209 protein-coding genes, 2 tRNA genes, 3 rRNA genes, 1 other RNA gene and 1 riboswitch (2 of these 216 running past the window's edge) are annotated in these 230,686 nt (G+C 71.5%); of the genes, 158 read left to right on the top strand and 57 right to left on the bottom strand.

Features of this window, described 5'->3' with window-relative positions; all coding sequences use genetic code 11:
• The 3 genes in view from JNO54_RS10835 to argG are tightly spaced (at most 60 nt apart) and all read right to left on the bottom strand, a layout consistent with a single transcriptional unit that may run on beyond the window.
• Window positions 1-854 carry the 5' portion of an ACP S-malonyltransferase gene (locus JNO54_RS10835; RefSeq protein WP_204143912.1) on the bottom strand. Its footprint begins 328 nt before the window's first position, so 854 of the gene's 1,182 nt are visible here — the first part of the coding sequence; the start codon lies at window positions 852-854; the stop codon falls past the left edge of the window.
• 60 nt (window positions 855-914) lie between these two features.
• A complete protein-coding gene (locus tag JNO54_RS10830) occupies window positions 915-2,093 on the bottom strand; it encodes a PucR family transcriptional regulator (RefSeq protein WP_204143911.1) in 1,179 nt (392 codons plus the stop codon).
• 55 nt (window positions 2,094-2,148) lie between these two features.
• Window positions 2,149-3,573 carry an argininosuccinate synthase gene (argG, locus tag JNO54_RS10825; protein WP_204143910.1) on the bottom strand — a complete coding sequence of 475 codons (1,425 nt, stop codon included), beginning with the start codon at window positions 3,571-3,573 and terminating at the stop codon, window positions 2,149-2,151.
• Between the two features lie 151 nt (window positions 3,574-3,724).
• On the opposite strand from argG, the gene JNO54_RS10820 reads away from it, so the two are divergent.
• Window positions 3,725-4,783: a glycerophosphodiester phosphodiesterase gene (locus JNO54_RS10820; protein WP_307818174.1), complete on the top strand. Its 1,059-nt coding sequence runs from the start codon at window positions 3,725-3,727 to the stop codon at window positions 4,781-4,783.
• A 104-nt stretch (window positions 4,784-4,887) separates the two neighbouring features.
• Here the strand turns inward: JNO54_RS10820 and aceE are convergent, their stop codons facing one another.
• Complete coding sequence (gene aceE / locus JNO54_RS10815) at window positions 4,888-7,758, bottom strand: pyruvate dehydrogenase (acetyl-transferring), homodimeric type (protein ID WP_204143909.1); 2,871 nt, start codon at window positions 7,756-7,758, stop codon at window positions 4,888-4,890.
• Between the two features lie 56 nt (window positions 7,759-7,814).
• Between aceE and JNO54_RS10810 the strand changes: the two genes are divergently transcribed.
• The 14 genes from JNO54_RS10810 to rnpB all read left to right on the top strand — a co-directional run bounded on the left by JNO54_RS10810 (window position 7,815) and on the right by rnpB (window position 18,760).
• Window positions 7,815-8,318, top strand: a complete 504-nt coding sequence (locus JNO54_RS10810; protein WP_204143908.1) for a PH domain-containing protein — start codon at window positions 7,815-7,817, stop codon at window positions 8,316-8,318.
• A complete protein-coding gene (locus tag JNO54_RS10805) occupies window positions 8,315-9,802 on the top strand; it encodes a PH domain-containing protein (RefSeq protein ID WP_204143907.1) in 1,488 nt (495 codons plus the stop codon). Before JNO54_RS10810 ends, JNO54_RS10805 begins: the two co-directional genes overlap by 4 nt.
• A 38-nt stretch (window positions 9,803-9,840) precedes the next feature.
• A complete protein-coding gene (locus tag JNO54_RS10800; RefSeq protein ID WP_204143906.1) occupies window positions 9,841-10,251 on the top strand; it encodes a DUF3052 domain-containing protein in 411 nt (136 codons plus the stop codon).
• Between the two features lies 1 nt (window position 10,252).
• Window positions 10,253-10,741 (top strand): peroxiredoxin, encoded by a 489-nt coding sequence (locus JNO54_RS10795; protein WP_307818172.1) that lies wholly within the window; start codon window positions 10,253-10,255, stop codon window positions 10,739-10,741.
• Between the two features lie 29 nt (window positions 10,742-10,770).
• The gene (locus JNO54_RS10790; protein WP_204143905.1) at window positions 10,771-11,742 is read left to right on the top strand and encodes an isopenicillin N synthase family dioxygenase; all 972 of its coding nucleotides are present in this window, start codon (window positions 10,771-10,773) and stop codon (window positions 11,740-11,742) included.
• 44 nt (window positions 11,743-11,786) lie between these two features.
• Window positions 11,787-11,859 (top strand) — tRNA-Val (locus JNO54_RS10785).
• Window position 11,860: 1 nt separating this feature from the next.
• Window positions 11,861-12,718 (top strand): Nif3-like dinuclear metal center hexameric protein, encoded by an 858-nt coding sequence (locus JNO54_RS10780; protein WP_204143904.1) that lies wholly within the window; start codon window positions 11,861-11,863, stop codon window positions 12,716-12,718.
• Complete coding sequence (locus JNO54_RS10775; RefSeq protein ID WP_204143903.1) at window positions 12,715-13,461, top strand: zinc ribbon domain-containing protein; 747 nt, start codon at window positions 12,715-12,717, stop codon at window positions 13,459-13,461. The genes JNO54_RS10780 and JNO54_RS10775 overlap by 4 nt, the downstream gene beginning before the upstream one ends.
• The gene (locus JNO54_RS10770) at window positions 13,461-14,645 is read left to right on the top strand and encodes a bifunctional RNase H/acid phosphatase (protein WP_204143902.1); all 1,185 of its coding nucleotides are present in this window, start codon (window positions 13,461-13,463) and stop codon (window positions 14,643-14,645) included. The genes JNO54_RS10775 and JNO54_RS10770 overlap by 1 nt, the downstream gene beginning before the upstream one ends.
• The gene (locus JNO54_RS10765) at window positions 14,645-15,211 is read left to right on the top strand and encodes a hypothetical protein (RefSeq protein WP_204143901.1); all 567 of its coding nucleotides are present in this window, start codon (window positions 14,645-14,647) and stop codon (window positions 15,209-15,211) included. The genes JNO54_RS10770 and JNO54_RS10765 overlap by 1 nt, the downstream gene beginning before the upstream one ends.
• Before the next feature lie 44 nt (window positions 15,212-15,255).
• The gene (locus JNO54_RS10760) at window positions 15,256-15,669 is read left to right on the top strand and encodes a rhodanese-like domain-containing protein (RefSeq protein WP_204143900.1); all 414 of its coding nucleotides are present in this window, start codon (window positions 15,256-15,258) and stop codon (window positions 15,667-15,669) included.
• A complete protein-coding gene (locus JNO54_RS10755) occupies window positions 15,666-16,904 on the top strand; it encodes an O-succinylhomoserine sulfhydrylase (protein WP_372430731.1) in 1,239 nt (412 codons plus the stop codon). The genes JNO54_RS10760 and JNO54_RS10755 overlap by 4 nt, the downstream gene beginning before the upstream one ends.
• Before the next feature lie 14 nt (window positions 16,905-16,918).
• Window positions 16,919-18,364 carry an RNB domain-containing ribonuclease gene (locus JNO54_RS10750; protein WP_204143899.1) on the top strand — a complete coding sequence of 482 codons (1,446 nt, stop codon included), beginning with the start codon at window positions 16,919-16,921 and terminating at the stop codon, window positions 18,362-18,364.
• A 33-nt stretch (window positions 18,365-18,397) separates the two neighbouring features.
• Window positions 18,398-18,760: RNase P RNA component class A (gene rnpB / locus JNO54_RS10745), an RNA gene on the top strand.
• Here the strand turns inward: rnpB and JNO54_RS10740 are convergent.
• Genes JNO54_RS10740 through map form a run of 3 tightly spaced genes read right to left on the bottom strand, consistent with a single transcriptional unit; the run spans window position 18,754 to window position 21,730 of the window.
• Complete coding sequence (locus tag JNO54_RS10740) at window positions 18,754-20,028, bottom strand: APC family permease (RefSeq protein WP_204143898.1); 1,275 nt, start codon at window positions 20,026-20,028, stop codon at window positions 18,754-18,756. The two genes, rnpB and JNO54_RS10740, sit on opposite strands and share 7 nt — an antisense overlap.
• Before the next feature lie 44 nt (window positions 20,029-20,072).
• On the bottom strand, window positions 20,073-20,825 hold the full coding sequence (gene ppgK, locus JNO54_RS10735; protein WP_204143897.1) for a polyphosphate--glucose phosphotransferase: 753 nt from the start codon (window positions 20,823-20,825) through the stop codon (window positions 20,073-20,075).
• A gap of 29 nt (window positions 20,826-20,854) precedes the next feature.
• Window positions 20,855-21,730, bottom strand: coding sequence for a type I methionyl aminopeptidase (gene map / locus JNO54_RS10730; RefSeq protein ID WP_204143896.1), 876 nt, complete (start codon window positions 21,728-21,730; stop codon window positions 20,855-20,857).
• A gap of 41 nt (window positions 21,731-21,771) precedes the next feature.
• On the opposite strand from map, the gene JNO54_RS10725 reads away from it, so the two are divergent.
• Window positions 21,772-21,993 (top strand): methionine aminopeptidase, encoded by a 222-nt coding sequence (locus JNO54_RS10725; protein ID WP_307818170.1) that lies wholly within the window; start codon window positions 21,772-21,774, stop codon window positions 21,991-21,993.
• Window positions 21,994-22,012: 19 nt separating this feature from the next.
• On the opposite strand, the gene JNO54_RS10720 is transcribed toward JNO54_RS10725, so the two are convergent.
• Both JNO54_RS10720 and panB read right to left on the bottom strand, forming a co-directional pair.
• Window positions 22,013-22,639, bottom strand: a complete 627-nt coding sequence (locus JNO54_RS10720; protein WP_204143895.1) for a class I SAM-dependent methyltransferase — start codon at window positions 22,637-22,639, stop codon at window positions 22,013-22,015.
• A gap of 1 nt (window position 22,640) precedes the next feature.
• Window positions 22,641-23,528 carry a 3-methyl-2-oxobutanoate hydroxymethyltransferase gene (gene panB / locus JNO54_RS10715; RefSeq protein WP_204143894.1) on the bottom strand — a complete coding sequence of 296 codons (888 nt, stop codon included), beginning with the start codon at window positions 23,526-23,528 and terminating at the stop codon, window positions 22,641-22,643.
• Window positions 23,529-23,703: 175 nt separating this feature from the next.
• Between panB and JNO54_RS10710 the strand changes: the two genes are divergently transcribed.
• From JNO54_RS10710 to JNO54_RS10645, 14 genes are all read left to right on the top strand, one after another.
• Window positions 23,704-26,028, top strand: a complete 2,325-nt coding sequence (locus tag JNO54_RS10710; protein WP_204143893.1) for an immune inhibitor A domain-containing protein — start codon at window positions 23,704-23,706, stop codon at window positions 26,026-26,028.
• A gap of 89 nt (window positions 26,029-26,117) precedes the next feature.
• Window positions 26,118-27,452, top strand: coding sequence for a glutamine synthetase family protein (locus JNO54_RS10705; RefSeq protein WP_204143892.1), 1,335 nt, complete (start codon window positions 26,118-26,120; stop codon window positions 27,450-27,452).
• Window positions 27,452-30,433, top strand: coding sequence for a bifunctional [glutamine synthetase] adenylyltransferase/[glutamine synthetase]-adenylyl-L-tyrosine phosphorylase (locus tag JNO54_RS10700; RefSeq protein WP_204143891.1), 2,982 nt, complete (start codon window positions 27,452-27,454; stop codon window positions 30,431-30,433). Before JNO54_RS10705 ends, JNO54_RS10700 begins: the two co-directional genes overlap by 1 nt.
• A gap of 65 nt (window positions 30,434-30,498) precedes the next feature.
• Window positions 30,499-31,857 (top strand): histidinol dehydrogenase, encoded by a 1,359-nt coding sequence (gene hisD, locus JNO54_RS10695; protein ID WP_204143890.1) that lies wholly within the window; start codon window positions 30,499-30,501, stop codon window positions 31,855-31,857.
• Window positions 31,854-33,035, top strand: coding sequence for a histidinol-phosphate transaminase (locus tag JNO54_RS10690; protein WP_204143889.1), 1,182 nt, complete (start codon window positions 31,854-31,856; stop codon window positions 33,033-33,035). Before hisD ends, JNO54_RS10690 begins: the two co-directional genes overlap by 4 nt.
• Complete coding sequence (gene hisB / locus JNO54_RS10685; protein ID WP_204143888.1) at window positions 33,032-33,664, top strand: imidazoleglycerol-phosphate dehydratase HisB; 633 nt, start codon at window positions 33,032-33,034, stop codon at window positions 33,662-33,664. Before JNO54_RS10690 ends, hisB begins: the two co-directional genes overlap by 4 nt.
• Window positions 33,665-33,674: 10 nt before the next feature.
• The gene (locus JNO54_RS10680; RefSeq protein ID WP_204143887.1) at window positions 33,675-34,235 is read left to right on the top strand and encodes a hypothetical protein; all 561 of its coding nucleotides are present in this window, start codon (window positions 33,675-33,677) and stop codon (window positions 34,233-34,235) included.
• The gene (hisH, locus tag JNO54_RS10675; protein ID WP_204143886.1) at window positions 34,232-34,861 is read left to right on the top strand and encodes an imidazole glycerol phosphate synthase subunit HisH; all 630 of its coding nucleotides are present in this window, start codon (window positions 34,232-34,234) and stop codon (window positions 34,859-34,861) included. The genes JNO54_RS10680 and hisH overlap by 4 nt, the downstream gene beginning before the upstream one ends.
• Window positions 34,858-35,619, top strand: coding sequence for a bifunctional 1-(5-phosphoribosyl)-5-((5-phosphoribosylamino)methylideneamino)imidazole-4-carboxamide isomerase/phosphoribosylanthranilate isomerase PriA (gene priA / locus JNO54_RS10670; RefSeq protein ID WP_204143885.1), 762 nt, complete (start codon window positions 34,858-34,860; stop codon window positions 35,617-35,619). The genes hisH and priA overlap by 4 nt, the downstream gene beginning before the upstream one ends.
• Entirely contained in the window at window positions 35,616-36,344 is a 729-nt protein-coding gene (locus JNO54_RS10665; RefSeq protein WP_204143884.1) for an SseB family protein, read from the top strand. The genes priA and JNO54_RS10665 overlap by 4 nt, the downstream gene beginning before the upstream one ends.
• A gap of 232 nt (window positions 36,345-36,576) precedes the next feature.
• Window positions 36,577-37,296, top strand: coding sequence for a translation initiation factor IF-3 (gene infC, locus JNO54_RS10660; protein WP_204143883.1), 720 nt, complete (start codon window positions 36,577-36,579; stop codon window positions 37,294-37,296).
• A 59-nt stretch (window positions 37,297-37,355) separates the two neighbouring features.
• Window positions 37,356-37,550, top strand: coding sequence for a 50S ribosomal protein L35 (gene rpmI / locus JNO54_RS10655; protein ID WP_204143882.1), 195 nt, complete (start codon window positions 37,356-37,358; stop codon window positions 37,548-37,550).
• Between the two features lie 39 nt (window positions 37,551-37,589).
• Window positions 37,590-37,970 carry a 50S ribosomal protein L20 gene (gene rplT, locus JNO54_RS10650; protein ID WP_204143881.1) on the top strand — a complete coding sequence of 127 codons (381 nt, stop codon included), beginning with the start codon at window positions 37,590-37,592 and terminating at the stop codon, window positions 37,968-37,970.
• A 29-nt stretch (window positions 37,971-37,999) separates the two neighbouring features.
• Entirely contained in the window at window positions 38,000-38,782 is a 783-nt protein-coding gene (locus tag JNO54_RS10645; protein ID WP_204143880.1) for a TrmH family RNA methyltransferase, read from the top strand.
• Here the strand turns inward: JNO54_RS10645 and JNO54_RS10640 are convergent.
• Complete coding sequence (locus tag JNO54_RS10640; RefSeq protein ID WP_204143879.1) at window positions 38,761-39,210, bottom strand: Fur family transcriptional regulator; 450 nt, start codon at window positions 39,208-39,210, stop codon at window positions 38,761-38,763. The two genes, JNO54_RS10645 and JNO54_RS10640, sit on opposite strands and share 22 nt — an antisense overlap.
• Before the next feature lie 104 nt (window positions 39,211-39,314).
• Here JNO54_RS10640 and pheS point away from each other — a divergent pair, with 104 nt between their 5' ends.
• The 12 genes from pheS to tyrS all read left to right on the top strand — a co-directional run bounded on the left by pheS (window position 39,315) and on the right by tyrS (window position 52,681).
• On the top strand, window positions 39,315-40,409 hold the full coding sequence (gene pheS / locus JNO54_RS10635; RefSeq protein ID WP_204143878.1) for a phenylalanine--tRNA ligase subunit alpha: 1,095 nt from the start codon (window positions 39,315-39,317) through the stop codon (window positions 40,407-40,409).
• A complete protein-coding gene (pheT, locus tag JNO54_RS10630; protein ID WP_204143877.1) occupies window positions 40,409-42,940 on the top strand; it encodes a phenylalanine--tRNA ligase subunit beta in 2,532 nt (843 codons plus the stop codon). Before pheS ends, pheT begins: the two co-directional genes overlap by 1 nt.
• Window positions 42,941-42,982: 42 nt before the next feature.
• Complete coding sequence (gene argC, locus JNO54_RS10625; RefSeq protein ID WP_204143876.1) at window positions 42,983-44,026, top strand: N-acetyl-gamma-glutamyl-phosphate reductase; 1,044 nt, start codon at window positions 42,983-42,985, stop codon at window positions 44,024-44,026.
• A gap of 5 nt (window positions 44,027-44,031) precedes the next feature.
• Window positions 44,032-44,451 (top strand): ACT domain-containing protein, encoded by a 420-nt coding sequence (locus JNO54_RS10620; protein WP_204144670.1) that lies wholly within the window; start codon window positions 44,032-44,034, stop codon window positions 44,449-44,451.
• The gene (gene argJ / locus JNO54_RS10615) at window positions 44,448-45,599 is read left to right on the top strand and encodes a bifunctional glutamate N-acetyltransferase/amino-acid acetyltransferase ArgJ (protein ID WP_204143875.1); all 1,152 of its coding nucleotides are present in this window, start codon (window positions 44,448-44,450) and stop codon (window positions 45,597-45,599) included. Before JNO54_RS10620 ends, argJ begins: the two co-directional genes overlap by 4 nt.
• A 10-nt stretch (window positions 45,600-45,609) precedes the next feature.
• On the top strand, window positions 45,610-46,608 hold the full coding sequence (argB, locus tag JNO54_RS10610) for an acetylglutamate kinase (RefSeq protein ID WP_204143874.1): 999 nt from the start codon (window positions 45,610-45,612) through the stop codon (window positions 46,606-46,608).
• The gene (locus JNO54_RS10605) at window positions 46,605-47,831 is read left to right on the top strand and encodes an acetylornithine transaminase (RefSeq protein WP_204143873.1); all 1,227 of its coding nucleotides are present in this window, start codon (window positions 46,605-46,607) and stop codon (window positions 47,829-47,831) included. Before argB ends, JNO54_RS10605 begins: the two co-directional genes overlap by 4 nt.
• The gene (gene argF / locus JNO54_RS10600) at window positions 47,828-48,763 is read left to right on the top strand and encodes an ornithine carbamoyltransferase (RefSeq protein WP_204143872.1); all 936 of its coding nucleotides are present in this window, start codon (window positions 47,828-47,830) and stop codon (window positions 48,761-48,763) included. The genes JNO54_RS10605 and argF overlap by 4 nt, the downstream gene beginning before the upstream one ends.
• Window positions 48,760-49,266: an arginine repressor gene (locus JNO54_RS10595; protein WP_204143871.1), complete on the top strand. Its 507-nt coding sequence runs from the start codon at window positions 48,760-48,762 to the stop codon at window positions 49,264-49,266. Before argF ends, JNO54_RS10595 begins: the two co-directional genes overlap by 4 nt.
• The gene (gene argH, locus JNO54_RS10590) at window positions 49,263-50,714 is read left to right on the top strand and encodes an argininosuccinate lyase (protein WP_204143870.1); all 1,452 of its coding nucleotides are present in this window, start codon (window positions 49,263-49,265) and stop codon (window positions 50,712-50,714) included. The genes JNO54_RS10595 and argH overlap by 4 nt, the downstream gene beginning before the upstream one ends.
• A gap of 1 nt (window position 50,715) precedes the next feature.
• Entirely contained in the window at window positions 50,716-51,342 is a 627-nt protein-coding gene (locus JNO54_RS10585) for a DNA-3-methyladenine glycosylase (RefSeq protein ID WP_307818169.1), read from the top strand.
• Between the two features lie 61 nt (window positions 51,343-51,403).
• Window positions 51,404-52,681, top strand: coding sequence for a tyrosine--tRNA ligase (gene tyrS, locus JNO54_RS10580; protein ID WP_204143868.1), 1,278 nt, complete (start codon window positions 51,404-51,406; stop codon window positions 52,679-52,681).
• A gap of 401 nt (window positions 52,682-53,082) precedes the next feature.
• On the opposite strand, the gene JNO54_RS10575 is transcribed toward tyrS, so the two are convergent.
• Window positions 53,083-53,301 carry a hypothetical protein gene (locus tag JNO54_RS10575; RefSeq protein WP_204143867.1) on the bottom strand — a complete coding sequence of 73 codons (219 nt, stop codon included), beginning with the start codon at window positions 53,299-53,301 and terminating at the stop codon, window positions 53,083-53,085.
• 88 nt (window positions 53,302-53,389) lie between these two features.
• Here JNO54_RS10575 and JNO54_RS10570 point away from each other — a divergent pair.
• The 17 genes from JNO54_RS10570 (at window position 53,390) to JNO54_RS10490 (ending at window position 72,937) form a co-directional block, all read left to right on the top strand.
• Window positions 53,390-54,911, top strand: a 16S ribosomal RNA gene (locus tag JNO54_RS10570).
• A gap of 335 nt (window positions 54,912-55,246) precedes the next feature.
• Window positions 55,247-58,348: ribosomal RNA gene (locus JNO54_RS10565) — 23S ribosomal RNA — on the top strand.
• A gap of 80 nt (window positions 58,349-58,428) precedes the next feature.
• Window positions 58,429-58,545: ribosomal RNA gene (gene rrf / locus JNO54_RS10560) — 5S ribosomal RNA — on the top strand.
• Together the 16S, 23S and 5S rRNA genes form the textbook arrangement of a ribosomal RNA operon.
• A 356-nt stretch (window positions 58,546-58,901) precedes the next feature.
• Complete coding sequence (locus tag JNO54_RS10555) at window positions 58,902-59,675, top strand: tetratricopeptide repeat protein (protein ID WP_204143866.1); 774 nt, start codon at window positions 58,902-58,904, stop codon at window positions 59,673-59,675.
• Window positions 59,676-59,680: 5 nt separating this feature from the next.
• Window positions 59,681-60,685, top strand: a complete 1,005-nt coding sequence (locus JNO54_RS10550) for an HAD-IIA family hydrolase (RefSeq protein ID WP_204143865.1) — start codon at window positions 59,681-59,683, stop codon at window positions 60,683-60,685.
• 9 nt (window positions 60,686-60,694) lie between these two features.
• The gene (locus tag JNO54_RS10545; protein WP_204143864.1) at window positions 60,695-61,162 is read left to right on the top strand and encodes a hypothetical protein; all 468 of its coding nucleotides are present in this window, start codon (window positions 60,695-60,697) and stop codon (window positions 61,160-61,162) included.
• Entirely contained in the window at window positions 61,159-61,371 is a 213-nt protein-coding gene (locus JNO54_RS10540) for a hypothetical protein (RefSeq protein ID WP_204143863.1), read from the top strand. Before JNO54_RS10545 ends, JNO54_RS10540 begins: the two co-directional genes overlap by 4 nt.
• Window positions 61,364-62,182 carry a TlyA family RNA methyltransferase gene (locus JNO54_RS10535; protein ID WP_204143862.1) on the top strand — a complete coding sequence of 273 codons (819 nt, stop codon included), beginning with the start codon at window positions 61,364-61,366 and terminating at the stop codon, window positions 62,180-62,182. The genes JNO54_RS10540 and JNO54_RS10535 overlap by 8 nt, the downstream gene beginning before the upstream one ends.
• A complete protein-coding gene (locus tag JNO54_RS10530; protein WP_204143861.1) occupies window positions 62,179-63,111 on the top strand; it encodes an NAD kinase in 933 nt (310 codons plus the stop codon). The genes JNO54_RS10535 and JNO54_RS10530 overlap by 4 nt, the downstream gene beginning before the upstream one ends.
• Window positions 63,108-64,850 carry a DNA repair protein RecN gene (recN, locus tag JNO54_RS10525; protein WP_204143860.1) on the top strand — a complete coding sequence of 581 codons (1,743 nt, stop codon included), beginning with the start codon at window positions 63,108-63,110 and terminating at the stop codon, window positions 64,848-64,850. The genes JNO54_RS10530 and recN overlap by 4 nt, the downstream gene beginning before the upstream one ends.
• Window positions 64,851-64,901: 51 nt before the next feature.
• Entirely contained in the window at window positions 64,902-66,086 is a 1,185-nt protein-coding gene (gene steA, locus JNO54_RS10520; protein ID WP_204143859.1) for a putative cytokinetic ring protein SteA, read from the top strand.
• Window positions 66,083-67,048 (top strand): copper transporter, encoded by a 966-nt coding sequence (locus tag JNO54_RS10515; RefSeq protein WP_204143858.1) that lies wholly within the window; start codon window positions 66,083-66,085, stop codon window positions 67,046-67,048. Before steA ends, JNO54_RS10515 begins: the two co-directional genes overlap by 4 nt.
• On the top strand, window positions 67,045-67,860 hold the full coding sequence (locus JNO54_RS10510) for a hypothetical protein (RefSeq protein WP_204143857.1): 816 nt from the start codon (window positions 67,045-67,047) through the stop codon (window positions 67,858-67,860). The genes JNO54_RS10515 and JNO54_RS10510 overlap by 4 nt, the downstream gene beginning before the upstream one ends.
• Window positions 67,857-69,455 carry a murein biosynthesis integral membrane protein MurJ gene (murJ, locus tag JNO54_RS10505; protein WP_204143856.1) on the top strand — a complete coding sequence of 533 codons (1,599 nt, stop codon included), beginning with the start codon at window positions 67,857-67,859 and terminating at the stop codon, window positions 69,453-69,455. The genes JNO54_RS10510 and murJ overlap by 4 nt, the downstream gene beginning before the upstream one ends.
• The gene (locus JNO54_RS10500) at window positions 69,452-70,561 is read left to right on the top strand and encodes a glycosyltransferase family 4 protein (protein ID WP_204143855.1); all 1,110 of its coding nucleotides are present in this window, start codon (window positions 69,452-69,454) and stop codon (window positions 70,559-70,561) included. Before murJ ends, JNO54_RS10500 begins: the two co-directional genes overlap by 4 nt.
• Before the next feature lie 16 nt (window positions 70,562-70,577).
• Window positions 70,578-72,311 carry a CTP synthase gene (pyrG, locus tag JNO54_RS10495; protein WP_307818167.1) on the top strand — a complete coding sequence of 578 codons (1,734 nt, stop codon included), beginning with the start codon at window positions 70,578-70,580 and terminating at the stop codon, window positions 72,309-72,311.
• Window positions 72,311-72,937: an NUDIX domain-containing protein gene (locus tag JNO54_RS10490; RefSeq protein ID WP_204143854.1), complete on the top strand. Its 627-nt coding sequence runs from the start codon at window positions 72,311-72,313 to the stop codon at window positions 72,935-72,937. The genes pyrG and JNO54_RS10490 overlap by 1 nt, the downstream gene beginning before the upstream one ends.
• A gap of 129 nt (window positions 72,938-73,066) precedes the next feature.
• On the opposite strand, the gene JNO54_RS10485 is transcribed toward JNO54_RS10490, so the two are convergent.
• The gene (locus JNO54_RS10485) at window positions 73,067-74,572 is read right to left on the bottom strand and encodes a hypothetical protein (protein WP_204143853.1); all 1,506 of its coding nucleotides are present in this window, start codon (window positions 74,570-74,572) and stop codon (window positions 73,067-73,069) included.
• A 373-nt stretch (window positions 74,573-74,945) separates the two neighbouring features.
• On the opposite strand from JNO54_RS10485, the gene aspS reads away from it, so the two are divergent.
• Both aspS and JNO54_RS10475 read left to right on the top strand, forming a co-directional pair.
• Window positions 74,946-76,775, top strand: a complete 1,830-nt coding sequence (gene aspS, locus JNO54_RS10480; RefSeq protein ID WP_204143852.1) for an aspartate--tRNA ligase — start codon at window positions 74,946-74,948, stop codon at window positions 76,773-76,775.
• Complete coding sequence (locus tag JNO54_RS10475) at window positions 76,772-77,161, top strand: amino acid kinase family protein (RefSeq protein WP_204144668.1); 390 nt, start codon at window positions 76,772-76,774, stop codon at window positions 77,159-77,161. The genes aspS and JNO54_RS10475 overlap by 4 nt, the downstream gene beginning before the upstream one ends.
• Before the next feature lie 6 nt (window positions 77,162-77,167).
• Here JNO54_RS10475 and JNO54_RS15010 read toward each other — a convergent pair whose 3' ends face one another.
• Both JNO54_RS15010 and JNO54_RS10465 read right to left on the bottom strand, forming a co-directional pair.
• On the bottom strand, window positions 77,168-77,971 hold the full coding sequence (locus tag JNO54_RS15010; protein WP_204143851.1) for a GNAT family N-acetyltransferase: 804 nt from the start codon (window positions 77,969-77,971) through the stop codon (window positions 77,168-77,170).
• Window positions 77,972-77,982: 11 nt separating this feature from the next.
• A complete protein-coding gene (locus tag JNO54_RS10465; protein WP_307818166.1) occupies window positions 77,983-80,205 on the bottom strand; it encodes an MMPL family transporter in 2,223 nt (740 codons plus the stop codon).
• Between the two features lie 64 nt (window positions 80,206-80,269).
• Between JNO54_RS10465 and JNO54_RS10460 the strand changes: the two genes are divergently transcribed.
• The 8 genes from JNO54_RS10460 to aroB all read left to right on the top strand — a co-directional run bounded on the left by JNO54_RS10460 (window position 80,270) and on the right by aroB (window position 90,360).
• Complete coding sequence (locus tag JNO54_RS10460) at window positions 80,270-81,694, top strand: replication-associated recombination protein A (RefSeq protein WP_307818165.1); 1,425 nt, start codon at window positions 80,270-80,272, stop codon at window positions 81,692-81,694.
• 36 nt (window positions 81,695-81,730) lie between these two features.
• Window positions 81,731-84,418, top strand: coding sequence for an alanine--tRNA ligase (gene alaS, locus JNO54_RS10455; RefSeq protein ID WP_204144664.1), 2,688 nt, complete (start codon window positions 81,731-81,733; stop codon window positions 84,416-84,418).
• On the top strand, window positions 84,415-84,948 hold the full coding sequence (gene ruvX, locus JNO54_RS10450; RefSeq protein ID WP_204144665.1) for a Holliday junction resolvase RuvX: 534 nt from the start codon (window positions 84,415-84,417) through the stop codon (window positions 84,946-84,948). The genes alaS and ruvX overlap by 4 nt, the downstream gene beginning before the upstream one ends.
• The gene (gene mltG / locus JNO54_RS10445; protein WP_204143850.1) at window positions 84,945-86,096 is read left to right on the top strand and encodes an endolytic transglycosylase MltG; all 1,152 of its coding nucleotides are present in this window, start codon (window positions 84,945-84,947) and stop codon (window positions 86,094-86,096) included. Before ruvX ends, mltG begins: the two co-directional genes overlap by 4 nt.
• Complete coding sequence (locus tag JNO54_RS10440; RefSeq protein ID WP_307818164.1) at window positions 86,069-86,899, top strand: shikimate dehydrogenase; 831 nt, start codon at window positions 86,069-86,071, stop codon at window positions 86,897-86,899. The genes mltG and JNO54_RS10440 overlap by 28 nt, the downstream gene beginning before the upstream one ends.
• A gap of 622 nt (window positions 86,900-87,521) precedes the next feature.
• On the top strand, window positions 87,522-88,760 hold the full coding sequence (aroC, locus tag JNO54_RS10435; RefSeq protein WP_204143849.1) for a chorismate synthase: 1,239 nt from the start codon (window positions 87,522-87,524) through the stop codon (window positions 88,758-88,760).
• Window positions 88,757-89,287: a shikimate kinase gene (locus JNO54_RS10430; RefSeq protein ID WP_204143848.1), complete on the top strand. Its 531-nt coding sequence runs from the start codon at window positions 88,757-88,759 to the stop codon at window positions 89,285-89,287. The genes aroC and JNO54_RS10430 overlap by 4 nt, the downstream gene beginning before the upstream one ends.
• A complete protein-coding gene (aroB, locus tag JNO54_RS10425) occupies window positions 89,284-90,360 on the top strand; it encodes a 3-dehydroquinate synthase (RefSeq protein WP_307818163.1) in 1,077 nt (358 codons plus the stop codon). The genes JNO54_RS10430 and aroB overlap by 4 nt, the downstream gene beginning before the upstream one ends.
• On the opposite strand, the gene JNO54_RS10420 is transcribed toward aroB, so the two are convergent.
• A complete protein-coding gene (locus tag JNO54_RS10420) occupies window positions 90,357-91,055 on the bottom strand; it encodes a response regulator (protein ID WP_204143847.1) in 699 nt (232 codons plus the stop codon). The genes aroB and JNO54_RS10420 overlap by 4 nt on opposite strands.
• Window positions 91,052-92,263: a sensor histidine kinase gene (locus tag JNO54_RS15005; protein WP_204143846.1), complete on the bottom strand. Its 1,212-nt coding sequence runs from the start codon at window positions 92,261-92,263 to the stop codon at window positions 91,052-91,054. Before JNO54_RS15005 ends, JNO54_RS10420 begins: the two co-directional genes overlap by 4 nt.
• Before the next feature lie 140 nt (window positions 92,264-92,403).
• On the opposite strand from JNO54_RS15005, the gene JNO54_RS10410 reads away from it, so the two are divergent.
• Both JNO54_RS10410 and JNO54_RS10405 read left to right on the top strand, forming a co-directional pair.
• Entirely contained in the window at window positions 92,404-93,321 is a 918-nt protein-coding gene (locus tag JNO54_RS10410; RefSeq protein ID WP_204143845.1) for an ABC transporter ATP-binding protein, read from the top strand.
• A gap of 29 nt (window positions 93,322-93,350) precedes the next feature.
• Window positions 93,351-94,115, top strand: coding sequence for an ABC transporter permease (locus JNO54_RS10405; RefSeq protein ID WP_204143844.1), 765 nt, complete (start codon window positions 93,351-93,353; stop codon window positions 94,113-94,115).
• On the opposite strand, the gene JNO54_RS10400 is transcribed toward JNO54_RS10405, so the two are convergent.
• The gene (locus tag JNO54_RS10400) at window positions 94,096-95,712 is read right to left on the bottom strand and encodes an FMN-binding glutamate synthase family protein (RefSeq protein ID WP_204143843.1); all 1,617 of its coding nucleotides are present in this window, start codon (window positions 95,710-95,712) and stop codon (window positions 94,096-94,098) included. The genes JNO54_RS10405 and JNO54_RS10400 overlap by 20 nt on opposite strands.
• 70 nt (window positions 95,713-95,782) lie before the next feature.
• Between JNO54_RS10400 and JNO54_RS10395 the strand changes: the two genes are divergently transcribed.
• The 4 genes from JNO54_RS10395 to JNO54_RS10380 all read left to right on the top strand — a co-directional run bounded on the left by JNO54_RS10395 (window position 95,783) and on the right by JNO54_RS10380 (window position 99,209).
• On the top strand, window positions 95,783-97,066 hold the full coding sequence (locus JNO54_RS10395; protein ID WP_204143842.1) for an alpha/beta hydrolase family protein: 1,284 nt from the start codon (window positions 95,783-95,785) through the stop codon (window positions 97,064-97,066).
• 113 nt (window positions 97,067-97,179) lie between these two features.
• Window positions 97,180-97,740 (top strand): elongation factor P, encoded by a 561-nt coding sequence (efp, locus tag JNO54_RS10390; protein WP_204143841.1) that lies wholly within the window; start codon window positions 97,180-97,182, stop codon window positions 97,738-97,740.
• Window positions 97,741-98,154, top strand: a complete 414-nt coding sequence (nusB, locus tag JNO54_RS10385) for a transcription antitermination factor NusB (protein WP_204143840.1) — start codon at window positions 97,741-97,743, stop codon at window positions 98,152-98,154.
• Between the two features lie 20 nt (window positions 98,155-98,174).
• Complete coding sequence (locus tag JNO54_RS10380; protein ID WP_204143839.1) at window positions 98,175-99,209, top strand: GNAT family N-acetyltransferase; 1,035 nt, start codon at window positions 98,175-98,177, stop codon at window positions 99,207-99,209.
• Here JNO54_RS10380 and JNO54_RS10375 read toward each other — a convergent pair.
• Together JNO54_RS10375 and JNO54_RS10370 are read right to left on the bottom strand one after the other, a co-directional pair.
• Window positions 99,206-99,880: a 4a-hydroxytetrahydrobiopterin dehydratase gene (locus tag JNO54_RS10375; protein ID WP_204143838.1), complete on the bottom strand. Its 675-nt coding sequence runs from the start codon at window positions 99,878-99,880 to the stop codon at window positions 99,206-99,208. The genes JNO54_RS10380 and JNO54_RS10375 overlap by 4 nt on opposite strands.
• Entirely contained in the window at window positions 99,877-100,830 is a 954-nt protein-coding gene (locus JNO54_RS10370) for a pirin family protein (RefSeq protein WP_204143837.1), read from the bottom strand. Before JNO54_RS10370 ends, JNO54_RS10375 begins: the two co-directional genes overlap by 4 nt.
• A 44-nt stretch (window positions 100,831-100,874) precedes the next feature.
• Here JNO54_RS10370 and JNO54_RS10365 point away from each other — a divergent pair, with 44 nt between their 5' ends.
• On the top strand, window positions 100,875-102,272 hold the full coding sequence (locus JNO54_RS10365) for an AI-2E family transporter (protein ID WP_204143836.1): 1,398 nt from the start codon (window positions 100,875-100,877) through the stop codon (window positions 102,270-102,272).
• A gap of 3 nt (window positions 102,273-102,275) precedes the next feature.
• Here the strand turns inward: JNO54_RS10365 and JNO54_RS10360 are convergent, their stop codons facing one another.
• From JNO54_RS10360 to JNO54_RS10350, 3 genes are read right to left on the bottom strand one after another with little or no spacing between them, the layout of a single operon-like run.
• Window positions 102,276-103,121: a MetQ/NlpA family ABC transporter substrate-binding protein gene (locus JNO54_RS10360; RefSeq protein ID WP_204143835.1), complete on the bottom strand. Its 846-nt coding sequence runs from the start codon at window positions 103,119-103,121 to the stop codon at window positions 102,276-102,278.
• A gap of 12 nt (window positions 103,122-103,133) precedes the next feature.
• Window positions 103,134-103,814 (bottom strand): methionine ABC transporter permease, encoded by a 681-nt coding sequence (locus JNO54_RS10355; RefSeq protein WP_267911330.1) that lies wholly within the window; start codon window positions 103,812-103,814, stop codon window positions 103,134-103,136.
• Window positions 103,815-103,861: 47 nt separating this feature from the next.
• On the bottom strand, window positions 103,862-104,857 hold the full coding sequence (locus JNO54_RS10350; protein ID WP_307818162.1) for a methionine ABC transporter ATP-binding protein: 996 nt from the start codon (window positions 104,855-104,857) through the stop codon (window positions 103,862-103,864).
• 160 nt (window positions 104,858-105,017) lie between these two features.
• Here JNO54_RS10350 and pyrR point away from each other — a divergent pair, with 160 nt between their 5' ends.
• From pyrR to JNO54_RS10245, 21 genes are all read left to right on the top strand, one after another.
• Complete coding sequence (gene pyrR / locus JNO54_RS10345; protein WP_204143833.1) at window positions 105,018-105,596, top strand: bifunctional pyr operon transcriptional regulator/uracil phosphoribosyltransferase PyrR; 579 nt, start codon at window positions 105,018-105,020, stop codon at window positions 105,594-105,596.
• Window positions 105,593-106,561, top strand: a complete 969-nt coding sequence (locus JNO54_RS10340) for an aspartate carbamoyltransferase catalytic subunit (RefSeq protein WP_204143832.1) — start codon at window positions 105,593-105,595, stop codon at window positions 106,559-106,561. The genes pyrR and JNO54_RS10340 overlap by 4 nt, the downstream gene beginning before the upstream one ends.
• A complete protein-coding gene (locus tag JNO54_RS10335) occupies window positions 106,558-107,856 on the top strand; it encodes a dihydroorotase (protein ID WP_204143831.1) in 1,299 nt (432 codons plus the stop codon). Before JNO54_RS10340 ends, JNO54_RS10335 begins: the two co-directional genes overlap by 4 nt.
• Window positions 107,853-108,992, top strand: coding sequence for a glutamine-hydrolyzing carbamoyl-phosphate synthase small subunit (gene carA / locus JNO54_RS10330; protein ID WP_204143830.1), 1,140 nt, complete (start codon window positions 107,853-107,855; stop codon window positions 108,990-108,992). Before JNO54_RS10335 ends, carA begins: the two co-directional genes overlap by 4 nt.
• A complete protein-coding gene (gene carB, locus JNO54_RS10325; RefSeq protein WP_204143829.1) occupies window positions 108,992-112,294 on the top strand; it encodes a carbamoyl-phosphate synthase large subunit in 3,303 nt (1,100 codons plus the stop codon). Before carA ends, carB begins: the two co-directional genes overlap by 1 nt.
• On the top strand, window positions 112,291-113,190 hold the full coding sequence (locus tag JNO54_RS10320) for a dihydroorotate dehydrogenase electron transfer subunit (protein WP_204143828.1): 900 nt from the start codon (window positions 112,291-112,293) through the stop codon (window positions 113,188-113,190). Before carB ends, JNO54_RS10320 begins: the two co-directional genes overlap by 4 nt.
• Window positions 113,187-114,146, top strand: a complete 960-nt coding sequence (locus tag JNO54_RS10315) for a dihydroorotate dehydrogenase (protein WP_204143827.1) — start codon at window positions 113,187-113,189, stop codon at window positions 114,144-114,146. The genes JNO54_RS10320 and JNO54_RS10315 overlap by 4 nt, the downstream gene beginning before the upstream one ends.
• Window positions 114,143-115,015, top strand: a complete 873-nt coding sequence (gene pyrF, locus JNO54_RS10310) for an orotidine-5'-phosphate decarboxylase (RefSeq protein ID WP_204143826.1) — start codon at window positions 114,143-114,145, stop codon at window positions 115,013-115,015. Before JNO54_RS10315 ends, pyrF begins: the two co-directional genes overlap by 4 nt.
• 57 nt (window positions 115,016-115,072) lie before the next feature.
• Window positions 115,073-115,390, top strand: coding sequence for an integration host factor, actinobacterial type (gene mihF, locus JNO54_RS10305; RefSeq protein ID WP_204143825.1), 318 nt, complete (start codon window positions 115,073-115,075; stop codon window positions 115,388-115,390).
• Window positions 115,387-115,959: a guanylate kinase gene (gene gmk, locus JNO54_RS10300; RefSeq protein ID WP_204143824.1), complete on the top strand. Its 573-nt coding sequence runs from the start codon at window positions 115,387-115,389 to the stop codon at window positions 115,957-115,959. The genes mihF and gmk overlap by 4 nt, the downstream gene beginning before the upstream one ends.
• A 1-nt stretch (window position 115,960) precedes the next feature.
• Entirely contained in the window at window positions 115,961-116,278 is a 318-nt protein-coding gene (rpoZ, locus tag JNO54_RS10295) for a DNA-directed RNA polymerase subunit omega (protein WP_204143823.1), read from the top strand.
• A 10-nt stretch (window positions 116,279-116,288) separates the two neighbouring features.
• On the top strand, window positions 116,289-117,563 hold the full coding sequence (gene coaBC / locus JNO54_RS10290; protein WP_204143822.1) for a bifunctional phosphopantothenoylcysteine decarboxylase/phosphopantothenate--cysteine ligase CoaBC: 1,275 nt from the start codon (window positions 116,289-116,291) through the stop codon (window positions 117,561-117,563).
• Window positions 117,564-117,607: 44 nt separating this feature from the next.
• The gene (gene metK / locus JNO54_RS10285; RefSeq protein ID WP_204143821.1) at window positions 117,608-118,825 is read left to right on the top strand and encodes a methionine adenosyltransferase; all 1,218 of its coding nucleotides are present in this window, start codon (window positions 117,608-117,610) and stop codon (window positions 118,823-118,825) included.
• Window positions 118,826-118,861: 36 nt separating this feature from the next.
• Window positions 118,862-120,856, top strand: a complete 1,995-nt coding sequence (locus JNO54_RS10280) for a primosomal protein N' family DNA-binding protein (RefSeq protein ID WP_307818161.1) — start codon at window positions 118,862-118,864, stop codon at window positions 120,854-120,856.
• A gap of 51 nt (window positions 120,857-120,907) precedes the next feature.
• Window positions 120,908-121,864, top strand: a complete 957-nt coding sequence (gene fmt, locus JNO54_RS10275) for a methionyl-tRNA formyltransferase (RefSeq protein ID WP_204143819.1) — start codon at window positions 120,908-120,910, stop codon at window positions 121,862-121,864.
• Window positions 121,857-123,359 carry an RsmB/NOP family class I SAM-dependent RNA methyltransferase gene (locus JNO54_RS10270; RefSeq protein WP_204143818.1) on the top strand — a complete coding sequence of 501 codons (1,503 nt, stop codon included), beginning with the start codon at window positions 121,857-121,859 and terminating at the stop codon, window positions 123,357-123,359. Before fmt ends, JNO54_RS10270 begins: the two co-directional genes overlap by 8 nt.
• Window positions 123,360-123,366: 7 nt before the next feature.
• Complete coding sequence (gene rpe / locus JNO54_RS10265; RefSeq protein ID WP_204143817.1) at window positions 123,367-124,023, top strand: ribulose-phosphate 3-epimerase; 657 nt, start codon at window positions 123,367-123,369, stop codon at window positions 124,021-124,023.
• 24 nt (window positions 124,024-124,047) lie between these two features.
• A riboswitch (FMN riboswitch) is annotated at window positions 124,048-124,174 on the top strand.
• A gap of 13 nt (window positions 124,175-124,187) precedes the next feature.
• The gene (locus tag JNO54_RS10260; RefSeq protein ID WP_204143816.1) at window positions 124,188-124,973 is read left to right on the top strand and encodes a nicotinamide mononucleotide transporter family protein; all 786 of its coding nucleotides are present in this window, start codon (window positions 124,188-124,190) and stop codon (window positions 124,971-124,973) included.
• A gap of 22 nt (window positions 124,974-124,995) precedes the next feature.
• Entirely contained in the window at window positions 124,996-125,259 is a 264-nt protein-coding gene (locus JNO54_RS10255) for a phosphoribosyl-ATP diphosphatase (protein ID WP_204143815.1), read from the top strand.
• Between the two features lie 9 nt (window positions 125,260-125,268).
• Window positions 125,269-126,111 (top strand): ATP phosphoribosyltransferase, encoded by an 843-nt coding sequence (gene hisG, locus JNO54_RS10250; protein ID WP_204143814.1) that lies wholly within the window; start codon window positions 125,269-125,271, stop codon window positions 126,109-126,111.
• Complete coding sequence (locus JNO54_RS10245) at window positions 126,099-126,521, top strand: PH domain-containing protein (protein WP_204143813.1); 423 nt, start codon at window positions 126,099-126,101, stop codon at window positions 126,519-126,521. The genes hisG and JNO54_RS10245 overlap by 13 nt, the downstream gene beginning before the upstream one ends.
• Here JNO54_RS10245 and JNO54_RS10240 read toward each other — a convergent pair.
• Window positions 126,487-127,599, bottom strand: a complete 1,113-nt coding sequence (locus JNO54_RS10240) for an FUSC family protein (RefSeq protein WP_204143812.1) — start codon at window positions 127,597-127,599, stop codon at window positions 126,487-126,489. The genes JNO54_RS10245 and JNO54_RS10240 overlap by 35 nt on opposite strands.
• Entirely contained in the window at window positions 127,596-128,168 is a 573-nt protein-coding gene (locus JNO54_RS10235; RefSeq protein ID WP_233703231.1) for a nucleoside/nucleotide kinase family protein, read from the bottom strand. Before JNO54_RS10235 ends, JNO54_RS10240 begins: the two co-directional genes overlap by 4 nt.
• A 47-nt stretch (window positions 128,169-128,215) precedes the next feature.
• Between JNO54_RS10235 and hisF the strand changes: the two genes are divergently transcribed.
• Complete coding sequence (hisF, locus tag JNO54_RS10230) at window positions 128,216-129,004, top strand: imidazole glycerol phosphate synthase subunit HisF (RefSeq protein WP_204143811.1); 789 nt, start codon at window positions 128,216-128,218, stop codon at window positions 129,002-129,004.
• 10 nt (window positions 129,005-129,014) lie between these two features.
• On the opposite strand, the gene JNO54_RS10225 is transcribed toward hisF, so the two are convergent.
• Window positions 129,015-129,653, bottom strand: coding sequence for a TIGR03085 family metal-binding protein (locus JNO54_RS10225; RefSeq protein ID WP_204143810.1), 639 nt, complete (start codon window positions 129,651-129,653; stop codon window positions 129,015-129,017).
• Window positions 129,654-129,754: 101 nt separating this feature from the next.
• Between JNO54_RS10225 and JNO54_RS10220 the strand changes: the two genes are divergently transcribed.
• The 16 genes from JNO54_RS10220 (at window position 129,755) to JNO54_RS10145 (ending at window position 149,534) form a co-directional block, all read left to right on the top strand.
• Window positions 129,755-131,641: an ABC transporter ATP-binding protein gene (locus JNO54_RS10220; RefSeq protein WP_204143809.1), complete on the top strand. Its 1,887-nt coding sequence runs from the start codon at window positions 129,755-129,757 to the stop codon at window positions 131,639-131,641.
• Window positions 131,638-133,449: an ABC transporter ATP-binding protein gene (locus JNO54_RS10215; protein WP_204143808.1), complete on the top strand. Its 1,812-nt coding sequence runs from the start codon at window positions 131,638-131,640 to the stop codon at window positions 133,447-133,449. Before JNO54_RS10220 ends, JNO54_RS10215 begins: the two co-directional genes overlap by 4 nt.
• 21 nt (window positions 133,450-133,470) lie before the next feature.
• Window positions 133,471-133,842: a phosphoribosyl-AMP cyclohydrolase gene (hisI, locus tag JNO54_RS10210; protein ID WP_204143807.1), complete on the top strand. Its 372-nt coding sequence runs from the start codon at window positions 133,471-133,473 to the stop codon at window positions 133,840-133,842.
• On the top strand, window positions 133,839-135,398 hold the full coding sequence (locus tag JNO54_RS10205) for an anthranilate synthase component I (protein ID WP_204143806.1): 1,560 nt from the start codon (window positions 133,839-133,841) through the stop codon (window positions 135,396-135,398). The genes hisI and JNO54_RS10205 overlap by 4 nt, the downstream gene beginning before the upstream one ends.
• Window positions 135,395-136,015, top strand: coding sequence for a Trp biosynthesis-associated membrane protein (locus tag JNO54_RS10200; RefSeq protein WP_204143805.1), 621 nt, complete (start codon window positions 135,395-135,397; stop codon window positions 136,013-136,015). The genes JNO54_RS10205 and JNO54_RS10200 overlap by 4 nt, the downstream gene beginning before the upstream one ends.
• A 9-nt stretch (window positions 136,016-136,024) precedes the next feature.
• Window positions 136,025-136,807, top strand: a complete 783-nt coding sequence (gene trpC, locus JNO54_RS10195) for an indole-3-glycerol phosphate synthase TrpC (RefSeq protein WP_204143804.1) — start codon at window positions 136,025-136,027, stop codon at window positions 136,805-136,807.
• The gene (gene trpB / locus JNO54_RS10190) at window positions 136,804-138,093 is read left to right on the top strand and encodes a tryptophan synthase subunit beta (RefSeq protein ID WP_204143803.1); all 1,290 of its coding nucleotides are present in this window, start codon (window positions 136,804-136,806) and stop codon (window positions 138,091-138,093) included. The genes trpC and trpB overlap by 4 nt, the downstream gene beginning before the upstream one ends.
• Window positions 138,090-138,899: a tryptophan synthase subunit alpha gene (trpA, locus tag JNO54_RS10185; protein ID WP_204143802.1), complete on the top strand. Its 810-nt coding sequence runs from the start codon at window positions 138,090-138,092 to the stop codon at window positions 138,897-138,899. The genes trpB and trpA overlap by 4 nt, the downstream gene beginning before the upstream one ends.
• Window positions 138,896-139,363, top strand: a complete 468-nt coding sequence (locus tag JNO54_RS10180) for a DoxX family protein (RefSeq protein ID WP_204143801.1) — start codon at window positions 138,896-138,898, stop codon at window positions 139,361-139,363. Before trpA ends, JNO54_RS10180 begins: the two co-directional genes overlap by 4 nt.
• A 29-nt stretch (window positions 139,364-139,392) precedes the next feature.
• On the top strand, window positions 139,393-140,172 hold the full coding sequence (locus JNO54_RS10175; RefSeq protein WP_204143800.1) for a DsbA family protein: 780 nt from the start codon (window positions 139,393-139,395) through the stop codon (window positions 140,170-140,172).
• Entirely contained in the window at window positions 140,169-141,065 is an 897-nt protein-coding gene (gene lgt / locus JNO54_RS10170; protein WP_204143799.1) for a prolipoprotein diacylglyceryl transferase, read from the top strand. Before JNO54_RS10175 ends, lgt begins: the two co-directional genes overlap by 4 nt.
• Window positions 141,066-141,191: 126 nt before the next feature.
• A complete protein-coding gene (gltB, locus tag JNO54_RS10165) occupies window positions 141,192-145,748 on the top strand; it encodes a glutamate synthase large subunit (RefSeq protein ID WP_204143798.1) in 4,557 nt (1,518 codons plus the stop codon).
• Complete coding sequence (locus tag JNO54_RS10160) at window positions 145,741-147,198, top strand: glutamate synthase subunit beta (RefSeq protein WP_204143797.1); 1,458 nt, start codon at window positions 145,741-145,743, stop codon at window positions 147,196-147,198. The genes gltB and JNO54_RS10160 overlap by 8 nt, the downstream gene beginning before the upstream one ends.
• 92 nt (window positions 147,199-147,290) lie before the next feature.
• Entirely contained in the window at window positions 147,291-148,739 is a 1,449-nt protein-coding gene (gene pyk, locus JNO54_RS10155; protein ID WP_204143796.1) for a pyruvate kinase, read from the top strand.
• Window positions 148,740-148,773: 34 nt separating this feature from the next.
• Window positions 148,774-148,856, top strand: a tRNA-Leu gene (locus tag JNO54_RS10150).
• Window positions 148,857-148,931: 75 nt separating this feature from the next.
• Window positions 148,932-149,534, top strand: a complete 603-nt coding sequence (locus JNO54_RS10145) for an ANTAR domain-containing response regulator (protein ID WP_233703230.1) — start codon at window positions 148,932-148,934, stop codon at window positions 149,532-149,534.
• On the opposite strand, the gene JNO54_RS10140 is transcribed toward JNO54_RS10145, so the two are convergent.
• Both JNO54_RS10140 and JNO54_RS10135 read right to left on the bottom strand, forming a co-directional pair.
• Window positions 149,535-150,284, bottom strand: coding sequence for a DUF554 domain-containing protein (locus JNO54_RS10140; RefSeq protein WP_372430730.1), 750 nt, complete (start codon window positions 150,282-150,284; stop codon window positions 149,535-149,537).
• A 67-nt stretch (window positions 150,285-150,351) separates the two neighbouring features.
• Window positions 150,352-150,801: a hotdog fold thioesterase gene (locus JNO54_RS10135; RefSeq protein WP_372430717.1), complete on the bottom strand. Its 450-nt coding sequence runs from the start codon at window positions 150,799-150,801 to the stop codon at window positions 150,352-150,354.
• An 84-nt stretch (window positions 150,802-150,885) separates the two neighbouring features.
• Between JNO54_RS10135 and polA the strand changes: the two genes are divergently transcribed.
• The gene (gene polA / locus JNO54_RS10130; protein ID WP_204143793.1) at window positions 150,886-153,567 is read left to right on the top strand and encodes a DNA polymerase I; all 2,682 of its coding nucleotides are present in this window, start codon (window positions 150,886-150,888) and stop codon (window positions 153,565-153,567) included.
• A gap of 12 nt (window positions 153,568-153,579) precedes the next feature.
• Here the strand turns inward: polA and JNO54_RS10125 are convergent, their stop codons facing one another.
• Window positions 153,580-154,875, bottom strand: coding sequence for a lipopolysaccharide biosynthesis protein (locus JNO54_RS10125; protein WP_204143792.1), 1,296 nt, complete (start codon window positions 154,873-154,875; stop codon window positions 153,580-153,582).
• Between the two features lie 16 nt (window positions 154,876-154,891).
• A complete protein-coding gene (locus JNO54_RS10120; RefSeq protein WP_204143791.1) occupies window positions 154,892-155,602 on the bottom strand; it encodes a class I SAM-dependent methyltransferase in 711 nt (236 codons plus the stop codon).
• 106 nt (window positions 155,603-155,708) lie between these two features.
• Here JNO54_RS10120 and JNO54_RS10115 point away from each other — a divergent pair, with 106 nt between their 5' ends.
• Window positions 155,709-157,391: an MmpA family trehalose lipid delivery protein gene (locus tag JNO54_RS10115; protein ID WP_204143790.1), complete on the top strand. Its 1,683-nt coding sequence runs from the start codon at window positions 155,709-155,711 to the stop codon at window positions 157,389-157,391.
• Window positions 157,391-157,531 (top strand): hypothetical protein, encoded by a 141-nt coding sequence (locus tag JNO54_RS10110; protein WP_204143789.1) that lies wholly within the window; start codon window positions 157,391-157,393, stop codon window positions 157,529-157,531. Before JNO54_RS10115 ends, JNO54_RS10110 begins: the two co-directional genes overlap by 1 nt.
• Here JNO54_RS10110 and JNO54_RS10105 read toward each other — a convergent pair.
• The 3 genes from JNO54_RS10105 to JNO54_RS10095 are packed head-to-tail and all read right to left on the bottom strand — an operon-like array spanning window position 157,512 to window position 162,050.
• The gene (locus JNO54_RS10105; protein WP_204143788.1) at window positions 157,512-158,618 is read right to left on the bottom strand and encodes a glycosyltransferase family 4 protein; all 1,107 of its coding nucleotides are present in this window, start codon (window positions 158,616-158,618) and stop codon (window positions 157,512-157,514) included. The genes JNO54_RS10110 and JNO54_RS10105 overlap by 20 nt on opposite strands.
• A gap of 1 nt (window position 158,619) precedes the next feature.
• Entirely contained in the window at window positions 158,620-160,638 is a 2,019-nt protein-coding gene (locus JNO54_RS15000; protein ID WP_204143787.1) for a hypothetical protein, read from the bottom strand.
• Window positions 160,635-162,050, bottom strand: coding sequence for a bifunctional glycosyltransferase/class I SAM-dependent methyltransferase (locus tag JNO54_RS10095; RefSeq protein ID WP_307818160.1), 1,416 nt, complete (start codon window positions 162,048-162,050; stop codon window positions 160,635-160,637). The genes JNO54_RS15000 and JNO54_RS10095 overlap by 4 nt, the downstream gene beginning before the upstream one ends.
• 162 nt (window positions 162,051-162,212) lie before the next feature.
• On the opposite strand from JNO54_RS10095, the gene JNO54_RS10090 reads away from it, so the two are divergent.
• Window positions 162,213-163,064 carry a 2OG-Fe(II) oxygenase gene (locus JNO54_RS10090; protein WP_204143786.1) on the top strand — a complete coding sequence of 284 codons (852 nt, stop codon included), beginning with the start codon at window positions 162,213-162,215 and terminating at the stop codon, window positions 163,062-163,064.
• Here the strand turns inward: JNO54_RS10090 and JNO54_RS10085 are convergent.
• Window positions 163,020-164,168 carry an acyltransferase family protein gene (locus tag JNO54_RS10085; RefSeq protein WP_204143785.1) on the bottom strand — a complete coding sequence of 383 codons (1,149 nt, stop codon included), beginning with the start codon at window positions 164,166-164,168 and terminating at the stop codon, window positions 163,020-163,022. The two genes, JNO54_RS10090 and JNO54_RS10085, sit on opposite strands and share 45 nt — an antisense overlap.
• A 131-nt stretch (window positions 164,169-164,299) precedes the next feature.
• On the opposite strand from JNO54_RS10085, the gene pgfA reads away from it, so the two are divergent.
• Window positions 164,300-165,280, top strand: a complete 981-nt coding sequence (gene pgfA / locus JNO54_RS10080; RefSeq protein WP_204143784.1) for a cell envelope lipid trafficking protein PgfA — start codon at window positions 164,300-164,302, stop codon at window positions 165,278-165,280.
• 30 nt (window positions 165,281-165,310) lie between these two features.
• Here pgfA and JNO54_RS10075 read toward each other — a convergent pair whose 3' ends face one another.
• Window positions 165,311-166,117, bottom strand: coding sequence for a class I SAM-dependent methyltransferase (locus JNO54_RS10075; RefSeq protein WP_204143783.1), 807 nt, complete (start codon window positions 166,115-166,117; stop codon window positions 165,311-165,313).
• A gap of 172 nt (window positions 166,118-166,289) precedes the next feature.
• Between JNO54_RS10075 and rpsA the strand changes: the two genes are divergently transcribed.
• The 5 genes from rpsA (at window position 166,290) to JNO54_RS10050 (ending at window position 172,770) form a co-directional block, all read left to right on the top strand.
• Complete coding sequence (gene rpsA / locus JNO54_RS10070; protein ID WP_204143782.1) at window positions 166,290-167,783, top strand: 30S ribosomal protein S1; 1,494 nt, start codon at window positions 166,290-166,292, stop codon at window positions 167,781-167,783.
• 74 nt (window positions 167,784-167,857) lie between these two features.
• Window positions 167,858-169,054: a dephospho-CoA kinase gene (coaE, locus tag JNO54_RS10065; RefSeq protein WP_204143781.1), complete on the top strand. Its 1,197-nt coding sequence runs from the start codon at window positions 167,858-167,860 to the stop codon at window positions 169,052-169,054.
• Complete coding sequence (locus JNO54_RS10060; protein WP_204143780.1) at window positions 169,054-169,404, top strand: hypothetical protein; 351 nt, start codon at window positions 169,054-169,056, stop codon at window positions 169,402-169,404. The genes coaE and JNO54_RS10060 overlap by 1 nt, the downstream gene beginning before the upstream one ends.
• A gap of 46 nt (window positions 169,405-169,450) precedes the next feature.
• Complete coding sequence (gene uvrB / locus JNO54_RS10055; RefSeq protein ID WP_204143779.1) at window positions 169,451-171,538, top strand: excinuclease ABC subunit UvrB; 2,088 nt, start codon at window positions 169,451-169,453, stop codon at window positions 171,536-171,538.
• A 251-nt stretch (window positions 171,539-171,789) separates the two neighbouring features.
• Window positions 171,790-172,770, top strand: a complete 981-nt coding sequence (locus JNO54_RS10050) for a TerC family protein (RefSeq protein ID WP_204144657.1) — start codon at window positions 171,790-171,792, stop codon at window positions 172,768-172,770.
• 7 nt (window positions 172,771-172,777) lie between these two features.
• Here the strand turns inward: JNO54_RS10050 and JNO54_RS10045 are convergent, their stop codons facing one another.
• The gene (locus JNO54_RS10045; protein WP_204143778.1) at window positions 172,778-173,662 is read right to left on the bottom strand and encodes an EamA family transporter; all 885 of its coding nucleotides are present in this window, start codon (window positions 173,660-173,662) and stop codon (window positions 172,778-172,780) included.
• Entirely contained in the window at window positions 173,659-174,342 is a 684-nt protein-coding gene (locus tag JNO54_RS10040; RefSeq protein ID WP_204143777.1) for an MBL fold metallo-hydrolase, read from the bottom strand. Before JNO54_RS10040 ends, JNO54_RS10045 begins: the two co-directional genes overlap by 4 nt.
• Here JNO54_RS10040 and uvrA point away from each other — a divergent pair.
• Entirely contained in the window at window positions 174,341-177,586 is a 3,246-nt protein-coding gene (uvrA, locus tag JNO54_RS10035) for an excinuclease ABC subunit UvrA (protein ID WP_204143776.1), read from the top strand. The genes JNO54_RS10040 and uvrA overlap by 2 nt on opposite strands.
• A gap of 70 nt (window positions 177,587-177,656) precedes the next feature.
• Here the strand turns inward: uvrA and JNO54_RS10030 are convergent, their stop codons facing one another.
• The 5 genes from JNO54_RS10030 to JNO54_RS10010 all read right to left on the bottom strand — a co-directional run bounded on the left by JNO54_RS10030 (window position 177,657) and on the right by JNO54_RS10010 (window position 183,312).
• Window positions 177,657-178,370 (bottom strand): ABC transporter ATP-binding protein, encoded by a 714-nt coding sequence (locus tag JNO54_RS10030; RefSeq protein WP_204143775.1) that lies wholly within the window; start codon window positions 178,368-178,370, stop codon window positions 177,657-177,659.
• Window positions 178,367-179,278, bottom strand: coding sequence for an ABC transporter ATP-binding protein (locus JNO54_RS10025; RefSeq protein ID WP_233703226.1), 912 nt, complete (start codon window positions 179,276-179,278; stop codon window positions 178,367-178,369). Before JNO54_RS10025 ends, JNO54_RS10030 begins: the two co-directional genes overlap by 4 nt.
• A complete protein-coding gene (locus tag JNO54_RS10020) occupies window positions 179,275-180,978 on the bottom strand; it encodes a branched-chain amino acid ABC transporter permease (RefSeq protein ID WP_204143774.1) in 1,704 nt (567 codons plus the stop codon). Before JNO54_RS10020 ends, JNO54_RS10025 begins: the two co-directional genes overlap by 4 nt.
• Entirely contained in the window at window positions 180,975-181,940 is a 966-nt protein-coding gene (locus JNO54_RS10015) for a branched-chain amino acid ABC transporter permease (RefSeq protein ID WP_204143773.1), read from the bottom strand. Before JNO54_RS10015 ends, JNO54_RS10020 begins: the two co-directional genes overlap by 4 nt.
• 136 nt (window positions 181,941-182,076) lie before the next feature.
• Window positions 182,077-183,312 carry a branched-chain amino acid ABC transporter substrate-binding protein gene (locus tag JNO54_RS10010; protein WP_307818158.1) on the bottom strand — a complete coding sequence of 412 codons (1,236 nt, stop codon included), beginning with the start codon at window positions 183,310-183,312 and terminating at the stop codon, window positions 182,077-182,079.
• A gap of 181 nt (window positions 183,313-183,493) precedes the next feature.
• On the opposite strand from JNO54_RS10010, the gene JNO54_RS10005 reads away from it, so the two are divergent.
• The 11 genes from JNO54_RS10005 (at window position 183,494) to JNO54_RS09955 (ending at window position 193,896) form a co-directional block, all read left to right on the top strand.
• Window positions 183,494-183,922 carry a QcrA and Rieske domain-containing protein gene (locus tag JNO54_RS10005; protein ID WP_204143772.1) on the top strand — a complete coding sequence of 143 codons (429 nt, stop codon included), beginning with the start codon at window positions 183,494-183,496 and terminating at the stop codon, window positions 183,920-183,922.
• 169 nt (window positions 183,923-184,091) lie between these two features.
• Complete coding sequence (locus JNO54_RS10000; RefSeq protein ID WP_204143771.1) at window positions 184,092-185,054, top strand: type IV toxin-antitoxin system AbiEi family antitoxin domain-containing protein; 963 nt, start codon at window positions 184,092-184,094, stop codon at window positions 185,052-185,054.
• 129 nt (window positions 185,055-185,183) lie between these two features.
• The gene (gene uvrC / locus JNO54_RS09995; protein ID WP_204143770.1) at window positions 185,184-187,142 is read left to right on the top strand and encodes an excinuclease ABC subunit UvrC; all 1,959 of its coding nucleotides are present in this window, start codon (window positions 185,184-185,186) and stop codon (window positions 187,140-187,142) included.
• A complete protein-coding gene (gene rapZ / locus JNO54_RS09990) occupies window positions 187,139-188,023 on the top strand; it encodes an RNase adapter RapZ (RefSeq protein ID WP_204143769.1) in 885 nt (294 codons plus the stop codon). The genes uvrC and rapZ overlap by 4 nt, the downstream gene beginning before the upstream one ends.
• Before the next feature lies 1 nt (window position 188,024).
• Window positions 188,025-189,020, top strand: a complete 996-nt coding sequence (locus tag JNO54_RS09985) for a gluconeogenesis factor YvcK family protein (protein WP_204143768.1) — start codon at window positions 188,025-188,027, stop codon at window positions 189,018-189,020.
• Window positions 189,021-189,060: 40 nt separating this feature from the next.
• A complete protein-coding gene (whiA, locus tag JNO54_RS09980) occupies window positions 189,061-190,041 on the top strand; it encodes a DNA-binding protein WhiA (RefSeq protein ID WP_204143767.1) in 981 nt (326 codons plus the stop codon).
• A gap of 117 nt (window positions 190,042-190,158) precedes the next feature.
• Window positions 190,159-191,163, top strand: a complete 1,005-nt coding sequence (gap, locus tag JNO54_RS09975) for a type I glyceraldehyde-3-phosphate dehydrogenase (protein WP_204143766.1) — start codon at window positions 190,159-190,161, stop codon at window positions 191,161-191,163.
• A 34-nt stretch (window positions 191,164-191,197) separates the two neighbouring features.
• A complete protein-coding gene (locus JNO54_RS09970) occupies window positions 191,198-192,403 on the top strand; it encodes a phosphoglycerate kinase (protein WP_204143765.1) in 1,206 nt (401 codons plus the stop codon).
• Complete coding sequence (gene tpiA, locus JNO54_RS09965; RefSeq protein ID WP_204143764.1) at window positions 192,403-193,194, top strand: triose-phosphate isomerase; 792 nt, start codon at window positions 192,403-192,405, stop codon at window positions 193,192-193,194. Before JNO54_RS09970 ends, tpiA begins: the two co-directional genes overlap by 1 nt.
• A 68-nt stretch (window positions 193,195-193,262) precedes the next feature.
• The gene (gene secG, locus JNO54_RS09960) at window positions 193,263-193,508 is read left to right on the top strand and encodes a preprotein translocase subunit SecG (RefSeq protein ID WP_204143763.1); all 246 of its coding nucleotides are present in this window, start codon (window positions 193,263-193,265) and stop codon (window positions 193,506-193,508) included.
• Between the two features lie 31 nt (window positions 193,509-193,539).
• Window positions 193,540-193,896 (top strand): RNA polymerase-binding protein RbpA, encoded by a 357-nt coding sequence (locus JNO54_RS09955; RefSeq protein ID WP_204143762.1) that lies wholly within the window; start codon window positions 193,540-193,542, stop codon window positions 193,894-193,896.
• Window positions 193,897-193,905: 9 nt separating this feature from the next.
• Here the strand turns inward: JNO54_RS09955 and pgl are convergent, their stop codons facing one another.
• From pgl to tkt, 6 genes are read right to left on the bottom strand one after another with little or no spacing between them, the layout of a single operon-like run.
• Window positions 193,906-194,640 (bottom strand): 6-phosphogluconolactonase, encoded by a 735-nt coding sequence (gene pgl, locus JNO54_RS09950; protein WP_204143761.1) that lies wholly within the window; start codon window positions 194,638-194,640, stop codon window positions 193,906-193,908.
• Entirely contained in the window at window positions 194,640-195,770 is a 1,131-nt protein-coding gene (opcA, locus tag JNO54_RS09945) for a glucose-6-phosphate dehydrogenase assembly protein OpcA (protein ID WP_204143760.1), read from the bottom strand. The genes pgl and opcA overlap by 1 nt, the downstream gene beginning before the upstream one ends.
• Complete coding sequence (gene zwf, locus JNO54_RS09940) at window positions 195,767-197,308, bottom strand: glucose-6-phosphate dehydrogenase (RefSeq protein ID WP_204143759.1); 1,542 nt, start codon at window positions 197,306-197,308, stop codon at window positions 195,767-195,769. Before zwf ends, opcA begins: the two co-directional genes overlap by 4 nt.
• A complete protein-coding gene (locus JNO54_RS09935; RefSeq protein ID WP_204143758.1) occupies window positions 197,305-198,915 on the bottom strand; it encodes a glucose-6-phosphate isomerase in 1,611 nt (536 codons plus the stop codon). The genes zwf and JNO54_RS09935 overlap by 4 nt, the downstream gene beginning before the upstream one ends.
• Window positions 198,912-200,039: a transaldolase gene (gene tal / locus JNO54_RS09930; protein ID WP_204143757.1), complete on the bottom strand. Its 1,128-nt coding sequence runs from the start codon at window positions 200,037-200,039 to the stop codon at window positions 198,912-198,914. The genes JNO54_RS09935 and tal overlap by 4 nt, the downstream gene beginning before the upstream one ends.
• Window positions 200,036-202,321, bottom strand: a complete 2,286-nt coding sequence (tkt, locus tag JNO54_RS09925) for a transketolase (protein ID WP_204143756.1) — start codon at window positions 202,319-202,321, stop codon at window positions 200,036-200,038. Before tkt ends, tal begins: the two co-directional genes overlap by 4 nt.
• A 132-nt stretch (window positions 202,322-202,453) precedes the next feature.
• On the opposite strand from tkt, the gene JNO54_RS09920 reads away from it, so the two are divergent.
• A complete protein-coding gene (locus tag JNO54_RS09920; protein ID WP_307818157.1) occupies window positions 202,454-203,407 on the top strand; it encodes a heme o synthase in 954 nt (317 codons plus the stop codon).
• On the opposite strand, the gene JNO54_RS09915 is transcribed toward JNO54_RS09920, so the two are convergent.
• The 3 genes from JNO54_RS09915 to JNO54_RS09905 form a co-directional block, all read right to left on the bottom strand.
• On the bottom strand, window positions 203,400-204,332 hold the full coding sequence (locus tag JNO54_RS09915) for a COX15/CtaA family protein (protein ID WP_204143754.1): 933 nt from the start codon (window positions 204,330-204,332) through the stop codon (window positions 203,400-203,402). The genes JNO54_RS09920 and JNO54_RS09915 overlap by 8 nt on opposite strands.
• Before the next feature lie 126 nt (window positions 204,333-204,458).
• On the bottom strand, window positions 204,459-205,220 hold the full coding sequence (locus JNO54_RS09910; RefSeq protein ID WP_204143753.1) for an ABC transporter permease: 762 nt from the start codon (window positions 205,218-205,220) through the stop codon (window positions 204,459-204,461).
• Window positions 205,217-205,924, bottom strand: a complete 708-nt coding sequence (locus JNO54_RS09905) for an ABC transporter ATP-binding protein (protein ID WP_204143752.1) — start codon at window positions 205,922-205,924, stop codon at window positions 205,217-205,219. Before JNO54_RS09905 ends, JNO54_RS09910 begins: the two co-directional genes overlap by 4 nt.
• Window positions 205,925-206,013: 89 nt before the next feature.
• Here JNO54_RS09905 and JNO54_RS09900 point away from each other — a divergent pair, with 89 nt between their 5' ends.
• Genes JNO54_RS09900 through JNO54_RS09860 form a run of 9 tightly spaced genes read left to right on the top strand, consistent with a single transcriptional unit; the run spans window position 206,014 to window position 213,188 of the window.
• Window positions 206,014-206,769: a helix-turn-helix transcriptional regulator gene (locus JNO54_RS09900; protein ID WP_204143751.1), complete on the top strand. Its 756-nt coding sequence runs from the start codon at window positions 206,014-206,016 to the stop codon at window positions 206,767-206,769.
• Complete coding sequence (gene sufB, locus JNO54_RS09895; protein WP_204143750.1) at window positions 206,766-208,187, top strand: Fe-S cluster assembly protein SufB; 1,422 nt, start codon at window positions 206,766-206,768, stop codon at window positions 208,185-208,187. Before JNO54_RS09900 ends, sufB begins: the two co-directional genes overlap by 4 nt.
• Complete coding sequence (gene sufD / locus JNO54_RS09890; RefSeq protein WP_204143749.1) at window positions 208,187-209,368, top strand: Fe-S cluster assembly protein SufD; 1,182 nt, start codon at window positions 208,187-208,189, stop codon at window positions 209,366-209,368. Before sufB ends, sufD begins: the two co-directional genes overlap by 1 nt.
• Window positions 209,365-209,715, top strand: coding sequence for a non-heme iron oxygenase ferredoxin subunit (locus JNO54_RS09885; RefSeq protein WP_204143748.1), 351 nt, complete (start codon window positions 209,365-209,367; stop codon window positions 209,713-209,715). Before sufD ends, JNO54_RS09885 begins: the two co-directional genes overlap by 4 nt.
• Window positions 209,716-209,761: 46 nt before the next feature.
• A complete protein-coding gene (sufC, locus tag JNO54_RS09880; RefSeq protein WP_204143747.1) occupies window positions 209,762-210,520 on the top strand; it encodes a Fe-S cluster assembly ATPase SufC in 759 nt (252 codons plus the stop codon).
• Window positions 210,520-211,842, top strand: coding sequence for an aminotransferase class V-fold PLP-dependent enzyme (locus tag JNO54_RS09875; protein WP_204143746.1), 1,323 nt, complete (start codon window positions 210,520-210,522; stop codon window positions 211,840-211,842). The genes sufC and JNO54_RS09875 overlap by 1 nt, the downstream gene beginning before the upstream one ends.
• The gene (gene sufU / locus JNO54_RS09870; protein WP_204143745.1) at window positions 211,842-212,309 is read left to right on the top strand and encodes a Fe-S cluster assembly sulfur transfer protein SufU; all 468 of its coding nucleotides are present in this window, start codon (window positions 211,842-211,844) and stop codon (window positions 212,307-212,309) included. The genes JNO54_RS09875 and sufU overlap by 1 nt, the downstream gene beginning before the upstream one ends.
• Window positions 212,306-212,632: a metal-sulfur cluster assembly factor gene (locus tag JNO54_RS09865; protein WP_204143744.1), complete on the top strand. Its 327-nt coding sequence runs from the start codon at window positions 212,306-212,308 to the stop codon at window positions 212,630-212,632. The genes sufU and JNO54_RS09865 overlap by 4 nt, the downstream gene beginning before the upstream one ends.
• Window positions 212,633-212,651: 19 nt before the next feature.
• Window positions 212,652-213,188 (top strand): acVLRF1 family peptidyl-tRNA hydrolase, encoded by a 537-nt coding sequence (locus JNO54_RS09860; protein ID WP_204143743.1) that lies wholly within the window; start codon window positions 212,652-212,654, stop codon window positions 213,186-213,188.
• 3 nt (window positions 213,189-213,191) lie between these two features.
• Here JNO54_RS09860 and ypfJ read toward each other — a convergent pair whose 3' ends face one another.
• Complete coding sequence (ypfJ, locus tag JNO54_RS09855) at window positions 213,192-214,112, bottom strand: KPN_02809 family neutral zinc metallopeptidase (RefSeq protein ID WP_204143742.1); 921 nt, start codon at window positions 214,110-214,112, stop codon at window positions 213,192-213,194.
• A gap of 147 nt (window positions 214,113-214,259) precedes the next feature.
• Between ypfJ and JNO54_RS09850 the strand changes: the two genes are divergently transcribed.
• From JNO54_RS09850 to JNO54_RS09820, 7 genes are all read left to right on the top strand, one after another.
• The gene (locus JNO54_RS09850; RefSeq protein ID WP_204143741.1) at window positions 214,260-215,858 is read left to right on the top strand and encodes an ABC-F family ATP-binding cassette domain-containing protein; all 1,599 of its coding nucleotides are present in this window, start codon (window positions 214,260-214,262) and stop codon (window positions 215,856-215,858) included.
• A gap of 61 nt (window positions 215,859-215,919) precedes the next feature.
• Window positions 215,920-217,587, top strand: coding sequence for a nitrite/sulfite reductase (locus tag JNO54_RS09845; protein ID WP_307818156.1), 1,668 nt, complete (start codon window positions 215,920-215,922; stop codon window positions 217,585-217,587).
• Window positions 217,584-217,757 carry a hypothetical protein gene (locus tag JNO54_RS09840; RefSeq protein ID WP_204143740.1) on the top strand — a complete coding sequence of 58 codons (174 nt, stop codon included), beginning with the start codon at window positions 217,584-217,586 and terminating at the stop codon, window positions 217,755-217,757. Before JNO54_RS09845 ends, JNO54_RS09840 begins: the two co-directional genes overlap by 4 nt.
• On the top strand, window positions 217,754-218,479 hold the full coding sequence (locus tag JNO54_RS09835; protein ID WP_204143739.1) for a phosphoadenylyl-sulfate reductase: 726 nt from the start codon (window positions 217,754-217,756) through the stop codon (window positions 218,477-218,479). The genes JNO54_RS09840 and JNO54_RS09835 overlap by 4 nt, the downstream gene beginning before the upstream one ends.
• On the top strand, window positions 218,476-219,750 hold the full coding sequence (gene cobA, locus JNO54_RS09830) for a uroporphyrinogen-III C-methyltransferase (RefSeq protein WP_204143738.1): 1,275 nt from the start codon (window positions 218,476-218,478) through the stop codon (window positions 219,748-219,750). Before JNO54_RS09835 ends, cobA begins: the two co-directional genes overlap by 4 nt.
• Window positions 219,747-220,451: a sirohydrochlorin chelatase gene (locus JNO54_RS09825; protein WP_204143737.1), complete on the top strand. Its 705-nt coding sequence runs from the start codon at window positions 219,747-219,749 to the stop codon at window positions 220,449-220,451. The genes cobA and JNO54_RS09825 overlap by 4 nt, the downstream gene beginning before the upstream one ends.
• Window positions 220,452-220,474: 23 nt before the next feature.
• Window positions 220,475-222,322 carry an ABC transporter ATP-binding protein gene (locus JNO54_RS09820; protein WP_204144653.1) on the top strand — a complete coding sequence of 616 codons (1,848 nt, stop codon included), beginning with the start codon at window positions 220,475-220,477 and terminating at the stop codon, window positions 222,320-222,322.
• 8 nt (window positions 222,323-222,330) lie between these two features.
• On the opposite strand, the gene JNO54_RS09815 is transcribed toward JNO54_RS09820, so the two are convergent.
• Window positions 222,331-223,116 carry an SURF1 family cytochrome oxidase biogenesis protein gene (locus tag JNO54_RS09815; protein WP_233703225.1) on the bottom strand — a complete coding sequence of 262 codons (786 nt, stop codon included), beginning with the start codon at window positions 223,114-223,116 and terminating at the stop codon, window positions 222,331-222,333.
• 190 nt (window positions 223,117-223,306) lie between these two features.
• On the opposite strand from JNO54_RS09815, the gene heR reads away from it, so the two are divergent.
• Window positions 223,307-224,080 (top strand): heliorhodopsin HeR, encoded by a 774-nt coding sequence (gene heR / locus JNO54_RS09810; protein WP_204143736.1) that lies wholly within the window; start codon window positions 223,307-223,309, stop codon window positions 224,078-224,080.
• Between the two features lie 87 nt (window positions 224,081-224,167).
• Here heR and JNO54_RS09805 read toward each other — a convergent pair whose 3' ends face one another.
• Together JNO54_RS09805 and JNO54_RS14995 are read right to left on the bottom strand one after the other, a co-directional pair.
• Window positions 224,168-224,392, bottom strand: coding sequence for a hypothetical protein (locus tag JNO54_RS09805; protein ID WP_204143735.1), 225 nt, complete (start codon window positions 224,390-224,392; stop codon window positions 224,168-224,170).
• Window positions 224,389-224,658 carry a DUF3099 domain-containing protein gene (locus tag JNO54_RS14995; protein WP_204143734.1) on the bottom strand — a complete coding sequence of 90 codons (270 nt, stop codon included), beginning with the start codon at window positions 224,656-224,658 and terminating at the stop codon, window positions 224,389-224,391. The genes JNO54_RS09805 and JNO54_RS14995 overlap by 4 nt, the downstream gene beginning before the upstream one ends.
• Before the next feature lie 121 nt (window positions 224,659-224,779).
• On the opposite strand from JNO54_RS14995, the gene fabG reads away from it, so the two are divergent.
• Both fabG and fabI read left to right on the top strand, forming a co-directional pair.
• Window positions 224,780-225,493 (top strand): 3-oxoacyl-ACP reductase FabG, encoded by a 714-nt coding sequence (fabG, locus tag JNO54_RS09795; protein WP_204143733.1) that lies wholly within the window; start codon window positions 224,780-224,782, stop codon window positions 225,491-225,493.
• A gap of 45 nt (window positions 225,494-225,538) precedes the next feature.
• On the top strand, window positions 225,539-226,294 hold the full coding sequence (gene fabI / locus JNO54_RS09790) for an enoyl-ACP reductase FabI (RefSeq protein WP_204143732.1): 756 nt from the start codon (window positions 225,539-225,541) through the stop codon (window positions 226,292-226,294).
• A 9-nt stretch (window positions 226,295-226,303) separates the two neighbouring features.
• Here the strand turns inward: fabI and serB are convergent, their stop codons facing one another.
• Together serB and glgC are read right to left on the bottom strand one after the other, a co-directional pair.
• Window positions 226,304-226,987: a phosphoserine phosphatase SerB gene (gene serB, locus JNO54_RS09785; protein WP_307818155.1), complete on the bottom strand. Its 684-nt coding sequence runs from the start codon at window positions 226,985-226,987 to the stop codon at window positions 226,304-226,306.
• The gene (gene glgC, locus JNO54_RS09780; protein WP_204143731.1) at window positions 226,984-228,234 is read right to left on the bottom strand and encodes a glucose-1-phosphate adenylyltransferase; all 1,251 of its coding nucleotides are present in this window, start codon (window positions 228,232-228,234) and stop codon (window positions 226,984-226,986) included. The genes serB and glgC overlap by 4 nt, the downstream gene beginning before the upstream one ends.
• A 65-nt stretch (window positions 228,235-228,299) precedes the next feature.
• Between glgC and glgA the strand changes: the two genes are divergently transcribed.
• Complete coding sequence (glgA, locus tag JNO54_RS09775) at window positions 228,300-229,487, top strand: glycogen synthase (protein WP_204143730.1); 1,188 nt, start codon at window positions 228,300-228,302, stop codon at window positions 229,485-229,487.
• A gap of 15 nt (window positions 229,488-229,502) precedes the next feature.
• Here the strand turns inward: glgA and JNO54_RS09770 are convergent, their stop codons facing one another.
• The gene (locus JNO54_RS09770; protein WP_307818154.1) at window positions 229,503-230,249 is read right to left on the bottom strand and encodes an Rv1486c family protein; all 747 of its coding nucleotides are present in this window, start codon (window positions 230,247-230,249) and stop codon (window positions 229,503-229,505) included.
• 30 nt (window positions 230,250-230,279) lie between these two features.
• Between JNO54_RS09770 and JNO54_RS09765 the strand changes: the two genes are divergently transcribed.
• Window positions 230,280-230,686, top strand: the 5' portion of a protein-coding gene (locus JNO54_RS09765) for an ABC transporter ATP-binding protein (protein WP_204143729.1). It continues 379 nt past the right edge of the window; the window shows 407 of its 786 coding nt (coding positions 1-407); the start codon lies at window positions 230,280-230,282; the stop codon falls past the right edge of the window.

Below are 230,686 nucleotides of genomic sequence, written 5' to 3'. Positions count from 1 at the left end.
CCCTTGAGCGACCGCTTCGCGAGCCCGGTGAGGGTGCCGGCGGGCGGGATCTCGATGATGCCGGTGACGCCGAGGTCGCGCATCGTCTCCATGCACAGGTCCCAGCGGACCGGCGAGGCGACCTGACCGACGATGCGGCGCAGCACCTCGCGGCCCGAGCTGACGACCGCGCCGTCGGCGTTGGACAGGAGCGGCACCCGGGCGTCATGCGTCGACACGGCGCGGGCCAGCCGGGCCAGCGAGTCCACCGCGGGCGCCATGTGCTCGGTGTGGAAGGCGCCGGCCACCGGGAGCGGGATGACCCGGGCCTTCGCCGGTGCGTCGTCCCCGAGCGCGGCGAGCGCGTCGAGCGTGCCGGCGGCGACGACCTGGCCGGCGCCGTTGACGTTGGCCGGGGTGAGCCCGTGCCGCTCGATGCCGGCGAGGACCTCGTCGGCGTCCCCGCCCACGACGGCGCTCATGCCGGTGGGGGTGGCAGCGGAGGCCGACGCCATCGCCCGGCCGCGCTGGGCCACGAGGACCATCGCCTGCTCCGCCGTGATGACGCCGGCGGCGGCCGCGGCGGTCAGCTCACCGACCGAGTGGCCGGCACCGACCCCGACGACGCGGAACCCGTCGGCCGGGTGCTCGAAGAGGCCGAGCAGGCCCAGCAGGCCGGCGGCCACGATGAGCGGCTGGGCGACGGCGGTGTCCTTGATCGTCGTCTCGTCCGAGACGGTGCCGTGCTCCTCGAGGTCGAGACCGGCCACGGTCGAGAGCCAGTGGAGGCGGTCGCGCATCCCGGGGAGCTCGAGCCAGGGGGTCAGGAAGCCGGGGGTCTGTGAGCCCTGGCCGGGGCAAGTGATCGCAAGCACCCCTCCACCTTCCTGGCGGACGCCGCCCTGAGGCGACGCGGATCGCCACAGCATTAGCCGTCACGATTTGGAGGTTTCCTCCAACAGACGCCCGAGGGTGAGCGCCACCCGTACGGTGAAGGCGTCGTGCGGCTCCGCGAGGTCGTACCCGGTGAGGTCGATGATCCGGCCGAGCCGGTAGCGGACGGTGTTGACGTGGACGTAGAGGGTGCGGGCCGTCCCCTCGAGCCCACCCTTGGTGTCGAGGTGCTGCTCGGCGGTCTCCAGGAGCACGGGCTGCTCGCGCAGCGGCTCCCAGACCTGGGAGAGCAGGTCGAGCCGGGCCCACTCGTCTCCGGCGAGCGCTCGCTCCGGGAGGAGGTCGGAGGCCGGGCACGGGCGCGGGCACATCGGCCAGCCGCCGGCCGCGTCGAACCCCGCGACCGCCGCCGCGGCGGACAGGCTCGCCTCGAGCAGGCTGCCGACGAGCGGCCCGTGGACGAGCGGTCCCGGGCCGAAGCACTCGGCGAGGACGCGCGCCTCCTCCTGGGCGTCGGACACCCCGCCGAGGACCGCGACGAGACGCCGACCCTGGACCCCCGCGATGGCGGCCGCGCCGCGACGGGCAGCGGCCTTGTGGAGGCGCGACAGCACCCCTTCGATGTCCTCGGTGGCCTGCTCCGGGGCCTCCCCGACGAGGACCGTCACCCCGGAGCGGCTCGACCATCCGAGCGCGGCCACCTGGGAGCGGGTCGAGTCGTCGACCTCGCCACGGACGACGGCGTCGAGGACGAGCGCCTCGAGCCGGGCGTCCCAGGCCCCGCGCTGCTCCGCGGCCTCCGCGTAGACCATGGCGGCCCCGAAGGCGACCTCACCGCTGTAGCGCAGGACCGCCTCGCGCAGCCGGACGACCTCGTCGGGCCGGGCGAGGTCCTCGACGTGGTCCTCGACGACGCCGACGACCTCGCGGACGAGCTCGAGGGTCTGGGCCAGGGTCACCGAGCGCGTCAGCGCGCGGGGTGCGGCCGCGAAGATCCCTCCGGGGTGGTGGCGGCCGGCCGGTGGGTCCCCGAGCCACGCGACGAAGTCGGCGATGCCGGCCTGGGCGACCTGGGCGACCCAGGAGCGCTCCTGCGCGCTGAGCTCGGAGTACCACTCGTGGTGCTCCTCGATCCGTCGGGTCGCCGCCGTCGCCAGCTCGCCCGCTCGGCGGCGCACGGCCTGCCGGGTCGCGGCCGGGATGCGTGCACGGGGAGCCATCCGGCCATGCTATTTGTCGGGGCCCCACAACGGGAACCCGGCGGTGGGCTGCCCGTCAGTCGGTGCCGAACTCCATCGCCGCGCGGTCGAGCGCGTCGTCCTCGTCGTCGACGTTGGCCGCCGACGGGTTCGCGGCGATCTGCTCGGCGCCGCCGGCCTCGAGCTCGCCCATGAGCTCGGCGTAGCCGCCACCGAGCTGGTTTTGCGAGGCGTAGACCTCGAGCTTGGCGCGGCTGTCGGCGATGTCGAGGTTGCGCATCGTCAGCTGGCCGATCCGGTCGACCGGGCCGAACGCGGCGTTCTCGGTGCGCTCCATCGAGAGCTTGTCCGGGTGGTAGCTGAAGTTCTCGCCCGCGGTGTGGATGATGCTCCAGTCGTCGCCGCGGCGCAGCCGCAGCGTCACCTCGCCCGTGACGACGGAGGCGACCCAGCGCTCGAGCGACTCGCGGAGCATGAGCGCCTGCGGGTCGAACCAGCGGCCCTCGTACATGAGGCGACCCAGGCGCCGGCCCTCGGCGTGGTAGTTCGCGATCGTGTCCTCGTTGTGGACCGCCGCGACGAGGCGCTCGTAGGCGATGTGGAGCAGCGCCATCGCCGGCGCCTCGTAGATGCCGCGGGACTTCGCCTCGATGATCCGGTTCTCGATCTGGTCGGACATGCCGAGGCCGTGCCGCCCGCCGATCGTGTTGGCCTCGTGGACCAGGGCCACGGGGTCGTCGTAGCGGGTGCCGTTGATGGCCACCGGACGACCGCGCTCGAAGCGCACGGTGACGTCCTCGGTCTCGATGGCGACCGCGGGGTCCCAGAAGCGCACGCCCATGATCGGGTCGACGATCTCGATGGACTCGTCGAGGTGCTCGAGCGTCTTCGCCTCGTGCGTCGCGCCCCAGATGTTCGCGTCGGTGGAGTAGGCCTTCTCCGCGCTGTCGCGGTAGGGCAGGTCGCGGGCGGTGAGCCACTCGCTCATCTCGTGACGGCCGCCGAGCTCGGTGACGAAGTCCGCGTCGAGCCAGGGCTTGTAGATGCGCAGGGCCGGGTTGGCCATGAGGCCGTAGCGGTAGAAGCGCTCGATGTCGTTGCCCTTGAAGGTCGAGCCGTCACCCCAGATGGAGACCTCGTCCTCGGCCATCGCGCGCACGAGCAGGGTGCCGGTGACAGCGCGGCCCAGCGGCGTGGTGTTGAAGTAGGTCTTGCCGCCCGAGCGGATGTGGAAGGCACCGCAGGCGATCGCCGAGAAACCCTCCTCGACGAGCGGGGCGCGGCAGTCGACGAGCCGGCTGATCTCCGCGCCGTACTGACCGGCGCGGCCGGGGATCGAGGCGATGTCGTCCTCGTCGTACTGGCCGAGGTCGGCCGTGTACGTGCACGGGACGGCGCCCTTCTCGCGCATCCACGCGACGGCGACAGAGGTGTCGAGACCGCCGGAGAAGGCAATACCGACACGCTCGTGGACAGGCAGGGAAGTCAGGACCTTGGACACGGTCCCAGCGTAGGTCCTCCCGCGCTCTCGTCACGCACGGGTCTGCTTGACCGAACTCTGACCGGATCCTCATCCCGTCGTCACCTGCCCGACGACCCGCCGCCACGTCCTGGTCGCCGGGGGATGACGGCGCGTCCGTAGCGTCCGCGGCGTGCGCACCGCTCCCGTCATCGCCACCGTCATCTCCTCCGTCGCTCTGAAGAAGATGCTCACCCCCGTCGTCGTGGGTCACCGTGGTGCCTCCGGCTACCGCCCCGAGCACACGCTCGCGGCGTACGAGCTCGCCGCTCGTCAGGGCGCGGACCTCATCGAGCTCGACCTCGTCTCCACGCGGGACGGTGTCCTCGTCGCCCGCCACGAGAACGAGATCAGCGGCACGACCGACGTCGCCGAGCACCCTGAGTTCGCCGACCGCAGGACGACGAAGGTGATCGACGGCGCCTGGCTCACCGGCTGGTTCACCGAGGACTTCACGCTCACCGAGCTCAAGACCCTGCGCGCCACGGAGCGCATCCCGCAGGTCCGCCAGCAGAACACGATGTACGACGGGATGTTCGAGGTCCCGACCTTCGAGGAGGTCCTCGAGCTGCGCGAGCGGCTGAGCAAGGAGCTGCGCCGCCCGATCGGCGTCTCCCCCGAGACCAAGCACCCGACCTACTTCGACTCGATCGGCCTGTCGCTGGAGGAGCCGCTGCTGGAGTCGGTCCGCGCGCACGGTCTCGACGAGGAGAACGCCCCGATCTACATCCAGTCCTTCGAGCACGCCAACCTCCGCGACCTGCGCCACGAGCTCGGTGCCAAGGCACCGCTCGTCTTCCTCAGCTCGGTGCGCGGAGGTCCTGTCGACGACTCCCGCTCGTACGCCGACTACCGCACCGTCGAAGGGCTGGAGCTGCTCGCGCAGACCGTCCACGGGATCGGCCCCACCAAGGACGAGGTCATCGCCCGCGCGGCGGACGGGACCCTCGGGCAGTCGACCGGTCTCGTCGACCGCGCGCACGCGGCGGGCCTGAAGGTCATGCCCTACACCTTCCGTGCGGAGAACACCTTCCTCCCCACCGACTACCGGGTCGGGTCTGACCCGGCCGACCTCGGCCGCGCGCTCGAGGAGCAGAAGGCCTTCATGCGCGAGGGCGTCGACGGCCTCTTCTGCGACCACCCCGAGGTGTGCGTCGAGGCCCGCAAGCAGCACTGGACGGAGCAGGACTGACCGCAGCCCGAGACAGCCGAAGGGGGTGGGACCGGCCGGTCCCACCCCCTTCGCTTTCGGGGCTCACGCCGCAGACGGCGTTCGCACCTCAGGGCGCGTCTGGCTCAGGCGTCGCCGCCGGCGTTGCCGGACGCCCCGGCCCGCACGTCGAGCAGCCGGTACTTCTCGGCCGCCTGGGCCGGGACCGACGCATCGACCCAGCCGCGGGCCGCGAGCATCTGCAGCGCCCGCACGGCCATCGAGGGGCCGTCGACGTGGAAGAAGCGACGGGCCGCGGCGCGGGTGTCCGAGAAGCCGAAGCCGTCGGTGCCCAGGGCCGAGAACTCCTCGGGGACCCACGGCCGGATCTGGTCCTGGACCTGCTTCATGTAGTCCGAGACCGCGACGACCGGGCCGACCCGGTCCTGCAGCGCTGTCGTGATGTACGGGGTGCGGCGCTCGGTCTCCGGGTAGAGGAAGGCCTGCTCGTCGCAGTCCATCGCCTCGCGCCGCAGCTCGGTCCAGGAGGTCACCGACCAGACGTCGGCGACGACACCCCAGTCCTCGCGGAGCAGCTGCTGCGCCTCGAGCGCCCACGGCATGCCGACACCGCTCGCGAGCAGCTGGCAGCGCGGGGGAGTGCCCTCAAGACCCGAGTCGTCGCCGGGGGCGTAGAGGTACATGCCCTTGAGAAGGCCCTCGACGTCGAGCCCCTCGGGCTCGACCGGCTGGACGATCGGCTCGTTGTACATCGTGAGGTAGTAGATCCGGTTGCGCGACGGGTCGTCCTGCGGGGCGTCGCCGCCGTACATCGTCTCGAGACCGTGCCGCATGATGTGCGCGATCTCGAACCCGTAGGCGGGGTCCCAGGACACGACCGCGGGGTTGGTCGCCGCGAGCAGCTGGCTGTGCCCGTCGGCGTGCTGCAGGCCCTCACCCGTGAGCGTCGTGCGGCCGGCCGTGGCACCGAGGAGGAAGCCGCGGCTCATCTGGTCGGCGGCGGCCCAGATCCCGTCGCCCGTGCGCTGGAAGCCGAACATCGAGTAGAAGATGTAGAGCGGGATCATCGGCTCGCCGTGCGTGGCGTAGCTCGACCCGGCCGCGGTGAAGGCGGCCACGGAGCCTCCCTCGTTGATGCCGGTGTGGATGATCTGGCCCTGCGCCGACTCCTTGTACGCGAGCATGAGGTCGGCGTCGACCGAGGTGTAGTTCTGCCCGTGCGGGTTGTAGATCTTCTTCGTCGGGAAGAAAGAGTCCATCCCGAAGGTCCGGGCCTCGTCCGGGATGATCGGCACCAACCGGTCGCCGAAGTCCTTGTCCCGCATGAGGTCCTTGACCAGCCGGACCCACGCCATCGTCGTCGCGACCTGCTGCTTGCCCGACCCCTTCGCCATCTGCTTGTAGGCGTCGTCGCCCGGGAGGCGGAGGTTGGTGTACCTCACCCGCCGGGTGGGGACCGAGCCCCCAAGCTTGGCGCGCCGCTCGAGCATGTAGCGCACGGCCTCGTCGTCCGTGCCGGGGTGGTAGTACGGCGGGGACTTCGGGTCGGCCTCGAGTACCTCGTCGCTGATCGGGATCTTCAGCCCGTCACGCAGGCTCTTGAGGTCCTCGAGGGTGAACTTCTTCATCTGGTGCGTGGCGTTGCGGCCGGCGAAGGAGGTGCCCAGGCCGTAACCCTTGATCGTCTTGACGAGGATGACCGTCGGCTGGCCGGTGTGCTCCGTCGCGGCCTTGTACGCGGCATAGACCTTGTTGTAGTCGTGGCCGCCGCGCTTGAGCTTCCACCAGACGTCGTCGTCGCTCCAGTCGGCGACCATCTTGCGGGTCCTCGGGTCGCGGTCGAAGAAGTTCTCCCGGACGAACTTGCCGTCGTTGGCGCGGTAGGTCTGGTAGTCGCCGTCCGGCGTCTGGTTCATGAGGTTGACCAGGGCACCGTCGTGGTCGGCGGCGAGCAGCGGGTCCCAGCCGCGGCCCCAGACGACCTTGATGACGTTCCAGCCCGCGCCGCGGAAGAAGGCCTCCAGCTCCTGGATGATCTTGCCGTTACCCCGCACCGGGCCGTCGAGGCGCTGGAGGTTGCAGTTGACGACGAAGGTGAGGTTGTCGAGCTCCTCGTAGGCGGCCGTCTGGAGCAGTCCGCGGCTCTCCGGCTCGTCCATCTCGCCGTCGCCGAGGAAGGCCCACACGCGCTGCTGGCTGGTGTCCTTGATGCCGCGGTTGTGGAGGTACTTGTTGAACTGCGCCTGGTAGATCGCGTTCATCGGCCCCAGGCCCATGGACACGGTCGGGAACTCCCAGAAGCCCGGCATGAGGCGGGGGTGCGGGTAGCTCGGCAGGCCGAAGGGGGTGCCGTCCTCCAGGACGTGGGACTTCTCCTGCCGGAAGCCGTCCATCTGGTCCTCGGTGAGCCGGCCCTCGAGGAAGGCGCGGGCGTACATGCCGGGCGAGGCATGGCCCTGGAAGAAGATGTGGTCGCCGCCGCCGGGGTGGTCCTTGCCCCGCCAGAAGTGGTTGAACCCGACCTCGTAGAGGGTCGCGGCCGAGGCGTAGGTGGAGATGTGCCCGCCAACCGAGATCTCCGGTCGCTGCGCGCGGTGGACCTGGATGGCCGCGTTCCAGCGGATCCAGGCGCGGTAGCGGCGCTCGACCTCCTCGTCGCCGGGGTACCACGGCTCGTGCTCGGGACGGATGGTGTTGACGTAGTCGGTCGTCGTCAGCGAGGGGACCCCGACGTTCATCATCCGGGACCGCTCGAGGAGGCGGAGCATGACGTAGCGGGCACGGCGCCGGCCCTGCTCGTCGACGAGCGCGTCGAGCGAGTCGAGCCACTCCTGGGTCTCGGCAGGGTCGATGTCCGGCAGGTGGGTCGGGATGCCGTTGAGGATGGGGCCGTCGTTGGGCCGGTCGTCGTGGACGGTCACGTCACACGTCCTTTCGCTGCGTCGCTTGCGTCGCTGGTGTCGCGGGGGCCGCCGGCTCGCGGCGCCGGCACCCATCCTCCCACCTAGGGTGGTGGCCGTCACATCGCGGGGGTTGGTGGTTGTATGGCCGCATGACCGAGTCGTCCTCGCCTCCGCTGGACCTGTGGGCCGACGACGACGTGCCCTGGCGCCCCGTCTCCCCACGCCTGACCCCCGTGCGGCGCCTCGTCACCCACCTGAGCCTCGCCCCCTTCGTCCTCGCCGGGATCGTCGTCACCGTGCTGTGGTGGCGGTGGGCCGCGATCCCCACGATCGCCCTCCTCGTCCTGTGGGCGTGGAGCATCTGGTTCATCGGGCGTCAGGTGAGAGCGATCAGCTATGCCGAGCTGCCCGACGAGCTGGCGATCCGGCGCGGCCGGATGTGGCGCCGGCTCGTCACCGTGCCGTACGGGCGGATCCAGTACGTCGACGTCCAGTCGGGGCCGCTGCTGCGCCGCGCCGGCCTGGCCGAGATCGAGATCCACACGGCGAACCCGGCGTCGTCCGGGGGCATCCCGGGGCTGCCCGAGGACGAGGCGCACCGCCTGCGCGAGCGGCTCAGCGCCCTGGGCGAGAGCCGGCGGGCGGGGCTGTGACCGAGCAGGGGTGGGACCGGTTCCACCCGATCAGCCCGCTGCTCCGGGGCGGGCTGGTGATGATCGGCATCCTCGGCTACCTCCTGAGCACCCTCCTCGACGACATCATCGGGTCGTTCGGCTCGAGCCCCGCTCCCGACGAGATGCCGGACGGCTCCTTCGCGGTCTCCGCCACGTCGCACCCGCTCATCGCCGCGGGGATCGCGCTCGTCGTGATCCTCGGCGCCGTGGCGCTGGGTGTCGGGTCATGGTGGTTCACCCGCTACCGGCTCGGTCCACGCACGCTCGAGGTGCGCAGCGGGGTCGTCTTCCGCCAGCACCGCGAGATCCGCTACTCGCAGATCCAGGCGGTCAACACCGCGCAGCCCCTGCTCGCCCGGCTGGCCGGCCTCGCCGAGGTGCGGGTCGAGTCCGCGGGCGGGTCGAGCTCGCACGTCAGCCTGGCCTACCTCGGACGGGGCGAGGCCGAGGCCCTCCGGACCCGGATCGTCGACCTCGCCGAGGGGGCGGGCGCGGACCCGGTCGCCGGCGTCCCGGCGCCTCCCGCGGACCCGTCGTCTGCCGCGGACCCGTCGGCGGCCACGACCGTCGGAGCCGCCGGGACGACGCTGCTGCGGATGCCGCTGTCCCGGCTCGTCGTCTCCATCCTGCTGTCCGCGGGGGCGATCGCGGCGCTGGTCCTCCTCGTCGCCGCGGGAGTGCTCGCCGGCTTCTTCGGCGCGGTCGCGCTCACGGGTCTGGCGGCACCCCTCTTCTTCAGCGTCATCGGCTCGGTCCGCCAGCTGCTCACCTGGGCCAACCTCGTCGTCCGTCGCCAGGGTGACACGCTGCGCCTCCAGCACGGGCTGACCGAGCTGACCTCCTCGACCGTGCCGGTGCGCCGGGTCCAGGCCGTCGCGCTCGTCCAGCCGTGGCTGTGGCGCAGCCAGGACTGGTGGCGGGTCTCGGTGAACATCGCCGGCGTGAGCGTCGGCGGCGAGGGGGTCGTCGACGACGGGGTCCTCGTCCCCGCGGCCACCCGCCTCGAGGCGCGCGCCCTCGTCGAGGCGCTCTCACCGACGATGGACAGCGCGCCCGCCCTCGCGGTGATGGACCACGGCCTGCCGCCCGAGGCCGTGCGCTGCCCCCGGTCCGCGCGCTGGCTCGACCCCTGGTCGTGGCAGCGGCGCGGGGTGCTCCTCGCCGACGAGATGGCCGTCATCCGGCAGGGACGGCTCGGACGCGCCGTCACCCTCGTGCCCTGGGGCCGGATCCAGTCCGTCGCCGTCGACCAGGGACCGCTCGAGCGCCGGCTCGGCCTGGTGACGCTGCGGATCATCTCGACCGTGGGCGCGGTCCACCCCACCGCCTCGCACCTGGCGGTCGAGGACGCCCGGATGCTCGAGTCGGAGATCCGCCTCCGGGCGGGCCTCGCGAGGCGGCCGGCAGACGCGTCCACGGAGCGCATGCACCTTGCGGGCGGCGACGTGATTGGGTGGACTTGAGCGATCTGACATCGAGTGGACAAGAGAAGGTGACATCTGTGACGGGGGACATCGCGACCGCGGCCGTGGACCGACTGGGTCTGGTCAAGGACCAGGTGATCCAGGAGTTCGGCTGGGACGACGACATCGACGACGACTTCCGGGCGCAGGTCGTCGACGCGGTCGGCGGCGAGCTCGAGGACGAGGACTACACCGGGGTCGTCGACCACGTCCTCCTGTGGTGGCGCGACGGCGACGGCGACCTCACCGACGCGCTCGTCGACTCCCTCGGGACCCTCGAGGAGGGCGGCAGCATCGTCCTCGTCACCCCGACCGCCGGCCAGGACGGCGAGGTCGACCCGGCCGAGGTCGAGGAGGCCGCCTCGACCGCGGGACTGCACACCTCCGGCACGACGAAGTGCGGCCAGGGCTGGGTCGCCACCCGGCTCGTGTCCCCCCGCAACCGCTGACGTGGCCGCCGCGGCTCCCCCTTCGCCCCTGGGCGTCGGCGACCTCGCACCGGACCTCAGCCTGAGGGACCAGAACGGCCGCACCGTCACGCTCTCCCACTACCGGGGCGAGAAGCACGTTCTGCTCGTCTTCTACCCCTTCGCCTTCTCCGGCATCTGCACCGGTGAGCTGAGCGGGATCCGTGACGACCTCGGGTCCTTCGTGACCGACACCTCCGAGGTCCTCGCGATCTCCTGCGACCCGGTGTTCAGCCTCCGCGCGTGGGCCGACCAGCAGGGCTACTTCTTCCCGCTGCTCTCCGACTTCTGGCCGCACGGCGCGGTCGCCCGCAGCTACGGCGTGCTCGACGAGGACGCCGGCATGGCCGTCCGGGGGACCTTCCTCGTCGCGAGCGACGGGCGGATCGCCTGGTCGCTCGTCAACGCCCCGGGGCAGGGGCGCGACCTGTCCGGGTACCACCCGGCCGTCGCCGGTCTCGGCGCTCCCTGACGCCAGCCGTCCGCCGGTACCCTCCCGGCATGAGTGATCACATCCTCGAGGTCGACCTCGCCAGCTTCGAGTCCGGCGACAGCGAGCGCGCCCGCGCCGCCGTCGACGGGCTCATGACGTCACTCCGGACCGGCTTCGTGTACGTCAACCACGACGTGCCGGACGACCTCATCGACTCGGCCTACGGGATGCTCGAGGAGTTCTTCACCAAGGAGCAGGCGGAGAAGGACCAGTTCGTCGCACCGGGCACCCACGGCCAGACCGGGTACACCGGGCTGCTCGTCGAGACCGCCGCGAGCGCCGACGTCGCGGACTGGAAGGAGATGCTCAACTGGGGTCGCGACATCCCCGTCGGGCACCCCCTGCGCACCCGCTACCCGCACCGCTACCACGACGCGGTGCTCCCGGAGGCCGCGGTCCCGGGCATCACCGAGACGCTCACCACCTTCCACGACGCGGTCGCCGACCTGCAGCGCCGCATCCTGCGCATCATCGCGACAGGCATCGGCGCCCACCCCGACTACTTCGAGTCGATGCTCGTCGACGGGCCGACGCTCTCCCGGGCCATCCACTACCCGCCGATGGAGTCGGCCCCCGACGCCCCGCACGTGTGGGCCGGCGAGCACGCGGACATCAACCTCATCACTGCGCTGCCGCGCGCCACCGCCGCGGGGCTGCAGGTCAAGCTCAAGGACTCCGGCGAGTGGGTCGACGCCGTCGCTCCCGAGGGCGGCGCGATCATCAACACCGGCCTCATGCTCGAGGTCGTGACGAACGGCATCATCGAGCCCGGCATCCACCGGGTCGTCGCGGCCCCGGGACAGGGTGGCGACCGCTACTCGGTCGTGCAGTTCTGCCACCCCACGCCGTGGACCATCCTCTCGCCGGTCGGCTCGACGGTCACGCCGGAGACGCCGCAGCGCTTCAGCCCGATCGCCGCGGCCGACGCGCTCGACCTCGTCCTCTACGAGATCAACCTCATCGAGGACGCCCGGGCCTAGCCTGCGAGAATGTCCCGACCCCGGCCGGCGACGGCCGGGACCCAGGGCCTGTAGCTCAGCTGGTAGAGCGCCACGTTTACACCGTGGATGTCGTCGGTTCGATCCCGGCCGGGCCCACATGACCATCACCCTCGGCGACGCCGTCGCCGCGCTCGAGCAGCTCTTCCCCTCGGCGACGGCGCAGTCCTGGGACCAGGTCGGCCTCGTCACCGGCGACCTCACCCAGCCGGTCCGTCGCGTGCACGCCGCCGTCGACCCGACGCTCGCCGTCATCGAGGAGGCGCGCGACCTCGGCGCCGACCTGCTCCTCACCCACCACCCGCTGCTCCTGCGCGGCATCCACTCGGTCGCCACGACGACCGCGAAGGGGGAGAGCGTCACCTCGCTCGTTGTCGGTGACGTCGCCCTCTACGTCGCGCACACCAACGCCGACGTCGCCGACCCCGGCGTCAACACGGCCCTGGCCCGTGCGTGCGGCCTGGCGACGTGGGAGCCGCTCGTCGTCGAGGAGGGGCAGCCGCTGGGTCTCGTCGGCGACCTCGACGAAGGGGTGGGTCTGTCCACCTTCGTCGGCCGGCTGGCCGAGCGCCTGCCGCAGGCCGCCGGCGGCATCCGGGTCGCCGGAGACCCCGACGGCGCGGTGCGCCGGGTCGCCCTCCTCGGCGGCTCGGGAGACTCCGCCTTCGACGCGGTCCGCGCGAGCGGCGCCGACGTCTACGTCACCGCCGACCTGCGCCACCACCCGGCGCTCGAGGCCCGCGAGGAGGCCCGCGGCGGCACGCCGTACCTCGTCGACGCCGGTCACTGGGCGAGCGAGTCGCTGTGGCTCGAGCAGGCGCTCGCCGACCTGCTGCGGGTCCTCGCGGAGGCGGGCCACGACGCGACTACGGTGGAGACCCACGTCAGCACCATCCGCACCGACCCGTGGACCTTCACGGTCGGCGCCCAGCCGGCACAGACCGAAGGAGCCTCATGAAGGCCGACCCCTCCGTGCAGCTGCGGCTGCTCGACCTCCAGCAGCTCGACACGCGGCTCCAGCAGCTCGCCCACGCCCGGACACGCATCCCGCAGCAGGCCGAGCTCGAGCAGGCCCAGGCGCGGCTGCGCTCCGTCCAGGACGCGATCGTCATGGCGCAGACGCAGGTCGCCGACGTCGAGCGCGACCTCGCGCGGGCCGAGGCCGACGTGCAGCAGGTCCGTGACCGCGCGGCCCGCGACCAGTCGCGGCTCGACTCCGGGCAGGGCAGCGCCAAGGACATGCAGGCCTTCCAGCACGAGATCGAGACCCTGGCCCGCCGCCAGGCCACGCTCGAGGACGTCGAGCTCGAGATCATGGAGCGCGCCGAGGAGGTACGCGCCCGGCGCGACGCGGCGACGGCCGACGAGCCCGCAGCCGTCGCCGAGGTGGAGCGCCTCACCGCCGAGCTCGCCGCGGCGACCGCGGAGATCGACGCGCAGGAGCGCGAGATCGCCACGCCGCGCGAGGCGCTGCTCGCCGAGATCGACGACGCGCTCCTGGCCCTCTACGACCGCCTCCGAGCGCAGTCCGGCGGGCTCGGTGCCGCCGCTCTGCGCGCGCGCCGCTGCGGTGGCTGCCAGCTCGAGCTCAACCCGGTCGAGCTCAACCGCATCGCCGGCGCCCCTGAGGACGAGGTGCTGCGCTGCGAGGAGTGCTCGCGCATCCTCGTGCGCACCCCCGAGTCCGGCCTGCCCGCCTGATGCAGCGCCGGCTGCGCGTCGAGGCTGACGGCGGTTCCCGGGGCAACCCCGGCGTCGCCGGCTACGGCGCCCTCGTGCGCGACCGTGACTCCGGTGAGCTGCTGGTCGAGCTGGCCGAGCCGCTCGGCAAGGCGTCGAACAACGTCGCCGAGTACCGCGGCATGATCGCCGGGCTCGACGCGGTCCGCGAGATCGACCCGGGTGCCGACGTCGAGGTCGCGATGGACTCCAAGCTCGTCGTCGAGCAGATGAGCGGCCGGTGGAAGATCAAGCACGCCGACATGCGCGCGCTCGCCCTCGAGGCCCGCGACATCGTCGCCGACCTCTCCGCCGCCGGTGGCTCCGTGCGCTGGACCTGGATCCCGCGTGCCGAGAACTCCGACGCCGACGCGCTCTCCAACCGCGGCATGGACGGCGACTCGGTCGCCGACTGGCACACCGAGGGAGCCACCCGTCCGGACGGCGACATCTCGGTGAGCGGCACGGCGCCGGCGGCCGGCATCGGCCTCTCGCCCGAGGACCTCGAGCCCAGTCGCGACACCGACCAGCTGCCGGTCCGTCCCCCCGCCCGACAGGAGGAGCCGACCCGCGTGGTCCTCGTGCGGCACGGGGTCACCCGCTTCACCCTCGAGGCCCGTCTCGACGGGCGCGGGGGAGCGGACCCGGGACTGGCCCCCGAGGGGCACGCGCAGGCCGAGGCCGCGGCGCGGGCCGTCACTGCGCTCGTCGGCGACGCCGACGCACGCGTCGTCACCTCCTCGCTCCAGCGCGCCCGCGAGACCGGCGCGCACGTCGCCGAGGCGCTCGGGGTCAGCCCCTCCGTCGACGCCGAGTGGGACGAGCAGTCCTTCGGCGAGTGGGACGGCGCCTCCGTCAGCGAGCTCGTCGAGAGAGACCGTGCGGCCTTCCGGGCCCTGCGCGACGACCCCCGTTACGCGCCTCCGGGCGGCGAGAGCCACGAGGACCTCGTCGCGCGGGTGGTGCCGGCCTGGGAGTCGCTCGTCGCGGAGGGCGGCACCGTCGTCGTCGTCTGCCACCGCAAGCCCATCCTCGTCGTCCTCGCGCACGTCCTCGGGCTGCCGCACGAGCGCATCTGGCGTCTTGCCGGCGCTCCCGGGTCGCTCACCGCGCTCGAGGCCTGGCCCGGTGGTGAGGCGGTCGTCGCCTTCACCAACCGCACGTAGTGCTCTCCGTCGTCGCGGCGCTCGGCTCGGGAGAGGTCCCCGGCTGGCTGCAGACCTCCGGCATCATCGGCGCGGTCGCCTTCGGCCTGCTCTCGGCGTACGTCCCGCCGATCAACGCCGAGGTCTACGCCCTGGCGATCCCGCTGCTCTTCCCCGAGGGGTGGATCTGGCACATCCTCGGGATGAGCGCCGGCTTCATGATCGGCAAGATCAGCCACTACGTCGCCGCTGCGCGCGGGATGGAGATGCTCGACCGGCGGTGGCGCGGTCGCGACAGCGGGGACGACGCGGACCCCGCCGACGGGGCACCACCGGGCTGGTGGGCCCGCATCAGGGCAAGGCTCGCCCGATGGACCAAGACGGCCATCGAGACCCTCGACCGCCCGGTCGCCGGCCCCGCGGTCGTCTTCGCCTCCGGGCTGACCGGCGTCCCTCCCTTCGCCGTCATCACGGTCGCCGCCGGCGCCCGTCGCACGGGGCTGGCGATCTTCACGGTGGCCGGGACCGCCGGCTGCCTCGTGCGCTTCGTCGGCACCGCCGCGCTCGTCGCGCTGGCCGCCGGCTGAGCCGGACCGACACGCACCGGCGGCGCTCGTCTACCCTGCGCGACATGAGCTACGCGGGTGATGTCTCCCCCCAGCAGACCTGGGAGTCCCTGGCCTCCGACCCGGAGGCCGTCCTCGTCGACGTGCGGACCGACGCCGAGCTGACCTTCGTCGGTCGGCCCGATCTCTCGAGCCTCGGCAAGCAGCACCTCGCCATCCCGTGGACGGGCTACCCGGGCGGCGAGCGCAACGCGAACTTCCTCCGCGACCTCGAGGGTCACGGCGTCACCCGGGAGACACGGGTCTACTTCCTCTGCCGCACCGGCGTGCGCTCGGTCGCCGCTGCGACCGAGGCGACGGCCGCCGGCTGGCGGGCCGCCTACAACATCACCGACGGGTTCGAGGGCGGCTTCGACGACGAGGGTCGCCGCACCGTCGCGGGCTGGAAGGTCGCCGGGCTGCCCTGGCGGCAGGACTGACCGTGCCGACCGACCCCGTGAGCGCCGACCCCTTCGGCCCGGGCAACCCGCGGGCCTACCTCGACCCGGCCGGGCTCGACCCGCGCACCCTCGCCGTGCGCGGGGGGCAGGCCCGCAGCACCTTCGACGAGACCGCCGAGGGCCTCTACCTCACCTCCGGCTTCGTCTACGGCTCGGCCGAGGAGGCCGAGGCCGCCTTCTCGGGGGGCATCTCGAAGTTCGTCTACTCGCGCTACGGCAACCCCACCGTCGCGATGTTCGAGGAGCGGCTGCGCGTCCTCGAGGGTGCCGACGCCTGCTACGCGACGGCCTCGGGCATGGGCGCGGTCTTCACCGCCCTCGCGGCGCTCGTCGGCGCAGGTGACCGCCTCGTCGCCTCGCGCGGGCTCTTCGGCTCGTGCTTCGTCGTCGTCGACGAGATCCTGCCCCGGTGGGGCGTCGAGACCGTCCTCGTCGACGGGCCCGACCTCAAGCAGTGGCGCGAGGCGCTCAGCGTGCCGACGACCGCCGTCTTCTTCGAGACGCCGAGCAACCCGATGCAGGAGCTCGTCGACATCGCCGCGGTCTGCGAGCTCGCCCACGCGGCCGGCGCCCAGGTCGTCGTGGACAACGTCTTCGGCACCCCGGTCTTCTCGCGCCCGCTCGAGCACGGCGCCGACATCGTCGTCTACTCGGCGACCAAGCACATCGACGGCCAGGGTCGGGTGCTCGGCGGCGCGATCCTCGGCCCGGAGGACTACATCGCCGGCCCGGTCGAGAACCTCGTGCGGCACACCGGCCCGAGCCTGTCGCCCTTCAACGCGTGGGTGCTCCTCAAGGGTCTCGAGACCATGGACCTGCGTGTCCGGGCCATGGCGCAGTCGGCGCTCACCGTCGCCCGGGCGCTCGACGAGCACCTTCGGGTCGTCTCCACGGTCTACCCGTGGCTGCCGAGCCATCCGCAGCACGACCTCGCCCAGCGGCAGATGAGCGGCGGGGGGACCGTCGTGACCTTCCAGATCGACGGAGGCAAGGCCGAGGCCTTCGCCGTGATGAACGCGCTGCGCCTCGTCGACATCTCCAACAACCTCGGGGACAGCAAGTCCCTCATCACCCACCCGGCGACCACGACGCACCGGCGGATGGGGGAGGAGGCCCGGACGGCCATCGGCATCACCGACGGGACGCTGCGGATCTCCGTGGGGCTCGAGGCCGCAGAGGACCTCGTCGCCGACCTCGCGCACGCCATCGGCTGACTAGGGTGGCGGGCATGTCTGCCCACCGCACGACGACCTACCGCCGACCCGAGACGGGGACGGACCTCGAGGCACGGCTCGCCGCGATCCGTGACGAGCTCGAGGTGCCCCGCGAGTTCCCGCCGGAGGTGCTGGTGGAGGCCGAGCGGGTCGCCGCCGCGCCGCTGTCCCTCCCCGAGCGCGACGAGACGGGCATCCCCTTCGTCACCATCGACCCACCGACGTCGATGGACCTCGACCAGGCCATGCACATCGAGCGCGACGGCGACGGCCACCGTGTGCGCTACGCCATCGCCCACCTCGACTCCTTCGTCGCACCGGACGGTCCCATCGACGCCGAGGCCCGCCGGCGGGGTCAGACGATCTACTCGCCCGACACGCGCACCCCGCTCCACCCGCCCTCGCTGTCCGAGGGCGCGGCGAGCCTTCTGCCGGACCAGAGCACCCCGGCCTACATCTGGGACCTGAAGCTCGACGGCGCGGGCGAGGTCACCGCGACCGACCTCTACCCGGCGATGGTCCGCTCGGTCGAGCGGCTCGACTACGCCTCCGCGCAGCAGCTCGTCGACGCCGGTGAGGGACCCGAGGTCCTCGCGCTCCTCCGCGAGGTCGGCGAGCGCCGGATCGAGCTCGAGCGGGCCCGCGGCGGCGCCACGCTGCCGATGCCCGAGCAGGAGGTCGAGCTCGAGCGCGAGGAGTACGTCCTGCGGCTGCGCCCCCTCCTGCCGCTCGAGGAGTGGAACGCCCAGATCTCGCTCATGACCGGCATGTGCGCCGGGCGGATGATGCTCGACGCCCAGGTCGGGATCCTGCGCACGATGCCCCCTCCGGACGAGACGGTGCTGCGACGGTTGCGCGCCGCCGCGCGGGGCCTCGGGGTCGAGTGGCGGGAGGACGTCCCGCACGGCGAGATGCTGCGCTCCCTCGATCGCACCGACGGTCGGCATCTCGCGCTGATCCACGAGGCGACCTCGCTCTTCCGCGGGGCGGCCTACACCGCCTTCGACGGCGAGCTCCCCGAGCTGACCGAGCAGTCGGCGATCGCGGCGCCGTACGCCCACGTCACCGCGCCGCTGCGCCGGCTCGTCGACCGCTTCGGCCTCGCCCTGTGCGCGGCGATCGCCTCCGGGCAGGAGGTCCCCGGCTGGGTGCGCGAGGCACTGCCTGTGCTCCCCGAGGCGATGGCGGCCTCCGACCGGCTCGCCGGGTCGGTCGAGCGGGCGAGCACCGACGCCGTCGAGGCAGCGGTGCTCTCCGGCCTCGTCGGCGAGGAGCTGGCCGCCGTCGTCGTCGACGCCGGGGGCGAGAAGAAGCGCGACGACGTCGAGGTCCAGCTCGCCGAGCCCCCCGTCCTTGCCCGGGCGAAGGGGGAGGCCGAGCTCGGCGCGGACGTCACGGTCCGCGTCGTCGGGGCCGACGCCGCCGCCGGCTCGGTGGACCTCGAGGTGGTCCAGGCCTGACGCGGGACCACGGACCCGTATCCTGGGCGTGGATGAGTCAGCCGGACGGCCGCGACGGTGAGAGCCGTCGAGGAAAGTCCGGGCTCCGAAGGGCAAGGTGGTGGCTAACAGCCACCCGGGGCGACCCGCGGGACAGTGCCACAGAGAGAAGACCGCCGGTGCCTGCACCGGTAAGGGTGAAAGGGTGGTGTAAGAGACCACCAGCGGACCGGGCGACCGGTCCGGCTCGGTAAACCCCACCTGGAGCAAGTCCAGACAGTGCGCGTCACGAGGGCGGCCCGCCCCAGCGCACGGGTAGGACGCTCGAGGTCGTCGGCAACGGCGACCCTAGATGGATGGCCGTCGCACCGCCGCGAGGCGGTGTCACAGAACCCGGCTTACAGGCTGGCTCATCCCCCTTCGGGGCCGTCGTCGTCCTGGCGTGCCGTGTGGCGCACCCAGCCGACGACCGCGCCCACGAGCAGGACGACGACGCCGGCCGCCACGCTCCGCGACGGCAGGCTCCAGGCGATGACCAGGCAGCCGAGGAGCCCGAGCACCGGGACCACCTTGCCGAGGGCCCCGGAGGACAGGGTCAGGGCGCTGGCGTTGGCGATCGCGTAGTACGTGAGGATGCAGAAGCTCGAGAAGCCGATCACCGCCCGGACGTCGAAGAGCACGACGAGCAGCGCCACCGCGAGGGCGACCGTGATCGCCGCGGTGGCCGGCACCCCGCGCTCGTCGATGCGGGCGAGGCCCCGGGGGAGGTGGTGGTCGCGGGCCATCGCCAGCACCGTCCGCGAGACCCCGAGGACGAGGGCAAGCAGCGCGCCGGCGGCCGCGATGCCGGCGACGACGCGCACGACCGGCCCGAGCCAGGGCAGCCCGGAGATCTCCGCGGCCTCTGCGACGGGGGAGAGACGGGCGCTGAGCCACTCCGATCCCACCCCGTGCAGCAGGGCGACGGCGAGGAGGAGATACAGGGCCGTGACGATCGTCAGCGAGACGAAGATCGCGCGCGGCAGGGTGCGCTCCGGGTCGCGGACCTCCTCGCCGAGCGTCGCGATCCGGGCGTAGCCGGCCACCGCGAAGAAGAGGAACCCGGCGCCCTGGAGGACACCGAGCGGCCCGGGGGCGGCGGCCTGCCCCGGGACGTCCTCGAGCGCGGGGGGCGGGGCGAGCAGCAAGGTGATCGAGACGACGACGAGCGTCGCGACGACGAGGGCGACGATCGCCGTCGCGACGTGGGCGCTGCGCTGGATGCCGACGAGCGCGAGGGCCAGCACCAGCCAGATCGCGGCGAGGGCCACCCACGTCTGGGCGCGAGGGAAGAGGTAGACGCCGACGGTGAGCGCCATCGCCGCGCACGAGGCGGTCTTGCCGGTGATGAAGGCCCAGCCGGCGAGGTGCCCCCACGGCATGCCGAGGCGCTCACGACCGTAGACGTAGGCGCCGCCGGACTCTGGGTAGCGGGCGGCGAGCCGGGCCGAGCTGTGCGCGTTGGCCGCGGCGATGGCCACGGCCAGGAGGAGCGCGAGGACGAGGAGGTCCCCGGCGGCCCGGGCGGCCGGCGCGAAGGCGACGAAGACACCGGCGCCGAGCATCGCGGCGAGCCCGACGGACACGGCGCCGGTCAGGCCGACCCGCCTCTCGAGGACCGTCCGGCCGCCGTCGCTGCTCGACATGGGTCCACCATGCCAAACGCGGCGGGACGAAGGGGGGAGGTGGCTCAGCGGTTGGCGGCGAGGTAGGCGGCGCCGATGATGCCCGCCTTGTTCTTGAGCTTGGCCGGGACGATCGGGGTCCGGATGTCGAGGAGCGGGAGGAAGGAGTCGGCCTGCTTGCTCACCCCGCCCCCGACGACGAAGAGCTCGGGCCAGAAGAGGTCCTCGACGCGGCGGTAGTACGTCGTGAGGCGCTCGGCCCACTCGTGCCAGTCGAGACCCTCGCGCTCGCGCGCGCTCGTCGCAGCCCGGCTCTCGGCGTCGTGGCCGTCGATCTCGAGGTGCCCGAGCTCGGAGTTCGGGGCGAGGACACCGTCGAGGAGCATCGCCGAGCCGATCCCGGTACCGAGGGTGGTGACGATGACGAGGCCGTCCTGCTTCCGCGCGGCGCCGTACCGGAGCTCGGCCACCCCGGCGGCGTCCGCGTCGTTGAGGATCGTGATGTCCCGCCCGAGCCGCTTCTCGAAGAGCTCCTCGGCGTGGTACCCGATCCACGACTCGTCGATGTTGGCGGCGCTGCGCGCGACGCCGTGGGTCACGACGGCCGGCAGGGTGATGCCCACCGGCGTGCTCTTGCCGAGGTCGAACTGGCGGGCGATCTCGGCCACGACGTCGCAGACAGCCTCCGGGGTCGCGACGTCAGGGGTCGGGATCCGGAGGCGGTCGTCGGCGAATGCTCCCTTGTCGAGGTCGACCGGTGCGCCCTTGATCCCGGTGCCGCCGACGTCTATGCCCAGCGCGATCTTGCTCTTGCCCATCTGCTCTCTCGCCTCTCGAAGCTCTGCCGTCAGGGAAGGGTGAGGATCTCGTTGCCGCCCTCGGTGATGAGGATGGTGTGCTCGAACTGCGCAGATCGGCGCAGGTCGCGGGTGACGACCGTCCACTCGTCGTCCCACATCGTCCACTCGTGCGTGCCGAGGTTGAGCATCGGCTCGATGGTGAAGGTCATGCCGGGCTCGATGACGGTGTCGTACGAGGGTGCCGCGTCGTAGTGCGGGACGATGAGCCCGGAGTGGAAGGCGGTGCCGATGCCGTGCCCGGTGAAGTCGCGCACGACGCCGTAGCCGAAGCGGGCCGCGTACTTCTCGATGACCCGGCCGATGATGTTGATCTGACGACCGGGCAGCGCGGCCTTGATCCCGCGCATCATCGCCTCGTGGGTGCGCTCGACGAGCAGGCGCGACTCCTCGTCGACGTCCCCGACGAGGTACGTGGCGTCGGTGTCGCCGTGGACGCCGCCGATGTACGCGGTGATGTCGATGTTGACGATGTCGCCGTCCTCGAGCCGACGGTCGTCGGGGATGCCGTGGCAGACGACCTCGTTGACCGAGGTGCACAGGGACTTCGGGAAGCCGCGGTACCCCAGCGTCGAGGGGTAGGCGCCGTGGTCGAGGAGGAACTCGTGGCCGACCCGGTCGATCTCGTCGGTCGTCACGCCGGGGGCGATGACCTCGGCCGCCGCGGCCATGGCCTGGGCGGCGATCCGGCCCGCCACGCGCATCCGCTCGATGGTCTCGGCGTCCTTGACCTCAGGGCCGGTGTAGGGCTCGGGAGCGGGACGGCCGACATAGGGCGGGCGCTCGATCCCCGCGGGGACCGGGCGTCGTGGTGAGATCGTGCCTGGCCTCACCGGCACGTCAGGGCCTGCTGCTGGTCCGGGCATACGGTGGAGTCTAGGCACCGTGCCCGCGACGTGGCGCAGCGGTGGACATCCGGCAAGCGAGAGGAAGCATCGCGATGGTCTTCTGGTACAACATCGAGTCCGGTCAGGTCGAGCCCGACGAGTCGAAGTCTGCGGGCGAGAACCTCATGGGCCCGTACGACACCGAGGAGGAGGCGCGCAACGCCCTCAAGACCGCGGCCGACAGGACGGCGGCCTGGGACGAGGAGGACCGCGCCTACGAGGAGGAGGGCTTCGAGTCCTGAGCCCTCACCGGGAGGGACCTCAGCTGGGTCGCAGCACCGCGAGGCAGTAGGAGCCGTCACCCGGCCAGCGCTCGCCGTCCCAGCCCGCCTCGCGACGGACGAGGGAGAGCCCGGCCCCGAAGGCGGCCCGGTCGAAGGCCTCCACCGGCACCCGGGCGGCCCCCTCCGGCTCGTGCCCGGGCAAGGACCACCCGGCGACGAGCCGGCCGTCGGGGGTCAGGTGCGCCCGCAGTCGCCGGAGGGTCTCGACGAGCGTGCCGTCGGCGAGGAAGGGCACGACGTTGCCCGCGAGGAGCACGACGTCGAAGGTCTGCCCCCGCAGAGCGAGCGTCGAGAGGTCAGCGTGCACGAAGCGGGTCACGTCGTCGCGCTCCCGGGCCACCTCGATCATGTCCCCGTCGGCGTCGACCCCGACGACGTCGTGCCCGAGCCGGGTCAGCTCGGTGGCGACGCGACCGGTGCCGCACCCCGCGTCGAGGACGCGGATCGGCGCCGGCATGAGGGCGTGGACGTAGCGCGCCTCGCCGTGGATGTCGACGCCGCGCTCGAGCAGCTCGTCGAAGCGACGCTGGTAGGCGTTGGCGGCGTCGATGCCGCCGCTCACCTCTGACCAGCGGGTCCGGACCTCGGGCAGCTCGTCGGGCATGTCAGGACTCGAAGGAGTGCTCGGCAGCGGGGAACGAGCCGTCCTTGACCTCTCGGACGTACTCGCTCGCGGCCCGGGAGAGCTCGCCGCGCAGGTCCGCGTACTTCTTGACGAACCGGGGCGCCTTGCCCGCGCGCAGCCCGGCCATGTCCTGCCACACGAGGACCTGGGCGTCGCAGCCCGGACCGGCGCCGATGCCCACGGTGGGGATGCGCAGCTCCGCGCTGATCTGGTCGGCGACCGGCGCCGGGACCATCTCCATGACGACGGCGAAGGCGCCGGCGTCCTCGACGGCGTGCGCGTCAGCGAGGGTCTTGCTCGCGGCGTCCCCGCGTCCCTGCACCCGGTAGCCGCCGAGGGTGTGCTCGCTCTGCGGGGTGAAGCCGATGTGGGCGCACACCGGGACGCCTCCACGCACGAGCCGCTCGATCGTCGGCGCCATCGCGGCGCCACCCTCGAGCTTGACCGCGTGCGCCAGCCCCTCCTTCATGAAGCGGGCCGCGGTCTCGTAGGCCTGCTCGGGGGAGGCCTGGTAGCTGCCGAAGGGGAGGTCGGCGAGCACGAGCGCGCGTCGTGCGGCGGTGGCGACGGCCCGGGTGAGCGGGATCATCTGGTCGACGGTCACGGGCAGCGTCGTCTCGTAGCCGTAGACGTTGTTGCCGGCTGAGTCGCCGACGAGCAGCACCTCGACGCCGGCCTCGTCGAAGACCTCCGCGGCGTACATGTCGTAGGCCGTGAGCATCGTCCAGCGCTCACCGGCGTCGGTCATCGCCTGGAGATGGGGGATCCGAACACGCCGGGGGGAGGTGGGGGACGAAGGGGTCGCCGCGCCCGTCCCGTAGGGGGCGGTGCTCTCGCCGGTGGGGCTGGTCTCGGAGGTCTGCGCCATGCCCCGAGCCTAGGCGGTCATGGTGACCGCGCCCATGGTCAGGGAGTGCCCACGCAGAGGTAAGGGTTTGTTCAAGGTCTGGTCCGCTCTCTTCCGTCGTGCCTGATCGGGGCGTTGACTGCGGGCACCGCCACGCGGCGTGAGCCGCGACACGTCACACGAAAGAAGCACCCCTGTGAAGAGACGCCACAGCACGGCACTGGCCGGGATCGCGACATCCGCACTGATCCTCGCCTTCGTCCCGACCTCGGCGACCGCCGGCTCCACCCCCGCACCGCCCCAGGGCGAGCCCACGGGCTCCCTGGCCAAGGTCGACGACAAGTCGCACCCGCTCGGCGACGCCCAGCGTGCGCTGCGCGAGGCGGCCGTCGACAAGCTCGTCTCCGGCGACGCCGAGGTGACGACGAAGAACGGCAAGCGGGTCATCGAGCTCAAGGCCGGCAAGGGCAAGAAGGGCAAGGGCAAGCACAAGAACAAGTACGTCCAGTACGACGTCAACCGCGAGGCCAACCTCTTCACGATCCTCACCGACTTCGGCGAGGAGACCATGCCGGTCCAGGGCGGCGACCCGGGCCCGATGCACAACGAGATCGCCGAGCCCGACCGCGTGTGGGACGGCGACGCGACCGACAACAACTCGACGATGTGGCGCGCCGACTTCGACCGCGACCACTACATGGACCTGATGTTCGGGGAGAAGGAGTCGATGCGCGACTTCTACCTCAAGCAGTCCAACGGCCGCTTCTTCGTCAAGGGCGACGTCTCCGAGTGGGTCAAGGTCCCGTACAACGAGGCGCGCTACGGCCACAACCCGGTCGAGGGCGACGGCACGAGCGAGGCCGAGGGTTACTGGAGCTACATCCGGGACACGGCCCAGGCCTGGTACGACGACCAGGTCGCGCAGGGCAAGTCCCTCGACGAGATCAAGTCCTACCTCAGCCAGTTCGACGTCTGGGACCGCTACGACCACGACGGTGACGGCGACTTCGACGAGCCGGACGGCTACATCGACCACTTCCAGGCGATCCACGCCGGTGAGGGCGAGGACGCCGGCGGCGGCGCCCAGGGCGAGGACGCCATCTGGTCGCACCGGTGGTACGCCTTCGCGAACGAGATCGGCAAGACCGGCCCGAGCACCAACAAGCTCGGCGGCGTGCCGCTCGGCGACACCGGCATCTGGATCGGTGACTACACGACGGAGCCGGAGAACGGTGGCCTCGGAGTCTTCGCGCACGAGTTCGCCCACGACCTGGGCCTGCCGGACCTGTACGACACCTCCGGCGGCGACAACGGCACGGGCTTCTGGACGCTCATGTCCGCCGGCTCGTGGCTCGGCCACAGCAAGGAGGACATCGGCACGAGCCCCGGCTACATGGGCGCGTGGGAGAAGCTCCAGCTCGGCTGGTCGGACGTCAAGGTCGTCGCGAGCAACCAGAAGACGACGACGGGCCTCGGCCCGGCCGACCGTGACCAAAAGAAGCTCCCCCAGGCCCTTGCGGTGACGCTCCCGAACAAGACGATCACCACGGAGTACAACACCCCGCACTCGGGCACCAGCGAGTGGTGGACCGGCTCCGGCGACAACCTCAACAACACGCTGACCCGCGCGGTGGACCTCACCGGCAAGAGCAGCGCCTCCATCTCGGCCTGGGTCGACAAGGAGATCGAGGCGGAGTACGACAACCTCTGGATCGAGGCCAGCACCGACGGTGGTGCCAACTGGACCCAGCTCGGTGACCCGATCACCGGTGGCGAGCTCGGCTCCTGGACCCAGGAGACCCGCGACCTCACCCCCTTCGCCGGTCAGGCCATCCAGGTCCGCTTCCGGTACAGCACCGACGGTGGCCTCGCTCCCGCGGGCGGCTTCATCGACGACATCACGATCACGGCGGACGGCGCCACGCTGCTGTCCGACGACGTGGAGTCCGGTGAGAACGGCTGGACCGCCAAGGGCTTCACCATCTCCAGCGGCACGACCGAGGAAGAGGTCTCGCACTACTACCTCGCGGAGAACCGCGTCTACCAGGGCTACGACAAGAACCTCAAGACGGGCCCGTACAACTTCGGCTTCGCGAACACGCGGCCGGACTGGGTGGAGCGCTTCCCGTACCAGAACGGCATGCTCGTCTGGTACATCAACAACGAGTACTCGGACAACAACACCCGGGTCCACCCGGGCGCCGGGCAGGTCCTGCCGGTCGACGCTCGTCCGAAGCCGGTCACCTTCGCCGACGGGGCGCTGCTCGGCAACCGTCGTCAGCCCTTCGACGCCACCTTCGGCCTCGAGCGGACCGACAAGGTGACCTTCCACCGCAACGGCGTCCCGACGACGGTCCCGTCGCAGCGGGCGATGCCGACCTTCGACGACTCCGACCCGGAGCGTTACTGGTCCGCGGCCAACCCGTGGAGCTCGGTGAAGGTCGCCGGGACGGGCACGAAGATCCAGGTGCTCTCGGGCACCGGTGACACGATGAACGTGCGGGTCCAGCCCCGCCGCTGATCGCGGTCGCAGCACCACCGACGACGGCCCCGGAGCTCACGCTCCGGGGCCTTCGTCTATCCCGTCGCCGACTACGGCAGGATGAGTCCATGGATCGTCAGCAGGAGTTCGTCCTTCGCACCATCGAGGAGCGGGACATCCGCTTCGTCCGGCTCTGGTTCACCGACGTCCTCGGGACCCTGAAGTCCGTCGCGATCGCCCCCGCCGAGCTCGAGGGTGCCTTCACCGAGGGCATCGGCTTCGACGGCAGCGCGATCGAGGGCTTCACCCGCGTCTACGAGGCGGACATGCTCGCCAAGCCCGACCCGTCGACCTTCCAGGTGCTGCCCTGGCGTGGGGAGCGGCCGGGGACCGCGCGGATGTTCTGCGACATCACCCTGCCCGACGGCAACCCGGCGCTCGCCGACGCGCGGTACGTCCTGCGGCGCACGCTGAGCCGGGCCGCGGACATGGGCTTCTCCTTCTACACCCACCCGGAGATCGAGTTCTTCCTGCTCAAGCAGGGCACCCCCAAGCACGCGCCGGAGCCGGTCGACGACGGCGGCTACTTCGACCACGTCCCGAAGGGCACGGCCCACGACTTCCGCCGGGCCGCCATCACGATGCTCGAGCAGGTCGGGATCTCGGTGGAGTTCAGCCACCACGAGGGCGCGCCGGGGCAGAACGAGATCGACCTGCGCTACGCCGACGCGCTCTCGACGGCGGACAACATCATGACCTTCCGCACGGTCATCAAGGAGGTGGCGCTCGAGCAGGGCGTCTACGCGACCTTCATGCCCAAGGTCTTCGCCGACCACCCCGGGTCGGGCATGCACACCCACATGTCGCTCTTCGAGGGCGACACCAACGCCTTCTACGAGCCCGGCGCGCCGTACTCGTTGAGCAAGACCGGTCGCCAGTTCATCGCCGGCCTGCTCACCCACGGCCGGGAGTTCACCCTCATCACCAACCAGTGGGTCAACAGCTACAAGCGGCTCTGGGGCGGCGGCGAGGCGCCCGCGCACCTCACCTGGGGGCACAACAACCGCTCCGCCATGGTCCGGGTGCCGATGTACAAGCCCAACAAGGCCAACAGCAGCCGTGTCGAGCTGCGCACCATCGACCCGGCGTGCAACCCCTACCTCGCCTTCTCGGTGATGCTCGCCGCGGGCCTCAAGGGGATCGAGGAGGGCTACAAGCTGCCCGCCGAGACCGAGGACGACGTCTGGCAGCTCACCGACCGCGAGCGCCGGGCCATGGGGATCAAGCCGCTGCCGGCCTCGCTCTCCGAGGCCATCGACGCGATGGAGTCCAGCGAGCTCGTCGCCGAGACGCTCGGCGAGCACGTCTTCGACTTCGTCCTGCGCAACAAGAAGCAGGAGTGGGACGACTACCGTCACCAGGTGACCCCCTTCGAGCTCGAGCACCTGCTGCCCCGGCTCTGATGGCAGGCACCGCCGGCCGCGCCCCCTCGAACCTGGCCCGCCGCGGCCTCGTCGACGCCACCCGGGCGGAGCAGCTGCTCGCCGACCCCGCGCTCGAGCCGCTGACGCTCTGCCGTGACGCGATCCTCGACGCGCTGGGACGCACCGCTGATCCCGACGGGGCGCTCCTCGGCCTCGTCCGCCTCGCCGAGGCAGCCGGCCACGTGGGGACCGTCGTCGAGGAGCTGACGTCGGCGCTGTGCGAGGGCGAGCGAGCGCGGCAGCGGCTGCTCGGCGTGCTCGGCGCGTCGAGCGCCCTGACCGACCACCTCGTCGCCCACCCGGCGCACTGGCGGGCCGCGCTCGAGGCCGAGCACCTCGCACCGGAGGCACGCTCGGAGCGGCTCATCGCGGCCGTCCACGACCCGGGTGGCCTCGAGCCGCAGGACGCGCTGCGCGTCGAGTACCGACGCCAGCTCGTGGGCATCGCCGCCCTCGACGTCACCGCCGAGGACCCCATCGAGCTGCTGCCGACGACGGCGGCCGCGCTGGCCGACCTCGCCGGCGCCGCGCTCGAGGCCGCCCTCGTCATCGCGCAGGACGAGCTCGGACCCGACGCGTCCGCCGCCCGGCTCAGCGTCATCGGGATGGGCAAGAGCGGCGGTCGCGAGCTCAACTACATCTCCGACGTCGACGTCATCTTCGTCGCCGAGCCGGCCGAGGGCGCCGACGAGGTGGAGGCGATGGCCGTGGCCACCCGGCTCGCGACCCGCCTCATGGCCGTCTGCAGCCAGGCCACCGGCCACGGGTCGCTCTGGGAGGTCGACGCCGCGCTGCGGCCCGAGGGCAAGCAGGGACAGGTCGTCCGCACGGTCGCCAGCCACCGCACCTACTACGAGCGCTGGGCCAAGACGTGGGAGTTCCAGGCCCTCCTCAAGGCACGTCCCATGGCCGGTGACCCCGAGGTCGGGCGGGCCTACCTCGATGCGATCCGCCCCTTCGTCTGGCAGGCCGCCTCCCGCGAGGACTTCGTCGACGACGTCCAGGCGATGCGCCGACGCGTCGAGGACCACATCCCCGCAGCCGAGGCGAAGCGCCAGCTCAAGCTGGGTCCCGGCGGGCTGCGCGACGTCGAGTTCAGCGTCCAGCTGCTCCAGCTGGTCCACGGTCGCACCGACGACACGCTGCGGTCCGCGACGACGCTCGAGGCGCTCGCCGCACTGTCCGCGGGTGGCTACGTGGCCCGCGAGGACGCGGCGACGCTCGACCGCGCCTACCGCACGCTGCGGACCCTCGAGCACCGGATCCAGCTCCGACGCATGCGCCGGACCCACCTCATGCCGACGGCATCGGCCGAGCTGCGCCACCTCGGCCGTGGTCTGCGGCTCTTCTCCGAGCCGGAGAAGTCCGTGCAGCAGCTGCGGTCCGAGATGTCGCTCGAGGTCCGCCGGCTGCACGAGCGCCTCTTCTACCGCCCGCTGCTCTCCGCGGTCGCGCGCCTCTCGACCGACGAGGTGCGGCTCTCGCCCGAGGCGGCCAAGGAGCGTCTGGCCGCGCTCGGCTACCGCGACCCGGCCGGCGCCCTGCGTCACCTCGAGGCGCTCACGGGCGGGGTCTCACGCACCGCCTCGATCCAGCGCCAGCTGCTCCCCGTGATGCTCGGCTGGTTCGCCGACGAGGCCGACCCGGACGCGGGCCTGCTCGGCTTCCGCAAGGTGAGCGAGGCGCTCGGTACGACCCACTGGTACCTGCGGCTGCTCCGCGACGAGGGCAACGCCGCGCGCACCCTCGCCAAGGTCCTCGCGGCGAGCCGCTTCGCCTCCGAGCTGCTCATCGCGAGCCCGGAGGCCGTGCAGATGCTCGGCGACAGCGCGGGGCTCGTGCCCCGCTCCCGTGAGGACATCCTGCGTCGCATGCGTGCGGCCGCCGGGCGCCGGGACGACCCGGAGGCCGCGGTCGCCTCGATCCGGGCGATCCGTCGGGCCGAGTTCTTCCGGGTGGCCGTCGCCGACCTCACCGAGCAGATCACGCTCGACGACGTCGGCGAGGCGCTCACCGACCTCACCGGCGCGACCCTCGACGCCACCCTCGGCGTGATCGTCCCCGCCGTCGAGGCCGAGCTGGGGCGCGAGATCGGCACGGACCTGCTCATCGTCGGCATGGGCCGGCTCGGGGGCCGTGAGGTCGGCTACGCGAGCGACGCCGACGTCCTCTTCGTCCACGACCCGCACGACGGGGTGGAGGAGCAGGCGGCCCAGGAGGCGGCGACCGCCGTCATCACCCGGCTGCGCACCCTGCTCGGTACCCCCGGGTCGGACCCGCCGCTCGGGCTGGACGCCGACCTGCGACCCGAGGGCAAGGCGGGACCCCTCGTCCGCAGCCTGGCCTCCTACCGGGCGTACTACGACCGGTGGTCCGAGACCTGGGAGGCCCAGGCGCTGCTCCGAGCCGCACCGGCGGCGGGCGACCCGGGCCTCGGGGAGCGCTTCGTCGCCCTCATCGACCCTCTCCGGTGGCCGGAGGACGGGCTGAGCCTCGACGCCGTCCGCCAGATCCGTCGGCTCAAGGCCCGGATGGAGGGCGAGCGGCTGCCGCGCGGCGCGGACCGCCGGACGCACTTCAAGCTCGGCTACGGCGGCCTCTCCGACGTCGAGTGGACGATCCAGCTCATCCAGATGCAGCACGCTCACGCCGTGCCGGGCCTGCGGACCACCGAGACCCTCCCGGCCATCGCCGCGGCGGTCGAGGCGGGCCTGCTCGACGCCGGGGACGCCGACGAGATGCGGCGCGCCTGGTCGCTCGCGTCCCGCCTGCGCAACGCCGGCATGCTGCTGCGGGGCCGACCCGTCGACTCGGTGCCCTCCAACCTCCGAGAGGCCGACGGCGTCGGCCGGATCGTCGGCCTGCCGCCCCTGTCGGGCAACGCCCTCGCGGAGTCCTACCGGCGGGCCGCCCGCCACGCGCGGGCGGTCACCGACCGCGTCTTCTATGGGGAGAGCTGAGCGGCACCCCGTCGCGCGGTGAGACCAGGCGAAGGGGGAGCGGCTGGGAAACCTAGGATGAGGGCATGCTCTCGACGACTGACCTGCGTGGCACCGCCCTGTCGGTGACCGAGCTCCGTGCCGCCCTGCCGCGCGCCGAGTACGACGTGGAGGCCGCCCTCCACGCCGTCACGCCGATCATCGACGACGTCGCCGAGCGTGGTGCCGAGGCGCTGCTCGACCTCGCCGAGCGCTTCGACGGCGTGCGGCCCACCCGGCTCCGGGTGCCGGCCGAGGTCCTGACGCTGGCCCTCGACCAGCTCGACCCGGACGTCCGGCGCGCCCTGGAGATCTCGATCGAGCGGGCGCGGCTCGTCCACGCGGACCAGACCCGGACCGACCGGACGACCCAGGTGACCCGCGGCGGCACCGTCACCGAGCGTTGGGTGCCCGTGGACCGGGTGGGCCTCTACGTGCCCGGCGGCCTGGCCGTCTACCCGTCCTCCGTCGTCATGAACGTCGTCCCGGCCCAGATCGCCGGGGTCGGCTCGCTCGCCGTCGCCAGCCCTCCGCAGCGGGAGAACCAGGGTGAGCTCGCGGGCTACCCGCACCCGACCATCCTCGCGGCGTGCGCGCTCCTCGGTGTCGACGAGGTCTACGCGATGGGCGGGGCCCAGGCGGTCGCCGCCTTCGCCCACGGCTTCGACGACACGACCGCGGCGACCGGCGAGGGCGAGACCCCCCGCTGCGAGCCGGTCAGCCTCGTCACCGGCCCGGGCAACGTCTTCGTCGCCGCCGCCAAGCGCAAGCTCAAGGGGCTCATCGGGATCGACGCCGAGGCCGGGCCGACCGAGATCGCCGTGCTCGCCGACGCGAGCGCCGACCCCGACCTCGTCGCCGCCGACCTCATCAGCCAGGCCGAGCACGACCCGCTCGCCGCCTCCGTGCTCGTCACCGACAGCGTCGAGCTCGCCGAGGCCGTCGATGCCGCGGTCGCCCGCCGCGCGGCCGCGACCAAGCACTCGGAGCGGGTCGTCACGGCGCTCACCGGACCGCAGTCGGGCACCGTCCTCGTCGACGACGTCGACGCGGGGCTGGCGGTCGTCAACGCGTACGCGGCCGAGCACCTCGAGGTCATCACCGAGGACGCCCCCGGCGTCGCCGCGCGGGTGCGCAACGCCGGCGCGATCTTCGTCGGGCCCTACAGCCCGGTCTCGCTCGGCGACTACGCCGCCGGCAGCAACCACGTCCTGCCCACCGGTGGGTGCGCGTGCCACAGCAGCGGGCTGTCCGTGCAGTCCTTCCTGCGCGGCATCCACGTCGTGGAGTACGACGAGGCCGCGCTCGCCGAGATCGGTCCGCACGTCGTCACGCTCGCGCAGGCCGAGGACCTCCCGGCCCACGGCGAGGCGGTCACCGCGCGCACCGGCGAGGGTGCGTCATGACGGCCGACGAGCGCGCGCCGCTGGCCGACGGCGAGCAGGTGCGCGCCGCCCTTCGCCCCGACCTGCGAGGACGCACCGCCTACGGGGCCCCCCAGCTCGACGTCGCCGTCCAGCTCAACACCAACGAGAGCAGCTACCCCGTGCCCCCCGAGGTCGTCGCCGACGTCCTCGACCGGCTCGGCCGCGACCTCGTCGGGCTCAACCGCTACCCAGACCGCGAGTTCACCGGGCTGCGCCAGGCCCTCGTCGACTACCTCGCGCTCCAGTCAGGGGTGAGCCTGCGACCCGAGCAGCTGTGGGCCGGCAACGGCAGCAACGAGGTGCTCCAGCACCTCGTTCAGGCCTTCGGGGGGCAGGGGCGCACCGCGCTCGGCTTCACCCCCGCCTACTCGATGCACCCGATCATCGTCGAGACCCTCGGCACCCGCTGGGTCGACGGGCAGCGCGACGCGCAGACCTTCGACCTCGAGATCGGCTCGGCCGTCGAGCAGGCCCGGGCGGCCGACCCGGACCTCGTCTTCCTGTGCTCGCCGAACAACCCGACCGGCACGGCCCTGCCCTTCGAGTCGATCGAGGCCGTGCTCGCCGCCGCGCCCCGCGCGATCGTCGTCGTCGACGAGGCCTACGCGGAGTTCGCCCGACCGGGCACACCAAGTGCGCTCGAGCTCCTCGAGGACCACGAGCGTCTCGTCGTCACCCGGACGATGAGCAAGGCCTTCACCCTCGCCGGCGCGCGCCTCGGCTACCTCGCCGCGCACCCGGCGCTCGTCGACGCGCTCCGTCTCGTCCGGCTGCCCTACCACCTCTCCACGCCGACCCAGACGATCGCCGAGGTCTCTCTCGCGCACGCCGAGCAGCTGCTCTCCACGGTCGAAGCGATCAAGGGGCAACGCGACCGGCTCGTCACAGAGCTCGCTGCCATGGGGCTGCGCCCGGTCCCCAGCGACGCGAACTTCGTCCTCTTCGGGGGCCTCGCCGACGCGCCCACGACCTGGCAGGCTCTCCTCGAAGCGGGCATCCTCGTCCGCGACGTCGGGATCCCGCACCACCTCCGCGTCACCGCCGGCACGCCGGAGGAGGCCACCGCCTTCCTCACCGCCATGGCCGAGCTGCTCCCCGAGCACCTCCAGAGCCAGCCCCACCGCAGCACCGCACCACGACAAGGAGCCACGACGTGACCACGAGCGAGCAGACGAGCGCCGCGGCGACCGGCCGGACCGCGACCATCCGCCGGGCGACCTCGGAGAGCTCGATCGAGCTGACGATCAACCTCGACGGCACCGGGCGCAGCTCGGTCGAGACGGGCGTGCGCTTCTACGACCACATGCTCCACTCGCTGGCGAAGCACAGCCTCATCGACATCGACGTCCGGGCGACCGGCGACATCGACGTCGACGCCCACCACACGGTCGAGGACGTCGCGATCTGCCTCGGCGACGCGCTGCGCGAGGCGCTCGGTGACAAGTCCGGCATCTCTCGTTTCGGCGACGCCACCGTGCCGCTCGACGAGGCGCTCGTCCACGCGGTCGTCGACGTCGCGGGGCGCCCCTACGTGGTCCACACCGGCGAGCCCGCCGGGCAGGAGTACGTCATCATCGGCGGCAGCTACGTCGGGTCGCTGACCCGGCACGTCTTCGAGTCGCTCGCGCACCACGCGGGCATCGCCCTGCACGTACGCGTCCTCTCGGGCCGCGACCCGCACCACATCGTCGAGGCTCAGTTCAAGGCCGTCGCCCGCGCCCTGCGCGCGGCCGTGGCCCAGGACCCCCGCGTCGTCGGCATCCCGAGCGCCAAGGGCGCGCTGTAAGCCTGGCCGCGTGACCGCCCTCGTCCTCGTCCCCGTCCCGGCCGCGTCAGCGATGACGTGGGTCCGGCGCGGCGTCGTCGCGTGCCACGTCGCCGAGGAGCAGGGGTGGACGCTCGTGACGAGCGCGGACGGACGCGCCGCCGCCGCCGAGCCGTACGACGACCCGACGACCGTCCTGCTCGCCCGGCCGGTCGGCCCACGCTCCGCACCGTCCATCGGGGTCGGTGTCGTCGGTGACCGGGCGGTCGTCGTGACCCAGGCGTCGGGCTGGCGCACCATCCGGCGCTGGACGGTCCGCCCCCGCACCGGGCCCGTCGCCCGGACCAGCCTGCCGCACCTGAGACCGGGGGACCTCACCCCCTTCGCCCCCGGTGTCGGCTCCCGCGAGGTCACCGACCTCCTCGAAGAGCGCACCCTCCCGGCCCACGAGTGGCTCGCCACCCTGCTCGAGACCCTGCGGCTGCCGGGGGCCGACGTCGTCCGCGGTGAGCACCCGCCCGGCCCCGTCGTCGAGCCAGACGCCCGCTCTCTCACCGCGTTCGCCCGAGTCGTCGAGGATGGTCGCCCATGAAGCCCGATGTCGTCGTCCTCGACTACGGCAGCGGCAACGTCCGCTCCGTCGTCCGCGCCCTCGAGCACGTCGGGGCCGCGGTCGAGCTGACCTTCGACCTCGACCGTGCCGAGGCCGCGGCCGGCCTGCTCGTCCCTGGCGTCGGGAACTTCCACGCCTGCATCGCGGGGCTCCTCGCGGCCGGGGGCGAAGGGGTGATCGCTCGCCGTCGCACCCGCCAGGCCCCGGTCCTCGGGATCTGCGTCGGGATGCAGGTGCTCTTCGAGGGCAGCGACGAGCCCGCTGCCACCCCGCTCGGCGGGCTGTCGGTCTGGCCCGGCTCGGTGCACCGCATCGACGCAGAGGTCGTCCCGCACATGGGCTGGACCCCCGTCGCCGCGGGCGCCGGCAGCGCGCTGCTGGAGGGACTCGACGGCGAGCGCTTCTACTTCGTCCACTCCTACGCCGCGACCGACGTCGCGGCGCTCTGTGCCGCGCCCGGACCGCCCGTCGTCACGACGGCCGAGCACGGTCACCCCTTCGTCGCGGCCGTCGAGGACGGCCCGTTGTCCGCCACGCAGTTCCACCCCGAGAAGTCCGGGGACGCGGGACTGCACCTCCTGAAGAACTGGGTGAGCTCACTGTGACCACGACCGACACCACCGCCGAGACCGGCGCGCCCTCGCTCGAGCTGCTGCCGGCCGTCGACGTCTCCGAGGGGCGGGCCGTCCAGCTCGTCCAGGGGATCGCCGGCTCCGGGGGGCAGTTCGGCGACCCCGTCGAGGCCGCGCTGGCCTGGCAGGAGCAGGGCTCGCGGTGGCTGCACCTCGTCGACCTCGACGCCGCCTTCGGGCGGGGGAGCAACGCCGAGCTCCTCGCCGAGATCGTCGGCCGGCTCGACATCGACGTCGAGATGAGCGGCGGCATCCGCGACGAGGAGAGCCTGCAGCGCGCCCTGGCCGCCGGCTGCCGACGGGTCAACCTCGGCACCGCGGCGCTCGAGCACCCCGAGTGGACGGCCCGGGCCATCGCTGAGCACGGCGACCGGATCGCCGTCGGGCTCGACGTCCGCGGCACGACGCTGGCGGCCCGCGGGTGGACGAGCGAGGGCGGAGACCTGTGGGAGACCCTCGCGCGCCTCGACTCCGAGGGCTGCGCCCGCTACGTCGTCACCGACGTCGCCAAGGACGGCATGCTCCAGGGGCCGAACCTCCAGCTGCTGCGCGACGTGTGCGCCGCCACCGACCGGCCCGTCGTGGCCTCGGGCGGGGTCACCACGCGTGACGACGTCGTCGCCCTGCGCGAGCTCGTCCCCGAGGGCGTCGAGGGCGCGATCATCGGCTCTGCCCTCTACCAGGGCACGCTCACCCTCGCCGATGCCATCGACGCGGCCGGCCCCCAGTGACCGCCCCCGGCGGCCCGACCGACTCCGCGGGCGTCCCGTGGGGAGGGCGCACCCTGCCGCACGGCGGCTTCGAGGGTGATGACGGCAGCCGGCCCCAGGCCCTGACCCGGGCCCTGGCCGACGGCGGCGACCGCGAGCTCGTCGAGGCCCTGCGGGGCACCCGGCTGCTCGTCCCGGTGGCCGCGGTCGCGGCCGAGACCGGCGAAGGGGTGGCCGGGCTGACCGCCGAGAAGGAGACCGACATGGCGGTCGTCCTGCTCGACAACCCCGACGGGCGGACGGCGCTGCCGGCCTTCTCCTCGATGGAGGACCTCGCGGCCTTCGACGCCTCGCTGCGGCCGGTCCCGGTGACGGCAGAGCGGGCCGCCGAGGCGGCCATCAGCGAGCAGGCGCACCTCATCGTCCTCGACTGCGCGAGCGAGCACGCCGTCGAGGTCCGGCCCAGCATGCTCTGGGCGCTCGTCCAGCGTCAGCCGTGGCTGCCCCCGCACGAGGACCCCTTCGTCGCCCAGGCGCTCGACGGTGCCGTCGCCGGCATCGACGAGGTCACCGGCCACGGGGTGGCGGCGGGCACCGAGGCCGGCGAGCTCGTCGTCGAGCTCGAGATCGTGCCCGGCCTGGGCCAGGAGCAGCTCCAGTCGGTCGTGCAACGGGTGGGCGAGCGGCTGGCCGGCGACGGGGAGCTGCGGGCGCGGATCGACGCACTGACCTTCCGCGTGCGCTGACGGGTGCGACGGCGGCTGCACCGACCTCGATTGGTGGCGGCGGGCACGCCGCTGCTACTGTTGCTGCCGACCGGCTGCGTCCCGAGCGCAGCGCAAGAGGAGCCTCACCGCTTCCACCCGTGTCGGCGATGCAGTACCGACCGTCCGGGTTCTCAGGTCGTGACCGTCCTGGTCACCTCGTCCCTCGTGGGCGACGTGCTCTGGCGTTCGCGTTCTCCGGTGGGCTCTTCGCATGGCGAGGGGCCCTTCGCCATGTCGGCCCGAGAATGAACGACCGAAGGAGCTTCACATCAGCGAGCCTCGCATCAACGACCGCATCCGAGTCCCCGAGGTGCGGCTTGTCGGCCCCAACGGGGAGCAGGTCGGGATCGTCCGCGTCGAGGACGCGCTCCGGCTGGCAGCCGAGGCCGACCTCGACCTCGTCGAGGTGGCCCCGATGGCCAAGCCCCCCGTGGCCAAGCTCATGGACTTCGGCAAGTACAAGTACGAAGCGGCCATGAAGGCGCGCGAAGCGCGCAAGAACCAGGTCAACACGATCATCAAGGAGATCAAGCTCCGACCGAAGATCGACGCGCACGACTACGGCACCAAGAAGGGCCACGTCGAGCGCTTCCTCTCGGCCGGCGACAAGGTCAAGGTGACGATCATGTTCCGCGGCCGCGAGCAGTCGCGCCCGGAGCTCGGCTTCCGGCTCCTGCAGCGCCTCGCCGAGGACGTCGCCGAGCTCGGCTTCGTCGAGTCGGCGCCGAAGCAGGACGGCCGCAACATGATCATGGTCCTCGGCCCGACGAAGAAGAAGTCCGAGGCCAAGGCCGCGGAGCGTCGTCGCAAGGACCAGGACGCACAGGTCAAGGCCGAGGCGCAGCAGGAGGCCGAGGCCCCCGCCGCCGAGGCCCCCGCTGCCGAGACCACGGAGCAGCCGGCCGAGCAGGCCGTCGAGACCCAGGCCTGACCTCGACCCACCCGGGTCGACCACGAACCAGCAGAGCAGAGCAGCAAGGAGACGGCGACATGCCGAAGAACAAGACGCACAGCGGTGCCAAGAAGCGCTTCCGGGTCACCGGCTCGGGCAAGATCATGCGCCAGCGGGCCAACCACGTGCACAAGTTCCACGAGAAGACCCCGCAGCACGCCCGCCGTCTCGCGAACGACGTCGAGCTCAACCCCGCAGACACCAAGAAGGTCAAGCGCCTCCTCGGCCGCTGACCCGCTGATACGTAGAAACACGAACGAAGGAGTACTCACGTGGCACGCGTGAAGCGGGCAGTCAACGCCCACAAGAAGCGTCGGGTCGTCCTCGAGCGCGCCAGCGGTTACCGCGGCCAGCGCTCGCGGCTGTACCGGAAGGCCAAGGAGCAGGTCACCCACTCGCTCGGCTACAGCTACCGGGACCGCCGGCAGAAGAAGGGCGACTTCCGCCGCCTGTGGATCCAGCGGATCAACGCCGGCGCCCGCGCCAACGGCATGACCTACAACCGCTTCATCCAGGGGCTGCGCGCCGCTGAGATCGAGGTGGACCGCCGGATGCTCGCCGAGCTCGCGGTCAACGACGAGGCGGCCTTCGCGGCGCTCGTCGAGATCGCCAAGGCGAACGTCCCGGCGCAGTCCGAGAAGGCCGACGCCTGATCGCACCCCAGCACCGACGGGAGAGCCCCGTGCTGACCAACCCGAGCTCTGATCGGGTCAAGGCGGTACGCGGGCTCTCCCGTCGTTCTGCGCGCCGGCGCACCGGTCGGCTCCTCGTCGAGGGACCGCAGGGCGTGCGTGAGGCGGTGGCCTTCGCACCCCGCTCGGTCATCGATCTCTACGTGACGCCCGAGGCGGCGCAGCGGTACGCCGACGTCGTCGAGCAGACCCGCGACGCGGGGCGCTTCGTGCACCTCACCTCGCCCGAGGTGCTCGACGCGATGTGCGACGCGGAGCACCCGCAGGGGATGGCGGCGGTCGTCGAGTGGTCGCCGGCCGATCTCGAAGGGGTTCTGGCCGTCGGTCCGCGGACCCTCGTCTTCCTCACCAACGTCCGCGACCCGGGCAACCTCGGCACGGTGATCCGCGGCGCGGACGCCGCGGGCGCCGACGCGGTCCTCGTGTCGGCGGAGTCGGTGGACGTCACGTCGCCGAAGGTGATCCGCTCGACGGTCGGCTCGCTGTGGCACGTCCCGGTCGTCACGGGGCTGGACGTCCCGTCCACCCTCGCGCGCCTGGCGGCAGCCGGCGTGACGACCTACGCGGCCGACGGATCGGGGGAGCGCACCGTCGACGAGGTCGACCGGTCCGGGTCGCACGCCTGGGTCATGGGCAACGAGGCCTGGGGGCTGCCAGAGGATCTGCTCGGGGCCTGCGACGAGGCGGTGCGGGTGCCGATCTTCGGTCACGCGGAGTCGCTCAACCTCGCGATGGCCGCGACACTCTGCCTCTACGCGTCGACGCGGGCCTGAGCGCTCGCGCAGGCGGGGCACGTGCCCCAGTAGATGACCTCGGCCTCGTCGATGGCGAATCCGTGGTCGTCGGCGGCCTCGAGGCAGGGGGCGGCGCCGGGTGCGCACTCCACGTCGAGCATCTCGCCGCAGGTACGGCACACGAGGTGATGGTGGTTGTCGCCGAGCTCGAGCTCGTAGCGGGCCGGGTGGCCCGCCGGCTCGAAACGTCGCACCAGCCCGGCCTGGCCGAGCGCGGCGAGGACGTCGTAGACGGTCTGCGTACTCACCGAGCCGAGGCGTCCGCGGGCACCACGGGTGATGCTGTCGACGTCGGCGTGCGGGTTGGCCGAGAGCTCACCGAGCACCGCGATGCGCGGCGCGGTGACGCGCAACGCGCGCTCCCGCAGCACGGCTGCGGCAGCATCGGGGTCGAGGATCGTCGGCACCAGAACAGAATCCCACGCTTTCTGGAATCGATCAAGACAACGCGCGCGGGGCCCGGGCGAAACCGGCGTGAGGCGCGGCCCGGGGAGTACCTAGACTGACCGGTGTGTCCGGACCCAACACCAGCTACGACCCTGTCGAGGTCGCCGCGCTCGACCCGGCCGCCGTCGAGGAGGCCGTCGAGGCCGCTCTGACGGCGCTCGCCTCGGCGACAACCCTCGAGGACCTCAAGGCGCTCCGCCCCCAGCACCAGGGGGACAAGAGCCCGCTCGCCCTCGCCAACCGCGAGATCGGCGCGCTGCCCCCGAGCGCGAAGGCCGAGGCCGGCAAGCGCGTCGGCCAGGCGCGCGGCCGGGTCAGCCAGGCCTTCGCCGCGCGGCAGGCCGAGCTCGAGGCCGAGCGCGACGAGCGGATCCTCGTCGAGGAGGCGGTCGACGTCACCCGTCCCGTGGGTCGGCGTCCGCTCGGTCGCCGTCACCCCATCGAGCTGATGTCGGAGCGGATCGCCGACCTCTTCGTCGGGATGGGCTGGGAGATCGCGGAGGGGCCCGAGCTCGAGGCGGAGTGGTTCAACTTCGACGCGCTGAACTTCGACGGCGACCACCCGGCCCGCCAGATGCAGGACACCTTCTACGTCGAGCCGGCCGACGGCGGGCTCGTCATGCGCACGCATACCTCGCCGGTCCAGGCGCGCTCGATGCTCGAGCGCGGCGTGCCGATCTACGTCGCCGCGATCGGCCGGGTCTTCCGCACCGACGAGCTCGACGCGACGCACATGCCGGCGTTCCACCAGGTCGAGGGCCTCGCCGTCGACGAGGGCATCACGATGGCGCACCTCAAGGGCACCCTCGACCGGCTCGCCACCGAGCTCTTCGGCGAAGGGATCACCACGCGCCTTCGCCCGTCGTTCTTCCCCTTCACCGAGCCGAGCGCCGAGATGGACCTGCGCTGCTTCGTCTGTCGCGGCGAGGACGCCTCGTGCCGGACCTGCAAGGGCACCGGATGGATCGAGTGGGGCGGCTGCGGCATGGTGAACCGCAACGTCCTGAGCGCCGTCGGGGTTGACCCCGACCGCTACACCGGCTTCGCCTTCGGCATGGGCATCGACCGGGCGCTGATGTTCCGCACCGGGGTGTCGGACATGCGCGACATGATCGAGGGAGACGTGCGCTTCGACGCGCAGTTCGGGATGGAGATCTGATGCGGGTACCTGTCGACTGGCTGCGCGAGTACGTCGCGGTCCCCGCCGAGGCCGACGGCGCCCAGATCGCCGCCGACCTCGTGCGTGTCGGCCTCGAGGAGGAGGGGCTCTACACCGGCGACATCACCGGCCCCCTCGTCGTCGGCCGTGTCCTCGAGAAGACGCCCGAGGAGCAGAAGAACGGCAAGGTCATCAACTGGTGCCGGGTCGACGTCGGCGACTCCAACGGCACCGGTGAGCCCCAGGGGATCGTCTGCGGCGCGCACAACTTCGACGCCGGCGACCTCGTCGTCGTCATCCTCCCCGGCGGTGTCCTGCCCGGAGGCTTCGAGATCTCCGCGCGCAAGACCTACGGGCACGTGTCCGCGGGGATGATCTGCTCGGTCCTCGAGCTCGGCATCGGTGACGACCACGACGGCATCCTCGTGCTCAGCGACCGCCCGGACGCGCACTCGCTCACCCCCGGCCAGGACGCGATCCCGCTCCTCGGCCTGGACCGCGAGACCGTCGAGGTCAACGTGACTCCCGACCGCGGCTACTGCTTCAGCGTGCGTGGCGTCGCCCGCGAGTACTCGCACGCGACCGGGGCCACCCTCACGGACCCGGTGCTCGCCCTCACCGAGCGCGCCCCGGCCCCCAACGACTCCGGTCACGAGGTCGTCCTCGCCGACGACGCTCCCATCCGGGGTCGTCAGGGCTGCACGCGTTACGTCGCCCGGGTCGTCCGCGGCATCGACGTCACGGCGCCGACCCCGTCGTGGATGGCGACCCGTCTGGCCGAGGCGGGCATGCGCCCGATCTCGCTGCCGGTCGACGTGACGAACTACGTCATGCTCGGGCTCGGCCAGCCGCTGCACGCCTTCGACGCCGCGACCCTCCAGGGACCGATCGTCGTGCGCCGGGCCCGCGCGGGCGAGACGACGACCACCCTCGACGGCGCGAGGCGCACCCTGGCCGAGGATGACCTGCTCATCACCGAGGGCGGCGAGCGCGTGCTCGCCATCGCGGGCGTCATGGGTGGCGAGGACTCCGAGGTCACGGACGCGACGACCGACGTGCTCATCGAGGCGGCGCACTTCGACGCCGTGTCGATCGCCCGCTCGGCCCGTCGTCACAAGCTGCCCTCCGAGGCGTCCAAGCGCTTCGAGCGCGGGGTCGACCCGCTGCTCGCGCCGGCCGCGGCGCAGCTCGCCGTCGAGCTCCTCGTCGAGCACGGCGGAGGCACGGTCGATGACGGCGTGACCGACGTCGGCACCTGGGTGCCCCCCGAGCCGATCGCCATGCCGGTCGGCATGCCCTCGCGCATCGTCGGTGTCGACTACCCGGCCGAGACCGTCGAACGCGTCCTCACCGAGATCGGCTGCGCCGTCGAGCGCTCGAGCGAGGACCAGGACGTGCTCCTCGTCCGGCCGCCGAGCTGGCGGCCCGACCTGCGCACCGGCGAGGACCTCACCGAGGAGGTCGCCCGCATCGTCGGCTACGACGAGATCCCCTCGGTCCTCCCGACGCCACCCGGCGGCTCTGGGCTGACCCACGCCCAGCGGGTCCGCCGCCTCCTCGCCGATGTCCTCGCTGCCCGTGGGCTGAGCGAGGTGTGGTCCCCTCCCTTCGTCGGCGACGCCCAGCACGCCGCACTCGGTCTCGACCCGGCAGCCGAGGCCGCACGCACCGTGCGGATCGCCAACCCGCTCTCCGACGAGCAGCCGCTGCTGCGCACCCGGCTCCTCACGACGCTCGTCGACGACGTGCGCCGCAACGTCGCGCGCGGCGCCGGCGACGTGGCGCTCTTCGAGACCGGGCTCGTCGTCCAGCTCGAGGGCGAGCAGCGCCCCGCGCCGACGGTCGACGTCGGCGTGCACCCGGGCCAGGACGTGCTCGCGGCGATCCACGCCGCCGTCCCCGCGCAGCCGCGCCACATCGCCTTCGTCCTCGCCGGAGACCGCGACCGCGGCGGGTGGTGGGGGAGCGGCCGGCGCGCCGACCTCGGTGACGCGCTCGAGCTCGCGCTCGGGCTCGGCGAGGCGCTCGCCCTGACCCTCGTCCCGGCCCGGGACGACGTCATGCCGTACCACCCTGGCCGCTGCGCCGCGCTCTCGCTCGCGGACGGCACCCTCGTCGGCCACGTCGGCGAGCTGCACCCCAAGGTCGTCGCCGCGCTCGGCCTGCCCGAGCGCGCGGTGGCCGGCGAGCTCGACCTCGACGTGCTCGTCGCGGCGAGCGGCGCACCGGTCCAGGCGCGGGGCCTCTCGAGCTATCCGGTGGCCCGCACCGACGTCGCCCTCGTCGTCGACGCCGACGTCCCGGCGACACGGGTCGAGTCCGCCCTGCGCGCCGGGGCCGGCGAGAGCCTCGAATCGGTCTCGCTCTTCGACGTCTACGACGGGGACCAGATCGGTGAGGGCAAGGTCTCGCTGGCCTACCGGCTGACCTTCCGGGCCGAGGACCGCACCCTCAAGACCGAGGAGGTCAGCGGGTTGCGTGACGAGGCCGTCGCCGCGGCCGAGCGCGAGGTCGGCGCGATCCAGCGCTGACCTGTCTGCATAACTTCAACAGATAGCGTATATTCATACATCGTGATCACTGCAGCAGTCGCCGGGGCCAGCGGGTACGCCGGGGCCGAGATCGTCCGACTCCTCCTGGGCCACCCGAAGGTCGAGGTCGGTGCGCTGACGGCCGCCGGCAACGCCGGCACCCGGTTCGGTGACCTCGCGCCGCACCTCACCCCCCTTGCCGACCGGGTCCTCGAGCCGACGACCGCCGAGGTCCTCGCCGGCCACGACGTCGTCTTCCTCGCCCTCCCGCACGGCCACTCTGCGGCGATCGCCGCGGCGCTGCCCGAGAGCACCGTCGTCGTCGACTGCGGCGCCGACTTCCGGCTCCGCGACGAGGCCGACTGGACGACCTACTACGACACCCCCTTCGCCGGCACGTGGCCGTACGGCATGCCCGAGCTCGTCGGTCACGACGGGGCGAAGGGGCGGACCCACCTCGCCGGGGCACGTCGGGTCGCGGTCCCCGGCTGCTACCCGACGGCGGTGAGCCTCGCCCTGGCACCCGGTCTGGCCGCCGGTGTGGCGCTGCCGGACGACGTCGTCGTCGTTGCCGCGTCCGGCACGTCCGGCGCCGGCCGCTCGGTCAAGCCGCACCTCCTCGGCTCCGAGGTCATGGGCGCGATGTCTCCGTACGGTGTCGGCGGGGTCCACCGGCACACCCCGGAGATCGAGCAGAACCTCTCGCTCGCTGCGGGATCGCCCGCCTCGGTCTCCTTCACCCCGACCCTGGCGCCCATGCCCCGAGGCATCCTCGCGACGGTCACCGCGAAGGTCGCCCCCGGTGCCGACGCGGCAGCGGTCCGGCAGGCCTGGGTCGACGCCTACGCCGACGAGCCGTGCGTCCACCTGCTGCCGGAGGGCAGCTGGCCGCGCACCGGTGACGTCGTCGGCAGCAACCTCGTCCACGTCCAGGTGACTCTCGACGAGCGCGTCGGCCGGGTCGTCGCGGTCGCCGCGGTCGACAACCTCACCAAGGGGACGGCCGGCGCCGCGGTGCAGGCGATGAACCTCGCGCTCGGCCTCCCGGAGACCACCGGACTCCCGCTCGCAGGGGTCGCCCCGTGAGCCGCATGCCCCTGCACCTCATGCAGCACCCGGACGAGCTCGTCGTCGCGCGCCTCGCGCCGGGGGAGGAGCCCAGCTGGGACGTCGGGGGCGGGGTCTTCTGCTCGGTGACCCGCACGACCCACGAGACCTCGATCATCTGCGACGCGCACCTCGTCCCCGAGACCGTGCGCAGCGCGGGTCCCTACGTGCCCTTCGAGGTCGCCGGGCCCCTGGACTTCGAGCTCGTGGGTGTCATGCACGAGATCCTCAGCCCGGTCGTCGCCTCGCGGATCAGCGTGCTGTCGATGTCGACCTTCGACACCGACTGGGCGCTCGTCCCCGTCGACCGCATCGACGAGGCCGCGGGTGCCTGGCGCAGGGCCGGATTCATCGTCACGCCCACCTCGCTGTCGGCCTGGCAGCCACCCACGGAGGACTCATGAGCACCACCACGCCCGCAGGGTTCCGCGCCGCCGGCGTCGCCGCCGGTCTCAAGGCGAGCGGTCGGCCGGACGTCGCGGTCGTCGTCAACGACGGCCCCGACCACCACGCGGCGGCCGTCTTCACCTCCAACCGGGTCGAGGCCGCGCCCGTGACGTGGTCCCGGCAGGTCGTCACCGACGGGCGCGCCGACGCCGTCGTCCTCAACTCCGGCGGCGCCAACGCCTGCACCGGGCCCCAGGGCTTCGCCGACACGCACCGCACGGCCGAGCACGCCGCCGAGGTCCTCGGCGTCTCCGCGGGCGACGTCGTCGTCTGCTCAACCGGGCTCATCGGCGAGCTGCTGCCGATGGACCGCCTGCTTGCCGGGGTCGACGCCGCCACCGCCGACCTCAGCGGCGACGGTGGCCTCGCCGCGGCCGAGGCGATCATGACGACAGACACCGTGAGCAAGACCGCCGTCGCCGACCGCGACGGCTGGAGCGTCGGCGGCATGGCCAAGGGCGCGGGCATGCTCGCCCCCGCGCTGGCGACGATGCTCGTGGTCGTCACCACGGACGCGGTGACCTCCGCGGCCGACCTCGACGCGGCCCTCCGGGAGGCGACGCGGACGACCTTCGACCGGATCGACTCCGACGGCTGCCAGTCGACGAACGACACCGTCCTCGCCATGGCCTCCGGCGCGAGCGGCGTCACCGTCGACCGCGCCGATCTCACCGAGGCGATCCGCGAGGTCTGCGCCGACCTGGCCCGCGCGCTCATCGCCGACGCCGAGGGGGCGAAGCACGAGATCGCCATCACCGTCGTCGGTGCCGCGAGCGAGGACGACGGCCTCGAGGTCGCCCGCTCGATCGCGCGCAACAACCTCTTCAAGTGCGCCGTCTTCGGCGAGGACCCGAACTGGGGCCGCGTGCTCGCGGCCGTCGGGACGACGGGCGCAGCCTTCGAGCCGCACGCGCTCGACGTGGCGATGAACGGCGTGCAGGTCTGCCGTGCCGGTGGCGTCGGCGAGGACCGCTCGCTCGTCAGCCTCGCCGGACGTGAGGTGAGCGTCGTCGTCGATCTCCACGCCGGCGAGCGCGAGGTGACGGTCTGGACCAACGACCTCACCCACGACTACGTCCACGAGAACTCCGCCTACTCCACCTGAGCGAGACATGATGACCCCAGCCGCCACCCCTTCGCCCGACAGCTCGCAGACCCTGCGCGGCGCGATCGACGCCGCCGCCCTGCGGGTGGCCCGGGGCAAGGCCCAGACCCTCGTCGAGGCGCTGCCGTGGCTCGAGCGCTTCCGCGGTGCGCTCGTCGTCGTCAAGTACGGCGGCAACGCGATGACCGACGACGCGCTGAAGAAGGCCTTCGCCGAGGACGTCGTCTTCCTGCGCTACGCCGGCCTTCGCCCCGTCGTCGTCCACGGCGGCGGCCCGCAGATCGCCGCGATGCTCGACCGGCTCGGTCTCGAGAGCGAGTTCCAGGGCGGGCTGCGCGTCACGACCCCGGAGGTCATGGACGTCGTGCGCATGGTGCTCATGGGCCAGGTCGGGCGCGAGCTCGTCGGGCTGCTCAACCAGCACGGACCCGTCGCCGTCGGCCTCTCCGGCGAGGACGCCGGGCTCTTCGGCGCCCGCCGCCGCGGGGTCGAGGTCGACGGGGAGCACGTCGACATCGGGCTCGTCGGTGACGTCGAGCGGGTCGACCCCTCTGCCGTGCAGGACATCCTCGACGCAGGACGCATCCCCGTCGTCTCGACGATCGCCCCCGACCTCGACGCCGACGGTCAGGTGCTCAACGTCAACGCGGACACCGCCGCTGCGGCGCTCGCCGTCGCCCTCAAGGCGCACAAGCTCGTCGTGCTCACCGACGTCGAGGGCATCTACGCCGACTGGCCCGACCGCTCCAGCCTGCTCAGCCGGCTCTCCGTCGCCGGTGCCACGCAGCTCCTGAAGCGGGTCGACAGCGGGATGATCCCCAAGCTCGAGGCGTGCATCCGCGCCGTCGAGGGGGGAGTGCCGCAGGCCCACGTCGTCGACGGGCGGCAGCCGCACTCGATGCTGCTCGAGATCTTCACCAAGGAGGGCATCGGCACGATGCTCGTCCCGGACGGCACCGAGGCGGCGGCCGAGGCCGACGAGGCGCTCGTCGCGGGGAGCCCGTCATGACGGCGACCGGCACCCCGCAGGCCGAGTGGCTCGAGCGCTACTCCGGGAGCCTGCTCGGCGTCTTCGGCACGCCGAGCATCGTCATCGAGCGCGGCGAGGGCAGCTACGTCTGGGACGTCGAGGGGCGGCGTTACCTCGATCTCGTCTCGGGCATCGCGGTCAACGCGCTCGGTCACGGCCACCCCGAGCTCGTCGCGGCGATCAGCAAGCAGGCCGGCGAGCTCGTCCACGTCTCGAACTTCTTCACCACCGCCGCCCAGGTCCGCGCGGCCGAGCGGATCCTCGAGGTCGCGCAGGCCCCGTCGGGCTCGGCGGTCTTCTTCACCAACAGCGGGACCGAGTCGGTCGAGGCCGCGATCAAGCTCTCCCGCCGCACCGGCCGCAGCCGGATCGTCGCGCTCGAGGGCGCCTTCCACGGGCGCAGCACCGGTGCGCTCGCGCTGACCCACAAGGCGGCCTACCGGGAGCCCTTCGAGCCGCTCATCCCCGACGTCGTGCACATCCCGGCCGGCGACCTCGACGCGCTGCACGAGCACGTCGACGAGCGCACGGCGATGCTCGTCCTCGAGCCGGTCCAGGGCGAGGCGGGCGTCCTCCCGCTCGACGCCGAGTACCTCCGGGCCGCCCGGGCGCGCACGGGCGAGGTCGGTGCGCTGCTCGTCGTCGACGAGATCCAGACCGGCATCGCCCGGACCGGGTCGTGGTTCGCCCACCAGCCGAGCGGCATCGTGCCGGACGCGATGACCCTGGCGAAGGGGCTGGGTGGCGGCGTGCCGATCGGAGCCCTCGTCACCTTCGGTCCCGAGGTCACGTCCCTGCTCACCGCCGGCCAGCACGGCTCGACCTTCGGCGGCAACCCGCTGGCGTGCGCGAGCGCCCTCGCCGTCCTCGACACCATCGGGTCCGCCGGCCTCGTCGGTGCGGCGACAGCGCTCGGCGAGCACTTCGCCCGGTCGGTCGCAGCCCTCGACCACCCGGCTCTCGGCGAGGTCCGCGGTCTCGGCCTGCTGCGCGCCATCCCCCTGCGCGGGGTCACCTCGGCCGATGTCGTCACCGCCGCCCGGGCGCAGGGCTTCATCGTCAACCCGGTCGCACCCGACGCCATCCGGCTCGCGCCGCCCCTGACGATCACCGCTGCCGAGCTCGACTCCTTCGTCGACGCGCTGCCCGCCATCCTCGACGCAGCCACGCCGACCCCGACCTCGCCCGAGGAGACCCCGTGACCCGCCACTTCCTCGCCGACGACGACCTCACCCCGGCCGAGCAGGCCGCGGTCCTCGACCGGGCGGCCGCGCTCAAGGCGGCCCGTCACTCCGAGCGTCCGCTCGAGGGCCCGCAGGCGGTCGCGATCATCTTCGACAAGCCCACCCTGCGCACCCAGCTCTCCTTCACGACCGGCGTCGCCGAGCTCGGCGGCTACCCGATGGTCGTCGACGGCAAGCTCGCCCAGATCGGCACCCGCGAGTCGGTGGCCGACGTCGCCCGGGTCATCGGCCGCCAGGTCTCCGCCGTCGTCTGGCGCACCCACGGGCAGGACCGTCTCGAGGAGATGGCCGCGCACGCGGGGGTGCCGGTCGTCAACGCGCTCACCGACGACTACCACCCGTGCCAGCTGCTCGCCGACCTGCTGACGATCCGCGAGCACCGGGGCGCCCTCGCCGGGCTGACCCTCGCGTACGTCGGCGACGGAGCCAACAACATGGCCCACTCCTACCTCCTCGCCGGGGCGAGCGCCGGCATGCACGTGCGCATCGGCACCCCCGCGAGCCACCAGCCCCGACCCGACGTCCTCGAGCGCGCCGGGCGCATCGCCGGTCAGACCGGCGGCTCCGTCCTCGTCCAGGACTCCGCCCCGGCCGTCGTCGACGGCGCGGACGTCGTCGCGACCGACACCTGGGTCTCCATGGGGCAGGAGGGGGAGGCCGACGACCGCAAGGGCGAGGAGTCCCCCTTCGTCCCGTACGCGCTGACGGCCGAGCTCCTCGCCCAGGCCGCCCCGGACGCGCTCGTGCTGCACTGCCTGCCCGCCTACCGCGGCTACGAGATCGCCGCCGAGGTCATCGACGGACCGCAGTCGGTCGTGTGGGACGAGGCGGAGAACAGGCTGCACGCGCAGAAGGCGGTCCTCGCCTTCCTCCTCGAGGAGAGTGCGTGATCGTCGCCAGCCGGCAGGGCCGGCAGGCCCGCATCGCCGAGCTCCTCGGCGCGCACGCGGTGCGCTCGCAGGCCGAGCTGCTCGCCCTCCTCGCCGAGGACGGCATCTCGGTCACCCAGGCCACCCTGAGCCGTGACCTCATCGACCTGCGGGCCGAGCGGGTCCGGGTCGGCCGCACCCTGGTCTACGCCGTCCCGGGCGAAGGGGGCGACCGCACGCCTCGTCCGGCGGTGGCCGCCGACGAGCTCGACGACCGGCTGCGCCGGCTGTGCGAGGAGCTGCTCGTCACCGCCGAGAGCAGCGCCCAGCTCGTCGTGGTGCGCACCCCGCCGGGGGCGGCGGGCTACCTCGCGTCGGCCGTCGACCACGCCCGCATCCCCGAGGTCGTCGGCACCATCGCCGGCGACGACACGATCATGATCATCACCCCGGGCGAGGAGGCGGCGACCGAGCTCGTCAGCCGCCTGCTCGCCCTGAGCACGTCGACCGAGGAGGACGCGTGAGCGCCCAGGACCAGACCCCCCAGCCCACCGAGCGGATCAGCCTGTGGGGTGGCCGCTTCGCCGGCGGTCCCAGCGATGCGCTTGCCGCGCTGAGCAAGTCGACGCACTTCGACTGGCGGCTCGCCCCGTACGACATCGCCGGCTCACGGGCCCACACCCGTGTGCTGCACGCCGCGGGCCTGCTCGACGACGCGACCCGCGACACCATGCTCGACGGCCTCGACCGGCTCCTCGCGGACGTCGAGTCGGGGGTCTTCGCCCCGGCCGAGGACGACGAGGACGTGCACACGGCCCTCGAGCGTGGCCTCATCGAGCGGGCGGGCGCCGACGTCGGCGGCCGGATCCGGGCCGGCCGGTCGCGCAACGACCAGGTCGCCACCCTCTTCCGCATGTACCTGCGTGACCACGCGCGGATCGTCGGCGAGCACCTGCTTGCCGTCGTCGGGGCGCTCCTCGACCAGGCGGCGGCCCACCCGGACGCCGCGATGCCCGGCCGTACGCACCTCCAGCACGCGCAGCCCGTGCTGCTCGCGCACCACCTGCTCGCGCACGCGTGGCCGCTGCTGCGCGACGTCGAGCGGCTGCGCGACTGGGACGCCCGGACCTCGCTCTCGCCGTACGGCTCCGGTGCGCTCGCCGGCTCGAGCCTCGGCCTCGACCCCGAGGCGGTCGCCGCCGACCTCGGTTTCGCCGGCGCTGTGGAGAACTCCATCGACGGGACCGCCTCACGCGACTTCGTCGCCGAGCTCGCCTTCGTCTGCGCGATGGCCGCGGTCGACATCTCGCGCCTCTCTGAGGAGGTCATCCTCTGGGCGACCAAGGAGTTCGCCTTCGTCACGCTCGACGACAGCTACTCGACCGGGTCGAGCATCATGCCGCAGAAGAAGAACCCTGATGTCGCCGAGCTCGCGCGCGGCAAGGCGGGCCGGCTCATCGGGGACCTCGCCGGGCTGCTCGCGACGCTCAAGGCACTGCCGCTCGCGTACAACCGCGACCTCCAGGAGGACAAGGAGCCGGTCTTCGACGCCGTCGACACCCTCGAGCTCGTCCTCCCGGCGGTCGGGGGCATGGTCGCGACCCTGCGCTTCCACACCGACCGGATGGCCTCGTTGGCCCCGCAGGGCTTCAGCCTCGCGACCGACGTCGCCGAGTGGCTCGTCCGCGAAGGGGTGCCCTTCCGGGTCGCGCACGAGGTCGCTGGTGCCTGCGTCAAGGTGTGCGAGGAGCGGGGCATCGAGCTGTGGGACCTCTCCGACGAGGACCTCGTCGGCATCTCCGAGCACCTCACGCCGGGAGTGCGGGACGTCCTGTCCGTCGAGGGCTCCCTGGCCTCCCGTGACGCGAAGGGCGGGACCGCGCCGGTCCGCGTCGCCGAGCAGCTCGATGCGGCCCGGGCCCGTCACGCCGAGCTGGGGGAGTGGGCGGCGACCCGCATCGTCGCCCGCTGACGTGGACCTCGACGCGCTCGTCCCCCTCGAGCGGGAGCACTTCGACCGTGACCCGGTCGAGGTGGCCCCCGACCTCCTCGGCGCGCTGCTGCGCGTCGACGACGTCGTCGTCCGGCTCACCGAGGTCGAGGCCTACCGCGGCGAGGGGGAGGATCCCGGCTCGCACTCCTTCCGCGGACGCACCCCACGGGTGGAGTCCATGTGGGGTGAGCCGGGGCACCTGTACTGCTACTTCACCTACGGGATGCACTGGTGCTGCAACCTCGTCTGCTGGCCCCCCGGCCGCTCCGGAGCCGTCCTGCTCCGTGCGGGCGAGGTGGTCGCCGGGCACGGCACCGTCGCGGCCCGCAGGGCCGGGATCGCCGAGCGTGACTGGACCCGGGGACCTGCGCGGCTGGCCAAGAGCCTGGCGCTGGCCGGCCGCGACGACGGGGCCGACGCCGTGACGCCGGGTGGTCGTGCCCGCGTCTACGAAGGGGTGACGCCACCCCCTTCGTCCATCCGCTCGGGACCTCGGGTCGGGGTGAGCGGACCCGGTGGCGACGGCGACGCCTACCCGTGGCGGTTCTGGGTCGAGGGGGAGCCGAGCGTCTCGGTCTACCGACCGGGTCGCGTCCGGCCCCGGTGACCGTGGCACGCTTGGCATCGTCGCCCACCGGCGGCACGACAGCGAAGGGAAGCCCGACATCGTGACCGACATCCTCGACGAGCTCCAGTGGCGCGGCCTCGTGGCCCAGACCACCGACGAGCAGGCCCTGCGCCAGGCCCTCGCCGACGGGCCGATCACGCTGTACTGCGGCTTCGACCCGACGGCGCCCTCGCTGCACTTCGGCAACCTCGTCCAGCTCATCCTGCTGCGGCACCTGCAGCGCGCCGGTCACCAGGTCATCGGCCTCGTCGGCGGCTCGACCGGCCTCATCGGAGACCCCCGGCCGACGAGCGAGCGGGTGCTCAAGACCAAGGAGGAGACGGCCGCCGACGTCGAGAAGATCGCCGTCCAGGTGCGCCGCATCCTCGCGACCGACGAGGCGGACGGGACGGTGCGGGCACCGATCTTCGTCAACAACCTCGACTGGACCGCGCCGATCTCGGCGCTGGACTTCCTGCGCGACTACGGCAAGCACTTCCGGGTCAACCAGATGATCAAGAAGGACGCGGTCGCCGCCCGGCTCGAGTCCGAGCAGGGGATCAGCTTCACCGAGTTCAGCTACCAGATCCTCCAGGCGCTCGACTACCTCCACCTCTACCGCGAGCACGGCTGCACGCTGCAGACCGGCGCCCAGGACCAGTGGGGCAACATCACGGCCGGCACCGACCTCATCCACCGGGTCGACGGGGGCAGCGCCCACGCCCTGACTACCCCGCTCATCACGGACTCGCAGGGGCGCAAGTTCGGCAAGTCCGAGGGCAACGCCGTCTGGCTCGACCCGACGATGACGAGCCCGTACGCCTTCTACCAGTACTGGCTCAACGTCGAGGACGCCTCGGTCGTCGCCCTGCTCAAGATCTTCACCGACAGGGGGCGCGAGGAGATCGCCGAGCTCGAGCGGCAGGTCGCCGAGGAGCCCTTCCGGCGGAGCGCCCAACGCGCGCTCGCCGAGGACGTCACGACGCTCGTCCACGGGCGGGCGGCGACCGACCAGGTGGTGGCGGCATCTGCCGCGCTCTTCGGCAAGGGCGACCTCGGCACGCTCGAGGCCCAGACGCTCGCCGACGCCACCGCGGAGCTGCCCGGGGGAGAGGTGCCCGTCGGCGCCAGCGTCGTCGACGCCCTCGTCGCCTCCGGTCTCGTCGGCTCGCGCAACGCCGCTCGCCGGGCGATCTCGGACGGCGCCGCATCGGTCAACGGGCAGAAGGTCACCGACCCCGAGCGAGTGCTCGAGGACTCGGACTTCCTGCACGGCCAGGTGGCCGTGCTGCGCCGGGGCAGGAAGAACCTCGCCGCGGTACGCCCCACCACGAGCTGAGCCCAACGCCCTTGTGCCACCTGCCGATCGGCCCCCAGAACCCCGAGAGCTCGGGCATCTAGGGGCCGATTTGGTTTCTGCGCCGGAGGTGCTCTACTGTTCTCGATGTCAGCCCGAGAGGGAGGAACGGACACCAAGCGGCAGCCCTTGCAGGGTTGCACCAAGCAGGCCGGTCCCGCGAGCTGATCAACCACCGAGCACGACCCCAACAGCCTAGTGCTGCACCGGGAACGCGAGTTTGGAGCAAGCCGCAAGGCCTGCTACGGTTGCCCAGCAACACCAGCCCCGAGGAGCTGAGCGCGAGAGCGAGCAGCGAGTTGGAAGCCGGCCGGAAGGCCTGCTACGGTTGGCAAGCACCGCAGAGATCCAAGCGCGATCAAGCCGGCCGCTCCGAGAGCGGATCACGGATTTGACCGCCCAAGCATGGAAGCGGTAACCTGAAGAAGTTGCCCCAAAACGGAGTGCGGAAGCACGACGGGATGGTGCGCGTCCGAACCTTGAGAACTCAACAGCGTGTCAAAAATCGATGCCAATAACCTCGTCGAGGGCATCACGAAGGCCGGCACCAGCCGTCCGGAGCGATGCTCATCAACGAAAATCCTTTGGTTGACAACGATCATCTAGCAGAATTGCTAGCTGTTCTTGCTCAGTCAGTGAAACAACCCTTCAAAGGGTCTAGTTTTCTCGAGCTTGCTCGAGAGCTAAACATCAACGGAGAGTTTGATCCTGGCTCAGGACGAACGCTGGCGGCGTGCTTAACACATGCAAGTCGAACGGTGAACTTGGAGCTTGCTCCAAGGGATCAGTGGCGAACGGGTGAGTAACACGTGAGTAACCTGCCCCAGACTCTGGAATAAGCGCTGGAAACGGCGTCTAATACCGGATACGAGACAGAGAGGCATCTCTACTGTCTGGAAAGTTTTTCGGTCTGGGATGGACTCGCGGCCTATCAGCTTGTTGGTGAGGTAATGGCTCACCAAGGCGACGACGGGTAGCCGGCCTGAGAGGGCGACCGGCCACACTGGGACTGAGACACGGCCCAGACTCCTACGGGAGGCAGCAGTGGGGAATATTGCACAATGGGCGAAAGCCTGATGCAGCGACGCCGCGTGAGGGATGACTGCCTTCGGGTTGTAAACCTCTTTCAGCAGGGAAGAAGCGAAAGTGACGGTACCTGCAGAAGAAGCACCGGCTAACTACGTGCCAGCAGCCGCGGTAATACGTAGGGTGCGAGCGTTGTCCGGAATTATTGGGCGTAAAGAGCTTGTAGGCGGTTTGTCGCGTCTGCTGTGAAAATCCGGGGCTCAACCCCGGACTTGCAGTGGGTACGGGCAGACTAGAGTATGGTAGGGGAGACTGGAATTCCTGGTGTAGCGGTGAAATGCGCAGATATCAGGAGGAACACCGATGGCGAAGGCAGGTCTCTGGGCCATTACTGACGCTGAGAAGCGAAAGCATGGGGAGCGAACAGGATTAGATACCCTGGTAGTCCATGCCGTAAACGTTGGGCGCTAGGTGTGGGACTCATTCCACGAGTTCCGTGCCGCAGCTAACGCATTAAGCGCCCCGCCTGGGGAGTACGGCCGCAAGGCTAAAACTCAAAGGAATTGACGGGGGCCCGCACAAGCGGCGGAGCATGCGGATTAATTCGATGCAACGCGAAGAACCTTACCAAGGCTTGACATATACCGGAAACACCTAGAGATAGGTGCCCCTTTTGGTCGGTATACAGGTGGTGCATGGTTGTCGTCAGCTCGTGTCGTGAGATGTTGGGTTAAGTCCCGCAACGAGCGCAACCCTCGTTCTATGTTGCCAGCACGTAAAGGTGGGGACTCATAGGAGACTGCCGGGGTCAACTCGGAGGAAGGTGGGGATGACGTCAAATCATCATGCCCCTTATGTCTTGGGCTTCACGCATGCTACAATGGCCGGTACAAAGGGCTGCGATACCGTAAGGTGGAGCGAATCCCAAAAAACCGGTCTCAGTTCGGATTGGGGTCTGCAACTCGACCCCATGAAGTCGGAGTCGCTAGTAATCGCAGATCAGCAACGCTGCGGTGAATACGTTCCCGGGCCTTGTACACACCGCCCGTCAAGTCACGAAAGTCGGTAACACCCGAAGCCGGTGGCCCAACCCTTGTGGGGGGAGCCGTCGAAGGTGGGACTGGTAATTGGGACTAAGTCGTAACAAGGTAGCCGTACCGGAAGGTGCGGCTGGATCACCTCCTTTCTAAGGAGCACTGGTCGCGCAAGCGATCCAGAGCCTGGTCTGTCAGCGTATGTCTGGCAGCAGGTGCTCAAGGGTGGAACATCGATTATTTGGCACCGTGACGATCACGTCAGTAAGTACAAGCCTTCGGGCAGTGGAAAGCGACCGTGGCCGGCAGCGGTGCCTGACACGTTGTTGGGTCCTGAGGGCTCGGGCGAAAGCTTGACCTCTAGGCCGTGCTGACACGGCAGGACCTGATCAGCTGGACGAACCACCGCGACTGAGCGGCAGGCGCCACGATCGATCAGGGCCGCCCGTATTTTGAGAACTACACAGTGGACGCGAGCATCTTTGTGGCTCAAGTTTATAAGGGCACACGGTGGATGCCTTGGCACCAGGAACCGAAGAAGGACGTAGGAATCTGCGATAAGCCTCGGGGAGTCGATAACCAGACTTTGATCCGAGGATTTCCGAATGGGGAAACCCGGCTGGAGGCAAGTCCAGTCACTCCCAGCTGAACACATAGGCTGGGTAGAGGGAACGTGGGGAAGTGAAACATCTCAGTACCCACAGGAAGAGAAAGCAACCGCGATTCCGTGAGTAGTGGCGAGCGAAAGCGGAACAGGCCAAACCGATCATGCGTGATAGCTGTCAGGCGTTGCATGGTCGGGGTTGTGGGACCTCTTGGTCAGCTCTGACAAGCTGACATGGAGTAAGAAATGCGCGTTATAGTCGAAGGGCATTGAAAGGCCCGGCACAGAGGGTGGAACCCCCGTAGACGAAATGATGTGCACTCCAGAGAGTCATCCCAAGTAGCACGGGGCCCGAGAAATCCCGTGTGAATCTGGCGGGACCACCCGCTAAGCCTAAATATTCCCTGGTGACCGATAGCGGACAAGTACCGTGAGGGAAAGGTGAAAAGTACCCCGGGAGGGGAGTGAAATAGATCCTGAAACCGTGTGCCTACAATCCGTTGGAGCCTCCTTGTGGGGTGACAGCGTGCCTTTTGAAGAATGAGCCTGCGAGTTAGTGCTCAGTGGCGAGGTTAACCCGTGTGGGGAAGCCGTAGCGAAAGCGAGTCCGAATAGGGCGAATGAGTCGCTGGGTCTAGACCCGAAGCGGAGTGATCTACCCATGGCCAGGTTGAAGCGACGGTAAGACGTCGTGGAGGACCGAACCCACTTAGGTTGAAAACTGAGGGGATGAGCTGTGGGTAGGGGTGAAAGGCCAATCAAACTCCGTGATAGCTGGTTCTCCCCGAAATGCATTTAGGTGCAGCGTCACGTGTTTCTTACCGGAGGTAGAGCTACTGGATAGCCGATGGGCCTCACCAGGTTACTGACGTTAGCCAAACTCCGAATGCCGGTAAGTGAGAGCGTGGCAGTGAGACTGCGGGGGATAAGCTCCGTAGTCGAGAGGGAAACAGCCCAGATCACCAGCTAAGGTCCCTAAGCGTGTGCTAAGTGGGAAAGGATGTGGAGTTGCAATGACAACCAGGAGGTTGGCTTAGAAGCAGCCACCCTTTAAAGAGTGCGTAATAGCTCACTGGTCAAGTGATTCCGCGCCGACAATGTAGCGGGGCTCAAGCACACCACCGAAGCTGTGGCATTGACACATTGCATGGCCCTTGTGGTCCAAGCGTGTTGATGGGTAGGGGAGCGTCGTGTGGCGAGCGAAGCGGCGGTGTGAACCAGCCGTGGATGCCACACGAGTGAGAATGCAGGCATGAGTAGCGAAAGACGGGTGAGAAACCCGTCCGCCGAATATCCAAGGGTTCCAGGGTCAAGCTAATCTGCCCTGGGTAAGTCGGGACCTAAGGCGAGGCCGACAGGCGTAGTCGATGGACATCCGGTTGATATTCCGGAACCGGCGAAGAACCGCCCATGACGAATCTAGTGATGCTAAGAGCCTGAAGCACACCAAAGGGACTTCGGTCCCACAGGTGAGTGGAACGCTCGACCCAAGCTAGTAGTAGTCAAGCAATGGGGAGACGCAGGAAGGTAGCCTCCGCGTGGCGATGGTTGTCCACGTCCAAGGGTGTAGGGAGTCAGATAGGCAAATCCGTCTGACACATATCCTGAGACCTGATAGTGACCGCATCAGCGGGAAGCAGGGTGATCCTATGCTGCCGAGAAAATCCTCTAGCGAGGTTCTAGCCGCCCGTACCCCAAACCGACTCAGGTGGATAAGTAGAGAATACTAAGGCGATCGAGTGAATCATGGTTAAGGAATTCGGCAAAATGCCCCCGTAACTTCGGGAGAAGGGGGGCCCGGATTCTGAAGTCCTTTACGGACTAGGATGATGGGCCGCAGAGACCAGGGAGAAGCGACTGTTTACTAAAAACACAGGTCCGTGCGAAGTCGCAAGACGATGTATACGGACTGACGCCTGCCCGGTGCTGGAAGGTTAAGAGGACGGGTTAGCCCTTTGGGCGAAGCTCAGAATTTAAGCCCCAGTAAACGGCGGTGGTAACTATAACCATCCTAAGGTAGCGAAATTCCTTGTCGGGTAAGTTCCGACCTGCACGAATGGCGTAACGACTTCTCCACTGTCTCAACCGTGAACTCGGCGAAATTGCACTACGAGTAAAGATGCTCGTTACGCGCAGAAGGACGGAAAGACCCCGGGACCTTCACTATAGCTTGGTATTGGTGATCGGGACGGCTTGTGTAGGATAGGTGGGAGACTGTGAAGCATGCACGCCAGTGTGTGTGGAGTCATCGTTGAAATACCACTCTGGTCGTTCTGGTTGTCTAACCTCGGTCCGTGATCCGGATCAGGGACATTGCCTGGTGGGTAGTTTAACTGGGGCGGTTGCCTCCTAAAATGTAACGGAGGCGCTCAAAGGTTCCCTCAGCCTGGTTGGCAATCAGGTGTCGAGTGTAAGTACACAAGGGAGCTTGACTGCGAGACAGACATGTCGAGCAGGGACGAAAGTCGGAACTAGTGACCCGACGGTGGCTTGTGGAAGCGCCGTCGCTCAACGGATAAAAGGTACCCCGGGGATAACAGGCTGATCTTCCCCAAGAGTCCATATCGACGGGATGGTTTGGCACCTCGATGTCGGCTCGTCGCATCCTGGGGGTGGAGTTGCTCCCAAGGGTTGGGCTGTTCGCCCATTAAAGCGGCACGCGAGCTGGGTTTAGAACGTCGTGAGACAGTTCGGTCCCTATCCTCTGTGCGCGTAGGAAACTTGAGAGAAGCTGACCCTAGTACGAGAGGACCGGGTTGGACGAACCACTGGTGTGTCAGTTGTCCTGCCAAGGGCACCGCTGATTGGCTACGTTCGGAAGTGATAACCGCTGAAAGCATCTAAGCGGGAAGCACGTCTCAAGATGAGGTTTCCATGGAGCTTGCTCCGAGAGGCTCCCAGTAGACTACTGGGTTGATAGGCCAGACGTGGAAGTGCAGCAATGCATGTAGCTGACTGGTACTAATAAGCCGATAACTTGATACACACTTCTTTGAAGTTCTGATGTTCGCGTCCACTGTGCAGTTCCCGAGATACGGTCGGGAAGACTGATATCTCCATAGAGTTTCGGCTGTCATAGCGAAGGGGAAACGCCCGGCTCCATTCCGAACCCGGAAGCTAAGCCCTTCAGCGCCGATGGTACTGCACTGGTGACGGTGTGGGAGAGTAGGACGCAGCCGGACATACTTTCAAGAGACGCCCTCTCGGTTCGCCGAGCAGGGCGTTTCTTGCATTCTGGGACAAGGTTTACCCTGGTGCGCGGCCCCAGGAGAAGGAGAGAGTCGTCGTGGAAGATCAGCCTCGTAGCCACAGTTCTGCTGATGGCCGAGGTCGCCCGCCGCGCAGCGGAGAGCGACCCGGGTCGGGTGGCTTCCGGCGTGACGAGCGAGGCGGTGACGATCGCCGACGTGAGGGCCGCGGGGACGACCGGCGGCGGCAGGACGATCGCGGCCGGGAGGACCGCCGGGACCAGGGCGCGTCCGCGCGCCCGGCCCGTGGGGGAGCGGACCGTGATGGGCGGACCAGCGGGGCGCGCCTCGTGCCCAAGGAGGGACGGCGGCCCGAGCCGGCCATCGACGAGGACGTCACCGGCAAGGAGATCGACCGCTCGGTGCGGACCCAGTTGCGGACCCTGAGCAAGGAGAACGCCGACGGCGTCGCCCAGCACCTCGTGATGATCGCCCGTCGGCTCGAGGAGGAGGACTACCCGGCTGCCCTGGCGCACGCGGAGACCGTGGTCCGTCGGGCGGGCCGCGTGCCGGCTGCGCGTGAGGCCCTGGGCTTCGTGGCCTACCGCATGGGTGACTACGCCCGGGCGCTCACCGAGTTCCGCACCGTGCGCCGGCTCAGCGGGTCGTCGCACCTGCTGCCCCTGATGATCGACTGCGAGCGGGGCCTGGGCCGGCCCGAGCGCGCCCTGGAGCTCCTCCGGTCGCCCGAGGCACGCGCGCTCGGCCCGGAGGACCAGGTCGAGATGCTCATCGTCGGGTCCGGCATCCGGCGCGACATGGGCCAGCCGCAGGCTGCTGTCCTCGCGCTGCAGAGCTCGGTCGAGGGACCTCAGAAGCCCTGGTCGGCCCAGCTGTTCTACGCCTACGCCGACGCGCTGCTCGAGGTCGGCCGCGGGGAGGACGCACGCGAGTGGTTCGCCCGGGCTGCGGTCGCCGATCACGAGGGGCTCACCGACGCCGGCGAGCGGGTGGACGAGCTCGACGGTGTCGCGGTCGTCGACAACGGGTTGGGCGAGCAGGGTCGGCACGACGATGCTGTCGTCGAGGACCACAGCATCGACGCCGACGGCACCCGGGACTGATCCCGGTGCAACGCCTCATCGACAGGTATCGCGGTCTCGTCTGCGACCTCGACGGGGTGGTCTACCGGGGCGCCCTGGCTGTCTCGCACGCCGTCGAGGTGCTTGAGGCGCTCGAGCAACCGGTCGTCTACGCGACGAACAACGCGTCACGGACACCCGCCGACGTCGTGGAGCACCTGAGATCGCTGGGCCTGAGCGTCTCCGGCGAGGACGTCGCGACGAGCTCGACCGCGGCGGCGACCGTGCTGGCTCGGACCCTCCCCGCGGGGACCGCGGTCCTGGCGGTCGGTGGTGAGGGCGTGCGTGTCGCCCTGGCAGCGGTGGGGCTGGCGCCCGTCGCACCAGGCGAGTTCCGGGAGGGGCGCCCGGTCCGCGCCGTCGTCCAGGGGTACGGCCCGGAGGTCACGGCAGCCGACCTCGGTGAGGCGGCCTACGCCGTCCAGGGCGGCGCTCGCTGGGTGGCCACGAACGTCGACGCGACGCTGCCGACCGACCGTGGCCAGGCACCCGGCAACGGTTCGCTCGTGGGCGCCGTGCGCAACGCCGTCGACGTCGACCCCGAGGTCATGGGCAAGCCGCACCCGCCGATGTACGTCATCGCGGCCGAGCACCTGGGCCTCGCCCCGGCGGAGGTGCTCGCGGTGGGGGACCGCCTCGAGACCGACATCGCCGGAGCGGTCGCGGCTGGGACCGGGGGAGCGCTCGTCCTCACCGGGGTCCACGACTGGGTCGACGCAGCCGCGGCACCGCGTGCGCGGCGCCCGGACCACGTCATCGCTGACCTCCGTGGCCTCCTCGAGCCGTACCCAGACCACCGGGACGACGGGGGCTGGTCGGTGCGAGGAGCTGCGGCCGCCAGGGTCGGGGACGAGGGCGTCGAGATCCGGGGCGATGGCCAGGACGTCCTGCGGGCCGCCCTCGACGCGCTGTGGGCGGCTGCGGACGAAGGGGGCGTCGACCCTGCGTGGTGCCGGGGCGAGATCGCCCGGCTGGCCGAGCGCCTCCGGTAGCGTGAGCGCGTGGATCCCGCCCGACAGCTCGTTCATCTCTCGCTCTCCGTCGCCGACGGGGTGCTCAGCCGCACCCTCGACGTCGTCCGTCTCGTCGACGGACTGCTCGTGTCGAGCGCCCAGAGCAACGCGGTCGACGCCCGGTCGAGCGCCCGTGAGTCATGGCCGGACGAGGAGCCCGGGGACCTGAGCGCGGCGGCCAGCGCGCTCCGGTCTCGCGGAGCTGACGCTGGGTCGTCGGCCACTCCCGCGCGACGGGCTGCCGCCAGGAAGGCGTCGGCGACGCGGGCGACCGCGACGAAGACCACCGCACAGAAGGCAGCAGTCAAGAAGGCAGCAGTCAAGAAGACGCCAGCGAAGCGCGCCGCCGCGACGAAGACCGCGGCCAAGACGTCAACCGCCAAGACGACAACCGCCAAGAAGGCGCCGGCCCAGCGAGCCTCCGCGAAGAAGACGGCGAAGAAGGCAACGTCATGACGGATCCGGCCCCCACCCCTTCGCCCGGGCCCGCGGTGCTCGCGCCGTCGCCCGCCGACCTGGCGTCCCCGCAGACCGGCGACCTCGTCGTCGAGGCGGCCCTGCGCGAGCTCGACCAGGTCGACCCCGCCGACCTCGACGCCGTGCTGGCTGTCTCCGAGGGCGTCCTGCAGACGCTGCAGGAGCGACTGCGCGACATCGGTGACTGACACCGAGCGGCTGGACGTAGCGCTCGTCGGCCACGGCCTGGCCCGGTCGCGAGGACAGGCGTCCGACCTCGTCGCCCGCGGGCTCGTGAGCGTCGGTGGACGGACCGCCACCAAGGTCTCGCAGCGCGTCGGCGTGGACGACGACATCACGGTGACCGGTGACGACGCCCGGTGGGTGAGCCGGGCCGCGCACAAGCTCGTCGGTGCCTTCGCGGACTTCGGCCCGCACGGCTGGACGGTGGACGGGCTGCGCTGCCTCGACCTCGGGGCCTGCACGGGCGGCTTCACCCAGGTCCTCCTCGACCGTGGCGCAGCCGAGGTCCTCGCCCTCGACGTCGGCCACGACCAGCTGGCTCCCGAGATCGCTGCCGACCCGCGCGTCGTGGACCTCAGCGGGACGACGGTGCGCGGGCTGACCCCGGACGCCATCGGCGGCCCCGTGGACCGGGTCGTCGGCGACCTCAGCTTCATCTCGTTGCGGCTGGCCCTCCCGGCCGTCACCGCGTGCCTCACGGACGGCGGGGAGGCGGTGCTGCTCGTCAAGCCGCAGTTCGAGGTCGGGCGCTCGCGGCTGAGCAAGCACGGGGTGGTCACCGACCCCCGCGCCCGCGCCGACGCGCTGCGGGGCGTCCTCGAGGATGCCGCGACCCTCGGGCTCCAGGTCCTCGGCCTCACGAGGAGTCCCATCTCGGGTGGCGAGGGCAACACGGAGTACCTCGTGCACCTGGCCCGTCGCGAGGATGTCGGGCTGACGTGGCAGGCTCAGGAGCAGATCATCACCGACCTCACGAGCCGGAAGGGACCCCGATGACCCGCCGCATCCTCCTCGTCGCCCACCCCGGGCGGACCGAGGCCCTCGAGGTCGCCGGAGAGGTCATCGACCGACTGGCGCAGGAGGGGATCGAGACGGCGCTGCCGACGGGCGAGCTGCTCGAGGGACCTCTCGGCCGGGGCCACGACGTCGTCGCGGCCGACACCGAGCAGCCCGGTGGTGCCGCTGCCGGGTGCGAGCTCGTCGTTGTCCTCGGCGGCGACGGCACGATCCTGCGCGGTACCGAGCTGGCCCGGGGGAGCGGCGTCCCGGTGCTCGGCGTCAACCTCGGGCACGTCGGCTTCCTCGCCGAGGCCGAGCGCGAGCACCTCGTCGACACGGTGGAGCACATCGTCGACCGCTCCTACACCGTTGAGGAGCGGATGGCCCTCGAGGTCACGGGCACGCTCGACGGCGAGGTCCTGGCCCGCAGCTGGGCGCTCAACGAGGTCACCGTCGAGAAGGCGTCGCGCGAACGCATGCTCGTGCTGACCGTCGAGATCGACGGCCGCCCCCTGTCGACGTGGGGCTGCGACGGCGTCGTCATGGCCACCCCGACCGGGTCGACCGCCTACGCCTTCAGCGCCGGTGGGCCGGTCGTCTGGCCCGGGGTCGAGGCGGTCCTCGTCGTACCGATCAGCGCGCACGCGCTCTTCGCCCGTCCGCTCGTCATCTCGCCCTCGTCACCGCTGGCCGTCGACCTCGTCGCCGGGACCGAGGGGCACGGCGTGCTGTGGTGCGACGGCCGGCGCGCGGTCGACCTGCCCCCCGGTGCCCGGATCGAGGTCCGCCGCTCCGACGAGCCGGTCCGCCTGGCCCGGCTCACGAGCTCGTCCTTCACCGACCGGCTCGTCGCGAAGTTCGACCTCCGGGTCGAGGGGTGGCGTGGACGGCGCGAGGACCGAGGAGCTCCCGAGGGACGCTCGTGATCGAGGAGATCCGGATCCGCGACCTCGGCGTCATCGAGGACGCGACCGTCGAGCTCCACCCCGGCCTCACCGTGCTCACCGGCGAGACCGGCGCCGGCAAGACGATGCTCGTCTCGAGCATCGAGCTGCTCCTCGGTGCCCGGGCCGACGCCGGCCTCGTCCGCGTCGGAGCCGACCAGGCCTCCGTCGACGCCGTCCTCGACGTGGGCGAAGGGGGGAGCGAGAGCTCGACGGCGCTGCGCGCCGCCGAGGAGGCCGGCGCCACGATCGAGGACGGCGCGCTCGCCGTGAGCCGCGTCGTCCGCTCCACCGGCCGCAGCCGAGCCCACGCCGGTGGCCGCACCCTGCCGGTCGGCACGCTCGCCGAGATCACCCAGGGGCTCGTCGCGCTCCACGGCCAGGCCGACCAGTGGCGCCTGCGCCAGGCCGCCCAGCACCGCGAGGTGCTCGACAGCTACGGCGGCGAGACGCTCGGTGCCGCCGCCGCCGAGTTCGCGTCCGCACGCACGGCCTGGCTGACCATCCGCAGGGAGCACGAGCAGCTCACCGCCGACGAGCAGGCCCGGGCGCAGGAAATCGACGCCCTGACCTACCAGCTCGAGCAGATCGACGAGGTCGACCCCGAGCCGGGCGAGGACCACGCGCTGCGCGCCGAGAGCGAGCGGCTCGCGCACGCCGACGACCTGCGCACCGGCACGGCGAGCGCCCACGCCGCCCTCGCCGACGGCGACCTGCCCGAGCGGCCGGACGCGCTCTCCCTCGTCGCCGCGGCCGAGCAGTCCGTGAGCGCGCTCGTCGAGGCGGACGCCGCGCTCGGGCCGCTGCTCGACCGGCTCGTCGAGGTGCGCGCCCTCGTCGCCGACGTCGCTGCCGATCTCGGCTCCTACTCGGCCTCGGTCGACGCGGACCCCAGCCGACTCGAGAGCATCCACGCGCGCCGAGCCCGGCTCGGTGAGCTGACCCGCCGCTACGGCGCCGACGTCGACGCCGTCCTCGCCCGCCGCGACGCCTCGCGGCAGCGGGTCCTCGAGCTGCAGCAGGCCGACGACCGGCTCGCGGGCATGGACGAGCAGGTGGCCGAGGCCGCCGGCGCGGTGGGCGAGCGTGCGCTGGAGCTCACCAGAGCGCGTGCGACGGCCGGAGCGCGCCTCGCCGGCCGGGTCCAGGACGAGCTGCGTCGCCTCGGCATGTCCGAGGCGCTCGTCGAGGTCCGGGTGACCCCGACGGCCGGCGAGGGACCCGACGCGGTCGGCACCCCGGACGGTCCGCGCGTCATCGGCCCGCACGGTGCCGACATCGTCGAGATCCTGCTCGCCGCCAACCCCGGGACCCCGCCGCGGCCCGTGACGCAGGCGGCGTCGGGCGGTGAGCTCTCCCGCATCATGCTGGCCCTCGAGGTCGCCGTCGCCGAAGCCGGCGCGAGCGTGCCGACCTTCGTCTTCGACGAGGTCGATGCCGGGGTCGGGGGGAAGGCGGGCCTGGACGTCGGTGCCCGCCTCGCGGCCCTCGCCCAGACCAGTCAGGTCCTCGTCGTCACCCACCTCGCCCAGGTCGCGGCCTACGCCGACCGGCATCTCGTCGTCCGCAAGTCCACCGACGGCGAGATCACCTCGAGCGACGTCGCGACGGTCGAGGGCCGAGACCGGCTCGTCGAGCTGGCCCGGATGATGGGCGGCGCGGGCACCGAGGCCGGGCTCCAGCACGCCGAGGAGCTGCTCCGCTCCTGCCGGCCGGGCTGACGAGCGTGTGCCTGCCGGGGCCCACGCCGCCTTCGTGGGACGATGCCGGGGATGTCCCCCCGCACGCGTCGTAGGAGCACCCGTGACGTGGACCGACCCGGTCTGCACGGCACGGTCCGAGTCGACCGCCGGACCAAGGACCTCACGAAGCGGTTGCGCCCCGGCGACATCGCCGTCATCGATCACGAGGACATCGACCGGGTGAGCGGAGAGGCCCTCGTCGCCTGCCGGCCCGCCGCCGTCGTCAACGCCTCCCGGTCGATCACCGGGCGCTACCCCAACCTCGGGCCGCAGGCCATCGTCGAGTCCGGTATCCCGCTCATCGACGCCGTGGGCGTCCAGGTCATGGATGCGCTCCGTGAGGGCGCCGACGGCGTCGTCGCCGACGGCGTGCTCCACAGCGGCGACGTCGACGTCGCCGGCACCGTGCTCACCACCGAGTCGGTGGCCCAGGCGATGGTCGAGGCCCGGGCCGGCCTGACCAGCCAGCTGGAGTCCTTCGCCGAGAACACGATGGAGTACATGCTTAAGGAGCGGGACCTGCTCTTCGACGGGGTCGGGATCCCCGACGTCCGCACGGACTTCACCGACCGGCACGCGCTGATCGTCGTCCGGGGCTACCACTACAAGGAAGACCTCGTCGCGCTGCGCCACTACATCCGCGAGTACAAGCCGATCCTCATCGGCGTCGACGGCGGCGCCGACGCGCTCGTCGAGGCCGGCCACCGCCCCGACATGATCGTCGGGGACATGGACTCGGTCTCCGACGCGACCCTCACCTGCGGGGCCGAGGTCGTGGTCCACGCCTACCGCGACGGACGGGCTCCCGGGGTCGAGAGGGTGGAGGCGCTCGGCGTCACGGACCATGTCGTCTTCCCCGCGACCGGCACGAGCGAGGACATCGCGATGCTCCTCGCCGACGACTGCGGGGCGAGCCTCATCGTCGCCGTCGGCACCCACGCCACCCTCGTCGAGTTCCTCGACAAGGGGCGGGCGGGGATGTCGAGCACCTTCCTCACCCGTCTGCGGGTCGGCGGCAAGCTCATCGACGCGAAGGGGGTGAGCCGGCTCTACCGCACACGGATCTCCGCGTGGTCGCTGCTCGCGCTCGCCCTCGTCGGGCTCGTCGCGCTGCTCGTCGCGCTGTGGGCGACGCCCACCGGGCGTGCGCTGCTCCAGATCATCGGTGCCTGGTGGGACGACCTCTGGGCCGCACTCACAGGGATCGTCACATGATCGACTTCCGCTTCCACATGGTCTCGCTCGCGGCCGTGCTCATCGCCCTGTCCGTCGGCATCGTGCTCGGTGCGGGCCCGCTCAACGACGACATCGGCACCACCCTGACCAACGAGGTCAACCGGCTGCGCCAGGACAAGGACGACCTGCGCCGCCAGCTCACCGACGAGCAGCGCACCGGCACCGCCCGCGAGAGCTTCGAGGAGCAGGTGCTGCCCGCGGTCCTCGCGGGGGAGCTGACCGACTCCCGCGTCACCCTCGTCCGGCTGCCCGAGTCGGAGGACGCGGCCGCCGGGGAGCTCGAGGAGAGCCTGGAGAGCGCCGGCGCCACCGTCGGGCCTACCGTCTCGGTGAGCTCGGCGTGGACCGCGACCGGCGAGGACGCCCAGGCATCCCGGGACGAGGTCGCCCGGGAGCTGCTGCAGGACCTGGGAAGGCCCGCGGGGGCCGACGTCAGCCTCGACAGCATCCTCGGCACCCTCCTCGGCGCTCGCACCGGGGACGGCTCGCCGACCCTGGGGCAGGAGCAGCGGGCGGCCGCGTTCGAGCGGCTCGCCGACGCCGGCCTCGTCACGGGGGAAGAGCTCGGCGACCCGTCCGACCTCTTCGTCGTCGTCGGTGGTCCCGTCGCCGGGGACGTCCAGGAGAGCGGTACCGACCCGGACCCGGAGGCCCAGGAGGTCGCCACCGCGTGGGTCGAGCTCGCGCAGGCCCTCGACCAGCGCTCCAGCGGCGTCGTCCTCCTCGCCGGAGCGGCCGATGTGAGCTCGGGTGATGCCTCGCCGGTGACGCTGGCGCGCGCCGACAGCGGCCTCAGCGAAGGGCTGAGCACCGTCGACGTCCCCGGCACGGCACTCGGTCGGGCAGCCACCGTCTTCGCGCTCCGGGAGCAGAAGGGCGGCGACTCCGGCCACTACGGCGTCGGTGCCGACGCCGGGTCGGCGATCCCGGACGCCTCGTGAGCCGTCCCCCGGCCGCCTCCGCCCTCGTCGCTGCGGTCGTCGCGTCAGGGCTCCTCGCCTCGGCCCCTCGCTGGCCGCACGCGCTGCGTGCGCCGCTGACCCGGACCAACTACGCGGGACGACACGTGACCCTGGCCGAAGGACCGGCGTGGGTCGTCGGGGCGGCCGCCGGTGCGGCGGTCGCCGCCGACGGCAGCGCTGCGCTCGTGGTGCTCGTGCCGGGTGCGGTCGGCCTGCTCGACGACCTCGCCGGAGACACGACGGTCAAGGGCCTGCGCGGTCACCTCGGGGCGCTCCGCGAGGGCCGGGTCACCTCCGGGGTGCTCAAGATCGGAGCGCTCGCGGCCACCGCGCTCGCCGCCGCCGTCATCGAGCACCGGGCCACGCACCGTGAGGGGGACCTGCCTGGCGCCCGGTCCCTCGTCGACGCGGCCTTGGTCGCCGGGACCGCGAACCTGCTCAACCTTTTCGACCTCCGTCCCGGCCGCGCCCTCAAGGTCGCGACCGCCCTCGCCCTGCCGCTGCTCGTCGCCGCCCCGGGGAGCCTCCGACCGGCCCTGGCCGCCGGGCTGGGCGCGACGCTCGGGACCGTGCGCGAGGACCTCGCCGGTCGCTCCATGCTCGGGGACTGCGGCGCCAACGCCTCGGGCGCGCTCGTCGGGCAGGCCGCCGTCCGCGTCCTGAGCCCGCGAGGCCGAGGGGTCGCCCTCGTGGGAGTGACCGCGCTGACCCTGCTCTCCGAGCGGGTGAGCTTCAGCGCCGTCATCGACTCGACCCCACCCCTTCGTCGGATCGACGCGTGGGGACGATGACCAGCCCGACCGGCCTGCGGCGGGCGACCGGGCAGGTCGCGGTCGTCACCGCGCTCGCGCGGGTCGTGGGATTCCTGCGCTGGTTCGCCTTCGCCTGGGCGGTGGGCTCGACGGGTGTCGGCACGATCTACCAGAGCGTCAACGCGGTCCCCAACCTCGTCTACGAGATCGTCGCCGGGGGAGTGCTCGCCGCCGTCGTCGTCCCGCTCGTCGCCGCCGCCCGGCGCCAGGGACGGGGCGACGAGGTGGCCTCGAGCCTGCTCACCGGCGCGGTCGCCCTGCTCACCCCGGTCGCGCTGCTGCTCGTCGTCCTCGCGCCGTGGGTCAGCGCACGCCTGCTCGACGGGGTCCCGATCGACGGTGCCGGCGGTCTCGGCGCACGGCTCCTCGTCCTCTTCAGCCCTCAGGTCGTCCTCTACGGCATCGGGGTGGTCGTCGCCGGCACGCTGCAGGCCCACGAGCGCCTGCTCGCGGCGGCCGTGGCGCCGCTCCTGTCGAGCGTCGTCGTCATCGCCACCTACCTCACCTACGCGGCCGTCGTGCCCTCCCGTGGCACCGGCCCGGCGGGCATCCCGGACACCGGCTGGTGGGTCCTCGGTGCCGGCACGACGCTCGGGGTCGTCGCGCTCTCGCTGCCGCTGCTGCTCGTCGCCGCCCGGGCGGGCATCCGTCTGCGGCCCCGCTGGGCACTCACCGTCGACGACCGGCGCCGCGCCGCGCAGCTCGCCGGCGCGGGGCTCATCGGCCTGCTCGCCCAGCAGGTGGCTCTGCTCGTCATCCTCCGCGTCGCCAACCGCTCCGGCGGCGACGGCGCCTTCGTCGTCCACCAGTACGCGCAGGCCGTCTACCTCCTGCCCTACGCGGTGCTCGCGGTCCCCGTGGCGACGGCGACCTTCGCCCGGCTCGCCGGACGGGAGGCAGGCACGGACCTCGCCGTCGAGGAGACGTCGACCCAGACCCTCAACCGGTCCCTGCGCGTCATCCTGGCGCTCGCCGGGGTCGCCACCGCAGCCCTCGTCGCCGCCGCGCCCGGGGTCGGGGCCTTCTTCGCGGCGATCGACCGCGGCTCCGGCGCCGGCGGCGGCCCGCAGGTCGTCCTCGACGGGCTGCCACCCGCCCTGGCGACGACGAGCCTCGGTCTGCTCGGGTTCTCGCTCGCCGCCCTGGCGATGCGCGCCCTCTTCGTCCGCGGCAGCTCGCTGCGCGCCGGCCTTGCCGTCGCCGCGGGCTGGGTCGTCGCCGCCGGCCTGCCGGCGCTCGTCCTCGGCCGGGGCGAAGGGGCGGTCACGACGCTCCGCACGATCGGGACGGCCTCGGCGCTCGGGATGACCCTCTCCGGGGTGCTCCTCGTCGTCGCGCTCCGGCCGGCGTGGGGGAGCGCCGTGACGGACGGCCTGCCGCGGGTCATCCTCGGGCTCCTGCCCGTACTGGCCCTCGCGGGCGCCGCCGGGTGGTGGCTCGGCACCCTCGACCTCGCCCGCGGCGGGACCATCGCCCTCGCCGTCGTCCTCGGGACAGGTGCTGCCGCAGTCGCTGCCGGGGTCTGCCTGCTCGCCGATCCCGCCCTGCGCCACGAGCTGCGGAGAGCCCGATGAGCCCAGCCGTCCTCGTCCTCGTCGGCCCCAGCACCGGGGGCATCGGCACGCACGTCGCCGACCTCGTCGCGACCCTCCCCGAGGTCGGCGCCGATGTCACCGTCGTCGCGCACCCGGTGACCGCGGACCGTTTCGGCCTCGCCACGGCCGCCCGCTGGCCGGACCCGCGCCGGGCCGGCAGCCGGGCGGCGCTCGCGACGGTGGCCGAGCTGGCCCAGAGCGTCGACGTCGTGCACGCCCACGGCTTCCAGGCCGCGCTCGTCGCGGCCCTGGCCGCCCGGATGCAGCGCCGACGGACCGGCCGGGCGACCCCCTTCGTCGTCAGTCTGCACAACCAGGTCCGCGGATCTAGACTCTCCCCGCGACGCGTCATCGGCTCCGTCGTCGCCCGCCGGGTGCTCTCCGCCGCCGCGCTCGTCACGGGCGCGAGCAGCGACCTCGTCGCGGACGCGCGCGCCCTCGGCGCACCCCGCGCGGAGCTCGCCGAGGTCCCCTCGCCCCGGGTCCCCGACCTGCTCCGCGCCGACCGGGGGTCGTGGCGGTCGACGCAGCGGCGCGACTTCCTCGCACGGCACGAGATCGACCCCGACGTCCCGGTCGTGCTGACCCTCGCCAGGGTCGCCCCCCAGAAGGGTCTCGTCTCGCTCGCCCAGGCCTGCGACAGCAGCGACGCCGACGCGCAGTGGGTGCTCGTCGGCCCCGGCCAGGACGACATCGCCCCGGACGTCCCCGGGCTCGGCGTGATCCTCGCCGGAGCCACGGACGACGTCGTCCCCTGGCTCCTCGCCGCCGACGTCCTCGTCGTCCCGAGCGAGTGGGAGGCCCGTGCGCTCGTCGCGCAGGAGGCGATGGCCGCCGGCACCCCCGTCGTCGCCACGGACGTGGGCGGGCTGCCGGACCTGCTCAGGAGCGTCGGCGTGCTCGTCGAGCCGCACCCGTCGTCGACCTTCGGTCACCGGCTCGCCGGTGCCGTCGACGACCTCCTGGCCGACCCCCTTCGTGCCTCTCAGCTCGCCGAGGCCGCCCGGGAGCGGGCCGGATCGTGGGACGACTCGACCGGATCGGCGCGTCGTTGGCGGTCGCGGTACGACAGCGTCGCGCAGTGACGTAAAGTGAAAGCCCGTGGCGCCCATCACCAAGCACATCTTCGTGACCGGAGGCGTTGCCTCCTCCCTCGGCAAGGGTCTGACGGCATCGAGCCTCGGGCATCTGCTCCGCGCACGCGGTCTCAGCGTGACGATGCAGAAGCTCGACCCTTACCTCAACGTGGACCCGGGGACGATGAACCCATTCCAGCACGGTGAGGTCTTCGTCACCGAGGACGGTGCCGAGTGCGACCTCGACATCGGGCACTACGAGCGATTCCTCGGTGTGGACCTCCTCGGCTCGGCCAACGTCACGACCGGCCAGGTCTACAGCCGCGTCATCGCCCGGGAGCGCCGCGGCGAGTACCTCGGCGACACGGTCCAGGTCATCCCGCACATCACGAACGAGATCAAGGACCGGATGCGGGCCGCCGCGGCCGGCAGCCCCGGGATCGACGACGCCGAGGCGCCGGACATCATCATCACCGAGATCGGCGGCACCGTCGGCGACATCGAGTCGCTGCCCTTCCTCGAGGCCGCGCGCCAGGTCCGCCACGAGATCGGCCGGGAGAACTCCTTCTTCCTGCACGTCTCGCTCGTGCCCTACCTCGCCCCGAGCGGCGAGCTGAAGACCAAGCCGACGCAGCACTCCGTCGCGGCCCTGCGCCAGGTCGGTATCCAGCCCGACGCCCTCGTGCTCCGCGCCGACCGGGAGATCCCCGCCGACATCAAGCGCAAGATCTCGCTCATGTGCGACGTCGACGCCGACGCCGTCGCCGCGGCGGTCGACGCGCCGAGCATCTACGACATCCCGCGGGTGCTGCACACCGAGCAGCTCGACACCTACGTCATCCGCCGGCTCAACCTGCCCTTCAAGGACGTCAACTGGGACAGCTGGGACACCCTCCTGCGCCGCGTCCACAAGCCCGAGCACGAGGTCGAGGTCGCCCTCGTCGGCAAGTACATCGACCTGCCGGACGCCTACCTCTCGGTCACCGAGGCGCTGCGTGCCGGTGGCTTCCACCACGACGCCCGGGTACGGATCCGCTGGGTCGCCTCCGACGAGTGCCAGACGCCCCAGGGTGCTCAGCGTGTGCTCGGCGGGGTCGATGCGGTCCTCGTGCCCGGGGGCTTCGGCGTGCGGGGGATCGAGGGCAAGCTCGGCGCGCTGCGCTGGGCCCGCGAGCGTCAGGTCCCGACGCTCGGCATCTGCCTCGGCCTGCAGTGCATGGTCATCGAGTACGCGCGGAACGTCGCGGGGATCGAGGGCGCGAGCTCGACGGAGTTCGACCCGCAGACCCCCGCACCTGTCGTCTCGACGATGGAGGAGCAGAAGAGCTTCGTCGAGGGTGCGGGCGACCTCGGCGGCACGATGCGCCTGGGCGCCTCACCGGCGACCCTGCGCGACGGCTCCGTCGTCGCCGGCGTCTACGGCTCGACGTCCGTGAGCGAGCGGCACCGCCACCGCTACGAGGTCAACAACGAGTACCTCGCGCAGCTCGAGGGTGCGGGACTCGTCGTCAGCGGCACGCACCCGGAGCTCGGGCTCGTCGAGTTCGTCGAGCTGCCCGCCGACGTGCACCCGTACTACGTCTCGACCCAGGCGCACCCCGAGTTCAAGTCCCGCCCGGACCAGGCGCACCCGCTCTTCGCCGGGCTCATCGGTGCGGCCGTGCAGGCCCAGCGCGACGCGCGTCTCGTCGAGGTGGAGCGTCCGAAGGGCGTCGACATCCCCGAGCGGGAGGACGCCGAGGCGGGCTCGCCGAGCTGATGCGTCCACTCCGCGACGAGCACGAGGAGCCCGAGCTCCTCTCCCGTGAGGTCGTCTTCGACGGCGCCGTCTGGGACGTGCGCCGCGACACCTTCCGCTTCCACGGCGAGCAGCTGACCCGCGAGGTCGTCGACCACCCGGGCGCCGTCGCCGTCCTCGCCCTCGACGAGCAGGAGCGCGTGCTCCTCATCCGCCAGTACCGTCACCCGATCGCTGCTCACGAGTGGGAGCTGCCGGCGGGCCTGCTCGACGTCGAGGGGGAGGACCCGCTCGTCGCCGCGCAGCGTGAGCTCGGCGAGGAGGCCGACCTCGTCGCCGAGCACTGGGCGGTGCTCGTCGACTACTACTCCTCGCCCGGCGGCATGGACGAGGCCTTGCGGATCTACCTCGCCCGGGGCCTGCGCCCTGTCCCGGACGAGGAGCGGCACGAGCGCGAGGGCGAGGAGGCGCACCTGGAGGAGCGGCTGGCCACCCTCGACGAGGTCCGCGACGCGATCCTCGCCGGCCACCTGCACAACCCCAGCCTCGTCGTCGGGGTCCTCGCCGCGTGCGCGATGCGCGATCGCGGCTGGCAGGACCTACGCCCCGCCGACACCCCGTGGACCGACCACCCCGCTCACCGGTAACCCCCCTGCCCCTGCGAGGTGGGTGAGCCGGCGACCCACTGCGGCCCGCTCCTCGCGGGGGAGCCTGCCCGGACCGCCGTCGACCTCATTGCTGGCACCCGGCCGGTGGGTCTACGTCGAGGGCGTCACCTACTGATACGAGACGAACCACGGCGCCGGGTCGACGTCGCGCATCGTCTCCTCCGGCGTGAAGGTCGGGGTGTCCTCGTCGATGAAGTTCTTCCACCCGAGCCACATGCCCTCGGGGAGGTCCTCCTTGAGCGCGGCCCAGGTGCCCTGCTTGAGGCTGGGCGTCCCGTGCCCGTCCGCATGGACCAGCACCGCGAGCTCAGGGTGGTCGGTCCGGATCTGGTCGCGGTCGCGGAGCATCTGCAGCTGGAACTGGTGCAGGGTCAGCACCTTCTGCGGCAGTCCGTTGTCGCGGACGAGGGCGGCCAGCCACTCGGAGACCTCGTCGACCTCGGCCGCCTCGACCTTGCCGATCTGGCGCATGTGCAGCTGGTGCGGCTCGAGACGCCACTCCGGGTCGAGCGCGAGACCCACGTGGGGGAGGAGCAGCAGCTCCTCGTAGAGCTTGGCCTGGGTGAGGAAGTCCGTCCGGCCGGGCTGGAGGTCGAGGACGACGTAGACGCCGCCCTCGCCGGCGGCCTCGACCCAGGGCCGCAGGTGCTCGATCGAGGACTCGCTCGAGTAGTCGCCGTCGGCGCCCGGCTGGGAGTCGGCGACCGTCGCGATGATCTCGAAGGCCGGGATCACCCGCTCCTTCGAGAACTCCTGGTACTCCGTGGCCAGCTCCTGCGCCCGCTGCACGCTCGCCGCGGCGTCCTGCTCCCCGAGGAGCCCGAGGTCACCCGTGCCGGGGTGCCCGTAGAGGGCGATCATCCGACGGCCCGGGAAGGCCAGGACCCCGCCCCCCGGCAGCTCGTCGGCCTCGGCGGCCATCCGGGCCGCGGGCTCGAGAGCGTCGTCCGGCAGCGCGTCGAAGCCGCCGACCACCGCGAGCCGGCCTGCCCCGTCCTCGCGGATCGCCGCGACGACGGCATCGGCCCGCGGGTCGTCGGCCGTGAGGACCGGCGCGTCCTCGGGAGCGGCGTGAGCGGCGAGCACCGTGGCCACCGCGGCGGCGTGCAGCTCTGGGTCGGCCGTCGCCACGACGACGGGCACCGGCTCGTCGTCGGTGTCCGGGAGCCCGTCGACCTCCTCGCGGTCGGCGAGGATCCCTTCACTCCAGGTGGTGCCGGCTGCCGCAGGGAAGAGCCAGACCTTCTCGACGCCCAGGCGCTCGAGCTCGGCGCCGGTCTCGGGGGAGTCGAGCAGGCAGGGCACCCCGGAGGCCCGAGCCGCCTGGGCGGCGGCCCTCAGGTCCCCCCCAGCGGCCGCGACCACGGCCCCGGGGCTGCGGGCGAAGAGGACGGCCGACGCGGCGATCGCGGACGCCGCCGCTGCGCCGGCGGCGACAACCGGGCCCTCGCCGAGGGTGAGCTGACGTCCGTTTGACGCCTTCGTCGCGCCCTGCGCCACCGGCTGGTCCTCGCCGTCGGAGGTGCAGGCGGAGAGTGCGGCGACGGAGGTCAGCCCGCCGAGAAGGACGAGGCGTCGGGCGACAGGGCGGGGCGAGCTGGGGAGCGGGGGCACCCTCCCACCGTACGGCCTGGTCAGGGGCCTGCCGAGTATCCTCGCGTTCTCTCGCGTGGCCCTCCCACCAGCGCTGCAGCTCGCACCGTCCGGCGCAGGGGGACCGCGAGACCGGATCAGCGAGCGGGCGGTGCGTCGGCCTGCGCGGAGCTCCCTGTGCGACCCGCCCGCTCGCTCACCTCCGTCAACGTCTCCACGACGGGGTGGGCGAGGGATGCGCCGGGCACGATCACCATCACCGCCAGGGTGCTGGCCTGACGGGGCCCTCGCTGCGGAGGGGGAATCGGGTTGGCCGCGTCGCGGTACCGGTCCGTAGGATGAGCGACGGCCCGCGACCGCGGGCCTCGACCCCTTCGCAAAGGACAGATCACCCGTGCTTCGCACCCACGAAGCCGGCACCCTGCGTGCCGAGCACTCCGGCCAGACCGTCACCCTCACTGGCTGGGTGGCGCGGCGACGCGATCACGGCGGAGTGGCCTTCATCGACGTGCGCGACGCGAGCGGCGTCGTCCAGGTCGTCGCCCGGGACGAGGTCCTCACCGGCGCGGCCCACGACCTGCGCAACGAGTACTGCATCAGGGTGACCGGCGAGGTCACCCCCCGCGAGGAGAAGGACGTCAACCCCAACCTCCCGACCGGTGCCGTCGACGTCGTCGCCTCCGAGATCGAGGTGCTCTCGGCCAGCGAGCCGCTGCCCTTCCAGATCGACGAGCGCGTCACCGTCGGCGAGGAGGCGCGCCTCAAGCACCGCTACCTCGACCTGCGGCGTCCGGGCGCCCAGAGCGCCGGCGCCGGCCTGCGCCTGCGCAGCAAGGTCAACGCCGCCGCGCGCACGGTCCTCGCGGAGCGGGACTTCGTCGAGATCGAGACCCCGACGCTCACCCGCTCGACGCCCGAGGGCGCACGGGACTTCCTCGTGCCCGCGCGGCTCGCGCCCGGCGAGTGGTACGCCCTGCCGCAGAGCCCGCAGCTCTTCAAGCAGCTGCTCATGGTCGCCGGCATGGAGCGCTACTACCAGATCGCCCGCTGCTACCGCGACGAGGACTTCCGCGCCGACCGTCAGCCGGAGTTCACCCAGCTCGACATCGAGATGAGCTTCGTCGAGCAGGACGACGTCCTCGAGCTCGGCGAGGCCATCGCCAAGGCCGTCTGGGCGACCATCGGCGTCGACCTGCCGACCCCCTTCGAGCGGATGACCTACGCCGACGCGATGGCGCGCTTCGGCACCGACAAGCCCGACCTGCGCTTCGGCCTCGAGCTCACCGACTGCACCGAGTACTTCGCCTCGACCCCCTTCCGGGTCTTCCAGGCCGAGTACGTCGGCGCCGTCGTCATGCCCGGCGGCGCGAGCCAGCCGCGTCGCCAGTTCGACGCCTGGCAGGAGTGGGCCAAGCAGCGCGGGGCGAAGGGCCTGGCGTACGTGACCGTCGGCGAGGACGGGGAGCTCGCAGGCCCGGTCGCCAAGAACATCTCCGACGAGGAGAAGGCCGGACTGGCCGCCCACGTCGGCGCCAACCCGGGCGACTGCATCTTCTTCGCCGCCGGTGCGCCCAAGGCCAGCCGTGGCCTCCTCGGCGCCGCCCGCGTCGAGATCGGCAAGCGCTGCGAGCTCATCGACGAGTCGGCCTGGTCCTTCCTCTGGGTCGTCGACGCGCCGCTCTTCGAGCCCGCCGCCGAGGCGGTCGCCGCCGGTGACGTCGCCGTCGGCGGGGGTGCGTGGACCGCGGTCCACCACGCCTTCACCAGTCCCCAGGCCGAGTTCCTCGACACCTTCGACACCGACCCCGGCCCGGCGCTCGCCTACGCCTACGACATGGTCTGCAACGGCAACGAGATCGGCGGCGGGTCCATCCGTATCCACCGCCGCGACGTGCAGGAGCGGGTCTTTAAGGTCATGGGCCTGGACGCCGAGGCGGCGCAGGAGAAGTTCGGCTTCCTCCTCGAGGCCTTCAAGTACGGTGCCCCGCCGCACGGCGGCATCGCCTTCGGCTGGGACCGGATCGTCATGCTCCTCCTGGGGGCCGACTCGATCCGCGACGTCATCGCCTTCCCCAAGTCCGGCGGCGGCTACGACGCCCTCACCGACGCGCCTGCGCCGATCACCGCGGAGCAGCGCAAGGAGGCCGGCATCGACGCCACGCCGGTGGTGGCGAGGGAGCAGGACGGCTCGGAGGGTACGCCCGAGGTCGGTCCCAGGGGCTGAGGCGCCCCCGGCGCCCCTACCCGAGAGCCCGGCGGACCGCCCCCGTCGCGCGGGGCGCGGACGGCCGGCTGCACGGGGTCGAGGCCGTCATCGACAAGGACCTCGCCTCGGCGGTCCTGGCCGAGAGCATCGGCGCGGACCTGCTGCTGCTGCTCACCGACGTGCCCGGCGTGCTCCGTGATCACGGCACGGCGCGCGCACGTCTCCTCGAGCGCGTCCGACGGGTCGACGTCACCGACCTGGACCTTCCCCGCGGATCGATGCGGCCCAAGGCCGAGGCGGCGTTGCGCTTCGTCGAGCGCACCGGCAGACGGGCCGTCATCGGGGACGTCGCCGACGTGCTCGACCTGGCGGCGGGGCGGACCGGGACCGCCGCATGCCCCTGAGGCGCATCACGCCGGTCTCATCGCCCCGCTCGTCCACTCGGCACCTCGCTGGTAGCCGAGGTCGAGGTAGAGGCCGCGCGCGACCGGGTTGTCCGAGTACATCCCGAGCGTGCACCAGCCGTGCTCGGCCACGGCACCGCGGGTCAGCTCGGCGGTGACCGCGCGTCCGAGGCCCCGGCCGCGCGCGTGCGCCGCGACCGTGATGCCTGCGAGGATGGGGGTGCCGGACTGCTCGATCTCGCAGCAGCCGACGGCCACGAGCGAGCCGTCGTCGTCGCGCACGCCGACCCAGCGCTGGTCCGGGTGGGCGAAGGGGCGACCGTCGGTGCGGGCGTTGTCGGCCTGCAGCAGGGAGTCGATCTCCGTCTTGGCCCCGGTGCCGAGGTCGAGGACCGGTGCGGGTGGAGCCGGCGGGGCCGCCTCGGTCCACATCCACTCCCAGCGGCCCACCGCGTGCTCCGCGTCGGCGAGCAGGTCACCGATCGTGCCGACCGACCTGCGGGGCAGGGACGCGTGCGTCGCGCCCGCCTGGCGCGCCGCGGCCAGCCAGGAGGCGAAGGGGGCGGACCGGACGAGGTCGTCGAGGGCGGCCACGGCGCCCTGGGACATGGCCTGGCCGGTGTCGCCGGCGTGCAGCATGACGTTGAGCCCGTGGACGTGGGTGGGCCGCAGGAAGGCGACGGCCCAGACCCCTTCGCCCTCGAGGAAGAGGGCCGGAAGCCCCGTCGCGGACGGGACCTCGCCCCGGAGCACGGGCGATCCGCCGGAGGCGGCGAGGAGCTCCCCCTTCGTCCTGATCGCGGTCGGCACGAGGAGTGAGGCTACTCGGTGATCCCGAAGCGGGCGTGCAGGCCCTTCATCCACCGGGGCGCCCACCAGTTCCACTCGCCGAGCACCGACATCGTCGCCGGGACGAGGAGCATGCGGACGAGGGTCGCGTCGATGAGGATCGCCAGCACGAGGGCGACACCGGTCTGCTTGACCGCGAGCACCTGGGCCGTGATGAAGCCCGAGAAGACGATGACCATGAGCAGCGCTGCGCTCGTGATGATCCGACCGGAGCGCTGCAGGCCGAGCCGGACCGCGTCGTTGGTGGGCATGCCCCCCTCGTGCAGCTCGACGATGCGACTGAGCAGGAAGACCTCGTAGTCCATCGAGAGCCCGAAGCCGAAGGCGAGCGCCAGCACCGGGATCGTCGCCTCGACCGTCCCCGTCGAGGTGAAGCCGAGGAGCCCCTCGAGATGCCCGTCCTGGAAGATCCAGACCAACGCTCCGAGCGAGGCGCCCAACGAGACGACGTTCATCACGAGGGCCTTGATCGGCACGACGACCGACCCGGTCATGAGGAAGAGGAGCACGAAGGTCGCCAGCACCACGGTGAGGACCGCGTAGGGAGCGCCCTTCACGATGATGCTCGTGAGGTCGCGCAGGCTGGAGGCCTGCCCGCCGATGTGCCCCTCGACGGGGGGAGGCTCCGCGTGCAGCCGGTCGACGAGGGTGCGGCTCGCCTCCCCGAGCCCGCCGTCGCCGGTGCGCAGCTCCACGGAGAGGATCTCGCGGTCGCCGACCGTCCCGACGGAGGTCACCACCGGCTCGGCCACGAGACCGGGCAGGCCCGTGGCCCCCGTCTCGGCCCAGCGCTCGACCTCGTCCTTGGGCGCCTCGGTGACGTAGGTGACGTCGGGGCTGGCCATGTCCGGGTACTGCTCGGCCAGGGTCTCGAAGAAGACCCGCTCCCTCGCCCCGGCGGGGAGCAGCTCGGGCCCGGAGGAGGTGAGCTGCAGCCGCAGCGAGGGCAGGGCCGCGGTCACGAGGACGGCGAGGCAGGCGGCGATGACCACCCACGGCGCGCGCTGGACGACCCGCGAGAGCCGCGAGAAGACCCCTTCGTCGGGCGCCTGCTCGGTGCCGGGGCGCAGCAGCCGTCGAGCACCCAGCGCGCAGAGCGCCGGGATGAGGGTGACCGCGACGAGCAGCGCCAGGAGGACCACCGCGATGCCCGCGGCGCCCGAGGCGCGCATGAAGACGACGGGGAAGAACATCAGTCCGACGAGCGAGATCGCCACGGTGACGGCGGAGAAGATCACGGTGCGCCCGGCCCGGTCCAGCGTCCGCCCGGTGATCTCGGCGACACGGTCCGCGTCGAGGCTCTCGGCCGGGGGCCCCGACAGCAGCGCCCGGGCCTCCTCCCGGAAACGGCTGACGATGAGCAGCCCGTAGTCGATGCACAGGCCGAGACCGAGCACGGTGACGATGTTGACGACGGTCGCGTCGAGGTCGATGACGTACGAGAAGCCGAGCAGGATGAGCAGGGCACCGCCGATCGAGGCGATCGCCCCCGCGATGGGCAGCCCGGCGGCGAGGAAGCCGCCGAAGACGATGATCATCACCAGGAACGAGATCGGCAGCGCGATGCCCTCGCCCTTCTTCATGTCGGTGCCGACCTGGCCGATGATCGCGTCGACGAGGTCCTTGACGCTGCCGCGCTGGCTGTCGGTGGCCATCGCGCCGGCGACGACCTGGTCGAGCTGGTGGTCGACTGCGGTGCGGGCCCGGTCGAGGGCGGCGCCCTCGAGGTCCTCGGCATAGGTCACCACCGTGACGAAGCCGTACCGTCCGCCCCCTTCGTCCCTGACCAGGGGTGCGGCCTGCGGGCTGGTGACGCCGCCGTCCGGGGCGACGACCGGGTTCACCACCGACTCCACGCCCTCGATCTCGGAGATCGCCTGGAGCGCAGTGCCGACGTTCCGCAGCACGAAGGGGTTGGTGGCGGGGGATCCCTCGACAATGAGGGTGTCGTTGGCGAAGGTCCCGCCGCCCGCCTCCAGCGCGAGGTCGCGGGCCAGCTGCGCGTCGCCCGGCGAGACCGCGTCGCTGCTGTGCAACCGGTCGAAGAGCGCGGGGTTGCCGAGGGCGCCGAGCGCGACGAGGAAGCTCACGGCCACGGCGAGGACCCAGGTCAGGACCACGGTGCGAGGGTGGTGGCCGATGAGGCGACCCCAGCGGTCGAGCATCGAGCGTCGGGGCGCCGCGTGCCTGGTCACCGTCCAAGCCTGCCACCCTCGACCGGCGACCGTGGACGTCGGTCCCCCCGGATAGCCTGCGTGGGTGAGTGATGTCGATCTCTTCGCCTCGTCGAGCTCCCCGGGCTCCGGCGAGGGCGCTGCCGCGCCGGCCGGCGCGACGCTCCCGCCGCTGGCGGTGCGGATGCGGCCCCGGTCGATCGACGAGGTGCGCGGCCAGGGTGAGGTGCTGCGCCCCGGGTCCCCGCTGCGCCGGCTCATCGAGGGCGCCGGTGGGACGGCCGGGCCGCTGTCGGCGATCCTCTGGGGTCCGCCCGGCACCGGCAAGACGACGCTGGCCCACCTCGTGGCGACCGCGGCCGACCGGGAGTTCGTCGAGCTGTCCGCGGTCACGGCGGGGGTCAAGGACGTGCGCGCCGTCATGGAGCGGGCGGCGACGAGCCGCGCCCTGTACGGGCGGGCGACCGTGCTCTTCCTCGACGAGATCCACCGTTTCACCAAGGCCCAGCAGGACGCGCTGCTCCCCGGCGTCGAGAACCGCGAGGTCGTCCTCGTCGCCGCGACGACGGAGAACCCGTCCTTCTCGGTCATCGCGCCGCTGCTCTCGCGCTCGATCCTCGTCACCCTCGAGTCCCTGACGAAGGGGGAGATCGCGGAGGTCATCGAGTCGGCCGTCGCCGACGAGCGTGGGCTCGAGGGTCGCTTCGAGCTCGCCGAGGAGGCCCGCGACCACCTCGTCGCGATCGCCGGGGGCGACGCGCGGAGGGCTCTGACCGGCCTCGAGGCGGCGGCCGGGGTCGCGCAGGACGACGCCGGGGTCGTGCTCGACCCCGAGGCCGTGCTGCCGATCAGCCTCGCCCACGTCGAGCAGGCCGTCGCGCGGGCGGCCGTGCGCTACGACAAGACCGGCGACCAGCACTACGACGTGGCCTCGGCCTTCATCAAGTCGATGCGTGGCTCGGACGTCGACGCCGCCCTGCACTACCTCGCCCGCCAGCTCGAGGCGGGGGAGGACCCGCGCTTCATCGCCCGCCGGGTCGTCATCGCCGCGAGCGAGGACGTCGGGATGGGCGACCCCACGGCCCTCCAGACCGCCGTCGCCGCGATGCACGCCGTGGCTCAGATCGGCATGCCGGAGGCGCGGATCATCCTCGCTCAGGCGGTCGTCCACAACGCGCTCGCGCCGAAGTCCAACGCCGCGTACACGGGGATCAACGAGGCGATCGCCGACGTGCGCGCCGGCAAGGTCGGAGCGGTCCCGCCGCACCTGCGGGGCAGCGGCTACACCCAGGCCTCCGACCGGGCCGCCGCGGCGTCGGGCGGGCAGCAGGTCGCCGGCTACGTCTACTCCCACGACCAGGCCGACGGGGTCGCGGCGCAGCAGTACCTCCCCGACGAGCTCGATGCCGAGCTCGGCGACCGGTCGTACTACCGGCCGACGGACCGCGGCTTCGAGGCACGACTCCAGGAGCGGTGGCAGTGGCTGCGCGGCAGGCTGCGCGACCGCTGAGCCGGCCCGGATAGGGTGCCCATCGTGAATACCCCGATGGACACCGCCGAGATCCGGCGTCGCTGGCTGGCCTTCTTCGAGAGCAAGGGCCACACCGTGGTGCCCTCTGCCCCGCTGATCCACGAGGACCCCAACCTCCTCTTCGTCAACGCCGGCATGGTCCCCTTCAAGCCCTACTTCCTCGGCCAGGAGACCCCGGCCTGGAAGCGCGCGACGAGCGTGCAGAAGTGCGTGCGCACCGGCGACATCGACGAGGTCGGCAAGACCTCGCGCCACGGCACGTTCTTCCAGATGAACGGCAACTTCTCCTTCGGCGACTACTTCAAGCGCGACGCGATCCGGTTCGCGTGGGAGCTGCTGACGACCCCCCAGGACCAGGGCGGCTACGGGCTCGACCCGGACCGACTGTGGGCGACCGTCTACGAGGACGACGACGAGGCCGCCGCGATGTGGGTCGAGGAGACCTCGATCCCCGCGGAGCGGATCGTGCGCCGTGGCAAGGCGGACAACTACTGGCACATGGGCGTCCCCGGTCCCGGGGGCCCGTGCAGCGAGATCTTCTACGACCGCGGGCCCGAGTACGGCACCGAGGGCGGCCCGGAGGTCGACGAGGACCGGTACATGGAGGTCTGGAACCTCGTCTTCATGCAGTACGACCTCTCCGCCGTGCGTGCGAAGGACGACTTCGACGTCGCCGGCCCGCTGCCCGCGCAGAGCGTCGACACCGGCATGGGCCTGGAGCGGATCGCCTCGATCCTCCAGGGCGTCGACAACATGTACGAGATCGACGAGGTCTATCCCGTGCTCGCCAAGGCGGCCGAGATGACCGGCAAGACCTACGGCGCCACCGGCGCCAAGACGGCAGGCGAGTCGCACCCCGACGACGTGCGGCTGCGCGTCGTCGCCGACCACATCCGCTCCTCGCTCATGCTCATCGGTGACGGTGTCACCCCGGGCAACGAGGGCCGCGGCTACGTGCTGCGCCGCATGCTGCGCCGCGCGGTCCGCTCGATGCGCCTCCTCGGCTTCGACGAGCCGGCGCTGCCGCACCTCCTGCCCGTCTCGATGGAGAAGATGAGCGCGTCCTACCCGGAGCTGCGCTCCGGCTTCGACCGCATCGCCCAGATCGCCTACGCGGAGGAGGAGGCCTTCCGCCGCACCCTCGCGCAGGGCACCCAGATCCTCGACAACGCCGTGGCGACGACGAAGGGGGAGGGCGGCACCACCCTCGCGGGCGGGGACGCCTTCAAGCTCCACGACACCTACGGCTTCCCGATCGACCTCACCCTCGAGATGGCCGCCGAGCAGGGCCTGGCCGTCGACCGGGAGGGCTTCGTCGCGCTCATGGACGAGCAGCGCCAGCGCGCCCAGGCGGACGCCAAGGCCAAGAAGGGCGGCCACGCCAACACCGAGGTGTGGAAGGACCTTCGCTCACTCGGTGCCACCGACTGGCGCGCCTACGAGGAGCTGACCTCCGAGGCCCGCGTCGTCGGGCTCGTGCGCGACGGCCAGCGCGTCGAGGAGCTGCTGCCCGGCGAGTCCGGCCAGGTCGTCCTCGACCGGACCCCCTTCTACGCCGAGTCCGGTGGCCAGGTCGCCGACGCCGGCGTCATCGGCGGCGACGGCAGCCACCTCGTCGTCAAGGACGTCCAGCGGCCCGTCAAGGGGCTCGTCGCGCACACCGTCGAGGTCGTCACCGGCCCGCTGCGTGTCGGCTCCGAGGTCCAGGCCGAGGTCGACCCGCAGTGGCGCATCGACGCCTGCCAGGCGCACTCCGGCACCCACGTCGTGCACGCCGCGCTGCGCCAGGTGCTCGGCCCCTCGGCCCTGCAGTCCGGCTCGTACAACAAGCCCGGCTACCTGCGGCTGGACTTCGCGTGGAACCAGGCGCTCTCCGCCGACGCCCGCGCCGAGATCGAGCACGTCGCCAACCTCGCGGTCCGCGACGACCTGCCGGTGTCGGCGTCGTACATGACCTTGCCCGAGGCCCGGGAGCAGGGGGCGCTGGCCCTCTTCGGCGAGACCTACGACGAGCAGGTGCGCGTCGTCGAGATCGGCGGTCCCTGGTCACGCGAGCTCTGCGGTGGCACGCACGTGCGCCGCTCGGCCCAGATCGGGGCGCTGACCCTCACCGGCGAGTCGTCGGTCGGCTCCGGCGTGCGCCGCGTCGAGGCCTTCGTCGGCATGAACGCGCTGTCCTACCTCGCGACCGAGCGCGCCCTCGTCGCCGAGCTCTCCGAGATCGTCAAGGTGCCCGGCCCGCGGCTGCCCGAGCGGGTCAGCGAGCTCGTCGCGCGCCTGCGCGAGACCGAGCGCGAGCTGGAGAAGATGCGCCGCGAGCAGGTCGCCGCGGCCGCCGGCCCGCTCACCGAGCAGGCGAAGGACGTCGGCGGGGTCACCCTCGTCGCGGCCAACATCGCCGGGGGAGCCGCCGACGACGTGCGCCGCATGGTGCTCGACACCCGCGGCCGGCTCGGCGAGGAGCGCCCGGTCGTCGTCGCGCTCACCGGGGACGGCGGGGCCAAGCCCACCGTGGTCGTCGCGACGAACGAGGCCGCCCGCGGCCGGGGGATCAAGGCGGGCGCCCTCGTGCGCGTCGCCGCGCAGACCCTTGGTGGTGGTGGCGGTGGCAAGGACGACATCGCCCAGGGCGGTGGCGCCGACGCGAGCAAGGTCGCCGACGCGCTCGCCGCAGTGGAGCGCGAGATCGGCAGCGGCTCCTGACCGGCACGGTCGCACGGTCGGGCCGCAGGCTCGGGATCGACGTCGGAGCGGCCCGGGTCGGGGTCGCGACGTGCGACCCGCACGGCGTGCTCGCGACCCCGCTCGTCACGCTCGGGCGCGATCTCGAGGGTCGCCGCGACGTGCGGGAGGTCCTCGACCTCGTGCGCGAGCACGAGGCGATCGAGGTCGTCGTCGGACTGCCCCGGTCCCTCGACGGGTCCGAAGGCCCGGCTGCCGCCCACGTCCGGGACTGGTGCGACGCCCTTCGTGCCGCCCTGACCAGCGCCGACGGCTTCTCGGACACGCCGATCCGCCTCGTGGACGAGCGGCTCACGACGGTAGATGCTCACCGTGGTTTGCATGCCAGCGGATTGCCGGGGCGCGCGCACCGCCGGGTCGTCGACCAGGCGGCCGCCGTCCTCATCCTCCAGGCCGCGCTCGACCGTGAGCGAGCCACGGGGGAGCCCCTCGGGGAGCTCTTCGCGGGACCCCCTGCCCGCAAGCCGCGACGTAAGGAACGACGACGATGAACGCGCACCTCGAGGACGACATCTTCGACGACCCACGGCCGAGCCCGAAGAGCCGGCGCGAGGCCAGCCGTCACCGCCGTCCGGAGCGGCGCGGTCGATCAATCGTGGCGATCGTTCTCGCCACGGCGATGGTTCTCGTCGCGGCCTTCTTCGCCTTCGGCTTCGTCCGCGGCCTCATCCCTTCGTTCGGTGGCGACGAGGTCGCCGACTTCGAGGGCCCGGGGTCCGGCCAGGTCGAGATCGTCGTCGACGAGGGCCAGTCCGGCGCCGACATCGGCGCCACGCTCGAGGACGCCGGGGTCGTGAAGTCCGCGACAGCCTTCGTCCAGGCCGCCGCGGCCGAGCCGGACAAGGCGGCGAAGATCCAGCCGGGGACGTACGAGCTGAAGAAGGAGATGCGGGCCAGCGACGCCTTCGCCTGGCTCGCCGACACCTCGAACCGGGTCGCGAAGGGCATCACCATCCCCGAGGGCCTGTGGGCCAACGAGATCTACGAGCGGCTCTCGAAGGCCACCGAGATCCCCGTCGAGGAGTACAAGCAGGCCGCGGAGTCCTCCGAGCTCGAGCTGCCCGCCGAGGCGAACGGGAAGATCGAGGGCTGGCTCTTCCCCTCGACCTACGAGTTCCCCAAGGACGCGACGGCGATCCAGCAGCTCAACACGATGATCGCGATGACCATGGAGGAGCTCGAGAAGGCGAAGGTCCCGCAGGACGAGTGGGAGCGCACCCTGACCGTCGCCTCGATCGTCGAGGGCGAGGCCGGTGCCGCCGACCGCGGCAAGGTCGCCCGCGTCGTCGAGAACCGGCTCAAGGAGGTCGACGGCCCGACCGTCGGCATGCTGCAGATGGACAGCACGGTCCACTACGTCTACCAGGAGCGCGGCAAGGCCGGGACGACCGACGAGATGCGAGCCGACGAGAGCCCGTACAACACCTACCGGCACAAGGGGCTGCCGCCCGGCCCGATCAACAACCCGGGCGCCGCGGCCATCGAGGCCGCCGCGAACCCCGACGAGGGCGACTGGCTCTTCTTCGTCACGGTCAACCCCGACAGCGGCGAGACGAAGTTCGCCCGGTCGCAGACCGACCACGACAACAACGTCAAGGAGTTCGAGCAGTGGTGCGCGGCGAACCGGGAGCGGTGCTGAGGCACCGGGCAGCGGTCCTCGGCAAGCCCGTCGACCACTCCCTCTCGCCGGTCCTGCACGAGGCGGCGTACGCCGCCCTCGGCCTCGAGGGCTGGTCCTACGGCCGGTTCGAGGTGGACGAAGGGGGCCTCGCCCCCTTCGTCGAGGGCCTGGACGAGACCTGGCGCGGGCTGAGCCTGACGATGCCGCTCAAGGTCGTCGCCTTCGACGTCGCGCGCGAGGTCTCCGAGCTGGCCCGGCGGGCGGGAGCGATCAACACGCTGTCGCGGGGGAGCGCCGGTTGGGTCGGTGACAACACCGACGTCCACGGGATCGTCGCGGCGCTGCGCGACGCGGGGGTCACGAGGCCCCATGGCGCGACGATCATCGGGTCCGGGGCGACGGCTCGCTCGGCGCTGCTGGCCCTGGAGGCCCTCGGGGTGTCGGCGATCCGGGTGGCCGCGCGCAACGCGGAGGCGGTGGCCGAGCTGGCCGCGGTGGCCGAGGTTCCCGTGGTCCACGTGCCGCTGGCCGACTGGGCGAAGGGGGCCGGCCCGGTCGTCGTCTCGACGGTGCCGGGTCCAGGGGCTGCGGTCGCGACCGATGCGACGTCCGCGGACCTGACGGGCACCGTCCTGCTGGACGTCGTCTACGCCGACTGGCCGACGCCGCTCGCCCACGCGGCCTCGGCCGCGGGTGCGACGGTCGTCTCCGGGCTGGAGATGCTCGTGCACCAGGCGGCCGAGCAGCTCCGGATCTTCACCGGCGTCGAGGCTCCTGTCCCGGCGATGCAGGCGGCAGGTCGAGCTGCGCTGACGGGCTGACTCAGACCTGGCTGGTGACCTCGTGGGGGAGGGTGGTGACGAGGACCTTCCGCGGGTGTCGCCTCGCGTACGGCACTCGCTAGGTGCGGGATGGTCGGCGCTTCCGTCCCGAGAGCGGCATGTGCGTGCACCAACCGCGCTTCTGAAGTCATTGCCACGCAGATGTGGTGCCGACGACCTCTGGGCAGCGGTTTGTGCACGGGAGGGGCGTCGTGTGGCGGCGTGCCGGTCCATCCGTGCTGAGCGCTGGTTGCGCAGGATCGGCCCCTCAGCACGCGGTGGTCGTGCTCTTCCCGGAGGTCTGGGATGTCGGCGCCGCAGGCTTCGAGGACTTGGAGTCCGAGGAGGCCGCGTATGGCCACGAGCGCGAGGTCGTCGAGGTTCAGGCTGGTGCGGGCGGCGTGCAGCACGGCCTCGAACTGCCGGTGCGAAGCCCAGGTGTTGGGGACTCGGGTGGGACGTACGGTCGGCCGACGTGCTCGGAGGGTGAGGCCGGCAGCAGTCCGTCAATGACGCGGGTGCGGTGGCAGCCGACCACCACGGACAGTCGCCGGGAGAGCGTCGAGGGCGTCTCGGCGGGACACCGGAGCAGGGCATCCGAGCGGGATGGGAGGATCACCCCATGCTGCGTTGGTTGACCGCTGGTGAGTCGCACGGCCAGGCGCTCGTCGCGACCCTCGAAGGACTCCCCGCCGGCGTCGAGGTGACGACCTCGGACGTCGCCGGGGCACTCGCCCGACGACGCCTCGGCTACGGCCGGGGGGCGCGGATGAAGTTCGAGCAGGACGAGGTGACCTTCCTCGGCGGCGTGCGGCACGGCTCGACGATCGGCTCGCCCGTCGCCGTGATGATCGGCAACACCGAGTGGCCCAAGTGGCAGACCGTCATGAGCGCCGACCCGGTGAGCGAGGAGGCCTTCGCCGCCTCCGACGACGTCAACGCGGAGAAGGAGATCGCGCGCAACAAGCCGCTGACCCGCCCCCGCCCCGGGCACGCCGACCTCGTCGGCATGCAGAAGTACGGGCTCGACGACGCCCGCCCTGTCCTCGAGCGGGCCTCGGCCCGCGAGACCGCTGCCCGGGTTGCACTCGGCGAGATCGCCAGCCGCTTCCTCGAGCAGGCCTACGGCATCCGGCTCGTCGCCCACACGATCTCCATCGGCACCGGCGACGTCCCCGCGGACGCGCCGCTGCCGACCCCCGACGACGTCGAGGCCCTCGATGCCAGCCCCGTCCGCTCCCTCTCCCGGGAGGGCACCGACGCGATGGTCGCCGAGATCGAGGCCGCCAAGAAGGACGGCGACACCCTCGGCGGCGTGGTGGAGGTCCTCGCGTACGGCGTGCCTCCGGGCCTGGGCAGCCACGTCCACTGGGACCGGCGTCTCGACGCGCGGCTCGCCTCTGCCCTCATGGGCATCCAGGCGATCAAGGGCGTGCAGCTCGGGGACGGCTTCGAGACCGCACGGCGCCGCGGGTCCGCCGCGCACGACGAGATGGTCCGGGACGAGGACGGCGTCATCCGGCGCGAGTCCGGCCGGGCCGGGGGGACCGAGGGCGGCATGAGCACCGGGGGACCGCTGCGCGTCCGCGCCGCGATGAAGCCGATCAGCACCGTCCCGCGTGCCCTGCGCACCGTCGACGTCGCGAGCGGCGACCCGGCGACGGCCATCCACCAGCGCTCCGACGTCTGCGCCGTCCCGGCCGCTGGCGTGGTCGCCGAGGCGATGGTCGCGCTTGTCCTCGCCGAGGCCTGCCTGGAGAAGTTCGGGGGCGACTCGGTCGCCGAGTCCGCGCGCAACCACCGCGGCTACCTCGAGTCGATCCCCGAGCTCATGCGCACCTGGGACGAGGAGGGGCAGTGAGCGGCACGCCGCTGCTCGTGCTCATCGGCCCGCCCGGGGTCGGCAAGTCGACCGTGGCCGTGGCCGTCGCCGACGTCCTCGGCGCCCCGCTTCGCGACACCGACTCCGACGTCGAGAACACAGTGGGCCGCCCCATCTCGGAGATCTTCGTCGAGGAGGGCGAGCAGACCTTCCGCGCTGCGGAGGCGGCGGCCGTCGCCGATGCTCTCGCCGCGGACGGGGCCGTCGTCTGCCTCGGCGGGGGAGCGGTGATGACCCCGTCGGTCGACGAAGGGGTGACCCGCGCGGCCGAGCAGGGGGCGAAGGTCGTCATGCTCGACGTCGGCATCGCTGACGCCGCCCGCCGGATCGGCCTCAACCAGTCACGGCCGCTGCTCGCGGTCAACCCGCGCGCGTCGTGGATCGCGATGATGCAGGAGCGTCGTCCGACGTACGAGCGGCTCGCGACCGATGTCGTCGACACCGCGGACCGTAGCGTCGAGGACGTCGTCGCCGACGTCCTCGCCACCCTCGGGCAGGGCTCGTGAGCGCCGAGGCGACGACCGTTATCCCCGTGGGCGGGGACTACGACGTCCTCGTCGGTCACGGGGTCTCGCACGAGGTCGTCGACCTCGTGCCCGCCGGTGCCCGCCGGGCGCTCGTCGTCCACCCCGAGCCGCTGGCCCGGCTGGCACACCCCATCGTCGCCGCGCTCGAGGGCGCCGGCCTCGAGGTAATCAGCGGTCCCGTCCCGGACGCAGAGGCGGCCAAGACCATCGACGTCGCGGCGCGGCTCTGGTCGCGCATGGGGCAGGCCGAGTTCACCCGGACCGACCTCGTCGTCGGCGTCGGCGGGGGCAGCGTCACCGACCTCGCCGGCTTCGTCGCCGCCTCGTGGCTGCGCGGCGTGCCGGTCATCCACGTCCCGACGACCGTCCTTGGCATGGTCGACGCCGCCGTCGGCGGCAAGACCGGGGTCAACACCCCGGAGGGGAAGAACCTCGTCGGCGCATTCCACGTCCCGGTCGGCGTGCTCTGCGACCTCGACGCCCTTGAGACCCTGCCGCCGGCTGACCTGCGGGCAGGGCTTGCCGAGGCGATCAAGGGAGGATTCATCGCCGACCCGGGCATCCTCGACCTCGTCGAGGCGGATCCCGAGGACGCGGTGCGGCCGGGCTCGCCCAGGCTGCGCGAGATCATCGAGCGCAAGATCCGCGTCAAGGCCCACGTGGTCGCTGCCGACCTCAAGGAGTCGCACCTGCGCGAGATCCTCAACTACGGGCACACCCTCGGGCACGCGATCGAGCACCACGAGCACTACCGGATGCGGCACGGCGAGGCCGTGGCGATCGGGTGCGTCTACGCCGCCGAGCTCGCCCACCGCAGCGGGCTCATCGATCAGGCCCTGCTGGCCCGCCATCGTGACGTGCTCGGCTCGGTGGGTCTGCCGACGACGTACTCCAGGGCGACCTTCGACAAGCTGCTCACGGCCCTGCGCCGGGACAAGAAGACGAGAGGTGCGACGCTGCGCTTCGTCGTCCTCGACGGGCTCGCCTCGCCCATCCGGCTCGAGGGGCCCGACGAGGGCCTCCTCCGCGCCGCCTACGCCGCGGTCCGCTAGCGCTCGCCGGCGTCGCGGACGACGAGCGCGATCTGCACGCGGTTGTCGACGCCGAGCTTGGTGAAGAGCCGCCCGACGTGCGACTTGACCGTCGGGATCGACAGGTAGAGCTGCTCGGCGATCTCGGTGTTGCTCAACCCGGCCGCGACCGCCTCGGCCACCTCACGCTCCCGCTCCGTGAGCGTCTCCACGAGCGCGCGGGCCCGGGTCGCCACGGGGTCCTCGGTCGCGGCGGGGGACGACCCGGCGACGACCGAGATGAGCTGGGCGGTGACGCTCGGGGAGAGCGAAGGGCGGCCGCCCGCCACGGTGCGGACCGCCTCGATGAGCTCGGCGGGGGGAGTGTCCTTGAGCAGGAACCCTGCGGCACCGGCCTGGAGCGCCTGAACGACGAGCTCGTCGGCGTCGAACGTCGTTAGCACGAGCACCCGTGGGGCGCGCGGTGCGGCGACGAGCTGCCGGGTCGCCGCGATGCCGTCCATCCGGGGCATCCGGATGTCCATGAGGACGACGTCGGGCGCGAGCCGTGGCACGAGCGCCAGCGCCTCCTCGCCGCCGCCGGCCTGGCCGAGGACGGTGATCCCCTGATCGCCACCGAGGATGAGCGAGAGGCCTGTCCGGACGAGGGGGTCGTCGTCGACGATGACGACGCTGACCTCGGCGTTCGGGTCGGTGGTCGTCGGGTCCTGGGTCACGTCGACCACGGTAGCCGGGCGCGCAGGACGAACCCGCCGTCGGGTAGGTGCCGGGAATCGAGCCCGCCGCCGAGGAGCTCGGCACGCTCGCGCAGGCCGACGAGCCCGAGGCCTGCCCCAGGGACGTCTCCCGTCCCCGCAGGTGGTGGACCGTTGCGCAGGTCGAGCAGGAGATGCTGCCCGGGGTCTCCCTCGAGACGCACGGTGACCGGTGCGCCGGGAGCGTGCTTGCGCGAGTTGGTCAGCCCCTCCTGGATCATCCGGTAGGCCGCCCGAGACGTCGCCTCGGGCAGCCGGGCCAGCTCGGGCTTGAGACCGGTCGCGACATCGAGGGTGATGTCGCCGCCGAGGTCCCTGGCGTCGCCTACGAGGTGCTCCAGGCCGAGGAGGGTCGGCTGGGGTGGCTCCACCGCGGCGCCGCCGTCGGTCGAGGGCTGGCGCAAGACACCGAGGACCTGACGAAGGTCGGTGAGAGCGGCGCGTGAGTTCTCCTCGATGACGCGTGCGCCGTCCTTGCGCTCGGCGTCGGTGAGGTCGTCGCGGGCGGTGAGCGCCCCCGCGTACATTGTCACGACCGAGATGCGGTGGGCGAGCACGTCGTGCATCTCGCGGGCGATCCGGTTGCGCTCGGCGACCTGTGCCTGCTCCGCCCGCGCCAGCTGCTCGCGCTCGGCGGTCTCGGCCCGCCATCGCAACGTCGCGAAGAGGTCGCGCCGCGCCCCGATGTACATGCCGGCCCCGACCATGGCCGCGTACAGGACGACGCCGAAACCGACAAGGACGAACCAGGGCAGGGGGTCGGTCTGCCCGAGCCGCTCGAAGACGGCGATGCTCACGATGTTCGGCACGGCGAGCACGGCGATCTCGGGCCAGCGCCGTCGCGTTGCCACCGAGACGAGCGCCAGCACAGCGGGTCCCGCCGCGACGCTCGAGAAGGCCGCGACGGCAGTCGTGACCAGCGCGACGGACAACGGCCACCGTCGCCGCAGCAGGACGATCCCGAAGCACACGACGCCCGCGAGCACGTCGGCCACCGTGAGGAGGAGCATCGCGTCGCTGCCGTTGGCGGCGGTGCCGTCGTCCTGGATCTGCAGCCGCTCGACGAGCGTCACGACGAAGGTCAGGAAGGACAGGCCCCCGGCGAGGAGCAGCCGCCACAGCTGCCCCCAGGCGCTGATCCGAGGCGGGGAGAGGGTCGGGATGGTCACGTCGGCAACTGTAGGCAGGCACTCCGTCCCCCGACAGCGACCCAGGTCGATGGATGGGACTCGAGGTTCATACCTGGGTCGGACCAGGACCAGCCCGTGGACCGACGACCGGGCGGTGCCCGGCGGGCCATCGTGAAGCCATGATCCAGATCGAGAACCTCACCAAGCGCTACGGCAGCTTCACCGCGGTCGACGACATCACCTTCGAAGCCAGGCCCGGCCGCGTCGTCGGCTTCCTCGGCCCCAACGGCGCCGGCAAGTCGACCGCGATGCGGATGATGACGGGCCTGACGCCTCCGACGAGCGGGTCGGCGACGATCCTCGGTCGGCCCTACCGCGACCTGCCCAACCCCGGTCGGCACGTCGGCGTCATGCTCGACGCCGCAGCCCAGCACCCGGGACGCACCGGCCGCGAGGTGCTCCGCCTGGCCTCGCTGCAGATGGGGGTGCCCAAGTCCCGGGTCGACGAGATGCTCGACCTCGTCGGGCTCACCGACGACGAGTCCTGCCGCCGCGTGCGCAACTACTCGCTCGGCATGCGTCAGCGGCTCGGGCTGGCCGGTGCGCTCATGGGCGACCCCGAGGTCCTCATCCTCGACGAGCCGGCCAACGGCCTCGACCCCCAGGGCATCCACTGGATGCGCGGTCTGCTGCGAGGACTGGCCGACGAGGGACGCACCGTCCTGCTGTCGTCGCACCTGCTCAGCGAGGTCGAGATCGTCGCCGACGAGCTCGTCATGATCGGCCGTGGCCGGATCGTCGCCCAGGGGACGAAGGGGGAGCTGCTCGCCCCCCGCGGCACCCGGGTCGTCTCCGTCGACGACACGGCCCTCCAGCTCGCCCTGGCCGATGCCGGGCTGACCGTCCAGGCGTTCGACGGCTTCCTCGTCGTCGAGGCCGACCCGGCCGTCGTCGGACGGCTCGCCCTCGACGCCCGGGTCGCGCTCGTCGAGCTGGGTGCTCACGGCGCTGCCGGGCTGGAGCAGATGTTCCTCGAGCTGACCGCCGCAGACAGCCGCTCCGTGCGCGACGCCGCCCTCGCGTCGAGCGCCGCCTAACCCCTTCGTACCGAAACCAGGAGAAACCCATGACCACCGTCGCAGCACCCGGCACCCCGCCCGTCCCGTGGACCCGGTCGGTCCACGTCGAGCTCCGCAAGTCGCTCGACACCCGCGCCGGCCGCTGGCTGATGCTCGTCATGTCCGGGCTCTCGCTCCTCGTCGCCCTCGTGCTCGTCGTGTGGGGGACGCGCGAGGAGCTGACGCTGCAGACCTTCGTGTCGATGATGAGCCTGCCGCTCCTCATGCTGCTGCCGATCGTCGGCATCATGGCGGCGACCCAGGAATGGTCGCAGCGCACCGGGCTCGTGACCTTCACCCTGGAGCCGCGTCGCGGCCGCGTGGTCGCGGCCAAGCTCGTCGCGTCCGTCCTGCTCGGGCTCGCCGTGATCATCGTCTCGGGCCTCGTCGCGGCCGCCTTCCACGCCGGCGTGGTCGTTCTCGGCAGCGCGCCCGGGGACTGGTCGATGGACGGCGCGGCCACCCTCGGGCTCGTCGTGACGCTGCTGATGTTCGTGCTGCAGGGCGTCGGTTTCGGCCTCGCGCTGCTCAGCACGCCGGTGGCGATCGTCGCCTCGCTCGTGCTCCCGACGGTATGGACCATCGCCTCAGCGCTCGTACCGCGGGTCGAGTCCGCCGCGGTGTGGCTCGACCTCAACCGGGTCACCGCGCCCCTCATGGAGGGCGCCATGACCGGCGAGGACTGGGCGCACCTCGGCACGTCAGCCCTCGTCTGGATCGGGCTGCCGATCGCCATCGGCACCTGGCGCGTGCTCAGGAGCGAGGTGAAGTGACCCCTTCGCCGGCGGCCTCGCCGTCGCGGTCGGGGTCGCGCTCCTCGGGCTCGGCGAGGCGCCGCATGATCCCCTCGATCTCCTCGCGGATCTCGGGACCGACCTGGCCCCACCCCGGCTGGTAGCCGAAGGCCTCGCGCAGCGTGACGCCGTGGGTGGCCTCGGTGACGAGCTCGATGTCGTCGCCGTCGACGAGCCCCGGGTGCCACACGCCGACCGCCTCCGAGACCTTGAGCAGGTCACGCCGCAGGGTGGTGAGGTAGTTCGCGAGCCGGACCGCCTTGCGCTGCGGGTCCAGGCCGGAGGTGAGCCACGCGTTCTGCGTCGCCACCCCGGTGGGGCAGTGGTCGGTGTGGCACTTCTGGGCCTGGATGCAGCCGATGGCCATCATCGCCTCGCGGCCGACGTGCAGGACGTCGCAGCCCAGGGCCATGGCGACGAAGGCGTTCTCCGGGAGGCCGAGCTTGCCGGACCCGATGAAGGTCACGCGGTCGGTCAGCCCGGCCTCGGCGAAGGTCGAGTACACCCGGGAGAAACCGAGCCGGAAGGGCATGGCGACGGCGTCGCTGAAGATCAGCGGGGCCGCGCCGGTGCCCCCTTCGCCGCCGTCGACGGTGATGAAGTCGACGCCGCGCTGCCCGTCGCGCATCTGGTCCGCGAGGTCGCGCCAGACGTCCATGTCGCCGACCGCCGACTTGATGCCGACGGGCAGCCCGGTCGCGTCGGCCACCCGCTCGACGAAGTCGAGCATCGAGTCGACGTCGGAGAACTCCGTGTGCCGGGACGGGCTCGCGCAGTCCACGCCCATGGGGATACCCCGGATCTGCGAGATCTCCTCGCTGATCTTCGCGGCGGGGAGCATGCCGCCCAGGCCCGGCTTGGCGCCCTGGCTCAGCTTGATCTCGATGGCCCGCACGGGTGCCGACTCGACGACCTCGAGGAGCCGGTCCATCGAGAAGCGTCCGTCCTCGTCGCGGCACCCGAAGTACGCGGTGCCGATCTGGAACATGATGTCGCCGCCCTTGCGGTGGTGCGGCGAGAGCGCCCCCTCACCGGTGTTCTGGTAGGCGCGGGCCAGCTTCGTCCCGACGTTGAGCGCCTCGATCGCCGGACCGGACAGCGAGCCGAAGCTCATCCCCGAGACGTTGATGACCGACCCGGGCCGGAAGGCGTGCCGACGCCCGCGGGCCGCTCCCATGACCTTAGCGGCGGGGAGCTCGACGTAGTCGTCGTGCTCGCCCTTCGCGCCGTGGGCCAGCGCCGACGACGGCGCGACGTCGGAGAAGGTGCGGTGCTTGATGACGACGTAGCCTTCTTGGTTCTCGACGTCGTTGTCCGTGCCGAAGCCCGCGTAGTTGTTGGCGAGCTTGCTGCTCGCGTACACCCAGGCGCGCTGGTCACGGCTGAACGGTCGCTCCTCGTCGTTGCTCGTGACGATGTACTGCCGCAGCTCTGGGCCGATCCGTTCCAGGAGATAGCGCAGGTTCCCGACGACGGGGAAGTTGTGCTTAAGGGTGTGCTCCTTCTGCAGCAGGTCGCGCGCAGCCAGAGCCGCGAGACCGGAGACAGCACCGCCGACGACGTACTTCATGACCATGCACGGCAGTCTGCCCCGGACTTCCCGTTTGTGCGACGATGCCGCATCCGTCCGCGAGCCGAAGGGCCTCATGACCTCCACCCAGCGCTCCACCCGGCGGGGGCCGCTGCGCGCTCTCCTCGTCGTCGTCGTGCTGGCGGTCGTCGCCGGCGCCGGCTGGTGGGGGACGCGGCAGGTGGGCGAGCCCCGGGCGGACGAGCCGCCGGCGGCCGCCGCAGCCCTCGGGGGCGCGCCCCAGGTGAGGCTCGGCCCGTCGGGTGCGGACTTCTACGACGCTGGCGAAGGGGTGGCCGCAGCCGGTCTGCCGGGCTCGGTGATCTGGCGGCGGCCGGTCGACCGGGCGGGCACGCTCGAGGGCGCGGTCACCGACCTCGTCCTCTACCGCTCCACGGGCGCGGACGGCGAGCTGACGGCGGTCTCCGGTCTCGTCACGGTGCCTGACCGGCCCGCGCCCGAGGGGGGCTGGCCGGTGATCTCCTGGGCGCACGGGACGACCGGCCTGGCCGACGACTGCGCTCCCTCGCGCGCCGCCCTCGGCGGGGCTGCCCGCGTCTACAGCGGCGCGATGGACGGCTTCGTCGCGGAGTACGTCGAGCGGGGCTACGCCGTCGTCCGCACCGACTACGAGGGCCTCGGGACGCCCGGACCGCACCCGTACCTCATGGGGGAGTCGCAGGGTGCGGCGGTGGCGGACATCGTCCTCGCCGCCCACGCGCTGCACCCGGGCCTGCTGTCGCGGGACTGGGTCGCGGTCGGGCACTCGCAGGGCGGGCAGGGGGCCCTCTTCGCCACCCGCTTCGCCGGCGGTGACGCCGGCCCGGCGCGGCTGCGGGGTGCGGCCGCGCTCGCGCCACCCTCCCAGATGGCTTCCGTGCTCGACCTTCTCAGGGACGGCGAGGGGCTGCCGAGCAGCGCCTTCATCGGGCCGCTCGTCCACAGCGCGGCGGTCGTCGCCGGGGTCGAGCCGGCGGAGGTGATCTCGGAGGAGGGGCTGGCGCTGCTGCCGCGACTCGAGGAGGAGTGCATCGCCGAGCTGTCGGCGCCGGACAGCTTCGGCGGCGTGAGCACCGGTGCCTTCGTCCGGGACGGCGCCGACCTCACGAGGGTCCGGGCGACCGTCTCGACGAACGACGCTGCCGCGCTCGACCCGCAGGTCCCCGTGCTCCTCGTCCACGGGGACCAGGACGAGCTCGTCCCGTCGCTCCTCAGCGACACCCTGAGCAGCCAGTACGAGGAGCGCGGTGTCGACCTCCGCTACACCCGGGTCCCGGGCGCGGGCCACGTCTCGGTGCTGGAGGACGGCCGCGCCGAGGTCGACGCCTGGCTCGACGAGCACCTGCCCGCCGGCGGATAGGGCACGGGCTCACGTCGGTTCGGACTCGGGGCTCGTGGCCGATAGGATGCCCGACGTTCCGTGCGCGGGCGGCAGATCCCGCGCGAACCCCGAGACGAAGGCGCAGCACGCACGTGGCATCGACGAACGACCTCAAGAACGGCATGGTCCTGCGGATCGACAACCAGCTCTGGTCGGTCGTGGAGTTCCAGCACGTCAAGCCCGGCAAGGGCCCGGCCTTCGTCCGGACCAAGCTGAAGTCCGTGACGACGGGCAAGACGATCGACAAGACCTTCAACGCCGGCACCAAGGTCGAGACGGCCAACGTCGACCGCCGCACCATGCAGTACCTCTACAACGACGGTACCGACTACGTCTTCATGGACCCCGACACCTACGACCAGATCCCGGTCAGCCCGGAGATCGTCGGGGACGCGCGCAAGTACATGCTCGAGAACCAGGAGGCGGTCGTCGCCCGCAACGAGGGCAACGTGCTCTTCATCGAGCTCCCCGCCTCGGTCGTCCTCGAGATCACCTACACCGAGCCGGGCCTCCAGGGCGACCGCTCGACCGGTGGCACGAAGCCGGCGACCGTCGAGACCGGTGCCGAGATCCAGGTCCCGCTCTTCCTCGAGCAGGGCACGAAGATCAAGGTCGACACCCGCGACGGCAGCTACCTCGGCCGCGTGAGCTGAGTGTCGGCACGCAGCAAGGCTCGCAAGCGCGCCCTCGACCTCCTCTTCGAGGCCGAGTCGCGCGGGCTCAACCTCGGCGGGCTGCTCGCCGAGCGGGTCGAGAAGCCGGTGACGGAGCACCCGCTGCCGGAGTACACGCGCACCCTCGTGAGCGGCGTCGTCGACCACTGGCGTGACATCGACGAGCTGCTCACGACGTACAGCCAGGGCTGGAGCCTCGATCGGATGCCCGACGTCGACCGGGCGATCCTGCGCCTCGGGACCTTCGAGATCCTCTGGTCCGACGAGGTGCCGGACTCGGTGGCCATCGCCGAGGCGAAGGCCCTCGCGACCGAGCTGAGCACCGACGATTCGCCGAAGTTCGTCCACGGGCTGCTGGCCCGTATCGCCGAGGTCAAGCCGACGCTCGCCTGAGCGGAGCGGCAGGGAGCGTCATGATCCGACCCGCCCAGCCGGCCGACGCCGCCGCCCTCGGGGCGCTGGGCGCCGCCCCGCGCGGAGAGGGGCTCGCCCTCGTCGTCGAGGGGCACGACGGAGCCGTCGTCGGTCTCGCCCATGCCCGGCCGCACGGCCCGGTCTGGCACCTCGAGCAGCTCTGCGTGCACCCCGCCAGCCGAGGCAAGGGGATCGGTGGCGACCTCCTCGACGCCATCGAGGCGCGCGCCCGCGACGGCGGTGCGCTGGCGATCAGCCTGCGGACCTACCGGGACGTCCCGGGGGACGCGCCGTGGTTCCTCCGGCGCGGCTACGAGGTCATGGAGCCCCCACCGTCGTCGATGGACGACATCATCGCTGCCGAGGCTGCCGCCGGGCTGCTCGACGGACCGCCGCGGGTGGCGATGCTGCGCCAGCTCGTCGAGCCCGTGACGCCGCGGGTCGCGGTGAGCGTCGTCCCGCTGCGCGACGGGGCGGCGGGTCTCGAGGTCTTCGTCCAGCACCGCGCGGCGACGATGGACTTCGCCGCCGGTGCCGTGGTCTTCCCGGGCGGGCGGGTCGACCCGGGCGACCGTGAGGCGACCGGGGATGCCGCCGCCCACGCGGAGGCGGCCACCGCGTGGGCGCAGACGAGCGTCACGGACGGTGACGTCCTCGCCGCGCTGCGCGCCGCGGCGGTGCGTGAGCTGGCGGAGGAGACGGGGCTGCGCGTCGACCCGGCTCGGCTGCTGCCGTGGGACAACTGGGTGACCCCTGCGGCCAGCCCGAAGCGCTTCGACGTCTCCTTCTTCGTCCTCGCCGACGAGGACGAGGTGCTCACGAACACGACGACCGAGGCCGTCCGGGCCGGGTGGGAGCCGGTCGCCGAGGTGCTGCGGCAGTGGGAGGCCGGCGACCTCTACCTCATGACACCGACGCGGGTGATCCTCGCGGAGGTGCTGCGGCTCGGCACGGTCGCCGAGGTCGTCGCGTACGAGCCGGTCATCGAGCCCGGCCGCCGCGACGGAGCGGCCGTGCGACCGCGGCGTGCCTAACCGTCGATGAGGCGCTGCTGCTCGCGGTCGAGGCTCGTGCAGATGCACGCCTTGTTGCCCTCGGCGTCGGCCAGCACGACGAAGGACGGGGCCAGAGAGTCGTCGACGAGCGTGCCCCCGGCCGCGAGCGCCGCCTCGATCCGCGGCTGTGCCTGGTCCGGGCCGACCCACACGTCGAGGTGGAAGCGCTGGCGGGGCTCCTCGTGGGCGTCCGTCCCCTGGAGCCAGAGCAGCGGGACACGGCCGCCGGGGTCGGTGATGTCGTCGTCGTCGACGTTGCTCGCGTCGCCGGTGAGCACCGCTGCCCAGAACGGACCGACCGCCGCCTTGTCGGCGGTGTCGAGCGCGAGCTCGAGGACGGTGGGGGCGGCCGGGTCGGCGGGGACCCCGCGCTCCGCGGCAAGGGCCGAGATCTGCCGGGCGAGGTCGACGTCGAGCGCGGTGACCCGGTTGCCCTCGTCGTGGGTGACGAGGGTGAGGTCGACGAAGGGCCACGTGAGGGTGACGTCCGGGTGGTGGTTGGCCGCCTCGGCGGCCTCGCCGACGGCGGTGACGAGGTCGACGCCCGTCGTGAACCCCTTCGTGAGGAAGCGGGCCCGCAGGGTGCCCGCGACGGGGCGCCAGTCCGCGAGGTCGGCGTCGAGGATCTGCTGGACGGTGAGCGCGCTCATGCCTTGCCCTTCCGGTTGCGGGGACGCAGCCGCACCGGCGGGAGCGGCGGCGCGGGGATGCGGGTCCGGCCACCGTAGTAGCCGGGGACCTCGCCGAACTGCTCCGAGCCACCCTCGTAGGCGGTCCGGAACTGCTCGATCTCCTCGTGGCTGCGCCCGATGAAGTTCCACCACATGACGATCTCCTCCTCGAAGGGGGTGCCGCCGATGAGGATGACGCGCGCTCCGTCGGGGCCGGCGACGAGACGCAGAGAGCCGGGGCCGGGGTCGAGGCAGGCGAGGTCGCCGAAGGCGAGGGCCGTCGGGTCGTCGGTGCCGGCGGCGACGCTCACGTCCCCGACGTCGAGGAGCACCCCGTGCTCGAAGGCGCGGTCGACGGGCAGGGTGAGGTCGGCGCCGGGGCGCAGGTCGAGCTGCGCGCCGAGCAGCGGCGCCGAGGTGGCGACGGGGGAGCGGTCGACCCCGGCGATCTCGCCGATGAAGACGAGCGCCGTGCCCGCCCCGTCGGTCAGCGCCGCGGTCGCCGGCGCGTGGTGCTCGAAACGCCGCTCGGAGAGGCGGTCGGCGTCCGGGAGCACGGTCCACAGCTGGACGCCGTGCAGCCGGTCGGTCTCGTCGGTGGAGACCTCGGAGTGGGCGATGCCGCTGCCCGCCGTCATGAGGTTGACCTCGCCGGGGAGGACCCGGGCGCTCACACCCCCGCTGTCGTCGTGCTGGACGACACCCTCGAAGAGCCACGAGACGGTCTGCAGCCCTGTGTGCGGGTGGGGCGGCACGTCCATGACGTGCTCTGCGTCGCCGACCTCCTCGGGGCCGTAGTGATCGACGAAGCACCACGCCCCGACGAAGGACCGGTCGCGGTGGGGCAGCGAGCGCCGCACCGTCAGGGCACGCAGCCCGCCGAGCGGGACGTCGCGGCCGGGGAGCACCTGGACCGGATGGGCAGCCATGCAGCCACTGTAGGAGCCCAGACCCCGGATAGCCTGCGGGGACGATGACTGATGACCGCGACGCCGATCGCCTCCCCGAGACCAGCACCGCCACCGCGGCGGAGACCGCCCAGGACAACGCGGTCGTCGGCGCCGGGGAGCCACCCGTCCCCGGGCACGAGGAGCTGACCAACCGCGGCGTCGACCGGGGGGTGATCATCGGGCAGGGTCTGGCCGAGGTCTCCCGCTGGTGCCTGCGGATCCTCATCATCGCAGTCCCGGTGGCCCTGCTCTGGTGGCTCCTCGCACAGATCTGGGTCGGGGTCTTCCCCGTCCTCCTCGCCCTCATCGTCACGACGATCCTGTGGCCGCCGACGGAGTGGCTCCGCCGCCGCGGGGTCCCGGCGGCGCTCGCCGCGATCCTCGTCCTCCTGACCTCCCTCGCTCTCGTGGTCGGGGTGCTGGCAGCGATCACCCCTTCGCTCGTCGGCCAGTCCACCGAGCTCGCCGACGCCGCGGGCAACGGGCTCGTCGAGGTCCAGGAGCGGCTGGCCAAGCCGCCCTTCAACATCGACAGCGAGACGATCAACGACCTCGTCGAGACGGCCCGCACCTGGCTCTCCGAGCGCGGCAGCCAGATCGCGTCCGGTGTCTACAGCGGGGTCGCGATCGTCGGGCGGGCGCTCGTGACCCTCGCCCTCGTGCTCGTCCTGACCTTCTTCTTCCTCAAGGACGGGCCGCGCTTCCTGCCCTTCCTGCGGCGCACGGCCGGCCGGACCGCCGGCCGGCACCTCACCGAGGTCTCTGCCCGCTCGTGGAACACGCTCGGGGGCTTCATCCGCACCCAGGCGCTCGTCTCCGCGGTCGACGCGGTCTTCATCGGCCTCGGGCTCGTCCTCCTCGACGTGCCGCTGGCGTTCGCGCTGGCGGTCCTGACCTTCTTCGGCGGGTTCATCCCGATCGTCGGGGCCTTCGCCGTGGGGACGCTCGCCGTCCTCGTCGCCCTCGTCGCGCAGGGCCCGATGACCGCGCTCGCCGTGCTCGCGATCATCATCGTCGTCCAGCAGGTCGAGGGCAACGTGCTCCAGCCGCTCCTCCAGGGCCGCTCGATGCAGCTGCACGCCGGGATCATCCTGCTCGCGGTCGCCGGGGGCAGCACCCTCTTCGGGATCGTCGGGGCCTTCCTCGCCGTACCGGTCGCCGCGGTCGTCGCGGTGATCCTGCGCTACCTCAGCGAGCAGGTCGACCTGCGCTCCGGCGACCTGCGGGCCGCGGACGTCCCCGTGGTGACCAAGGACGGCGAGATCGCCGCGCGCAGCGGCGAGGCGTCATGGCTGGCGCGCTCGCTGCCCCGCCCGCCGTCGGAGGAGCCAGCGGCTCCAGCGGCCATCACGGCGTCGGTGACCGTCGCGCGGATGCGCAGCGCCGCACGGGACGTCATCCGTCGCGCGCGGCGCCGCTGAGCGTCAGAAGGCCGGCAGCACCGAGCCGTCCGGCCAGGTCTCCTCGATGTACTTCTTGACCTCGGGGGAGTGGAGGAGCTCGTCGAGCTTCTTGAGTGCCTCGTTGTCCTCCTCGCCCGCCTGCACGGTGAGGAAGTTGGCGTAGACGTTGCCGTCCGCCTTCTCGACGAGGATCGCGTCCTTCGTCGGGCTGAGGTCGGCCTCGAGCGCGTAGTTGCCGTTGATGACGGCGGCGTCGAGGTCCTCGAGCGAGCGGACGAGCTGGGCCGGGTCCGTCTCGACGAGCTTGAGGTTCTTCGGGTTGTCCTGGATGTCGAAGATCGTCGCGTTCGTCGCGTCGACGCCGTCCTTGAGGGTCAGCAGGTCGTTCTCGGCGAGCAGCTGCAGCGCACGGCCCTGGTTGGAGGGGTCGTTGTTGATGCCAATCTGCGCGCCGTCCTTGATCTCGGAGGCGTCCCCGAGCGTCGAGCTGTAGAGGGCGAAGGGCTCGTAGTGGACCCCCTCGAAGTGGGCGAACTCGTAGCCCTTGTCCTTGACCTGCGCCTCGTAGTACGGGAGGTGCTGGAAGTAGTTAGCGTCGAGCGTGCCCTCGGAGAGCTGGACGTTCGGCTGGACGTAGTCGTCGAACGGCTTGATCTCCAGGTCGAGCTTGGCGTCCGCCGCGAGCTCGCTGTCGACGAACTCGAGGATCTTCGCGTGCGGGGTCGGGGAGGCACCGACGACGAGCTTGGTGACGCCGTCAGACCCTGCGGTGGGGGCGGCCTCATCACCTCCGCCTGCGCCGCAGGCCGTCATGGCGAGCGCCGCGACGGACGAGAGGGCGAGCACGCGGGTGGTGCGGGTGAGCATGGGTGGTTCCTTTCAGCGGTGGTCGAGACGACGCGCGAGTGCGTCGCCGAGCATCTGGACGATCTGGACGAGCAGGACGAGGACCACGACGCAGGCGATCATCACGTCGAACTCGAAGCGGTTGTAGCCGTAGGTCATCGCGACCGCACCGAGGCCGCCGGCGCCGATCGCGCCGGCCATCGCGGTGTATCCGACGAGCGCGATGAGCGTCGTCGTCATGCCAGCGACGATGCCTGGGAGCGCCTCGGGAAGGAGCACCTTGCGGGTGAGCTCACCGCGAGTCGCGCCCATCATGAGCGCAGCCTCGACCTTGCCCGAGGACACCTCGCGCAGCGAGGTCTCGACGAGCCGGGCGTAGAAGGGGATCGCGCCGATCGTCAGCGGCACGACCGCGGCCTGCCACCCGACGGTGGTCCCGACGACGAAGCGGGTGAACGGGATGATCGCGATCATCAGGATGAGGAAGGGCATGGAGCGCCCGACGTTGACGATCGCGCCGAGCACCCGGTGGGCGGTGGCGTTGGGGCTGAAGCCTCCAGGCGACGTCGCCTGGAGCAGCACGCCGAGCGGCACGCCGATGAGCAGGGTGATGAGGCCGGAGACCCCCGTCATGGCGAGGGTCTCCCACGTGGCTTTGAGCAGACCCTCGCGGATCACCGGGTTGTCCAGCCAGCGGCCGTCCTCGGTGAGCAGAGCGGGGAGCGTGACAGGGAGGGCGAAGGGGGAGGGGGCGGGGGCGCTCACAGGGTCACCTCCTCGACCGAGACGCCGGAGTCACGGAGCTGCTGCTCGGCCCGCGCGCGGTCGGTGCCCTCGGGCAGGAGCAGTCGCGCCCGACCGACGGTCCGCCCGCCGACCTGCTCGATGGTCGCCGCGGCGACCTGGGCGGGGGTGCCCTCGGCCCGGAGGGCGGTGAGCGCCCGCTCGAGCTCGTCGGGCTCGTCGCCGAGGCTCACGAGCACCGTGCGGGGCAGCTCGTCGGTGGGCGCGAGGGGGAGCGGCACGAGGTCGCGGTGGATCGACGTCGACGGGTCGCCGGCCAGGGCCGCGATGCGGCCGCTCTCGAGGACGCGGCCCTCGCCGAGCAGGGTGACGGAGTCGCAGATCTCGCGGACGACGGACGGCTCGTGGGTGATGACGACGATCGTGATGCCGAGCTCGTCCCGCAGGCTCTGGAGCAGCTCGAGGATCGAGCGCGTGGTCGTCGAGTCGAGCGCCGAGGTCGGCTCGTCGCAGATGAGGATGTCGGGTCGCGTCGCGAGTCCGCGGGCGATGCCGACGCGCTGCTGCTGGCCCCCGGAGAGCTGGGCGGGGTGGTTGTCGGCCCGGTCCTCGAGGTCGACCAGCCGGAGCAGCTCGGCGACCCGTGCACGACGGTCCTCGGCCGACCAGCCGGCGATCTCGAGGGGGAGCGCGATGTTGCGGGCGGCGGTGCGCGAGTCCAGGAGGTTGGCGTGCTGGAAGACCATGCCGAAACGCTGGCGGAACTCGCGCAGCTCGCTGCCGCGCAGTCCCGCGACGTCCGTGCCGTCGAGGACGACCTGCCCGGAGGTCGGCGCCTCGAGGCCGGTGATCGTGCGGACGAGGGTCGACTTGCCGGCGCCGGACCGGCCCACGATGCCGTGGATCGAGCCGCGCTCGATGCTCAGGTCGATGTCGTCGAGCGCGACGACGGGGCCGCGGCGGGAGGAGAACTCCTTGCGCACGGCGCGGAGCTCGAGGATGGGGGAGGTCACCGACCCATAATCAGATGTTATGTCTCGGATAACCAAATCGTCAGTGTTCTCCCGCCAGGCGGGCGCGTTCGGCGGGTCCGCGGCCAGGCCGTAGAGTGGGCGGCGCACGACATCCTTTAACCACTGTCCCGTGAGGCAGAGAAGGAGGTCTGAGGCACGCATGTGTCCTGACACCACCCCGACCCCCGAGGGCGCCTCCGCCGATCGCGAGGTCCTCTCCGCCGGTGACATCGCCCGGGCGCTCAAGCGCATCGCGCACGAGATCGTCGAGCGCAACAAGGGCGCCGAGGACCTCGTCCTGCTGGGCATCCCGTCCCGGGGCGTGGAGCTCGCCCACCGGCTGGCCCGCCTCGTCGCCGAGGTCGAGGGCCGCGCGGTACCCGTCGGCTCCCTCGACGTGACGATGTACCGCGACGACCTCCGCCGGCAGCCCACCAGGTCGCCCCGGGAGACCCGCATCCCCAGCGAAGGGGTCGACGGCCGCACCGTCGTCCTCGTCGACGACGTCCTCTACTCCGGCCGGACCGTCCGGGCCGCGCTCGACGCGCTGGCCGACTACGGCCGACCGCGCGCCGTGCAGCTCGCCGTCCTCGTCGACCGGGGTCACCGCGAGCTGCCGATCCGGGCCGACCACGTGGGCAAGAACCTCCCGACGTCGCACAGCGAGCGGGTCATGGTGCGGCTCGCGGGCCACGACGGTCAGGAAGACTCGGTGACGATCGGCGGTGGCTCCCGATGAGCGCCCGGCACCTCCTCTCCGTCGCCGATCTCGACGCCGCCGGCGTCAGGCAGCTGCTCGACACCGCGGCCGAGATGCACGACGTCCAGCGCCGGGAGGTCAAGAAGATCCCGACCCTGCGCGGGCGCACCGTCATCAACCTCTTCTTCGAGGACTCCACGCGCACCCGGAGCTCCTTCGAGATCGCGGGCAAGTGGATGTCTGCGGACACGATCAACATCACCGGCAAGGGCAGCTCGACGAGCAAGGGCGAGAGCCTGCGCGACACGACGATGACCATCGCCGCGATGGGCGTCGACGCGATCGTCATGCGGCACATGGCCTCTGGGGCCGCGCACCAGGTGGCCCGGTGGCTCGACGAGTCCGGCTCGGCGACGAGGGTCGTCAACGCCGGCGACGGCACCCACGAGCACCCCACCCAGGCGCTGCTCGACGCCTACACCCTCGAGCGCCGGCTCGGCTCCCTCGAGGGCCGGCACGTCGCGATCGTCGGCGACGTCACCCACAGCCGAGTCTTCCGCTCCAACCTCCTCTCGTTGCCGCTGCTCGGGGCGCGGGTCACCGTCGTCGCTCCGCCGACGCTCATGCCGAGCGGTGCTCGAGCCTGGGCCGAGCACGACGGCTGGACGATGAGCCACGACCTCGATGACGTCCTCGCCCAGGGACCCGACGCCCTGATGATGCTGCGGGTCCAGAAGGAGCGGATGAGCGGCGGATACTTCCCGACGCCCCGGGAGTACACCGTCGGCTACGGGCTGACCCGCCCGCGCCTCGCCGCCTACCTGGACCGGCAGCCCGAGGGCGTCATCCTCCACCCCGGCCCGATGAATCGTGGCCTCGAGATCGCCGCCGACGCCGCCGACGCGGCGAGCTCACTCGTCCTCGACCAGGTGAGCGCCGGTGTCGCCGTGCGGATGAGCGTCCTCTACCACCTGCTGGCCGGCGGAGAGGGGAGTGCGGCATGAGCGACCTGCTCATCACCGGGGCCCGTGTCCTCGACGGCGACGCAACCGACGTCCTCGTCCGGGACGGGCGCGTCGCGGCGCTCGGCGCCGACGCGTCAGGGGCCAAGGGGGACGCCGAGGTCGTCGACGCGGACGGGCTCGTCCTCCTCCCGGGCCTCGTCGACCTGCACACGCACCTTCGCGAGCCGGGCCGTGAGGACGCCGAGACGATTGCCACCGGCTCGGCCGCTGCCGCGATCGGCGGCTACACGGCCGTGCTCGCCATGGCCAACACCAACCCGGTCACCGACACCGGCGAGGCCGCCGAGCGGGTCCTCGATCTCGGCCGCGCCACGGGCCTCGTCGACGTCCAGCCGATCGGCTCGGTCACGAAGGGGCTCGAGGGTGCCGAGCTCGCCGAGCTCGGCCTGATGCACCGCTCGCGGGCAGGGGTCACCGTCTTCTCCGACGACGGCCGCTGCGTGGGCGACGCCCGCGTCATGCGGCGGGCGCTCGAGTACGTCCGGGCCTTCGACGGCGTCATCAGCCAGCACTCCCAGGACCCCGAGCTCGCCGGCCCGACGGCGTGCTGCCACGAGGGCGAGTTGTCGGGGCGGCTGGGGCTGCCGGGGTGGCCTGCGGCAGCGGAGGCGACGATCATCGCCCGTGACGCCCAGCTCAGCCTGCTCACCGGTGCCCGGGTGCACGTCGCGCACGTCACGACGGCCGAGGGGCTCGACGTCGTGCGCTGGGCCAAGGCGAAGGGGGCCCGCATCACCGCCGAGGTGACGCCCCACCACCTCCTGCTCACCGCTGACCTGCTCGCCGGCTACGACCCGGTCTACAAGGTCAACCCACCCCTTCGCCCTGCCGAGGACGTCGCGGCCCTGCGGGCGGGCCTGGCCGACGGCACGATCGACGTCGTCGCCACGGACCACGCTCCGCACGCCCGGCACGACAAGGAGCACGCCTTCGTCGACGCGGCCTTCGGGATGCTCGGCCTCGAGACGGCCTTCTCCGTCGTCCACGACGTCATGGTCCGCAGCGGTGCGATGGACCTCGCCGGTCTCGCGCGGGTCATGTCGACCGCCCCCGCCCGCATCGCCGGGCTCGCCGATCACGGTCGCGCCATCGAGGTCGGCGCCCCGGCCAACCTCGTCCTCGTCGACCCGGCCGCCGAGGTGACTGTCGACCGCGACGCCTCGGCCTCGCTCTCGCGCAACAACCCCTACCACGGGCGGACCTTCACCGGTGCCGTCCGCACGACGATCCTGCGCGGCCGCGTCACCGCTGCCGCGGGAGAGGCTCACGCATGACCCAGCGCCTGCCCGCCCTGCTCGTCCTCGAGGACGGGCGCGTCTTCCGGGGCCGCTCCTTCGGCGCCGTGGGGGAGACCCTCGGCGAGGCCGTCTTCTCCACCGGGATGTCCGGCTACCAAGAGACCCTCACCGATCCCAGCTACCACCGCCAGGTCGTCGTCATGACGATGCCGCACATCGGCAACACCGGCTGGAACGGCGAGGACGACGAGTCGGCCCAGATCTGGGTCGCCGGGTTCGTCGTGCGCGACCCCGCGATCCGCCCCTCGAGTTGGCGCGCCACGCACCCGCTCGAGGAGGAGCTCGTCACCCAGGGGATCGTCGGGATCTGCGAGATCGACACCCGGGCCCTGACCCGCCACCTGCGCGACAAGGGTTCGATGCGGATCGGCATCTTCACCGGCGAGATGGCTGAGGCGCCCGAGAAGGACCTCGTCACCCGGGTGCAGGCCAGTCCGAGCATGAAGGGCGCCGAGCTCGCGTCCGAGGTCACGACGAAGGAGGCCTACGTCGTCCCGGCCGTGGGGGAGAAGCGCTTCACCGTCGCGGCCATCGACCTCGGCATCAAGGCCATGACGCCGCAGCGGATGACCGAGCGCGGCGTCGAGGTGCACATCCTCCCGGCGAGCGCGACCCTCGAGGACGTCCGCGCCGTGCAGCCCGACGGCGTCTTCCTCTCCAACGGGCCCGGTGACCCCGCGACGGCCGACCACCAGGTCGCACTGGTCCGTGAGGTGCTCGACGCCGGGCTGCCGCTCTTCGGCATCTGCTTCGGCAACCAGGTGCTCGGCCGGGCGCTCGGCTTCGGCACGTACAAGCTGAAGTTCGGCCACCGCGGCATCAACCAGCCGGTCAAGGACGTCGCCACCGGCCGCGTCGAGATCACCTCGCAGAACCACGGCTTCGCCGTCGACGCTCCGCTCGAGGGCGCGGCTGAGACCGACTACGGCCGCGTCCGCGTCAGCCACATCGGGCTCAACGACGATGTCGTCGAGGGTCTGGAGTGTCTCGACCGACCAGCGTTCTCCGTCCAGTTCCACCCCGAGGCGGCCTCCGGACCGCACGACTCGGCCCACCTCTTCGACCGTTTCGTCACGCTCATGGAGCAGACCGCCAAGGGAGCCACCAGCTGATGCCCAAGCGCACCGACATCTCCAGCGTCCTCGTCATCGGCTCCGGCCCGATCGTCATCGGCCAGGCCTGCGAGTTCGACTACTCCGGCACCCAGGCCTGCCGCGTCCTGCGCGAGGAGGGCATCCGCGTCATCCTCGTCAACTCCAACCCGGCGACGATCATGACCGACCCGGAGTTCGCCGACGCCACGTACGTCGAGCCGATCACCCCCGAGGTCGTCGAGAAGATCATCGCCAAGGAGCGCCCCGACGCGGTCCTCGCGACCCTCGGCGGGCAGACCGCCCTCAACACCGCGATCTCGTTGCACGAGGCCGGTGTCCTCGAGAAGTACGACTGCCCGCTCATCGGCGCCAATGTCGAGGCGATCGAGCTCGGCGAGGACCGTGAGCGCTTCAAGGGCGTCGTCGAGCGTTGCGGCGCCGAGTCGGCCCGCTCGGTCATCTGCCACTCGATGGACGAGCTCCTCGCGGCCGCCGACGACCTCGGCTACCCGGTTGTCGTCCGGCCCTCCTTCACGATGGGCGGGCTCGGTTCGGGCTTCGCGTACGACGAGGTCGACCTGCGCCGCATCGGTGGCGCCGGCCTGCAGTACAGCCCGACGACCGAGGTCCTCCTCGAGGAGTCCATCCTCGGGTGGAAGGAGTACGAGCTCGAGCTCATGCGCGACCACGCCGACAACGTCGTCGTCGTCTGCTCCATCGAGAACCTCGACCCGATGGGCGTGCACACCGGTGACTCGATCACCGTCGCCCCGGCGCTGACCCTCACCGACCGCGAGTACCAGCGGCTGCGCGACATCGGCATCGCGGTCATCCGCGAGGTCGGCGTCGACACCGGTGGCTGCAACATCCAGTTCGCGGTCAACCCCGAGGACGGTCGGATCATCGTCATCGAGATGAACCCGCGCGTGTCGCGGTCCTCGGCGCTGGCGTCCAAGGCCACCGGCTTCCCGATCGCCAAGATCGCCGCGAAGATGGCCATCGGCTACACCCTCGACGAGGTCCCCAACGACATCACCCGGGTGACACCGGCCGCCTTCGAGCCGACCATCGACTACGTCGTCGTCAAGGTGCCGCGCTTCGCCTTCGAGAAGTTCCCGGCCGCCGACCCCACGCTCACGACGACGATGAAGTCCGTCGGCGAGGCCATGTCGCTCGGCCGCAACTTCACCGAGGCGCTGCAGAAGGCGCTCCGCTCGGTCGAGCGCAAGGGTGCCGCCTTCCACTGGGACGGCGACGAGCCGACCCGCGAGCAGGCCCTCGCGCTGCTCGAGGAGGCGAAGGTCCCGACCGACGGGCGGATCGTCCAGGTGCAGCAGGCCATGCGGGGCGGCTGCACCGTCGAGGAGGCCCACGAGGCGACGAAGATCGACCCCTGGTTCCTCGACCAGATCGCCCTGATCAACGGCCTCGCCCAGGAGATCCACGACGCCGAGCGGCTCTCGCCCGAGGTGCTGACGCTCGCGAAGCGGCACGGCTTCTCCGACGCGCAGGTCGCGCGGCTGCGCCGCATGCCCGAGCAGGTCGTCCGCGGGGTGCGCCACTCGCTCGGCATCCGCCCGGTCTACAAGACGGTGGACACCTGCGCCGCAGAGTTCGAGGCCCAGACCCCGTACTACTACTCCTCGTACGACGAGGAGAGTGAGGTAGAGCGGCGCGAGAACCCGGCCGTCATCATCCTCGGCTCCGGCCCGAACCGGATCGGTCAGGGCGTCGAGTTCGACTACTCCTGCGTCCACGCCTCCTTCGCCCTGCGCGAGGCCGGCTACGACACGGTGATGGTCAACTGCAACCCTGAGACGGTCTCGACCGACTACGACACGAGCAGCCGCCTCTACTTCGAGCCGCTGACCCTCGAGGACGTGCTCGAGGTCATCCACGCCGAGACGCAGGCCGGGCCGGTCGCCGGTGTCATCGTCCAGCTCGGCGGGCAGACGCCGCTCGGCCTGGCCCAGGCGCTCAAGGACGCGGGGGTCCCCGTCGTGGGCACCTCGCCCGAGGCGATCCACCTCGCCGAGGACCGCGGTGCGTTCGGCCGCGTCATGCACGAGGCCCGGCTCAACGCGCCGAAGCACGGCACCGCCTTCAGCGCCGAGGAGGCCGTCGAGATCGCCGGCGAGATCGGCTACCCGGTCCTCGTCCGGCCGTCCTACGTCCTCGGCGGTCGCGGCATGGAGATCGTCTACGACGACGACACCCTCAGCGAGTACGTCACCCGCGCCGCGCTGGCCAGCCCGGAGCACCCGATCCTCGTCGATCGCTTCCTCGACGACGCGATCGAGATCGACGTCGACGCGCTCTACGACGGCGAGGAGATGTACCTCGGGGGGATCATGGAGCACATCGAGGAGGCCGGCATCCACTCCGGCGACTCCTCGTGCACCCTCCCGCCGGCCACCCTTGGGGCGAGCGAGCTGCAGCGGGTCCGGGAGGCCACGCTCAAGCTGGCCGAAGGGATCGGCGTGCGTGGACTGATGAACGTCCAGTTCGCACTCGCCCAGGACGTCCTCTACGTCCTCGAGGCCAACCCGCGGGCGTCGCGCACCGTCCCCTTCGTCGCCAAGGCGACGGGTGTCCCGCTCGCGAAGGCGGCCGCCCGGGTGATGCTCGGTGCGAGCATCGCCGAGCTGCGGGCGGAGGGGATGCTCCCGGCGCACGTCGACGGTGGCTCGATGCCGGCGCACGCGCCGATGGCGGTCAAGGAGGCCGTCCTGCCGTTCAAGCGTTTCCGGACCAAGGAGGGCGACGTCGTCGACAGCCTCCTCGGGCCGGAGATGCGCAGCACCGGCGAGGTCATGGGAATCGACCGCGACTTCGGCTCGGCCTTCGCCAAGAGCCAGCTCGGCGCGGTCTCCAACGGGCTGCCGACCGAGGGCACGATCTTCGTCTCCGTCGCCAACCGTGACAAGCGGGCGATGATCTTCCCGGTCAAGCGGCTTGCCGACCTCGGCTTCACGATCCTCGCGACCGAGGGCACGGCAGAGGTGCTGCGCCGCAACGGGATCGAGGCCGAGGTGGCGCTCAAGCACAGCGAGCGGCAGGAGGGTGACCAGAGCGTCGTCGACCGGATCCTCGCCGGCGAGATCGCCCTGGTCTTCAACACCCCCTCGGGCCAGGACGCCCGGGCCGACGGCTACGCGATCCGGGCCGCCACGACGGCGATGGACCGACCGATCGTCACCACCGTCCAGTCGCTCGGCGCTGCGGTCCAGGCGATCGAGTCGCGGATGAACGGCGAGATGGACGTCACCCCGCTCCAGGAGCACGCCAAGGCTCTCGACCTCTACGGGATCGGTCGATGACCCAGGTCGTCGCAGCCCGGGAGGGAGCCGGGGTCGTCCAGGTGGAGGGCGAGCTCATCGCCAGCCAGCAGGTCGGCGCCTACCAGCACATGACGATCGTCGCGCCGGGGCTGCCCGAGCTGGCCCGCCCAGGGCAGTTCGTCGCGGTCGCCGTCGGGGGCGTGCACTCCTCGATGCTCCTGCGACGCAGCTTCTCGATCCACCGGGTCAGGCCGTCCGGCTCCTACGGCGGGACCGTCGAGGTCGTCGTCGCCGCTGCCGGCCCGGGCACCGAGCAGCTCGTGGCGCTGCCCACGGGCGCGACGGTGAGCGTCATCGGCCCCCTGGGGCGCCCGTTCCCGATCCCGAAGGACCCGGTGCCGTGCGTCCTCGTCGGCGGCGGCTACGGCTCGGCCCCGCTCTTCTGGCTCGCGGACGTGCTCCGTGGGCGCGGCTGCCACGTCGAGATGGTCCTCGGCGCGGCGAGCGCCGACCGCCTCTTCGGCGTCGTCGAGGCCCGTCGCAGCGCCGAGGGTGTCACGGTGACCACCGACGACGGGTCGGCCGGGACGCAGGGCTGGGTGAGCGACGTCCTCCCCGAGATCCTCACGCGCACCGGAGCGGGCGTCATCTACGGCTGCGGCCCGATGGGCATGCTCCGCTCCCTGCACGAGATCGCCGAGCAGCACGGGATCGTCGCCCAGGTCGCGGTCGAGGAGGCCATGGCCTGCGGTGTCGGCATCTGCATGACCTGCGTCATGCCGGTCCGCGACGCCCAGGGCGTGACCTCGATGGTCCGCTCCTGCGTCGAGGGTCCCGTCTTCCGCGGCGACCGGGTGCGCTGGGACGCCTTCCTCGACGGGCGGTGCGTCGTCCCTGACGACGCGGTCGGCGCCCCTCCGGCGGTGACCCGATGACCGTCGACATGTCCGTCGACCTCGGGGGGGTCCGGCTGCCCAACCCGATGATGACCGCCTCCGGCTGCGCCGCGAACGGCCGCGAGATGCACCGCTTCATCGACGTCGCCGAGCTCGGTGCCTTCGTTACGAAGTCGGTCAAGCTCGCACCCGTCAGCGGCCGGGGCACACCGCGCATGGCCGAGACCGACTCGGGGATGCTCAACTCCATCGGTCTCCAGGGGCCGGGCGTCAAGGCCTTCGTCGAGAAGGACCTCGCCTGGCTGCACTCGGTGGGCGCCCGCGTCGTCGTCTCGATCGCCGGCTCGACGGCCAGCGAGTTCGCCGCCGTGGCGCGCACCGTCGTCCGCTCGCCCTACGCGTCGGCGGTCGCCGCGATCGAGGTCAACATCTCCTGCCCCAACGTCGCCAACCGCGGCCTCGTCTTCGCGTGCGACCCGGCGAGCTCGCACAAGGTGCTCACCCTCGTGCGCGAGGAGGTGCCGCGCGGCATCCCCATGCTCGCGAAGCTGAGCCCCGACGTCACCGAGATCGTCGAGATCGCCGCCGCCGTCCTCAAGGCGGGGGCGCACGGGCTGACGATGATCAACACGACGCTCGGTGTCGCCATCGACACCGACCGGCTGCGCCCGCACCTCATCGCGACGACGGGCGGGCTCTCCGGCCCGGCCATCCGCCCGATGGCCGTGCGGGCGATCTGGCAGGTCGCCGGCGCGATGCGCGAGGGCCGCATCCCGACCGTCCCGATCGTCGGCGTCGGTGGTGTCCGGACCGGCCTCGACGCGCTCGAGCTCGTCGCGGCAGGTGCCTGCGCCGTCCAGGTCGGCACCGCCGCCTTCAACGACCCGACGGCCCCGATGCGTGTCGGCCACGAGCTGGCCGCCGCCCTCGAGGCCCGCGGGGTCGCCCGGCTCGCCGACGTCGTCGGCATCGCGCACGACGGAGGACTGCGATGAGCGCCCTGGACAGCACGTTCGGGCAGCGGCTGCGGGCCGCCATGGACGAGCACGGCCCGCTGTGCGCCGGCATCGACCCGCACCGCGGGCTCGTCGAGTCGTGGGGGCTGACCTACGACTACGCCGGCGTGGAGCGCTTCGCGCTGACCTGCGTGGAGGCCTTCGCCGGCTCGGTGGCGGCGGTCAAGCCCCAGTCCGCGCTCTTCGAGGTGTTCGGGGCGAAGGGGGTGGCCCTCCTCGAGCGGGTCCTCGACGAGCTGCGGGTGGCGGGCACCCTGTCCGTCCTTGACGTCAAGCGCGGCGACATCGGCTCCACCGTCGACGCCTACGCGGAGGCCTTCCTCGGCGAGGACGCCCCGGCGGCCGCCGACGCGATCACGCTGAGCCCCTACCTCGGCTACGAGTCGCTGCGGCCGGCGATCGACCTCGCCCACCAGACGGGCCGCGGGGTCTTCGTCCTCGCGCTCACCTCCAACCCCGAGGGAGCCTCGGTGCAGCACGCCCGCGGCGTGGACGGCCGTTCGGTCGCGGCGACGATCGCGGAGGGGGCTGCTGGGGACAACGCCGACGCCCGCGGGCGCGGCGAGCTCGGCAGCGTCGGCCTCGTCGTCGGCGCGACGGTCGGCCAGGCGGTGCGTGACCTCGGCATCGACCTGCCGGCGTCCGGAGGGCCGCTGCTCGCACCCGGTCTCGGGGCTCAGGGAGCGACCGCCGACGACGTGCGGCGGGTCTTCGCCGGGGCGCTCGACCAGGTCCTCGCCTCGAGCAGCCGCGACGTGCTGTCCGCCGGGCCGGACGCCACGGAGCTGCGGGCCAGGGCGCGCGATGTCGCTCGCAGCGTCCGCGAAGTGGTCGACGTCCCAGCCTGAGCGCGCCCTGCCGAGTAGCATCCAAGGATCACGCCAGAACGACACGGGAGCCTCGACGTGGCAGTTCCACCCCTCACCCCAGAGCAGCGGGCCGAGGCCCTCGCCAAGGCCGCGGCCGCCCGCCGCGAGCGCGCCGCGATCAGGCTCCGCCTCAAGACGGCCGGCGGCTCGATCCGCGAGGTCATCGACCAGCGGGCGACCAACGAGGCCGTGGCAAAGATGAAGGTGACCTCGCTGCTCGAGTCGATGCCCGGCATCGGCCGGGTCAAGGCGCGCCAGATCATGGCCGAGTTCGGCATCGCCGAGTCGCGGCGCCTGCGCGGCCTGGGGCAGCACCAGGTCGCCGCGCTCGTCGCCCGCTTCGATGCCCGGTGACCTCCCGCCTCACGGTCCTCGCCGGGCCCACCGCCGTCGGCAAGGGCACCGTCGCCGCCTACATCCGTGAGCACCACCCCGAGGTCTGGCTCTCCGTCTCGGCCACCACCCGTCCGGCCCGCCCCGGGGAGGTCGACGGCCGGCACTACCACTTCGTGAGCGGCGAGGACTTCGCCGACATGGTCTCGAAGGGGGAGATGCTCGAGTGGGCGGTCGTCCACGGCCGGGCCTCGTACGGCACGCCCCGCGGGCCGGTCGAGCAGGCCCTGGCGGACGGGCGGCTCCCGCTGCTCGAGATCGACCTGCAGGGCGCGCGCCAGGTGCGGGCCGCGATGCCCGAGGCGCGCTTCGTCTTCCTCGCCCCGCCGTCGTGGGACGACCTCGTCTCCCGGCTCGTCGGCCGTGGCACCGAGACCGAGGAGGAGCGGGCCGTCCGGCTCGAGACCGCGAAGGTCGAGATGGCCGCGCAGGGGGAGTTCGACGCCGTCGTCGTCAACGACGAGGTTCGCCGTGCGGCCGAAGAACTCGTATCCTTGATGAGATCCCCCGAACTCGACGACAAGGACTGACGTGTCTGGCACCGTGGCCAACCCCATCGGCATCACCAACCCGCCGATCGACGACCTCCTGACCCACTCGGACAGCAAGTACGCGCTGGTGCTCTACAGCGCCAAGCGCGCCCGCCAGATCAACGCCTACTACAGCCAGCTCCAGGAGGGTCTCCTCGAGCACATCGGCCCGCTCGTCGACGCCCAGGTGCACGAGAAGCCGATCTCCATCGCCCTGCGCGAGATCAACGAGGGCCTCCTCACGTGCGAGCCGACGCCCGAGGGCGAGGACACCTCGGCTGTCTCCGCCGCCGACGCCTTCAGCACCGACCCCGTCTGATCGGGCACACGTGCGCGTCGTCCTCGGGGTCACCGGGGGGATCGCCGCCTACAAGGCGGCCCTGCTCCTGCGTCTCTTCACGGAGGCCGGTCACGAGGTGACCGTCGTCCCGACGGAGGCCGCTCTCCGCTTCGTCGGTGCGCCGACGTGGGAGGCGCTCTCCGGCGGGCGGGTCCAGACCGACGTCTGGAGCAACATCACCGACGTGCCGCACGTCCGGCTCGGCCAGGAGGCCGACCTCGTCGTCGTCGCGCCTGCGACCGCAGACCTCCTGGCCAAGGCCGCCCACGGCCTCGCCGGCGACCTGCTGACCAACGTCCTGCTCACCGCGCGCTGCCCCGTCGTCATGGCGCCGGCGATGCACACCGAGATGTGGGAGCACGCCGCGACCCGCGCCAACGTCGCGACCCTGCGCGAGCGGGGTGTCACCGTCGTCGAGCCCGCATCCGGTCGCCTCACCGGCGCCGACACCGGCCCGGGGCGCCTGCCCGAGCCGGAGGTGCTCCTCGAGGCGGCCCTCGCCGCCGCGGGCGCGGTGGTCCCGGAGGTGCCAGGGACGAGCCTCGAAGGGGTGAGGCCAGGTGACCTTGCCGGCCGTCGCGTCCTCGTGACCGCCGGCGGCACCCGTGAGGCGCTCGACCCCGTGCGCTACCTCGGCAACCGCTCGTCCGGCAAGCAGGGCATCGCCCTGGCCCGGGCCGCCGCCGAGCGCGGCGCCGCGGTGACCCTCGTCGTCGCCCACGTCGAGATCCCCGTGCCGGAGGACCCGAGCGTCGAGGTCGTCCGCGTCGAGAGCGCCCGGCAGCTGCAGGACGCGGTCACCGCCCGCGTCGGCGAGCACGACGTCGTCGTCATGGCCGCGGCGGTCGCGGACTTCCGACCGGCCACCCTCGCGACGAGCAAGATCAAGAAGGCGCACGGCGCGGGCGAGGAGGACTCCGCCCCGACGATCGAGCTCGTGCGCAACCCCGACATCCTCGCGGGGATCGTCGCCGACCGGGCCGCCTCGCCACGGCCGGAGTCCCCGGTGATCATCGGCTTCGCCGCGGAGACCGGGGACGAGAGCGGCTCGGTGCTCGAGCACGGCCGGGCCAAGCTGGCCCGCAAGGGCTGTGACGCGCTCGTCGTCAACGAGGTCGGCGAGGGTGTCACCTTCGGCCAGGACGAGAGCACCGTCCACCTCCTGCGCCCGGGCCACCCCGAGGTCGTCGTCGGCCCGGCCGACAAGGGGACCGTGGCGCACGCCATCCTCGACCTCGTCCACGACGTGATCGCCGACGCCTAGACTCGTCGTGTCCTTCGACCGCACACTTCTTCAGGAGCACTCCCTTGGCTGGTCGCCTCTTCACGTCCGAGTCCGTCACCGAGGGGCACCCTGACAAGATCTGTGACCAGATCTCGGACTCGATCCTCGACGCCATGCTCGAGCAGGACCCGCGCAGCCGGGTCGCCGTCGAGACGATGGTGACGACGGGTCTCGTGCACATCGCGGGCGAGGTCCAGACCGAGGGCTACGTCGAGATCCCCCGCCTCGTGCGAAAGGTCATCGCGGAGGGTGTCGGGTACGACTCCTCGGTCAAGGGTTTCGACGGCAACTCCTGCGGCGTGTCGATCTCGATCGGGCAGCAGAGCCCCGACATCGCCCAGGGCGTCGACACCGGCCTGGAGAACCGCACCGGCGGCGTCGACCCCAAGGACAAGCAGGGCGCCGGCGACCAGGGCCTGATGTTCGGCTACGCCTGCGACGACACCCCCGAGCTCATGCCGCTGCCGATCCACCTCGCGCACCGGCTCGCCGAGCGGCTCACCGAGGTCCGCAAGACCGACGTCCTTGGTTACCTCCGCCCGGACGGCAAGACGCAGGTCACCATCGAGTACGACGGCGACCAGGCCGTGCGCCTCGACACGGTCGTGCTCTCGACGCAGCACGCCGAGGAGATCAGCCAGGAGCAGCTGCACGCCGACATCGACGAGCACGTCATCCGCCCGGTCGTCACGGCCGTCGGCGAGGCGGCCGGTCTGCGCACCGAGGGCTACCGCAACCTCATCAACCCGACGGGCAAGTTCGTCATCGGCGGGCCGATGGGCGACGCCGGCCTGACCGGCCGCAAGATCATCGTCGACACCTACGGCGGCATGGCGCGTCACGGTGGCGGTGCCTTCTCCGGCAAGGACCCGAGCAAGGTCGACCGCTCGGCGGCCTACGCCACCCGCTGGGTCGCGAAGAACGTCGTCGCCGCCGGGCTGGCCCGCCGCTGCGAGGTCCAGGTCGCCTACGCCATCGGCAAGGCGCACCCGGTGGGGCTCTACATCGAGACCTTCGGCACCGAGAGCGTGCCGGTCGAGAAGATCCAGGCGGCCGTCGAGGCGGTCTTCGACCTGCGCCCGCTGGCGATCGTCGAGGAGCTCGACCTGCTCCGCCCGATCTACAAGCCGACCGCGGCGTACGGCCACTTCGGTCGCACCGAGGCCGCCGGGTACGACCACCCCTTCACCTGGGAGCAGACGACCAAGGTCGAGCAGCTCCGGGCGGCCGCCGGCGCCTGACCCCGGCTGTCGGTCCGTCGGGCTAGGTTGGCGCCCGTGCTGGAGATCGAGGTGCCGGAGGGCGAAGGGGACGTGGCTCGCGTCCTCGTCGACACGGGCCTGGCCCACCTCGACCGCGCCTTCGAGTACTCCGTCCCGGAGGAGCTCGAGCAGAGCGCCGTCCCGGGCGCTCGGGTCAAGGTGCGCTTCGCCGGGCAGGACCTCGCGGGGTACGTCCTCGAGCGGTCTGCGACCGCCGAGCACGAGGGCCGGCTGGCGCCGATCCGCACGGTCGTCAGCGCCGAGCCCGTCCTCACCCCGGAGATCCACGAGGTCGCGACGCGGGTGGCGCGGCAGCAGGCGGGCACGATCATGGACGTGCTGCGGCTGGCGATCCCGCCGCGGCACGCCCGCGCCGAGCGGGCACTGACCGAGCGGCCCCCTGCCGAGCCCAACCCTCTCGTGACCCCCGAGGAACCGCCGGTCTCGTGGGCGAGGCACCGGGCAGGCGCCGCGCTGTGGCGCCGGCTCGCCGCGGGGGAGTCACCCCGCGCGGCCCTGCTCGCGAGCCCCGCGGTCGACCCCGCGCAGGACTGGCCCCGGGCCTTGGCCGACGCGGCACTGGCCACCCTGTCCTCGGGGCGCGGGAGCGTCATCGTCGTGCCCGACCGGCGTGATCTCGACCGGGTCGACGCGGCGCTCGGGGCGGCGCTCGGGCCGGGGCGTCATGTCGTGCTCCACGCCGACCAGGGGCCGCAGGCCCGCTACACCGCGTGGCTCTCGGTGCTGCGCGGTCACGTCCAGGTCGTCGTCGGGACGCGAGCGGCGACCTTCGCCCCCGTGCGTGACCTCGGGCTCGTCTCCTGGTGGGACGACGGCGACGACCTCCACCTCGAGCCCCGGGCGCCCTACCACCACGTGAGGGACGTCCTGCTCGCCCGGGCCGAGGTCACCGGGGCCGCGGTGCTCACGGCCGGTCTCACCGTGAGCACCGAGGTCGTCTCGCTCGTCGAGCAGGGCGCCCTCGTCGCGATCGGGGGGCTGACGGAGCGGCGAGACGCGCCGCGCGTGCGCATCGCGGGGGAGGGGCACGACGCCGAGCGGGACGGGCCGGGCGCCCGTGCGCACATCCCCTCGGCCGCCTGGCGGGCGGCCAAGGAGGGGCTCGAGCGCGGTCCGGTCCTCGTCCAGGTGCCGCGGCGCGGCTACGTGCCCGCCACCCGGTGCGCGGAGTGCCGAGCCCCCGCGCGGTGCCCGGGGTGCCAGGGGCCGCTCAGCCTGCCCGGCTCGGGAGGTACCCCCGTCTGCGGCTGGTGCGCCCAGCCGGGGACGGCATGGACGTGCCCCGAGTGCGACAGCAGCGCGCTGCGCGCCAGCGTCGTCGGTGCGCGACGGACCTCCGAGGAGATCGGCCGCGCCTTCCCCGGTGTCCCGGTCGTGCGCTCCGGAGCACCCGACGTCGTCGCGACCGTCCCGGCCCGTCCCGCGATCGTCGTCGCGACGCCGGGTGCCGAGCCGGTCGCCGAGGATGGCTACGCCGCCGCGCTGCTGCTCGACGCCTGGGCACTGCTCGACCGGCCGTCACTGCGGGCGGGGGAGGAGAGCGTGCGGCGCTGGCTCGGCGCGGCGGCACTCGTGCGGCCCTGGGCCGACGGGGGAGAGGTGGTCCTCGCGGGCGTGCCCGAGCACGAGGTGCTCGCCCCCGTCGAGGCCGTCGTCCGGTGGGACCCGGCCTGGTTCGCGTCCCGTGAGCTCGCCGAGCGGGCCGAGCTCGGGCTGCCCCCGGCGGCCTGGTCGGCGCTCGTCCTCGGCGACCGAGCGCGCCTGCGCGAGGTCCGGGACGGGCTCGCCGAGCTCGGCGCCGACGTCGTCGGCCCGGCGCCTGCCATCGGGATGCCCCGTGCGGAGCACCTCGTCGTGCGAGCCGGGGAGGCCGGGGCGGGGCAGGTGCTGCGACATCTTGCGGCGCTGCGTGCCACGGAGTCCGGCCGCAAGGTCGCCGACCCGGTCCAGGTGCGGGTCGGGCCGCACGTCCTCGACCGCGGGCTGTGACCGCGTGGAGACAGCGCGGAGCCTCTCGGCCGAGCACCTAGACTTCGCCGGGTGCATGTGATCTTTGCCGGGACCCCCGAGGTCGCGATCCCTTCTCTGCGGGCTCTCCTCGACAGCCCGCACGAGGTCGTCGCCGTCCTCACCCGCCCCGACGCGCGGGCCGGCCGTGGCCGCTCGCTCGTCCCCTCGCCGCTCAGGGTGGTCGCCGAGGAGGCCGGCATCCCGGTCCTCACGCCCGGGACGCTGCGCGACGAGGCCGTCCAGGACGAGATCGCGGCGCTGGCGCCCGACGTCGTCGCCGTCGTCGCCTACGGCAACCTCGTCCCCGAGGCCTTGCTCGCCGTCCCGACCCACGGCTGGGTCAACCTCCACTTCTCGCTGCTGCCTGCCTGGCGCGGCGCCGCCCCCGTCCAGCACGCGCTGCTCGCCGGTGATGCCGTGACCGGTGCCTCCACCTTCGTCATCGAGGCCGGGCTCGACACCGGTCCCGTCATCGGGACGATGACCGAGACGGTCCGCCCCGACGACACGACCGGGTCGCTGCTCGCCCGGCTCGCAGATGCCGGAGCACCGCTCCTCGTCGCGAGCCTCGACGGTCTCGCCGAGGGCCGGGTCACCCCTTCGCCCCAGCCCGCCGACGGCGTGAGCCACGCACCCAAGATCACCACGGAGGACGCGCGGGTGCGCTGGGACCAGCCCGCCTTCGCCGTCGACCGGCGCATCCGGGCGTGCACCCCGGACCCCGGCGCGTGGACGACCTTCCGCGGCGAGCGCCTGCGGCTCGGCCCGCCGAGCCGCTCGACCGACCGGCTGCCCGCCGAGCTGCCGAGCCTGGCGCCCGGCGAGATCGCCGTCGGCAAGGCGTGGGTGCTCGTCGGCGCCACGGACCGTCCGGTCCGGCTCGACACGGTGACCCCGCCCGGCAAGAAGCCGATGCCCGCCGCCGACTGGGCGCGCGGCGTCCGGATCGCGCCGGGCGAACGACTGGGAGGCGATCTCGATGGCTGAGCGCCAGGACGACCAGCGCCGCGGCGGCCCGCGGCGACCGCAACGCTCGCGGACCGCGCCGTCCCAGCGAGCACGGCAGGGTGACCCTGCGCGGCTCACCGCCTTCACCGTGCTCCGGCGGGTGGCCGACGGCGCCTACGCCAACCTCGAGCTGCCGCAGGAGCTGCGCCGGCGGCGCCTCGACGGGCGCGACGCCGCCTTCGCCACGGAGCTGACCTACGGCACGCTGCGGATGCAGGGGCTCTACGACGCGATCATCGCCGTCGCGGCCGACCGCCCGGTCGACCGGCTCGACGGCAACGTCCTCGACGTGCTGCGCCTCGGCGCCCACCAGATCCTCGGCATGCGCGTGCCGACCCACGCCGCCGTCGACGAGAGCGTCGCCCTGGCCCGCCAGGCCACCGGCGCGGGTGCCTCCGGGCTCGTCAACGCCGTGATGCGACGCGTCAGCGAGCGTTCCCTCGAGGAGTGGCGCGCCACCGTCGTCCCCGCCGAGCCCACCACCGCCCGCCTCGCGGTCGACAGCTCGCACCCCGAGTGGGTCGTCAAGGCGCTGCGCCAGGCGCTGCTCGGCCACGGGGCCGCCACCGCCGAGACCGTGGACGCCGAGCTCGAGCGGCTGCTCCACGCCCACAACGCCCCCGCGCCCGTGGCGCTCGTCGCCCGGCCCGGCCTCGCCGACGTCGAGGAGCTCCTCGGCGCGGACGGCCTTGAGACCGCCCCCGGCGACCACTCTCCCTTCGCCGTCCTGCTCGTCGGCGGTGACCCAGGCTCCCTGTCGGCCGTCCGCGACGGACGTGCCGCCGTGCAGGACGAGGGGAGCCAGCTCATCGCGCTCGCCCTCGCCGGGGTCGAGGTCACGGCGCCCACGGGCCGCCGCGAGCGCTGGCTCGATCTCTGCGCCGGCCCCGGTGGCAAGGCCGGGCTGCTCGCGGCCCTCGCGCGCGAGGCCGGGGCCGACCTCGTCGCCAACGAGGTGAGCGAGCACCGCTCCGACCTCGTCCGGGCGACGCTGCGCCCCGCGATCGACGCGGCCGCCGCAGCAGGAGTCGACGTCGAGGTCCGCACCGGTGACGGGCGCGAGGTCGGCGTCGACGAGCCCGGCGGCTACGACCGGGTGCTCGTCGACGCACCGTGCACCGGGCTCGGTGCCCTGCGCCGGCGCCCCGAGGCGCGCTGGCGGCGCCAGCCCGGCGACCTCGCCACCCTCGGGCCGCTCCAGCGTGACCTGCTGACGAGCGGTCTGGACGCCCTGGCACCCGGCGGCGTCCTCGCCTACGCGACGTGCAGCCCGCACCTCTCGGAGACGACCTTCGTCGTCCGCGACGTGACGAAGCGGCGTGACGACGTTGAGCTGCTCGACACCCCCGCCGCGGTACGGAGCGTCGCCCGGAGCACCCTGCCCGGGCTCGGTGACGGCCCGAGCGCCCAGATGTGGCCGCACCTCCACGGCACCGACGGCATGTTCCTCACCCTCCTCCGCAAGAAGGCCTGATCACCCCGTGCAGATCTCACCGAGCATCCTCTCCGCCGATTTCGCCAACCTCGAGGCCGAGCTCCAGGCGATCGGCAACGCCGACTGGGCGCACGTCGACGTCATGGACGCCCACTTCGTGCCCAACCTCACCCTCGGCCTGCCGGTCGTCGAGTCTCTGATCAGGGTCAGCCCGATCCCCATCGACTGCCACCTCATGATCGAGGACCCCGACCGCTGGGCGCCCCCGTACGCCGAGGCCGGGGCCAAGAGCGTGACCTTCCACGTCGAGGCGGCGAAGGACCCGGTCACCCTGGCCCGCGACATCCGCGCCCAGGGCGCCCGGGCGAGCATGGCGCTCAAGCCCGGCACCCCCTTCGCCCCGTACGAGGAGCTGCTGCCCGAGCTCGACATGGTCCTCGTCATGACCGTCGAGCCGGGCTTCGGCGGGCAGTCCTTCATGGCCGACCAGATGCCGAAGGTCCGCGAGGTCCGTGAGGCCGTGCGTCGCCACGGTGGCGACATCTGGGTCCAGGTCGACGGAGGGGTGTCGGCGAAGACCATCGAGCAGTGCGCCGAGGCGGGCGCCGACGTCTTCGTCGCCGGGTCCGCGGTCTACGGGGCCGAGTCGGCTGCCGCGGCCGTCGACGAGCTCCGCGATCTGGTCAGGCGTCACGCCCACTGAAGCGCGCGGCTATCGTGCTCCCCGCACGTGTCTCGTGACTCGGTGAAACTCCGAACCGGCGGTATTGAGCCCGCGACCCGGCCAGGGCGGCCGGTGAACTCTGGTGCGATCCCAGGGCCGACGGTCATAGTCCGGACGAGAGAGGCACGGCGGAAGGATCAGTCATGCTCTCTGAGCTGCCCGCGGTCGCTGCGACCGCCCTGGCCGACGACGGCCAGAACCTCTTCCAGCAGATCATCGCCGCGCACCTGACGATCGGTGAGTACCAGCTGTACTGGCTGGAGTTCGTCGGGATCCTCATCGGTGTCGCCAGCGCCTGGCTCGGCATGAAGCGCTGGGTCTGGGCCTGGCCCGTCGGGATCAGCGCCAACATCATGCTCTTCGGGGTCTACCTCGGCGCGGTCTTCGGCGCCGACGACCGCATCCCGCTCTTCGGCCAGGCCGGGCGTCAGGTCTTCTTCATCCTCACGAGCATCTACGGCTGGTGGCGCTGGACCCAGATCAAGAAGGCCCGGGCCGCGGTGAGCGACGACTCCGCCGCGATCGTCCCCCGATGGGCGAGCGCCAAGGAACGTCTCGCGATCATCGGCGTCTGGCTGCTCGGCACCGTCGCCGCCCACCAGGCCTTCACCGCCCTGTGGGACGCCGCCCCGAACCCGTACTGGCAGCCGGAGTGGTGGTACTTCTGGAGCGACGCCTGGATCTTCATCGGCTCGATGCTCGCGACCTACATGATGGCGCGCGGGTGGAACGAGTTCTGGCTCGCCTGGATCGCCGTCGACCTCGTCGGTGTCCCGCTCGGCTTCGCGACCGGCTACGTGCCGACCGCGGTGATGTACATCGGCTACGGCGCCTTCGTCATCTACGGCTTCACCCGCTGGGTCAAGGCCACCCGGGAGGCGCAGGAGGTGCCTCGTCCGCAGGCCGAACCGGCGGTGGGCGGCCGCTGAGCGGGACCTAGACTGAGGCACCGTGAAGACCTTCGACGACCTTTTTGCCGAGCTGCGGGAGAAGGCGGTGTCCCGCCCCGAGGGGTCGGGCACCGTCCGGGCGCTGGACTCCGGCACCCATGCCATCGGCAAGAAGGTCGTCGAAGAGGCCGCGGAGGTCTGGATGGCGGCCGAGCACGAGGGCAAGGAGCGGCTGGCCGAGGAGATCAGCCAGCTGCTGTACCACCTCCAGGTGCTCATGCTCGCCAACGATCTGACCCTCGACGACGTCTACTCCCACCTCTGAGGCCACCGCATGCGTATCGCCGTCCCCAACAAGGGATCCCTCTCCGAGCCCGCCGTCGAGATGCTGCGCGAGGCCGGCTACCGGGTCCGTCGTGACACCAAGGAGCTCGTCGTCGGCGACCCCGACAACGACGTCGAGTTCTTCTACCTGCGGCCCCGTGACATCGCCGTCTACGTCGGCAAGGGCCGCGTCGATGCGGGCATCACCGGCCGGGACCTCCTCCTCGACTCGGGTAGCACCGCCGAGGAGCTCATGCCTCTCGGATTCGCCCGCTCGACCTTCCGCTTCGCCGGCCGGCCCGGTGCCGTCGCCGACGCCGAGGGTCTCGCCGGCAAGCGGGTCGCCACCTCCTACCCGGGCCTGGTCCGCGCGCACCTCGCGGAGCGCGGGGTCAGCGCCGACGTCGTGCGTCTCGACGGGGCCGTCGAGACGGCGATCACCCTCGGCGTCGCCGACGCGATCGCCGACGTCGTCGAGACCGGCACGACGCTGCGCAACCAGGGGCTCGAGGTCTTCGGGGACCCGATCCTGCGCAGCGAGGCCGTGCTCATCCGCCGGCCCGAGTCCAGCCAGGGCACCGCGATCGACGTCCTCCACCGGCGCCTCACCGGCGTCGTCACGGCCCGCGAGTACGTCATGCTCGACTACGACTGCCCGGCCGCGCTGGTCGAGGCCGCGAGCGAGCTGACCCCGGGCCTGGAGTCGCCGACCGTCTCCCCGCTGCACGACAAGGCGTGGTTCGCCGTGCGGGCCATGGTCCCGCGCCGGCAGACCAACCAGATCATGGACAAGCTCTACGACCTCGGCGCCCGCGCGATCCTCGTCACGGACATCACGGCATGCCGGCTGTGACCCCCTTCGCCCCCCGCCGCGGCAAGGTCGTGCCGGCGGTCCTCGCCGTCGCGGCCGTCGTCCTCTTCCTCGCGGTGGCGGTCCTCGTGCCGGAGAAGTACCAGCTCGTCGACCGGATCGCCTTCGCCGGCATGGGCCTGGCGATCGCCGCGCTGCTGCTGCGCTACGTGACGATCCGGGCCGTCCCGCAGGACGACGGGCTCTTCGTGCGCAACATCGGCGCCGGCCAGCTCGTGCCGTGGGAGGAGATCGAGGCCGTGCGCTTCTCCGACGGGATGCCGTGGGTGCGCCTCGACCTCGCCGACGGCGACGAGCAGGCCGTCATGGCGATCCAGCGCGCCGACGGGCCACGCTCGGTGCAGGAGGCACAGCGCCTCAGCGACCTCGTGGCTGCTCACCAGCGGCTCTGACCAGCCCGAGCGCCTCCGTGTAGGTCAGACCCGTGACCATGAGCAGGTCGACGACCATCGAGCGGGCCTGCGCGCGGATCAGCTCCGCCGACAGCGACGCACCCGGCTCGCCCCGACCTGCGCCGCCGGCCACCCGCACGAGTGCCTCGCGTGTCTCGACGCCGGTGAGACCCGCGTCGAGCTGAGTGCCGAGCGTGTCGACGACGTCGGCGAGCCGCCGGATGAGGTCGAGACAGCTCTCGGGCACCGCCTCCTCACCCTGGATCGCGACGCCGACCCGTCGGGCGAGCACGCGCAGGTTGCGCACCGCGCGGTCGAGCGGGCTGATCGCCGCCGAGACGAGCCGCACGTCCGCCCGGTGCCGGGCGTGCAGGGGCGAGATGGCGGTGACCTCGCGCGCGGCGCGGGCGTCGTCGCGCAGCCCGGTGATGATCGTCTCGGTGGCGCGGGCCCGGGCGAGCGCCTCGGCGGCCCCGTCGCCGTCGCGGTCCTGGAGCGAGGTCGCGCACGACCGCAGGATCTCGGCGATCTCCGAGGTGAGCCCGACGAGGCCCCGGCGCGGGCGGTTGACCGGTGCGGCGGGCGCGACCATCGCCAGCCCGATCGCGACGACCCCGCCGACCGCGGCGTCGAGCCAGCGCGAGAACGCCTGGTCGGGGGCCGCGACGAAGGTCGTCACGAGGATGGCCTGCACGCCGGCCTGGATCGTGAGCAGCAGCCCGGCACCGACGAAGGTCGCGAGCGTCATCGCGAGCGCCGCGACCACGGCGATCTGCCAGACGCCCGAGCCGAAGACGTAGACGAAGGCGTCGCCGACGAGCACGCCGAGGGCTACCCCGACGACCAGCTCGGCGACCCGGCGCAGCCGTTGGCCGTAGCTCAGCCCGAGGGTGACGAGGACCGTCACCGGGGCGAAGAAGGGGGTCGTGTGCCCGAGCCCGTCGCGGGCCGCCCACCAGGCGAGCGCGGCGCCGCCGGCGGCCGTGAGGATCCGGACCCCGCGGTCCTGCACCCGCTGCAGCCGCGCACGCAGGGTCGCGCGCGGGCGCATGGCGTAGACCTCGTCGCGGATGCTCATCGCGGGCCGCCCGTGTCGACGACGACGTCGGCGCGCTCGCGCACCCCGGCGAGGACCCGCTCCTCCTGCTCGGCCCACTCCTGCCAGTGCGGCGCGAACGTCTCACCATCCCGGGCCAGCGCCCGGTCGCGTCGCACGGCGGCGGGTGCCTCGAGCCAGACGAGCAGGTCGAGCAGGCCGCCGGCCGGCTCGGCGCCGGCGCCGCAGCCCTCGACGAGCAGGTGAGGAGTCCACGGCAGCGGTACCCGCGGGCCGGGACGCCCAGCGGCCCAGTCCCACGTCGGGACGCTCGCCTCGTCCCCGGCGCGCAGGGGGAGCAGCACCTCGTCCGCGAGGATCCGGGCTGCCCGATCGAGCCCGCCCCACCCGGGGTAGAGGTCGTCGAGGTGGAGCAGCGGCCAGCCGAGCCGGGCCGCGAGCGCGCCGGTGAGGTCGGTCTTGCCCGAGCCGCTGCGCCCGTCGATCCCGACGACGAAGGGGGCGGCTGCGTCCCCCTTCGCCCGGAGGGCCTCGTGGGTCGCCGCGAGGACCCGCGCGAGCGGTAGCGCGTCCGGCTGCTGGGATCCCACGACGGGCGAGCCTAGCCGCGCCGCGGCCCCGGGCTACCCTGACGCTCGTGCCAGTCGCCGTCCGTGTCATCCCGTGCCTCGACGTCGACGACGGTCGTGTCGTCAAGGGCGTGAACTTCGTCGACCTGCGCGACGCGGGCGATCCGGTCGAGCTGGCCCGGCGCTACGGCGCCGAGGGCGCCGACGAGCTGACCTTCCTCGACGTCACCGCGAGCAGCGGCGACCGGGCGACGACTTACGACGTCGTGAGCCGCACGGCGGAGGAGGTCTTCATCCCGCTGACCGTCGGGGGCGGCGTGCGCACCGTCGAGGACGTCGACCGGCTGCTGCGCGTCGGCGCCGACAAGGTCGGGGTCAACACCGCCGCGATCACACGCCCGGAGCTCATCGCCGAGGTCGCCGACCGGTTCGGCGCCCAGGTCCTCGTCCTCTCCGCCGACGTCCGCCGCCGCCGCGCCGAGGACGGCTCCCTGCTCGGCGGCTTCGAGGTCACCACGCACGGCGGGCGCCGGGGCACCGGCATCGACGCCGTGGAGTGGTGCGCCCGCGCGGCGGACCTGGGGGCGGGGGAGATCCTGCTCAACTCGATGGACGCCGACGGGACGAAGGACGGCTTCGACCTCGAGCTGATCCGTGCCGTGCGGCGCGAGGTGAGCATCCCCGTCATCGCCAGCGGGGGCGCGGGCGGGCCCGAGCACTTCCCGCCCGCGGTCGAGGCGGGCGCCGACGCGACCCTCGCCGCGAGCATCTTCCACTTCGGCGAGTGCACCATCGGCGAGGTCAAGGACGCCCTCGCGGCCGCGGGCCGCCCGGTGCGGCGCGGCCGCGCCGACTGACCTCCGGCTCTCAGACCCCGAGGTCGGCGCTCGAGAGCCGGGCCACCGCGCTGGGTTCCCCGACGAACTCCACCTGGGCGACGCTCTTGCGTCCGTAGAGGTAGAGCAGCACCTCGCCAGGGTGCCCGTGCACCTCGACGACGGGACCGGTCCCGCCGACCCGCTTGCGGATCTTCGCCGTGACGATCTCGACACCGACGTCCTTCGCCCCCCGCGCGAGGAGCGGGGCCATGACCGCCAGCCGCCGGGAGAGGGCGTCCGTCATCCCGGGCGAGAGCTGACGGGGCTGCGTCCCCGACCCGGCGCGGCGCACGTCCTCGTGGTGGACGAACATCTCGACGAGGTTCATCTGCTCGTCGACCCGCGAGAGGTGGCTGGGGTGCCAGCGTGGCGGGCCGGAGCGGACCCGCTCGACGAGCTCGGCGAAGGGGGTGTCACGAGCCATCCGGCGCGTCGCGGCGTCGGTGCGCCCTGCGAGACGGGGCAGGAGGATGCCCGCGGCGAGATCGACGCGGGCGCTCTCGCGGATGACGAGGTGAGCGGCCAGGTCGGCGGCCGTCCAGCTGCCGCTGAGGGTCGGCGCGTCGGGGCCGACCGCGAGCAGGGTGTCGCAGAGGGCGTGGCGCTCGGCCTGGGCGTGTCGGGTCATGCGCAGGGCTCCTCGTGGCGGGGGGAAGGAGAGGGAGGCGATGCCGTCGGTGGCCGGCCTCCGTGGGAAGGTATCCCGGCAGACTACGGCGAAGGACGGACATGAGCGACAGCGCGGCCGAGCGCATCGTGCGCGAGCGCGGCCAGCTGGCGACGGTCCGCCGGGCCCTGTGGATCGTCGGGCAGGGCATCCGGGTCATGCCCGGGAGCTTCACCGTCGCGGTCCTCGGCAGCATCCTCTACGGCCTCATGACCGCCGGCATGGCGTGGATGGTCGGGCGGGTCACCGAGCAGCAGGTCGCCCCCGCCGTGGCCCGTGGCGAGGTCGGCCCGGGCGAGCTGCTCGGGATCTTCGGCGCCATCGGGCTCGTCGTCCTGCTGACCACCGTCGGCGTGCTCGTGCGGCGGATCTACGGCTCGATGGTGATGTTCGGCGTCGCCGCCGAGTACCGACGGCGGGTCACCCGCCAGTACCTGAGGCTCCCGCTCGCGTGGCACCACCGGCATCCGAGCGGCCAGCTGCTGAGCAACGCCAACGCCGACGTCGAGGCGACGTGGTTCATCTTCGCGCCCCTGCCGATGGCCCTCGGCGTCATCGTCATGCTCGTCGTCGGCATCGTGCAGATGGCGCTCGTCGACGGGGCCATGGCGCTCGTGGGGGCCACGGTCTTCCCGCTGCTCATCCTCGTCAACGGCATCTACCAGCGCCGGATGACCCCGCTCGCGACCCGGGCGCAGCAGATGCGCGCCGAGGTCTCCGAGGTCGCCGACGAGTCCCTCGAGGCGGCGCTCGTCGTGAAGTCGATGGGCGCCGAGGAGCGCGAGGCGGCCCGGTTCGGCGCGGTGACGGGCAGCCTGCGGGAGGCGAACATCGCGGTCGGGCGCACCCGAGGGACCTTCGACCCCGTCATCGAGGCGATCCCGCAGCTCGCGACCCTCGTCGTCCTGGCCGTCGGCACGGTCCGTGCCGCCTCGGGCGCGATGTCACCCGCCGAGGTCGTCCAGGTCGCCTACCTCATCGCGCTGCTCGCCTTCCCGGTCCGCGCCTTCGGCTGGGTCCTCGGGGAGCTGCCCCGCACCGTCGTCGCCTACGAGCGGGTCGAGCGGGTCCTCGAGGCGAAGGGTGCGACCCGGCACGGTGGGGCGACCCTCGCCGGCACGCAGCCCCTGGCCCTCGAGCTCGAGGGCGTCACCTTCCGCTACGAGGTCGCCGACCGCGAGGACCTCCTCGAGCGCAGCGAGGAGGAGGCGGCCCACCACGTCGGGGTGCCGGACCGCCCCTTCGCCCTGGACGGGGTCGACCTCACCGTGGCCCCGGGACGGACCGTCGCCGTCGTCGGACCGACGGGCGCGGGCAAGTCGACGCTCGCCTCGCTCGTCGTGCGGCTGCTCGAGCTCACCGCGGGGACCGTGCGCTACGACGGGGTCGACATCGCGACCCTCCGCGCGGGCGAGGTGAGCCAGGCGGCAGCGCTCGTGCCGCAGGGCACCTTCCTCTTCGACGACACCGTGCGGGGCAACGTCACCCTCGGCGAGGACATCGACGACGCGGCGGTCGAGGCTGCGCTGCGGCTCGCCCAGGCGTGGGACTTCGTCCAGCGGCTGCCGCGGGGGCTCGACACGCAGGTGGGGGAGCGCGGCACCTCGCTCTCCGGCGGACAGCGGCAGCGGGTCGCGCTGGCCCGGGCGATCGTCCGCAACCCGCGGCTGCTCGTGCTCGACGACGCGACCTCTGCGGTCGACCCCGAGGTGGAGCTCGCGATCCTGCGCGGGCTGCGCGAGCGCGGCGGGGGCTCCACCGTCCTCGTCGTCGCCTACCGCATGTCGACGATCGCGCTCGCCGACGAGGTCGTCCACCTCGACCGCGGTCGGGTCGTCGACCACGGCACGCACGCGGAGCTGCTCGCCCGCGACGCCGGCTACCGCCACCTCGTGACGGCCTACGCCCGGCAGGCGCAGGAGCGCGCGGAGCGGGAGGAGCAGCGATGAGCCCCGTCCCCACCGGCACGGCACCCGAGGCCGATCTCCCCGGGCTCGTCCGCTCCCAGGAGTCGACCCTGTCCACCGTCCGCCGGGGCCTGGCCCTCTCGCCGGAGCTGACCCGCGGCCTGTGGGTGACGCTCTCGCTCGCCGCGCTCATGACCCTCGGACGGGTCGTCGTCCCGGTCGCCGTCCAGCAGGTCACCGACCACGGCCTGCTCGCCGAGGGCGGCGTCGACACCGGCTACGTCGCGCGCCTGACCCTGGCCTGCGCGGTCCTCGTCGTCCTCACCGCCGTGTGCGGCTACCTCGTCAACGTCCGGCTCTTCACGGCCGCGGAGGGCGGCCTGGCGTCCCTGCGCACGACCGCCTTCCGCCACGTCCACGACCTCTCGATGCTCACGCAGAGCTCGCAGCGGCGCGGGTCAATGGTCTCGCGGGTCACCTCCGACGTCGACACGATCAGCCAGTTCGCCCAGTTCGGCGGGATCATCCTCATCCTCAGCACCGGGCAGATCGTCATCTCGGTCGCCCTCATGGCGTTCTACAGCCCGCTGCTCCTGCTCGTCGTCCTCGTGAGCTTCGTGCCCCTCTTCGTGGCCGTCACCCGGCTGCAGCGGGTCCTCGGCCGGGCCTACCTCGCGGTCCGCGAGCGGGTCGGCGACATGCTCGCCGCGATCTCCGAGTCGATCGGTGGGGCCGAGACGATCCGGGCGCACCACATCCAGGAGCGCACCGCGGCCCGCATCGACGGGGCGGTGGAGGACCACCGCCGGGCCGCGGTCCGGGCGCACGTGCGCTCGTCCGTCGCCTTCGGCACCGGGCAGCTCTTCACCGGTCTCACGCTCGCGACCGTCCTCGCGGCCGGGACGTGGCTCGCGGTCGAGGGGCACCTCACCCTCGGTGAGCTGCTCGCCTTCCTCTTCCTCGTCAACCTCTTCACCCAGCCGGTGCAGCAGGCCACCGAGATCCTCAACGAGCTCCAGAACGCCGTCGCCGGATGGCGCAGGGTCCTCGACGTCATCGACACCCCCGCCGACGTCGCCGACCCGGTCGACGGGGTCGAGCTGCCGCGCGGACCGGTCTCGATCGAGATGACCGACGTCGGCTTCGCCTATCCCGGCGGCCCGCCCGTCCTCCACGACATCACGTGGCACGTCGCACCCCGCACGCGCGTCGCCGTCGTCGGCGAGACCGGGTCGGGCAAGTCGACCCTCGCCAAGCTGCTCACCCGCCTCGTCGACCCGACCTCGGGCACGGTCCACCTCGACGGCGTCGACCTGCGGACCGTGCGCTTCGCGAGCCTGCGCGAGCGCGTCGTGCTCGTCCCGCAGGAGGGCTTCCTCTTCGACGCCGACCTCGCGACGAACATCCGGGTGGGTGCCCCGGACGCGGACGAGGCGGAGATCCTGGCCGCGGTGGCCGAGCTCGGGCTCACCGACTGGTTGGACCAGCTCCCGGACGGGCTCCGCTCGCCGGTCGGCCCGCGCGGCTCGTCGCTGTCCGCGGGGGAGCGCCAGCTCGTCGCGATCCTGCGCGCCTACCTCGCCGACCCCGACCTCCTCGTCCTCGACGAGGCGACGAGCGCGGTCGACCCGGCCACGGAGGTGCGCATCCAGGCCGCGCTCGAGCGGCTCCTCGAGGGCCGGACCTCGGTGGCGATCGCCCACCGTCTCTCGACCGCCGAGGCGGCCGACGTCGTGGTCGTCGTCGACGACGGGCGGATCGTCGAGCACGGCCACCACCGCGACCTCGTCGGGGCGGGCGGACGCTACGCGGCGCTGCACGCCTCGTGGGCTGCGCAGCAGCAGCACTGACCCGCTTCGTACGATGGGCCGGTGCCCACACCCCCTTCGCCCCTCGACGCCGACCTCGCCGGCCGGCTCAAGCGCGACGACGCCGGCCTCGTCGCCGCGATCGTCCAGCAGCACGACACCGGTGAGGTGCTCATGCTCGGCTGGATGGACGACGAGGCCCTCCACCGGACGCTGACGACGGGCCGGGTGACCTTCTGGTCCCGCAGCCGCGGGGAGTACTGGCGCAAGGGCGACACCTCGGGCCACGTCCAGCACGTGCGCTCCGTGGCCCTCGACTGCGACGGCGACGCGCTGCTCGTCCGGGTCGACCAGGTCGGCGCCGCCTGCCACACGGGGGCCCGGACCTGCTTCGACGAGGACCGGCTCGACGCCGTCGTGGGGGAGGGGTCGTGACCACCCTGCCCGAGATCGGGTACGGGCGGACGTGGCCGGACGCGGGGACCTTCGCCGTCCTCGCGCAGGACCGCCGGGTCATCCCCGTCGTCCGCCGGGTCATGGCCGACTCCGAGACCCCGGTGTCGGTCTACCGCAAGCTGGCGAAGGGCGAGCCCGGCACCTTCCTCCTCGAGTCGGCCGAGCAGGGCGTGTGGTCCCGCTGGTCGATCGTCGGGGTCCGCAGCCGGGCCACGCTCAGCGAGCGGGACGGCCAGGCCCGCTGGATCGGGGAGCCCCCCGTCGGCGTGCCGACCGAGGGTTCGCCGGTCGAGGTGCTCCGCGAGACCCTCGAGGTCCTGCGGACCGAGCCGATCGAGGGGATGCCCCCGCTGACCTCCGGCATGGTCGGGGTCATCGCCTACGACGCCGTCCGGCGGTGGGAGCGGGTCCCGGAGAGCCTGCCCGACGTCCTCGGCGTGCCGGAGGTCGGCATGGTGCTCGCGAGCGACGTCGCCGTCCTCGACCACTCCGACGGCTCGCTGCTGCTCATCGCCAACGCGCTGAACTACGACAACACCGACGAGCGCGCCGACGAGTCCTACGCCGACGCGGTGCGCCGCCTCGACGTCATGGCCGCCGAGCTCGCCGCCCCCGCCGCGAGCACCGTCGCGGTCGTCGACGACGACCTGGCCGCTGAGACCCTCGCCGGGGTCGAGGCCGACGTCACGCCCGAGCGCTTCCAGGAGATCGTCGAGGAGGCGAAGGAGGACATCCGCGCCGGCGAGGTCTTCCAGGTCGTCCTCTCGCAGCGTTTCAGCCTGGACTGCGACGCCGACCCGCTCGACGTCTACCGGGCGCTGCGCGCGGCCAACCCGAGCCCGTACATGTACTACTTCCGGCTGCCCCGGCCGGACGGCTCGACGTACGACGTCGTCGGCGGCTCCCCCGAGGCCCTCGTGACGGTCACCGGTCGCGAGGCGACGACCCACCCCATCGCCGGGACCCGGCCCCGGGGCAAGAGCCTCGACGAGGACGTCGCGCTCGCCGAGGACCTCCTCGCCGACCCCAAGGAGCGGGCCGAGCACGTCATGCTCGTCGACCTCGGCCGCAACGACCTCCAGCGGGTGTGCGAGGCCGGCACCGTCGACTGCCTCGAGTTCATGACGGTGCGCCGCTACAGCCACGTCACCCACCTCGAGTCGACGGTCGTCGGCCGGATGCGGCCCGACGTCAGCGCGTACGACGTCCTCGTCGCGACCTTCCCAGCGGGCACCCTCTCCGGCGCTCCCAAGCCGCGTGCCCTCGCGCTCATCGAGCAGTACGAGCGCAGCCGCCGGGGCGTCTACGGCGGCGTCGTCGGGTACCTCGACTTCCACGGCGACATGGACATGGCGATCGCGATCCGCACCGCCCTCATCGCCGACGGTCGCGCGCACGTCCAGGCCGGAGCCGGGATCGTCGCCGACTCGGTGCCCCATCTCGAGCACGAGGAGTGCGTCAACAAGGCCACGGCGGCGCTCCGCGCGGTGGCCACCGCCACCGCGATGCGCCCCGTGAGCGAGACCCAGTCATGAGCTCGGCCGTGGACCGGCTCACCCGTAAGCCCGTCGTCCTGCTCCTCGCCGTGCTCGGTGCGCTCGTCGCCCTCGCGGCGAGCCGAGGCGTGTGGATCGAGGGCACCGTCGTCGACATCGCGGGCACCACCCGCGCCGAGGCCACCGGGACCGAGGCGGCCGCCGGGCTCGCCGGGCTCGCTCTCGTCGGTGCCGCCGCAGCGGTGGCCGCGGTGACGAGCGGCCGCGTCGGGAGGATCGTCGCGGCGCTCGCGCTCGTCGCCGTCGTCGCGGCGATCGGCGTCCTCGTCGGACGCGTCGTCCTCGATCCCGAGGGCATCCTCGGGACCGTCGCAGGCTCCCGCTCGGGCACCTCCGCCACCCTCGACGCCACCGCCACGACGACGCCCTGGCCGTGGGTGGCCGCCCTGGCGGTCATCCCCTTCGCCCTGGCCGCCCTGGGCGCCCTGCTCGCCGGGACCCGCTGGCAGGCGCTCGGCGCCTCCGCCGGGCGCAGCGAGACCGACCGCACCGAGAGCGCTGGCACCACCGCCGACAGCTCGGACTGGGAGCGGCTCAGCGAGGGTGACGATCCCACGGACGAGGACCCCGACGGACGCGCCCGGACGGCCGGATAGCCTGGCCCCATGCCGAGCGTCCTGACCCAGATCATCGACGGTGTGCGGGAGGACCTCGCAGACCGGGAGCTGCTGACCAGCCTCGCCCAGATCCGCCGGCGCGCCGAGGCCGCCGCACCCCCGCGCGACGTCGTCTCGCGACTGCGCTCCCAGGACCTCGCCGTCATCGCCGAGGTCAAGCGCTCCAGCCCGAGCAAGGGCGCGCTCGCCGACATCCCCGACCCCGCAGCGCTGGCCCGCGAGTACGAGCGCGGCGGCGCGGCCGCGATCTCCGTGCTCACCGAGCGGCGCCGCTTCGGCGGGTCGCTCGCCGACCTCGACGCAGTCCGGGCCGCCGTCGACGTCCCGATCCTGCGCAAGGACTTCGTCGTCACCGAGTACCAGGTCTGGGAGGCGCGCGCGCACGGTGCCGACCTGGTCCTGCTCATCGTCGCGGCGCTCGACGACACGCAGCTGCGCGACCTCCTCGCCCTCGTCGGCGAGACGGGCATGACCGCGCTCGTCGAGGTCCACGACGAGGCCGAGGCCGAGCGCGCCGTCGCCTCCGGCGCGGAGGTCATCGGGGTCAACAACCGCAACCTCAAGACGCTCGAGGTCGACAACGCGACCTTCGCCCGCGTCGCCGGCCTCATCCCGGCCGACCGGGTGCGGATCGCCGAGTCCGGCGTGAGCGGGGTCGCGGACGCCGCCGCCTTCGCCGCGGCGGGGGCCGACGCGGTGCTCGTCGGCGAGGCCCTCGTCACCGGCGGCGAGCCCGCCGCCGCCGTCACCGCGATGCGGGGCGTGCGATGAGCACGCCGCCTACCCCGTCGCCCGGGCGCTTCGGCCAGTTCGGCGGACGCTACGTCCCCGAGGCACTCATCCCCGCGCTCGAGGAGCTCGACGAGGCCCGGCAGAAGGCGATGCTCGACCCCGAGTTCCTCGACGAGCTCGACGCCCTGCACCGCACCTACACGGGCCGGCCGAGCATCATCACCGAGGTGCCCCGCTTCGCCGCGCACGCCGGCGGCGCCCGGGTGATCCTCAAGCGCGAGGACCTCAACCACACCGGCTCGCACAAGATCAACAACGTCCTCGCCCAGTGCCTGCTCACGAAGCGCATGGGCAAGAGGCGGGTCATCGCCGAGACCGGCGCCGGTCAGCACGGCGTCGCCACCGCCACGGCCGCGGCCCTCATGGGGCTCGAGTGCACCGTCTACATGGGCAAGGTCGACACCGAGCGCCAGGCGCTCAACGTCGCCCGGATGCGGATCCTCGGCGCCGAGGTCGTCGCGGTCGAGCACGGCAGCGCCACCCTCAAGGACGCGATCAACGAGGCGCTGCGCGACTGGGTGACCAACGTCGGGCACACCCACTACGTCCTCGGGACGGTCACCGGACCGCACCCCTTCCCCGAGATGGTCCGCGACTTCCACAAGATCATCGGCGAGGAGGCCCGCCAGCAGGTCCTCGACCTCACCGGCCGGCTTCCCGACGCCGTCGTCGCGTGCGTCGGCGGCGGGTCCAACGCCATGGGGATCTTCCACCGCTTCGTCGAGGACGAGGGGGTGCGCCTCGTCGGTGTCGAGGCCGGGGGAGAGGGCATCGAGGGCGACCGCCACGCGGCGCGCTTCGCCACCGCCGAGCCCGGCGTGCTCCACGGCGCGATGAGCTACCTCATGCAGGACGACGAGGGCCAGACCCTCGAGACCCACTCGATCTCCGCGGGCCTGGACTACCCGAGCGTCGGCCCCGAGCACTCCTTCCTGCGCGACACCGGGCGGGCCGAGTACCGCTACGCGACCGACGAGCAGGCGATGGAGGCCTTCCGCCTCCTGTGCCGCACCGAGGGCATCATCCCGGCGCTCGAGTCCTCGCACGCCCTCGCCGGGGCCATCGAGGTCGGACGGGAGCTCGGCCCCGACGCCCTGATCCTCGTCAACCTCTCCGGCCGCGGCGACAAGGACATGCACACCGCCGCCCGCTGGTTCGGCCTCGTCGAGGACGACGGGCAGAGCACCCCGACGTCCGCGGCCGTCGAGACCGGAGGAGCCGAGTGCGTCTCCGCCGTCGAGCCCGAAGGGGGAGTCCAGGCATGACCCAGTCCCGTGGCGTCGGCGAGGTCCTCGCCGCCTGCCGGGCCGAGGGCCGCGCCGCCCTCGTCGGCTACCTGCCCGTCGGCTACCCCGACGTCCCCTCGTCCCTCCGGGCGATGGAGACGTTGTGCGACAACGGCATCGACATCGTCGAGGTCGGCATGCCCTACAGCGACCCCCTCATGGACGGCGCCGTCATCCAGCGCGCCGCGACGCAGGCCCTCGAGGGCGGCGTCCGCGTCGACGACGTCTTCCGGGCCACCGCCGCGATCCGGGCCAAGGGGGTGCCGCCGCTCGTCATGAGCTACTGGAACCTCGTCCTGCGACGCGGCGTCGCCCGCTACGCGGCCGACCTCGCTGCCGCCGGGGGAGCGGGGCTCATCACCCCCGACCTCGTGCCCGAGGAGGCCCAGGACTGGATCGACGCCTCCGCGGCCGAGGGGCTCGACCGGGTCTTCCTCGTCGCGCCGAGCTCGACCTCCGAGCGGCTCGCCGTCGTCACGGGGGCGACCCGGGGCTTCGTCTACGCCGCGTCGACGATGGGGGTCACGGGAGCGCGGACCAGCGTCGGCGACGCCGCCGCCGACCTCGTCGCCCGCACCCGGGAGCACACCGACCTGCCCGTGTGCGTCGGCCTCGGCGTGAGCACCCGCGAGCAGGCCGCCGAGATCGCCACGTACGCCGACGGGGTCATCGTCGGGTCGGCGCTCGTCGCCTGCCTCGAGGACCCCGACGTCGACGCCGGGCTCGAGCGGCTCGCCGCGCTGACCCGCGAGCTCGCCGCCGGCGTGCGCGAGGGTCGGCGATGACCCGCGAGCGCACCCTCGACGTCGTCGGGCTGCTCGCCCGGCTCGTCCTCGGCGGCGCCCTGCTCGTCGCCGGCGGCCTCAAGGTCGGCAACCCGGCCGGCTCGGCCCGGGCCGTGCAGGCCTACGACGTCCTCCCCTTCGACGTCGCACGCTACGTCGGCTACGCCCTGCCGTACATCGAGGTGATCGTCGGCGGCCTGCTCGTCCTCGGCCTCTTCACCTGGGCCATGGCGGCGGTCGGGACCGCCCTCATGGTCGTCTTCGTCATCGGGATCGCCCAGGCCTGGGCCCGTGGCCTGAGCATCGACTGCGGCTGCTTCGGCGGCGGCGGCCAGGTCGCTCCCGAGGAGACGAAGTACGGTCGCGAGATCGTCCGTGACCTCGCCTTCGCCCTCTGCGGCGCGTGGCTGCTCTGGCGGCCGCGCTCGCTCGCCAGCCTCGACCGCGTCCTCCTCGGACGCTGACCCACCACCCCCATCTCCGGAGGACGCAGATGAGCAACGACCGACAGGCCACGATCCAGGCCGCCGCCAAGACCTCGGGAGGCGGCGCGAACGCCATCGTCGTCGGAGGCATCGTCGCGATCGTGGCGATCATCGCCATCGTCGCCGGTGTCATCTGGTCCGCCCAGAAGGACTCCGTCGACACCCCCACCGGCCCGCCCGCGGGCACCGAGATGGGCCAGCCCTTCAACCCCTTCCCCGACGCGACCCTCGTCGCCGACGCCCCGACGGTCGACGTCTACGAGGACTTCCGCTGCCCGGCCTGCGCGGTCTTCGAGCGCACGCTCGGCGGGACGATCAACTCGCTCGCGGCCGAGGGCAAGATCAAGCTCAACGTCCACCTCAAGACGGTCATCGACAGCAACGACGGCAAGGACAGCTCCGCGGTCTCCGCGAGCAGCGCCCTCTGCGCGGCCGACGAGGGGGCCTGGGAGAAGTACCACCAGTGGCTCTTCGAGAACCAGCCTGCCAACCACGCCGCGTTCACCAAGGACCAGCTGAGGCAGGCCGCCGAGTCCGCCGGCCTGACCCGTGACGCCCTGTCGTCGTGGGAGAGCTGCAGCGACGCGAGGACCTACCAAGCCTACGTGAGGAGCGTCGACGACCAGACGGTCAAGGACGGCATCACCGGCACCCCGCTGATCGCCGTCGAGGGTACGAAGCTCTCCTGGGGCGCCTTCGTCAACCAGGACGGCACCCAGGCCGACACCGACGCCTTCGCCGAGGTGCTCACGAGCGGCGAGGTCCCCGCAGAGCTGGTGCAGCAGTGACGTTCTCGGCGCCGGCAGCCCTGCCCAGCCCCGAGGTCGGGGCCCTCTCGCTCGGTCCGCTCACCCTCCACGCCTACGCGCTGTGCATCCTCGCGGGGATCATGGCCGCCGTCTGGATCACCCAGAAGCGGCTCTCGGCGCGCGGGGGAGCGGACGGAGTCGTCCTCGACATCGCCCTGTGGGCCGTGCCCGCCGGGATCATCGGTGCCCGGCTCTACCACGTGGTGACGACCCCCGAGCCGTACTTCGGCGAGGGGGGTGACCTCCTCGCCGCCCTCCAGCTGTGGAAGGGCGGGCTGGGGATCTGGGGCGCCGTCGCCGGGGGAGCCCTGGGGGCCTGGATCGCGTGCCGTCGCTACGACGTGCCCTTCGGCGCGCTCGCCAGCGCCGTCGCACCCGCCCTGCCGGTCGCCCAGGCGATCGGCCGCTGGGGCAACTGGTTCAACAACGAGCTCTACGGCCGGCCGACCGACCTGCCGTGGGGGCTGGAGATCCACCGGTGGGACACCGGGGCCGCGCGGGCGGTGACCGGCGCCGACGGCCAGGCCGTCGTGCTCGGGACCTTCCACCCGATCTTCCTCTACGAGTCGATCTTCCTGCTCCTGCTCGCCGTCGTGCTGCTCGTCCTCGACCGTCGCACGTCCCTGGCACCGGGTCAGCTCTTCGGCGCGTACGTCGCCGGCTACCCGGTCGGGCGGATCGTCCTCGAGACGATGCGCACCGACCATGCCGAGGTGATCCTCGGGCAGCGGCTCAACGTGTGGACCTCGTTGGCGGTCTTCGTGCTCGGGCTCGCCATCTGGGTGATCGCCGGGAGGCGGGGCAGGCCCTCGTCCTCGGGCCCCGGCCGTGAGAACAATCTCACCATGCGAGAAGGCAAGGTCAGTACGTAAGACGTCGGGGCTGCTACTCTCCCTGCACGTGGCCAACGCCGTCCACGATCCTTTGCCGCCAGCCGGTGTCCACCATATGGACACCGGCTGATCCGACCATCGAGACAAAAGGACGGTGATCCGTCGGTGACGACCGCTTCGCCCTTCCACCGCTTCTCAGCGCACCCCGCCGACACCGGCCTCTACCGTCGCGAGGCGGAGCACGACGCGTGCGGCGTCGCGATGGTCGCGACGATGCGCGGATCCGCGGGTCACGACATCGTCGACCAGGCCCTGCTCGCCCTGACCAACCTCGAGCACCGGGGCGCCACCGGCGCCGACCCGCTCGTCGGTGACGGCGCAGGCATCCTCACCCAGGTACCGGACCGATTCCTGCGCGAGGTCGTCGACTTCGAGCTCCCGGCAGCCGGCTCCTTCGCCGTCGGCACGGCCTACGTGCCGCGCGAGGAGGACGAGCGAGCCGAGGTGATGGCGCGGATCGACGCCATCGTCGTCGAGGAGGGGCTCGAGGTCCTCGGCTGGCGCGACGTCCCCGTGACGCGCGACCTCGTCGGCGACATGGCGCGCGACGTCATGCCCCACTTCGCCCAGCTCTTCGTCGCGGCGCCGGGCGCGGAGATCTCGGGCATGACGCTCGAGCGGCTCGCCTACTGCGTGCGCAAGCGGGCCGAGCGCGAGAGCGACGTCTACTTCGCGTCGCTGTCCTCCCGCACCCTCGTCTACAAGGGCATGCTCACCACCGCCCAGCTCGAGCCCTTCTACCCCGACCTCTCGGACGAGCGCTTCGAGACCGAGCTCGCGCTGGTCCACTCGCGCTTCTCGACCAACACCTTCCCGAGCTGGCCGCTGAGCCACCCCATGCGCTTCATCGCGCACAACGGCGAGATCAACACGGTCAAGGGCAACCGCAACTGGATGCACGCCCGGGAGTCGCAGCTGACCTCCTCGGTCATCCCGGGCGACCTCCAGCGGCTCTTCCCGATCTGCACCCCGGGCGCCTCGGACTCGGCCTCCTTCGACGAGGTCCTCGAGCTGCTCCACCTCGGCGGCCGCTCGCTCCCGCACGCGGTGCTCATGATGATCCCCGAGGCGTGGGAGAACCACGCGACGATGGACCCCGCCCGCACGGCGTTCTACGAGTTCCACTCGATGTTCATGGAGCCGTGGGACGGCCCGGCGTGCGTGACCTTCACCGACGGCCGTCTCGTCGGCGCGGTCCTCGACCGCAACGGGCTGCGCCCGGGCCGCTACTGGGTGACCGACGACGGACTCGTCGTCCTCGCGTCGGAGTCCGGCGTGCTCGACCTCGACCCGGAGCGGGTGGTCCGCAAGGGCCGGCTGCAGCCCGGCAGGATGTTCCTCGTCGATACCGCCGAGGGTCGCATCGTCGAGGACGACGAGATCAAGGGGCAGCTCGCCGGCGAGCAGCCCTACGACGAGTGGCTGCACGCCGGCCGGATCTTCCTCCAGGACCTCCCGCCGCGCGAGCACGTCATGCACACCCCGGCGTCCGTACGCCGCCGCCAGCGCACCTTCGGCTACACCGAGGAGGAGCTGAGCATCCTCCTCACGCCGATGGCACGCCAGGGCGCCGAGGCCCTCGGCTCGATGGGCACCGACACCCCCATCGCGGTGCTCTCGAGCAAGCCGCGGCTGATCTTCGACTACTTCACCCAGCTCTTCGCCCAGGTGACCAACCCGCCGCTCGACGCGATCCGCGAGGAGCTCGTGACGGCGCTCGGCACGGCGATCGGGCCGGAGGGCAACGCGCTCGACGCCGAGCCCTCGCACGCGCGGCAGATCATCCTGCCCTTCCCCGTCATCGACAACGACGAGCTCGCCAAGATCCGCCACATCAACGCCGACGGCGACCTCCCCGGCTACGCCACCCACGTCGTCCGCGGTCTCTACGACCACATGCGCGGCGGCGAGGGGATGACCGCCCGGATCCGCGAGATCTGCGGCGAGGTCTCCGAGGCGATCGCCGAGGGCGCCCGCTTCATCGTCCTCTCCGACCGGGACTCGGGGCGCGACTACGCGCCGATCCCCTCGCTGCTGCTCACCGCGGCGGTCCACCACCACCTCATCCGCGAGAAGACCCGCACCCAGGTCGGTCTGCTCGTCGAGGCCGGCGACGTGCGCGAGGTCCATCACGTCGCGCTCCTCATCGGATACGGCGCGGCCGCGGTCAACCCCTACCTCGCCATGGAGTCCGTCGAGGACATGGTCCGGCGCGGCGTCATCGAGGGGGTCGACGAGGAGCAGGCGGTCAAGAACCTCATCAAGGCGCTCGGCAAGGGCGTCCTCAAGGTGATGTCGAAGATGGGCATCTCCACCGTCGCGAGCTACCGCGGCGCCCAGGTCTTCGAGGCGATCGGCCTGTCGCAGGAGCTCGTCGATGAGTACTTCACCGGCACCGTGAGCCAGCTCGGCGGCATCGGCATCGACGTCATCGCCGCCGAGACCGCGGCCCGTCACTCCACCGCCTACCCGCCGGACGGCATGGCGCTGCCGCACCGTCAGCTCGTCGTGGGCGGCGAGTACAAGTGGCGCCGCGAGGGCGAGCCGCACCTCTTCGACCCGGAGACGGTCTTCCGCCTCCAGCACTCGACCCGGGCCCGCCGCTACGACATCTTCAAGCAGTACACGCAGCGCATCGACGACCAGTCTGAGCGGCTGATGACCCTGCGCGGGCTCTTCGAACTCGGGGGCACGAGCCCCCGCGAGCCGATCAGCATCGACGAGGTCGAGCCGGTGAGCGAGATCGTCAAGCGCTTCAACACCGGCGCGATGAGCTACGGCTCGATCAGCCGGGAGGCGCACGAGACCCTCGCGGTCGCGATGAACCGCCTCGGCGGCCGGTCCAACACCGGCGAGGGCGGCGAGGACCTCGAGCGCCTCATGGACCCCGAGCGCCGCAGCGCGATCAAGCAGGTCGCGTCGGGCCGCTTCGGCGTCACCTCGGCGTACCTCACGAACGCCGACGACATCCAGATCAAGATGGCGCAGGGCGCCAAGCCGGGCGAAGGGGGACAGCTGCCGGGTCCCAAGGTCTACCCGTGGGTGGCCAAGACCCGTCACTCAACCCCGGGCGTCGGGCTGATCAGCCCGCCGCCGCACCACGACATCTACTCCATCGAGGATCTCGCCCAGCTGATCCACGACCTGAAGAACGCCAACCCGGGTGCCCGCATCCACGTCAAGCTCGTCTCCGAGATCGGCGTGGGCACGGTGGCCGCGGGCGTGAGCAAGGCGCACGCCGACGTCGTCCTCGTCTCGGGCCACGACGGTGGCACGGGTGCCTCGCCGCTCACCTCGCTCAAGCACGCGGGCGGCCCCTGGGAGCTCGGTCTCGCCGAGACGCAGCAGACGCTCGTCCTCAACGGGCTGCGCGACCGGATCGTCGTGCAGGTCGACGGGCAGATCAAGACCGGGCGTGACGTCGTCATCGCGGCGCTGCTCGGTGCCGAGGAGTTCGGCTTCGCGACCGCCCCGCTCGTCGTGAGCGGCTGCATCATGATGCGGGTCTGCCACCTCGACACCTGCCCCGTCGGCATCGCCACCCAGAACCCGGAGCTGCGCTCGCGCTACTCGGGCAGGCCGGAGTTCGTCGAGACCTTCTTCGAGTACATCGCCGAGGAGGTCCGCGAGCACCTCGCGGCCCTCGGCCTGCGCTCGATCGACGAGGCGGTCGGCCAGGTCGAGCTGCTCGACACCCGTCGGGCCGTCGAGCACTGGAAGGCGTCCGGGCTCGACCTCGCGCCGGTGCTCGCCAGGGTCGAGGCCTTCGACGGGTCGGGCATCAAGCACTCCAAGGCGCAGGACCACGGTCTCGAGCACGCGCTCGACCACCGACTCATCGAGATCGCCGAGCCGGCCCTCTCGGACGGCGCGCCCGTCCAGGGCGAGGTCGAGGTGCGCAACGTCAACCGGACGGTCGGCACGATGCTCGGCCACGAGCTGACGAAGCGTTACCCGGAGGGCCTGCCCGACGGGACGATCGAGATCACGACCCGCGGCAGCGCCGGCCAGTCCTACGGTGCCTTCCTGCCGAAGGGGATCACGCTGCGCCTTGTCGGGGACGGCAACGACTACGTCGGCAAGGGCCTCTCGGGCGGTCGCGTCGTCGTCACCCCGCCGGAGGGCTCGGCGCTCGTCGCCGAGGACAACGTCATCGCCGGCAACGTCATCGGCTACGGCGCGACCTCCGGCGAGATCTACCTCCGCGGGATCGTCGGCGAGCGCTTCTGCGTCCGCAACTCCGGTGCCACCGCGGTCGTCGAGGGGGTCGGCGACCACGGCTGCGAGTACATGACCGGTGGCACGGTCCTCGTCCTCGGCGCGACCGGACGCAACTTCGCGGCCGGCATGTCCGGGGGAGTGGCCTACGTGCTCGACCTCGACGCCTCGCTCGTCAACCCCGAGCTCGTCGACGTCTCACCCCTTCGCCCCGGTGACCTCCCGCGCGTGCGGGAGCTCCTCGAGGCCCACCTGACGCACACCGGGTCGGCGGTCGCCCAGCGGCTGCTCGACGACGGCGACGACGCGCTCGCGCGCTTCTCGCTCGTCCTCCCGCGTGACTACCAGCGCGTCCTCGACGTCCGCGCCGAGGCGGAGGCCGACGGCCTCGACCTCGACGGCACGGAGGTCTGGGACCGGATCATGGAGGCATCCCGTGGCTGACCCCCAAGGCTTTCTCAAGCACCGCGAGCGCGAGCTGCCCCAGCGGCGTCCCGTCGAGGTCCGGATCAAGGACTGGAAGGAGGTCTACGAGGAGCAGGAGCTCGGCCAGCTCCAGCGTCAGGCCGGCCGCTGCATGGACTGCGGCATCCCCTTCTGCCACTCCGGCTGCCCGCTCGGCAACCTCATCCCCGAGTGGAACACCCTCGCGTGGAAGGGCGACTGGCACGACGCGATCGAGCGGCTGCACGCGACGAACAACTTCCCCGAGTTCACCGGTCGGCTCTGCCCGGCGCCGTGCGAGACCGCGTGCGTCCTCGGCATCAACCAGCCGGCCGTGACGATCAAGCAGGTCGAGGTGACCACCGTCGAGGAGGCCTTCGGCCGCGGCGACGTGCCGCCGCAGATCCCCGAGTGGCTCACCGGCAGGACGGTCGCGGTCGTCGGCTCCGGGCCGGCCGGCCTGGCCGCCGCCCAGCAGCTGACCCGCGCGGGCCACACCGTCGCCGTGTACGAGCGGGCGGACAAGCCGGGCGGGCTGCTGCGCTACGGCATCCCCGAGTTCAAGATGGAGAAGCGGATCCTCGACCGTCGGCTCGCGCAGATGCGCTCCGAGGGCACCCGCTTCCGCTCCGGCGTCGACGTCGGCACCGAGGTGACGGGCCAGCAGCTCCGCGACCGTTACGACGCGGTGGTCCTCGCCATCGGCGCGACCGTCCCGCGTGACCTGCCCGTCCCGGGGCGCGAGCTCGACGGTGTCGTCCAGGCGATGGACTTCCTGCCCGACGCCAACCGGGTCTCGGTCGGCGAGGAGGTCGAGGGCCAGATCACCGCGACCGGCAAGGACGTCATCATCATCGGCGGCGGCGACACCGGCGCCGACTGCATCGGCACCTCGATCCGCCAGGGTGCCCGCTCGGTGACGAGCCTGGAGATCATGCCGCAGCCCGGCGCCGACCGCTCGGCCCAGCACCCGTGGCCGACCTACCCGATGATCTTCCGCGTCGCCTCTGCGCACGAGGAGGGTGGTGACCGCGTCTACGCCGTGTCGACGACCGAGATCGTCGGCGACGAGGACGGCAAGGTCGCCGGCCTGCGGCTCACCGAGGTCGAGCTGGGGGAGCAGGGCTTCACCCCGGTCGAGGGCACCGAGCGCGAGCTGCCCGCGCAGCTCATCCTCCTCGCCATGGGCTTCCTCGGCCCGGAGGGCGAAGGGGTCGTCGAGCAGCTCGGCGTCGAGCGCGACGAGCGCTCCAACGTCGTGCGCGACAACGACTACATGAGCAGCGTCCCCGGCGTCTTCGTCGCCGGCGACGCAGGCCGGGGACAGTCGCTCATCGTCTGGGCGATCGCCGAGGGCCGCGCCGCGGCCCAGGGGGTCGACAAGTACCTCATGGGCGAGTCCAAGCTGCCCCGCCCCGTCAACCCGGGGGACCGTCCGCTCACCGCCTGAGCCACGGGCGAAGGGGGAGCCGACCCGTCGGCTCCCCCTTCGCCTGTGTCTAGCGTCACGACCACCCCTCGGCGGTCCGTAGGATGGAGGTCATGCGTCGCGCGAAGATCGTCTGCACCCTCGGTCCGTCGACCTCCACCCCCCAGAACATCCAAGAGCTCGTCGCCGCGGGCATGGACCTCGCCCGCTTCAACCTCTCCCACGGCGACTACCCCTTCCACGAGGCGAACTACCGGGCCGTCCGGGAGGCCGGCGACGCGATGGGTCGGGCCGTCGGCACGCTCGTCGACCTCCAGGGCCCCAAGATCCGCACCGGCCGCTTCAAGGACGGGCCGATCCTGCTCAAGGCGGGCGACCACTTCACCATCACGACGCGGGATGTCGAGGGTGACCAGAAGACCGTCGGGACGACCTACAAGGGGCTGACCCGTGACGTCAGCGCGGGGGACCGCATCCTCATCGACGACGGCAAGATCAGTCTCTCGGTCCACGACGTCACGGACACCGAGGTCCGCTGCGTCGTCATCTACGGCGGGCCCCTGTCCAACAACAAGGGGATCAACCTCCCGGGCGTGCCCGTGTCGGTTCCGGCGCTCTCGGAGAAGGACGAGGCGGACCTGCGCTGGGCCATCGGCCTGGGCGTCGACTTCATCGCCCTGAGCTTCGTGCGCTCCGCCAAGGACGTCGAGCGGGTCCACCGGATCATGGACGAGGAGGGCCAGCGACTGCCCGTCATCGCCAAGATCGAGAAGCCGCAGGCCGTGCAGGAGCTCGAGGCGATCATCGACGCCTTCGACGGGATCATGGTGGCCCGCGGCGACCTCGGCGTCGAGATGCCGCTCGAGGAGGTGCCGGTTGTCCAGAAGCGGGCGATCGAGATGGCCCGCCGCAAGGCCAAGCCGGTCATCGTCGCCACGCAGGTGCTCGAGTCGATGATGGACAACAGCCGGCCCACCCGGGCCGAGGCATCCGATGCCGCGAACGCCGTGCTCGACGGTGCCGACGCGCTGATGCTCTCCGGCGAGACCGCCGCGGGGAAGTTCCCCATCGAGGCGGTCAAGGTCATGTCCCGGATCATCGAGAGCACCGAGGCCAACGGGCTCGAGCGCATCGACGCCGTCGACGGCGGCACCGGCACGACGCAGGGCGCGGTGATCACCCGCGCTGCGGCAGAGATCGGGGACCAGCTCGGTGTGAAGTACCTCATCGCCTTCACCCAGACGGGAGGGGTGGCCCGACGGCTGGCCCAGCTGCGACCGCGCCTGCCGATGCTCGCCTTCAGCCCGACCCAGCACGTCCGTTCGCAGCTCGCGCTCGTGTGGGGGATCGAGACCTTCCTGACGCCGGAGGTCACGAGCACCGACCAGTACGCGATGATGGTCGACGAGATCCTGCTCGACGCCGACCGCGTGATTGAGGGGGACAAGGTCGTCATCGTCGCCGGCTCACCGCCCGGGATCCCCGGCTCGACGAACGCCGTCCGCGTGCACAAGATCGGCGATGCCCGGCACGGTGTGGCCAGCGCGTACCGCCTGCCCTGACCCTCGCCGGCCCCGGATATGCTGACGTAGCCCCGCCGGGGTGGTGGAATGGCAGACACGGAGCACTCAAAATGCTCTGCCCGCAAGGGCATGCGGGTTCGAGTCCCGCTCCCGGCACGTGACGCGGTCCACCACCGCTGACGATCAGGGCCCGGCGACGGGCCTTCGATGACGACGAGTGAGGCAGAGACGATGACGACGGACAGCACCCCCGGGGGCACCCCCCTGCGCATCCTCATCGCGGAGGACGAGGCGCTGATCCGCACCGACCTCGCCGAGATGCTCGCCGAGCAGGGCTACGACGTCGTCGGCCAGGCGAGCGACGGGCAGCAGGCCGTCGCGCTCGCCGAGCAGCTGCGCCCCGACCTCGCGATCTTCGACATCAAGATGCCCGTCATGGACGGCCTCGCCGCCGCCGAGGCCGTCGGCACCCAGCGGATCTGCCCGGTGATCATGCTCACCGCCTTCAGCCAGAAGGAGCTCGTCGAGCGGGCTCGGGACGCGGGAGTCATGGCCTACGTCGTCAAGCCCTTCAGCGCCTCCGACGTCCTCCCGGCCATCGAGGTGGCGTCCTCGCGCTGGGCCGAGCTCAAGGCCCTCGAGTCCGAGGTCGCCGACCTCGGCGAGCGGCTCGAGACCCGCAAGGCCGTCGAGAAGGCGAAGGGGGTCCTCATGAAGAAGCTGAAGATCTCCGAGGCCGAGGCCTTCCGGTGGATCCAGAAGACGGCGATGGACCGCCGGATGGGCATGCGCGAGGTCGCCGACGCCGTCGTGGCGGGCATGGAGAAATCCTGATCAGCCGAGGCTGATGACCAGCTGCGTGAGCAGCGGCGCGACGATCAGCGCCGGCAGCATGTCGCCGACCGGGATGTCCCGGATCCGCAGCAGGCGGAAGGCGATGCCCACGAGCACGAGGCCGCCCGTGGCGGTCAGCGCTGCGATGTGCGGGTCGGGCAAGATCGATCCCAGCGCCACGCCGAGCACGGTGAGCCCGCCCTGCACGACGAGGACGCTCACCGCCGAGAAGAGCACCCCGATGCCGAAGGTCGAGGCGAAGGCCAGGGCGGCGAAGCCGTCGAGCACGGACTTCAGCGCAAGCTTGTCGATGCCCCGGCCCAGGCCGTCGTCCAGGGTCCCCAGGATCGTCAACGGACCCACGCAGAAGAGCAGGCTGGCGGTGAGCCAGCCCTCGATGAACCGCTCCTTGGCGTCGATCTCCGGCACGTCGCTCGGCGACCCGGCGGCATCCCCTTCGCCCGCGGCGGTCATGGCAGCGGTCCACGATCGTCGGGACCCCACCCAGCCCTGGATCGCCCCCGCGAGGGACTCGAGCCGCTCCTCGATCCGCAGCAACGAGCCGATGATCGACCCGATGAGCAGCGAGCCGAGGACGATGAGCACCGGCGCGCCTCGCCCGGTGGCCCCTGACAGGTCGCTGCTCGTCACCTCGATGGCCGACAGCGCCGCCATGAGCAGCGTGACGAGCCCGAGGCAGTCGGTGACGACCGACCTGGTGCGCTCGGGCAGCCGGCCTCCGATGAGCATGCCGAGGAGCGCGCCGGCGATGACGGTGACGATGTTGAGGGCGGTGCCTGCACCGACGAACACCGGCTCAGCCCTGGCCGGGGGGCACGTCGCGCAGCATGCAGGTGATCCGCGAGGTGCACACGCGGCGGCCCTGGTCGTCGGTGACGACGATCTCCCAGGCGGCGACCGACCGGCCGAGCGAGAGCGGCGTGGCGACGCCGACGACATGCCCGCTCGTGGCCGCGCGGTGGTGCGTGGCGTTGATGTCGAGCCCCACCGCGATGCGGTCCGGTCCGGCGTGGAGCGCCGACCCGATGGAGCCCAGGGTCTCGGCGAGGACGACGGAGGCGCCCCCGTGGAGCAGGCCGTAGGGCTGGGTGTTGCCCTGGACGGGCATGCGTGCCACGACCTTCTCCGCGCTCGCCGCGAGGATGTCGATCTCCATCCGCTCGACGAGAGTGCCGACGCTTGAGGCGTTGAGGCGCTGACGGTCCTCGTCGGTCAGGGGAGGCAGGTCGCTCAGGGGGTCGGTCACGTCGTACTCCTCGAGAGGGCTGGCAGATCGGGGTCAGCCTAGAGCCGGGTGGTGCTGTCCTTGCCACCGCCTAGGGTTAGGCGCGTGAGCCGACTTCTCCTCCTTGACGGGCACTCCCTGGCCTACCGCGCGTTCTTTGCGCTGCCGGCGGAGAACTTCTCTACGAGCACCGGGCAGCACACCAACGCCGTCTACGGCTTCACCGCGATGCTCATCAACGTCCTGCGTGACGAGGAGCCGACGCACGTCGGGGTGGCCTTCGACGTCTCCCGGCAGACCTTCCGGTCGGAGGAGTACGCGGAGTACAAGGCCGGCCGGTCCGAGACCCCGAGCGCCTTCCGCGGCCAGATCTCGCTCCTCAAGGAGGTGCTCGACGCGCTGAGCATCGCCCACGTCGAGCTCGACGGGTACGAGGCGGACGACATCATCGCCACGCTGGCCACGCAGGGTCGCGAGGAGGGTATGGAGGTGCTCATCTGCTCCGGTGACCGCGACACCCTCCAGCTCGTCGACGCGACGACGACGGTCCTCTACCCCCGCAAGGGCGTCTCCGACCTCGCGCGCATGACGCCCGCCGCCGTCACGGAGAAGTACGGCGTCCCGCCCGAGCGGTACAGCGACCTCGCCGCACTCGTCGGTGAGAGCAGCGACAACCTCCCCGGGGTCCCCGGGGTGGGTCCCAAGACGGCCGCCAAGTGGATCGGCCTCTACGGCGACCTGCCCGGCGTCGTGGCCCACGTCGACGAGATCAAGGGCAAGGCCGGCGAGTCGTTGCGCGCCCACCTCGACGGCGTGCTGCGCAACCGGCGGCTCAACCGGCTCCTCACCGACGCGCCTGTCGGCGCCTCGGTGGCTGACCTCGAGCGTCGCCAGTGGGACCGCGAGGCCGTGCACACCCTCTTCGACAGCCTGGAGTTCCGGGTCCTGCGCGACCGGCTCTTCGAGACCTTCGACACCGGCGAGACCGAGGTGAGCGGGGGGCTCGAGATCGACGGCAGCGTGCTCGGGGCAGGCGAGGTGGCGGCCTGGCTCGAGGAGCACGCGCCGGCCGGTCGCCTCGTCGGCGTCGACGTCGTCGGGTCCTGGGGGAGGGGCAGCGGCGAGGTCGTCTCGATCGGCCTGTCCACCGTCGAGGGTGCCGCGGCCGCCCTCGACGTCACCGAGCTCGCCCCGGAGGACGACGAGGCGCTGGTGGCCTGGCTCGCCGACCCTGGGCGGCCCAAGGCGCTGCACGACGCCAAGGGGCCGATGCACGCGCTGCGCGAGCGGGGCTGGCTGCTCGACGGGGTCGAGGTCGACACCGTCCTCGCGGCCTACCTCGTCAAGCCGGACCAGCGCTCCTACGACCTCGGGGACCTCAGCGTGCGCCACCTCGGCCGAGAGCTGCGGGTCGAGGGTGCCGGTGCGGCGCCGGCGGACCAGGGCCTGCTCGACTTCTCCGCCGACGAGGACGAGGCCTCCCAGGACTCCATGGTCCGGGCCCGGGCCGTCGTCGAGCTCGCGGAGATCCTCCTCGCTGAGGTCGAGCGGACCGGTGGCACGGGCCTGCTCCGAGACGTCGAGATGCCCCTCGTCGCCGTACTCGCGGGGATGGAGCGCGCCGGCATCGCGGCCGACCTCGAGGCGCTGACGACGCTCGAGGCCCACTTCGCGGACCAGGTCGCGCAGGCGCAGGAGGACGCCTGGGACGCGATCGGGGACGAGCAGATCAACCTCGGCTCTCCCAAGCAGCTCCAGGTCGTCCTCTTCGAGACGCTCGGGCTGCCCAAGACGCGGCGTACCAAGACGGGTTACACGACCGACGCGGAGGCGCTCGCCGATCTCTACGCCAAGACCGAGCACCCCTTCCTCGAGGCGCTGCTCCGGCACCGTGACGCCGCGAAGCTGCGGGTGACCGTCGAGGGGCTGCTGCGCTCCGTCTCGGACGACTGCCGCATCCATACGACGTACATGCAGACGATCGCCGCGACCGGTCGTCTGTCCTCCACCGACCCCAACCTGCAGAACATCCCGATCCGGACCGAGGAGGGGCGTCGGATCCGCGAGGTCTTCGTCGTCGGTGACGGGTACGAGTGCCTCATGTCCGCGGACTATAGCCAGATCGAGATGCGCATCATGGCGCACCTCTCCGGCGACGACGGGCTCATCGAGGCGTTCCGGTCGGGGGAGGACCTCCACCGTTTCGTCGGGTCGCGGGTCTTCGGGGTCGACCCGGCTGACGTCACGCCCGAGATGCGCAGCAAGGTCAAGGCGATGAGCTACGGCCTGGCCTACGGCCTGTCGGCCTTCGGTCTCTCGCGGCAGCTCGGGATCAGCACGGGCGAGGCGAAGGGGTTGATGGAGGAGTACTTCGAGCGCTTCGGGGGAGTGCGCGACTACCTCCAGGACGTCGTCGCCCAGGCGCGTGCCACTGGCTACACCGAGACGATGCTCGGGCGGCGGCGGTACCTGCCCGACCTGACGAGCGACAACCGGCAGCGGCGCGAGATGGCCGAGCGGATGGCCCTCAACGCGCCGATCCAGGGCTCGGCCGCGGACGTCATGAAGGTCGCGATGCTCCGGGTCGATGCGGCGCTGCGGGAGCAGTCGCTCGCGTCGAGGGTGCTGCTGCAGGTGCACGACGAGCTCGTCGTCGAGGTGGCGGCGGGGGAGCGGGACCGGGTCGAGCAGCTGCTCCGGGACGAGATGGGAGCCGCCGTCGAGATGGACGTCCCGCTCGAAGTCAGCGTGGGGTCGGGCCGGTCCTGGCACGACGCCGCGCACTAGCCCGCCATACCTCTACCGGACAGGCGGCTGCTCTGGAGATGCGGTGTCCTCGATCAGCACGGGATCGTAGGTGTGCGCCTCTACCTCAGGCTTCGGTGCGGTGAGGACATAGCCGGCGAGGACGAGGAGCAGCCCGACATCAAGAGCAAGCTTGCTGTGCAGCAGCTCCAGTGCCGTGTCTGCGGTCGTAGCGAGCGCGAGGAAGGCCAGCGCTCCAGCCCAGAGCAGCCACACTGCGCGAGGGTGCCTACCAGCGATGGCGCTGTAGACCAGGAGCTGGGTCATGGCCAGCACCGTGCCAACCATGGCGAAGAGGGGCAAACTCCTCTCGATCTCATGATATTGGCCGCCCCCCACGAACTCGAGCGCCAGGGGGAGGGCCAGAGCGACCAGGGTTGTTGCACAGAGTCCGAGGAGGCCGACGACGGAGAGACCAAGAATGTCTGTCCGACGGCCAGCAGCCCTCTTAACCATCTTCGGGAAAGCTACGACCACGACAAACTGCGGGAAGAACAGCACCGCCTTGGTGAGGATCAGCCCAGCTGCGTACAAGCCTGCCTCCCCGTCCGGGATCAAGGACCGTGCCACGACGATGTCCATGTTGGACAGCGTGAAGAAGGCCAGGAGGGCGTGGGAGTTATGGGCAACCTCCCGCCAAAGGCTGTGCTCAGGCAGGTCGTCGGGCTCGGCGCCCTCAGGGGAACGCGCCCCTACGGTTCCTGTCCTGCGCAGCGCCGTGAAGCCGACAGCGACTGGGACCGCTGCCGCAGCGGCGACGGCCGCTGCGAGGCTCAAGGCCGTGGACGCAATGAGCACTGCACCAATGCCGACTAGGAGACGAGACACCCCCATCGAGGTGTAGACGAGCCCCAGGGGAAGCCATCGCTCCTCCCCCTGGAGGACCCCGGCCACTCCGCCCATCACGGTGAGGAGCGCTGCGGCGATCGCCAACGCCACCGCGGTGAGCGGTGACTGGAGTTCTAGCACCCGAGCGGTCAATGGCGCGAGGGCGGCGCCGATCGCGCCGACGCCCACAGCGCAGAGCAATGTCACCCGGAGGACCTGCAGGGTGGTCTCAGCCTGGGCTCCGGGATGGTGGGCGATCCTGCGCGCTGCGGTGGACTGCAGTCCGAGGGACAACACGTTGAGGATGATGAGTGCGCCCAGGACGGCCGAGAACTCACCGAAGTCCTCCGGCCCCAACGCCCGTGCTGCCACCAGTGTCAGGCCGTAGGTGGTGATGTTCATGATCATGACGCCGCCGGCGATGATGGCCGATCTGGCTAGCCCACGCAGACGATGAAGCACCAGCAGAGTCTACTTATCAGTAGGGATCGTAGATGCCGGTGTGTCCCAGCCTGGCTGTGACGTTGGTCAACCCGGCTCGCAGGAGGAGCTTGATCATCACGTTTCGGGTGAACCAGGGGAGGTGAATGACGATGCGCAACCTTTCGCGCAAGGTGGGCGGACGCACTCTCAGCACCGCCAACGAACCAACTCGATGGGTGAGTGCAAGCCGCCGGGCCACCGGAAGCAGGAGGAGCATCCCAACAGTCACGCCCACGGAGGAGAAGGCGTCGTGGACGACGACGTAGCCGCCCGGCCGCACGTGCACGGCCCATCGAAGGTCACGGAGCAGGCTTGCGACATCATGCTTCCCGTCGACGTACACAAGGTCGACGGTTCTGGAGGAGGGCCAGCGCGAGAATGCGTCTGCGCTTGTGGTGGTCACCACGTCCACCCGTTCACGCACGCCCGCCGCCGCGAGGTTGCGCAGCAGCAAGGATCGAACACTCGGTCCGGCGAACAGCCTTGCGGTGATGAAGGGATCGACGGCAGTGACCCGGCCATCGCCTGCTAGCGCCAAGGTCACGGTAGATCTCCCCTGGTGGGAGCCGATCTCGACGATGTCCGTGGCGCCCTCTCGCGCGAGCCTGAACAGCTCGCGGGCTTGATCAAGAGTCAGCCATCCGGGGATTTCCGCGATGCGCGGCCATGCCTCCTCGAAGCTTGGGATAGCTCGCGACGAAGGCATGGTTGACTCCTTCCTTGCGTAATCAACGCACGGCCGAGAGGGGACTCTGGTGAGCTCAGGTACGTGGCGCGCGACCCGAGACACGGCGGTCGTTATGGGCGCCGCCATGCTCACGGTCGCACTTCTCACGTGGCCGTTGCTTGCCGACCGAGGCTACCCGTTGGCCAAGGACATGGTCTTCACCCCTGACCTGCCGTTGAGCCCGCAGGCCGTAGGTCTGACGTCCGATGCTCCGAGAGCAGTCCCCCTCGACGCGGTGGTAGCAATTCTCGACACAGTGACCGGGGGTGAGATCCTCTCTCGTCTCGCGGTGGTCGGGGGTCTCTGTCTCGCCGCTCTGGCGGCCGGTCGAGCCGCACGCCACCTGCCTCTCCTGCCACGAGTGCTCTGCACCGTCCTGGCGGTATGGAACCCGTTTGTCATCGAGCGCCTCGCGCTGGGGCAGTGGGCGCTCCTGCTTGGCTACGCAGGGCTGTGGGGCTGCGTCGCGCAAGCGCTGACGACCTGGCGTCTGTCTGGGGGGCGCGGTCGAGCTGTCGGGCCTTGGATTGGTCTGGGTGCCTTGACGCCGACAGGTGGACTGCTGACAGGAGTTGCCGCTGTCGTGATGTTGTGGCGCGATCCGGACCGCTGGATCGTTCGCGCCATGGCGCTTGTCGCACAACTACCGTGGGTCATCCCCGGACTCCTCAGCAGCGCGGGAGCGTTCTCAGACCCCGAGGGCGTCGCCGCGTTCGCAGCCCGGAGCGAGCGCCCGGGTGGCGTGCTCTGGACCCTCCTCGGTCTCGGCGGGGTCTGGGACCGACTGAGCGTGCCGGGGAGTCGCGCTGGGCTGTACGGCCATCTCACGTCAGCCGTGATCGTGCTCAGCATCCTGACGGTCATGGTGCACGCAGTTCGGTCTCGCGACCGATGGCCACACACCATGCCGCTGGCACTCTTGGGCCTTGCCGGACTGGCGCTCGCATCGATCAGCTCGTTCCCCTTGGGTGCCAGGGGCCTCGCGTGGATGATCGAAACAGTCCCCGGCACAGGACTCCTCCGCGACTCGCAGAAGTGGCTCGCGTGGTTCGTCGTTCCGGCGGTGCTCGCGGTCGCCAAGACCTCCGACCTGCTGCTCGGCTGGACGTCACGGCAACTTCAGGTCCTCAGCACGACTGTCGCTGCCGTCACCCTGGTCCTGCCGATCGTGCTGGTGCCTGACGGAACGCCCGTGGTCTGGCGCACCCTTGCTCCGGTGGCCTACCCGACGGATTTCGACCGTGTCGCGCGTCTGGTGGATGGAGCGCCCGGCAGCCTGGTCACGACACCATGGCGGTCGTACCGGGAGTTCTCGTGGTCGCATGGTCGCCCCGTGTACGACCCAGCCTCTCGCTGGTTCGATATCGACGTCGTGGGCTCCGGTTCCCTTCTCGTCGGAGACATCGCCGTGGAAGGTGAGAACCCGCGCGCTGAGGCGGTCGGGCAGGTTCTTCAGGAGAGTCCGGGCCGCTGGGCAGGTGGCCTCGCTGCTCTAGGCATCTCCCACGTCCTGGTATACGCCGACGATGCTGACCGTGCCAGATACGTCCCCGGCGCGGACCTCGTCTTCCGGGGGGACTTCCTGGAGTTGTGGCGCCTGCGAGAGAAGCCGAACCTCGCGCCGGACAGCTCGCCTACGGCTTACGCCCTGCTGGTCGCTCTTGACGTCCTGATTGCGGGATTCCTGCTCCTCGGCGGGTCGCGGCTCGTTCGTGGTGCCTGGCAGTCACTCCCTGGTAGACTCGTGAGTAAGGGAAAGGATCCTTGATGATTGCAAACATCGTTGCGCCCGCGGTTGCTGGTGCCCTCCTGGCGACTATGAGCCTGTTCGGCCTCGTGACGGCGACAATCGGCGCGCCGGATGAGAACCCGGCAGACCAGCCGGTGATCACCTACGGCGAGCGCTGAGCGCCCGCTCAAGCACACCCTCGAACTCCTGGGCCGAAAGTGTCGCGTCCAGGAGTTCGGCGTACTCTCTAGCTGCTCGCCCAAGCTCAAGGATCAGGTCGGGATCGTGCAGGGCCGACTCAATGATGGTCACCATCTCGCCCAGGTCATCGACGATCCAGCCGGTCTCCCCGTCGACGACTGACTCGGTCAGTCCTCCGCTGCTCCGGTAGCCGATGGTCGGCGTCTCGCACAAGCCAGCCTCGGAGACTGCCAAGCACCATCCCTCTTTGGCGGACGGCATGATCATCACACTCGCCTGCTCGAGGAGTTCCCACTTCGTATCTTCGCTGACGAACCCGTGGAAATGGACCCGACTGCCGATGCCGAGCTGACGAGCGTGCGCCACGAGCCGATCGCGCCACCAGCCGTCTCCCACGATGTCCAACGTCATGCCCGGAAACCTCGGCGCCAGTGCAGCCACGACATGCAGGGCGTGCTCGATCTGCTTGTGGGGCACGAGCCGTCCCAGAACCACCAGACGCGCCTCACGCTCATCCGTGCGCCTCGTGGCTGGGCGGGCTCGAGACAGGGGAGCATTGCGGACAACGTGCACTCGGTCAGCTTCGTAGCCGAGTTCTTCAAGATCTCGCCGGGTTGAGTCCGAAACAGCGACCGCAACGCCATGGCGATACACCGTGGGTGCCAGCCGGGCCTCGATGAACCAACCCGCTCTTCCGACAAGTCCCGGGTAGATCATCTGCCACTGAGCTCGGTGCACATGGTGGACGAGAAGGACAACCGGCCGTCCCGGGAGCAATCCGGCCCAGAAGGGCAGCCCGTTGCAGACATCCACGATCACCGTGTCTGGGTCTGCGACAGCTGCTCGGACGAAACTTCTCGCGTATACGGTCAGACGGCCGCCGGCGCGTTCATGCCGGACGCCATCAATGATCTCGACGGCGGGCGCACCCGGGTAACGGGGAGAGCGAACCGTCACGTGATGTCCGCGCTGCACCAGTTGGCTGGCGAGGGTCTGGACATACCGCTCCGAGCCACCCGCCTCGGGATGACGCACATCTCGCCAGGCGAGGAAGAGGATCTTCACGCTAATTCTGGGCGGCAGCGAGGACTCGCTGGCACAAGGGAAGTGGCACGCCGGTGCGATCCTGTACCCGCAAGCCCCGTCGACTTGCGAGTTCCTGGTTGTCGAGTGCGGTGATGCTTCCTGGCCGGGTGATCCAGGTGTCGGGGTCGTAGGTGGCCCAAGGCACGAACGCCACGTGGCCCCCAGGGGTGCTGGTGATCTGCGCGTAGCCCAGGTCCGAGCGGATGCCCAACCCAAGCCGTACCTCAGATCCCTCGTACATCGTGAACCACGGGCCCGGCACCTCCCCGTCTCTCGCAGTGACGACGAAACGCGCTAGCCGACCCTCGGTTAGCTCGATAGCCACCTGTCGTACGGCGGGGCCCTCGATCCGGAACAGCGGAACCCTCCCGACCCGGTACCTGTCCTTCAGCGTCAGGCCGACGACCTGCGGTCGCTGCTCGACCAGAACCCAGTGGTCGTAGGTATCGCCGGTATTGACGTACAAGGCGTCGCAGTCGCCCTGTACCAGCAAGGAGTCAGTCCTCCCCTGCTCGGGAAGGGTCTCAGCGCGGACGATCTGCTGTGTCAGCGAGGCGGCGCCCGGGAGGTCTAGCTGTCGAGAAACGTACTCCTGAAGAGCCGGACCGCGCTCACCGAAGACCGCGGCCTGATATCCGGTCAAGGCCTGGAAGGCGAGGCTCGCAGCTGCACTCACGACGACTATCCCGGCAGCAGCCAGAGGGATCAGTCGGTGGCGCGCCTCCAAGCATGACCAGATTCCGCACAGGCCCACCGCGCTGCCGATCGCCAAGAGCGGCACGAACTCGCTCGTGTAGCGGTGTGTGATGTACCCGTACATAAGGACCGGGCCGACGAGGAGGCCCCCTGCGAGCATGGGCAGCAGCAGGCTTCGAGTACGGCGACGACGGAGCAGCACCGGGATCATCAGCACAGCGATCAGCGTCAGCAGCGTGAGCAGGGGCATGAACGCAGGTACGGAGCCGGTCCGATAGGTCTGATCGAGGATGACCTCGCCGACAGGGTGGGCGGGACGGGCGGGGAGCGACACCCATGGAAAGTGCTCCGTAAAACGGATTCCATCGGGTCTCAGGTATGCCGCTGTCGTGCTTGGGATGAACTGCGGCCCGGTGATAGTCCCTCCGTTGCTCTCCAGGGCGAGACGACGATGCTCGTTGACCGACGAGAACACCTGGTGCTCGAGGGGGAAGAGGTAAGGATGCCCGAACTTGACCTGGTTGAGCAGGACGGAGGCAGAGATCGGTACGGCACCAGCCAAGATAAGGGAGAGTGCTGGAACCCGGCTGGCAGCACCGCTGCGGAGCCAGAGAAAGCTCCCGTAGGAGAGGCAGACGATCGCCAGGGCGAAGCCACCGGTCGTTCTGGTCAGCACTGCCCCGAGCGCTGCCGCTCCTACCCAAGCAGCGGCGAGCACCGTCGGTCGGATGGCGAATCGCACCAACCACACAGCCGCCAACATGAAGAAGGCGGCGGCCCAGAGGTACACCTCGTGGTAGACCCAAGGAAGTGCTGCGTCGAAGGTGAGGACCGTTCCACCTGTGATCGCAGCAATAAGGCCCCCAAGCGCAACGCTCTCGCCAGGCCGTGGCGTTCCAGTCCGGCCCATGACCGATCGCGCCAGCCAGACGACTCGCACGGACATGGCAGCGAAGAGCGACCAAGCCAGCGCCATCATGAGAACCGTCAGGCGTCCGTCGAACTCGTCGGTCGTCATGAGGATCGGCAATCGAGCGATCGCAGGGAACGGGGGAAAGTACATGTAGGTCTTGCCCTCGATGACGAATCCTTCGATCCCGAGCGAGTCCGGTGGAACCGCAAGGTTCCCGTCCAGGAGGGCGCGTCCTTGGATGTCGAAGAAGTTCGAGGCATACCCCAGCGAGTTGGCCGTCCTGCCCGGGTTCCATCCAAACCCTAGGAGAGTGGCTATGAAGACAGCGCCGCCGCAGACCAACCCAAGGGTCGAGATGACGTACTCGCGGAAGTGCGGGTGTGCTTTCACGCCGCTCGCTGGACCCGGTAAAGAAGCTGGTACCCGAACATCGTCGGCCACGCCCTGGCCAGGGCGTGATCGACGCCGGCCAGGCGTCGGACGATCGAGGTGATCACCGTCCGGGGACCGGCGCGATCGACGACGTCGACAGGCGCTCCGACGGTCCTGGCTTCGACGATCTTCAGGCCGTGGTCACTCAGCAGCTTGGCGAACGTCCGCCGCGTGAAGAAGCGCACGTGGCCTTCGTCGAGAGGTCCTCGGGAGTCATAGCCGAAGAGACCGACGGCGATTCTGAAGCGGGGGTACCAGTGGCTGATGTTCGGGACGGAGATGATGATCTCTCCGCCGGGAGCGAGATGCTCGACGATGGAGTCGAGCAAGGCTCCCGGATCGACCACGTGCTCCAGGACATCGGCCGCGACGATCCTCTCGTAGAGAACCGTCGTTTCCTCAGGGAGACCTCCGCTGAGGTCTCCTTCGAAGAAGCCGTCGAGCCGTCCCTCGACGTCGTCGTGCTTGACGATGTCCACGCCGTGCACCGTATGCCCCTGCTGGCGTACCGCAGCACCGAACCGGCCGTCTGAGCAGCCGACGTCCAGGACGAGGCTCGTCGGACTGCTGGCGAGCCACGACAGAAGCACCCCGTGGGACGAGCTCGGGGATGGCTTGAGCTGATAAGCGCTCGCATCGATGGCGGTACCGCGGTGCCCGAATCCCATTCGTGCAGCTCGGTAGGCCAGGACGTCAAGGACCACGTTCTTGGCGTACACGAGGCCGTTCACATGGCAGATCTCGTCACCGTAGTAGGTCGGGATAGGCACCTCTGCGATGGTCCTACCCGCGTTGTGGAGGCCCAGGATGATCTCGGTATCGAAGTCGAAGTCGTCGGAGTAGTGCTGCATATCCAGCTGAGCGAGGGCCGGGACGCTGTAGGCGCGGTAGCCACTGTGCCACTCGCTGAGGCGCAGTCCTGTCAGCCGGTTCTGTCCGGTCGTCAGGATGCGGTTCCCCACGAACTTGTACAGCGGCATACCGCCCTTCAGAGCGCCGCCCTTGATCATCATGCGCGATCCGAATACGGCATCCGCCTCTCCCTCAGCGATGGGCTTGACCAGCTCCTCGATGATCTCGGGGGCGTACTGCCCGTCGCCGTGCAAGAGGACGACGATGTCGAGCCCATGACTGATCGCCCATTCGTAGCCTGCCTTTTGGTTGCCGCCGTACCCTAGGTTCTTCGGATGACGCACGACCGTCATCGGCAGGGGAGAGGTTGACTGATACGCACGCCCGATCTCGTACGTGGCGTCCTGGCTGGCATCGTCGGCGAGTAGGATGTGGTCGACGACGTCCCGGAACGAGTCCGGGAGACGGTCCAAGGTGGCAGCGAGCGTCTTCTCCGCGTTGTAAGCGACGACGAGCACACCGATCCGAGGGTTGTGCCGTTGCGGTGTGGGCATGCTGGAAGAGCTCAAGCCATCTCCAAGTTCGTGGATCGCCGAGGCCGCCCGACCTGGGGCCCCGCACGCCAGCATCGTAACTGAACGGTCGGTAACGTCACTCGGTCTGTGACATGATCCGCTGTCATGGCTGCTCGTCTTGTGGACCTCGAACGCCTCCGTGCCGCCCTGCCGGAATCAGCCGAGGAGTATCGGCGAGCGAGGCCCTACCCGCACACGGTTATCGATGACGTTCTCTTCCCGGAAGCCTTCGCGGCAGCAGTCTCGGAATTCCCAGCCGTGGACGATCCGCTCTGGAAGGGGTACCTGCACGTCAACGAGACGAAGTACTCCAACACGGAGCCTGAGTCGTGGGGTCCGAACCTCAAGGCGGTGGCGCAAGAGCTCTGCTCGGACGAGTTCGTCGCCTACCTGTCTGAGCTGACCGGGATCGCTGGACTCATCCCGGACTGGTCGATGGACGGAGGCGGGCTGCACCAGACCTTGCGCGGCGGACACCTCAACATCCACACGGACTTCTCCACCCATCACGACCACTCGAACTGGGCTAGGCGGGTGAACATCCTCCTGTACCTCAACGAGTCATGGCCCGAAGAGTGGGGTGGACAGCTGGAGCTGTGGGACAAGGCGATCACGCGTTGCGAGGGCAAGGTCACGCCTGCGGGGAACCGGATGCTTGTCTTCACCACGAGCGACGAGAGCTTCCACGGCCACCCCGACGGCTTGCAGTGCCCCGAAGGCGAAGCGCGGCGTTCGCTCGCGCTCTACTACTTCACCAAGGAAGAGTCGACGGTCCGGAGGGCGACGCAGTACCGAGCGCGCCCCGGTGCGGGAATACGTCGCTACATGATCTGGGCGGACGGCGTGGCGCTTGACGTCTATGACCGTCTCAAGCGGCGGCTGGGTCTCTCGGACGAGACGGCCCAGAAGGTCCTAGAGCGGATCCATACGCTTCGGGACAGAACCCGCCGTCGCTGAAGAGGCGCGGGTCCACCGCCAGGTCCGGAGCCATGTCCCGATCGGCTGCTCCACATTTCGCACCAGGACGTAGCTCAGGGCAGCTGTGAGGGCCAGCCCCACTGCTGTCCTGGACGGCCAGTTCCAGTCGCCCGTGTGCCGGGCGACGAAGAAGAAGGTGGGGTAGTGCCAGACATAGATGGTCAGTGAGTTCCTGCCCAACCACGAAAGCACGGACGTGCTCAGCGCTCGTCCGGTCCGAGACAGGCTTGCCCCATTGACGAGGGCGCCGACGCACAGCGCGGTGGCCAAGACCATGAGCTGACCCTGCCAGCGGAAGTAGTCGTCGGAGTTGCCCACCGTCAGCATGAGGGCCAAGAGGACCAGCAGTCCCGTGAGGAGGCCTGCATTGGCCGGCCTGCGCACCTGTCCCCACCATCGTTGGGTACCTGCCAGGAGCGCTCCCCAGAGCATGCCGTCGGTCCGGGTGGTCGTGCGCAGGAGCATGTTTAGTGTGTCGGTGTCCTGGCCCGCCAGGTGTGCGCGCCACCAGATAACCAGGGCGAGGAGCGCGATGACCACGAGAAGAAACGCCCAGATGCGTCGGCGCAGCACGACGTAGAGCCCGGTCAACAGGACCGTCGACTGGAGGAAGATACTCACGAACCAGAGGTGCCCCAGGTCACTTCTGGCCTCTAGAGCGTTGTTCTGGAGGTACCAGTTCCAGGTGAAGGTGACAACGGCCCACGCGCTTTTCCGGGTGGTTGATGGTGAGGACTCGTCGGTCTCGTCAAGGACGGATACCGCGATCACAGCTAGCACGAGCACCAGCACAGGAACCGCGATGCGGATGACTCGGCGCAGGGTGGATCGGCCAAGGTCCCAGAGCGACGCGTCCTCAGGGAAGCTCAGGAAGCCCCTGACGAGGAGATACCCGCCGACCACCAGGAAGACGGTGACCGCGAGGTTCCCGCTGCGCATGGCTTGTCCCCAGGGTGTTGTCTCAGAGACCTCTGGTGTCGGCCACAGTGCCCACCCGTGGGACACGACCACCAAGATGAGGGCCAGGCCGCGCAGGCCGTCCAGTGCGCGGTCGCGTCCTGGGCCTGACCTATTGCTCTGCATCCGGGCACTCTACTGGTCAGTAAGAGGGGGATGTGACACGACCTGCAAGTGCTACCAGCAGGTCACTTTCACTGGTAGCCTCAGCCGACCCCGCCACCCCGCGCTATCAAGGAGACCGCCCAGTGCGCAGTGTGTTGACCAAGGTGCTCGTGTTCGTCGGAGCCTTTCTGATCGTCCTGTCCCTGCTGGCGACCTTCTACGCCTCCAGCCAGGTAAAGCGGACCCCGCTGGACACGAACTCGGTGACTCGTCTGGCAGGGACTGCCGGTCTCTATGACGGGGACGAGCTGGTTCAGACCCCCGTCAAGGCATCTAGCACCACCCTGGCTGACGCTGAGGCATCCACAAAGGATGTCGTGGTGTTCCACAACTCCTCCTGCCTGGTCCGGGACCCGGACGGCAACGCGCCCGACTGTGTTTCGGCCGAGGACCCGGACGACCGCCTGGTGTCCGCCGGGACCGACGTCTTTGCTACGGATCGTCGGACTGGGATGGCCGTGAACGACGCCGAAGGCCTCCCGGCTGACGCCGAGGAGAAGTCGGGGCTGATCAACAAGTTCCCGTTCGACGTTGAGCAGAAGACCTACCCCTTCTGGGACAGCTACGTGGGGAAGGCGATCGACACCACGTTCGAGGGGGTCGAGGAAATTGACGGCCTCGAGACCTACAAGTTCCAGTACACCGTCGAAGACGGCGACATCGAGATCGGCGGCGAACCCGGCAAGTACGACACCACGAAGACGATGTGGATCGACCCGGTGACCGGCGCGATCCAGGACCAGGAGCAGCACCTGGTCCAGAAGATGCCTGACGGTCAGACAGTGGTCGACCTCAAATTCGAGTTCACGGAGGAGACCGTCGCCGCGAACGTGGAGTCGGCCAAGGACAGTGGCAGTCGACTCGCCCTCATCGGCAAGGCCGTGCCGCTCGGCGCCGGGGTTCTCGGTCTGCTTGCTCTCGCCGGCGGCCTCCTCCTGCACTTCCTCGGTGGCGCTCGCACGAAGGATGGCGACCGCGACGAGGTGACCCGCTCGGACGACACCCGCGAGCTCAACGTCTTCGACTCGGACGACGAGCCGACCCGTCGCCGGTCGGACATCCACCGAGACTGAGAGAGACCCTCGTGTGCCGGCGGCCGTGATCTACGGCCGCCGGCACACGAAGATCGCCGTGCCCGGGAGGTGCTCTCCCCGCAGCGGCGACCAGCCACCCCACGTCGACGGGTTCCGCTCGGGCCACTCCGGCTCGACGAGGTCCTCGAGGATCAGCCCGGCACCGACGATCTCGCGGACCCGGTCGCCCAGGGTGCGGTGGTGCTCGACGTAGGTCGCCCGCCCTGACGCGTCGGTCTCGACGTACGGGGTGCGGTCGAAGTACGACCCGTGGGCTGTCAGCCCCTCAGGGCCCGGGACGTCGGGGAAGGCCCAGCGCACCGGGTGGCTCGTCGAGAAGGCGACGCGGCCCCCGGGTCGCAGGACCCGGGCGATCTCACGCAGGAGGCCCGCGGAGTCGGCGACGAAGGGGGTCGCGCCGTACGCCGAGACGGCGAGGTCGAAAGAGCCGTCGGCGAAGGGGAGCCGCTGCGCCGGGCACTGGACGAGCGAGGGCCGTGGCCGGCCGGGGGAGCGGTCGTCGATCTCCCGGCCCCTCCGCAGCATCCCGAGGGAGAGGTCGGTCGAGACGACCCGGGCGCCCTGGTCGGCCAGCCAGCGGCCGCCCTGGGCGGCGCCGCCGCCGAACTCCAGGACGACGGAGCCGGCGAGGTCCCGGTCGCCGAGGCAGCGCAGCTCGCGCTCGTGCCATCCCTCCGGCCCCCAGACGAGGTCGCGGTCGCCGAGGAAGGAGCCGTGCTCCACGTAGTAGTCCTGGGACTCCCGGTCCCACCACGCGCGGTTGGCCGCGACGCTCTCCGCGTCGTCGGCCGCCCGCCGGGCCACCCCTTCGCTCATCCGTCCTCCGTCCGGGCCCGCCCGCAGGGGCCGCTTGGTACAGACCCCCCGGGGCCGCTAGGATCGGAGAGCGCTTCGTGTGCCTGTGCATTCTCATGCGCATCGCCACCTGGCCGCAATCGCAGCACAACCTGTCCGCACAACGAACTGTCCGCATCGGAGCTCCTACTACATGACTGCCACCACGGTCTCCCAGACCGCCCCCGAGATCGCTGTCAACGACATCGGTTCTCAGGAAGACCTCCTCGCCGCCATCGACGCGACCATCAAGGACTTCAACGATGGCGACATCGTCGAGGGCTACATCGTCAAGGTCGACCGCGACGAGGTCCTTCTCGACATCGGCTACAAGACCGAGGGTGTCATCCCCTCGCGCGAGCTGAGCATCAAGCACGACGTCGACCCGGGCGAGGTCGTCGCCGTCGGTGACGCCGTCGAGGCCCTCGTCCTCCAGAAGGAGGACAAGGAGGGTCGTCTCATCCTGTCCAAGAAGCGTGCGCAGTACGAGCGCGCCTGGGGCACGATCGAGAAGATCAAGGAGGAGGACGGCGTCGTCACCGGCTCCGTCATCGAGGTCGTCAAGGGTGGTCTCATCCTCGACATCGGCCTGCGTGGCTTCCTCCCGGCCTCCCTCGTCGAGATGCGCCGTGTCCGCGACCTCCAGCCGTACGTCGGCAAGGAGATCGAGGCCAAGATCATCGAGCTCGACAAGAACCGCAACAACGTCGTCCTGTCGCGTCGTGCGTGGCTCGAGCAGACGCAGTCCGAGGTCCGGACCACCTTCCTCAAGGAGCTGCAGAAGGGCCAGGTCCGCTCCGGCGTCGTCTCCTCGATCGTCAACTTCGGTGCGTTCGTGGACCTTGGCGGCGTCGACGGTCTCGTCCACGTCTCCGAGCTGTCCTGGAAGCACATCGACCACCCGGGTGAGGTCGTCGAGGTCGGCGACGAGGTCACCGTCGAGGTGCTCGACGTCGACATGGACCGCGAGCGCGTCTCCCTCTCGCTCAAGGCGACGCAGGAGGACCCGTGGCAGCACTTCGCCCGGACCCACGCGATCGGTCAGGTCGTCCCGGGCAAGGTCACCAAGCTCGTCCCCTTCGGTGCGTTCGTGCGCGTCGAGGACGGCATCGAGGGCCTCGTCCACATCTCCGAGCTGGCCGAGCGCCACGTGGAGCTGCCGGAGCAGGTCGTCACCGTCGGCACCGAGATCTTCGTCAAGGTCATCGACATCGACCTCGAGCGTCGCCGCATCTCGCTGAGCCTCAAGCAGGCCAACGAGGACGGTGCGAACCTCACCGAGTTCGACCCGACGCTCTACGGCATGGCCGCCGAGTACGACGAGAAGGGGAACTACAAGTACCCCGAGGGCTTCGACCCGGAGACCAACGAGTGGCTCGAGGGCTACGAGGCGCAGCGGGAGGCGTGGGAGAAGCAGTACGCCGACGCGCACGCCCGCTGGGAGGCGCACCGCGCGCAGGTCGAGAAGTCGGCCGCCGAGGACGCCGCTGCCGCCGAGTCCGGCGACTCGGGTGTCTCGGTCAGCTCGTACTCGAGCGACACCAGCTCGTCGAGCAGCTCCTCCACCCCGTCGGCCCCGGCCTCCGAGGGCACGCTCGCCTCGGACGAGGCGCTGGCCGCCCTGCGGGAGAAGCTCACGGGCAACTGATCCTCGGATCACCCTCGAAGGGGTCCGCACCGGTCATCGGTGCGGGCCCCTTCGTCGTTGCCTAGGGTGTGCCCATGCTGCATCTCGGACTCACCGGAGGCATCGGGTCGGGCAAGTCGACGGTCGCCGCGCGGCTGCGTGAGCTCGGTGCCGTGGTCCTCGACGCCGACGCGATCGCCCGGGAGGTCGTGGCGGAGGGGGAGCCGGCGCTGGCGCGGATCGCGGAGCGTTTCGGCACGGACCTGCTGACGGCCGACGGTGAGCTGGACCGGCCGGCCCTCGGCCGGGTGGTCTTCGGCGACCCGGCGGCGCTGCGCGACCTCGAGGAGATCACGCACCCGGCGATCTGGGAGCGCACGGCTCGGCTGCGCGAGGAGGCGCGCGCCGCCGGCAGCCGCGTGCTCGTCCACGACATGCCGCTGCTCGTCGAGAAGTCGATGGGGGCGGAGTACCACCTCGTCCTCGTCGTCGACACGGACGTCGAGACCCGCGTGCGTCGGCTCGTCGAGCACCGGGGGATCCCCGAGGAGGACGCCCGCGCGCGGATGCGGGCGCAGGTGAGCGACACGGAGCGGCGGGCCGCCGCCGACATCGTCGTCGACAACAACGGCACGCCGGACGAGACGCTCGCCCAGGTCGACCGGCTGTGGACCGAGCGGCTCACCCCCTTCGCCGACAACCTCGCGGCCGGCCGGCGGGCCGCCCGACCGGCGGAGGTGACCCTCGTCGACCCGGACGCGGCCTGGCCCGAGACGGCGGAGCGGCTGATCGCCCGGATCCGGCACGGGCTGGGGGAGCGGGTCGTCACCGCGGACCACGTCGGGTCGACCGCGGTCACCGGGCTCGTCGCGAAGGACGTCATCGACCTCCAGCTCGGGGTGGCGTCGATGGCGGAGGCCGACGACCCGGAGCTCGTCGAGGCGCTGGCGGCCCTGGGGTACCCGCGCAGCGCCCACATCGACCGCGACGAGAGCAAGGACGGCTCGCTCTGGCCGAAGCGCTTCCACACGTCGGCCGACCCGGGGCGCATGGTGCACCTCCATGTCCGCGAGGTCGGCTCGCCGGGCTGGCGCTGGGCGCTGCTCTTCCGCGACTGGCTGCGGGCGGAGGGCCCGGCCCGCGCCGACTATGCGGCCCTCAAGGAGCGAGCCGTCGCCGAGCACCCCCGGTGGGAGGAGTACGCCGAGGCCAAGGAGCCGTGGTTCGCCGAGATCGAGGGCCGCGCCCAGGCGTGGGCGGACAGCACCGGCTGGGCGCCAGGGCACGGCTGATGCCGTCCTACCGTGTCGCGATCGACGTCCACGCCACGCGTCCGGGAGTCTCGCCGCCGTCGGTCCTGCCGACCGCCGAGGAGATCCTCGCGCGGACCCACCGGGTCGAGGACCGCTCTGTCGAGCTCGTCCGGATGCAGCCGCAGATCCACCTGCGCTTCCTCGTCGAGCCGACGAGCGACGTCGAGGAGGACGACGAGGCCGAAGGGGTGGTCCGTCGCCTCGTCGCGGACCTCGGGGCGTACGCGAGCCTGGGGTCGTGGACCCTGCGGCGCGGCCCCGGCGGGCACTGGCGCACGATCCGCGGGGGCACGGCGCCCGCGGGGCCGGACTTCCCGGTCGAGTTCTGAGGGGCCGGGGAATACCGCTGTCGGTGCCCGGCCTTAGGTTGGGCGTATGCGTCCGGTGACAGATCTGCAGCGCACGGTGGCCCCCTTCGACGTGGTCTCCGACTTCGAGCCTGCCGGTGACCAGCCGGCGGCCATCGCCGAGCTGGCGCGGCGGGTCAACGCGGGGGAGCAGGACATCGTCCTCCTCGGCGCCACCGGCACCGGCAAGTCGGCGACGACGGCCTGGCTCATCGAGCAGATCCAGCGGCCGACGCTCGTCATGGCGCCCAACAAGACGCTGGCCGCCCAGCTGGCCAACGAGTTCCGCGAGCTGCTGCCCAACAACGCGGTCGAGTACTTCGTCAGCTACTACGACTACTACCAGCCCGAGGCCTACGTCCCGCAGTCGGACACCTACATCGAGAAGGACAGCTCGGTCAACGAGGAGGTCGAGCGGCTGCGGCACTCGGCGACCAACAGCCTGCTCACCCGGCGTGACGTCGTCGTCGTCGCGTCCGTCTCCTGCATCTACGGCCTCGGCACCCCGCAGGAGTACGTCGACCGGATGGTGCGGCTGAGCGTCGGCGACGAGGTCGACCGCGACACCCTGCTGCGCCAGTTCGTCACGATGCAGTACACCCGCAACGACCTCGCCTTCACCCGAGGCACCTTCCGGGTCCGGGGCGACACCATCGAGATCATCCCGGTCTACGAGGAGCACGCGCTCCGCATCGAGCTCTTCGGCGACGAGATCGAGCGGATCTACACGCTGCACCCGCTGACCGGCGAGGTGGTCCGCGAGGAGCAGGAGATGTACGTCTTCCCCGCGACCCACTACGTCGCCGGCCCGGAGCGGATGGAGCGGGCGATCGCCGGCATCGAGTCCGAGCTCGAGCAGCAGCTCGCGCTCTTCGAGAGCCAGGGCAAGCTGCTCGAGGCCCAGCGGCTGCGCATGCGCACGACGTACGACATCGAGATGATGCGCCAGGTCGGGAGCTGCTCGGGGATCGAGAACTACTCGATGCACATCGACGGCCGGCTCCCGGGCTCGGCGCCGAACTGCCTGCTCGACTACTTCCCCGAGGACTTCGTCCTCGTCATCGACGAGTCGCACGTCACCGTCCCCCAGATCGGGGCGATGTACGAGGGCGACGCCTCGCGCAAGCGCACGCTCGTCGACCACGGCTTCCGGCTGCCGAGCGCCATGGACAACCGGCCGCTGACCTGGGAGGAGTTCCTCGAGCGGACCGGGCAGACGGTCTACCTCTCGGCGACGCCCGGCGACTACGAGATGGCCAAGAGCGACGGCTTCGTCGAGCAGATCATCCGCCCGACCGGCCTCATCGACCCGGAGATCGTCCTCAAGCCGACGAAGGGGCAGATCGACGACCTGCTCCACGAGATCCGCATCCGCGCCGAGCGCGACGAGCGTGTCCTCGTGACGACCCTGACGAAGAAGATGGCCGAGGACCTCACCGACTACCTCCTCGACAAGGGGGTGCGGGTCCGATACCTGCACAGCGACATCGACACCCTGCGCCGCGTCGAGCTGCTCCGTGAGCTGCGGCTCGGCGAGTACGACGTCCTCGTCGGTATCAACCTGCTGCGCGAGGGGCTCGACCTGCCGGAGGTCTCGCTCGTGAGCATCCTCGACGCCGACAAGGAGGGCTTCCTGCGCAGCTCCCGCTCGCTCATCCAGACGATCGGCCGCGCGGCCCGCAACGTCTCGGGCCAGGTGCACATGTACGCCGACAACGTCACCGACTCGATGCGCTTCGCCATCGACGAGACCCACCGCCGCCGCGAGAAGCAGCTCGCCTACAACACGGAGCGGGGGATCGACCCGCAGCCGCTGCGCAAGAAGATCGCCGACATCACCGACCTGCTGGGCCGTGAGGACGCCGACACCGACGCGCTCATCGGTTCCGGGCGCACCCAGTCGCGCGGCAAGGGTGGCGGCAAGGCGCCCGTCTCCGGCCCGGCGACCCGCGGTCAGGACATGGCCGCCGGGGAGCTCGCCGACCTCATCCAGGAGCTCACCGGCCAGATGCACCAGGCGGCCACCGACCTGCACTTCGAGCTGGCGGCGCGGCTGCGCGACGAGATCGGTGACCTCAAGAAGGAGCTCCGGCAGATGACCGAGGCGACCCGCTGAGCGGTCGGTTCGTCCTCATCCCCGAATTTCTGAGAGACTCACGCGAGCGGAGGGGAGTATCCCCACGCGGCAACCTCGTCATCACGGCGTAGGCTCCTGCCCGGAGGCCTGCGCCCGGGGTGCCGGCCACCGTCGTGGTGGGAGAGACCTCCGGACACGACGACCCCCTGTCCGGAAGGTGAACCCCACACGTGAACCCGATCCTCGCCAGCGCCCCCGCCATGGCACCGACCATCATCCCCGGCGGCACGATGGACGTGCCGACCTGGGTCTGGCTGCTCACGATGGGCATCGCCGCGGCGGTCCTGGCCTTCGACGTCTTCATGATCGCGCGCAACCCCCACGTGCCCTCCAACAAGGAGGTCGGCACGATCCTCGCGATCTACATCACCGCGGCCGTCCTCTTCGGTGTGGGCATCTGGTACACGGAAGGCAGCACCCTGGCGGGCGAGTTCTACGCCGGGTGGTTGACGGAGTACTCGCTCTCCATCGACAACCTCTTCATCTTCCTGCTCATCATGGCGAAGTTCGGCGTCCCGGGCCGCTACCAGCAGATCGCCCTGATGTGGGGCATCATCATCGCGATCGTCCTGCGCGCCATCTTCATCTTCGTCGGCGCCGCGGCGATCAACCAGTTCTCCTGGGTCTTCTACCTCTTCGGCGCCTTCCTCATCTACACCGCCTTCAAGCTGGCCTTCGAGGGTGATGAGGACGAGGAGTTCGAGGAGAACAAGCTGCTCAAGTGGATGGAGCGGACGGTCCCCTCCACCAAGGAGTGGGGGCCGAAGATCTTCACGAAGGAGAACGGCAAGCGCGTCGCGACCCCGATCTTCTTCGTCATCCTCGCGCTCGGCATGACCGACCTGCTCTTCGCCCTCGACTCGATCCCGGCGATCTACGGCCTGACGCAGGAGCCCTACCTCGTCCTCACGGCCAACCTCTTCGCCCTCATGGGTCTGCGGCAGCTGTACTTCCTCATCGGTGGCCTGCTCAAGAAGCTCGTCTACCTGACGATCGGCCTGGCGGTGCTGCTCGCCTTCATCGGCGTCAAGCTCATCCTGCACGCGCTGCACGAGAACGAGCTGCCCTTCATCAACGGTGGCGAGCACGTCGCCGTCCCGGAGATCCCGATCTCTGTCTCGCTCGGCGCCATCGTCGTCATCCTCGGCATCACGACGATCGCCAGCCTGTGGAAGACGCGCCGCGACAACAGGGCGGGCATCCAGGGCTGACCCCGGCTCAGCCCCCGGTCTCCGTGAGGTCACCGGGGGCGTCGTCCGGGCGCCTCGCGAACCCGAGGACAAGGACGCTCGCGACGACGACGAACGACATGCCGAGCAGCTGCACGCCCGAGAGCACCTGCCCGAGGACGATGAGCCCTGCGAGGGCCGCGACGGCCGGCTCGAGGCTGAGCAGGATCCCGAAGACCGTGGCGCTCAGCCGGCGCAGGGCCATGAGCTCGAGGGAGTACGGCAGCACCGAGCTGAGGACCGCGATACCGAGCCCCTTCGCCAGGTGCTCGGTGCTCACGTTCTCCCAGCCGGCGAGGCCGGCCGGCAGCACGACGGCCACGGCGACGATCATCGCCAGGGTGAGCCCGTCGAGCTTCTCGAAGGCCGAGCCGGTGCGGGCGGAGAAGACGATGTACGAGGCCCAGAAGGCGCCGGCGAGCAGCGCGAGCCCGATCCCCTCGAGGCTCAGCTCGGAGAGCGGGGTCTGGGTGATCTCGGAGACGAGCACGACCCCTCCGGCCGCCGCGATGACGGCGGCGATGTCACGGGGGCGCCGCGAGCCCCAGGCCGCGAGCAGCAGCGGCCCGATGAACTCGAGGGTGACGGCGACCCCGATCGGCAGGTGCGCGAGCGAGGCGTAGAAGGACCAGTTCATCCCTCCGAGCGCGAGCCCGAAGAGCAGGACCGTCGACCAGGCCTCCCGGGTGTGCCCGCGCAGCCGGGGCCGGGCGATGAGCAGCATGATGCCGGCCGCGAAGAGCAGCCGGACGAGCACCGAGGCACCGGCCCCGATCTCGGGGACGAGCGTCGCCGCGAGGGCGCCGCCGAACTGGACGGAGACGACCCCGCCGAGGACGAGGAGAGGCGCCGGGACGAGGTCGGCGCGGCTCACCAGCCCCGCTCGCGCCACTCGTCGAGATGGGGGCGCTCGGCGCCGATGGTCGAGTCCGCGCCGTGGCCCGGGTAGAACCACGTGTCGTCGTCATAGACGGCGAAGACCCGCTCGAGCACGTCGCGGTAGAGCGAGTCGAAGCTCTGCCCCTCGTTCTTGGTGTTGCCGACACCGCCGGGGAAGAGCGAGTCACCCGTGAAGAGGTGCGTCGAGCCCTCGGGGTCGCGGTAGGCGAGGGCCACCGACCCGGGCGTGTGGCCCCGGAGGTGGCTCACCTCGAGCTCGATGTCACCGCACCGGATCACGTCGCCCTGGACGAGGGTGTGGTCCGGGGCGACGGGCAGCGCCACGGCGTCGTCGGCGCCGGCGTAGGTCTCCGCGCCGGTGACCCGGGCGACCTCGGGCAGGGCCCGGTGGTGGTCCCAGTGCTGATGGGTGGTGACGAGGTGGCCGAGCCGCTCCCCGCCGAGGCGGACGAGGGCGAGGCAGCGCTCGGCGTCGTCGGCCGCGTCGATGAGCAGCTGCTCGCCGGTGGCCCGGCAGGTGAGGAGGTAGACGTTGTTGTGCATGTCCGAGACGGCCATCTTGCGGATCGTCAGCGCCGGGAGCTCCCGGACGTGCACGGGGCCGCCGGGGGCGACCTCGCCGGTGTACTCGTGGACCTGCTGGATCTCGCTCATGGGGCAGACGGTACCGGGCGCGGGGGTCCCGGTCTGTTCAGCGTTGTCGGTGGGCCGACCTACAGTGGAGGATGTGACTTCTGCACCCCGGCACGGCTCCCGCCTGCACGACCAGCTCGTCGTGCGTGGCGCCCGAGAGCACAACCTCAAGGACGTCTCCGTCGAGATCCCGCGCGACAGCCTCGTCGTCTTCACGGGCCTCTCCGGCTCGGGCAAGTCGTCCATGGCCTTCGACACGATCTTCGCGGAGGGGCAGCGTCGCTACGTCGAGTCGCTCTCTGCCTACGCGCGGCAGTTCCTCGGCCAGATGGACAAGCCGGACGTCGACTTCATCGAGGGTCTCTCGCCGGCGGTCTCCATCGACCAGAAGTCGACGAACCGCAACCCGCGCTCGACGGTCGGCACGATCACCGAGGTCTACGACTACCTGCGCCTCCTCTTCGCTCGTGCCGGCCGGCCGCACTGCCCGGTCTGCGGCGAGCCGATCACGCGGCAGAGCCCCCAGCAGATCGTCGACCGTCTGCTCGAGCTGCCCGAGCGGACCCGCTTCCAGGTCCTCGCGCCGGTCGTCCGGGCGCGCAAGGGCGAGTTCGTCGACCTCTTCTCCGAGCTCCAGGCGAAGGGGTACAGCCGCGCCCGGGTGGACGGCCAGGTGGCCAGCCTCACCGAGCCGCCGCAGCTGGAGAAGCAGGTCAAGCACACGATCGACGTCGTCGTCGATCGGCTCGTGGCCAAGGGGCCGGAGGACCGTGCGGCCAAGCGTCGCCTCACCGACTCCGTCGAGACGGCCCTGGGCCTGGCCGGCGGGATCGTCGTCATCGAGTTCGTCGACGTGCCCGAGGACGGCGCCGAGGACGACGGCGGTCGCGCGCACCCGGTCGACGCTCACGGTGAGCCGTTGCCGCGCGAGCGCCGCTACTCCGAGCGGATGGCCTGCCCCAACGACCACCCGATCGGCATGGACGAGGTGGAGCCGCGCTCGTTCTCCTTCAACTCTCCCTTCGGCGCCTGCCCGAAGTGCACCGGCATCGGGACCGAGCTCGAGGTCGACCCCGAGCTCGTCGTGCCCGACGAGGACCTCACCCTCGAGGAGGGGGCGATCGCCCCGTGGGCGGCAGGCACCCAGTCGGCGCAGTACTTCCAGCGGACGATGAGTGCGCTCGGCGACGACCTCGGCTTCGACATGACGACCCCGTGGCGGGCCCTCCCGGAGCGCGCCCGGACGGCCCTGCTCCACGGGCAGAACCACAAGGTCCACGTGCGCTACCGCAACCGCTTCGGCCGGGAGCGGTCGTACTCGACGGGCTTCGAGGGCGCGGTGGCCTTCATCAAGCGCCGGCACAGCGAGACCGACTCCGAGTGGAGCCGGGAGAAGTACCAGGGCTACATGCGCGAGATCCCGTGCCCCGAGTGCGGGGGGACGCGCCTCAAGCCGGAGGCTCTCGCCGTCCTCGTCGGCGGGCGGAGCATCGCCGACGTCGCGTCGCTGTCCATCGCCGAGGCCGCGACCTTCCTCGACACCGTCGACTTCAGCCAGCGCGAGCGCGCCATCGCCGAGCGGGTCATCAAGGAGATCAACGCCCGCCTCGGCTTCCTCCTCGACGTGGGGCTCGACTACCTCTCGCTCTCGCGGGCGGCGGCAACGCTCTCCGGCGGCGAGGCCCAGCGCATCCGGCTCGCGACCCAGATCGGGTCGGGACTCGTCGGTGTGCTCTACGTCCTCGACGAGCCGAGCATCGGCCTGCACCAGCGGGACAACCACCGGCTCATCGAGACCCTCACCCGGCTGCGCGACCTCGGCAACACCCTCATCGTCGTCGAGCACGACGAGGACACCATCGAGACGGCCGACTGGGTCGTCGACATCGGCCCGGGCGCGGGGGAGCACGGTGGTCACATCGTGCACAGCGGCTCGGTCCAGGGTCTGCTCGAGAGCGAGGAGTCGCTCACCGGCAAGTACCTCTCCGGCCGGCTCCAGATCCCGGTCCCCGAGATCCGCCGCCCGCAGCAGCCGGGTCGTGAGGTCGTCGTCAAGGGTGGCCGGGAGAACAACCTCCAGGACGTCGAGGCCGCCTTCCCGCTCGGCAACCTCATCGCGGTCACCGGCGTCTCGGGCTCGGGCAAGTCGACCCTGGTCAACGACATCCTCTACACGGTGCTCGCCAACAAGCTCAACGGTGCCCGTCAGGTACCCGGCCGGCACAAGACCGTGACCGGCCTGGAGCATCTCGACAAGGTCGTCCACGTCGACCAGAGCCCCATCGGGCGCACCCCGCGGTCCAACCCCGCGACGTACACGGGCGTCTTCGACCACGTCCGCCGGCTCTTCGCGGAGACGGAGGAGGCGAAGGTCCGCGGCTACCAGCCCGGCCGGTTCTCCTTCAACGTCAAGGGTGGGCGCTGCGACGCCTGCTCGGGTGACGGCACGATCAAGATCGAGATGAACTTCCTGCCGGACGTCTACGTCCCGTGCGAGGTCTGTCACGGCGGGCGGTACAACCGCGAGACCCTCGAGGTGCACTTCAAGGGCAAGACGATCGCCGACGTCCTCGACATGCCGATCGAGGAGGCGGAGGAGTTCTTCGCCGCGGTGCCGGCCATCGCCCGACACATGAAGACGCTCACCTCGGTCGGCCTGGGCTACGTGCGGCTCGGTCAGCCCGCGACAACGCTCTCTGGTGGCGAGGCGCAGCGGGTCAAGCTCGCCTCCGAGCTGCAGAAGCGCTCGACCGGCCGGACGATCTACGTCCTCGACGAGCCGACGACCGGCCTGCACTTCGAGGACATCCGCAAGCTGCTCCTCGTCCTCCAGGGGCTCGTCGACAAGGGCAACACCGTCATCGTCATCGAGCACAACCTCGACGTCATCAAGAACGCCGACTGGGTCATCGACATGGGCCCCGAGGGCGGTAGCGGGGGAGGACAGGTCATCGCCACAGGGACCCCGGAGACACTCGCGGAGACGCACCGGGAGACGGGCTCGCACACGGGCCGCTTCCTCGAGTCCGTCCTCGCGAAGCACGACCCGGTCGTCGTCGGCGAGCTCGACGAGACCGAGCCGGAGGTGGCAGCCGCACCGCGGAAGCGGGCCGCGGCGAAGAAGGCTCTCGCGAAGAAGACCGCGGCCACCAGGCCGGTGACGAAGAAGCCTGCCGCCAAGAAGGCGGCGGTGAAGAAGGCAGCCGCACCCGAGGTCTCCGCGCGGGCCAAGGCGGCCGCCCGACGGGCCAAGAAGGCCGGCTGACGCCGCCCCGGGCAGACGAAGGGGGGTGACCCGGCGCAGATCCGCCGGGTCACCCCCCTTCCTCGTGGGCTCAGTCCTCGCCGAGGTAGGCCTTGCGGACCTCGTCGCTGTGGAGCAGCTCCTGACCGGTGCCCTCGGTGGCGATCTTGCCGACCTCGAGGACATATCCCTTCGTCGCGAGCTTGAGCGCCGCACGGGCGTTCTGCTCGACGAGGAGGATCGTCGTGCCCTGCTCCTGGAGGGTCGTCACCGTGCTCATGATGCGCTTCATCATGAGCGGGGAGAGACCCATCGACGGCTCGTCGAGCATGAGCAGCTTGGGGCGGCTCATCATCGCGCGGCCCATGGCGAGCATCTGCTGCTCACCGCCGGAGAAGGTGCCCGCCGGCTGCTTGGAGCGCTCCCCGAGGATCGGGAAGAGCTCGTAGGCGGCCTTGAGGTCCTTGCTCACGTCGGAGTCCCGACGGCCGTAGGCGCCGAGGAGGAGGTTCTCCTCGACGGTCATCCGCGGGAAGATCCGTCGGCCCTCGGGGGAGTGCGCCAGGCCGAGACCGACGATCTCGTGCGCCGGGATCGAGCTGATGTCCTTGCCCTGGTAGCGGATCTGGCCACCGGCCGGCCGGATGAGGCCGGAGATCGTCCGTAGCGTCGTCGTCTTGCCGGCGCCGTTGGTGCCGATGAGCGAGACGACCTCGCCCTCGCCGACGGTGAAGGAGATGCCCTTGACCGCCAGGATCTTGCCGTAGGCGACCTTGAGGTTCTCGACCTCGAGCAGCGCGCTCATCGGGCCTCCGTCCCGTCCGTGCCGGGGGCGTCGATCTCGATGCCCTCGGCGTGCAGCACCTCGACGTCCTCCGCGGTGAGCTCGTCGTCGGAGATGTCGTCGTCGGCACCCCCGATGTAGGCCTCGATCACCCGTGGGTCCGACTGCACCTCACCGGGTGTGCCCTCGATGAGCGTCTCGCCGCGGACGAGGCAGAGCACCCGGTCGCAGAGGTTGAAGATGAAGCGCATGTCGTGCTCGATGACGACGACGGCCATGCCGAGGTCCCGGATCCGGAAGATGAGGTGCATGGCCTCCTCCGTCTCCTTGGGGTTCATGCCGGCCGTCGGCTCGTCGAGCAGGATGACCTGCGGGTCGGTGGCCAGGGCCCGGGCGATCTCCAGCTTGCGCTGCTCGCCGTAGGGGAGGTTGCGCGCGAGGCTGTCGGCCTTGTGGTCGAGCCCGACGAAGTCGAGCAGCCGGTGCGCCCTCTCCAGGCTCTCGCTCTCCTCGCGGCGGAACTTCGGGCCACGGAGGATCGAGGTGAGGGCCATCGAGGACGTGCGGCAGTACCGTCCGACCATGACGTTCTCCAACGCCGTCATGTTGTTGAAGAGCCGGATGTTCTGGAACGTCCGGGCCATGCCGGCCGTGACGACCTCGCGCGGCTTGGGCGGCAGGACATTGCCGCCGAGCCGCACGGTGCCGGACGTCGGCTTGTACATGCCGGTGAGGCAGTTGAAGAAGGTCGTCTTGCCCGCTCCGTTGGGCCCGATGAGGCCGAGGATCTCGCCCTCGTGGACCTGGAAGGAGACGTTGTTCACGGCGGTGAGGCCGCCGAACCGCATGACGATGTCCTTGGCCTCGAGGACGACCTCGCCGGTGTCGGCGGGGGAGCCCTGAGGTACCTGGGTCGTGGTGGTGCTCATGGGGCGTCCTCCTCCTTGACGGCCTTCCACTCACCGATCTCGTCGGCGAGCTCTTCGTCGTCCTCGTGGAACTCGAGCTGGCGTCGCTTGTTGGCGACGAGGCCCTCCGGGCGGAAGCGCATCATGAGGACGAGCAGCAGGCCGAAGAGCAGCAGCCGGTACTCGTTGAAGAAGCGCAGCTTCTCCGGCATGAGCTTGAGGATCACCGCGCCGAGGACGACGCCGGCGATCGTGCCCATGCCGCCGAGGACGACCGCGGCCAGCAGGAAGGCGGACTCGAGGAACTGGTACTGGTCAGGTGTCACCGAGGTGTCGTAGTGCGCCTTGACCGTGCCGGCGATACCGGCGAGGAAGGCACCACCGGCGAAGGCGAGCAGCTTGAGCCCGAAGGTGTTGACACCCATGGCCTCGGCGGCCCGCTCGTCCTCACGGATCGCGACCCAGCCACGCCCGATCCGGCTGTTGTTGAGCCGGGCGAAGATGAGCACGATGAGCGCCGTGAGCAGCAGCATGAAGAGGTAGTAGTTCGCTGCCCGGCTCAGCGGGATCCCCGCGATGACGTGGGTCGTCCCGAAGTCGAACCCGAAGAGGTTGAGGTCGGGGATGTTGGTCACGCCGTTCGGGCCGTTGGTGAGATCGGGCCCGTTGTTGCCGTCGAGGTTGAACATCGACAGCCGGAAGATCTCACCGAAGGCCAGCGTCACGATGGCGAGGTAGTCACCGCTGACCCGCAGCGTCGGCGAGCCGACGATGAGGCCGAGGATCGCGGCGAAGATGCCACCGATGAGCGCCGTCACGAGGAAGGGCGGCGTCCAGCCGATCGAGCTCGAGACCGAGCCCGACAGGATCGCCCCGACGTAGGCGCCGGCGCCGAGGAAGGCGATGTAGCCGAGGTCGAGGAGGCCGGCGAGGCCGACGACGATGTTCAGGCCGATCGCGGTCGCGGCGAAGATCAGCACGCCGGTCGCGATCGACATGTTGATCTCGGAGCCGTCCTGGGTGAACGGGAAGAGGAAGGCAGCGGCGAACGCGCCGAGGGTCAGCACGTGCTGGTGACGCTGGGCGGCGGCACCGAGGTAGCTGAAGAAGCCTGCCTTGGCCAGGCCGGTCGCGATGACACCCATCGTCAGGAGGAAGAGGACGAAGACCCACGCGTCCTCCCGTCCGAGCGCGTAGGCCGCGACGGCCAGCGCGAGGGCGCAGACGATGACGATGATCGCGATCTCGACCGTGCTCGGCGCCTTGACGTGGAAGGCCTCGCGCTCGGAGACGACGTGGCGTCCGAGCCAGCCGCCGGCGGCGGTGATCAGACCGCCGACGAGGGCGACCCAGACCCCTTCGTTGGCGTTGATGAGCCCGCCGGTCTGCTGGGTGATCGCGGCGAGGGAGAGGGCCGCGAAGATCGTCGCCCCGATCCCGGTCGCGAGCAGGCCGGGACCGGCGTTGAGCCAGCCGAGGGGCTTGCGCAGGACCGAGCGAGACAGCGCGATGACGAGGGTCGCGGCGCCGATGAGCATCGCGAAGATCTGCAGGGTGACCGGCCAGAAGCGGACGCTGATGTCACCGAAGACCGGCTCGAAGGACCAGGAGAGCAGTCCGGAGACGAGGAGCAGCGCTCCGCCGACGAGGCCGAGGGTGGTGCCAAGGCCGCTGCGGTCGGTCGTCTCGACCTGCTGAGGAGCTGCGGTTGCCGTGCTCATGCGCGGTCCACCACCCTTGCACCGAGGAGGCCCTGGGGCCGGAAGACGAGGATGAGGATGAGGAGGGCGAAGGCCCAGACGTCCTTCCACGACGAGCCGCCGAACTGGTCGAGACCGAAGGGCAGGAGCGTCGTGTACTGGGTGACGAGCGTCTCGACGATCCCGAGGACCAGCCCGCCGACGATCGCGCCCCAGACGTTGCCGATGCCGCCGAGGACAGCGGCGGTGAAGGCCTTGAGACCGGCGATGAAGCCCATCTTGAAGTTGATGTTCGTGTTGAGCAGACCCTGCGCGACGCCGGCGATGGCGGCCAGCGAGGCGCCGATGGCGAAGGCGATGACGATCGTCCGGTCCACGTTGATGCCCATGAGGCGAGCGGTGTCAGGGTCCTGCGAGACGGCCTGCATGCCGCGGCCGGTGCGGGTCTTCGAGATGAAGAACCACAGCGCGATGCCGCAGAGGACGAGCGAGCCGATGGTGAAGACGGCCGCCCGCTGGATCGTCACGCCGAAGATCTCGAGGGCCTCACCGGTGACGAGGTCGACCTGGGGGAAGGGGATCTTCTGCTTCGCCGAGGGGAAGTCGACGCCAGGGATCTTGTCGTAGAAGAGACGGACGAACTCCTGGAGGAAGACGCTGATGCCGATGGCGGTGATGAGCGGGGCGAGGCGCGGTGCGCCGCGCAGCGGCCGGTAGGCCACCCGCTCGGTGAGGACTGCGACACCCACGGAGCAGATCATCGCGCCGATGATCATGATCGGCAGGATCCACAGGGCGGTCTGGCCCTGGAAGAGGATGAGGTAGGTGCTCAGCGCGCCGAAGGCGCCGATCATGAAGATCTCGCCGTGCGCGAAGTTGATGAGCTGGACGATGCCGTAGACGACGGTGTACCCGACGGCGATCAGCGCGTAGAGCGAGCCGATCGTCAGCCCGTTCACGAGCTGCTGCAGGAACAGGTCCACGAGGCCTCCTGGGGTTGTGGAGGGACGGTGGGGGAGGCAGGTGCGCCTCGGCGGTCGCGGTCTGCGACCTGGCTGACGGGGCGGGGGCTGCTGCCCCCGCCCCGTCAACCGGACTGGCGGGCTGGTGCCCGACCGGTCACTTGTCGGTGAACTCCTCGGTGGAGACGTCGGTCCACGCACCGTCCTTGACCTCGTAGGCCGTGAGGATGCGGGTCGTGGTGTCGCCGAACTCGTCGAAGGCGACCTTGCCGGTGGCGCCGTCGAAGGAGACGTCCTTCATCGCGTCGATGGTGGCCTGGCGGGCACCCTCGACGGAGTCGGCGTCCTTGAGGGAGACCTTGATCGCGTTGATGATCGCGTTGGCCGCGTCGTACGACTGCGCGCCGTACGCCTCGTAGGGGTCGGAGTAGCCGCCGGCCTCGTACGCGTCGACGAAGGCCTTCGCGGAGTCGAGCTTCGCGGTCGGCGCGCCGATGGAGGTCGCGAGGTCGCCGTTGGAGGTCTTGCCGGCGAGCTTGACGAACTCCGGCGAGAAGATGCCGTCGCCGCCCATGATCGGGACGTCGAGACCCTGGGCCTTCATCTGCTGGCTCAGCGGGCCGGCCTGCGGGTACTCGCCGCCGTAGTAGACCGCCTTCGGGTTCTTGGCCTTGACGGAGGTGACGACGGCGTCGTACTTGTCGTCGTCGGGGTTGATCGTCTCGGCGGCGACGATCTTGCCGCCGAGCTTCTCGTACTCCTCCGTGAACGACTCGACGAGACCCTGGCCGTAGGCCTTCTTGTCGTGGATCGTCGCGACCTCCTTGATGCCGGCCTTCTCGAAGAGGTAGCGGGCGGCGAAGGGGCCCTGGATGGCGTCCGTCGTGCAGGTGCGGAAGTAGTTGGCGTAGGGGCGCTGCGGGTTCTCGGTGTCCTCGCCCTTCGTCAGGGAGACACCGGTGTTGGCCGGGGAGACCTGGACGATCTTGGCGGTGTTGAGGACCGGGGCGACGGTGCCCGCCACGGAGGAGTTCAGGGTGCCGACGACGCCGATGACGTCCTTGTCGCCCGCGAGCTTCGAGGCGGCGTTCTTGCCGACGTCGGGGTTGGCCTGGTCGTCCTCGGCCGCGATCTCGATCTTCCAGCCGTCGAGGTCACCCGACTCGTTGGCCTGCTTGATCGCGAGGTCGACCGAGTTCTCGATGCCCTTGCCGAGGGCCGAGAGGTCGCCGGAGAGCGGGGCGATGACGCCGATCTTGACGACCTTGTCGTCGCCGCCAGCGGAGCCGCCGGAGCCGCCGTCGCTGTCGTCGCCGCGGGTGCCGCAGGCCGACAAGGTCAGGGAGGTAGCGAGGAGCAGGGCCCCCGCAGAGATGACGGAACGCTTGGACACGTTTCCTCCTGGTGAAGATTTGCCGGGCACGGGACCCGCGATCCACGAGATCTGTCGTGGGCTGACCGAAAGATAGACCGGGACCGCGTTAGGTCGGGAGACCCAGGTCACTCCGTGTCCCAACGGTTACCAAACCCCTCCCGGACCTCGTCGGCCGGCGGTCGGGTGGCACGATCGAGGCATGACTGCTGAGGACAACCAGGTCCGCACTCCCAGCCCCTCCGGACTGACCCGTCGGGGCGCCCTCGTCGCCCCGGCCGTCGTGGTCGGCGGCGGGCTCCCCCTCGCCGGCTGCGGCGGGGGCGGGAGCGACTCCGGTGCATCCGCGGGACGTGTCGAGCTCGCGGTCGCCGACGTTCCGGTGGGCGGTGGCGTCGTCCGCGACGGGGTCGTCGTCACCCAGCCGACGCAGGGAGAGTTCCACGCCTTCGACGCCCGGTGTCCCCACCAGGGCTGCGCGGTGAACCAGGTCGACGAGACCGCGATCCACTGCCCGTGCCACGGGAGCACCTTCGACCCGACCTCCGGCGAGCGGACCGCTGGCCCCGCCGCGGAGGGTCTCGGTGCCAAGGAGGTCGCCGTCGACGGCGACACCCTGACGGTCACCTGACCTTTATCGGACAACCCGATAAAGGGGCCCGTCACCAGACAAAGGTTCTCGGGTTCGAGGAACTTTCCCGGGCGTGGCGTTGTCCACGGGGCAGGGGGCGGACTTCCCTTCGTCCACAGCCCTCGCGAAGGGGGGGACGCGCCGGGTTGGTCCGGGGTGGGGTCGGCCCATGAGTGATCTCACATCGCTGCTCGAGCTGGCCGCCGCCCAGGGCGGCGTCGTCACGACCGCACAAGCCCGAGCTCTGGGCTGGACTCGTCGCGCACTGCTCGAGGCAGTGACCCGCAAGGAGCTGCTGCACCTGTGCCGGAGCGTCTACGCGGACCCGGGACGGCTGCCCGACGGGATGCCGAAGGGGTTGGCCCAGGCGGAGCGGCATCGCCTCCTGTGCCGCGGGCTGCTGCTCGTGTACCCGGACGCGGTGCTGGCCGCGTGCTCCGCGGCGGTGGCGCACGGGCTCCCGACCTTTACCCGGACGCTGAGCAGGTGCCGGCTCGAACGACCGCTCAAGCACCAGGTAGACACGCTCGCCGCCTGTCTCCGTCCTCGCTCCGGCGAGACCACGGTGATGACGGAGCTGGGTCCCACGGTGCCGGTTGCTCGCGCGGTGGCACAGATCGCCTGCATCGACGGGATGACGGCCGGCGTGGTCGCGGGCGATGCGGCACTCCACGACGAGCTCGTGAGCCTCGCCGACATCCAGGCCGTCGTGGACGAGCTCTGCGGACAACCCGGCAGCGCGGCGGCGGTCGCCATGCTCAGCCACCTCGACGGTCGGTCCGAGTCGATGGGCGAGAGCCGGGTCAGGGTGCTGTGCAACGCGTCAGGGATCGAGGTCATCCCGCAGTTCGTCATCGAGGACGAGCTCGAGAGGTTCGTGGGCCGGGTGGACCTCAAGGTCAAGGGGGCGATGGTGGTCATCGAGTTCGACGGCGAGATCAAGTACGGCAAGGACACGGACGCGGTCACAGCCGTCCTCTCCGAGAAGAAGCGTGAGGAGCGGATCCGCGACCTCGGCTACACCGTCGTCCGGGTCACGTGGTCGGACCTGCACAACCCCACGGCGCTGCTGGCCCGGATCCGGGCCGCCATCGCGAGGGCCGGCAAGGCCCCTTCGCCCCTGGCCGGCTGACCCCTTCGCCCCACAGCCGGGCTCCACCCGACAAGGTGACTCGAACCCCGGAACCGTTCCCGGGTTCGAGTCGCTTTCTCGGATAACCCGATAAAGGTCACCGTCCGACCGGCCGCCTAGGGTGGCGGGGTGGCTGATCCAGCGTCCTACCGACCCGCGCCGGGCTCGATCCCCGCGGAGCCGGGGGTGTACCGCTTCCGGGACGCCCACGACCGCGTGATCTACGTCGGCAAGGCCAAGTCGCTGCGATCACGGCTCTCCTCGTACTTCCAGGACGTCGGCGGCCTGCACCCGCGGACCGCGACGATGGTGCGCACCGGGGCCTCCGTGGAGTGGACGGTCGTGAGCACCGAGGTCGAGGCGCTGCAGCTCGAGTACGCGTGGATCAAGGAGTTCGACCCGCGCTTCAACGTCAAGTACCGCGACGACAAGTCCTACCCCTACCTCGCCGTGACGATGAGCGAGGAGTACCCGCGTGCGATGGTCATGCGGGGCAGCAAGCGCAAGGGCAACCGCTACTTCGGGCCGTACACGCACGCCTGGGCCATCCGCGAGACCCTCGACCTCCTGCTGCGCGTCTTCCCCGTCCGCACGTGCAGCAACGGTGTTTTCAGGCGGGCCGAGCAGGTCGGGCGCCCCTGCCTGCTCGGCTACATCGACAAGTGCTCGGCACCCTGCGTCGGCCGGGTCGACGCCGACGAGCACCGGGCCATCGCCGAGGAGCTGTGCGACTTCCTCGCCGGCAGCTCCGACCGTTTCGTCAAGCGGCTCGAGACCCGGATGCGGGAGGCCTCGGCCGAGCTCGACTTCGAGCAGGCCGCCCGGCTCCGCGACGACATCGGCGCCCTCACCAAGGCGCTCGAGAAGTCCGTCGTCGTCCTGCCGGACGGGACCGACGCCGACGTCTTCGCCCTCGCCGACGACGAGCTCGAGGTCGCGATCCAGGTCTTCCACGTCCGCGGCGGGCGGATCCGGGGGCAGCGCGGCTGGGTCGCCGAGAAGGACGCGGAGAGCCTGCCGGAGGTCGTCGAGCACCTCCTCCAGCGGGTCTACGGCGACGAAGGGGGTGAGGACGTCCCCCGGGAGGTCCTCGTCCCGGTCCTCCCGAGCGACCCGGGCGCGATGTCGTCGTGGCTGGGTCAGCGCCGGGGGAGCCAGGTCGACTTGCGGGTCCCGCGTCGTGGCGACAAGCGGGCGCTGCTCGAGACCGTCGCGCGCAACGCCACCCAGGCGCTCGCCCGGCACAAGGTGGCCCGCGCCGGCGACCTCACTGCGCGCAGCCAGGCGCTCCAGGACATCCAGGAGGCACTCGGCCTCGAGGACGCGCCGCTGCGCATCGAGTGCTTCGACATCTCGCACATCCAGGGCCAGGAGGTCGTGGGCTCGATGGTCGTCTTCGAGGACGGCCTGCCCCGCAAGTCCGAGTACCGGCGCTTCATCGTCCGCGGCGACGTCGACGGCCGCAAGGACGACACCGCGGCGATGCACGAGGTGCTCACCCGACGGCTGCGTCACCTTCTCGCGGTCGACCCGGGCGAAGGGGTGGCCGGCCCGGTCGACGAGGAGACCGGGCGGCCGCGCCGCTTCGCCTACCCGCCGAACCTCGTCGTCGTCGACGGTGGCGCGCCTCAGGTCGCCGCGGCCCAGGCGGTCCTCGACGAGCTCGGCATCGACGACGTCGCGCTCGTCGGCCTGGCCAAGCGGCTCGAGGAGCTGTGGCTGCCGGGCGAGGACTTCCCCGTCCTGCTGCCGCGGACGTCCGAGGGCCTCTACCTCCTGCAGCGGGTCCGCGACGAGGCGCACCGCTTCGCCATCACCTTCCACCGCCAGCGCCGGAGCAAGGCGATGACCGCCTCGGCCCTCGACGGGATCCCGGGGCTGGGCGAGGCACGGCGCAAGGCGCTGCTGACCCGATTCGGGTCGGTGAAGCGGCTGCGGGCCGCGTCTGTCGAGGAGCTCGTGGCGGTCCCGGGCATCGGGCCCGCGCTGGCGGCGAGACTTGCGGCAGAGTTGGGCCAGGACAGCGCCGCGCCGGCGGTGGACCCGCGCACCGGTGAGGTGCTCGACGACGAGGGGGAGAGGTCATGACGTCGGAGGACGTGCCGGAGGTCTATGTCGTCACGGGGATGAGCGGCGCCGGCCGCTCGACCGTCGCCAAGGTCATGGAGGACCTCGGCTGGTACGTCATCGACAACCTGCCGACGGCCCTGCTCCCGCAGCTCGTCGAGATGGCCGACGCGGCGGCGGAGAGCGGCCGGGGCGTGCCGGAGCGCAAGGTCGGGATCGTGCTCGACATCCGGGCCCAGGGCTTTGACGACCTCGACGAGGCCATCGAGCGGCTCCGGGCGAAGGGGTGGTCGATCCGCCTCCTCTTCCTCGACGCGACGGACGAGGCCCTCGTCCGCCGCTTCGAGTCGGTCCGCCGGCCGCACCCGCTCCAGCAGGGAGGACGTCTGCTCGACGGCATCCAGGCCGAGCGGGAGCGGCTCTCGGACCTCCGGTCGGTCTCCGACCTCGTCATCGACACCTCGGGCTTGAACGTCCACCAGCTCTCCCGCAAGATCCACCCGATCATCTCGGCGGACGTCGAGCACAGCGTGCGGCTCGCGGTGATGTCCTTCGGGTTCAAGTACGGCGTGCCGCTCGACGCCGACTTCGTCTTCGACATGCGGTGGCTGCCCAACCCCTTCTGGGTGCCGGAGCTGCGGCCCTTCACCGGCCGGGAGGAGGCGGTGTCGGGCTACGTCCTCGGGCAGGAGGGCGCGGAGGAGTTCCTCGACGCCGTGGTGCGGCTCTTCGAGCCCGTGCTCGCGGGATACCTGCGGGAGAACCGCAAGTACGTCACCGTCGCTGTCGGCTGCACCGGTGGCAAGCACCGCAGCGTCGCGGTGGCGGAGGCGTTGTCGCGCCGCCTCTCGAGCGAGACGGTGGAGACCTTCGTCGTGCACCGCGACCTCGGGCAGGAGTGACATGACCGGTTCGCTCGCCATCCCCGTGGGCCCCAGGGTGGGCCTGCCGCAGCCGGCCGTGGTGGCGCTCGGCGGCGGCCACGGCCTCGCCGTCTCGCTCACGGCCCTGCGCTACATCACCGAGACCGTGACGGCCGTCGTCACGGTCGCCGACGACGGCGGCTCGAGCGGGCGGCTGCGCGAGGACTACAGCGTCCTCCCGCCGGGAGACCTGCGGATGGCGCTCACAGCGCTCTGCGACGACAGCGAGTGGGGCCACACGTGGAGCGAGGTGCTGCAGCACCGGTTCTCCGGGTCGGGCGATCTCGGCGGGCACGCGCTGGGCAACCTGCTCATCGTCGCCCTGTGGCAGCTGCACGACGACCCGGTCGCCGGGCTCGATCTCGTGGGGAGGCTGCTCCAGGCGCGGGGCCGTGTGCTCCCCATGTCCGCGGTGCCGCTCGAGCTCACGGCGCAGGTCCGGGGTGTCCACCCCGCCGGGCCCGACGAGCTGTCGACGGTCGTCGGGCAGGTCGAGATCGCCAGCACGCCCGGGGTCGTCGAGTCGATCGCGGTGCTGCCGTCGGACCCCCCGGCGCGGCGCGAGGCGATCGAGGCGGTCCGTGACGCCGACGCGGTGATCCTCGGTCCCGGGTCGTGGTTCACCTCGGTGCTCACCCACCTGCTCGTCCCCGAGCTGCGCCAGGCGCTCGTCGAGACGAACGCCAACCGCATCCTCACTCTCAACCTCGAGAGCTCGGGTGAGACCCAGGGCTTCTCCGCGGTGCGCCATCTCGAGGTGCTCGCGAGCACGGCACCCGAGCTGCAGATCGACTGCGTCCTCGCGGACCCCTCGGTCGTCGACGACCGGCCCGGCCTGGAGATCGCGTGCGCGCGCGTCGGGGCTCAGCTGGTCGTCACGCAGGTCGCCCAGCCGGGGCGACCCGGTCAGCACGATGCGCTGCGTCTCGGCGCCGCGTACCGTGACATCCTCGAGCTGGACACCCCGGGCCGATGAACCCGGCAGCACCGACGAGCACGACAGTCAGGACGCACGCATGGCGATGACCGCGAAGGTCAAGGACGAGCTGAGCCGGCACGAGGTGACCAAGACCTGCTGCCGCAAGGCCGAGATCGCCGCGGTGCTCCGCTTCGCCGGGGGCCTGCACATCGTGGGGGGCCGGATCGTCATCGAGGCCGAGCTCGACACCGCCAACGCGGCCCGGCGCCTGCGCCGGGACATCGCCGACGTCTACGGGCACCGCTGCGAGATGATCGTGCTCGCGGCCGGTGGCCTGCGCCGGGGCTCGCGCTATGTCGTCCGGGTGACCGAGGAGGGCGAGGCGCTGGCCCGCCAGACCGGTCTCGTGGACGGCCGGGGACGACCGGTCCGAGGTCTTCCCCCGAAGGTCGTCGGCGGCTCGCGGTGCGACGCCTCCGCAGCGTGGCGTGGTGCCTTCCTCGCGCACGGCAGCCTCACCGAACCCGGTCGCTCCTCCTCGCTCGAGGTGACCTGCCCGGGGCCGGAGGCCGCCCTGGCGCTCGTCGGCGCCGCGCGCCGGCTCGGTGTCTCGGCCAAGGCCCGCGAGGTCCGTGGGGTCGACCGGGTCGTCATCCGCGACGGCGACGCGATCAGTGCCCTGCTCGTCCAGCTCGGCGCCCACGACGCCGTCCTCGCCTGGGAGGAGCGGCGGATGCGCCGCGAGGTACGCGCGACCGCCAACCGTCTCGCGAACTTCGACGACGCGAACCTGCGCCGCTCGGCACGGGCCGCCGTCGCGGCCGGTGCCCGCGTCCAGCGAGCGCTGGAGATCCTCGCTGACGACATCCCCGACCATCTCCGGGAGGCCGGCCAGCTGCGGGTCCAGCACAAGCAGGCGAGCCTCGAGGAGCTGGGCCGCCTGGCCGAGCCGCCGATGACCAAGGACGCCGTCGCGGGCCGGATCCGCCGTCTGCTCGCCATGGCGGACAAGCGGGCGGCGGACCTCGGGATCCCGGACACCGAGGCCTCGCTCACCCCCGACATGCTCGACGGCTGAGGGAGCCGTTCCGCAATCTGCTCCCGGTGACGTGGGCACGCCCCCGACCCCATAGGGTGGGAGGTGCACCCACGGCCGCGGTGTCGCGGCCACCTCCATCATCGGAAGGCAGCAACCGTGACCGTACGTGTTGGTATCAACGGCTTTGGCCGCATCGGCCGCAACTTCTTCCGCGCCGTGCGCGCGTCCGGCGCCGACATCGAGATCGTCGCCGCCAACGACCTGATGGACAACGCCTCCATCGCGCACCTGCTGAAGTACGACTCGGTCCTCGGTGTCCTCGACGCCGAGGTCACCTCCGACGACGAGTCGATCACCGTCGACGGCAAGAAGATCCGCATCTTCGCGGAGAAGGACCCGGCCGCCATCCAGTGGGGTGAGGCCGGCGCCGACATCATCGTCGAGTCCACCGGCATCTTCACCGACGCCACGAAGGCCAAGGCCCACATCGACGGCGGCGCGAAGAAGGTCATTATCTCCGCCCCGGCGAAGAACGAGGACGCCACCTTCGTCATGGGCGTCAACCACGAGGACTACGACCCGGAGAACCACCACGTCATCTCCAACGCGTCGTGCACGACCAACTGCCTCGCCCCGATGGCCAAGGCGCTCCACGACGAGCTCGACATCGTCAAGGGCCTCATGACCACGGTCCACGCCTACACCCAGGACCAGAACCTCCTGGACGGCCCGCACAAGGACCTGCGTCGCGCCCGCGCCGCCGCCCTGTCGATCATCCCGACCTCGACCGGCGCCGCCAAGGCCATCGCCCTCGTCATGCCCGACCTCAAGGGCAAGCTCGACGGCTACGCCCTTCGCGTCCCGACCCCGACCGGCTCCGCCACCGACCTCACCTTCGAGGCCGGCCGCGAGACCACCGTCGAGGAGGTCAACGCGATCGTCAAGCAGGCCGCCGAGGGGCCGCTCAAGGGCTTCCTCAAGTACACCGAGGACCCGATCGTCTCCGCCGACATCGTCACCGACCCGCACTCGTGCATCTTCGACGCGGGCCTGACGAAGGTCATCGGCAACCAGGTCAAGGTCGTCGGCTGGTACGACAACGAGTGGGGCTACTCCAACCGCCTCATCGACCTCGTCGCCCTCGTCGGCAAGAGCCTCTGACCGACCACTGACGCACCGAAAGGCACCCGGAACCGTGAAGACCATCGCTGACCTCGGCGACCTGCGCGGCAAGCGCGTCCTCGTCCGATCCGACCTCAACGTACCGCTCGACGGCGAGACGATCACCGACGACGGCCGCATCCGGGCCTCGGTGCCGACCATCAAGAGCCTGTCCGAGGCGGGCGCACGCGTCGTCGTGTGCGCCCACCTCGGCCGGCCGAAGGGGTCCCCGGACCCCCGGTACTCCCTGCGTCCCGTCGCGGCCCGCCTCGGCGAGCTGCTCGGGCAGGACGTGACCTTCGTCGAGGAGACCGTCGGCCAGGTCGCGGCGAGCGCCGTCGCCGGGCTCGGTGACGGTGACGTCGCCCTCCTCGAGAACCTCCGCTTCAACGCGGGCGAGACGAGCAAGGACGAGGGGGAGCGCGGCGAGTTCGCGGACGCCCTCGCCACGCTGGCCGACGCCTACGTCTCGGACGGCTTCGGCGTCGTCCACCGCAAGCAGGCCTCCGTCTACGACATCGCCACCCGCGTCCCCGCGGCCCTCGGCGGTCTCGTCCAGGCCGAGGTCGACGTGCTGCGTCGCCTCACCGAGGACCCCGCGCGTCCCTACGCGGTCGTCCTCGGCGGCGCCAAGGTCTCCGACAAGCTCGGGGTCATCGACAACCTGCTCGGCACGGCCGACCGCCTGATCATCGGCGGCGGCATGGTCTTCACCTTCCTCAAGGCCCAGGGCCACGAGGTCGGCAAGAGCCTCCTCGAGGAGGACCAGCTCGACACCGTCCGCGAGTACCTCGAGCGGGCCAAGCGGGACGGGGTCGAGATCGTCCTGCCGACCGACGTCGTCGCCGCTACCGAGTTCTCCGCCGACGCCGACCACGAGGTCGTCGCCGCGGACGCCATCCCCGCCGACCGGATGGGCCTGGACATCGGCCCCGAGTCCGGGACGGCCTTCGCCGAGAAGCTCCGTGACTGCAGGACCGTCTTCTGGAACGGCCCGATGGGCGCGTTCGAGATGGCCCCCTACGCGGCCGGCACGAAGGCCGTCGCCGCGGCGCTCGTCGAGGCGACGAAGGGGGGAGCCCTCACCGTCGTCGGCGGTGGCGACTCCGCCGCCGCGGTCCGCCAGCTCGGCTTCGCCGACTCGGACTTTGGCCACATCAGCACCGGGGGTGGCGCCTCCCTCGAGTACCTCGAGGGCAAGGAGCTGCCCGGCCTGTCCATCCACGAGGAGAAGAACTGATGGCGACGCGCACCCCGCTCATGGCGGGCAACTGGAAGATGAATCTCGACCACATGCAGGCCGCGCACCTCGTGCAGAAGCTCGACTGGACCCTGCGTGACGGTCGGCACGACTTCGGTGCCGTCGAGGTGGTCGTGGTCCCGCCCTTCACCGACCTGCGCTCGGTCCAGACGCTCGTCGACGGAGACAAGCTCGCGCTCCGCTACGGGGCGCAGGACCTTTCCCAGCACGACTCCGGCGCCTACACCGGTGAGATCTCCGGAGCCTTCCTCGCCAAGCTCGGCTGCACCTACGTCGTCGTCGGCCACAGCGAGCGCCGCGAGTACCACGCGGAGAGCGACGAGGTCGTGGCCGCCAAGGCGGCCGCCGCCTACCGCCACGGGCTCGTCCCGATCGTCTGCGTCGGCGAGGGCCTCGAGATCCGTCAGGCAGGCACCCACGTCGAGCACGTCGTCGCCCAGGTCAAGGGCTCGCTCGCGGGTCTGACCGAGGAGCAGCTCAAGAGCGTCGTCGTCGCCTACGAGCCCGTGTGGGCCATCGGCACCGGCGAGGTCGCCACCCCCGAGGACGCCCAGGAGGTCTGCGCCGCGGTGCGCGAGACCCTCGCGGAGATCGCCTCGCCCGAGATCGCCGCGGGGATCCGGGTGCTCTACGGCGGCTCGGTGAAGTCCGGCAACGTCGCGGCGATCATGGCCGGTGAGGACGTCGACGGCGCGCTCGTCGGCGGTGCCTCGCTCGAGGCCGAGGAGTTCTCCGCGATCTGCCGCTACCAGCAGCACCTGACGGCCTGAGGCGTGCCGGGCAGGTATCCTGCCCGGCAGGCCATCTTCACCTCACGAGCATCCAAGGAAGCATCCGCGTGGACGCAGTTCGTATCGCACTCCAGGTGATCGTCGTGATCACCGGGCTGATCCTCACCCTCCTCATCCTCATGCACAAGGGCAAGGGTGGCGGCATCTCCGACATGTTCGGTGGTGGCATGACGGCCTCGCTCGGATCGTCCTCGGTCGCCGAGCGCAACCTCACGAGGTTCACCGTCGTCGTCGCCCTGCTGTGGTTCGTCGCCATCGTGGGCATGGGTCTCATCGACCGCTTCGACGTCTAAGAGCCTCCGAACACACACCTAGGAGTCCCACATGGCTGGTGGCAACGCGATCCGGGGTAGCCGGGTCGGCGCCGGGCCCATGGGCGAGGCGGAGCGCGGCGACACCGCACCCCGGACCTTCGTCTCGTACTGGTGCGGCAACGGCCACGAGGTGCGCCCGAGCTTCTCCGTCGACCCCGGCGTGGAGATCCCGGAGCAGTGGGAGTGCACCCGGTGCGGCCTGCCCGCCGGTCAGGACAAGGACCACCCGCCGGCGGCGCCGAAGGCCGAGGTCTACAAGACCCACCTGGCCTACGTGAAGGAGCGCCGCAGCGACAGCGAGGGCGCGGCGCTGCTCGAGGAGCGGCTCGGCGAGCTGCGCCGGCTGCGCGGCACCGACACCGACTGAGCGGACCGGTCACCGACGGAGCAGGCTCGCCGCCTCCTCGTCGAGGAACCACACCGTGCGCGCCGTGCCTCGTACCTGCGCGGCGCTGGAGACCTCCGGGGGAGCACCCTCGACCCCGTCCCGCACGGCCTCGGCCTTGTCGCCACCCCTGACGAGGAACCACACCTCGTGGCTGCGCTCCATCGCCTCGAAGGTCAGCGACACCCGCTCGGGCGGCGGCTTCGGCGATCCGTGCACGGCGACGGTGATCGCGTCGCTCGTCTGCTGGGCAGGGTGACCGGGGAAGAGCGAGGCGACGTGCCCGTCCGGGCCGACCCCGAGCATGAGCACCTCGAAGCCACCCCGCCCGGCGGAGCGGATCGTCGCGGCGTAGCGGGCGGCGGCGTCCGCGAGGTCGTCGCTGGAGTCAGGGCCCGGTACCCGGTGGACGGCGCTCTCCGGCAGCCCGAGGCGCGCCAGGCCCGCCTCGTCGGCCTGGGTGTCGTTGCGGTCGGGGTCCCCGGCCGGGAGGTAGCGCTCGTCGCCCCACCACAGGGCGACGTCGGAGAGGTCGGCGGCGCACGCGGCCTGGGCCTGCACCCAGGCGGCCATCGTCGCGCTGCCCATCGACCCGCCGGTGAGCCCGATCTCGGCGGGGCGGCCGGCGGCCCGAGCCTGCTCGAGGTGGGCCTGGAGACAGCGGGCGACGGTCGTCGCGAGGGCGTCCTGGTCCCGCTCGACGACGATCTCGACGGGCGCGGGCATCAGCGGGTCCCCTTCTGCGAGAGCTTGCGCCGGGCGGCCTTCTTGACGGCTCTGGGCTCGCTGGAGCTCTTCCTCGGCTCGGGAGCGGCCTCGATCATCGCTGACGCGAGGGTCGCGGCGGCCTCCTCCTCGAGCCTCGCGGCGGCCTTGCGGCTGTCCGAGGGGGAGGGGACCGATCCCTTGGCCACGGCGTCCGACATCCTGCCGCGACGCCGGGTGATCTTGGACATCCCCTTGGTCAGGGCGTCGCCGTACACCTCGTCCGGGTCGAGCCGGCTCAGCTCGTCGGCGAGGCACTCGGCGTCGCTGCGGTGGGCCAGTGCGATCGCGCGCGGCGGCTCGCCGGTCTGCTCGAGCGTGGCGGTGTCTCCGTCCTGCGGGCGCACGAGGTCGATCGTGCCCGAGCGCCGCTCGAGCCGGACCGAGATGACGCCGGTGCGGCTGCGTGAGCGCACGACGGAGACGGGGCAGCGCAGCCGGTGCTGCAGCCAGCCGGCGAGCAGGTCGACCGAGGGCGAGTCGCTCGCCCCGGTGACGACGGCCCCCGTGATCGGCTCGAAGGGAGCCCGGTCGAGGGCCGCGGCGAGCAGCCCGCGCCAGAGGGTGATCCGGGACCATGCGAGGTCGGTGTCGCCGTCGGTGTAGGCCTCGGCGAGCCGCCGCAGGGTCGAGCCGTAGCTCGGCAGGGTCGCGACGTCGGTGATCCGGCGCTGGGCGATCTCGCCGACGGGGTCCCCCGCCGGGTGCTTCGGGGGGTCCTTGGGCCACCACGTCACGACGGGGGAGTCGGGCAGGAGCAGCGGGATGACGACGCTGCGGGCGTGGGCGACGAGCGGGCCGTAGAGCCGCAGCACGACGACCTCGCTGGCGCCGGCGTCACCGCCGAGGCGGATCTGCGCGTCGAGCCGGGCCTTGCCCCGGCGGTTGCCCCGGGCGACCGCGACGATCCGGCACGGGTGCTGGTGGCTTGCGTCGTTGGCGACCTCGACCGCCTCGTCGATGTCGTCCTCGTCGGCGACGACGACGAGCGTGAGGACCCGCGAGAGGGCCATCGCCCCCACGTCCTGGCGGAGCTGGACGAGCCGTTTCGAGACGGCCTGCGTCGTGGTGCTCGGGAGGTCGACGATCACGGCATCCTCCACTCGCGGCCGTCGCGCCGCATCATCTCGTCGGCGCTGTCCGGGCCCCAGGTGCCCGCGGGGTACTGGTCGATGCCGCGCTGCTTGGCCCAGAAGCGCTCGATCGGGTCGAGGATCTCCCAGGAGAGCTCGACCTCCTCGTGCCGGGGGAAGAGCGGCGGGTCGCCGAGGAGCACGTCGAGGATGAGGCGCTCGTAGGCCTCGGGGCTCTTCTCGGTGAAGGCGCGCCCGTAGCCGAAGTCCATCGTCACGTCGCGCACCTCCATCTGGTTGCCGGGGACCTTCGCGCCGAAGCGCATCGTGATGCCCTCGTCGGGCTGGACCCGGATGACGACGGCGTTCTGCCCCAGCTCCTCGGTCTCGGTGTCGTTGAAGGGCAGGTGCGGCGCCCGGCGGAAGACGACCGCGATCTCGGTGACCCGCTTGCCGAGCCGCTTGCCGGTGCGCAGGTAGAAGGGGACGCCCGCCCAGCGGCGGTTGTCGATGTCGAGGCGCATCGCCGCGTAGGTCTCGGTCGTCGAGCTCTCGTCGACGCCCTCCTCCTCGCGGTAGCCGATGACCTCCTCGCCGCCCTGCCAGCCCGCGGCGTACTGACCGCGGGCGGTGTGCCGGGCGAGGTCCCGGGGGAGCCGCACGGCTCCCAGCACCTTCTCCTTCTCGGCCCGCAGCGCGTCGGCGGTGAAGGAGGTCGGCTCCTCCATCGCGGTGAGCGCGAGCAGCTGGAGGAGGTGGTTCTGGATGACGTCGCGGGCGGCGCCGATGCCGTCGTAGTACCCGGCGCGACCGCCGATGCCGATGTCCTCGGCCATCGTGATCTGCACGTGGTCGACGTAGTGGCTGTTCCAGACCGGCTCGAACATCTGGTTGGCGAAGCGCAGCGCGAGGAGGTTCTGCACCGTCTCCTTGCCGAGGTAGTGGTCGATCCGGAAGATCGAGTCCGCGGGGAAGACCTCCTCGACGATCGCGTTGAGCTCACGCGCGCTCTCGAGGTCGTGGCCGAAGGGCTTCTCGATGACGACGCGGCGCCACGAGTCGCTCTCGCCGGAGGTCAGTCCGCTGCGCTGGAGCTGCTGGCAGACGGTCGCGAAGAATCCAGGCGGGATCGAGAGGTAGAACGCGTGGTTGCCCCCGGTGCCGCGCTGCTCGTCGAGCTCGCGCACCGTCGCTGTGAGCAGGTCGAAGGCGGCGTCGTCGTCGAAGACCCCTGGCACGAAGCGGAAGCCCTCGGACAGCGAGCGCCACACCTCCTCGCGGAAGGGCGTGCGGGCGTGTGCGCGGACCGCCTCGTAGACGATCTTGCCGAAGTCCTGGTCCTCCCAGTCACGCCGGGCGAAGCCGACGAGGCTGAAGCCGGGCGGCAGCAGCCCCCGGTTGGCGAGGTCGTAGATCGCCGGCAGCAGCTTCTTGCGGGCGAGGTCACCGGTGACGCCGAAGAGCACGAGGCTGCACGGCCCGGCGATCTTCGGGAGCCGCTTGTCGCGGGGGTCCCGAAGGGGGTTGGACGTCGCGGTGACCCGCGCCGGGCTCATGCGCCGTCCTGCGCCGCACCGAGGACGGACCGGACCCCGGAGGGCTCGGTGAGGTGGAGGGCGAGGACCGGGCGGCCGTGGTCGACGAGCACCTGGGCGTCGCCGCCGGCCTGGGCGGCGATGAACTCACCGAGGGTGAAGTCGCGGCCGGGGACGGCGAGGTCCTCGCGGGGGGCGTCGGTCACCTGGACGAAGACACCGTCGGCCGGACCACCCTTGTGGTACTGCCCGGTCGAATGGAGGAAGCGCGGTCCCCAGCCGAAGGTCGTCGGCCGGCCCGTGCGGTCGGCGATCGCCGTGGCGACCTCCGCGAGGTCGGCGTGCTCCTCCCGGTCGAGGTAGGCCATGACGGCGACGTAGCCCGAGTCGTCGAGCTGCCCGAGCAGGGCGTCGAGCGCCTCGGCCACGGTGCCGGCCTGACCGAGCCAGTCGCCGCCGAGGCCGCGGATCTCCACGGCTCCGTCGGTGACGTCGGGGGAGAGGACGGCGTCCCCCTTCGCGTCGAGGAGGCTGCGGGCGGCCGCCTTGGCGGACTCGACGTCCGGCTGGTCGAAGGGGTTGATGCCGAGCAGGCGGCCGGCGACGGCGGTCGCGGCCTCCCACAGCAGCAGCTGCGCGCCGAGGGTGCCGCCGACGTCGATGACCGACGGGGCGGCGGTCTCGTCCGGGGTCTCGTCGTCGGGACCGACGAGCCGCACGAGGGTCGCGTCGGCGGGCAGCGCACGGTCGCCCGGCGCGTCGAGGACGACGGGGAGGATGCCCTTGCCCTCCTTGCCGGTCGACTCCGCGATGAGCTGCTCGGCCCAGTCGCCGAAGCCGACGACCGGGGTGCCGTGGTCGACGAGGTAGAGCTTGTCGCGAAGGGGGTCCGTGCCGGCCATCGCGGCCCCGAGACGGAGTGCGGGGTTGGCCTCGTCGTCGGCGGAGAGCAGGTCGGTCACCGACTCCGCGTCGTCGAGGAGCTCCTCGACGTCGGCGCCGGCCAGCCCGGAGGGGACGAGGCCGAAGGCGGTGAGCGCGGAGTAGCGCCCGCCCACGGAGGGGTCGGCGTTGATGACGCGGTAACCCTTGCCGCGGGCGTCCTCGTCGAGCGGGCTGCCCGGGTCGGTGACGACGACGACGCGCTCGGCGGGGTCGATCCCGGCGTCGCGGAAGGCCTGCTCGAGGACCCGCCGCTGGCTGTCGGTCTCGACGGTGGAGCCGGACTTGCTCGAGACGACGACGACGGTGCGCTCGAGGTCCCTCGCAGCCGCGCGCACGACGTCGGGGTGGCTCGAGTCGAGCACGACGAGGGGGACGCCGGCGGTGGCGCAGATGACCTCCGGCGCCAGCGAGCTGCCGCCCATGCCGCAGAGGATCACCCGGTCGACGCCCCGCTCGCGGAGGTCGTCACGCAGTGCCGAGATCTCGCCGACGAGCGGGCGCGAGGAGCGGGCGAGCCCGACCCAGGCGAGCCGCTTGGCGGACTCCTCCTCGGCGGCCGGTCCCCACAGGGTGTGGTCCTGCGCGAAGAGCCGGCTCGCGACCTCGTCGGCCACGAGCGTCGGGACGTGGGCGGCGACGGCGTCGGCGGCGGCACCGGACGCGGTGACGGACAGGGCGCTCACTTCGCGGCCGCCTTGTCGAGCTCGACCTGGACGCCCTCGAGCAGCTCGGACCACGAGGCCTCGAACTTCTCGACGCCCTCGCGCTCCAGGAGGTCGGTGACCTCGGTGTAGGAGATGCCGAACGCGTCGAGGTCGTCGAGGACCTTCGCCGCCTCCTCGTGCCGTCCGCTCACCTGGTCACCCCTGACCTCGCCATGGTCGATGACCGCGTCGAGGGTCTTCTCCGGCATGGTGTTGACCGTGTTCGGCGCCGCGAGGTCGACGACGTAGAGGGTGTCGGGGTAGTCGGGGTTCTTGACCCCGGTCGAGGCCCACAGCGGCCGCTGCCTGCGGGCCCCCTCGGCCTCGAGCCGCTCCCAGCGCGGGGTCGAGAAGACCTCTTCGTAGGCCTGGTAGGCCAGGCGCGCGTTGGCGACGCCGGCCTTGCCGCGCAGGGCGAGCGCCTCGTCGGTGCCGATCTCGTCGAGCCGCTTGTCGATCTCGCTGTCGACGCGGGAGACGAAGAAGGACGCGACGGAGTGGATGCTCGAGAGGTCCTTGCCGGCGTCGAGCGCGTCCTCGAGCCCGTCGAGGTAGGCGTTCATCACCGCGCGGTAGCGCTCGAGGCTGAAGATCAGGGTGACGTTGACGCTGATGCCGGCGGCGAGGGTCTTCGTGATCGCCGGGAGACCCTCCTGCGTGGCGGGGATCTTGATGTAGACCTGCGGGCGGTCGACCGTGTCGGAGAGCTGCTGGGCCACCGTGACCGTCGCGTCGCTGTCGCGGGCCAGGCGCGGGTCGACCTCGATGGAGACCCGGCCGTCGACGCCGTCGGTGGCCTCGAAGATCGGGCGGAAGAGGTCGCAGGCCTCGCGGACGTCGTCGGTCGTCAGCGCGAAGACCGTCTCGTCGACGTCCTTGCCCTGACCGGCGAGCTCGGCGAGCTGCTCGGTGTAGGCCTCGCCCTCGGCGAGCGCCGCCTGGAAGATCGACGGGTTCGTCGTCACGCCGACGATCCCCTTGGTGTCGATGAGCTCCTGGAGGTTGCCGGAGCGCAGGCGCTCACGGGACAGGTCGTCGAGCCAGACGCTGACGCCGACCTCGTCGAGCGCCTCGACGGCTGCGGGCTTGCTGGGGATGCTCATGCTCGATCTCCGCTCTCTGCCTCGACCTTGTCGGCCGCGTCCTTCGGCGTGCCGACGTCGGTCCCGGTCTCGTCGTCCTTGCGCGGCGCCGTCTCGAGGACCGAGGGCACGCCGTGGCTCGTCGTCGCAGCCTTGAGCGAGTCCTTGGCCGCCTTGACGACCGCCGCCGGGGTGAAGCCGAACTTCTCGTAGAGGGTCTTGTGGTCGGCGCTGGCACCGAAGTGCTCGATGCTCACGCAGCGACCCGAGTCGCCGACGAGGTCGTGCCAGCCCATCGCGACGCCGGCCTCGACCGAGACGCGGGCCTTGACCGACTTCGGCAGGACCTCGTCCTGGTAGCGGCGGCTCTGCCGCTCGAACCACTCTCGGCAGGGCATCGAGACGACGCGGGTCGGGGTGCCGCCCCGCTCGAGGGTCTTCTGGGCCTCGAGGGCGATGGCGACCTCGGAGCCGGTGGCGATGAGGATCAGCTCGGGGCTGCCCCCCTTCGCCTCGGACAGGACGTAGGCCCCCTTCGCCGCACCGGACGCCTTGGCGTAGGTGGAGCGGTCGAGGACCGGGAGGTTCTGCCGGCTGAGCGCGAGGGCCGCGGTGCGGTCGTTCTTCAGCAGCTGGCCCCAGACGACGGCGGTCTCGTTGGCGTCCGCGGGGCGGATGACGTCGAGGCCGGGCATCGCCCGCAGCGAGGCGAGGTGCTCGATCGGCTGGTGGGTCGGGCCGTCCTCGCCGAGGCCGATCGAGTCGTGCGTCCAGACGAAGGTCACCGGCAGCTGCTGCAGCGCGGCGAGCCGGACGGCGGGGCGCATGTAGTCGCTGAAGACGAGGAAGGTGCCGCCGTAGGGGCGGGTCAGTCCCTCGAGCGCGATGCCGTTGAGGGCCATGCCCATGGCGTTCTCGCGGATGCCGAAGTGCAGCGTCCGGCCGTAGGGGCCGCCGGAGAACATCTCGGTCTGCTTGCTCTTCGGCACGAAGGACGGCTGGCCGTCCATCGTCGTGTTGTTCGAGCCGGCGAGGTCGGCCGAGCCGCCCCACAGCTCGGGCATGAGGTCAGCCAGGGCGGTGAGCACCTTGCCGGAGGCGGCACGGGTGGCGACGCCCTTGTCCATGTCGGCGGGGAAGCTGGGCAGCGCCTTGGTCAGGCCCTGGGGCAGCTCACGGGCCTCGAGCCGGTCGAGCAGCTCGGCGCCCTCCGGGTTGGCCTTGCGCCACGCGGCGTAGCGCTTGTCCCACGCCTTGTGCGCGGCCTGGCCGCGCCCCACCACCTTGCGCGCGTGGGCGAGGACCTTGCGGTCGACGGCGAAGGTCTTCTTCGGGTCGAAGCCGAGGACCTCCTTGGTCGCCGCGACCTCGTCGTCGCCGAGCGCGGAGCCGTGCGAGGCGCCGGTGTCCTGCTTGTCCGGCGCGGGCCAGGCGATGATCGTGCGGAGCTCGATGAGGGTGGGCTTCTTCGAGCGCTTCGCCTTCTCGCACGCGGCGAGGAGCGCGTCGACGTTCTCGACGTAGTCGGCGCCGTCGCCGTTCTTGCGCCAGTCGACGACGGCGGTCGCCCAGCCGTAGGCCTCGTAGCGCTTGGCGACGTCCTCGCTGAAGGAGATGTCGGTGTCGTCCTCGATGGAGATCTGGTTGGCGTCGTAGATCACCGTGAGGTTGCCGAGCTCCTGGTGGCCGGCGAGCGAGCTCGCCTCGGAGGCGACGCCCTCCATGATGTCGCCGTCGGAGGCGAGCACCCAGACGTGGTGGTCGAAGGGGGACTCGCCCGCCGTGGCGTCGGGGTCGAGGAGGCCGCGCTGGCGGCGCTGCGCCATCGCCATGCCGACGGCCGTGGCCAGGCCGGAGCCGAGCGGGCCGGTCGTCACCTCGACGCCCTTGGTGTGGTGGACCTCGGGGTGACCGGGGGTCTGGCTGCCCCAGGTGCGCAGCGCCTTGAGGTCGTCGAGCTCGAGGCCGTAGCCGTTGAGGTAGAGCTGGACGTACTGGGTCAGGCTCGAGTGGCCGCAGGAGAGGACGAAGCGGTCGCGGCCGAGCCACCCCGGGTCGCTCGGGTCGTGCGTCATGACCTGCTGGTAGAGGAGGTAGGCCGCGGGGGCCAGGCTCATCGCCGTGCCGGGGTGACCGTCGCCCTTCTTCTGCACCGCGTCCGCGGCGAGCAGCCGGGCGGTGTCGACCGCAGCGATGTCGAGGTCGCTCCAGCCGGCCTTGCGGGCGACGGGCTTCTTGACGCTCCGGGTGCGGGTCCCGGCCTTGCCGGCGGTGGTCTTCTTCGCGGGCTGCGAGGGGGTCACGAGTTGGCTTCTCTCTCAGGGTTGAGGGGGCACGTCGTCGCCAGCCTAGACCGGCTGGCGCGAGCGGTGGGAGGTGCGCCGACGCCTGGCGATACGATGTGGGGACTGCCCGCCCCCTGCCCCGAGGAACTCGTGACGACGATCGACCGGCCGACCGTGCCCGCGTCGGCGACGGAGCACACCTGGCGTCGCACGGTGGCGGCCTACGTCGTGCTCACCAAGCCCCGCATCATCGAGCTGCTGCTCGTGACGACGGTGCCCGTGATGTTCCTGGCCCAGCGGGGCCTGCCGAGCCTGTGGCTCGTCCTCGCGACCCTCGTCGGCGGCTCGCTGAGCGCCGGCGCGGCCAACACCTTCAACATGGTCTACGACCGGGACATCGACGCGAAGATGCACCGGACCGAGAACCGTCCGCTCGTCACCGGCGAGATCAGCCCACGGGCGGCGACGACCTTCGGCCTCGTCCTCACGGCCGTCTCGACGGTGTGGCTGTGGCTGCTCGTCAACCCGCTGTCGGCGCTGCTCTCGCTCGGCGCGATCCTGCTCTACGCCGTCGGCTACACGATGATCCTCAAGCGCCGCACGGCGCAGAACATCGTGTGGGGCGGCATCGCCGGCTGCATGCCGACGCTCATCGGCTGGTCGGCGGTCCGCAACGAGGTCGGCTGGCCCGCGGTCATCCTCTTCCTCGTGATCTTCTTCTGGACGCCGCCGCACTACTGGCCGCTGTCCATGCGCTTCACCGAGGACTACGCGCGCGCGGGTGTCCCGATGGCCCCCGTGGTCCAGGAGCAGACGACGGTCGCGAAGCAGATCGTCGCGTACTCGTGGGTGATGGTCGCGACCTCGCTCGTGCTCGTGCCGGTCGCCGGCATGGGGTGGATCTACCTCGTCGCCGCGCTGGCGTCAGGTGCGCTCTTCCTCGCCGAGGCGCACCGCCTCATGGGGGCCGCCAAGGCCGGTGCCGCGCAGTCGGTGCTCAAGCCGATGCGCCTCTTCCACTTCTCGATCACCTACGTCTCGCTGCTCTTCCTCGGAGTGGCGATCGACCCGCTCCTTCACCTGCCGCTGCCCGGCCTCAGCTGACGCTCCTGCGGCTGAGCACCATCGCCCGCGTGATCGTCACGACGAGCAGCGAGGCGAGCAGCATGTGCGCGAGGACGAGCACCTCGGGCAGGTCGAGGAAGTACTGCGTGTAGCCAACGAGCCCCTGCGCGGCGGTGACGGCGGCGACCCAGCCCCAGGCCTGGCCGGGGACCTCGGTGCGGCCGGAGATCCGGGCACCGATCCACACGGCGATCACCAGGCCGGCGAAGAGCATGACCGTGTCGGCGTGCAGCCAGGACATCGCGCGCGGGTCCAGCCCGGTGCGGGCCGGCGTGTCGGCGTCGCCCGAGTGCGGGCCGGACCCGGTGACGATCGTGCCGAGGACGAGGACGACGCCGGCGAGCACGCAGACCGCGAGGCTGGCCTGGTGCACGAGCGGGTGCACGATCACCTCGCGGCGCCCGGCCGGCTCCCGCTCGCGGAAGATCAGCCAGGTGGCGACGGCCACGAGCGCGGCCGAGCAGAGGAAGTGGAAGGCGACGATCCACGGGTTGAGCCCGGTGAGCACGGTGATCCCGCCGACGATCGCCTGCGCGGCGATCCCCGCGAGGACGCCCCAGGCACCCAGCTGGAGGTCACGGCGGTCGCGGGCCCAGCGGTAGAGCGCCCAGATGAGGGCGAGCGCCACGAGGCCGAGCACACCGGTGAGGGTCCGGTTGCCGAACTCGATGAGCTTGTGGATGCCCTCCTCCTGCTCCACCGTCGGCACGTAGGAGCCGGGGACGCACTGCGGCCACGTCGGGCAGCCGAGCCCGCTGCCGGTGAGCCGGACGAGCCCGCCGGTGACGATGATCCCGACCTGGCAGACGAGGTTGATGATGAGCAGGCGGCGCAGCCACGGGTGCGTGTCGCCCGGGCGGCTGGCGGGGGCTGCAGTGCGTTCGGCGGAGGGGGTGGTCGACACCCCTCAACGGTACGGCGTGCCCGACACCACCCCACGAGGTGGTCCGGGCCGCAGGGGGACCTGAGTGCCATGGGCGAAGGGAGATCCGCGCGGTCCGCGACCCGTCGCGCCGTCTGCGCCGAGGGTTCAGTCGCTCCAGCGGAAGGTGCGGGCCGCGAGCACCGTCGCCGCCGCCGCCCACACGACGAGCACGAGCCAGGGGAGCAGCGGCAGGCCGCCGTGGAGCAGGGGCTCGCGCAGGCCGTCGCCGAGTGCCGCGGACGGCAGCCAGCGCACGACGGCGTCGGCCGACGCGTGCAGCGCGGTCGCCGGGATGACGACACCGCCGACGGCCAGCAGCAGCACCCAGACGAGGTTGGCCAGCGCGAGCACGGCCTCGGCGCGCAGGACCCCGGCCAGCGCCAGCGCGAGGGCGACGAAGCACCACGTGCCGAGGGCCAGGGTGAGGATCGCCACGGGCAGCCAGGCGAGCTGCGGGCGCCAGCCCATGGCGACCGCGACGGCGGCGAGGACCGCGAGCTGGAGGACGAGGACGGCGGCGACCGCCACCCCCTTCGCCGCGAGCAGGCCGCCGCGACCCAGCGGGGTCGTCCCGAGGTAGCGCAGCACCCCGTAGCGCCGGTCGAAGCCGGTCTGGATCGCCTGCCCGGTGAAGGCCGTGCTCATGACGACGAGGCCGAGGACGCCCGGCGCGACGACGTCGATGCGCTCGTGCTCGCCGAGGTCGGGGAAGGGCGCGAGCGTCAGCCCGACGAGGGTCATGAGCGGCAGGATGATCGAGACGAGCATCTGCTCGCCGTTGCGCAGGAGGATGCCGGCCTCGAAGCGGGCCTGGGCCAGGACCCTCCCGGCGAAGGGGGCAGCCGTCGTCGTCGTGGCGGTGGTCATCGGTCGCCTCCGGTGAGGGCGAAGTAGGTCCGCTCGAGGCTGCCGCCGTCGACGAGCTCGTCGGTCGGGGCATCGGCGACGACGCGGCCGCGGTGCATGATGACGATCCGCCGGGCCAGCCGCTCGGCCTCCTCGAAGGAGTGGGTCGTCACGACGACCGCGGCACCACGCTCGGCCTGCTCCTGCACGATCCGCCACACGTCGAGCCGCGCGTGCGGGTCGAGGCCGGCGCTCGGCTCGTCGAGGAAGGCGACGTCGGGGGAGTGGAGCAGGGCGGCGGCCAGGGCGACCCGCTGGCGCTGGCCCCCCGAGAGACGGCGGACCGGGGTCCGGCCGAAGGTCTCGATGTCGAGCTCGCGCACCAGCCGCTCGCCGAGGCCGGGACCCTCGGTCAAGGACGCGAGGTGCCGCAGGAGGCGCAGGGGCGAGACGCTCTGCGGGAGGCCGCCGTCCTGGAGCATGACCCCGACCCGGGCGCGGTGGTCGGCATCCGCGCGGTGGGGGTCGACGCCGAGGACGCGGACGGTGCCGCCGTCGGGGCGCTGGAGGCCCTCGAGGCACTCGATCGTCGTCGTCTTGCCGGCGCCGTTGGGGCCGAGGACGCAGGTGATCTCGCCGGCCCGGGCGCTCCAGGTGGCACCGTCGACCGCGAGCGTGCTGCCGAAGACCCGGCGCAGGTCGCGTACCTCGACAGCCTCGCTCACGAGCGGCGAGTCTAGGTGGGGGCGCCGCGGTCTCTTGGTAAGGGTGCCCTTCCTTTGTCATCCCGCGCGCATTTACGTAACGTTGCCGTGTGGTTAATGTTCGCCGCGCCGGCCAGGCGCCCGACCTCGGCACCGCCGAGACGGATCCGCGCACCCGAGACCGGGTGCTCGCGGCGGTCAGCCAGCACGGCCCGATCTCCGCGGCCAGGATCGCCGCGGACCTCGGCCTCACCCCGCCCGGCGTGCGCCGTCACCTCGACCAGCTCGCCGCCGACGGCGTCGTCGAGGACCGCGAGCCCGCCGCCGGCAAGCGCGGCCGCGGCCGCCCCGCCCGCGAGTGGGTCGTCACCGAGGCCGGTCACGACGTGCTCCCCGCGGGCTACGACGTGCTCGCCGCGGACGCAGTCCGCTTCCTGCGCGAGGCCGCCGGCGACGACGCCGTCACCGACTTCGCCCGCAGCCGCGTCGCGCGTCTCGAGGAGCGCTACGCCGACGAGATCGACGCCGCGGGCGAGGACCCCGCGGCCCGGACAGAGGCGCTCGTTGCCGCGCTGCGGCGCGACGGCTACGCCGCCACCGCCCGCCCCGTCGGGGCCGGTGGCCTCACCGGCGTCCAGCTGTGCCAGGGTCACTGCCCGGTGCAGCACGTGGCCTCGGAGTTCCCCGAGCTGTGCGATGCCGAGACCGAGGCGTTCTCCCGCCTCCTCGGCGTCCACGTCCAACGGCTGGCCACCCTCGCGCAGGGTGACCACGTCTGCACGACCTTCGTCCCCACCCCCTCGCCCGCACCACCCCCTTCGTCCACCCACCGTCCACCGACCACCAGAGAGAGGCGCTCGCGATGACCACGAACATCGAAGACCTCAACCCAGGCCTGAAGGACATCGGCCGCTACGAGTACGGCTGGGCCGACTCCGACACCGCCGGCGCCTCCGCGCAGCGTGGTCTGAGCCAGGCCGTCGTCGACGACATCTCGGCGCGCAAGAACGAGCCCGAGTGGATGCTCGCGCTGCGCCGCAAGGCCCTCGGCCTCTTCGACAAGAAGCCCATGCCGAGCTGGGGCAGCGACCTCACCGGCATCGACTTCCAGAACATCAAGTACTTCGTGAAGTCCACGGAGAAGCAGGCCACCAGCTGGGAGGACCTGCCCGAGGACATCAAGAACACCTACGACCGGCTCGGCATCCCCGAGGCGGAGAAGCAGCGCCTCGTCGCCGGCGTCGCCGCGCAGTACGAGTCGGAGGTCGTCTACCACCAGATCCGTGAGGACCTGGAGGAGAAGGGCGTCATCTTCGTCGACACCGACACCGGCCTGCGCGAGCACGAGGACCTCTTCCGCGAGTACTTCGGCACCGTGATCCCGGCCGGCGACAATAAGTTCTCCGCGCTCAACACGGCCGTGTGGTCCGGCGGCTCCTTCATCTACGTCCCGCCGGGCGTGCACGTCGACATCCCGCTCCAGGCCTACTTCCGCATCAACACGGAGAACATGGGCCAGTTCGAGCGGACGCTGATCATCGCCGACGAGGGCTCCTACGTCCACTACGTCGAGGGCTGCACCGCCCCGATCTACAAGACCGACTCGCTGCACTCCGCGGTCGTCGAGATCGTCGTGAAGAAGAACGCCCGCGTGCGGTACACGACGATCCAGAACTGGTCGAACAACGTGTACAACCTCGTGACCAAGCGCACCACGGTCGCCGAGGGCGGCACGATGGAGTGGGTCGACGGCAACATCGGCTCCAAGGTGACGATGAAGTACCCGGCCTGCTTCCTCATGGGGGAGCACGCGAAGGGGGAGACCCTCTCGATCGCCTTCGCCGGCGAGGGCCAGCACCAGGACGCCGGGGCCAAGATGGTCCACGCCGCGCCGAACACGTCGAGCTCGATCGTCAGCAAGTCCGTCGCCCGCGGTGGCGGCCGGACCTCGTACCGGGGCCTCATCCAGGTCCTCGAGGGCGCGACCGGCTCGAAGAGCTCGGTCGTCTGCGACGCGCTGCTCGTCGACACGATCAGCCGCTCCGACACCTACCCCTACGTCGACGTCCGTGAGGACGACGTGCAGATGGGCCACGAGGCGACCGTCTCGAAGGTCTCCGACGACCAGCTCTTCTACCTCATGTCCCGCGGGATGAGCGAGGAGGAGGCGATGGCGATGATCGTGCGCGGCTTCGTCGAGCCGATCGCCAAGGAGCTGCCGATGGAGTACGCCCTCGAGCTGAACCGCCTCATCGAGCTGCAGATGGAAGGAGCCGTCGGCTGATGAGCCTGCTGACGCAGAACCCGGGCCAGCAGGCCCACACCCACAGTGCCGAGGCCTTCGTGCCGGACCAGTCGCGCGCCGAGCGGACGCAGTCCTACGACGTCGCCGACTTCCCGCTGCCCTCGGGCCGCGAGGAGGACTGGCGCTTCACCCCCGTCGGTGACCTGTCCGCGATCCTCGCGGACGAGGCCACGGGCGAGTGCCTCGAGTGGGAGGAGTCGCTGCCGCAGGGCGTGACCCTCTCGACGATGAGCGTCGAGGACTGGCGCGCGCTCGACCTGCCCAAGCCGTCCGACCGCGCCGCGGTCCTCGCCGCCGCGCACAGCGGTGGCGTGGCCGTCATCGACGTGCCGGCCGAGGCCGAGCTCACCGAGCCGGTGCGCGTCCGCCTCACCGGCGCGGACGACAAGGTCGTCCACGGGCACGTCCTCGTGCGCGTCGGCCGCTTCGCCCGCGCGACGGTCATCGTCGAGCACGCCGGCTCTGCCCGCTACACCGAGCAGCTCACCGTCGTCACCGGCGACGGCGCCGACGTCACCCTCGTCACGACCCAGGAGTGGGACGACACCGCCCAGCACCTCGGCCAGCACGACGTCGTCGTCGGCCGCGACGCCCGCGTGCGGCACATCGCCATCACCCTCGGCGGCGGGGTCGTCCGGCTGAGCACCAACGCGACCTACGCGGGGCCCGGCGGGTCCTTCGAGGGTCTCGGCGTGTACTTCGCCGACGCCGGCCAGCACCTCGAGCACCGGCTCTTCGTCGACCACGAGGCGCCGCACTGCAAGAGCAACGTCGAGTACAAGGGCGCCCTCCAGGGCGAGACCGCCCGCTCGGTCTGGGTCGGCGACGTCCTCATCCGCGCGGCCGCCGAGGGCACCGACACCTACGAGCTCAACCGCAACCTCGTGCTCACCGACGGCGCCCGCGCCGACTCGGTGCCGAACCTCGAGATCGAGACCGGCGAGATCGAGGGGGCAGGGCACGCGTCCACGACCGGGCGCTTCGACGACCTGCACCTCTTCTACCTCATGTCCCGGGGCATCCCCGAGGACGAGGCCCGTCGTCTCGTCGTCCGCGGCTTCTTCGCGAGCATCGTCCAGCGCGTCGGCCTGCCCGAGGTCACCGAGCGGATCATGGCGGCCATCGACGGCGAGCTGGCGGGCGTGGAGCTCGCCCGATGACGGCGCAGCCCCAGAGCGCCTACGGCGAGCCGGTCCACGTCTGCCACGAGGGCGACCTGCCCGCGGTCGGCGCGGCCCAGGCCCAGATCGAGGGCCGCCTCGTCGCGATCGTGCGCACCGAAGACGGCGAGATCCACGCCATCGACGACACCTGCACGCACGCCAACGTCTCGCTCGCCGAGGGTGAGCTCACCGGCTGCATGCTCGAGTGCTGGCTCCACGGCTCGGTCTTCGACGTCCGCACCGGCGACCCCGCCAACCTCCCCGCGACGGTCCCCGTGGCCGTCCACCAGGTCACCGTCGACGACGCGGGCGAGGTCTACGTCGCCCTCGCCGCCGGCCGCTGACCCGCCAGACATCCCCCCTTCGCAGAAGAGAAGTGAGAGACACCAGATGAGCACGCTCGAGATCCGCGACCTGCACGTCAGCGTCGACACCGAGGACGGCCCCAAGGAGATCCTCAAGGGCGTCACGCTGACCATCAACAGCGGCGAGACCCACGCGATCATGGGCCCCAACGGGTCCGGCAAGTCCACCCTCGCCTACTCGATCGCCGGTCACCCCAAGTACACCGTGACCTCCGGCACCGTCACCCTCGACGGCGAGGACGTCCTCGCGATGTCCGTCGACGAGCGGGCCCGCGCCGGGCTCTTCCTCGCGATGCAGTACCCCGTCGAGGTCCCCGGCGTGACGGTGAGCAACTTCCTCCGCACTGCCAAGACCGCGATCTCCGGCGAGGCCCCCAAGCTGCGCACGTGGGTCAAGGACGTCAAGGGCGCCATGGAGGGCCTGAAGATGGACGCGGCCTTCGCCGAGCGCAACGTCAACGAGGGCTTCTCCGGCGGTGAGAAGAAGCGCCACGAGATCCTCCAGATGGAGCTCCTCGAGCCGAAGTTCGCCGTCCTCGACGAGACCGACTCCGGCCTCGACGTCGACGCGCTACGGGTCGTCTCCGAGGGCGTCAACCGCGCCAAGGAGTCCACCGGCGCCGGTGTCCTCCTCATCACCCACTACACGCGGATCCTGCGCTACATCCAGCCGCAGCACGTCCACGTCTTCGTCGACGGCAAGATCGCCGAGCAGGGCGGCCCCGAGCTCGCCGACGACCTCGAGGCCAACGGCTACGACCGCTTCGTCACCGCGGGGGCCTGATGAGCGCAGACCTGCTCGCCGAGGAGGAGCTGGCCGCGATCCGCGGCCAGTTCCCCATCCTCGCGCGCACGGTCCGCGACGCCCGGGCGCTGGACTACCTCGACTCGGGCGCGACCTCGCACAAGCCGCTGCTCGTCCTCGACGCCGAGCGCGAGTTCCTCACGACGGCCAACTCGGCCCCGCACCGCGGGGCCCACGCGCTCTCCGAGGAGGCCACCGAGGCCTACGAGGACGCGCGGGCGACCGTGGCCCGCTTCATCGGCGCCGACGACGACGAGATCGTCTTCACGAAGAACGCGACCGAGGCGCTCAACCTCGTCGCCTACGCCTTCAGCAACAGCGCGTGGAGCGACCTGCCGGGTCACGAGCGATTCCTCCTCGGCCCCGGCGACGAGGTGCTCGTCACCGAGATGGAGCACCACGCCAACCTCGTGCCGTGGCAGGAGCTGTGCCGCCGCACCGGCGCGACGCTGCGCTGGCTCGGCGTCACCGACGAGGGCCGGCTCGACCTCTCTGACCTCGACGAGCTGCTCACCGAGCGGACCAAGGTCGTCGCGCTGACCCACGTGAGCAACGTCCTCGGCACGGTGAACCCGGTCCGAGAGGTCGCCGACGCCGCGCACGCCGTCGGCGCGCTCGTCGTCGTCGACGCCTGCCAGTCGGCGCCGCACCTGCGGCTCGACGTCGGCACGCTCGGCGCGGACTTCCTCGCGTTCTCCGGGCACAAGGTCTACGGCCCGTCCGGCATCGGGGTGCTCTGGGGGCGGCGTGAGCTGCTCGCGGGCATGCCGCCCTTCATCACCGGCGGCTCGATGATCGAGACGGTCCACATGGAGCGCTCGACGTACGCCCCGCCACCGACCCGATTCGAGGCGGGCGTGCCGATGACGAGCCAGGCCGTCGGCCTCGCCGCCGCGCTGCGCTGGGTGGACGACATCGGTCTCGACCGGATCGCCTCGCACGAGCAGGCCCTGACCCGGCTCGTCCTCGACGGGCTCGCCGCCCGGCCGTGGGTGCGGGTGCTCGGCCCGACCGACCTCGTCCACCGCGGCGCCGCCATCGCCTTCGATGTCGAGGGCGTGCACGCCCACGACGTCGGCCAGATCCTCGACGACTCCGGTGTCGCGGTCCGCGTCGGCCACCACTGCGCGTGGCCGCTGCACCGCCGCCTCGGCGTCACCGCCTCGGCCCGGGTCTCGCTCGCCGTCTACAACACCCCGGCCGAGATCGAGACCTTCTTCGCCGCGCTCGACCGGATCCCGACGATCTTCGGGCTCGACGTCGACACCCCCCACCCGACGTCAGAGAAGGACGACGCCTGATGGACCTCTACCAGGAGCTCATCCTCGAGCACAGCAAGCGCCCCCACGGCGCCGGGCTGCGCGAGGGGCACGATGCGCAGGTGCACCACGTCAACCCGACGTGCGGCGACGAGGTGACCCTGCGGGTCCACCTCGACGGCACCGGGCCCGACGCGACGATCTCCGACATCTCCTACGACGCCACCGGCTGCTCGATCTCGACGGCCTCGACCTCGATCCTCGCGACCGAGGTCACCGGCGAGGACGTCGCGCACGCGCTGCGCACCCACGCGGCGATGCGGGAGATGCTCACGAGCAAGGGGGAGGACCCCGGCGACGAGGAGGTCATCGGCGACGGCGTCGCCCTGGCCGGCGTCGCGAAGTACCCGGCGCGCGTCAAGTGCGCGCTCCTCGGCTGGATGGCCCTGACCGACGCGCTGGCCCAGGCCGGCGTCGACCTCGCTGCGAGCGAAGGAGAGCAGAAGTGACCGATACCCAGACCCCCGCCAACGTCGCGGACGTCGAGGAGGCCCTGCGCGACGTCGTCGACCCCGAGCTCGGGATCAACGTCGTCGACCTCGGCCTCGTCTACGGCATCACCGTCGACCCGCAGAACCACGCGGTCGTCGACATGACCCTCACCTCGGCGGCCTGCCCGCTCACCGACGTCATCGAGGACCAGGTCGCCCAGGCGGTCGAGGACCTCGTCGCCGGCCACCGGATCAACTGGGTCTGGATGCCGCCGTGGGGCCCGGACAAGATCACCGACGACGGCCGCGAGCAGCTGCGCGCCCTCGGCTTCAACATCTGACCCGGCCGGGGACGCAGGGGTGAGCGCGGCGCGCGTCGTCGAGGTCGCCCCCTCGCGCTACCCGGCCTGGCGCGCCCGTTTCGAGCAGCGCAACGCGGACGTCCAGGATCCCCAGCGGGTCGTCGCGGTCGGGACCTTCGACCACGACCCGCTGGGGATCGTGCTGCTCCGGCGCGGTGGGTACGCCGTCGGCCGTGCGGTCGGTGGCGAGCTGGTCGAGTCCAAGGTCGGGACCGCCCACGTCCAGGGGCGGACGAAGAAGGGCGGCTGGAGCCAGCAGCGGTACGCACGACGGCGCGGCCACCAGACCGACGAGGTCGTCGAGCGCGCGCGGGAGATGGTCGTGCAGATCCTGCTCCCCACGCTCCCAGCGGGGCTCGGCGTCGGCGGGGACCGCCGGCTCGTCGCCGAGCTCCTCGAGGACCCGCGGCTGGCACCCCTTCGGGAGCTGCCGCGGCGCGAGCTCTACGACCTGCCCGACCCGACCCGGCAGGTCCTCGAGACGGCGCTGACCCGCACCGTGGCGGTGCGGGTCAGCATCCTGGATCCGGGCTAGCGCTCAGACGTTCTCAGGGTCCCGCACCTCGAAGGTGTCGCACTCGTTGAGGCTCTGCCCCTGGTAGCCCTTGAGGAACCACGTCTGGCGGGCCCGGGACGATCCGTGCGTCCACTGGTCGGGGTTGACCCCGCCGCCGGAGCGCCGCTGGATCGTGTCGTCACCGACCGACTTGGCCGCCGAGAGCGCATCCCGGATCTCCTGCTCGGACGGCTCCTTGAGCAGCGCGTTGCCGTCCTTGTCCGTGGTCTGGCTCGCGTGACGGACCCACATGCCCGCCATGCAGTCGGCCATGAGCTCGACCCGGACCGCACCCGAGTCGGGGCCCTTCGGGTCCTTCTGCGACTCCTCGAGGATGCCGTAGAGGTTCTGGATGTGGTGGCCGTACTCGTGGGCGAGGACGTAGAGCTGGGCGAGCGGCTTGTTCTCCGCGCCGAGCTGCTGCTCCATCGTCTGGAAGAAGTCCGGGTCGATGAAGATCGACTCGTCGAGCGGGCAGTAGAAGGGGCCGATCTGGTTGCTCGCCGTGCCGCACCGGGACTGGGTCACCCCGGAGTAGATGACTGTCTTCGCGGGCCCGCGGAACTGGGCGCCGGCCTGCTCGAGGTCCCGCGCGAGGTCCGGTTGGCTCTTCCAGTACCCGTTGAGGCTGTTCTCGCCCCCGACCATGCGGCAGTCGTCGTACTTGTTCGCGTCCGCGCCGGTCCTGCAGTGCTCGAAGTCGTTGCCCCCCTGCGCCTGGCCCCCCTGGCCCGGCGCGGAGGGGTCGTCACCGCCGGGCAGACCTCCGCCGAAGAAGAGGCTGAGGACGAGGACGATGAGGCCCAGGAGTCCACCCCCAGCCACGACCGGACCGCGTCCTCCGCCACCACCCCCGCCACCCATCCGTGAGGTGTCGAGCGAGGCGTTGTCGTTGAAGCTCATGCTGGAGGTGCCTCCGAGTGCCGGGGCGGCGCCGCTGTGCCGGCGACCGCCCGCCGATTGTCCGCATTAGACTAACTGCCTGCACCGCCCGGGCGAGATGAACGAGCACCCCAGGCCACACCCCTTCGTCCCCTCGCCAGGAGAGCCATGATCACCGCCACGTCCGTCGAGCTGCGAGCCGGCTCTCGCATCCTCCTCGAGGACGCGAGCTTCCGGGTCGCGGCCGGCGACCGGGTCGGTCTCGTCGGGCGCAACGGCGCCGGCAAGACGACGCTCACCAAGGTCATCGCGGGCCAGGCCCAGGCGGCCTCGGGCACCGTCCACTCCGGCGGCGAGGTGGGCTACCTGCCGCAGGACCCGCGCACCGGTGACCTGACGATCACCGCCCGGCAGCGGATCCTCTCGGCCCGCGGGCTGGACACGATCGTCACCGAGCGCTCGCTCGCCGAGAAGCGGATGGCCAGCGCCGACCCGGAGACGATGGAGAAGGCGATGCGGGCCTACTCGCGGCTCGACGCAGAGTTCGACGCCGCCGGCGGGTACGCGGCCGAGTCCGAGGCCGGCTCGATCGCCCAGGCCCTGGGGATCGAGACCCATCGGATGGACCAGCCGCTCGAGACCCTCTCCGGCGGTCAGCGCCGCCGGGTCGAGCTCGCCCGGATCCTCTTCAGCGGGGCCGAGACGCTTCTGCTCGACGAGCCGACGAACCACCTCGATGCGGACTCGATCGTCTGGCTGCGCGACCACCTCAAGGGCTACAAGGGCGGGCTGATCATCATCAGCCACGACGTCGACCTGCTCGAGGTCGTCGTCAACCGGGTCTTCCACCTCGACGCGAACCGGTGCGAGCTCGACCAGTACAACATGGGCTGGCGGGCCTACCTGCAGGCCCGCGAGACCGACGAGCGGCGCCGCAAGCGAGAGCTCGCCAACGCGCAGAAGAAGGCCGGCGCCCTCATGGAGCAGGCGGAGAAGATGCGCGCCAAGGCGACCAAGGCGGTCGCTGCTCAGCAGATGATCCGGCGGGCCGAGCGGATGCTCGCGGGGGTCGAGGGGGAGCGGACCCAGGACAAGGTCGCCAAGCTGCGCTTCCCTGATCCCGCACCCTGCGGCAAGACCCCGCTGCGCGCGACCGGGCTCTCCCGGAGCTACGGCAGCCAGGAGATCTTCACCGACGTCGACCTCGCGATCGACCGCGGGAGCAGGGTCGTCGTGCTCGGTCTCAACGGCGCGGGCAAGACGACGCTGCTGCGCATGCTCGCCGGGGTCGACGCCCCCGACACCGGGCAGGTCGAGCCCGGCCACGGGCTCAAGCTCGGCTACTACGCCCAGGAGCACGAGAACCTCGACGTCGAGCGATCCGTCCTCGACAACATGAAGTCGGCGGCCCCCGAGCTCGGCGAGACCGACGTGCGCAAGGTGCTCGGCTCCTTCCTCTTCTCCGGCGAGGACGTGGAGAAGCCGGCGGGGGTGCTCTCCGGCGGTGAGAAGACCAGGCTGTCCCTGGCTCTGCTCGTCGTGAGCAGCGCCAACGTGCTGCTCCTCGACGAGCCGACGAACAACCTCGACCCCGCGAGCCGTGAGGAGATCCTCGGTGCGCTCTCGACGTACAAGGGGGCGGTCGTCCTCGTGACGCACGACGAGGGGGCGGTCGACGCCCTCCAGCCGGAGCGGATCCTCCTGCTGCCCGACGGCGTCGAGGACCTCTGGGGCGCGGACTACCGCGACCTCGTCTCGCTCGCCTGACCGATCTCCGAAATATAAGACAGCGTTATGGAATCCATAACGAGACATCTACGATGCGTCCGTGACTGTCTCGACCCGACCCGAGCGACCGACCCGCACCAAGGCCACCGGTGCGTGGGCCGACGGTGACCGGACGCCGCTGAACCACAACGAGGCCTTCAAGCAGGAGGACGATGGGCTCAACGTCCGGCAGCGCATCCTCCAGACCTACTCCCGCGAGGGCTTCTCCTCGATCTCGCCGGACGACCTCAGCGGTCGGATGCGGTGGTGGGGGCTCTACACCCAGCGCCGGCAAGGGCTCGACGGCAGCCACACCGGCGAGGACGGGCTCGACGACGAGTACTTCATGATGCGCATCCGCTCCGACGGCGGCGCCCTCTCGACCGAGCAGCTGCGCACCGTCGCCGGCATCAGCGTCGATTTCGCCCGCGGGACCGCGGACATCTCCGACCGGCAGAACATCCAGCTCCACTGGATCCGCGTCGAGGACGTCCCGGAGATCTGGGCGCGCCTCGAGGCGGTCGGTCTCGGTTCGACCCAGGCGTGCGGCGACGTGCCCCGGGTCGTCCTCGGCTCGCCGGTCGCCGGCATCGCCGCCGACGAGGTCATCGACGGCTCCCCGGCCATCGAGGAGATCCTCACGAAGTACCTCGGCAGCCCGGAGTTCTCCAACCTGCCGCGCAAGTTCAAGACCGCGGTCTCCGGCAGCCCGAGCCTCGACGTCGCCCACGAGATCAACGACGTCTCCTTCGTCGGTGTCGAGCACCCTGAGCTCGGCCCGGGATTCGACCTCTGGGTCGGCGGCGGGCTCTCGACGAACCCGATGTTCGCCCAGCGGCTCGGCGCCTTCGTGAGACTCGAGGAGGTCGCCGAGGTCTGGGCCGGCGTCTGCGGGATCTTCCGCGACCACGGCTACCGCCGCCTGCGCAACCGGGCCCGGCTGAAGTTCCTCGTCGCCGACTGGGGGCCCGAGCGGTTCCGCGAGGTGCTCGAGCAGGACTACCTCGGCCGGTCGCTGCCCGACGGACCCGCGCCGCAGGCACCTGGCGCCCTGCGCCGTGACCACGTTGGGGTCCACCCGCAGCAGGACGGCAAGGTCTGGGTCGGCGTCGCCGCGATCGGGGGGCGGGTGACCGGCGAGATCCTGCACGCCGTGGCCGACGCGGCGCAGGCCGCCGGCTCGCAGCGCATCCGGCTCACGCCGCACCAGAAGCTGCTCGTCCTCGACGTCGAGCCCCACGCCGCCGAGACCCTCGTGAGCACCCTCGACGGGCTCGGCCTCCCGGCCCGCCCGAGCGAGTGGCGCCGCGGGGTCATGGCATGCACGGGGATCGAGTTCTGCAAGCTGGCGCTCACCGAGACCAAGGCACGGGCCCGCTGGACCGTCGAGGAGCTCGAGCGTCGCCTGCCCGAGATGGACGTCCCCTTCTCGATCCACGTCAACGGTTGCCCGAACTCGTGCGCCCGGACCCAGACCGCCGACATCGGCCTCAAGGGCATGGTGGCGAAGGGGGAGGACGGCCAGGTCGTCGAGCTCTTCCAGGTCCACCTGGGCGGCTCGCTCGGGGCGGAGACGACGCTCGCCCGCAAGACGCGCGCACTCAAGGTCCCCGCCGAGGAGCTGCCAGACTACATCGAGCGGGTCGCTCGCACCTACCTCGCCCAGCGCGAGCAGGGCGAGTCCTTCGCCTCCTGGGCGCACCGGGCCGACGAGGAGGACGTGCGATGAGCGCCAAGCCGATCTACCACTGCCCCTTCTGCGCCGAGGAGGACCTGCGGCCGGTCGAGGAGCCGCGCGGCGCGTGGGCCTGCGGGTCGTGCGTGCGCGTCTTCTCGGTGACGCTGCACCGCACCGACCTCGCCGAGGCGGGCCCGGTGACGCGGGAGGAGCAGCGATGAGCGTGCTCGACGAGACGACGACCCGCGAGGTGACCGAGCGCTTCGCGGCGCTCGAGGCCGAGCGTGGCCAGACCTACGAGGGGCGGGTCGAGCTGGCCCGCGAGGCCTTGCGCTGGGCGCACGAGACCTTCGGCGACCAGCTGACGACCGCGAGCTCGATGGGCGACGAGGTGCTCGTCCACCTGCTCGGGACCACGCTCACGGACGCCGACGTCTTCTTCCTCGACACCGGCTACCACTTCGCCGAGACGCTCGGCACGCGGGACGCCTACGAGGCGATGCTGCCGGTGCGGATCCGCACGATCCTGCCGCTGCTCACCGTGCCCGAGCAGGACGCCGAGCACGGGCCGCGGCTGCACGACCGCGACCCGAACCTGTGCTGCGCGATCCGCAAGGTCGAGCCGCTCAACCGCGCGCTCGAGGACAAGGACGCCTGGGTCACCGGCATGCGCCGCGAGGACGCGCCGACCCGCACCGACATCGAGCTCGTCGGCTGGGACGACAAGCGCTCCATGCTCAAGCTCAACCCGATCGCCGGCTGGACGCAGGACGACGTCGATCGCTATGTCGAGGAGCACGGGGTCTTCCTCAACCCGCTGCGGCAGAGCGGTTACGCCTCCATCGGCTGCGCGCCGTGCACCCGGCCGGTCGCCGAGGGCGAGGACCCTCGCGCCGGCCGCTGGTCGGGCAGCGACAAGGTCGAGTGCGGCCTGCACACGTGAGCGGCGACGCCTACCCCCTGAGCCTGGACCTCACTGACCGACTCGTCCTCGTCGTGGGCGGCGGCTCGGTCGCGGTCCGCAAGGCCCGCGCCTGCCTCGAGGCGGGCGCCCGGGTCCTCGTCGTGGCCCTCGACCTCGCCGACGAGAGCCTGGGTGGCGAGAGCGCCGTGAGCTGGGTCTGCCGGGGCTGGGACGCGGCGTCCCTTGACGACCTGACCGAGCGGGTCTGGCTCGCTCATACGGCCACCGGCGACCCCGCGGTCGACGACGCGGTCGCCGCCTGGGCGGACGAGGCAGGCGTCTGGTGCGTCCGGGCCGACGATGCCGCCCGCTCCCGCGCGTGGAACCCCGCCGTCGTCCGTGGCGACGGCCCGGCCGAGGGCGTCACCGTCGCCGTCACCGGAGGAGCCGACCCCCGCCGCTCGACCCGGCTGCGCGACGCCATCAGGGCCCGCCTGGCCGCCGGCGACCTGCCCGTGGCCCGCACCCGCCGTCCCGCAGGGACGAAGGGGGAGACCCCCACCATCGGCCGCGTCGCCCTCGTCGGCGGTGGACCGGGCGCCCCCGACCTCATCACCGTGCGCGGGCGGCACCTGCTCGCCCAGGCCGACGTCGTCGTCACTGACCGGCTCGGACCCGTCCAGCTGCTCGACACCCTCGGCAGCCACGTAGAGGTCGTCGACGTCGGCAAGCACCGGGACCGGCACCCCGTGCCCCAGGACCAGATCAACGCGATCCTCGTCGACCGGGCCCAGCGAGGACTCTTCGTCGTCCGGCTCAAGGGGGGCGACCCCTTCGTCCTCGGGCGGGGGGGAGAGGAGGCGCTGCACTGCGCCGCGCACGGGATCCCCGTCGAGGTGGTGCCGGGCATCACGAGCGCGGTCGCGGTCCCCGCCGCCGCGGGCATCCCCGTGACGCACCGCGGCGTGACCACCTCCTTCGTCGTCGCGAGCGGCCACGACGGCGCCGGCCCCGCCCTCGACGGGCTGCGTGACGCGCCGCAGGACGCGACCCTGGTCCTCCTCATGGGGGTGAGCGCCCTCGCGAGCGCGGCCGAGCGGATCGTCGCCGCCGGGCGCAGCCCGCAGACGCCGGTCGCCATCGTCGAGCGCGGCTGGATGGAGGGGCAGCGGGTCACCCACACGACGCTCGCGGCGGCCGCCGCCGACGCGCAGGCCGCCGGGGTGCAGGCACCCGCCGTCATCGTCGTCGGCGAGGTCGTCACCGTGCCGGAGCAGGTCGCGCGGCTCCTGGCAGACTCCACCGGGTGAGACCCGCCGTCGTCCTCCTCGCCCACGGGTCGCCCGACCCCCGACACCGGGACGCGATCGAGGCCCAGGCGGAGCGGCTGCGCGCCCAGCGAGGCGCCGACGTGCGCTGCGCCTACCTCGAGACCGACGACCCCTCCCCGGCGACCCTCGGGGCGGGACTGAGCGGTGAGGTCGTCGCCGTCCCCATGCTCGTCACACCCGCGTACCACGCACGCGTCGACGTCCCGGCCGCCACGCGCGACCTCGCGGCCGGGGGAGCGGCAGTCACCGTCACCGACTCGCTCGGCCCGGACCCGCTCCTGCTCGACGCCTGCCGCGAGCGGCTCACCGAGCACGGGCTCCCCGCGGACCGCGTCCTCCTCGTCGCCGGAGGCAGCTCCGACGGACAGGCTGCCGCCACCCTCGCCGGCCTGCTCGCCGACCACGGTCCGGCCGGCTGGTCCTCGACCACCCTCGCGGAGGTGGCCCCCGCCACCGCGGGCCTCCACGTCTCCGGCCCACCCGTCGTCATCCCCTTCGTCCTCGCCGAAGGGGTGCTCCACGACAAGGTGGCCGTCCTCGCCGACCGGCTCGGGTGCCGTGCCGCCCCGGGAGGGCTGCTCGGCACCGACGCCCTCGACGCCCTCGTGGCCCGCCGTGCGGGAATGCCTGCCGACGACCCGCGGTTGTCGCCCGGGGACCACCGGGAGGCAGGCACGTGAGCCAGACGAACGGCTGGGCGCTCATGCGCTCGATGACCAAGGGCGAGGGGATCAAGGACGTCACGCTGCCGCAGGGCACCGGACGCCGGGTCCTCGGCTACGCCCGCGGGATGCGCGGCCTCATCACCGGCTTCCTCGTCCTCGTCGCCATCTCGTCGATGACGGTCGTCGCGCCGCCGCTGCTCCTCCAGCGGCTCGTCGACGACGGCGTGACCCCGGGGGACCGGCAGGTCGTCACGACCCTCGCGCTGCTCGTCGCCGCGGTAGCCGTCGTCGAGGCCGTGACGACCCTGATGCAGCGCTGGCTCTCCAGCCGGATCGGCGAGGGGCTGATCTACCGGCTGCGCACGCAGGTCTTCGCGCACGTGCTCGGTCAGCCGATCGCCTTCTTCAGCCGCGCCCAGACCGGCGCGCTCGTCTCCCGGCTCAACAACGACGTCATCGGGGCGCAGCAGGCCTTCACGACGGTGCTCTCGAGCGTCGTGAGCAACGCGATCTCGCTCGTCCTCATCGTCGGTGCGATGGCCTCGCTGTCGTGGCAGCTCACCCTCGCCTCGCTCGCCCTCGTGCCCGTCTTCCTCGTCCCTGGCCGGTTCATGGGGCGCCGGCTCGCCGGGCTGACCGGGGAGCAGATGTCGCTCAACGCCGACCTCGGCACGCAGATGACGGAGCGCTTCAACGTCGGTGGCGCGTTGCTCGTCAAGCTCTTCGGCCACCCCACCCGCGAGCACGCCGAGTACGACACCCGCGCCGCCCGGGTGCGCGACATCGGGGTGCGGATCGCGCTCAACCGCAGCGTCTTCATGGTGCTGCTCACGCTCGTCGCCTCGCTCGCGACCGCGATGGTCTACGGCGTCGGTGGGCTCATGGCCGTCGAGGGCGGGCTGACCGTCGGCACCCTGCTCGCGCTGGCCGCGCTGCTCGCCCGGCTCTACGGCCCGCTCACGGCGATCAGCAACGTCCGGATCGACATCATGACGGCCCTGGTCTCCTTCGCCCGGCTCTTCGAGGTGCTCGACCTGCGCAGCACGGTCGTCGAGGCTCCGGAGGCGCGGGCGCTGCCGACCGGCTCGGCGCTGGACGTCGAGCTCGACGACGTGACCTTCGCCTACCCCTCGGCCGACGAGATCTCGCTCGCCTCGCTCGAGGCCCGGGCCACGGGGGACCGGCTCGCCTCCGGGCCGATCCTCGAGCGGGTCTCCTTCACGGCACCCTCGGGCACGCTCACCGCGCTCGTCGGCCCGAGCGGCGCCGGCAAGACGACGCTCACCTCGCTCGTGGCGCGGCTCTACGACCCGACCGGTGGCGCCGTGCGCATCGGTGGCGTCGACCTGCGCGAGGCCCGGCTGGACTCCCTGCGCGACACCGTCGGCGTGGTCACCCAGGACGCCCACCTCTTCCACGACACGATCCGCGGCAACCTGCTCTTCGCCTGCCCGGACGCGACGGAGGAGCAGATGGTCGAGGCGCTGCGCGCCGCCCAGATCTGGCACCTCGTCGCGTCGCTGCCCTCGGGACTCGACACCGTCGTCGGCGACCGCGGCCACCGGCTCTCCGGTGGCGAGAAGCAGCGCCTGGCGATCGCCCGTCTCCTCCTCAAGGCCCCCGCCGTCGTCGTCCTCGACGAGGCCACGGCGCACCTCGACAGCGAGTCCGAGGCGGCGGTCCAGCGGGCCCTCGAGGTCGCCCTGACCGGTCGTACGTCGATCGTCATCGCGCACCGGCTGAGCACGATCCGGCAGGCCGACCAGATCCTCGTCGTCGACGCCGGGCGCATCGTCCAGCGGGGCACGCACCACGAGCTGCTCGCCGAGGGCGGCGTCTACGCCGACCTCTACCGGACCCAGTTCGCCGAGCCGGCGTCGACCTGAGGGACTGCTTAGCCGTCCTCCTCGTCCCAGACCCGGACCTTCTTGGGCCGCGGCGTGAAGGGCTCGGCGCCGCTGCGGTCGTGGGCCGGCGCGCTCGCGAGACGCTCGCGCTTCTCGCGACGAGCGGCGGCCCAGACGAAGCCGACGACAGCCGGCGGCACGAGCCACCACTGGATCGCGTACGCCAGGTGCGGGCCGATGCCGACGTCGGGCCGGTCGAGGTCGGCAGGGGTCTGCGCCGCGACGGGCGTCTCGGACTGGCGCACGACGTAACCGCCGAGCAGGCTCGTGCCGCCCCACTCCGCGGCGGCCTCCTGGAGGTTGATGCTCGACAGCTGCCCCTCGATGGGGTCACGGTCGAGCGAGGGCTCACCGAGCTTGACCCAGCCGGTGACGGTCACCGAGCCGCTCGGTGGCGTGGGAACGTCGGGGCGCACGGTGGCCCCCTGCGGGGAGTTCGGCACCCAGCCACGGTCGACGACGAGCACCGACCCGTCCTCGAGGGCGAGTCGACGGAGCACCTCGTAGCCGTAGACCCCGTCGCGGGGACGGTTGCGCACGAGGAGGTCGTCGGGCAGGTACTCGCCCCGCGCCTCGACGCGGGTCCACTCGCGGGCGAGGGGGACGGGCTCGGAGGTCAGCACCTCGGTGACCGGCACCGGATCTGCGGAGTAGTGCTGCTCGACCCGGTCCTTGCGCTCGGCCTTGGCCTCGTACCGGTCCCACTGCCAGCTTCCCAGCCACACGGAGGCAAGAACGACGACGAGCACGGCGGCACTGACCGCGAGCTTCATGAGACTCCTTCGCGTGGTCGACCAGCGACATGGCAGCGGGACCGCTGCTGCAGCCGTCCCGCGCAGGGGGTCGAGGGCGGCCGTCTCCTGACCGCACCGCAGCATACGCACCGGTCCTGGGCGGCACCCCCCGTGAGTGACCGTGCGCGCTAGGCTCGAGTCCCATCCGCATCAACGAGACGGAGCGACCGTGCGCGACCCCCAGACCGACGGGCAACGGGTCGCGCGACTGCGCAGCCTCAACTGGATCGCCGCGGGGGTGCACGCCGCGCAGGCGGTGGCTGTCGTCGCCCTGGCGACCGACTTCACCCTGCCCGTCACCGCGACCTACCTGTCCGGCCCGCCCGGCACCCCTCCCGGTGAGCAGGTGACGCTCTGGGACCTCTCGACGCCTCTGGCCATCGCGGCCTTCCTGGCGCTCTCGGCGATCTTCCATCTCCTCGTCGCCTCGCCCGGGGTATTCGGCCGCTACCGCGCAGGGCTGGCCCAGGGGCACAACTACTTCCGGTGGGTGGAGTACTCCCTGTCCAGCTCGCTGATGATCGTCATCATCGCCCAGCTGGTCGGCATCTCCGACGTGGTGGCGCTGGTCGCGCTCTTCGGCGTCAACGCCTCGATGATCCTCTTCGGCTGGCTGCAGGAGAGGTACCACCAGCCCGGCGATGGCGGGTGGCTGCCCTTCATCTTCGGCTGCTTCGCCGGGACCGTCCCGTGGGTCGGAGTCGTCCTCTACACGATCGCGCCGGGGTCGTCGAGCGGCGCCGAGCCGCCCGGCTTCGTCTACGCGATCATCGTCTCGCTGTTCCTCTTCTTCAACGTCTTCGCCCTGGTCCAGTGGCTGCAGTACAGGCCGGTCGGCCGGTTCCGCAGCTACCTCACGGGCGAGACGGCCTACATCGTTCTGAGCCTCACGGCAAAGTCCGCCCTGGCCTGGCAGATCTTCGCCGGCACACTTGCCGGCTGAGGCCTGGTCGGGCCGGCAGACCCCGGAGGATCCCCGGCTGAGGATCTGATGATCACGTCGCGACGCACCACGGCGCGCGGCGTGCGCTCACCGACCGTCCTCGGGGATCGCGTCGAGCCCGACCACCTCGACCGGGAACCCGCGCAGCGAGAGGTAGTCACGCAGTGTCGGGCGGTGCTCCGCGCAGGCCAACCAGACCTTGCGCCTCGTCTCGTCGTGCAGCCGCGGGTTGCGCCAGACGACGGCCGCCTCGGCGGCCAGCCGGCACCCCTTCGCGCTGCAGACGAGCGCGTCGCGATCGGTGACGCTCATCGGGCGATCTGATCCCGGTCCACGGCGCGGCCCGGCGTGCCGGTGCGCGGGCCGACCGCGTTGGCGAGGACGACGGCGAAGTAGGGGAGCAGCACGGCGAGGGCGACGCACGTCCACCTCACCCAGCCCTCGGTGAAGAAGGCGAGGACGAAGCACAGGGTGCGCAGCCCCATCGTCAGCAGGTAGTTGCGGGTGCGGTGCCGGCGGTCCTCCGAGGCCGGCGGGGGCACGCTCGTCACCGAGGCGACGGCGGGCTGGGTAGGCACCCACCCAGGGTACGCGCGGGGCGTTCTCACCTGGGAGACACGCGTCGGCCTACCCGTCGGTAGTGCTCTAGCGTCTGGACGTGACCTGCAGCACAGACCGAGCGCCCGTGGAGGACCACCGATGACGAAGAGCAGAAGGGTCCTCGTGACCGGCGGCAACCGGGGGATCGGACGGTCGGTCGCCCAGCGCCTCGTCGCCGAGGGGCACCGCGTCGTCGTCACCTCTCGCTCGGGCGACCCGGTCGACGGACTCGACGTCGTGGCCTGCGAGGTGGGGAGCAGCGAGTCGGTCGACGCCGCGTTCACCCAGGCCGAGGAGATCCTCGGCGGCTCCGTCGAGGTCCTCGTCGCCAACGCCGGCATCACCAAGGACACGCTGCTCATGCGGATGAGCGAGGACGACTTCGCCTCCGTGCTCGACACGAACCTCACCGGCGCCTTCCGCTGCGTGCGCCGCGCGACGACCGGGATGGTCAAGGGCCGCTTCGGCCGGGTCGTCCTCGTCTCGAGCGTCGTCGGCCTCTACGGCTCGCCCGGCCAGGTCAACTACGCGGCGAGCAAGAGCGGCCTCGTCGGCATGGCCCGCTCGATCACCCGCGAGCTCGGTGCCCGCGGCATCACGGCCAACGTCGTGGCCCCCGGCTTCGTCGAGACGGACATGACCGCCGAGCTGCCCGAGAAGACCCAGGCCGAGTACCAGGCCGCCATCCCCGCCCGCCGCTTCGCCCGCCCCGAGGAGATCGCCGGCGCGGTGGCCTTCCTCGCCTCGGACGACGCCGGCTACATCTCCGGCGCGGTCATCCCCGTCGACGGCGGCCTCGGCATGGGCCACTGACCCACCCCCTTCGTCCACCACCGCCCCCGCGAAAGGCGCACCCGAATGCTCACCGGCAAGACCTTCCTCATCACCGGCGTCCTCATGGAGTCCTCCATCGCCTTTCACGTCGCGAAGATCGCGCAGGAGCAGGGCGCGCAGGTGATCCTCACGAGCTTCGGCCGGACGATGAAGATCACCCAGACGATCGCCCGGCGCCTGCCGCAGCCCGCGCCGGTCATCGAGCTCGACGTCACCGACGAGGAGCACCTCGCGACGCTCGCCGACCGCCTCGGCGAGCACTGCGAGCGCCTCGAGGGGGTGCTCCACTCGATCGGCTTCGCGCCCGAGGGCGCCTTCACCTTCCTCGAGGCGAGCTGGGAGGACGTGAGCACCGCGGTGCACGTCTCGGCCTACTCCCTCAAGGCCCTCGCGGTCGCGGCGCTGCCGCGGATGACCGAGGGGGGCTCGGTCGTCGGCCTGACCTTCGACGCGTCCTTCGCCTGGCCGGTCTACGACTGGATGGGCGTGGCCAAGGCCGCCTTCGAGTCCACCAACCGTTACCTCGCCCGTGACCTCGGGCCGAAGGGGGTCCGCTGCAACCTCGTCGCGGCCGGGCCGATCCGTACGACCGCGGCCAAGTCGATCCCGGGCTTCGAGCAGTTCGAGGAGTCCTGGGACAGCCGCTCGCCGCTCGGGTGGGACGTCGGCGACCCGGTGCCGACGGCCAAGGCGTGCGTCGCCCTGCTCTCCGACTGGTTCCCCGCGACGACGGGCGAGATCGTCCACGTCGACGGCGGCGTCCACGCGATGGGGATCTGAGGCAGACCCTCAGGGACGAAGGGGGTAGCCGCCCTCGTCGTCGTCCCGCCGGTCCGTCGTGAGGTCCAGGGCGTCGAGGACGAGGGCCAGGTCGGGCTCGTCGACGGTGACGTCGGCGGCCTCGCGCAGGGCGGGTTTGGCGCAGAACGCGACGCCGGTGCCCGCGGCGGTGACCATGTCGAGGTCGTTGGCGCCGTCGCCGATCGCGACGCAGCGCCCGAGCGGGACGCCCTGGGCCTGCGCCAGGTCGCGGAGGAAGTCCTCCTTGGACCGCCGGTCGACCACCGCGCCGCGGACGCGGCCGGTGAGCCGGCCCCCTTCGCTCTCCAGCGTGTTGGCCCGGACGTGCTCGATGCCGAGCACCGCCGCGAGCGGCTCGACGACCTCGGCGAAGCCACCCGAGACGAGCCCGACCGGCCAGCCCCGCTCGGCGAAGGCGCCGACGAGCGTGCGCGCGCCCGGTGTGAGGGGCACGCTCTGCCGCACGGTCTCCAGCACCTCGACGTCGAGACCCGCGAGGGTCGCCACGCGGGCGTGCAGGCTCTGCGCGAAGTCGAGCTCGCCGCGCATCGCGGCCTCGGTGACCGCCGCGACCTCGTCGCGGGTGCCGGCGTGCTCGGCGATGAGCTCGATGACCTCGGCCTGGATGAGCGTGGAGTCGACATCCATGACGAGCAGCATCGGAGCCGTCACGGGACCACCGACTGACCCTTGCCGACGACGGTGAGGCCGGTCTCGGTGACCACGAAGCCGCGCGCCCGGTCGTGCTCGGGGTCGATCCCGATCTTCGTGCCCTCGGGGATCGTCACGTCCTTGTCGACGATGACCCGGCGCAGCTCCACGTGGCGGCCGACGTCGACGTTGTCGAGCAGCACGCTGTCGTCGATCGTCGTGTAGCTGTGGACGTGGCAGCCGGGGGAGAGGATCGAGTTGTTGACCCGTGCCCCGGAGATCACCGTGCCCGAGGAGATGCAGCTGTTGAGCGCCTCGCCGAAACGCCCCTGGTCGCCGTGGACGAACTTCGCCGGCGGGAAGGGGCGCTGGTGGGTGTAGATCGGCCAGGCGTAGTTGTAGAGGTTGAAGATCGGGTGGATCGAGGTGAGGTCCATGTGCGCGTCGTAGTAGCTGTCGAGCGTCCCGACGTCGCGCCAGTACGCCCGGTCGCGCGGCGTGGCGCCGGGGACCTCGTTGGCGTTGAAGTCGTAGGCCGCCGCCTCGCCGCGGCTCACGAGGTCGGGGACGATGTCGCCGCCCATGTCGTGCTTGCTCCCGGCCCGGGTGTCGTCGCGGCTCACCGCGTCGATGAGCGCGTCGGCGGAGAAGACGTAGTTGCCCATCGAGGCGTAGATCTCGTCCGGGGCGTCCGGCAGGCCCTGCGGGTCCGAGGGCTTCTCGCGGAAGGCCGTCATCCGGGTCGGGTCGTCGCCGGCGACCTCGAGGACGCCGAACTGGTCGGCCATGGAGATCGGCTGGCGGATCGCGGCGACCGTGCAGGCGGCTCCGGTCTCCATGTGCTGCTGGACCATCTGCGAGAAGTCCATGCGGTAGACGTGGTCGGCGCCGACGACGACGACGATGTCCGGCCGCTCGTCGCGGATCGTGTTGAGCGACTGGAAGATCGCGTTGGCGCTGCCGGAGTACCAGGACTTGCCGACGCGCTGCTGCGCAGGGATGGCGGCCACGTAGTCGCCGAGCATCGTCGACATGCGCCAGGCCTGCGAGACGTGCCGGTCGAGGCTGTGCGACTTGTACTGGGTGAGGACGACGACCTTGCGGTAGCCCGAGTTGATGACGTTGGAGAGGGCGAAGTCGATGAGCCGGTAGTTGCCGCCGAAGGGGACGGCCGGCTTGGCCCGGTCGGCGGTCAGCGGCATGAGGCGCTTGCCCTCACCTCCGGCCAGGACGATGACGAGGACCTTCGGCGCTCCGCTGCGTGGCATTCCAACTCCTGGACGAGATGTGACCTCTCGTGACGAACCTATCGCCTCGGGCCTACGGTGGGGACGTGCGTCTCGACATCCTGACCAAGGAGTACCCCCCGGCGATCTACGGAGGCGCGGGTGTCCACGTCGCCGAGCTGACGCGGGCGCTGCGGGACCGGGGCGATCTCGACGTCCGGGTCCGGTGCTTCGGCGCCGAGCGGGACGAGGAGGGCACGACCGGCTACCCCGACCTCGCCGAGCTCGCCGGGGCCAACCCCGCGCTGCAGACGATGGGGGTCGACCTCGCGATGGCGCAGGACTGCGCCGGCGCGGACCTCGTCCACTCGCACACCTGGTACGCCAACCACGGCGGGCACCTCGCCTCGCTGCTGCACGGTGTCCCGCACGTCATCAGCGCGCACAGCCTCGAGCCGCTGCGTCCCTGGAAGGCCGAGCAGCTCGGCGGCGGCTACGCCCTGTCGTCGTGGGTTGAGCGCACCGCCTACGAGTCCGCGGCGGCGATCATCGCGGTGAGCCACGGCATGCGGGCCGACATCCTGCGCTCCTACCCGCAGGTCGACCCCGAGCGGGTCAAGGTCGTGCACAACGGCATCGACTCCGAGCTGTGGCAGCCGCGCCGGGACGACGAGGTCCTCCGCCGGCACGGCATCGACCCCGAGCGGCCCAGCGTCGTCTTCGTCGGCCGGATCACGCGGCAGAAGGGACTGCCCTACCTCCTGCGAGCCGTGGAGCAGCTGCCCCCGGAGGTGCAGGTCGTCCTGTGCGCCGGCGCCCCCGACACCCTGGAGATCCAGGCGGAGGTCGAGTCGCTCATCGCCGGTCTGCGCGCGACCCGCGACGGCGTGGTGTGGATCGCCGAGATGCTGCCCCGGGCCGAGGTCATCGCGATCCTCACGGGGGGCACCGTCTTCGTCTGCCCCTCGGTCTACGAGCCGCTCGGCATCGTCAACCTCGAGGCCATGGCCTGCGGCCTCCCGGTCGTCGGGACGGCGACGGGCGGCATCCCCGAGGTCGTCGCGAACGGCGAGACCGGCTGGCTCGTCCCGATCGAGCAGGTCCAGGACGGCACCGGCACCCCGGTCGACCCGGACCGCTACGTCGCCGACCTCGCCGCCGCGCTCGTCGAGGCGGTCAGCGACCCGGATCGGACACGGGCCCGTGGCGCCGCGGGGCGTGAGCGGGCGGTCGCCGAGTTCTCCTGGACGAGCATCGCCGAGCGCACGCTCGAGGTGTACCGCTCGGTCCGCTGAGCCCGCTTCTGCGAGTCAGCGCGCCGGGACCCAGCCGGCGAGCTGGGCGCAGGCGGCGTTGGCGGCGTCGGCGAGGACCCCGTCGGCCGAGCGGACGAGGCCACGCAGCACCCCTTCGCGCTCCGCCGCGGTGCGGGCGCCCGTCGCACCCACGTGCTCGAGGCCGAGTCGGGCCGCGGTGGCAGCCGTCCCGGCGAGGGTGATGACGCGGTAGGCCCGGTCGTCGATGCCGTCCGGCAGACCCCACGCGCCCCCGAGCCGGCTGTCGGCGAGCTCGCGGGCCAGGGAGTCGGCGAAGGGGTGCCCGCCCACGTCCTCGAGGTCGCGCTGCGCGGTGGTCACCACCTCGAGGAGGCGGCGCTCGAGCTGCCGGTGGGAGAGCGCCTCGACCCGGTGGACGGGGACCGGGCTGGCGTCATGGTGGTGCCAGTCGACGCGGCGCCCGGAGGAGCCGAAGGTGGAGTGCTCGGGGATGAGGAGCCCGCCGATGCCGGGGACGAAGACCGCCTCGCCGGCCTCGACCGCCACATCGCGCGTCTGCGCGTCGGTCTGCGGCAGGCCCGCGACGTCGCCCGGACCGGGCAGGGCGACGAGGACCGCCGCCTCGCCGAGGTCGCGCCAGAGCGCGAGCCGGTCGGCGAGCCCGGAGACATGGTCGACGTCCGGCAGCGCGCGGGGCGCGACCTGGCTGAGGTCCCCGCCGGCAGCGAGCACCGACGTCGCCCAGAGGGCGACGCGCAGGCTGCCGGGGAGCTCGAGCACCAGTGCATCGTAGGCAGATAGGGTCGTGCCATGAGTGATGTCCTCGCCTTCGCCGGAGTCGGCGTCCGACGTGGACCGACCGCGCTCCTCGACGACGTCGACTGGGAGGTCGAGGAGGGGCAGCGCTGGGTCGTCCTCGGGCCCAACGGCGCCGGCAAGACGACCCTCCTCCAGCTCGCCGCGGGGCGCATGCACCCGACCTCGGGCGTCGCCGGCATCCTCGGCGAGGTCCTCGGGACGGTCGACGTCTTCGAGCTGCGGCCCCGTATCGGCCTCTCGTCCTCCGCGCTCGCCGCGACGATCCCGCCGCAGGAGAGCGTCCGCGACGTCGTCGTCACCGCGTCGTGGGGCGTCACCGGCCGCTGGCGCGAGGAGTACCACGAGCTTGACCACGAGCGCGCCGACGAGCTGCTGCAGGCCCTCGGCGCGTCGCACCT

The sequence above is a fragment of the Janibacter endophyticus genome, assembly GCF_016888335.1.
Lineage (GTDB): Bacteria > Actinomycetota > Actinomycetes > Actinomycetales > Dermatophilaceae > Marihabitans > Marihabitans endophyticum.
The sequence above is the reverse complement of the archived record's forward strand: the minus strand, read 5'-3'. Positions and strand labels throughout refer to the sequence as shown.

Bases quoted from the DNA above. Each gene is read 5' to 3' on its own strand.
- JNO54_RS10180 (WP_204143801.1), top strand. From the start codon at position 138,896: ATGACCCGCGAGCGCACCCTCGACGTCGTCGGGCTGCTCGCCCGGCTC.
- JNO54_RS10040 (WP_204143777.1), bottom strand. From the start codon at position 174,342: ATGAGCGAGATCCAGCAGGTCCACGAGTACACCGGCGAGGTCGCCCCC.
- whiA (WP_204143767.1), top strand. From the start codon at position 189,061: ATGGCGATGACCGCGAAGGTCAAGGACGAGCTGAGCCGGCACGAGGTG.
- JNO54_RS09910 (WP_204143753.1), bottom strand. From the start codon at position 205,220: ATGACCACCGCCACGACGACGACGGCTGCCCCCTTCGCCGGGAGGGTC.
- JNO54_RS10830 (WP_204143911.1), bottom strand. From the start codon at position 2,093: ATGGCTCCCCGTGCACGCATCCCGGCCGCGACCCGGCAGGCCGTGCGC.
- JNO54_RS10085 (WP_204143785.1), bottom strand. From the start codon at position 164,168: ATGCAGAGCAATAGGTCAGGCCCAGGACGCGACCGCGCACTGGACGGC.
- JNO54_RS10395 (WP_204143842.1), top strand. From the start codon at position 95,783: ATGACCTCCACCCAGCGCTCCACCCGGCGGGGGCCGCTGCGCGCTCTC.
- JNO54_RS10200 (WP_204143805.1), top strand. From the start codon at position 135,395: ATGAGCTCGGCCGTGGACCGGCTCACCCGTAAGCCCGTCGTCCTGCTC.
- coaE (WP_204143781.1), top strand. From the start codon at position 167,858: ATGCTGCATCTCGGACTCACCGGAGGCATCGGGTCGGGCAAGTCGACG.
- rpsA (WP_204143782.1), top strand. From the start codon at position 166,290: ATGACTGCCACCACGGTCTCCCAGACCGCCCCCGAGATCGCTGTCAAC.
- trpA (WP_204143802.1), top strand. From the start codon at position 138,090: ATGACCCAGTCCCGTGGCGTCGGCGAGGTCCTCGCCGCCTGCCGGGCC.
- JNO54_RS09985 (WP_204143768.1), top strand. From the start codon at position 188,025: ATGACCGGTTCGCTCGCCATCCCCGTGGGCCCCAGGGTGGGCCTGCCG.
- JNO54_RS10315 (WP_204143827.1), top strand. From the start codon at position 113,187: ATGACCGTCGACATGTCCGTCGACCTCGGGGGGGTCCGGCTGCCCAAC.
- JNO54_RS10020 (WP_204143774.1), bottom strand. From the start codon at position 180,978: ATGAGCACGGCAACCGCAGCTCCTCAGCAGGTCGAGACGACCGACCGC.
- JNO54_RS10500 (WP_204143855.1), top strand. From the start codon at position 69,452: ATGAGCCCAGCCGTCCTCGTCCTCGTCGGCCCCAGCACCGGGGGCATC.
- JNO54_RS10380 (WP_204143839.1), top strand. From the start codon at position 98,175: ATGATCCGACCCGCCCAGCCGGCCGACGCCGCCGCCCTCGGGGCGCTG.
- JNO54_RS10760 (WP_204143900.1), top strand. From the start codon at position 15,256: ATGAGCTACGCGGGTGATGTCTCCCCCCAGCAGACCTGGGAGTCCCTG.
- JNO54_RS10375 (WP_204143838.1), bottom strand. From the start codon at position 99,880: ATGAGCGCGCTCACCGTCCAGCAGATCCTCGACGCCGACCTCGCGGAC.
- JNO54_RS10410 (WP_204143845.1), top strand. From the start codon at position 92,404: ATGATCCAGATCGAGAACCTCACCAAGCGCTACGGCAGCTTCACCGCG.
- JNO54_RS10775 (WP_204143903.1), top strand. From the start codon at position 12,715: ATGAAGGCCGACCCCTCCGTGCAGCTGCGGCTGCTCGACCTCCAGCAG.
- carB (WP_204143829.1), top strand. From the start codon at position 108,992: ATGCCCAAGCGCACCGACATCTCCAGCGTCCTCGTCATCGGCTCCGGC.
- JNO54_RS10005 (WP_204143772.1), top strand. From the start codon at position 183,494: ATGACTGCTGAGGACAACCAGGTCCGCACTCCCAGCCCCTCCGGACTG.
- aroC (WP_204143849.1), top strand. From the start codon at position 87,522: ATGCTGCGTTGGTTGACCGCTGGTGAGTCGCACGGCCAGGCGCTCGTC.
- JNO54_RS10145 (WP_233703230.1), top strand. From the start codon at position 148,932: ATGACGACGGACAGCACCCCCGGGGGCACCCCCCTGCGCATCCTCATC.
- JNO54_RS10320 (WP_204143828.1), top strand. From the start codon at position 112,291: ATGACCCAGGTCGTCGCAGCCCGGGAGGGAGCCGGGGTCGTCCAGGTG.
- JNO54_RS10335 (WP_204143831.1), top strand. From the start codon at position 106,558: ATGAGCGACCTGCTCATCACCGGGGCCCGTGTCCTCGACGGCGACGCA.
- uvrA (WP_204143776.1), top strand. From the start codon at position 174,341: ATGGGGCAGACGGTACCGGGCGCGGGGGTCCCGGTCTGTTCAGCGTTG.
- sufU (WP_204143745.1), top strand. From the start codon at position 211,842: ATGGACCTCTACCAGGAGCTCATCCTCGAGCACAGCAAGCGCCCCCAC.
- JNO54_RS10705 (WP_204143892.1), top strand. From the start codon at position 26,118: ATGGATCGTCAGCAGGAGTTCGTCCTTCGCACCATCGAGGAGCGGGAC.
- JNO54_RS10810 (WP_204143908.1), top strand. From the start codon at position 7,815: ATGACCGAGTCGTCCTCGCCTCCGCTGGACCTGTGGGCCGACGACGAC.
- hisG (WP_204143814.1), top strand. From the start codon at position 125,269: ATGCGTATCGCCGTCCCCAACAAGGGATCCCTCTCCGAGCCCGCCGTC.
- glgC (WP_204143731.1), bottom strand. From the start codon at position 228,234: ATGCCACGCAGCGGAGCGCCGAAGGTCCTCGTCATCGTCCTGGCCGGA.
- argB (WP_204143874.1), top strand. From the start codon at position 45,610: ATGACCCCAGCCGCCACCCCTTCGCCCGACAGCTCGCAGACCCTGCGC.
- JNO54_RS10245 (WP_204143813.1), top strand. From the start codon at position 126,099: ATGCCGGCTGTGACCCCCTTCGCCCCCCGCCGCGGCAAGGTCGTGCCG.
- JNO54_RS10405 (WP_204143844.1), top strand. From the start codon at position 93,351: ATGACCACCGTCGCAGCACCCGGCACCCCGCCCGTCCCGTGGACCCGG.
- JNO54_RS10750 (WP_204143899.1), top strand. From the start codon at position 16,919: ATGTCTGCCCACCGCACGACGACCTACCGCCGACCCGAGACGGGGACG.
- JNO54_RS10110 (WP_204143789.1), top strand. From the start codon at position 157,391: ATGATTGCAAACATCGTTGCGCCCGCGGTTGCTGGTGCCCTCCTGGCG.
- JNO54_RS10025 (WP_233703226.1), bottom strand. From the start codon at position 179,278: ATGAGCACCACCACGACCCAGGTACCTCAGGGCTCCCCCGCCGACACC.
- JNO54_RS10605 (WP_204143873.1), top strand. From the start codon at position 46,605: ATGACGGCGACCGGCACCCCGCAGGCCGAGTGGCTCGAGCGCTACTCC.
- JNO54_RS10620 (WP_204144670.1), top strand. From the start codon at position 44,032: ATGCCCCTGCACCTCATGCAGCACCCGGACGAGCTCGTCGTCGCGCGC.
- rapZ (WP_204143769.1), top strand. From the start codon at position 187,139: ATGACGTCGGAGGACGTGCCGGAGGTCTATGTCGTCACGGGGATGAGC.
- JNO54_RS09850 (WP_204143741.1), top strand. From the start codon at position 214,260: ATGATCACCGCCACGTCCGTCGAGCTGCGAGCCGGCTCTCGCATCCTC.
- mltG (WP_204143850.1), top strand. From the start codon at position 84,945: ATGAACGCGCACCTCGAGGACGACATCTTCGACGACCCACGGCCGAGC.
- fabI (WP_204143732.1), top strand. From the start codon at position 225,539: ATGCTCACCGGCAAGACCTTCCTCATCACCGGCGTCCTCATGGAGTCC.
- JNO54_RS10740 (WP_204143898.1), bottom strand. From the start codon at position 20,028: ATGTCGAGCAGCGACGGCGGCCGGACGGTCCTCGAGAGGCGGGTCGGC.
- hisH (WP_204143886.1), top strand. From the start codon at position 34,232: ATGAAGCCCGATGTCGTCGTCCTCGACTACGGCAGCGGCAACGTCCGC.
- JNO54_RS10400 (WP_204143843.1), bottom strand. From the start codon at position 95,712: ATGGTCATGAAGTACGTCGTCGGCGGTGCTGTCTCCGGTCTCGCGGCT.
- JNO54_RS10050 (WP_204144657.1), top strand. From the start codon at position 171,790: ATGGACGTGCCGACCTGGGTCTGGCTGCTCACGATGGGCATCGCCGCG.
- ppgK (WP_204143897.1), bottom strand. From the start codon at position 20,825: ATGGGCAAGAGCAAGATCGCGCTGGGCATAGACGTCGGCGGCACCGGG.
- JNO54_RS10030 (WP_204143775.1), bottom strand. From the start codon at position 178,370: ATGAGCGCGCTGCTCGAGGTCGAGAACCTCAAGGTCGCCTACGGCAAG.
- JNO54_RS10780 (WP_204143904.1), top strand. From the start codon at position 11,861: ATGACCATCACCCTCGGCGACGCCGTCGCCGCGCTCGAGCAGCTCTTC.
- JNO54_RS10260 (WP_204143816.1), top strand. From the start codon at position 124,188: ATGCTCTCTGAGCTGCCCGCGGTCGCTGCGACCGCCCTGGCCGACGAC.
- JNO54_RS10490 (WP_204143854.1), top strand. From the start codon at position 72,311: ATGCGTCCACTCCGCGACGAGCACGAGGAGCCCGAGCTCCTCTCCCGT.
- JNO54_RS09955 (WP_204143762.1), top strand. From the start codon at position 193,540: ATGGCTGGTGGCAACGCGATCCGGGGTAGCCGGGTCGGCGCCGGGCCC.
- fabG (WP_204143733.1), top strand. From the start codon at position 224,780: ATGACGAAGAGCAGAAGGGTCCTCGTGACCGGCGGCAACCGGGGGATC.
- trpB (WP_204143803.1), top strand. From the start codon at position 136,804: ATGAGCACGCCGCCTACCCCGTCGCCCGGGCGCTTCGGCCAGTTCGGC.
- JNO54_RS10770 (WP_204143902.1), top strand. From the start codon at position 13,461: ATGCAGCGCCGGCTGCGCGTCGAGGCTGACGGCGGTTCCCGGGGCAAC.
- pgl (WP_204143761.1), bottom strand. From the start codon at position 194,640: ATGCCCGCGCCCGTCGAGATCGTCGTCGAGCGGGACCAGGACGCCCTC.
- alaS (WP_204144664.1), top strand. From the start codon at position 81,731: ATGGACACCGCCGAGATCCGGCGTCGCTGGCTGGCCTTCTTCGAGAGC.
- sufD (WP_204143749.1), top strand. From the start codon at position 208,187: ATGAGCCTGCTGACGCAGAACCCGGGCCAGCAGGCCCACACCCACAGT.
- JNO54_RS10140 (WP_372430730.1), bottom strand. From the start codon at position 150,284: ATGCTCATCGGAGGCCGGCTGCCCGAGCGCACCAGGTCGGTCGTCACC.
- JNO54_RS09805 (WP_204143735.1), bottom strand. From the start codon at position 224,392: ATGAGCGTCACCGATCGCGACGCGCTCGTCTGCAGCGCGAAGGGGTGC.
- sufB (WP_204143750.1), top strand. From the start codon at position 206,766: ATGACCACGAACATCGAAGACCTCAACCCAGGCCTGAAGGACATCGGC.
- pyrR (WP_204143833.1), top strand. From the start codon at position 105,018: ATGTGTCCTGACACCACCCCGACCCCCGAGGGCGCCTCCGCCGATCGC.
- steA (WP_204143859.1), top strand. From the start codon at position 64,902: ATGTCCCCCCGCACGCGTCGTAGGAGCACCCGTGACGTGGACCGACCC.
- JNO54_RS09875 (WP_204143746.1), top strand. From the start codon at position 210,520: ATGAGCGCAGACCTGCTCGCCGAGGAGGAGCTGGCCGCGATCCGCGGC.
- JNO54_RS09840 (WP_204143740.1), top strand. From the start codon at position 217,584: ATGAGCGCCAAGCCGATCTACCACTGCCCCTTCTGCGCCGAGGAGGAC.
- pheT (WP_204143877.1), top strand. From the start codon at position 40,409: ATGCGGGTACCTGTCGACTGGCTGCGCGAGTACGTCGCGGTCCCCGCC.
- JNO54_RS10575 (WP_204143867.1), bottom strand. From the start codon at position 53,301: ATGATCGTTGTCAACCAAAGGATTTTCGTTGATGAGCATCGCTCCGGA.
- hisD (WP_204143890.1), top strand. From the start codon at position 30,499: ATGCTCTCGACGACTGACCTGCGTGGCACCGCCCTGTCGGTGACCGAG.
- JNO54_RS10340 (WP_204143832.1), top strand. From the start codon at position 105,593: ATGAGCGCCCGGCACCTCCTCTCCGTCGCCGATCTCGACGCCGCCGGC.
- tal (WP_204143757.1), bottom strand. From the start codon at position 200,039: ATGAGCATCCCCAGCAAGCCCGCAGCCGTCGAGGCGCTCGACGAGGTC.
- argJ (WP_204143875.1), top strand. From the start codon at position 44,448: ATGAGCACCACCACGCCCGCAGGGTTCCGCGCCGCCGGCGTCGCCGCC.
- JNO54_RS10000 (WP_204143771.1), top strand. From the start codon at position 184,092: ATGAGTGATCTCACATCGCTGCTCGAGCTGGCCGCCGCCCAGGGCGGC.
- JNO54_RS10540 (WP_204143863.1), top strand. From the start codon at position 61,159: ATGACGGATCCGGCCCCCACCCCTTCGCCCGGGCCCGCGGTGCTCGCG.
- rpmI (WP_204143882.1), top strand. From the start codon at position 37,356: ATGCCGAAGAACAAGACGCACAGCGGTGCCAAGAAGCGCTTCCGGGTC.
- pyrF (WP_204143826.1), top strand. From the start codon at position 114,143: ATGAGCGCCCTGGACAGCACGTTCGGGCAGCGGCTGCGGGCCGCCATG.
- carA (WP_204143830.1), top strand. From the start codon at position 107,853: ATGACCCAGCGCCTGCCCGCCCTGCTCGTCCTCGAGGACGGGCGCGTC.
- ypfJ (WP_204143742.1), bottom strand. From the start codon at position 214,112: ATGAGCTTCAACGACAACGCCTCGCTCGACACCTCACGGATGGGTGGC.
- JNO54_RS10360 (WP_204143835.1), bottom strand. From the start codon at position 103,121: ATGCTCACCCGCACCACCCGCGTGCTCGCCCTCTCGTCCGTCGCGGCG.
- JNO54_RS10060 (WP_204143780.1), top strand. From the start codon at position 169,054: ATGCCGTCCTACCGTGTCGCGATCGACGTCCACGCCACGCGTCCGGGA.
- aceE (WP_204143909.1), bottom strand. From the start codon at position 7,758: ATGGGTGCCGGCGCCGCGAGCCGGCGGCCCCCGCGACACCAGCGACGC.
- JNO54_RS10075 (WP_204143783.1), bottom strand. From the start codon at position 166,117: ATGAGCGAAGGGGTGGCCCGGCGGGCGGCCGACGACGCGGAGAGCGTC.
- JNO54_RS10240 (WP_204143812.1), bottom strand. From the start codon at position 127,599: ATGAGCATCCGCGACGAGGTCTACGCCATGCGCCCGCGCGCGACCCTG.
- JNO54_RS10530 (WP_204143861.1), top strand. From the start codon at position 62,179: ATGACCCGCCGCATCCTCCTCGTCGCCCACCCCGGGCGGACCGAGGCC.
- murJ (WP_204143856.1), top strand. From the start codon at position 67,857: ATGACCAGCCCGACCGGCCTGCGGCGGGCGACCGGGCAGGTCGCGGTC.
- JNO54_RS10370 (WP_204143837.1), bottom strand. From the start codon at position 100,830: ATGGCTGCCCATCCGGTCCAGGTGCTCCCCGGCCGCGACGTCCCGCTC.
- JNO54_RS09885 (WP_204143748.1), top strand. From the start codon at position 209,365: ATGACGGCGCAGCCCCAGAGCGCCTACGGCGAGCCGGTCCACGTCTGC.
- JNO54_RS10790 (WP_204143905.1), top strand. From the start codon at position 10,771: ATGAGTGATCACATCCTCGAGGTCGACCTCGCCAGCTTCGAGTCCGGC.
- panB (WP_204143894.1), bottom strand. From the start codon at position 23,528: ATGGCGCAGACCTCCGAGACCAGCCCCACCGGCGAGAGCACCGCCCCC.
- uvrB (WP_204143779.1), top strand. From the start codon at position 169,451: ATGCGTCCGGTGACAGATCTGCAGCGCACGGTGGCCCCCTTCGACGTG.
- JNO54_RS10215 (WP_204143808.1), top strand. From the start codon at position 131,638: ATGAGCCCCGTCCCCACCGGCACGGCACCCGAGGCCGATCTCCCCGGG.
- JNO54_RS10120 (WP_204143791.1), bottom strand. From the start codon at position 155,602: ATGCCTTCGTCGCGAGCTATCCCAAGCTTCGAGGAGGCATGGCCGCGC.
- JNO54_RS09835 (WP_204143739.1), top strand. From the start codon at position 217,754: ATGAGCGTGCTCGACGAGACGACGACCCGCGAGGTGACCGAGCGCTTC.
- JNO54_RS10225 (WP_204143810.1), bottom strand. From the start codon at position 129,653: ATGACCCGACACGCCCAGGCCGAGCGCCACGCCCTCTGCGACACCCTG.
- infC (WP_204143883.1), top strand. From the start codon at position 36,577: ATGGCGAGGGGCCCTTCGCCATGTCGGCCCGAGAATGAACGACCGAAG.
- JNO54_RS09815 (WP_233703225.1), bottom strand. From the start codon at position 223,116: ATGAAGCTCGCGGTCAGTGCCGCCGTGCTCGTCGTCGTTCTTGCCTCC.
- map (WP_204143896.1), bottom strand. From the start codon at position 21,730: ATGCCCGGACCAGCAGCAGGCCCTGACGTGCCGGTGAGGCCAGGCACG.
- sufC (WP_204143747.1), top strand. From the start codon at position 209,762: ATGAGCACGCTCGAGATCCGCGACCTGCACGTCAGCGTCGACACCGAG.
- JNO54_RS10515 (WP_204143858.1), top strand. From the start codon at position 66,083: ATGATCGACTTCCGCTTCCACATGGTCTCGCTCGCGGCCGTGCTCATC.
- JNO54_RS10090 (WP_204143786.1), top strand. From the start codon at position 162,213: ATGGCTGCTCGTCTTGTGGACCTCGAACGCCTCCGTGCCGCCCTGCCG.
- JNO54_RS10115 (WP_204143790.1), top strand. From the start codon at position 155,709: ATGCTCACGGTCGCACTTCTCACGTGGCCGTTGCTTGCCGACCGAGGC.
- JNO54_RS10175 (WP_204143800.1), top strand. From the start codon at position 139,393: ATGAGCAACGACCGACAGGCCACGATCCAGGCCGCCGCCAAGACCTCG.
- zwf (WP_204143759.1), bottom strand. From the start codon at position 197,308: ATGAGCCCGGCGCGGGTCACCGCGACGTCCAACCCCCTTCGGGACCCC.
- JNO54_RS10365 (WP_204143836.1), top strand. From the start codon at position 100,875: ATGACTGATGACCGCGACGCCGATCGCCTCCCCGAGACCAGCACCGCC.
- JNO54_RS10690 (WP_204143889.1), top strand. From the start codon at position 31,854: ATGACGGCCGACGAGCGCGCGCCGCTGGCCGACGGCGAGCAGGTGCGC.
- JNO54_RS10700 (WP_204143891.1), top strand. From the start codon at position 27,452: ATGGCAGGCACCGCCGGCCGCGCCCCCTCGAACCTGGCCCGCCGCGGC.
- JNO54_RS10220 (WP_204143809.1), top strand. From the start codon at position 129,755: ATGAGCGACAGCGCGGCCGAGCGCATCGTGCGCGAGCGCGGCCAGCTG.
- trpC (WP_204143804.1), top strand. From the start codon at position 136,025: ATGCCGAGCGTCCTGACCCAGATCATCGACGGTGTGCGGGAGGACCTC.
- tpiA (WP_204143764.1), top strand. From the start codon at position 192,403: ATGGCGACGCGCACCCCGCTCATGGCGGGCAACTGGAAGATGAATCTC.
- pyk (WP_204143796.1), top strand. From the start codon at position 147,291: ATGCGTCGCGCGAAGATCGTCTGCACCCTCGGTCCGTCGACCTCCACC.
- JNO54_RS09820 (WP_204144653.1), top strand. From the start codon at position 220,475: ATGCGCTCGATGACCAAGGGCGAGGGGATCAAGGACGTCACGCTGCCG.
- JNO54_RS10720 (WP_204143895.1), bottom strand. From the start codon at position 22,639: ATGCCCGACGAGCTGCCCGAGGTCCGGACCCGCTGGTCAGAGGTGAGC.
- JNO54_RS10270 (WP_204143818.1), top strand. From the start codon at position 121,857: ATGGCTGAGCGCCAGGACGACCAGCGCCGCGGCGGCCCGCGGCGACCG.